Source organism: Enterobacter sp. SGAir0187 (assembly GCF_002952735.2).
Classification (GTDB): Bacteria; Pseudomonadota; Gammaproteobacteria; order Enterobacterales; family Enterobacteriaceae; genus Enterobacter; species Enterobacter quasiroggenkampii.
The window spans coordinates 1-230,686 of the sequence record NZ_CP025034.2 but is presented as its reverse complement, the minus strand read 5'-3'; the positions used below and the strand labels follow the sequence as shown (position 1 = coordinate 230,686).

Genomic DNA, 230,686 nt, shown 5'->3' with positions numbered 1-230,686 from the left:
CCAGCCTGACACGCCGCTGCGAAATGCATCGACGATCTTTATCCTCACCACCTTGTTCTATTTTGTGGGCGCGGAATTACGTCTCGTGGAGGCCTTGTCGCTGTTCTGGCCACTCAATGGCGTGATGGCAGGGATCTTTGCCCGTTATGTTTTCCTGAATCGCCTGCATTACTATGCGGTATCCTATGTCGCGATGCTGTTGTACGACGCGGTCACGACCAGCTGGGGGATGGCCTCCGTGGTGATCAACCTGTCTAACATGGTCTTTATCGTCGTTGTGGCCGTGCTGGTTCAGCGTGACAAGCGGCTGATGAAGAAAACCCCCGATCCGCTTAACGCATTACGCCTGTTCAACTACTGTCTGATTGCCGCGCTGCTGTGTGCGCTGCTCGGCGCGGTAGGTTCGGTCGGGATTGACAGTCACACCTTCTGGCCGTTGTTTGCCGACTGGTTTAGCGAGCAGTTCTCAACCGGCGTGCTTGTTGTGCCGTGTATGCTCACGCTGGGCATGCCCGTGCGCGAATTCAGGTTGCGTCTGGAGCAGCTGTTACCGGTTATTGCGCTGATTGTCTCGGTGGTCGCGTCGGTGGTGATCGGCGGAGCGGGGAGCCTCTCGTTTCCACTGCCTGCGCTTATCTGGTGTGCGGTACGCTACCCATTGCCTGTGACCTGCTTGCTGACGTTTGTCACGGGCGCCATTGAAATTATTCTGGTCGCCAACTCGGTGATTAATATTGCCGTGGCGACGCCGTTTACCACCCCAATGATGTTTTCTGCCCGGCTGGGTATTGCCACGATGGCGATCTGTCCGGTGATGGTCTCCGTCAGCATGGCTGCCATTAATTCCCTGATCCGCCAGGTTTCGCTGAGGGCGGATTATGACTTTTTAACACACGTCTACTCGCGTTCCGGGCTTTATGAGGCGTTAAAGCATGAAGAGACGTACCGGCATACCCGTTTTTTGACCGTCATGCTGCTGGATATTGATTATTTCAAAAGCATTAATGATAACTACGGCCACGAGTGCGGAGATCGCGTGCTGGCGTCGTTTGCCCGACAGGTTCAGCAGGTCGTCGGCGAAGACGGCATGGTGGCGCGCATGGGCGGGGAAGAGTTCGCTGTGGTGGTTAATTCCGGCGACGCGCAGCACGGTTTTGAACTGGCTGAGCGTATCCGTTCCACCGTTGCCAGCCATCCTTTTACATGGCGTCACCAGACGCTCTTTCTGACGGTCAGTATTGGCCTCGGCAGTGGAAAAGCTGAGTCATGGCAACTGACCGAAGTCTTCAACAAGCTCATGGCCGAAGCGGACGATCATCTCTATCGTTCAAAAAAAGCGGGTCGAAATCGTACCAGTGCCCGGATGTCGGACGAGCAGGTTGCCGCGACCTCCGGAAGTGAAATATAGCTGCGTTAATCGTCATAAGGCATTGACGTGAATAGCAAGCGGCTTAACAGGATGTTCGAACACTGACAATGTCTCTGTTTAAGCTACGCTTTTAGTAACGCTTTACGTCAGGAGACATTATGAAAGCACCTGCAACCCCTGAAAATGAAACAGACAGACTGAACTCGCTGCGCGAATCCGGTTTGCTTGAGATAGACAGCTCCCCGGCGTTTGACCGGTTAACACGTCTGGCAAAGCGCTTCTTCCAGGTGCCGCTGGCGATGGTCAATCTGATTGATGAGCATTCACTTATTGTGAAGTCGGCCGACGGGCAGGCACCCAATTCCGTACCGCGTAACATTTCGTTTTGTGGCCATACGATCCTCACCGAAGCACCGCTGGTGGTGGGAGACATGCTGCAGGACGATCGTTTTGCGGATAATCCGCTGGTGGCCGGTGAACCTCGCGTGCGTTTTTACGCGGGCTTCCCGCTGCGCCTGCGTGACGGCGCGAGCGTGGGCTCGCTGTGCCTGATTGACTACGCGCCCAGGGAGTTTTCAGCGGCCGATCTCGCCGTGCTGGGGGATCTTGGCGCGCTGGCTGAAGATGAGTTTGCCGCTATCAGCGCGGCGACAACGGATGAATTAACGGGTCTATTCAACCGTCGGGGCTTTAATCAGCTGGTGCGGTTCACGCTTTCTGTTGCCCGGCGCCGGGCTGAGCCGCTGACGCTCGGCTGGCTGGATCTGGATCGCTTTAAGGAGATTAACGATCGCTACGGGCATGAAGAGGGCGATAAGGCGCTGAAAGTCATGGCGCAACTGATGCGTGCATCTTTCCGTGAAGCGGATCTGCTGGTGCGTTTTGGCGGGGACGAGTTCGCCGTGTTGTTTGCGGATACGGATGAGCAGGGGGCCTGGATTGCCATGCAGTATCTCGCTGAGCAGGTGGAACACTATAACGCCCGCAAGCTGCATCCCTGGTCGCTTCATTTCTCATGGGGGCTTAGCGAATTCGATCATAATGGCAACGACCTGCAGCAGTGGTTAAAAGATGCCGATGAAAAGATGTACGCCATGAAACAGCAGCGCCAGCGCGCCCGGTGACATAACAAAAGCCTATGTCCGATCCGCTTGCGTTAATAAGTTGTTAAATACAAAGTGAGTGTATTCAACGTAAGGATAAACAATGAATACCTCACTGCAAATCAAAAATCTCACCCGGGAAGAGATCCTCACCCATCTTGATGCGCTGGCCGGGATCCTCGAAAACTGCGTAAACGGCGGGGCATCCGTCAGCTTTATGCTTCCTTATGGCCTGGATAAGGCCCGTATTTTCTGGCGCGGTATTGCCGAAAGCGTCGCGCGTGGCGAGCGACTGGTGCTTGCCTGCGTCGATGCGCAGGACGGCGTCATCGGAACGGTGCAACTGATCACAGATCAGCCGGAAAACCAGCCGCATCGCGCCGATGTGGCGAAGCTGCTGGTTCACGAGAAAGCGCGCCGGAAAGGGGCCGCGATGGCATTGATGGAAGCGCTGGAAGCTGAGGCCAGAGCCAGAGAGATTTCGGTGCTGGTGCTCGATACCTCCACCGGCAGCGGGGCCGAGACCTTCTACCAGCGTGCTGGCTGGCAAAAGGTTGGTGATATCCCGCGCTATGCCCTGATGCCGGACGGTGCCATGACGTCCACGTCCGTGTTTTATAAGTTCTTATAATTTTTCTGCACAACTACGCGACGTATTGATCAAAACAGGGTTTCTGGTCGTTAAGTTTTGATAAGTTATCGTACCAATCTTGTCAGGCTGTATGACTAATCATAAAAGGAACCTCTTGTGAACACGCTCAACCGTCGCGATTTTCCCGGTGCTCTGTATCCCGAACGCATCATTCAGTTTGGTGAAGGCAACTTCCTGCGCGCGTTTGTCGACTGGCAAATTGACCTGTTAAACGAACATACCGATCTTAACGCCGGCGTGGTTATCGTCCGTCCGATTCAGAGCGACTTCCCGCCGTCACTGAATACGCAGGACGGTCTCTATACCACGCTCATTCGCGGTCTGAACGAGAAGGGTGAGGCGGTGAGAGCAAGCCGGCTTATCCGCTCCGTTAACCGGGAAATCGACGTCTACGACCAGTATGATGCGTTCCTGAAGCTGGCACACAATCCAGATATGCGCTTTGTTTTCTCGAATACCACCGAAGCGGGTATCAGCTACCACGAAGGTGACCGGTTCGACGATGCCCCTGCGGTGAGCTACCCGGCGAAGCTGACGCGTCTGCTGTTTGAGCGCTTTAGCCACTTCGACGGTGCGGCTGACAAGGGCTGGATCATCATTCCCTGCGAGTTGATTGACTACAACGGTGACGCACTGCGTGAACTCGTCTTGCGCTATGCGCAGGAGTGGGCGTTGCCCGCCGCCTTTATTCAGTGGCTCAATGACGCCAACAGCTTCTGCTCGACGCTGGTTGACCGTATCGTGACGGGTTATCCACGTGACGAAGCGGCTGCGCTTGAAGCTGAGCTGGGTTATCACGATGGGTTCCTGGATACGGCCGAACACTTCTATCTGTTTGTTATTCAGGGACCTGCATCCCTTGCCCGCGAACTTCGTCTGGATAAGTACCCGCTAAATGTACTGATTGTCGACGACATCAGGCCCTACAAAGAACGCAAGGTTGCCATTCTGAACGGGGCGCATACGGCGCTGGTGCCGGTCGCCTTCCAGGCCGGGCTGGATACGGTAGGCGAGGCGATGAATGATGCAGAGATCTGCGCGTTCGTCGAAAAAGCAATTTATCAGGAGATCATTCCGGTCCTCGATTTGCCGCGTAACGAGCTGGAATCTTTCGCCAGTGCGGTGACAGGACGTTTTCGTAACCCTTACATCAGACACCAGCTGCTTTCCATTGCGCTTAACGGCATGACCAAATACCGTACCCGTATCCTGCCGCAGCTGCTGGCAGGGCAGAAGGCAACGGGGCAATTACCGGCACGTTTGACGTTTGCCTTAGCCGCGTTAATCGCGTTCTACCGCGCGGAGCGTAACGGGGAGAGCTATCCGGTGCAGGATGATGCGTGCTGGCTGGAACGCTATCAGCAGCTCTGGGCGCAGCACCGCGATCGGCAGTTGAGCACCCGTGAGCTGGTGCAGTCGGTGCTCAGCGCACGCGAACACTGGGAGCAGGACTTGACGCAGGTAAGCGGTCTTGTCGACCAGGTCACGCTGGACCTTGATGCCATTCTGCTGAAGGGCATGCGCGCTGCGGTTAAACCGCTTTGCTAATGCGTTCACCCGGCTTCGGCCGGGTTTGAATACGATCTATTTAGTTACAACATACTATTAGCTTTGTTTTTAAAAAGCACATGCAGCACTGTGCGGATTTCGCTAATAAGGGGAGAAAATGCAATGTCCCGTTAACAAGCTTGCAACGGTGACGGGGATCACGTTTAATAGCCTCGCTCTTTTCTTTCCTGAAACTCACTATGATCGTTCGTCCTAAACAGCACTGGCTACAACTGATTTTTGTCTGGCACGGTTCGGTACTGCCTAAGATCTATACCCGATTGCTGCTCAATTTCCTGCTTTCTATTGCCGTTATCCTGATGTTGCCGTGGTATACCTCGCTGGGCATCAAATTTACCGTGGCGCCATTCAGCATTCTCGGCGTGGCGATCGCTATCTTTTTGGGTTTCAGAAACAATGCCTGTTATTCACGCTACGTTGAGGCTCGCCTGCTCTGGGGGCAGTTGATGATAGCGGCGCGCTCGCTGTTTCGCGAGGTAAAAAACACCTTGCCTGACGATAAGCACCTCGGCGAATTCGTGCGACTGCAGATTGCTTTTGCCAACTGCCTGCGGATGACCCTGCGCCGGGAGCTGAACGCCGAAAAGCTCTCTCGCTATCTTGCTCCGGATGATTTACGCCACGTGATGAGCGCCAACTCGCCGGCAAACCGTATTTTACTGATCATGGGGGAGTGGCTGGCCGTACGGCGGCGTAGCGGGCAACTCTCAGACATCCTGTTTCACAGCCTGAATAACCGTCTGAACGATATGTCCATCGTCCTGTCCGGTTGCGAGCGCATTGCGACCACGCCGGTACCGTTTGCCTACACGCTGATTTTGCACCGCACGGTGTATCTGTTCTGCATCATGCTGCCGTTTGCGCTGGTTGTGGATCTGCACTACATGACGCCCTTTGTCTCGGCGCTGATCTCCTACACCTTTATCTCGCTGGACACCCTGGCGGAAGAGCTGGAAGACCCGTTTGGCACAGAAGATAACGACCTGCCGCTGGACGCCATCTGCAACATGATGGAACGCGATCTGCTGCAGATGAACGACGAAGAGAATATTCCGGAAAGGCTGGTGCCGGATAAGCACTATCAGCTGACCTGACGGGCGTTCCACTCGTCGCGGGTGATCTCCCACAGCTCGGAGTCCAGCATCCCGCTGACGTAGGCTTTCTTCTCCGTCCTGATAAGCCGCATGCCGCTACTGTCCGAAATACGACGGGAGCGGCTGTTAGCAGCGGCCTTCGGGGCCCGCAAAACGGATTTGTTTAGCGTGTTGAACCAGTAATCCGTCGCGGCAATGCTGGCTTCGCGCATAAATCCCTGCCCCTGGAACTCCGGCGCGAGCCAGAACCCGCGGTTGTTATCCTCGACGTCGTACAGGCAAATAATGCCCATCAATTCATCCGGCACCTCACGTCGCCGGATGCTCCAGAACCAGGCAATCCCTTTCGCCATATCCGGCAGCGCCACGTTGTTGACATAGTTTTCCGCGCCGTTATCCGGATAGGGCCAGGGCACGGAAGAGACCATATAGCGGACGATCTCCCAGCGCGGATACAGCGTTTGTATCTGGACGGCATCTTCCGCAACCAGCGGTTTCAGCAGTAAACGTTCTGTCGTGAGCGTCGGTATCGTCATGCGCGGATCTCCCTATTTAGGCGTTATGCTTTTGTTAGCGTTCTGGTATTTTCATCTATATGACATTCTATTTAGTTGCGTTGTAACGTATTCACTACCAAAATTTTGCTCTGCTGAGCGTTCGACTACCATCAGATTAGTTGGGCTAATTTACCTACCCACATAAGGAATAATGTATGGTTTTGCCTGGAATGAATCCTGAGACAAATCTACCCGGTTATGATTATGCGCGAATGGCTGGTTTAGGGGCTGCAGATTTCGATTTCAAAGCACTGGGTTCCGCCATGGACTGTAATCGCGAATTTGCTCAGGCCGGTATCATTTATTCTGATGGTACTCAACGCTACCTGGTTCGCTCTGGTCAGCGTCATCCTAATGGCCAAAGTGGTATTGTAACCCATGTAATTGTAACGAAAGCGAACTCGCAGCCATCCACCTCTAGCGTAGGTAAATCATTGACTGACGCTGTGACATCGACATCCATGGGTACTGAGCTTGCGTCGACTGTACTATCCTGTGGCGCGATGATCATTACTGGAGGTGTAATGCTTGCAGGCACGGCAGCAACACCTCTTACCGCAGGAGGCAGTGGTGTTTTAGTGGCTATCGGCTACGCTGGTACTCTCGCTACCGGATTACAATGTGTTAACGGTTTTTATCGTATTTATGATCTGGTTGAAAACGGTGGCGGAAATGTTGCATGGCTCGATACGCAAGAATGGTACGTCGCCACCTCCACATCACTGGATGTAATTTCGTTAGCAAGTGCAGGTGGGGCATTAAAAGAAGCCGTTACCACCTGGCGTGCAATGAAATCCATATCTTCCTTGAAAGCCACTGAATGGTTAAAAAACTATCCTCGTCAGGATCGTGCTCGTTTGACCGAATTGATAATTCGCGCGCAAAACCCCGGTATAAGCAACAAAGAAATCAAGGCTCTTATCCGCGCGGGACTCTATCCGAAACGCTTTCCAACCGGGCCGGTTCAGGTAGAACTCACTCGGCAACTTGGGCAAGTGGTAACAAGTGCCGCAGCATTGGCAGGAAGTGCGGTTAGCGGCGTTATTGCAGCGCCCAGTAACTTACCACGGACCGGTAAATACATTATCGGTACCATTCAGTCACTGGCGGTATTCTGATGAAGTTTTTGAGTTTGTTAACCGGACGGGTTTTCCAGGATCTCCTGCAACATGGTAAAGAGATAGAGGAGGCTATTGCTCGTCGTGATACCCGCCTTCAGGATAATTCCACTCCCGAGCTTGAACGATATTTTTCGCGCCCCCTCAGCGAGCTTCCGCGTCAAAATCCTTACCCGGTAGCTATGCTGTTACCTCTGTTTTTAGTGGCGTTTGCGCTAAACCTTTTGCCTTTTCTCAGCACGTTGCAGGCTTTGTCACCTTTACATCATGCATTGAGCTTTTTCTTACCATCATTGACGATGACAGGCGCGCTCATTGTGACAAGCGTACTACTGGCTCGTGGAAAGACGTCGGGATTGTCGGGCTTTATGGCGTTGTTCATCATCCTGCTGATAACGACCCTCGTTCAGGTTCTACATGTCATGCTTTCTCATGATGGAAGCCTCTGGCCACACGTCATTGCATCTTTCGCGCTGTTACTTTGTCGGGTGGTGATGAACGGCAGCGGCTTTGTTCTGTTTACGCTCTATTGTCGTACTCAGCGTCTTGCCAGATTGGCACGGGAAATGCGGCTAAAAAGCCGTTAAAGGGGGAGGTTATGACATTACGAAAAGCCACGCCACAGGAAGCCGAAACACTCTGGGACATTCGCAACCAGGCGATTCGTCACGGCTGTAAAACCAGTTACGACGCTGAGGTCATTGCGCACTGGACGCCCGATCTGATGCCCGAACGCTATCGGCAAATGGTCATTGAATACCCTTTTTACGTGGTTGAAGATGAAAAGGGCGATGTTGCGGCAACCGGCTACCTCGATCTGGATACCCATTGCCTGGAGGCGATTTTCACCTTGCCCGCAGCCTCCGGCAAAGGCATGGCGACCCGGATTATCGAGGCCCTCAAACATGAGGCCCGTAGCCGGGGGATAACCCGCCTGACGCTTGATGCAACGCCTAACGCCCAGGCGTTTTATCAGAAGCTGGGGTTTGTAACGCTGCGCGAAAGCTATCATCACTCGCGTATGGCCGGGGCTGATTTACGCTGTTTTGAAATGGCGATTACTCTGTAATGTGAGGAAAACATGGCTGTTACGGTACGACCGCTATACAAAGACGATTATTCCCAATGGCGACCGCTGTGGGACGGCTATACCCATTTTTATGATTGCTATCTTGAGGAATCCGTCACCGCAGCGACGTGGGAAAGGGCGCTCTCAGCGCATTCATCGATGTTCTGCCGGGTCGTGGAGAAGGACGAAAAGGTCATCGGTTTCGCGATGTGCATTTTGCATGAAGGCACCTGGTCAACGGCCCCCGTCTGCTACCTGGAAGATCTGTTTGTTGATGCTGCCGAACGCGGGGCGGGAGCAGGTAAGGCGCTCATTGACGCTCTGGTTGAGGAAGGCAAGCGCGAAGGGTGGTCGAAACTGTACTGGGTCACCCGGGAGAACAACCCGGCGCGTAAACTCTATGACAAATATGGTGAAGCTGACGATTACGTCCGCTATCGTCTCTCCCTCTAAAACTTCAGCGCCTGTGTTTGTATCACACTGTATCAGCGTCCCGGATACATACACAGGCTTGCAATAAACCCGCTTTCGCACATATCCGCTATACATTGAGGTGTTGTGATATCCCCGTGAATTGTACTCAACCGGAGATACCAACATGTTCAGCAAACTTGCTTACTCAACCCTCGCAATGACCGTTTCGCTTGGCACCGTGATGTCCTGTCAGGCCGAAGTCACCGGCACAAACGTCGCCGCAGCCTTTGATCATCCCCAGCAAATTAACGCCGGCGATCTGAATGTCGGTTATGTCGACATTGGCCCGAAAGACGGTCAACCGGTTATTTTATTGCACGGCTGGCCCTATGATATTCACAGCTACGCCGAGGTTGCACCCGCTCTGGCGGCAAAAGGGTACCGGGTCATTGTGCCGTCTCTGCGCGGCTACGGTACCACGCGCTTCCTGTCAGCAAACACACCGCGCAACGGCCAGCCCTCGGCGATGGCGAAAGATATCGTTAATCTGATGGATGCCCTGAATATCAGGCAGGCGGTCTTTGCTGGATATGACTGGGGCGCCCGGACGGCGGATATCGTCGCGGCGCTGTGGCCAGAGCGCGTAAAATCACTGGTGTCGGTGAGCGGGTATCTCATCAGCAGCCAGCAGATTGGCAAACAGCCGCTGCCGCCAAAAGCAGAGCAGCAGTGGTGGTATCAGTTCTATTTCGCCACCGCCCGCGGTGCTGAAGGCTATGCCAAAAACACGCATGACTTTGCGCGCTTAATCTGGTCGCAGGCTTCGCCTGACTGGAAATTTAGCGATGCGGTCTTTAACGCCAGTGCCAAATCCCTCGATAATCCGGACCACGTCGCGGTGACGCTCAGTAATTATCGCTGGCGTTTAGGGCTGGAAAAAGGCGAGCGCAAATATGACCGCTACGAGCAAAAACTGGCCACGCTGCCGAATATCACCGTCCCAACGATCACCATCGAAGGCGGCAACAACGGCGCGCCGCATCCGGCACCGCAGGCCTATGCAGCTAAATTTATCGGCAAATATGAGCACCGCACCTTCGGGGCAACCGTGGGGCACAATCCGCCCCAGGAAGATCCGCAGGATTTCGTCAAGGCAGTTATCGACGCGGATAAGCTGTGAAATGTGCTATTTTCAGTACGTTACCCTTCGGTCTGGAGAGTTCGGTGGAACATATTGACCACATCCTTGTCGTCGATGACGACAGGGATATTCGTGAACTGATTGTCGATTATCTCGGTAAGTCTGGCTATCGCGCGACGGGCGCGGCCAACGGCAAAGAGATGCGTAGCGTACTGGACAAACAGCATATCGACCTGGTGGTGCTGGACGTTATGATGCCCGGCGATGACGGTCTCACGCTATGCCGGCAGCTACGAAGCGGCAAACATAAAGATCTGCCCATCCTGATGCTGACGGCCCGCAATGAGGAGACGGACAGGATCCTGGGTCTGGAGATGGGGGCGGATGACTACGTGGTGAAGCCGTTTGTCGCCCGTGAGCTTCTGGCACGCATTAAAGCGATTTTACGGCGTTTTCGCACAATGCCGCCCAATCTGCAAGTGACGGAAGCAGGGCGGCTGGTGATGTTCGGTGAATGGCAGCTCGATACCGTTGCTCGCCACTTAATCGACCCGGAAGGGGTGATTGTGGCGCTCAGCGGGGCGGAGTATCGCCTGCTGCGCGTTTTCCTGGACCATCCGCAGCGCGTGCTGACCCGTGACCAATTGCTCAATCTGACGCAGGGGCGTGACGCCGAACTGTTTGAACGTTCTGTCGATCTGCTGGTAAGCCGGGTTCGCCAGCGTCTCAATGAAGATGCCCGCACGCCCGCCTATATCAAAACCGTGCGCAGCGAAGGTTACGTCTTTACGATGCCGGTGACCATCAAAGAGGTTAACGAATGACGCTCTGGCCACGTTCTCTGCTGGCCCGTTTGCTGATCGTCGTACTGTCCGGTTTGCTGCTGGCTAACGCCCTGAGCCTGACGCTGGTCATGACTGAACGCATGCACAGCGCGCGCACGGTGATGCTCGGTAATCTGGAAAACGATGTCGCAACCAGCGTCGCCATTTTAGACCGCTTACCGGCCAGCGAACGCGCCGCCTGGCTGCCTCGACTTGAACGAGGTAACTATCGTTATATTCTGGGCACAGGGGAACCCGGCGCAGCGCCGACGGATAAGCGTTCGCAAGATGCTATCCGAACCTTAAAAGCGACGCTTGCCGCGCATTACCCGCTTAGCTTTACCGCGGTTCCCGGCGCCATTTCGCATATTCAGGCCCACCTTACGTTACGCGATGGCGCGCCGCTGACCATTGACCTGATCCCGCGCATGCCGCCCGTCGCCAGCTGGCTCCCGATCGTTCTCGTCCTGCAGCTGCTGGTTCTGGCCGTCTGCGCCTGGATCGCCGTGCGGCAGGTGGTACGGCCTTTTTCACATTTTACCCGCGCGGTGGATGCGCTGGATCCGGCGGCCAGTACGCCAATGACGGAAAAGGGGCCGCTTGAGGTGCAGCGGGCAGCGCATGCCTTCAACGCCATGCAGGCGCGCATTCAGTCTTATCTCCGGGAACGCGCACAGATCCTGGCCTCGATTTCCCACGATCTCCAGACGCCCATTACTCGCATGAAGCTGCGTGTCGAAATGGCCGGGGAGCCGGAACTACGCGACAAACTCCTCAATGACCTTGATAGCATGTCTCGTCTGGTGCGAGAGGGTATCGCGTATGCCCGGTCATCAGAATCACTGGAAGAGACGTCGCTGAAGCTGGAGCTGAACGCCTGGGTCAACAGCATCGCCAGCGATTATCAGGACATTGGTAAAAACGTGCAGTTTCAGGCAAACGATGTCCGTTTGCCGATCGTCACGCGTCCACAGGCGCTTCGTAGAGTGATGACTAACCTGCTGGATAATGCGCTGAAATTCGGCGGCGGTGCCGTCATTGCCATTGATATTTCGTCTGCCGAAGAGGTGGTGATTCACATTGTGGACGACGGGCCGGGAATACCCGAAGCCGAACTGGAGGCGGTTCTGCAGCCGTTTTATCGGGTTGAAACCTCGCGTAATCGCGATACCGGCGGGACAGGACTCGGCCTGGCGATTGCCGCGCAGCTGACCGCACAGCTGGAAGGAAAACTCAGGCTGGCGAACCGCGCCGGAGGCGGGCTGGATGTCGCCATTACGCTTCCGCGTCGTTCGTAAAATTGTACGGCTTTGTATCTCCTGGCCTGGGTGATACAGAGCCAGACAAAAACCGCGCGTTTACACATATCCTGAACACATCAGGACGATGAAATAGCCTCACTGCAGTGTCGCAGGACGTGTAATGTGAGGTCATTATGTTTCTGTTAATCGCTTTTCTGGGCGGGATGATAAGCCTGCTCAGCCCATGTACGCTCCCGGTTATTCCACTCCTGTTTGCCGGTTTTCAGGGGCAACGACGAGATATTCTTGCCCTGCTCGCAGGGATGGTCGTGATGTTCACCCTGGTGGCGATGATCGTCACCGTCGCCAGCGAGTGGATAACAGAGGCGACCATTGTCGGGCGTTGGAGCTCGCTCGTCATTCTGGCCACCGCCGCGCTGGCCTTAATTTTCCCGTCTTTCGCCCAGCGTATTGCCGGTCCGGCCGTCAGCGCGGGAAATGTTCTCAACACCCGAAGCGGGCAAACGCGCGGAATGGCATCGGCTTTTCTGGCCGGGCTTGCGGTCGGGCTACTCTGGTCTCCCTGCGCGGGCCCCATCCTGGGCGCTATTTTCAGCATTAATATCGCGGGCCACTCGGCCATCGCCACGGGCGCACTGCTGGCCGCCTATGGCAGCGGATGCGCGCTGATGCTGGGATTACTCGCCATAGGAGGCCGCACGCTCATGACCCCGCTGAGAGCAAAATCGGCATTCATGGCGAAGCTGCGTCAGGGGGCGGGGGTGGCAATGTTAGCGGCAGTCGTCCTGAATGCGACGGGGATGACCTCGTTGCTGAAAGGCGCTAACGGCGTCACAGACCGTCTTGAGACCGCGCTCTTAAACCTGGCAAAACCCACACCCGCGACGGTGAAACTCCAACCGGTGGCAATCGCTGAGCCCAGCAGCCAGCTGCCTTCGCTAAGCGGTGGAACAGGATGGATTAACGGTGACCCTGTCACGTCTGAATCCTTGCGAGGGAAGGTTGTTCTGATTGATTTCTGGACCTGGGACTGTATTAATTGCCAGCATACGCTCCCACATGTGCGGGAGTGGGCCACAAAGTATCAATCGCAGGGTCTGGTGGTGATTGGGGTTCACACCCCGGAATACCCCTGGGAAAAACCGCTTTCGTCGGTTAAAGATGCGGTGAATAAATGGCAACTGCCGTATCGGGTGGTGACGGATAACAACTATCAAATCTGGAATGCGTTCGGCAACCAGTACTGGCCAGCGCATTACTACTTTGATGCCAAAGGGCAGCTGCGCTATACCGCTTTTGGCGAGGGTGATTATGCGCAGCAGGAAAAGGTTATCCAGCAGCTGCTCAAAGAAGCCCGGTCATAATCGGATCAGGGCTGGCGTTGAGCCACGATAAACAACCGAGGAAAAGCCAGCAGTATCTGCCCGTTTTCCTGGAGCGGATACTGCTCTTCCAGCAACTCATGGTAGCGTTTCAGGAATCGTTTTTGCTCGCTCTCGTTCAGTTCCTGGAGCCAGGGGCGCAGGCCGGTGGCGCTTACCCAGTCAATAATGGCCTGATGAGAGCTCATTTTGTGATAATAGGTTGTCCGCCAGATGTCCACGTCACAGCCCGCCTCCGACAGTATATCGTAATAAGCATGTACGCCCGGCAGAGGTTCGCGGCCCCGGTCTGGGTAGTCTTGCTCCAGCGCCACATCACGCATCGCCGCATGAGTGGGTTCCAGCCAGTTGTCGGGCATCTGGATCGCCAGCACGCCATTTAACTTAAGCAGGGAGACAAGATGCGGCAGAAGATCGTAATGGTCCGGAACCCATTGCAGCGACGCGTTGGCATAAATCAGGCTCAGCGGCTGACCGGGCTTGTACTGCCGGATATCGGCCTCAACAAAGTGGCAGTCAGGTAAGGCGGCGCGTGCTTCCTCGAGCATAGCAGGGGAGTTATCGACCCCGGTGATGTGCGCAGAAGGCCAGCGATGCTTCAATAGCGCCGTGCTGTTGCCTGGACCGCAGCCCAGATCGGCGATAGTCGCAGCCTCATCCAGAGGAATCCTGGCGAGCAATTCGGCGGCTGGACGCGTTCTTTCTGCGCCAAATTGCAGGTAAAGAGAAGGGTTCCAGTCTGCCATCATCAATTCTCCGTCTTACATCATTCAGCAAGAATAGCACAGGCAGATGTCTGTAAAGCGGTACCGACGAGGGTTTTGGGCAGATAAAATCAGCAAAGTCAGTGAAACGAAGGGAAGGTAGAAAAAATAAGCAAACGTAAATATTACCCCTTAAAAGATTAAGGGGCAATGTTTTTATTGTAATTATTTTGTGATTATTGTTTTTTAATATTTTATCGGCAAAGTGCTTCTTATGCTCTGTACCCGAAACTTTAAATATTAGATAATCATCGATGGGTATATCCCTGGTGTTTCGTAGGTCTTTGACCTCCTGACCGCTTAGTTTTGCGAGAACTTCGTGGTCAGGTACTTTTTAAGTATAGGGAATATGCGGCACAATGAAAGCTGTCCTTAAAGACAGGTGATAATAGTTTCAGGTGTTATTATCAGGAACAAGAGCATGAATTCTGTCATTGAATTTTTTTTACACGACTACGATGATTTACCACCAGCATTAGCACACGAACTCTACCGACTCAGAAGAAAAACTTTTCGGGACCGACTCGACTGGAAAGTGGAATGCATCGAAGGTATGGAAAAGGATCAGTTTGATTCCCATAACACGACATACTTGCTGGGGATGTATGATGGACAGCTGTTATGCGGCGCGCGATTTATTAACGCAACGCAGCCAACAATGATAAGCGAAATCTTTCACAACTATTTCGATAATCCCATTGTTTTTCCAGAAGATGTTCCCTGCTGTGAAGTAAGCCGTTTATTTTTAGATAAAGAAACACGAGACTCTGCAAGTCTGCAGGGCGTGCCCGCCAGTAAAGCATTGTTTCTTGCAATGAATATTTATTGCATAAAGAAAAAATATCACGGGATGTACGCAGTAGCCAGTCGTGGTATGTATGCCATATTTCGCCATGCAAACTGGAAAGTTGAAGTAATTCAGCGCGGTGTCTCTGAAAAAGGGGAGGTTATTTATTATATTTATATGCCTGCCAGCCCCAGCATTATTGAAGACATTATTAGCAAAGATAAATCCAGTCACTGGCTTCGCGAAATGCTCGAGCATTTACGCCATTTATAACCAGTGGCTGAGGCTCAGTCCTCCAGTAACCGGAGTTCCGTTCCAAGTTTTATTGCGTGTCTGGCATTATTTACACCGAGTTTTTTCATTATGTTGCCCATATGAAATTTAACGGTGCGCTCAGCAATAGACAAAATAACCGCAATTTCTGCGTACGTTTTCCCGGCGCTGACCCATTTAAGGATTTGGCGCTCGCGTGGCGATAAGAAAACATTCTTCTTCTGCTGATGCTGACTATAAAGATTGAGTGTTTTCTGATGTAACTGAACAAGGAAGCGTAGAAATTGCGGTCGATATTTCTCTATGTCAATGCCAGAATGCTTAGGACTGATGACGGATAAGACCACAAGATTATTCAGATAGTCATGCAGAGGAAAGGTCTGTCCCTGGTAAATATCATACTGGACACTTTCGTCGAAAATGCGTGTCAGGTTGTAACCATCCGACAGGACGACATCACTTTCCCAGAAAAAATCGTCAACACAGCGCAAAGCCCGAATAATGACAGGGTCAATGAACTGATATTTTCTTTCAAGATAGATATTAAACCACTCGGGACTATTATTGAGTATCCTCATCTGCGAAGGATCTTTCTTGTTCATAATAGCGTAGGCGAAGACGATGCCTTTGAAATCCTCAAAAAACGCGTCCAGCTCACTCTGAATTTGCGTGTTGATCGTTATGTCGTTGTAATATGTATCCTTCACGTGAGTTGCTGCCTCCTGTTCGAGTGGAGGACCAAGTATAATATGCTTCGTTATCTGTAGCGAGTCGCATTTTAATCCAGACAACCGACAAGACAGGCTACCTCAGCAGGCAGCCTCGTGAACGTTTGGCATTTTTGAATGATAAATGCAGGTGACTCAGGGAATAATTGATGATTTTATCGAATTTCGGAATCGTTCACTAAATATAGTAGACTGCAAAATTTAGGAGGTTTTCCGCTTTTCATCCGGGTAGCGCACAAGCGTACCGATTTCGTGCGCCTTCAAATCAGGATGTAAACCAGTAGGTTACAGAATACCTTTCAGGGCAACATGATACAGCAGCATGATGGTTTTACCGTCGACAATCTTGCCCGTTTCAATGCTGCGTAATGCCTCTTCAAGCGTCATTTCCAGCACGTCGATATCTTCACCCTCGGCCTTGATCCCACCGCCTGCGCCGGTTCTGTCATCTGGCTGGTACTCGGCAAGATAAAAATAGAGTTTTTCCGTGACGGAGCCTGGGCTCATATAGGCTTCAAAGATTTTCTGCACGCGCGAAACGTTAAAGCCGGTCTCTTCTTCCGCTTCTGCTTTTATGCGGCTTTCGGGATCCATGTTGTCCAGCAATCCCGCGGCAGCCTCAATTAAATCGTCCTGGTGGCCGTTGATAAAGACAGGGAAGCGGAACTGGCGCGTCAGGATCACCGTCTTTTTCTCTCGGTTATAGAGAAGAATCGTCGCGCCGTTGCCACGGTCATAGACTTCCCGATGCTGCCGTTGCCATTCGCCATCACGTCGCTGCAGGTCAAAGGTATATTTTTTAAGGACGTACCAGTTGTCTGAGAGGGTTTCACTGTCGATGATGCGCACATCTGCACGTTTTGATTGCACGATTGTTCCTCCTTACGTAGAGTAATGATCATAAACAGCAATATCATGCATGTTCAAGATGAAACATGCAACATCAGGAATCCATTATGCTCACCAGTCAGCGAAAACAATTGATCCTTGAAAAGCTGGGAGCCGAAGGCCAGGTCCAGTCAAAAGCGCTCAGCATTCTCTTTGACGTCTCTGAAGACACCATCCGGCGCGATCTGCGCGAGCTGGCGGCAGAAGGGCGTTTGCAACGTGTTCATGGCGGCGCGCTGCCGTCATCTTCCGCTATAGCTCCGTTTGCAGAACGGCAATCCGTGAAGATGGATGCGAAAAAAAGGGTGGCCCGGAAAGGAGCACAGCTGATTTCATCAGGCCAGGTGGTGATTATCGACGGTGGCACGACTACCTCGGAGCTGATTACGTTTTTCCCTCCTGACTTGCGCATCACCGTGGTGACGCACAGTCCAAGTATTGCTCTGGGGCTCGTTGATCATCCTTCCATTGAGGTGATTTTAATCGGCGGACGCTTGTATAAACACTCGATTGTTGCGGTCGGCGCTGCGGCCATCGAAGGCATAGAGAATATACATGCAGACCTGTTCTTTATGGGGGTGACCGGTATTCATCCCGATGCGGGGCTGACAACCGGTGATTTCGAAGAGGCATGCATCAAACGTGCATTTTCCGGCAGATCCGCGGAAACGGTCGTTCTGGCGTCTCCGGAAAAGATCAACACCGCGTCGTCGTTCGTGATTGGCGATGTATCTTCAGTGAATACCATTGTCGTTGAAGACGGTACGGATAAGGAGTGGATCCGCGCGTTATCGGAAAAGGGGGTATCCGTCGTGCTGACCTCAGATCGTGACCGCCTCTGACAGCCAGCCTTTGACGTCAGGCTGGCTGGCATCCTGGCTTACGCTTCTGGAATGTCCTCAAGCGCGGTATACACGCTGAGACCATATTTTCTGGCTACCTCAATGTCCATATCGGCACCTTTAGACGCACCGGCAATACGATAATGGAGTACCGACACGTTCATCAGCCAGGCAAGCGACAGCGCGATAATAACGTTGGCCGTCACTTCAAAAATGACGGCGTGGAAAATCCTTTCTCTGACACTTTTATCTAATTCAATTTCCATAAGTTTACGGCAGCAGTGGTCAAAGGCTGAAGTATATCAAACGTCTTTCAACCATGTGTAAACGCAGATGTTGGGTTGTGTGGGTATCATATCAGCATGAACGCGTGAAAAGGCGACTGCACGAGCTCGGAATGGTTCAGGACAATCACGACCGAATAAATCCAGATTTTGAGGAATTATACGTTAGTGCGCATAATGTATATTATGTTAAATACGATATGCCAATAACCCAGTCTCGATTCTCTACGTGATAACCCGGCCTTCCCACTAACAAACGCCCCTTTTTTAAGGAGCGTATGAGTAACGTCAATAATCAATGAGAGGCTTCGCTGCCGATTAATTCTCTGTCATCTGGCGACGATGTTGTTGCGCCTGCTGCTGATGGCTAGCCGAAGACTGTCCGTTATTCGCCGTTTCGTGTGCAATCGCCGCTTTCTCGTGTTCATTCATCGCGGAAAACGACGTCGCTGTTTCGTTAGTACTGCATGGACCGGTTTTGATCATCTTCTTATGCATGTCAGCCATGCTCTGGTGTGCAGCTTCTGTGTTGTTTTGCATCATGTCATGAGTCATTGCTGCCTGCTCGTTGTTGTTTGTCTCTGCAGCCCAGCTGGATGCAGAAACCGCCAGGATGGCAATAACAGATAAAAGGAACTTTTTCATGGTTGTATCTCCGAAATTAAAGTGCTCAACAGTTGGTGGCCTTCTTTATAATGAATTATAAAAACCGGCCGCTGTTTATCGCATGACTGGCGAGTGACATTTCTGTCACTCTTGGGGCTTAATCCCTACCCTGTTCCGGGACTCAAGGAGTGAGAGAGGCAAAACTTTGATTATTCAAATAATTAGAAGAGCATCCCGTCGCCTGCAACACTGTAACGAGGTGGCTACCAGCATAAGCAATACTTCCCCGACACAGCTGCAACAGCTAAAGACTCAGTTGGCTGAAGAAATGGGCAAACCTGTGGATCTACACACCATGGGTATTCCGGCGGCAATCAGTACTCTCGGGGTAATTGTCAGCTTCGCGATTCCTCAGCTGTGGTTGGGCTATGGCGTACTCGCCGCACTCGGCCAGCCAGCCGAACGCGTATTCGTGTGGGTTGTGCTGATCGCCCTCCTGTTTGCTGGCCTTAACGGCGTGACGATGTTTATGATTGGCAAAGGCAGCATGCGCGCCGTGCGGTTACATCTTACGCTGGCGGTGATGAGTCTGGTATTAACGGCAGCCTATTTGCTGGCCGCGCTGAGCGGTAGCGCTGCTCCGGGCGTCACTCTGACCGCTGCGATGGTGAGTACTGTCATGCTGGGGCTTAGCGGCAGCTGTATCCTCTCTACCGCTTTCTATAAGATGCTGCTATTTACTCTGAATAACAGAGCCTGGCGCAAACTGATCAGCAAGGCGCGCTAAGCAAAAACCCGCCGCTACCGGCGGGTTTTTTTATGGCTTTTTATGTCTGCGCAACCAAATTAACTTATACGCCGCAGGAATAATAAACAGCGATAGCAGCGGTGCTGTAATCATCCCGCCGATCATGGGCGCCGCTATCCGGCTCATGACTTCTGACCCGGCACCGGTACCCCAGAGAATGGGCAGCAGACCCGCGATGATCACCGCGACGGTCATTGCCTTTGGCCGCACACGCAGCACCGCGCCATGATAAAGCGCCTCATCAAGCCCTCGTTCAGTGAATGTTTCCTGGCGGGACAACGCCGGATGCGCTTCAACGGCATGACGCAAATACATCAGCATGACCACCCCAAATTCTGCTGCCACCCCGGCCAGGGCGATAAACCCGGTACCGGTTGCGACTGACATATGGAAACCCTGCCAGTAGAGGAACCATATCCCGCCGACCAGCGCGAACGGCAGGCTCATCAGGATCAGCAACGCTTCGTCCACGCGACGGAACGCCAGATAGAGCAGAATGAAAATGATCATCACCGTCATCGGCACCATCAGCTTCAGTTTCTTGTTAGCGTGCTCAAGCAGTTCAAACTGTCCGGAAAATGACACGCTGGTACCCGGCCTCAGCTTCACGTTCTGACCGATGGCCGTTTTAATGTCGTTCACTACCGACACCATATCCCTGCCGCGGGCATCGATATAAATCCAGCTCGCAGGTCGGGCATTCTCCGTTTTCAACATCGTGGGGCCGGAAACCACGTTGATATCCGCCACATCACCCAGCGTGATCTGCTGTTTCATCGGCGTGAGGACAGGCATCTGCCTCAACGCGTTCGGGCTGTTCCGGTAGTCCTGAGGATAACGAATATTAATCGGGTAGCGGGCGACGCCTTCCACCGTTTCCCCCACCGTCGCGCCGCCGATGGCCGAGGAGACGAACAGCTGCACGTCGCCCACCGTCATCCCGTAGCGGGAGGCTTTTTCGCGGTTGATATCGACATCAATGTAGCGCCCGCCTTCCAGACGTTCAGCGAGGGCAGACACCACGCCCGGCACCGTTTTGGCGACTGCCTCTATGCGCTGCGCCGTGGCGTCGATATCAGCCAGAACGGTACCTGACACCTTGATACCAATGGGGCTTTTAATCCCGGTTGAAAGCATATCGATGCGGTTGCGGATGGGCGGAACCCAGAGATTCGCCAGGCCAGGCAAACGAACGGTTTTATCGAGCTCGTCAACGATCTTGTCAATCGTCATGCCGGGTCGCCACTGATCCTCAGGCTTAAGCTGAATGGTGGTTTCGACCATTTCGAGCGGCGCGGAATCCGTGGCCGTTTCGGCTTTACCGGTTTTACCGAACACCGACGCTACCTCAGGCACGGTTTTGATGAGTTTGTCCGTGGTCTGCAGGAGCGCCGCCGCTTCTGCCGGAGACACGCCTGGCAATGTCGAGGGCATATACAGCAGATCGCCTTCGTTGATCTTCGGTAAAAACTCGCCACCCACCTGGCTCAGGGGCCAGATCACCGTGAAGATGGATAATGCCGCAACCAGCAGGGTTGTTTTAGGCCAGTGGAGCACTCGAATCAGAAGCGGATGATAGGCGTTAATCAACAGTCTGTTCAGCGGGTTACGGGTCTCGGCAGGGATTTTACCCCGGATCCAGAATCCCATCAGAATGGGGATCACGATGATGGCCAGCGCGGCCGCGCCCGCCATGGCGTACGTTTTTGTGAAGGCCAGCGGACCAAACAGCCGCCCTTCCTGCCCCTCAAGGGTAAAGATAGGAATGAAGGACAAGGTGATAATCAGCAGGCTGATAAAGAGCGCGGGGCCAACCTCGACAGAGGCGTTGGTGATCACCTTCCAGCGGGTGGCGTTGTCAATCTGTTCCCCCGGATGCTGGTGATCCCACTCTTCCAGCCGTTTATGCGCATTCTCAATCATCACGATAGCGGCATCCACCATCGCGCCGACGGCAATGGCAATGCCTCCCAGCGACATGATATTGGCGTTGAGTCCCTGGAAATGCATGACGATAAAGGCAATACACAGGCCAAGCGGCAGAGAGATAATCGCCACCAGCGCTGAGCGAATGTGCCAGAGGAACAGCGCGCAGACGATGGCCACCACGATAAACTCTTCGAGCAGCTTGCCGCTCAGGTTATCAATGGCCCGGTCGATGAGCTGGCTGCGATCGTAGGTGGTCACAATCTCAACACCTTCCGGCAGGCTGGCCTTCAGCGTCTCCAGCTTATCTTTCACCGCCGTGATGACCTCACGCGCGTTTTTACCCGAACGCAGGATCACTACGCCGCCCGCCACTTCACCCTGCCCGTTCAGCTCGGCAATGCCGCGGCGCATTTCCGGCCCCGTTTGTACGCGGGCAACGTCACGCAGATAGATCGGTACGCCGTTCTCGCCGGTTTTCAGGACGATGTGATTGAAATCATCAATGGTCTGCAGATAGCCGCTGGCCCGGACCATATACTCCGCTTCCGCGATTTCTACGGACGATCCCCCTGCTTCCTGATTAGACGACTCAAGGGCCTGCTTAACCTCCGGCAGGCTGACGCCATACTGTGCCAGCTTTAACGGGTCAACCTGAATCTGATACTGCTTCACCACGCCGCCGACGGAGGCCACCTCGGCCACGTTCGGGATCGTTTTCAGCTCAAACTTCAGAAACCAGTCCTGCAATGAGCGCAACTCGGCGAGATCGTGTTTTCCGCTGCGATCCACCAGCGCATATTCAAATATCCAGCCCACGCCGGTGGCATCCGGGCCGATCTCGGAACTCACGCCAGCAGGGAGTTTGCCCTGAACCTGGTTCAGGTACTCCAGCACGCGCGAACGGGCCCAGTACAAATCAGTGCCATCTGCAAAAATGACATAGACATACGAATCACCAAACTGCGAAAAGCCGCGCACGGTCTTCGCGCCGGGAACCGACAGCATGGTGGTGGTGAGTGGATAGGTCACCTGGTTTTCAACAATCTGCGGGGCCTGGCCGGGATAGCTGGTTTTGATAATCACCTGAACGTCAGACAGATCGGGCAAGGCATCGACCGGCGTATTGATGATGGTCCATGTTCCCCAGACGCTGAGAAACAGCGCCCCCATCATAACCAGGAAACGATTAGCCACTGACCGCCGGATAATCCATTCAATCATCATCGTCTCCTTAATGGCCAGAATGGGCGTCGTCAGGGGTTTCAGCGTGGCGCATGCGCTCCAGCGCACCGGTAATATTGGCCTCCGAGTCAATCAGGAACAGACCGCTGACGACGACTGACTCCCCCTCTTCCAGTCCGCTACCAATGCCGGACTGCTGCTGAGATTCATGCAGAACGTGGATCCTTTTCGGTACAAAATTCCCGTTAGCGTCAACGGTAATAACGCGCTGCTCTTTGCCGGTATCGATAACGGCCTGAGACGGAATCAGCAGCATTTCCTGACTTTGGGTATTCAGCTTCAGGTAGGCATTCATGCCCGGTTTCAGCAACTCATCCTTGTTGGAGACCTGCAGGCGCACCTGCAGCGTACGGGTGGTTTGATCCACGCTCGGCAGAAGACTCCACTTTTCAACCGGGAAGGATTTATCCGGCCAGGCCGGTACCGAAACAGCAAACTGCGAGGTATCTTTCAGCAGATACGCAATCGATTCTGGGACCGCCGCGCCGATCCAGACCGGATCCATCCCCTGAATTTGCGCCACGACCTTATCTTTCGAGATATTCATCCCGGTGCGCAGGTCAAAGGCCGTGATCACCCCGTCGATGGGCGCCCTGATGGTAAACCGGGTCTGGATAGTGCGGGTCGCACGCAGCCGCTGAATATCCTCATCCGGCATACCCGCCAGGCGAAGACGCTCCAGCACACCTTTTATTTGCGTTGGCGTTCCACCGGTGCCGGAGAGCAGCAGAAACTCGCTCTGCGCTTCGACCCAGTCCGGAATGGTAATATCAATCAGCGGCGTGCCTTTCTTCACCTTATCGCCGATCGTCAGCGGATACACTTTCTCCACGAACCCTTCCGCACGCGCCTGCACAATGACAAACTGATAGTCGTTATAGCTAACGTTGGCCGGGATCGTCTGGGCATAATTCAGCGTTCCGCGCGTCACCTTTTGCGTTTTTAATCCCAGGTTCTGAACCTGTGTCGGGTCGATACGTATTCCGGTGCCGCTTTTATCGTCATTTTCATCCGCATATTTCGGCACCAGATCCATATCCATAAACGGTGATTTACCGGGCTTGTCGAATTTCACGTCAGGCTTCATCGGGTCATACCAGAAAAGGACCTTTCTTTCCGCAACGCTATTTGCTGTTTTTTCAGATGAATAAAGTGTCTGCCATGCCGTCACGGATATCAGCCCTCCCGCAATAAGGCTGCTGACTATCATGGCAGCATATTTTATTTTTAATGAGGCCATGCCGTATCTCGCTATTTAATGCTCTTCAGTAAAGAGATATTGCCCTGCTGAACAAATGAAAAATCAACGTGACTGCCGACTTTTAAGGCGTTGATGCTCTCATCGGCCTCAATAAAGGTGAAACGCATGGTCATCGCGGGCCAGCCAATCGACGGGATGGCCTCATGAGAAATCGTGACTTTTTTATTCGTGAGATCAATGTCTTTCACGATACCGGTCCCGGTAATGAGCTGCTCTGAGCTCCCTTCGCTGGCAGCATTCATCCCCTCGTGCTGATGAACTTCAGCCTGGAGGCCAGCAGAAAACACAATAGAGATCGCACCGAATACAATAGCCTTAAGTGAATTGCGCATATTTATTTTCCTGTTTAATTAAATACCGTTATTCGACCCAACCGCCGCCGAGCGCGGTGAAAAGATTAATTTCATTAACCTGCCGGGCATAAATAAGGTCGAGAATATTTTGCTGCGTGGAGAAAAGAGAACGTTCCGCATTAAGCACTTCGATATAGCTGACCGCCCCGCTGGAATATAACCCTCTGGCCCGTTGCAGGGTGATGCGTAGCGAATCAAGATACCGCTGTTGCGCAGCGAGCTGCTGGTTAATGCTGTCCCGCAGCGCGAGCGCATCGGCAACCTGTTTGAAGGCGGACTGAATTTTTTGTTCGTAATTCACGACCGACTGCTGCTGACGAATTTCAGCCAGCTTCAGGTTGGCCTTATTCCTGCCCGCATTGAAAATGGGAATTTCGATTTTAGGGATAAAATTCCACATCCCACTGCCCGCGGTGAACAGGCTTGATAATTCCGTGCTGCCTGTGGAAAGCCCGCTGGTCAGGGAAATTGACGGGAAAAAGGCGGCACGCGCGGCGCCGATATTCGCCTCGGCCGCGTTAAGCTGATACTCCGCCTCCATAATATCCGGCCGCTGCAGCAGTATCGCTGAGGAAAGATGAGGCGGGAGTTTTACCGGCGCAATATCGCTGGCGTTCATGCCGCTGTCGCCCGGCAGCGCACGGTACGTCCCGAGAAGCAGCTGCAGGGCATGATTGGCCTGCGCCAGCTCTCCCTCTCGTTTGGCAATCTCTGCCTGCGTGCTTTCGATCTGTCCCCGGGCCTGTTCCAGCGCCAGGACGTTCGTACTGCCCGTCACCAGCTGTTGCTCAACGAATGCATAAGACTGCCGGTAATTTTCCAGCGTTTCCCGCGCGATACGCAGCTGTTTATACGCCAGCTGCTGGTTGAAATAGCTCTGCGACACGTTAGAGACGAGCAGGATATGCACGGCGCGACGGGCTTCTTCGCTGGCGAAATAGTTTTGTCGGTCAGCCTCGCTCATGTTCCTCAGCTTGCCGAAGAAGTCGAGTTCATAGCTAAGCGCAAGGCCCGCGTCGTACTGCTGCGTGGTGGATTTGTCACTTTTAAGCCCGCCGCTGTACGTGATAGCCGAAGACGCATTCAGCTGAGGATAACGGTCTGCATCCGTCACGTTGAACTGCGCCCGCGCCTCTTCAACCTTCAGGGCGGCCATTTTTACATCGCGATTGTTATTCAGGGCTTCCGTAATCAACCCGGCTACCTGCGGGTCGACAAAAAAGGTGTGCCAGCCGGTGTCCTGATACCCCGCCACCGCGGGCGTCAGGCCGTTGCGTGAAAGCGAAAACTGCTGGGGGACCGGTGACGCCGGGCGCTGATAGTCGGGAGCCAGCGAGACGCAGCCTGCCAGGATAAATACCGTGCTGATGCTAACTCGTTTTATCAGGAACATAACGGTTCAAATGAAGTCCAGAGTATTTTTAGGGCTACTCTACTGAACGCTTCCTGTTTGACGGGTGACGGGATAATGACAATGTTGTCATTTTTAACGTAAGTCATTGTGAACGGTGGCGGGCGCCATAGAATGTCATCAGCAGCCAGTCAGGGGAGCAAGATGAAAATACTGATCGTTGAAGACGAAATGAAAACCGGTGAGTACCTCAGCAAGGGACTCACTGAAGCGGGGTTTGTCGTGGACCACGCTGATAATGGCCTGAACGGCTACCATCTCGCCATGACCGCTGAATACGATCTGCTGATTCTGGATATTATGCTGCCCGATGTGAATGGCTGGGATATTGTCCGCATGCTCCGCTCTGCCGGCAAAGGGATGCCCATACTGCTTCTGACGGCTCTCGGTACGATTGAACACCGGGTAAAAGGGCTTGAGCTGGGTGCAGATGATTATCTGATCAAGCCATTCGCCTTTGCCGAGCTGCTTGCCCGGGTAAGGACGCTGTTAAGACGCGGAAATACGGTGATCGCAGAAAGCCAGCTTCAGGTAGCAGACCTGACGGTTGACCTCGTGTCGAGAAAAGTCAGCCGGGCCGGTAGTCGGATTATGCTCACCAGCAAGGAGTTCAGCCTGCTGGAGTTTTTCATGCGCCATCAGGGGGAAGTGTTACCCCGCTCCTTGATTGCCTCCCAGGTATGGGACATGAACTTTGACAGCGACACGAACGCGATTGACGTGGCGGTAAAGCGGCTGCGCGCAAAGATCGATAATGACTTTGAACCGAAGCTGATCCAGACGGTGCGCGGCGTGGGCTATATGCTGGAGGTACCGGATGCGCGTTAAGCCCCTCCGACGCCCGTTCTCTCTTGCGCTGCGGCTGACCTTTTTTATCAGCCTCTCCACCATACTGGCCTTCTTCGCCTTTACCTGGTTCATGCTGCACTCCGTTGAGAAGCACTTTGCCGAGCAGGATATCAGCGACCTTCAGCAGATCAGCACCGCGATGCACCGCATTCTGCACTCACCGGCAGATCCCGACCAAAAGAAAATCAGTAAGATCAACGAGTCGATCGCCAGTTACCGCAACGTGGCCGTCCTGCTTCTGGATCCGCAGGGCAATACCCTGTTCAGCTCGACGCAAGGGGCGGCATTGCGCCCGGCAATGAAGACGGCGGACTTTAGCGAACACCGTCGTGCACAGGATGTGTTTCTCTGGACGGTAGAAGACCCGGCCAACCCCATGCATGCCGGGTCCGACATGAAAATGGAAACGTACCGGATTATCGCCTCCTCAGGAACGGCGACGCTGCAGGGCAAAACCCAGGACTACGTCATGCTGATCGGGCTCTCCATTAATTTTCATCTCCACTATCTTGAAGCGCTGAAAAAGAATCTCCTGGCGATTGCCGCAGTTATCAGTCTGCTGATTATCCTTGTCATTCGCATCGCGGTGCGCCAGGGACATTTGCCTCTGCGTAACGTCAGCAACGCCATAAAAAACATCACCTCTGAAAATCTGGATGCACGACTGGAGCCGTCCCGCGTACCCGTTGAGCTGGAGCAGCTGGTCATCTCCTTCAACCAGATGATCGAAAAGATTGAAGATGTCTTTACCCGTCAGGCTAACTTTTCCGCCGATATCGCGCACGAAATCAGAACCCCCATCACCAACCTGGTGACGCAAACGGAAATCGCGCTGAGTCAGAACCGCACTCCGAAGGAGCTGGAGGATGTGTTGTACTCCAGCCTGGAAGAGTACAACCGGATGACCCGCATGGTCAGCGACATGCTTTTCCTGGCGCAGGCGGATAACAATCAGCTCATCCCTGACCGGCTGATGTTTGATTTAAGCGCCGAGGTCATGAAAGTCTTCGATTTCTTCGAAGCCTGGGCGGAAGAACGCCACATCGCGCTAAAGTTTAACGGGATGCCCTGCCTGATAGAAGGCGATCCGCAGATGTTCAGAAGAGCCATCAACAATCTGTTATCTAACGCCCTGCGCTATACGCCAGCGGGCAAAACGGTGACGGTCTCACTGCGAAAACAGGATAACGACGTTGAGCTGGTAACAGAAAACCCCGGCACGCCGATCCCGCCGGCGCATTTGCCGAAGCTGTTTGACCGTTTTTATCGCGTCGATCCGTCCAGGCAGCGTAAAGGCGAAGGCAGCGGCATTGGGCTTGCCATCGTGAAGTCCATCGTCACGGCACACCACGGAAAAGTCCGCGTGGAATCGGATGCGGTGTCGACGCGCTTCATCCTCACCGTGCCGGGGAAAGTGCTCTGAGCGTCAGCAAACCGTGCGGCACACTTCAAGGACCTTTTCCCTGAGCCAGCGATGCGCCGGGTCCCGTTCCATGCGCGGATGCCACATCTGGGATACCGTAATAGTGCGGGTCTTAAAGGGCAGTTCAAAAACGTGCACGCGCTCGGTCATCGCCTGATTGAGCAGGTATAACGCCGGCACCATGGCAATCAGATCGGAGGCCAGCGCCACGGATAACGCCGTCGGAAAACCGGGCACCACGCTGGCGACCTTGCGCTTCATCCCGCGCTCCGCCAGCGCCTCATCAACAAACCCGTGCAGCGATCCGTCCGGCGAGGCCACCACATGCCCCCAGGCGACATAGTCACTCAGGCTGACCTCCGGCTGCTCTGACAGCGGATGCCCCTTGCGCACCGTGCCAACAAACCGATCCTGGAAAAGCCTTTGCAGCCGTATTTCAGGCCCCATGTTGCCCTGCACGCCAATCTCCAGATCGACAAGTCCCTCCCGCAAGTAGCGCGACGTTTTTTCCGGTTTCGGTGAGAAGCGGATGCACACCCCGGGCGCAACGCTCGCCACTGCGGCAATCAGCAGAGGCCCAAACGCCACCACAAAACCGTCGTTGGCCCGGATGGTGAACAGCCGCTCAAGATTTTCCACCTTCAGCGCGTCGGTGGAGGGCTGCAGCACCGCCCTCGCCTCGTGCACGGCGCTTCTGGCGCGGTCCCGGGTAGCTTCGGCCCAGGGCGTCAGCACCATGTGACGACCGGCACGCACCAGGATCGGATCGCCGGTCACCTCCCGCAGCCGGCTCAGGGTGCGGCTCATGGCGGAGGTGCTCAGGTTCAAACGTCGCGCCGCGCCCGCCACGCTGGCTTCTGCCAGCAAAACGTCGAGTGCAACCAGAAGGTTAAAATCAGGATCTGACACGATGGCTCCTCAGATATGGCGTTACGTGCAATGATTAAGTGCAAATGCTGCGTCTTCCGCCCTGTATACCGCATGATTATAGTTTCGTCATCACGATTCTTATTCGGAGTAACAACGATGACGCTCTTTTCAAACCAGCCCGGCGATGAAGGTTTACCCGGACATGAACGCGCCAGGGTGATGGCCGCCGTTATGACCACCACGCTGATGGGCGTTTTTGACGGTACCATGATCAACATCGCGCTCCCTTCCATGGCAAGCGCGATGCAGGTCCCCGCGAACGTTGCGGTCTGGTTCGCCAACGGTTATCTGCTGTCAGCGGCGATCACGTTGGCCATCTTCGCGGCGCTGGCAGCCCGCGTGGGCTATCGCCCAATCTTTCTGGCCGGGCTTGCCACCTTTACGCTCACCTCGCTGGGCTGCGCGCTGGCAACAACGCCGGAAATGTTAACCGGGATGCGAATTCTGCAGGGCATCGGCGGCGCGGCGACCCTGAGCATTGCCCCGGCGATCCTGCGCTCCGTTTTTCCGGGCCGACTGCTGGGCCGTATTCTGGGGCTGCACGCTCTGCTTATCGCCTCCAGCACGGCGATTGCCCCGGTACTCGGCGGAACAATACTGGACGCCCTGAGCTGGCAATGGCTGTTCGCCATTAACCTTATTCCAGGCAGCATCGCCCTGCTGCTGGCATGGCGGGCCTTGCCGCGGGAATCGGCCGCTGACCGCACTCCCTTTGACGCGCCGGGCGCCGTACTCTCCGCCGTGCTGTTAGGTTCAGCGATCATGATGGCCGACAGCCTTCAGCACGTGACGCAACACATTAACCGGCAGGCCGTCTGCTGGGGCGTTCTCGCGCTGGTCAGCGCCTTCGCTTTTACCTGGCGTATCCGGCGCGCGCAACATCCTTTACTGCCGGCGGTGATGTTCAGCAACGGGCGCTTCACCCTCGCCGCGCTGACCTCGCTGGCCTCGTTTGTGAGCCAGGGGATCACGTTTGTCGCGCTGCCGTTCCTGTTTCAGAGCGTGTATGGCTACAGCCCAGTGGTGTCGGCGCTGCTGTTTACCCCGTGGCCGATTGGCATCGTGCTGATCGCGCCACACGCGGGTCGCTGGGCGGATACGATCTCCGCGCCGCTGATCTCGACCCTCGGGCTTATCGTCTTTGTCGGTGGGTTGGTCCTGCTGGCCACGTTGCCGGAGAATCCTTCCGTGTGGAATATCTGCCTGCGCAGCCTGGTATGCGGTATTGGATTTGGCTGCTTCCAGAGCCCCAATAACCGGGAAATGCTCGCTAACGTCGCGCGGGAATATGCCAGCTATGCTTCCGGCGTGTTGTCGATTGTGAGGACATTCGGCCAGTGTCTCGGCGCCGCCGTAGTGGGCGTGCTGCTGGCGACGACCGAATCAGACCATGACCGGGCCGTGCATCTGGCGCTATGGATAGGCGTGATAGCCTCGACGGGATCGGTGTTGTTTAGCGTGAGTCGGCTGCGCCCTGCAGTTCGGGCATCAGCCTGATTAGCCCGGCGGCGCTACGCTTGCACGGGCCTACAAGGAAGCGTAGGCCGGGTAAGCGCAGCGCCACCCGGCAAGAAAGACGGCGCGTTTGTTTACTCCAGCGCCAGTAGCGCAAAGCTCGCCAGCCAGTGCCCGCCGCTATAGTGGCTGCCGACCACATGCCCGACACTTGCGGCAAGATGTTTCGTCACCGCCTCGCGCAATGCCGGTTGCGCCGGGTGGCTGGCAGGAAGCGCTTTCGCAATGTGCTTCATACACCACGCGCGGCTGAGGTTTAATCCGTCGAGATGGGCGATTTTCGGGTCGGTACGATCGCTCACTTCCGCCGGGTGCATCAGTGCCGCAACGGAGCCGAAATCCGGCAGAAACGCGTCAAACCAGGCCGGGAAGTCTTTTAACACCTTGCTCATCAGCAGCGCTTCCGTCAGCGCGCCAGAAATATACTCGTCTCCGCCGGGCTCATAATGAGCCGGATAGCGCGTGTCGGCGAGATAAAACCGCTCCGCTGCCGCCAGAATCGCCTGTTCAAGCGCCTTGTCTCCCACTGCGCGACCGTAATCGAGCCCCAGCGCGAGGGCAAACGCCGTGTTGTAGTGCGTCCCGACGCGGATCGGATAGGTGAGCTTGCTGAGGTAATCCACCAGCCGGTTGCGAATATCCTGGGTGAGCGGCGCCAGCGTCTGGTACCAGCCCGCGGCCTGCGGCAGCGACGACTGCTTCAGCTCCTGGGCCAGCGCCAGCAGCCAGCCGTAGCCATACGGTCGCTCAAACGAGGCGCGGAACGGCGCGGTGAAATAGGCCAGCTCTTTCGCCACGTTCTCTTCGGTCATGTGCTCGTCAAAAAGCGCGACGATCGCGTCCCGACACGGTAATTCTGGATAGAGGCGCACGCAGCGCAGCAGCAGCCAGTAACCGTGTACCGCCGAGTGCCAGTCAAAACAGCCGTAGAAAATGGGATGCAGCTCGCGCGGCGGCAGAACGTCACCATCATCATTAAGCAGGTGCATGATGTGGTTCGGGTATTCCTGGCGCAAATAGGTCAAAGGCATGCGGGCAAACGCGTCGGCCTGATGTTGCGTTAATTCCATGACAGCTCCTTAGCGAAACACGAGGAAATACATTAAGAACACGTTCACCACCAGCAGGGTTAACGCGGTCGGGATCTGGATCTTGATCACCTGATATTTGTCTTTCAGCTCCAGCAGCGCGGCGGGAACGATATTGAAGTTCGCGGCCATCGGCGTCATCAGCGTGCCGCAGTAGCCTGCATACATGCCAATCGCCAGCAGCGGCGCAGGGTTGCCGTGATGCACGTTAATCAGAAACGGCAAGGCGATACCGGCACTTAACACCGGGAAGGCCGCAAAGGCATTACCCATAATCATGGTAAACAGCGCCATACCCACGCAGTAAATCACCACCAGCATAAAGCGGCTATCCGGGTTCACAAACAGGCTCACCACCTTCTGTACCGAGTCGCCCGTGTTGGCCACCACGAACACGCCGCCGAGCATGGCCAGCATCTGCGGCAGGATCACCGCCCAGCCGATGGTATCGACAAGACGACGGGACTGACGAACGGCATGCAGCGGCGTGCCTTTGGTCAGCCACCAGCCGGTGAGGATCGCCGCGACGCAGGCCACGCACAGCGCCGCCAGGGTGAGCTGCTTCTGATCGAGCAGAAACACGCCGCCGACCGAAACGCCCTTCAGGAATAACGTGCCCAGCACCGTCACCACCGGGATCATCAGCGCGGGCAGGAACAGCCAGTTTTTAAGCCGGTTTGACGACGCGACGCGCTCCTCCTCGGTGGACATTTTATAGTGCCCTTTCCCGACGAGGCCAAACCCCGCCAGCAGCGCGATGGCGATAACGCCGCCGCCGATAATCCGGTACGCCAGCGATTTGCCGAGTTCCTGAACCATCAGATCGCCAAACAGGAAGATCCCGCCAAACAAGAACCAGAACAGCGCGGTGGTAACGCGCTTCGGATTGGCGCGATCGCGCAGGGTCATGACAACCAACAGCATTACGACAAAGCCAATCAGGTAATACACGCGGTTAATGGTGATAAGCGTCATCATTGCGCGGCCTCCTGCGTACCCTGCTCTGCACGCCAGGCCATCACGTCGCGACGGATGCTCGCATCGAGGCGCAGCAGGCGCGTCATATGAATAATCAATGCCGCAATGGCGGTTGGAATGGCCCACAGGCCGATATGCAGCGGTTCAATGCCCTGAATACCATTCTCTTTCAGGAACGCGTCGATCAGCAGCACCGCCCCAAAGGCAATAAAAATATCTTCCCCAAAGAAAACCGCGATGTTGTCACACGCGGCGGCATGGGCTTTGATTTTGTCGCGAATGTGCTGCGGCAGCTCGCCATATTCGTTCAGCGCTGCCCCTTCGGCCATCGGCGCCAGTAGCGGGCGCACCGTCTGCGCGTGACCGCCCAGCGACATCAGGCCCAGCGCGGCGGTACCTTCACGGGCGACAAAATAGAGCATCAGAATACGCGCTGAGGTGGCGCTGGCGATCTTCGCCACCCAGGCCTGGGCGCGCTCTTTAAGCCCGTAATATTCCAGCAGACCAATCACCGGCAGGATCAGGATGAAGGTGGCCAGCGATCGGCTATTGACGAACTTCTCGCCGAAGGTCTCCAGCAGCATGCCGAAATCCATGCCGACCAGCAGACCCGTCGCCAGCCCCGCCACCACGACCACCAGCAGCGGGTTGAAGCGCAGTGCAAAACCAATAACCACGATCGGTATCCCGATCAGCGGCAACAGCGTAGTACCGTCCATAACGTTTACCCTATCGAAAGTGAGCGTTGCGCGCCGACGGCTATTTTTTTAATTTGCGGCGAGCGATGTTGTGTTTTGTTGGCAGGCTTCGCAAAACCTGCGCTAAAAAGCTATATCTGAACCTCAAAAACATGTAAACAAATTATCAATAAAATGTTCTTATTTTATCGATGAGTTTACATTTCTGGCTAAGGAACGTTATGACCTCAGAAAAGAGTGCTTCACCCGATCGCGACGATATCAACGATGGACGGATCGTCTCTTCCCGCCATCTGGTATCCGAGCGCTGCGCGGAGTTATCAGAGCTGGAATATGCGCTGATCATGACCAGCAACGCTTTCAACAAATGGATGGTGCGCTGCATGACGGCTGCCGGCGAGCCCGATATGGGCGCCTTTGACGTTTCGCTGCTGCATCACGTGAACCACCGCGACCGCAAGAAAAAGCTGGCCGATATCTGCTTTGTCCTCAACGTGGAAGATACCCACGTGGTGACCTATGCCCTGAAAAAGCTGGTCAAAGCAGGCTACGTGACGAGCGAGAAAGCGGGTAAAGAGCTCTTTTTCTCCACCACGGAGGAAGGGAAAGCGCTGTGCATGAAATACCGGGACGTGCGGGAAGCGTGTCTGATTGCGATCCACGCGGAAAGCGGCATTGCCGGGAAGTCGATTGGCGAGACCGCGCAGCTGTTACGCACGATCTCATCCCTGTATGACACCGCCGCCCGGGCGGCGGCGTCACTGTAACTAAGGTCGTCGGAACAGCGTAATGCTGCGCCCGGCCAGTGCGTACTCAACGGTTTCGGTGATCGCTGTCCCGGTGGCGGCGTCATCCGCCGTAGACAGCTCCAGCACCCATCCTCCTTCGCCAAACTGCGGGATCTGGAACGGTACGGTGCCTTCAAACGGGTTGAACAGCATCAGCACGTCGTGCCAGATACCGTCCTCCTGCCGCAGATCCGGCCTGCTGATGGAGACCCCAAGCGTCGAGCCTTCATCCCACTGCTCGGCCTGCTGTGGACCGCCTCCGGCATTGAACCAGCGGATCTCCAGCCCGTCGCGCCAGCTTTCACGGCGCAGCAGCGGCTGTTGCGCGCGAAGGGTAATCAACCGTCGGGTAAACTCGCGCAGCGCGGCGTCATTTTCGGACAGCCCCTTCCAGTCGATCCACGAGATCTCGCTGTCCTGGCAGTAGCCGTTGTTGTTGCCCTTCTGCGTACGGCCAAACTCGTCCCCCGCCAGCAGCATCGGCGTGCCGTGGGAGAACAGCAGCGTGGTCAGGAAATTACGTTTCTGCCGTTCGCGGGTAGCAATAATTTCCGGGTTCTCGGTTGGCCCTTCCTCGCCGTAGTTGTACGAGCGGTTATCGTTATGCCCGTCGTTATTGTCCTCACCGTTGTCGGCGTTGTGCTTATCGTTGTACGACACCAGGTCATTCAGCGTAAAGCCGTCATGGGCGGTGATGAAATTGACGCTGGCCCAAGGCCGGCGTCCGCGCAGATCGTACAGATCGCCGGAACCGAGCAGACGCGCGGCAAAGTCCGTGGAGACGTTGTCCCCCTTCCAGTACTCGCGAACGGTGTCGCGGTATTTGTCGTTCCACTCCCCCCAGCCAGGCGGGAAACCGCCCACCTGATAGCCTCCGGGACCGATATCCCAGGGTTCACCAATCAGCTTCAGTCGGGATAAGACCGGATCCTGAGTCATGGCGTCAAAAAAACCGCCGCGCGGGTCAAACCCTTCGGGCTCGCGGCCCAGGATCGTCCCGAGGTCGAAACGAAAACCGTCAATGTGCATCGATTCCGCCCAGTAGCGCAGGGAATCCATCACCATCTGCAGCACGCGCGGATGCGAGGTGTTGACCGTGTTTCCCGTCCCGGTGTCGTTGATGTAGTACCGGTGCTGGTCCGGGAGCGTGCGGTAATAGCTGTAGTTATCAATTCCCTTAAACGAGAGCGTCGGACCAAGCTCGTTCCCTTCCGCCGTGTGGTTGTACACCACGTCAAGAATGACCTCGATGCCCGCGTCATGATAGGCGCGCACCATATCGCGAAAGCCCTGGATTCCCGCCGGGCCGTAGTAGCGCGACGCCGGAGCAAAGAAGCCCAGCGTGTTATAGCCCCAGAAGTTCTTCAGGCCGTGGTCGAGCAGGTGCTGGTCATCCGGGAACCAGTGAACTGGCAGCAGCTCCACCGAGGTAATGCCCAGGCTTTTGATATAGTCGACCGAGGCTTTATGCCCCATGCCTTCAAACGTGCCGCGCAGCCCCGGCGGTATGGCCGGGTTCATCTGGGTAAACCCTTTCACGTGACTCTCATAGACAACGGTATGCGGCCAGGGCACGTTCGGCCGGTTGTTGTCCTGCCAGTCAAAGGCGTTCGGGTCGATGACCCTGCCTTTCGGCGTGAACGGCGCGCTGTCCCGCGTGTCAAAGCTCAAATCAATCTCGTCATGCCCCAGCTCATAGCCGAAATGGGCGTCGTTCCAGTCGATGTCACCCACCAGTTCGCGGGCGTAGGGGTCGATAAGCAGCTTATGCGGGTTAAAGCGATGACCGTTTTCCGGGTCGTAGGGGCCGTAGACGCGATAGCCATACAGCGCCCCCGGCTTCAGGTCAGGCACATAGCCGTGCCAGACCTCATGGGTATACTCCGGCAGCTCCAGCCGGGCGATTTCCGTTTTCCCGGACGGGTCAAACAGACAGAGCTCCACCCGTTCAGCGTGAGCGGAGAACAGCGCGAAGTTAACGCCCTTCCCGTCATAATTCGCCCCCAACTGCTGGCCATGACCGGCCCGAATTTCAAACGTTGTATCCTTTGCCATTTTTCGTTCTCCACGATTATTCGCAGGTAAGCAGAACCAGTACACATCCCTTTTCTGGCGTTAACGCCAGCGTTTCTTGCAGCATGCGGCTTTCGCCGCTGAACAGATCCCGATAGCGCTTCCCGGCCAGTTCGTCGGGTAACGCGACCGTGGTATTGACCCACAGCTGATTATTATCGGTGACGTCAAAAACCAGACGCGGCACGGCGACAATCAGCGCCTCGTCGTCCTTAACGCGCGCATAGACAATCAGGTTCTCCTCGCGCTCGCCGCTGACCTTAAGCGGTAGCCAGTCGCCGTAGCGGAAAAGCGCGTCGTAGTGCGGTCGAAGCCGCAGCAGCGTGGCGGTAACAAACTGCTTCACCCTGCCGTCCCGCCAGCATGCCGGGTTGTCAAACACCCTGGCATCCGCCGCGCTGAGGCTCTGCACCAGGGCCGGAAAGTCCGGCTCGCGTCGGTTATCCGGGTCGACCAGGCTGAAGTTAAGCGCCTCGCTGCCCTGATAGATATCCGGGACGCCGGGCGCCGTCAGCTTGATCACCGTCTGGCTGAGGCTGTTCATCAGCCCGGCGCGGATAAAGGGCTGCATCGCCTCGCTGAAATCGTGCAGGAACAGGGTGTTGTCCGGTGAAAGCAGGTGCCGCGCGTAGCTCAACACCACGCTCTCATAGCTCTCGTTGCTGTCGATCCAGTCGGTGCGCTGTTTCGCCTCGCGCAGCGCTTTTTCGAGGAAACCGAGAAAACGTTCTTCCAGTGATGCCAGCCCGTCGGCGTCGTCCGGTGACAGCGTGGCGGGCCAGACGCCCGCGAGCGCCTGGTAGATCATCCACGTATCGGCGGCGTTCGGCGCGGTACCGTCATTGAGAAAACGCACCTGGGTCTGGTTCATCTGCCGCCAGCGGGCCAGGTTTTCACCCCACCGTTCCGGCGCCTCCGTCAGGGTGTAGAGACGCGCCCGGGCATCTTCCCCGCGCTTGGTATCGTGCGTGGAGGTGCCCAGCAGCGCGTCGGGCTGGCGGGCCAGGCGAATACGCATCTCCTGGTGAAAGCGGGATAAGGAAAACGCGCGCGGCGTCGGGTCGGCACCGACTTCATTGAGCGCAAGCTCGAGGTTGTGGCGGAAGAAGAGCGTGTCTTCAACGGATTTCGCCATCAGCGGCCCGGTGAGCTGCTGGAAGCGGGTCCTGAACAGCGCGGCGCTCTCGCGGCACGCTTCCGGCAGGTCGCCGGTAAGAATGCGCACGATCAGGCTGAGCGCCGCTTCCGACGTCTCCACGCTGGCAACCACGCGGTTGAGCAGCGCCACGTCCGGCGGGGTTAATCCTTCCCGGGTGCCATAGGTGCGGTAGACCGGAAACGCAATAAGCAGTTCGCGCAGCGCGTGGCGGATTTTCTCGCGCGGCAGCGCAACCTCATTGCGGCGGGCCAGATCCTCAGCAAGGTTTAGCAGCGTGATGAATTCACCCTCAAAATTACGATCGGCCATCAGGCCTTTGGCATCGCGCAGTTCCGCGTGACGATCGACCGTGATGCCCAGCGTCTCGTCGTGGATGGTCTCCAGACGCGACAGACTATCGTCGTCGACCAGCACCTCCGCCAGCGAGGCGATAAACTCGTAGCCGGTGGTACCGGATACCGGCCAGTCAGCGGGGAGCTGTTCCCCTTTGGCGAGGATCTTTTCGACCGTAATGTAGCAGTCGGGCCCGGTGGCCTGCCGCAGGCGCTGCAGATAGCCCAGCGGATCCGCCAGGCCGTCGACATGGTCAATGCGCAGACCATCCACCACGCCCGCGTGGACCAGCTCAAGGATCAGCCGGTGCGTGTCGTCGAAGACTGCATCATCTTCAACCCGAACGCCGACCAGCCCGGTGATCTCAAAGAAGCGCCGCCACGAGAGCTGCTTCGGCGCCTCCCGCCAGGACATCAGCCGCCAGCTTTGCGCGTTGTGCAGCTCGGCAATGCTCTTCTCCTCGCTGTACGTGCCGGGGTTGAGGGGATACTCGGCGTCGTAGTAGACCAGCGCGGCTTTTTTCGTGACAGGGTCACGTTTTAGCGTAATGGCGCCCTTCTCCAGCTCCGCCTCAAAGGTGTCGCCAAGAAACGGCAGCGTTAGCGGTCGCGACCCGTCGATATCGAAGTAGCGGAAATAGCGGCTCTGCTGGCCATATTCAATCACGTCGCGCCACCAGAGGTTTTCCAGCGAGGTGGACATGTGGTTGGGGACAATGTCCAGAATCAACCCCATACCGGCCTGCTTAAGCGCGGCGGTCATGCGGTCAAATCCGTCTCGCCCGCCGATGGCAGGGTCAATTTCATTCGGGTTGGTCACGTCATAGCCGTGAGTAGACCCCGTCGTGGCAGTGAACACGGGCGACGCGTAAAGGTGGCTGATGCCGAGATCCTTAAGATACGGCACCAGCGCCACAACGCGGTCGAAGGTCATGCCGTTACGGAACTGAATTCGGTACGTGGCGGAAGGGATCATAACGATGCGTCTCCATCAGCAAAGCGAACGACAATACTGTTCGGCGGCAAAACGTCGTTTACCTCCGGCCAGGCGAAGCGCGTCTCCCCTGCGAGCGCGGGCACATCGACAGGCTTAGAGCCGATATTGAGCGCCAGAGAGAGCGTTCCGGACGGGAAGCGCCAGCTCACCGCCACCATGCCGGGCGCGGTCTCGATCACCTTGCCCTCAACGATGCCGCCCCGATGCAGAAGCGGAACGATATAACGATGGCGCAACGTCAGCAGGTGGCGGGTGAAGCGCAGCCACGTTTTCCCTTCGTCGGTAGCAATCTTATGCCAGTCGAGCTTTGAGCGAACAAAGGTGTTAACGTCGTTCGGGTCCGGGACGGTTTCATCGTGCCCGGCATGGCCAGTAAACTCTTTCGCGCGCCCTTCCCGCACCGCCTTTGCCAGTTCGCCGTGAAAGTCGGTGAAGAACAGGAACGGATGCGTTTCCCCAAACTCCTCGCCCATAAACAGCAGCGGGATATGCGGGGAGAGCAGCAGCGCGGCAAGCAGTACCCGCGTCTTGTCGGCACCCGCGAGGGAGATAAGCCGCTCGCCCTGGGCGCGATTGCCGGTCTGATCGTGGTTTTGAATAAAATCGACGAAGAACTGCGGCGGCTGCGTGCGACACTCCACCCCGCGGGATTCGCCGGTTTGCAGAGACACCTCGCCCTGGTAGACAAACCCTTCCGCCAGCGCCCGGGCGAACTTTTTCTCCGGCTCAAAGGCAAAATCCTGGTAGTAGGCGTGCGTCTCACCGGTGGCAAATACGTGGGCGGCGTTGTGGAAGTCATCGTTCCACTCGCCGGTAAACAACGGCGCGTTGCCCTGTTCATCGCGCGGATGCAGGAAAATCACGTTGCGGCTGTCTTCCGTGGTCAGGTGAACGTGACGGTGCGGAATGGCCTCGCGAATTTTTGCGGCAATCTCCTCGAGAATATGCGTGTCCGAGCCGTCTTTAATCTGGTCGATGGCATCAAACCGCAGGCCGTCCAGCCGGTATTCCGTCAGCCAGAAGAGCGGCGCGTCGGTCATGTACTGTCTCACCGGCTCGCGCTCGTAGGCGATGCCGTTGCCCCACGGCGTCATCCGCTGTGCATCGAAAAACGCGGGCGACAGCAAAGGCAGATAGTTCCCCTCCGGGCCGAAGTGGTTGAGCACGATATCCAGCACCACGGAAAGCCCCAGCCCGTGCGCGGCATCGATAAACGCGTGGAAATCCTCCGGCTTACCGTAGGCAGAGTGAGGGGCATACAGCAGCACGCCGTCGTACCCCCAGCCGCGGGAACCGCCAAACTGAGAGACGGGCATCACTTCAAGCTGAGTAATCCCGAGTTCTGCCAGATACGGCAGCTTGTCAATGGCCGCCCGGAAGGTGCCCTCCGGGGTAAACGTGCCGATGTGCAGTTCGTAAATGATCGTCTCTTCCCACGGCCGCCCTGCCCAGTCCCGGTTGACCGGCTGGTAACGTCGGGGATCGATCACCACCGAGGGTCCGTTAACGTCGCCCTTTTGCGCCCGCGAGGCGGGATCGGGCACCGCCATGCCGTCCTGAAGAACAAACTGATATTCTGCACCGTGCGTGACGCCGGGGACGTCTGCCTGGAACCAGCCGCCGCCGGTTGCCGTCATCGGCACATCGGTGGCGGCAAGACGTAGCGTAAGTTCTTTCTGTCCTTCTGCCCAGACGCGAAAACGTACAACGTCATCGGAAATAAACTCAGCACCCCACTGCTTTTGAAATGTCCTGAATTCCATTCATTGTCCTCGAATGACCCACATTTTACGCGGAACGAAGTACAAGCTTAGTTCAGGATTAAAAGTGCGTGAGCTCAGCGGATTTAACCGCTTCGTCTATTCTTTATGAAATAACTCACTATCGGGAATACTATGCAGATTCGAAAAGGATTAAATACGGACCTCGTCCGTCTTGAATGTTGTGACTTTTCTTTCACCATTAGCCACATTGCGCGAGAGCCCTTTATCCATTGTGATTTGCATATTGAAGCCGTCGCCGAGCCGTGGATAAAAACCTACGAACTTGACATTCAAACGCTTGAAAACCATTGCGTTAATCAGGATGCCATATTTCTTGTGGCGGAAACGGATGATGGTGAATTAGCCGGATTTATTACCGCGTCAATCGGCTGGAATAAGTTTATTTCAGTGGATTATATTGCCGTTGATCGCACCAGACGCAGAACCGGCGCCGCGCAAAAATTGATGGCCGCCGCCCACGTCTGGGCCCGCAGCGTAAATGCGCCGGGATTACGGCTTGAAACACAAAATGTAAACGTCTCCGCCTGTCTGTTTTACCGTCACTACGGATTTACCCTGGGCGGGTACGACCGTTATCTTTACAACGCCTTGCCGGAAAAAGACGAGGTCGCCCTGTTCTGGTATTACATGCTGGTCTAGCGGAAACACAATGCCACATCGCGGTCATATTTCTGTCACTGAATTTCATTACGCTTTCGGGATTTTAACCAGGGTGTTGAGGAAAAAAGCGTGAATTCAATGACTAAGGCATTACTGCTGGCATTACCTGTTATGAGTGCAGCGGCAACCGCGACGGCTGCCGGGCGCGACCTGTGTGAACCGAAAGCGTACGAAATGGCGCTGCGCTATCAGCAGAAATCGGCAGAGATTATGGCCCTTCAGCTGCAAACCTATCGGTTTGCCACCGAGCGTTTCAACGAGAAGTTAAAAGATCTGAAAACGCCCGAAAACTACGCCGTGGTGATGGACCTCGACGAAACGGTGTTGGATAACACCCCTCTGCTGGTGCGCGACGCGGAGCAGTGTCACGACTATACACAATGGGACACCTGGAGCGACTGGGAGAAGCAGGGAAAACCCGGCTTAATCCCGGGTGCGAAAGCGTTTCTTGACCACGTGAATCAGAGCAAGGTCCGGATCTACTATGTCTCGGATCGTATGCAGGAAAATAAAGCCGACACGCTGAAAACGTTAAACGCTCTCGGCCTGCCGCAGGTGTCTGACGAAAGCGTGCTGCTGGATACGGTCAGCAAGGAAGAGCGCCGCCAGAGCATCCTCAAAAAGCAGCAGATCGTGATGCTGTTCGGCGACAGCCTGCCGGACTTCGCCGTGCAGTTTAAAAACAAAAAGCCGAGCGAGCAGCAGCGTGAGCTGGTTGAAGCCAGCGCCGAACACTTCGGCAACGACTGGATTGTGCTGCCTAATGCCGCTTATGGCGCCTGGTCCAAAGCCACGCTCGATAGCTGGAACGCACCGCTGAAAAAATAAGGTCTTACGGGCCGGAAAAGGCATTGCCCGTCTTCCCGGCCCTTCGGTTGGCTATCCATCCCGTTTATAGGTCCTATCATTTCTGGGCAGGTTCTTATAATTTTACGGAGCAGTAAGATGAGCACTTTCAAAGGAGACTCGTATGCTTACCGTGAAAAAACTTGCTCTTTCCACGCTGATTTCCAGTTCACTGCTTTTCTATCCTGCGCTGCAGGCCTCGGCCGAGACGCCTCAGCACGTCGTTAAACAATCGGCGGGCGGGTACAGCGTTCAGGTTGGCGACGTTCTGGTCACCTCGTTTACCGACGGGACCGTCGCGCAGGATCTGCACAAGCTGCTGCGCAGGACAACGCCGCAAAACATTGATGCGCTGCTCGCGAAAAATTTCCAGACCAACCCGCCTGAAGTCTCCATCAACGCGTTCCTGATTGCGATGCCCGGACATAAAATCCTGGTGGATACCGGATCGGGTCAGCTCTTTGGCCCTGATACCGGCGGCCGTCTGATTGAGAGCCTCGCCACGCAGGAGATAAAACCCGAGGACATCACTGAAGTTCTGCTGACTCACGCCCACTCCGATCATGCCGGTGGTCTGGTGAAGGATGGCAAGGTGGTGTTCAGCAACGCGCGCGTTTACGTTGGCAAACCGGATATCGACTTTTTCTTTAACGACGACAATCAGAAGAAAACCGGCTACGGCAAGAACTACTTTGACGTCGCGCAGAAGACCTTAAAGCCCTATCTTGACGCGGGGAAAGTGGTGCCGTTTAGCGGCACATCGGAGATTCTTCCGGGGCTTACCGGCACGGTTCATCCCGGCCATACGCCGGGTTCAGCCTTCTACACCCTGACAAGCAAAGGCGAGAAGATCACCTTTGTCGGCGACATCATTCATGCCGCGGCGGTGCAGTTCCCGCAGCCTGCGGTGACCATCACTTACGATGAAGATCAGAACAAAGCGGCAAGCGTACGCGAGCATGCGTTCGCTGACTTTGTGAAAAACAAGGACCTGGTGGCCGCCCCGCACCTGCCTTTCCCGGGCATCGGCTATGTGACGAAAGGCGAGAAAGGCGGCTACGCCTGGGTTCCTGTCACCTATACCAACCGTGACGCCAGCGGCGCGAAATAGAGCGATGACGCGGCTATCTGACATGGACATAGACCTGCTCCTGACGCTGGACGCCCTGCTTCAGGACAGGAACCCTCGCCTGGCTGCGCGAGGAGCTCCTGCGGGCCGCCGGACGTCAGGTGTGATCGAGGGTAACCAGAAACTTTTTAAGCACTTCTGAGCGTATAATCCGGTGGCAAACCAGGGTGAGTTCGCTCTCCCGCAGCCGGTCGAGGATGTCCACGTAGACGACGTTCTCGACGCTCACCGCCTTTGCCGACGCGGGCAGCAGCGCCAGACCAAACCCTGCCGATACCAGGCTTATCACCGTGGGCACGTCGGTCGCGTTTTGCACCACGTCCGGCTGAAAGCCCGCCCCGCTGCAGGCGTCATAGAAATACTGTTCCAGCCCCATTCCCTCCGGGTCGCGCAGGGAGATCCATTTTTCGTCTTTCACCGACGAAAGCGTCAGCGCGGCGGACCCGGCCAGCGGATGCTGACGATACAGCGCCAGCACTGTTTTCTCCGAGGCGAACGGCCGGCTTTGCAGATCGTCCGGCAGCGACGGCAGCGGCGCGCGGATGATGGCCACATCCAGCTGGTTGCTCTGCACGGCGGCGTAGAGCGTCTGCACGTTTCCCGTCATCAGCGACATGGTAATGGCCGGCCAGCGGCTATGCATCTGGCGAAGCGCGGCGGGCAGCCTGCCGTCGAACATCGCGCTCGACACGCACCCGAGGTTTAACACGCCCTGCTCGCCCCTTGCCGTTTGTCTGGCGTCCAGCACCGCCTGTTCGGTTAACGAGATGGCAAGCCTGGCTTTTAGCAGGAACGCTTCGCCCGCGGGCGTCAGGGTTAAGCGGCGGTTCGCCCGGCTGAAAAGCGTGACGCCTAAACGTTCTTCCAGCGCCTTTATCTGCTGGCTCAGCGCCGGTTGCGCCATGTTCAGACGCTCGGCGGCCCGGTGCATATGGAGCTCTTCGGCCACGACGATGAAGTGGCGCATCTGACGAAACTGCACGAGACGCTTCCTTATATTGATATAAATTTACTTATCAATTTAACAGTAATGATGCAATTGATGCTATTGGTCATTGCCATAAAAATGGAGGTATTCAACCGAGGGAGGAAAATATGGAACACAAGATTAACGATCTCCGCAGCGCCATCGCCTTACTGCAGCGCCACGAAGGGCAATACATTGAAACCGATCATCCGGTCGATCCCAATGCGGAGCTGGCGGGCGTCTATCGCCATATCGGCGCGGGTGGCACGGTCAAACGTCCAACCCGTACGGGCCCGGCCATGATGTTCAACAGCATTAAGGGCTATCCGCACTCCCGCATCTTGGTGGGCATGCACGCCAGCCGCGAGCGCGCGGCGCTGCTTCTGGGCTGCGAGCCCTCTGAACTGGCAAAGCACGTCGGCCAGGCAGTGAAAAAGCCGGTTGCGCCGGTTGTTGTTCCGGCCTCGCAGGCCCCCTGTCAGGAGCAGGTCTTCTACGCTGACGACCCTGACTTCGACCTTCGCAAGCTGCTTCCGGCCCCAACCAACACGCCGATTGATGCGGGTCCGTTCTTCTGTCTGGGGCTGGTGCTGGCAAGCGATCCGGAAGACAGCTCGCTGACGGATGTCACCATCCACCGCCTCTGCGTTCAGGAGCGCGACGAGCTTTCCATGTTCCTTGCCGCCGGGCGCCATATCGAAGTGTTCCGCAAAAAGGCGGAAGAGGCCGGAAAACCGCTGCCGGTGACGATCAACATGGGTCTCGATCCCGCCATCTATATCGGCGCATGCTTTGAGGCCCCTACCACGCCGTTTGGCTATAACGAGTTGGGCGTCGCCGGGGCGCTGCGCCAACAGCCGGTCGAGCTGGTGCAGGGCGTGGCGATCAAAGAGAAAGCCATCGCGCGGGCGGAGATCATCATCGAAGGTGAACTGCTTCCGGGCGTGCGCGTGAGAGAGGATCAGCACACCAACACCGGCCACGCGATGCCGGAGTTCCCGGGTTACTGCGGCGAGGCGAATCCCTCCCTGCCGGTGATCAAAGTGAAAGCCGTGACCATGCGAAACCACGCCATCCTGCAGACGCTGGTGGGACCGGGGGAAGAACATACCACGCTGGCCGGATTGCCGACCGAGGCCAGCATCCGTAATGCCGTTGAAGAGGCAATTCCCGGATTCCTGCAAAACGTCTATGCCCATACCGCGGGCGGCGGTAAGTTCCTCGGAATATTGCAGGTGAAAAAACGCCAGCCGTCAGACGAAGGACGCCAGGGCCAGGCGGCACTCATCGCCTTAGCCACCTATTCGGAGCTGAAGAACATTATTCTGGTCGACGAAGACGTGGATATTTTCGACAGCGACGACATCCTGTGGGCGATGACGACGCGCATGCAGGGCGATGTCAGTATCACCAATATTCCGGGGATCCGCGGCCACCAGCTGGATCCGTCCCAGTCGCCGGATTACAGCACCTCGATTCGCGGCAACGGCATTTCCTGCAAGACGATCTTCGACTGCACGGTGCCGTGGGCGCTGAAGGACCGCTTCGAGCGCGCGCCGTTTATGGAGGTGGATCCGCGTCCATGGGCGCCGGAACTGTTTGCTGATAAAAAATAAGCTTCAGACAAACATAAAAAGGTCACCCGGCTTAAGTCCGGGTGACCTTTATTGTGAGAGCGTCATACCCGGTTCATCTCTCACTAAACTGCTTAATCAGCGCCGCCATAACCGCAGCGCAAATAAAGTAATGAATGAAAAGCCAGAGTAAGCCATACCATGCGAAATTCATCACCTCCAGGATCCGCCATGGACTGGCAAAGAGCCTGCTCATAATGATCCCCGGCAAACGTATCGCCGGTACCTTCTGGCCTGGCCATACTGCCCATACGGCTATCGCTGACAGCAGCAAAAAGATCGCCGTCACCAGAAGTGGTGGCCCCAGACCGGGTGCAGTAATGGCCGAAAGCGCAGCAAAATAGAGTCCGCCAAAGAACCACTGAATAATGATGAGTGAAAACAGGAACTCAATGCCCAAAAAAGCACTGAGCAATCTGGGCCTGGAATGAACACCTATCAGCACCATATCGCTGAAGTAAAGGTAGAAAAAAAGGGTGGCTATCGTAATGGTGCTGACCAGGTTAATGCCCCCTGTGGAGGGTAAAATAGCGCTGAAAAGAAAGCCCCAGAATGCGAATAAGAAAAGACCCGCCGAGGTAATGCCTAAACGGGGTTTCTGCAGAAACGGCTGAATGGCGGGATTCAACCTGGCGAGCGTTTCGGGGAAAAAGTGCAGTAAGTATTGATATCGTGCTGCCATTATCTCAATAAGACCCGGCACTAATCGTATCCAACAGGGGACGTTTTGACGTTCACTTCTGAGCAGCTTAATAGCCACCCTCTCCCGCCATGATCCATGCTTCCCTTCCGCCTCCATTTTCTGCCAGGCACGGAGGATTTCAGTCTGGCGTATCTGATGATTGATGGCGTGCTGAACGTAAAGCGGGATGACATGGCTAAAGTCGTAATCATTTATCCGCCAGTCCAGCGTTTCCGCCACGATATCAAGTTGCGCTTCAGTTAATCCATCCTGCTCAGCCAGTGCAGCGGCAAGACGTTGACTGAAAATTCGTTGTTGTTCAAGGCTTCCTCGCCCGTTAATGCGAGCGGAGAGACGCTTGAGAGAAGCAATACCTGTTATCTCTTCGTTGACGAGCTTATAAGCCAGAGCCGATATTTCCTGTTCCGTGTATAACGCTTCACGCTCTGGTAAGACAACGGCCACGCGTTCGTCAGTTTCTTCCAGACGAACAACCATGGCTGCCGGTTCATCGACAAAAACAGGTTGCGGCCCCTTCTCTTTGCCTTGCTGTGCTAACCGTTTTGCATCATCAAATGCTTCCCGCAGCCGTTGGTAACCCGTGGGGTCGGTATCAGGGCGATTCTTTTTTAACTGGCGGGCATAGGCTCGCCGAATTTCCGATTCATCCTCTGTAGGGGCAATATCAAGAATTTGCCAGATACTCATCTACCTGACCTCTTCGTAGTGATTGAGGAAAAGTTCAACCTCACGTGCGCAACGTTCAATCCGCTGCGGCTCCTGACTCTCAAGCGCCCACTCAAATTCTGTTGTAAGCCGGTCAATGCAGACACGCTCGTCCCCAAGAAGCCGTTCATACAGACGTGAACTGCGAGCCAACAGCGCGACGTTCTCCTTACGATCGCGAGGATGGATTTTGAGTGCAGCGAGCTTTTGCAGGCTATCGGCAATGTGTTCATCGCTCATCTGCCCTGGCACTTTCTCAATAATCAGCCTTGAGATGGCAGGGTTTCCCTGGCACTGGCACTCAACTTCCAGCAAACCATCGAGGGTATAGGTAAAGCGGACATCCAGAGAGACCTCTCCCGCCGGTGCAGGAGGAACATCAATACTCATTTCACCCAGAAAAATATTGTCGCGAACTTTGCGCGCCTCCCCCTGGTAAATCTTCAGTAAGACAGTGCGTTGATTATCTTCAACGGTATTGACAGTCTCCATTTTACTCACGGGTAGAAAGGTATTACGTTCGATGAGTGGCAGGAAAAAGCCCGTCTCAAGACGGTCTAAACTCCGTCGGGCAACTTCAACCCCCAGAGAAAAAGGCATCACGTCCGTGAGAATAATATCCTCCACGGCGACATCAGACATGACCATTCCCGCCTGAACGCCCGCGCCAAGCGCTACGGCTTCATCTGGATGAAGGTCGTAACGTGGGAAGCGGCCGAAAAGACGTGCGACCGTCTGGCGTACGAGTGGCATACGGGTAGCCCCTCCCACCAGCAGGATGTGGTCCAGATCGTGTACCGAGAACCGCGCATCATGGAGAGCCTGCTGAACAGGCACCTGAAGCCGGTTTAAAATCGGTTTGCAGCACTGAGCAAATTGCTCTTCATTCATTAACCAACGCCACTCCGTATCATTCCAGAATAGCGTTGCCTGTGCCTCTGCATACTGGCTAAACGTCAGTTTCATGCTTTCAGCTTTTGCCAGCAGCTCGGCTCTCACCGTATCGGGGGCAGCGTTAAGAGCAGGATGTTGTTGCAACATCCAGTGCAGAATGGCCTCAGAGAAATCATCTCCACCTAACCTTACATCACCGCTGCTGGCACGAACTTCCACCACGCTCTCAAACATATCAATAATGGAAACATCAAATGTCCCGCCGCCAAGATCGAACGTAAGGTATTTTTGTTCGCGGTTTTCCAGTAATCCAAACGCAAGCGACGCAGCTGTAGGTTCGTTTAACAGGCGGATTGCATTCAGTCCTGCCAGGCTCGCAGCATTTTTTACTGCCCGGCGTTGTACATCATTAAAGTAAGCCGGAACGGTAATGATTGCTTCGGAGACGGCCTGACCAAGCCAGACTTCAGCATCTTCTTTGAGCTGGCGAAGCAGCAGAGCGGATAACTCCTCCGCACGAAATTGCCGCTGTCCAAGCGGAAGCTGGACGTCTGTCCCCATAAAACGTTTAAAGCTCGCCTGCGTGAGATGGGGGTGAGTTTGTAAACGATCCCGGGCGGAACGGCCTGTCAGAATATTACCGTCATCGTCAAGACCCACGACGGAAGGAGTCAGAACCTCACCAAATTTATTCGTAACCAGTACTGGCCGCCCCTCAAGCCAAACACTGACCGCGCTGTTTGTTGTGCCGAGATCGATTCCCAGCACCTGATTATGCGTCATCGGTATACCCGTTTTTTATGGTTAGTCTGTTGATTATACAGACAGTTAGAAGGAGCTAATGCCTAAAAAAGGGGGATCTCGATGTTATTGCCGCTTCCCCTGCTTTCTTGTACCCTTTCAGCGTTTACCCCAATCCCCTAAAAATCGAGACATCCGGACGCCTATGACTGCACATATTTCCAAAGATCCTTTGCATGGCGTAACGCTGGAGATGATGGTCAACGCCCTGGTGGCGAAATATGGCTGGAGCGAGTTGGGCGACCGCATCAAAATTAACTGTTTCAGAAAAGACCCCAGCGTTAAATCGAGCCTGAAATTTCTGCGCCGCACCCCATGGGCGCGCGCGGAAGTGGAAGCCCTGTATCTGGACTCTCTCAACGATGAGGGAAATACAGCGCAGGCGGCGCCCGCCTTTAATCCCTGGGCCAACAGTCGGATTATCAAGAGCTAATACGCAAATGACGCGACACGTAAAACGGATCGGTGCGCTGGCTGCCTGCGCGCTTTTACTTGTGAGCTGCTCCTCAAAACCACCGAAATCGCTGGTTACCCCTCTCCCCACCGTCAGCAAACCGACGCCGCAGGCAAACCAGCCGATGCGCGGCATCTGGCTGGCGACCGTCTCGCGTCTCGACTGGCCGCCAGTCGCGTCGGTGAATGGCCGCAGCGCGGACCAGCGCATCGCGATGCAAAAGCAGGCTCTGATCGCAAAGCTCGACAACCTTAAGCAACTCGGCATCAACACGGTCTTTTTCCAGGTGAAGCCGGACAGCACGGCTCTCTGGTCATCGAAGATTCTCCCGTGGTCGGATATGCTGACGGGCAACATCGGTGAGTATCCGGGGTACGATCCGCTGCAGTTTATGCTCGATGAAGCGCACAAGCGCGGCATGAAGGTCCATGCCTGGTTCAACCCCTATCGCGTGTCGACCAACACCAAACCGTCCACCATCGCCGCGCTAAACCGAACCGCCTATCAGACCCCGTCCAGCGTCTATGTTCAGCATCCGGAGTGGGTGCGCATCTCAGGCGACCGCTTTGTGCTTGATCCGGGCATTCCCGAGGTGCGGGACTGGATAACCAAAGTGGTGACCGAAGTGGTGGCGAACTACCCGGTAGACGGCGTGCAGTTTGACGATTACTTCTATACCGAAACGCCGGGCTCCTCGCTGAATGATTCGCAGACCTGGCGGCAGTACGGCCAGGGATTTGCCTCAAAAGCCGACTGGCGAAGGCACAACACGCAGCAGCTGATTGTCCAGGTCTCCCGCGCGATCAAGCAGACAAAGCCCGACGTTGAGTTTGGCGTCAGCCCGGCGGGGGTATGGCGTAACCGCTCCTTTGACCCGGCAGGCTCCGACACACGGGGCGCCGCGGCCTATGATGAATCCTTCGCCGATACGCGTCAGTGGGTGCAGCAGGGCCTGCTGGACTACATCGCGCCGCAGATTTACTGGCCCTTCTCACGGGATGCCGCCCGCTACGACGTGCTGACCAGATGGTGGGCCGACGTTGTGAAGCCGACCCACACGCGCCTGTATATCGGCATTGCGTTCTATAAGGTGGGCGAACCGTCAAGAAACGAGCCGGACTGGACGGTTCAGGGCGGCGTGCCGGAGTTGAAAAAGCAGCTCGATCTCAACGATTCACTGCCCAACGTCAACGGCACCATCCTGTTCCGGGAAGATTACCTGAACCAGCCGCAGACCCAGCAGGCGGTAAACTACCTCCGTGGACGCTGGGGTAGCTAAGTAATGATCAGGCAGAAACGCCCGTTTCTGCCTGTTTTTTTTACGGCTTCGGCCCAAACATCGCCTCGAGCTGCTGCGCATCCGGCATCCCCACCACCTGCTGCAGCTCGTTTTCCGCATTCAGATAATAAATAGCCGGCGTGGCGTTAGCGCCCAGGCTGTCCATCAGCGCCTGATGTTTCTGCAGTATCGCTACCGTTTCGCGGGAAGCCTCGCCTTCAGGTTTGGGCAGTTTTTTGCCGCCGGAGAGCTCATATTCGCGCCAGGCCGAAACCGGATCTTTCGCATTCAGGATCGCGGCGGCGTTACGTCCGCTGTTGGGGTTGAGAAACGCCACCAGCAGCGTATTGAGCTGAACCTTACCGGCCTTGACCCACGGCTGCGCTTCGGCCCAGAACTGCTTGCAGTACGGACAGAACGGATCGGCAAAGACAAAAACCTTACGCGGGGCGTTATCCGCCCCTTCTTTCAGGGGATGCGCCGCAGTGAGGGTCTTCCACATTTCACGTCCCATTGGGGCGTAGATCTCTTTCTGGAAATAACCTTCGCTGAGGTTTTTTCCTTTGTCATCGTACAGATAGCCCGAAATGACGTGTTTGCCGTCCGGGGTTAAAAAGAGCGTGACGCCCATATCCTGATACTGCCCCAGCCAGGCTGGCGCCCCGCCCGGCGCATCCAGCTTCTTGATGATTTTGATGTTCTGCTGCTCGCTGAAGTGCTTCACCACATCTGGTATGGCTTCAGCCGCCTGTACCAGCCCTGACGTCGCCAGCGCCGAAAGTAACAGTAATTTTTTCATTTCCCTCTCCGGTTTGTCGGGGGCATTTCGCCCCCTTCAGGTTAGCGGTTTTTCAGTGCTTCACTGACCATTTCGTCGAATTGTTCGAACGGTACCCAGCCGGGAAGCAGCCCCTCGCCGATAAGCGTGGCGGGCGTGCCCTGGATCCCCATTTTTTCCGCCACAATGAGGCTGCGCCTGATCGTCAGAAAACTCTCCTCGTCCGGCGTCGTCACGCTCACGCCCGCCCGTTTTTGCGCCTCCTGAATGCTGGCGTCATCGTGGTACCCCTTTTTCGCCATCAGGGTGTGGTTCAGCTTCATAAACTGCTCAGGATGCGCACGCCAGACGGTTAACGCGTCTCGCGCGGCGGTCAGCGAACTTTCCGAGCGGAAAGGTAAAAACTTAAAGACCACCGCCAAGTCCGGGTGTTTTTCGACAATCTTATCCAGGTACGGATCGAATTTTTTACAGTACGGGCAGTTGTAGTCGGTAAAGACCACCAGGGTGAGCTTTGGGTTTTTCGCGCCGATGCGCGGGGAGTTTGGATCGTTAAACAGGAAATCAGCGATCATCTTCTGCGCGCGCTGCTCCTGGTCCGGCGTCAGTGGCTGCGCGGCGAATACCTGAAGCGGGGCCAGCAGGAGCAGAAGCGTAATAAGGAATTTTTTCATGACACAGTTAGCCTTTTGCATTGTTCAGGGTGGTGACCAGGGTGCGCTTGTCCAGCAGCGGCGAGAGGATCTCGCCATCAGGCAGGCCGGGGCCATACACCGCGTTAAACGGAATGGCGTAGCGGTTTCGCTTCGCCAGAAAATCCGCGATAAACGCGGACGGCTGGCTCCAGTCACCGCGCAGGGCCACCACGTCCGGCTGGCGAAGCGCGGCAATAACCTCCGGCTGACTGAGTACGCGGTGCTCGTTAACTTTACAGGTCACGCACCAGTCCGCGGAGATATCCACAAACACCCGTTTTCCCTGCGCCAGCGCCTGCTCAATGGCCTCTTCACTGAGCGGCTGCCACGGGACGGTTTGCGCAACGTTTTGTGCCGGATCGTCAGACGGCGCGTTAAGCAGACCGCGCAGCTGATAGCCGCCGAACGCCGACAGCGCGATGACCACCACCCAGAACAGCGGCGAAGATTTTTGCCCTTTCAGTGCGAACAACGCGAGCGCGAGGACGATCAAAACAAGCATAACGATTTTCGTGACAGTGTCACCAATATGCAGATTAAGCAGCGACAACAGCCAGAAGCTGGAGGCCAGCATCATCAGGCCGAGGATGACCCTGAGCGTGTTCATCCAGCGGCCAGGTTTCGGCAACAGCATGGCCGTTTTCGGCACCAGGGCAACGAACAGCCACGGCAGGCTCATGCCCACGCCGAGCATCAGGAAGATTAGCCACAGGGCGTGCAGCGGCGCGCCAAGGGCAAAGGCGACCGCCGTACCGAGGAACGGCGCGGAGCACGGCGTCGCCAGCAGCGTGGCGAACATTCCTTCGCAGAAACTGCCGCCGATCCCCGATCCCCCTGCCGTCGCCAGCCGTCCGGCGGCAGAAGAAGGCAGCAGCATTTCAAACGTTCCAAACAGGTTCAGTGCAAACAGGAAGGTGACGGCGACCATCAGGCCGATAAACCACGGGTTCTGAAACTGAATGCCCCACCCCAGCGACGCTCCGGCCAGCTTCAGCGCGGTGACCATCCCGGCCAGCAGCATAAAGGAGGTGAGGATCCCGGCGCTGGTGGCCAGGAAGCGCAGCCGGATGGCACGCCTGTCCGTTCCCGCCAGCAGGATGCTGTTAAGCTTCATGCCCATCACCGGCAGCACGCAGGGCATCAGGTTCAGGATCAGCCCGCCTAATAGCGCAAAGAGCACCATTTTACCCGTCCCGTCCGGTGCGGAGGTCTCTTCGGGTGTTGTCCCAACGGTCATGGTGGTTTGCTGAGCCCGATCGCCGTTGGTCAGCACAAACGACAGCCTCTTGCCTTCCAGCGAGGCGGGTTTGTCTCCCCATTCGTCGGTCACGGGAACCGTCACCCGAAGCGCAGTGCCGTCGTGTTTAATAACCGGTTCGCCGGGCAGAATATCGCCCTCCAGCGGGTCAAAGTAGATCCCCGGATTGTCCCATTTCCCGTCCGTGGTGCCGGTAATCACCAGCTTGTCGCCAGAGAGCCAGGCGGAAAGATCCGACGACACGCCTGATGAGCCCGGCACGGCGCGCATCGCTTGCTCGAAGGCGCTGCGGAAGTCCTCATCCACCGGCTGGGTAAAATCAAGATGCAGCGGGTAGTCCGTCAGCAGGCAGACGTTGCTGCACGTGGAGAGCGTGAGCGTCCCGTCGAGCGTGTCGCCCTTCACCCCGTCGAGAACGATCGGGATAGTGACCTTATCGTGATAGCCCTGCGTCGTCATGCCGGAGATATCGAAACGCGACGGTACCGGCCAGGACCAGCTGTCCTTTACGCCGTCCGGCCAGCTGATTTTCGGGGCCACGCCGCCCTCGCCCGGCGATCGCCAGTAGGTTTTCCAGCCGGGCTTTAGCTCAACGGTGAGCAGGCCCTTAATGTGCGCTTGTTCCCTCTCCGCCTGAAAGCGGATGCGGGCGTGATCGTTTTGTGGGGAGACCCGCCAGTCGGTGTCCGCCGCATGGACAATGCCGATGCAGGACAGCCACAGGAAGACGAATCCCCTGAAGAGGTTAACCATGTTGTACTCCGTGAACAGTGAAAAATTATCGTGCGGTGACGATGTTTTTCATTCACGGAAAACGCAGTTTTTCAGGTGTATTCGGGGAGGCGGCGCCTGAACGGGCTGTTCCGCAGGAGCCATTGCCCGCCCTTGCGTAAACAACTGCAGCAGCGCGAAGAAGATAATAATGGCCGGTAATGCACCGTCGAAGAACAGCGGCTGGGCGCAGAGAAGCGAGTGCGCGCCGAGCTGACACGGCGACGGGCCGGGTTGTTCAGTGTTGCTGGTTTGAGCCGGGGCATCTGCACTCAGCGAAATCTGCGGATCCAGTCCTTGTAAAAAATGGTTGAGCATCACCGCACGCTGCACGAGGCAAAGCGCCATCGCGAGACAGGTGATAATCAAAAGCCATTTTCCGAGGAGCTGACGGTTGCGCATAACATTCCAGAGTGACAAGACGCCCCGATCATAAACGATAGTGATGAATCTACAAGTGCCGGAAGTGTAAGGTTTTGTCTGTCGCCGCTATTCACCCGTCAGCGCGTCATAGACGTCCCGCAGCCGCGTGCGCAGAAACAGCACCGCCTTGTGCTTGCGGGATAACAGCGCCTGTTCGCTGGCGCCGGTCTCCTCTGCCAGCATTTTAATGCTGTAGCCGTGGAGCTCGGTCTTTTCCAATACCTCCCGCTGCGGCGGCGGGAGTTCTGACAGCGCCTGGCCCAGCTCTTCCCACAGCAGCGTCTTGAGGTACTCCTCCTCCGGCGTGTGCGGTACGCCGAACAGGGTTTCGGCCAGCTCGTCTTCCGGATAACCGTCATCGTCTTCACCCGTAAAATAGCCGGAGAGCGACACCTCGCGCTTTTTACGCGCCCGGTCGGTCATTTCGTTACGCGCCGCGCGGAACAGCCAGGCGGCGACGTTTTCGACCGGCTGCTCCACTTTCATCAGCTGATACGTCACTTCCTGCAAAATGTCGTCGGCATCATCGCGCACGGACGTCCGCCCGCGAATAAAGGCTTTCAGCCGGGCCCGGCAGGCATTGAGCGCCGACATCAGCATGGATCCGCCCGCCTCCCCGGCTTTCATCTCGCTCACTCTGCGTCAGGCGCTTTTGACGTGGCTTCATCGCGCTTATCATCACGATGACCGTGCCAGCCGCAATGGCCGCGACCGTGGCGACCGAAGCCTTCACGGCGCTGCTGAATAAACGCTTCGCGCTGTTCTGGTGTCATGTTCATCCAGCGCTCGTGCATGCGGCGGTGCGCGCCAAACATTCCGGGGCGGAAACCTAACCCGCCAAACAGAATGCGGCTCAGCACCAGAATGCCCAGCGCCTGCCAGAATCCGATGGCCTTCACGCCCAGGATCGCCGGAAGCAAGGCGTTCCACAGGGACATCACCAGCAGGCCGAGCACGATGAAAATCACCGCGCCGATGACTAAGCCCTTGCCCATACGGTGGCGACCAAATCCGCGCCCGTGACCTCTGCCGTGCAGTTCAAAATCTCTCATGGTGTTTACCTCGTTTGCAGTAACTGATTATGGCGTGTGATGAGGTAGACGGATGAGGGAGGGAAATATTGCTGGGGTGAATAAAATTTTTTTGTGCTGTCGGATTTGGACTCATAGCTGTTAGAGCTGGCGGGCGCTATGAGTCTCCTTCAGGCCATCATTTTTTGCGAAAGATTCGCTTAACGAATGCGATAGAGATGACTGCCTGTATGATTATTGCTAACGCATGTTCGTTCCTGATAATAGCACCGTCAGGAATTTGACATATAGGGTATCGCGAGACAGGCAACGCATGATTGTCATCAGAGAAAGCAGAGCAGCCCACAGGTGGTGGCAAGTATAAGGTACCAGTTCTTCCACAGCCGGAACTCTTCAGTGGGCAACTTAACGTCAAGAACATAAGCTCATCAGTAAAAGTTTTAGTCTTAGAGTATCGTCTTTTTCGATTGATTTTGTTATAGTTTAGATTATTTAATTATGTCGAGTTTATAACTATGAATTTTTCAGACGCTCTTGCAGAAATACAGAAAGAAAGGCGAGCAGTTGGGTTTGATACCTATGATATTACTATCAAACAACTTGTAGATATGGTCGCAGAAAACAATATTAATGTTTCTCCTGACTATCAAAGACGTTTTGTATGGGATGCCACTAGGCAGTCACAATTAGTGGAATCAATTTTTCTTGGGATTCCTATTCCAAATATATTCATGGCAACCAATCCTGATGCATCATGGGAGGTAATTGATGGTTTACAGCGAATTACCACAATTCTGCGATTTGTCTCATCCGAACTCGCTATTATCGATGGGAAAAATCTAGGCCCTTTAGTCCTTAAAGGTTTAGAAAAAACACCCTCTCTCAATGGTGTTTCCTTTGACGACATGCCAAATAATTTGAAGCTAAACTTTTTAACTCGCCCACTTCGAATTACAGTTTTAAATGATCAGAGTGATTTTCAAGTTCGGTTTGATTTATTCGAAAGGCTAAACACTGGCGGTATAATTCTTCATGATCAAGAAATCCGCAACTGTGTTTTTCGCGGTCGTTTTTCAGATTTCATCAAGGAATGTGTAAAAAACCCCGACTTTGATGCCGTGATTAAGAGAAGTGATAAAAATGGCAGAGGTAATTTAGAAGAGTTAGCATTAAAATTTTTCGCCTACTTTGAGGATAGATCTTTATTTAAACACTCCGTGAAGGAATTCCTTAATGACTATATGGAGAAAAAAACGAAATCTTTTGTGAACGAAAACGACTTGCGCGATATTTTCCAACGTACCTTTTCGCAAATCAGACAAGCCTTACCGAACGGTATTGTTCGTATGAATCGTTTAAATTCAACGCCTTTGGTTCTTTTCGAAGCGATAGCAGTTGGAGTTGCAGATATTCTTTCCGCTGGCAATCAAGTTGATGTGAATGAACTGAACATATTGTTAGAAGATGCAACACTTAAAGACTTGACAACCGGTGCAACAAACAGCTTGCCTAAACTTAATGGAAGAATAGATTTAGTATCTCAGCGGGCAGCTATATGAGTTTTGAAAATGCCCAAATTGAAGTAAGAGATAGGTTTGCAGAGGCAAATTCACTTTTGATTTTTTTACGTGAAAATGGCCCCGAACCGCTTCAACCGACAAGTGATAATATAAAGTCACTCAAAGGGTTATGGATTGTTTCTATTTACTCAGCTGTTGAACGCTCTGTGAATGCAATAATTGAAGCTGCTATTGAAGTGATTTCAGGACATAACAATCGAAGCATAGATTGTATCGCTTCGCTTCATAGTATATTCCATTTTAGTGAAATCAAATCCATAAATGAGTGTGGAAAAAACAAAATATTTGATAAGTCGATCTCTTTATTCCAAGCGACCCTTAGCGAGACTGTATTAAGAATAACTGATAATCCCTTAGCAGAGAGTTTGCAAAACGTTGACGCTAAAACTATGGCTTGGGTTCTCGGACTTTTTGGAGCCCCAGGGTTTAATATATCTCCTGCATCAATAGGTCGAGTGAATGCCTTACGTGAGCGACGGAATGCAGTTGCACATGGCCGAGAAAGTGCTGCTGAAGTGGGAGAGCGATATTCTCTCGAAGAGTTAACTAACATTTATAATGCTGCTGATGAAGCAATTATGGCATTTTATCTTTGTTTAAGTGAACACTGTATAAACCAACGTTATCTAAAAATCATTAGGTAACGTTGATTCATTGGCGCCCCTTATCAATCGGCATTATTGTTTCGGAGGTACTCAATAACCCTTTTTAATACTAACATTTTTCCTGCTTTATCCATCATGCTAATATTCGGCTACGGCTCACGCGGTCACGTATCAACCGGCACGAAAAATCAGGCTGTATAAATTTACCCATAGGCCACGCGACACGAGTAGCACCTTTTTAAAAGGCCCCCTGTGGAGCCTCCCTAACTAAATCAAGCCTGCAACGGCAACCTAAAACTCGAAATACTCCGTGAAAGCTGCTGCGCCTGCTCTTCCAGCGAGGCCGCTGCCGCAGCGGACTGCTGCACCAGCGCGGCGTTCTGCTGGGTGACGCCATCCATCTCGGTCACCGCCTGCCCGACCTGGCCGATCCCGCGGCTCTGCTCTTCAGAGGCGACGGAGATCTGCTCCATCAGCGTATTCACTTTATTCACCGATGAAATGATCGAGTCAATCACCTCGCCCGAGCGGCTCACCAGCTCCGCACCGTTTTTCACGCTGGAGACCGACTGCGCGATCAGGCTTTCGATGTCTTTAGCCGCCACCGCACTTTTCTGCGCCAGCGTGCGCACTTCGCTGGCCACGACCGCAAAGCCGCGGCCCTGCGTGCCGGCGCGCGCCGCTTCAACCGCCGCGTTCAGCGCCAGGATGTTGGTCTGGAAGGCGATGCTGTTAATCACGCTGGTGATGTCTTCAATGCGCTTCGAGTTCGCCGCGATGGTATTCATCGTGTCGATGACTTCACGGGTTACCGCTTCACCGGTGTGGGCATTTTTCACCGCGTCCTGCACCAGTTTCCCGGCCTGATACACATTATCGGTGTTGTTCGCCACCGTCGCGCTCAGCTCTTCCATGCTGGCCGCCGTCTGGGTTAACGCCGAAGCCTGCTGCTCGGTGCGTGACGCCAGGTCGATATTCCCGGAGGCAATCTCCTGGGCAGCGTGCGTTACGGTATGGCTCGCATCGCGCACCTGGGCGATGGTCGCCAGCAGCGCCTGACGCATCTGCTCCATCGAGCCCATCAGATGGTCGATTTCGTTGCCTGTACTCCCCTTCACCGGCACCGGAATGTCCAGCTTGCCTGCTGCAATCTGGCTGCAGTGCTCGCGCGCCAGGTTAACCGGCGCAAAGACAAAGCGCTTCATCAGCAGGCTGACGGCGACAATCACCACCACAAACAGGCTGGCGATAGCGGCAATGATCGCCAGGCCAGAGACGAAGTTACTGCTCGCATCCTCGTTCAGGCTTTTGGCGTATTTCTGGTGGACGGAAAGCACCTGATCGAGAACGATCTCGTACTGGCGGTCGAGGCGGGAGACTTCCGGGATCAGCGCGTTGAATTTAGCAACATCGTGCGCCTCGGCGGCATCGATCAGCGGTGCCAGCCCCTGGTTGCGGTAGTTTTGCCAGGCGTCCTGATAGGCAGTGACCAGCGACGCTTCATCGCTCAGGCGCGGCGACGCCATAAAGGCCGCAAAGGCGTGGTCCGCTTTGGTCAACGCCTCTTTCACGGCGGTAAGCTTTGCAGCGCCGTCCGCCGCGTTGCCCGCTTCCACCATCTTCACATACTCCATCACCCGCACGCGCAGCGTACGGCTGTGGTTAATAGGGTCAATAATGGACAGCACAACCTGGATCTCTTTGTTGACGTTATCCAGCGAATTATTACTTTTAATGATGAGGCCAACGCTGGTGACGGTGCTGACAACAAAGAAGAAAAGCAGCGAGAACAGGACAATCAGGGACGACTTTTTCAACGACATAAACCAATACCTCAAGGAGAATTATTCCTTATGGTTATCGGCCATTCCAAAACTTAAATTAATTAAAGTTATTGAAGTATCGAACCGGGCTATTTCACTGACTTATAGCGTCGCTGCAGGGTGGCATCCAGCTTGCGCTGCAACGGCTGCGGCGTCTCCCCTTCGATTAATTTGCTAATCAAATCAAAGCAGTGCCACGCCAGCTGACGGTTATCCTGACGAATGGTATCCACCGGGATCGTCAGCGAATCGTAGAGATAGTGATCGTCAAAACTGGCTAACCTGATATCACTTTGCAGCAGGTTATGTTGGCCCATATAGCGTAGCACCCCTTCCAGCAGCCCGCAGGCAGCGGCGAAAAGCGCTTTCGGCGGACGCCCCAGGCGGGCGCAGAGTTCAGCAAACATCTCGTATCCGGAGCTAGGGTGATAGTTGCCGTGAATGATCCACTCGGGGCGCAGCGCCACACCGGCCTCACGCAGCCCTTGCTTAAAGCCTTCCAGGCGGTCGCGCGTGGGCGACAGGCGGGGCTGGCCGCCGAGAAAGTAGAATTCATCAGAATGCTGGCGCGCAATGTCGGCCACCAGTTCCGCCGTTGGGGTAATGGAGTCGGTGATCACCAGCGGCAGCGCACTGTCGTTGATGTGGCGGTCAAACAGGACAACGGGCAGCTGCTCGCTCAGCTTGTGGTAGTCCGCGTCGTTGAGCATGCTGGAGGCCACAATCAGCCCGTCCACCTGACGCGCCACCATGTTGTTCACCACCACCGTCTCCTGCCCCGGGTTTTCATCGCTGCAGGAGATCAGCAGTTGAACGCCCGCCTCGCGGCACAGCGTTTCCAGCTCGTGAGAAAAGACGGCAAAACCGTAGTTGGTGATCTCCGGGACCACCAGACCAATGGTGTGGCTGCGGTTATCGCGCAACGAGCGGGCGTGAATGCTGGGCTGATAGTGGTGCTCTTTTGCAATTGCCAGCACGCGCTCGCGCGTCTCTTCCGCCACGCGTAGCTCTTTGCTGCGACCGTTCAGGACCAGGCTGGCGGTGGCTTTTGACACACCCGCCAGCTCCGCGATGTCTTTAATGGTGACGCGTTTTGTTTTTCTCACAACGACTTAGATCCGGCTGCCAAAACCCTCATTCTATCATGCAGGCGCGCAGCGACCAGTAGCGTAATGTGATATCGGACGCACCTTCGAATCGCACCCGGGCCGGATGGTCAGGAAAATAGCGGCTGCTCATTACCCCTTCGCCGTGGTTAATGAAGATTTCGACGCTGGAGCGGTCGCACAGAACGCGCAAATGGCGGACGTCACCCTGCCAGTAGCGGGTCAGTGTTTCACCGGTTTTCAGGCTCGCGCGTTCCAGGCGTATACCCTGCTCATCAAGCGTGAGGCGCAGCGCGCCGGCAAAATCGACGTTCACCTGCGATGCGCCCAGCTCAAACTCCAGACGCGTCGCGTCCAGTTCGGGTGCGTCGCTGGCGCGCCCCTGCCAGTGCTGCTCATCTTCACGCAGCGCCGCCAGTTCGCGCGCCGGGGTCTGCCAGAGCCTGCCGTCGCGATAGCGTAGTTCGCGCGGGCAGGTCATCTGGTGCATCCAGCCGTGCGCCCGGGTGGGCTGAAGCATCTCTTCCCCGTCCGGTACGCCCATCCAGCCAATCAGGATGCGGCGTCCATCTTCCGCCAGCGTGGTTTGTGGGGCGTAAAACTCAAACCCCGCGTCCAGCTCGTGAAGCTCGCCGTGATCGAATACGGCGCTGGCGTAATCAAACGCCCCGCACATCCAGGTGGCCGGATAGGTATTGAGATAGCGATGCGGCTCGCGCTCCAGCCCCTGCGGGCAGCAGATCAGGACATGTGTCCCATCGAGGGCAAACAGGTCCGGACACTCCCACATATAGCCCGCGTCCGTCAGGCCGTTAACCCCGTGACCGGCGATCTCCCCGCAGGATGTCCAGGCGTGCAAATCGGCTGATTTAAACAGCAGCACCTTGCCGCGCTTCTGCACATCCTGCGCGCCGAGCACCATGTACCACATCCCCTCGTGCTGCCACACCTTCGGGTCGCGCACGTGGCCGGTGTAGCCTTCCGGCAGCGCCAGCACCGGCCCCAGCTTCCTGAAGGTTCCGTCCGGCTGCTCGACGGCCAGGCACTGCCAGGCGGTGCGGCTACCGTCATCGAACTTGACGTTGCCGGTGTAGCACAGGGTCAAAACGCCCTCGTTATCGACGGCGCTACCGGAGTAGCAGCCGTTGCGGTCATACGCTTCGTCAGGCATCAGCGCCAGCGGCTCATGCCGCCAGTGCACCAGGTCCGCTGAGCTCCAGTGGCCCCAGCACTTAAAGCGATGCTCGCAGTCCAGGGGGTTCCACTGATAGAACAGGTGATAGCGGCCAGCAAACCAGATAAACCCGTTCGGGTCGTTCATCAGCCCCGTCACCGGCGCGGCGTGCCATTGCGGATAATGGCTGTCCGCCAGCGCCCGCGGCTGACCTGTCATAACGGCCTGCAGGATCGCAGGCCAGCGGGAAGGTAACGTCATTATTCAGAATCCGTTTTATATTTCAGCAGCAGTGAGACGGTAAACGCCACGCCGAAGGCAATCACCATGCCGATAATATAGTTCAGCAGCGAGCTGGCCTGCACGATGGCCATCCCCGGAATCGCGGTCAGCCCGACAGCGGTCATGTACACATGCACGGAGACCACCCATGCCCCGCCCACCGCGCCGCCAATCAGCGCAGCGATAAACGGCTTAACGAAGCGCAGGTTGATACCAAAAATGGCCGCTTCGGTGATGCCCAGCATTGCAGAGAACGCCGACGGCAGGGTAATGGCTTTGATTTTGGCGTCTTTGGTTTTGAACCACACCGCCAGACAGGCGCCGCCCTGCGCCACGTTCGCCATGGCCCAGATCGGCAGCAGGAAGTTAACGCCAATCGACGGGTTGCCCAGCAGCCCGGCTTCAATCGCGTGGAAGCTGTGGTGAATACCGGTGATCACAATCACCGAATACAGTCCGCCGAACAGCAGCCCGGCGAGCCAGCCCGCGTGGGCGATCAGCGTGCTCAGAATAAAGGAAATGCCGTCGCCCAGAGCGCGCCCCGCCGGGCCGATAATCAGCAAGGCGATAAAGCCGGAGATGACGACGGTGAGGAACGGCGTCAGGATCAGGTCTAACGCATCCGGGATCGCACGGCGCAGGTTTTTCTCCACGATGCTCATAAACCAGACGGCCAGCAGCACCGGGAATACCGTGCCCTGATAGCCAATCATCGCGATCTCAAGGCCAAAGAAGTTCATGGTGTGGAAGCCCGACGCCACGCCCCAGGCGTTGGTCAGCGCCGGGTGGGTCAATATGCCGCCCAGTGTCGCGCCGAGGTACGGGTTACCGCCAAACTCGCGCGCGGCGGTAAACCCAATCAGAATAGGCAGAATGATAAACGCCGCCGAGCTGCACATGTCCAGCATGATGTAGATGGCGTTATCCGCATTGACCCAGCCGTAGGTTTTCACCATGCCGAGCAGGCCCATCAGCAGACCGGACGCCACAATCGCGGGGATGATCGGCACAAAGATGTTGGAGAGCAGACGGGCTATGCGCTGGAACGGGTTCAGCTTGCGCGCCGCCAGATCCGCGGCTTCCGATTTGCTGGATTCGCTAATCCCCGCCGCCTGAATAAATGCGGCGTACACCTTGTTGACCACGCCCGTGCCAAAAATCACCTGCATCTGCCCGGCGTTACGGAAGCAGCCTTTCACACCGTCAACTTTGCCGATAGCCTGCTGATCCGCCAGCGCGTCATCAACCAGCACCAGACGAAGACGCGTTGCGCAGTGCGCCGCGCTGGCGATATTTTCCTTGCCACCGAGCAGCGGAATAAGCTCGCGGGCGATTTGATTAAAATCCATAGATACCTCTGCCTGACTTCTTTTTATGATGTGCGAAACGCTCCCGCCAGGCGGGAGCGTGATGGGTTAAAACCAGGTTTCCATCTGGACCCCAAAGTTCCATTCCCCGCCGGCGTTGAAGCCGCTGCTGCCAAAGGCATCATCGCTGGCGTAATGATCCAGTTTGCTGCTCCAGTCCATCCAGGTGGCAAACAGGCGCAGTTCCGGACGGCTGAAGAAATCGCCGATTTTGCTCGCTTTTAAGGTCGGCGCAAAGGTCAGCTTGTAGAAACTGCCGTTAACGGCGTTGCGATCCTTATAGCCTTCCGGGTTTAAATCCATGTACTGATAGCTGCCCTCAAAGGCCAGCGCGAAATTCTGGGTGACCTCTTTGATCAGGCGGGTGTTGAGCGTTACCCACTCATAGCTATCGCCCTTGACGTAGCGATCTTTACTGCTCTGTGCCAGAACGGCGGGCGCAACGCTCCAGCCACCGCCGATCGGCGTGACACCGTAACTTGCGAAGCGCCAGGTATCCGCCTCAGACAGCAAGGCGCCATCGGAGCCGATGCTTTTCACCTCCGCACCCAGCCCGTGACCATACAGCAGTGCCGTTTTGGCGGTCCCTTCGCGCAGGCCGTAGAAGCTGTCATTATGCAAGCCCACCAGAGCATGAACGCCGTGATTGGCGGCATCCGTTTTGATGAGATCGCCGTTAGTGTCTTTACGGTCGTCGTTATCCTTCGCCCGCAGACCGCTCACCATCAGCTGGAACGGGCCGGCGAAGTGGTTCATGCTGAGGATATAGTTCTGAACGTTGTTGTCGGTCTGCTCCACGCTGCCGAAGTTGCGGCCATAAATCGAGAAGTTGCTGCGCAGCGAATCGTTCCATTTCACGTCATAGACGCCGCCGCCGGTACCGGCGAGGAACACCACGTCGGAATCCAGCCAGTGAATGTCAAAGTTGTCGCGGTCAAAGCGTTTACCCGCCCAGAAGGTGCTGCCCTTCAGCGCGCCGGTAAAATCAGGCAGGTTGCCCAGCTCCGCGAAAGCCTGGCGAATATTGAGATCGCTGGTATCGGCTGACCAGTCGTTATAGGTTCTCTGACCGTCGGCCAGCATCGCTTTAAAGCGCGTGGTCGCCCCGTTATCCAGGGTTTGCTTGTGCTCCAGATTCAGCTCCACGTAGGTATCGGCTTCGTTACCCAGACGCCCTACCGCACCGCCGGTTTCACCGGCTGGCGTCAGGTACGGACCGCTTTTGCTGCTGGAGGCCGCGTCGTTCATCAGCAGGCCGGAGCGGGCGTAGCCGTGGAACTCAAACCCGCCGGTCTGATCCGCCTTCTTCTCCAGCGCGGTGGTGCGCTGCGCCACCTCCTGGGTTGTCGTTTGCGCCTGTTGCTGAGCGGCAACCAGCTGCTGCGTTTTTTGTTCTGCTGCCGCAGCGCGCTTCTCGGCCACCTGCGCGCGCGTTTCCGCGTCCTGAAGGCGCTGCTCCATCGCGGCAAGACGCGCTTCAATACTGGACATATCCGTCTGGGCAAAAACAGAGGTACTTCCGGCCAGCATGCCTATCATCACGGCAAGTCTGCGTTTTTTATACATTTTGTCGCATCCCTAAAAGAAGTCATTAAACGTGCTAAATTGCTAAACCGGTTTAGGTTGCTGATACTAAACCTGTGAATTTTGGATCGGCAATCTTTTTTGCTAAACCGATTTAGTAAGTGTGATCGAGGCGACAATTCAGGCCGCCGGATGGCGGCCAGGAGAGGAGAGATTACAGGTCGTGCTGCCAGGGCAACGCGGTCATCGCCCCTTTGGCGGTGGTGGCCAGCGCGCCGCAGCGCTGGGCGAGCGCGATAACCGGCGTCAGGTCCTGTCCGGCGGCCAGCCCGTAGAGCAGCCCCGCCACAAAGGCATCGCCCGCACCGGTCGTATCGACGCACTGCACAGGCGTTGCCGGGTAGTGTTTTACAGAACCTTCATGCCACGCGGTTACACCCGCTTTTCCCTGGGTAACCAGCACCAGACGCGCCGGGCAGCGCTGCATCAGCACCTCCAGACCAACGTTGACCTCCGCGCTGCCGGTGAAAAAGGCCAGCTCTTCTACCGAAAGTTTCACCACGTCGGCGCTTTGCAGGGCCTGCTCCAGGCAGCCATGCAGTGCGTTCTCATCCGGCCAGAGATCCGAGCGAATATTGGGGTCGAAGCTGACGTAACCGCCCGCCTCACGAATGGCGGCCATCGCCTGAAAGGTCGCAGTACGGCTCGGCTCGGCGCTTAAGGCGATGGAGCAGACGTGCAGCCACTCCCCGGCGCTGAACGACGGCAGGTCGGCGGGTTCGAGAAACAGATCGGCGCTCGGGCGCACCATAAAGGTAAACGATCGCTCGCCGTGGTCGTCGAGATCGACCACCACCGTTGAGGTGCGGTGCGTCGGGTCAAGGCGCATCCACGTCACGTCAACCCGCTCGTCAGCGAGCGTTTTCGCCATAAAGCGCCCGAAAGGATCGTCGCCAACCCTGCCGATAAAGGCGCTCTGGCCGCCCAGCCGGGCAATACCGACCGCGACGTTCGCCGGCGCGCCGCCGGGACACTGCAGTAAACGACCTTCTCCATCGGGCAGCAAATCCACTACCGCATCGCCAAGTACCCAGATTTTCTTCATGTGATCCTCGTAGCTAAACTATGTTAAACCGTTTTAGCTATTTAAGCACAGGCCGGGCTAAGGGGAAATAACGGGAGGAAAATTTGACTTAACGCGCCAGATGCGGCCAGTGGATATCGCCGACGCCATTCAGCTGCGGCCGGGCAAACAGGAATCCCTGAAAGCGTCGGATCCCGGCAGATTCGAGCCAACACCACTCCTCAATTTTCTCGATACCTTCCGCCACCAGGGTGATTTCAAGATCGGAGCAGCAGCTGATGATGGAGCGCACAATCGCCTGTTTTGGGCCGCTCAGGTGGATATTGCTGACAATTTCCCGGTCGATTTTAATTTTATCCGGCTGGAACCGGGTCAGCAGCGAAAGTCCGGCATAGCCCGAGCCAAAATCATCGATCGCCAGGCCCACTCCCTCACCGCGAAGCTGCTTGATGGCACTGTTAAACTGGTTGAACCCGGAGATCATCTCGTTTTCAGTGACTTCAATGACCACCTGCTCCGGCTGAAGGCCATGTTTTTTAATCTGAGCGACCAGAAATTCCACTGCACCGGGGACATTCACCAGCGACATGGGCAGCAGGTTTACCGCGATTTTATGGCTGCCAATGCCCAGCTTTTCCGCCAGCGCAAAGGCATAGGCTTTTGTCTGGAGATCGACTTCGTAGACGCTGTCCGGATCGACAGTGCTGAAGAAATGCTCCGGGCTCCCGCCGTCGTTGCCGCGGATAAGCGCCTCAAGGGAGCTGATCTTCCCTTCCGAGGGCTCGACAATAGGCTGCAGCGCAAACTGGCAGGTTTGCCCGGCAATCAGGCCCAGGTGTTCGCCAAAGGGTAGCGTTTCGGTTGAGAGCGTCCATTTGTCCGCGGTGTAGCGTGCCCCCGACGGGACCGGACGTTTACCGGTTATAAAGGTCTGAACAAATTTGAACACCCGATCGTCGGAGGTCAGATAGCTGTCCAGCTTGCTGTAGCGCAGCACCGACTGCAGCACCTCTTTCGGCGACTGCGTTTGCAGATCGAACAGCAGCATGCCGACGTTTTCGAAGCGTCTGCGCGGACCATAGTCCCGCAGCAGTTCTACCACCCCGCTGTGCCGCTTGTCCTCACGGATGGTATGGAAAAGTTTGACCACACTCTCTTCCGACCCTTCGAGGATCTGCAGAACCTCATTCCCATTAGCCAGGAGGACGCCGGTAATATCCAGTTTTGTGTTGCGGCCCCTGGCGCGCTCCACCAGCTCCCGCAGTTCGGTGGACGGGCGGGATAAATTCAACTGGCTTCGGTAGATCAGAGTCGTCAGCACAAAAAGGGGTTCCAATGAGAAAGAGAGGTGCCTTGAAGCTACTATGTAACATACTTAATCAATGCGACCTAACATATTCACGCAGCAAGGGAACGTTACTTTTCCGCGTCCCCGATCCGGCTGTTAATTTTCTCCTGCATATAGTCGTAAAACGGGTTCGAGGTGACCCGCATCAGCGCCTCTTTTCCGACGCTCAACACGGACGTTTCGCCCCAGAGCGCAATTGTCCCCAGGCTGATGCCGTAGCGATTTTTCACCCCAGGCTCACGGCCATAGAGATCGTCATCCGGCGGGAACGGCACCGCAATATGCGACAGGGAATAGACATCCTGCGGCCAGGACTGGGCAAGCGGCACGACCGTCTCCTGCGTTCTGCCTGCCGGGGTTATTTTCGCCACCGTCGAGAAACTGTGCTCGCTGGCATTGGTGATAATCGTGACACCGTAACGTCTCTGCGTGACCGGCAGCAGCGCCGTGGTGGCCGTCCATGATGACGGTTTGAAGAGCGGACGGAAGCTCGCCGCCTGGTTGATATCGAACATCACCAGTTCGCTGCCGTTTGCCGGAAGCTGGTCAAACAGGCCACTGACCACCGCGCGGGTGCTGACCGTAGAATCCATGACCGACTGGAACGCCAGGATCGGCGGCAAATTCGCCAGCCTGTTTTCCCGCGCCGCGCGGCCAATCTGCTCCTGCAGGGCCTTCGTCAGCAGCCACGACTGGCGGGCGGCGTTCACCGGGAACGAATTGTATTTATACGGATTATATTCCGGGGAGATATTCAGCCAGGCCGCTTTGGCAAACGGCGGCAGCAGCGCCGGTAGCCCGGCGAAACCGGCGAACCGCGCAAAGGCCGTCACGCCAATCATCGGTGAGAGCAGGATCACCTGCTGCGGTTTACGCAGTGCAGGCGCGTCCAGCGCATCGAGGGCATATTTCATCGCCAGCGCCCCGCCGTTGGAGTAGCCCACCAGATGCAGAGGCACAGCCTCACCCGCCAGGCGCGTGGCTTCCCGTACGGCAAGGCGCGTGGCCGCGAGCCACATTTCCCAGTCAACGTCGGTCAGCGCGCCGGGCGCGGTGCCGTGTCCGGGAAGACGCGGGACCACGGCCACAAAGCCGTGCTGCTGATAGTTCACGGCAAGGCGCCTGACGCTGTATGGCGAATCCGTCAGCCCATGCAGCAGCACCACCGCGCCGCGGGGCTTTCCGTCTGGCATCAGTACAAAGGAGCGGTTGGCATCGGGGGCAAACTGACCGGGCCACACCAGGCTCTGGCGGTAATAGCGGTTTAACGGGGTTTGTTCCTCGCCCGCTGTTTTCGCCGTCACCGCGTTATCCAGATCGGTGAAAATCGCCTTTTCCCGGGCGAGGTACCCGGCGAAATCGGCGTTATCCAGCTCGCGAACGGACATCTCATCTGCCCGCCAGGTGTGCCACAGGTGCAGTTCCGGCCCCTGCTGCGAGAGATACACCCGCACCGCCAGCAGGACGACCAGGACGATGCCCACAACCATTCCTGTTTTCTTTGCAAGCGCGATCAGGTGCACGCTGACTCGCCAGGGCAAATTCGCCATGAGGGATCCCTTTTATGTTCTCAGTGCTTCTATCTTATCAAAAATGTGAACAGGCTGACGTATTCACCAAATTCATACCTGTCCGGTGAGCCAGTGCACCAAAAGTGAACTACGCTGCACAAATGTTGATCATTGGTTAACCAAATATTGCATGAAGTTTACTGCGCAGCGGGTTTTCGCCCTGCTGTGAACATGGCACGCGTCATGCATTGTTAACCAGGTAACACAATTTCGGCCATTGACAGCCTGTTAACAGCGAGGCGGTATGACGACGAAACCTGAGATGTTAAGCCGTATCGAAGCGACCTTCAGCCAGTTGACCCCCAGCGAAAAGCGGGTCGGCAGCTGGCTGCTGGCGCACGCCGCGCAAATCCCGTTTGAAACGGCGGAGAGCGTCGGGCTGGCGAGCGGGACCAGCGGGATCACTGTCGGACGCTTTCTGCGCAAGCTGGGGTATCGCAACCTGGAGGATGCCAAAAAGAGCCTGCGCGATCCGTACCAGCCCTGGGGCATGAACGAGCGCCTCGACTCCTGGCAGCAGCAGCGCCCCCTGCCCAACCGCCTTCAGCACGCCCTGTCGCTGGAAGTGGACGCCATCACGCAGGTGTATCAACTGGCGCAAACAGACGCTTTTCGTCAGGTGGTGCACCATCTGGCCCACGCGGACGCGGTCTTTGTGCTGGGGATCCAGTCCACGCGCGGGATCGCCAACGCCTTCTTCAGCCACCTGGAGTACCTCCGCCCGCGGGTGAGCTACTCCGAAGGGGCATCCGGCAGCTGGGTGGAATCCCTGAACTCCGGGTTTGCGCACCCTTATGTCGTGCTGACCGATACGCGTACCTACTCCACGATGGCCCGACAGTACTGCCGCGTCGCGAGCGAGAAAGGCATTCCGCTGGCCTTAATCACCGATATCTGGTGCCCGTGGGCGCGGGATTACCCGATGGATTTACTGCAGGTGAAAACCGATACCGGTCATTTCTGGGATTCACTTGCCCCCGTGAGCTGCCTGTTCAACCTGCTGCTGTCAGGTGTGGTGGAAGCGCTGGGTGATGCGCTCCCGGCGCGGCTGGCAGTAAACCGACAATTACAACAAGAGTTTGGTCAATTCGAACGTTAAAGGAGCGGAGCTATGCCCGTAGAGAGTGAACTGATTGATGTGGCGAAGACGTTCCCCACGCTGCATATCGATCTGAAGTACGCCACCGCCGACAATATTACCGGCCGCCCGATCTACAAGGAGGCGCTGTGCCTGCTGCATACCGACGCGGCCACCGCGCTGGCAAAAGCCATCAGCATTGCCACGCTGGCCGGGCTGAAGCTGGTGGTCTACGACGCCTATCGGCCTCAGCAGGCGCAGGCTCAGCTGTGGGAGGCCTGCCCGAACCCGGAATATGTGGTCGACGTGGCGATTGGCTCCAACCACAGTCGCGGCACGGCCATCGACGTGACTCTGATGGACGAGCATAACGCCGTGCTGGATATGGGCGCCGGTTTTGACGAAATGCATGACCGCTCGCATCCGTATCACCCCTCCGTGCCGCCCCACGCCCAGCGCAACCGTCTGCTGTTGAACGCCATCATGTTCGGCGGCGGTTTTGTCGGGATCGGCAGCGAATGGTGGCACTTCGAACTGCCGAACGCCGCCAGCTACCCGCTGCTTGATGACCGTTTTGCCTGTTTTCCCCTGACGCACACCTCTCTTTGAACCTGGAGCACTGCCATGAAAACATCGCTTCTCTCGACCGTCATTGCCGCCACGCTGGCCCTGAGCGCACCGCTGGCGCTGGCTGCCGTCCCGAAAGACATGCTGGTCATCGGTAAAGCCGCCGACCCGCAAACGCTCGATCCGGCCATCACTATCGATAACAACGACTGGACCGTCACCTATCCGTCCTACCAGCGTCTGGTCAAGTACAAGCCAGGCTCAACCGAGGTGGAAGGCGATCTGTCGACGGGATGGAAGGCCTCCGACGACCAGAAAGAGTGGACCTTCACCCTGGCGGATAACGCCAAATTCTCCGACGGCACGCCGGTCACCGCCGAGGCGGTCAAACTCTCCTTTGAGCGCCTGCTGAAGCTCAGCCAGGGGCCGTCTGAGGCCTTCCCGAAAGATCTGAAAGTGGAGGCCGTTGATGAGCACACGGTGAAATTCACCCTCAGCCAGCCGTTCGCGCCTTTCCTCTACACCCTGGCGAACGACGGCGCCTCCATCATTAACCCGACGGTGCTGAAGGCCAATGCCGCGGACGACGCGCGCGGCTTTCTGGCGCAAAACACCGCCGGCTCCGGGCCATTTATGTTGAAAAGCTGGCAGAAAGGCCAGCAGCTGGTGCTGGTGCCAAACCCGCACTGGTCGGGCGACAAGCCGCACTTCAAGCGCGTCTCGGTAAAAATTATCGGTGAGAGCGCATCGCGTCGTCTGCAGCTTTCCCGCGGTGACCTGGACATTGCCGACTCACTTCCGGTCGATCAGCTTGCGGCCCTGAAGCAGGAAGGGAAAGTGGCCGTCGCCGAATACCCGTCCCTGCGCGTGACTTACCTCTATCTCAACAACAGCAAAGCGCCGCTCAATCAGGTCGATTTACGCCGCGCGGTCTCCTGGGCGACGGACTATCAGGGGATGGTGAAAGGCATTCTGAGCGGCAACGGCAAACAGATGCGCGGCCCGATCCCGGAAGGCATGTGGGGCTTTGACGCCACGGCCATGCAGTACAGCTTCGACGAGGCCAAAGCCAAAGCGGCCCTGGAGAAGGTTAAAGACAAGCCCGCCAGCCTGACCTTCCTCTACTCTGACAACGATCCGAACTGGGAGCCTATCGCGCTCTCAACGCAGGCCAGCCTTGGCAAGATCGGCATTAACGTCAAGCTGGAAAAACTGGCCAACGCCACCATGCGCGACCGCGTCGGCAAAGGCGATTACGACATTGCCATCGGCAACTGGAGCCCGGACTTTGCCGACCCGTACATGTTCATGAACTACTGGTTCGAATCGGACAAGAAAGGGCTGCCGGGCAACCGCTCGTTCTATGAGAACAAAGAGGTCGATTCCCTGCTGCAGGCCGCGCTGAAAACCACGGACCAGGCTGAACGCACCAAAGATTACCAGCAGGCGCAAAAGGTAGTCATCGACGAGGCGGCCTACGTTTATCTGTTCCAGAAGAACTACCAGCTGGCGATGAACAAAGAGGTCAAAGGCTTCACCTTTAATCCGATGCTCGAGCAGGTGTTTAACATCGCCACCATGAGCAAGTAACCGTTTCGCCGGGGGAAAGTGTATGACGTTCTGGAGCATCGTGCGCCAGCGCTGCTGGGGGTTACTTCTGGTGGTGGCCGGTGTCTGTATTATCACTTTTATTATTTCACACCTGATCCCCGGCGATCCGGCACGTCTGCTGGCCGGCGATCGCGCCAGCGACGACATCGTGCAGAACATCCGCCAGCAGCTGGGGCTGGACCAGCCGCTGTACGTTCAGTTTGGTCGCTACGTGGACGCTCTTGCCCACGGTGATTTAGGCACGTCCATCCGTACCGGACGCCCGGTCGCGGAAGACCTGAAGGCCTTTTTCCCCGCCACGCTGGAGCTGGCCTTTTGTTCTCTGTTGCTGGCGCTGGTCATCGGCGTGCCGCTGGGGATTTTAACGGCGGTGTACCGCAACCGCTGGCTGGACCACCTGGTGCGTTTAATGGCGATGACCGGGATCTCCACGCCGGCCTTCTGGCTTGGGCTGGGCGTCATTGTCCTGTTCTACGGGCACCTGCAGATCCTGCCGGGCGGCGGCAGGCTGGACGACTGGCTCGACCCACCTGCCCACGTCACCGGCTTTTATCTGCTGGATGCCCTGCTGGAAGGTAACGGAGAGGTCTTTTTCAATGCGCTGCAGCACCTGATTTTGCCCTCGCTGACACTGGCGTTTGTGCATCTGGGCATCGTGGCGCGTCAGGTCCGTTCCGCGATGCTGGAGCAGCTTAGCGAAGACTACATTCGCACGGCCCGCGCCAGCGGCCTGCCCGGCTGGTATATCGTCCTGCGCTACGCCCTGCCGAATGCGATGATCCCGTCGATTACCGTGCTCGGGCTGGCGCTGGGCGATCTGCTGTACGGTGCCGTGCTGACCGAAACCGTCTTTGCCTGGCCGGGCATGGGGGCCTGGGTGGTGACATCCATTCAGGCGCTCGATTTCCCTGCCGTGATGGGCTTTGCCGTCGTTGTTTCGCTGGCCTACGTGCTGGTTAATCTGGTGGTCGATCTGCTTTACCTGTGGATTGACCCGCGAATTGGGCGCGGAGGTGCCGAATGATGTTAACGCAGGAAACGCCCGTCCCGGTTAAACCCGTCAGACAACGCATTAACTGGGCAAAGCTGTTCTGGATGCTGCGTCAAAGCCCGCTCACGATCGTTGGCGGCGTCATTATGCTTGTGATGCTTTTCATTATGCTGGCCGCACCGTGGATCGTGCCGCACGACCCGAACGCGCTGGATCTGACCGCCCGCCTCCAGGCGCCGTCCGCGCAGCACTGGTTTGGCACCGATGAGGTGGGACGCGATCTGTTCAGCCGCGTGCTGGCGGGCAGCCAGCAGTCCATTACCGCCGGACTGGCGGTGGTGGTGATTGCGGGCGGCATCGGCTCGCTGCTGGGCTGTTTGTCCGGCGTGCTGGGCGGGCGCGGCGACGCCGTCATCATGCGGGTGATGGACATTATGCTCTCCATTCCTTCCCTGGTGCTGACCATGGCGCTGGCCGCCGCGCTCGGGCCGAGCCTGTTTAACGCCATGCTGGCGATTGCGATTGTCCGCATTCCGTTTTACGTCCGCCTGGCGCGCGGCCAAACCCTGGTGGTGCGCCAGTTTACCTACGTGCAGGCCGCTCGCACCTTTGGCGCTTCCCGCTGGCATGTGATCCGCTGGCACATCCTGCGCAACGCCCTGCCGCCGCTGATCGTGCAGGCGTCGCTGGACATCGGCAGCGCCATCCTGATGGCCGCCACGCTGGGCTTTATTGGCCTGGGGGCGCAGCAGCCGACCGCCGAATGGGGCGCGATGGTGGCCGTCGGCCGTAACTACGTTCTGGACCAGTGGTGGTACTGCGCGTTTCCCGGTGCGGCGATTTTGATAACCGCCGTGGGCTTTAACCTGTTTGGCGACGGTATCCGCGATCTGCTGGATCCGAAATCGGGAGGAAAACAGTGATGACTGACCCGGTACTCAAGATTGAAGACCTGCATCTGAGCTTCCCGATTTTTCGCGGCGAGGTCCACGCGCTGAACCACGTCTCGCTGGAGATCGGCAGGGGTGAAATTGTCGGCGTGGTGGGCGAATCCGGTTCAGGTAAATCGGTGACCGCCATGCTCGCCATGCGGCTGCTGCCGGAAGGCAGCTACCGCATTCATCACGGCCAGGTGAGATTACTCGGCGAAAACGTCCTGACGGCGTCCGAGAAGCAGCTTCGCCAGTGGCGCGGCGCAAAGGTCGCGATGATTTTTCAGGAGCCGATGACCGCCCTCAACCCGACGCGGCGAATTGGCAAACAGATGGTGGAGGTGATCCGCCAGCATCAGCCGCTTTCCCGGCGTGAGGCGCAGCAGAAGGCGATTATCCTGCTGGAAGAGATGCAGATCCCGGACGCGAAAGCGGTCATGGCGCGCTATCCGTTTGAGCTGTCCGGCGGGATGCGCCAGCGGGTGATGATCGCCCTTGCCTTCTCCTGCGAGCCGGAGCTGATTATCGCCGACGAACCGACCACCGCGCTGGACGTCACCGTCCAGCTGCAGGTGCTGCGCCTGCTGAAGCACAAGGCGCGGGCCAGCGGCACCTCGGTGCTGTTTATCAGCCACGATATGGCCGTGGTGTCCCAGCTCTGCGACAGAATGTACGTGATGTATGCGGGCAGCGTGATCGAGAGCGGTGCCACGCAAACGCTGATCCACCAGCCTGTGCATCCCTATTCCATTGGACTGCTGCAGTGCGCCCCGGAAAACGGCCAGCCGCGCGCCCCGCTTCCCGCCATCCCCGGCACGGTGCCCAACCTCAGCCAGCTTCCGCAGGGATGCGCGTTCCGCGAGCGCTGCTTTGCCGCCGGGGCGAAATGCAGCGAAACGCCGCGCTTAGCGCCCACTGGCGCAGAGGGCCAACAGGCCGCCTGCTGGTATCCACAACGGGAGAAAGCCCATGTCTGATGTACTGCTGGAACTGGATAGCGTGCACGTCAATTTTGCGGCACGTAAAAACTGGCTGGGCCGCGTGACGGAACAGGTCCACGCGCTCAACGGACTAGACCTTGAAATCCGTCGGGGAGAGACGCTTGGCATTGTCGGGGAGTCCGGCTGCGGGAAAAGCACGCTGGCCCAGCTGCTGATGGGCATGCTTAAGCCCAGCACTGGCGCCTGCCAGCGGGCGCACCATGCGGGCGGCATGCAGATGGTGTTTCAGGATCCGCTCTCCTCGCTCGACCCGCGCCTGCCGGTCTGGCGCATTATCACCGAGCCGGTATGGGTACAAAAGCGCAGCAGCGAGCGCGAACGCCGTCAGCTGGCTGAAAACCTGGCGCTGCAGGTGGGCATTCGCCCGGAGTATCTCGACCGGCTTCCGCACGCCTTCTCCGGCGGACAGCGCCAGCGCATTGCCATCGCCCGGGCGCTCTCGTCCGATCCGGATATCATCGTGCTCGATGAACCCACCAGCGCACTGGATATCTCCGTGCAGGCGCAGATCCTCAACCTGCTGGTGACCCTGCAACAGCAGCGTAATCTGACCTACGTGTTGATCTCACATAACGTCTCGGTGGTCAGGCACATGAGCGACCGCGTGGCGGTGATGTACCTTGGGCAGATTGTGGAGCTGGGCAGCGCCGCTCAGGTGCTTGGGGAGCCGCGTCATCCTTACACCCGTCTCCTGCTCGATTCGGTTCCCCGCACCGGTGAACAGCTGGATGAGACGCTGGCCTTACGCAAAACGGAGCTTCCCGGCAACCGTCATCTGCCCGAAGGCTGTTTTTTCCGTGACCGATGCCCGATGGCCGCGCAGGGGTGCGAACGTCCTCAGCCGTTACAGCCCTCTCGCGAGGGCCGTGATGTCCGCTGCTGGCGCAGTGTGGGTTAAATTTGCGCCATCCCACCGTCCACGAACAGCTCGGTGGCGTTAATAAAGCTGGCCGCGTCGGAGGCCAGAAACGCCACCGCTTTACCTACCTCACCCGGCGCGCCTAAACGGCCGAGCGGCACCTGAGCGGCTAGCGCGTCGTACAGCCCCTGACGATGTTCTTCCGGCACCAGATCGCCGAGGCCAGGGGTTTTGATCGGCCCCGGGCTTACCACGTTGACGCGGATCCCACGGCCCTGCAAATCCAGCGCCCAGGAGCGGGCAAAGTTGCGTACGGCGGCTTTGCTGGCGCTGTAGACGCTAAAGTTTGCCGTCCCCTTAATGGACACCGTTGAGCCAGTCAGAATAATCGAGGATCCGGCGGACAGCAGCGGCAGCGCCTTCTGTACCGTAAACAGCACCCCGCGGACGTTGGTGCCGAAAATCCGATCAAACTGCTCTTCGGTTATCGCGCCCAGCGGCAGCATATCGCCGCCACCCGCATTGGCGAACAGAATATCGAGGCGGCCTTCTTCTTTGGCTATCCGGGCATAGACCTCATCCAGGTCCGCCAGTTTTGACACATCAGCGCGAATGCCCACTGCCGTTGGAGCGATTTCAGCCACCGCCGCGTCCAGCTCGGCCTGACGTCGTCCGGTGATGTACACCTTCGCGCCCTGTGCAGCAAGCTCCTGCGCTGTGGCAAGACCGATGCCGGTGCTACCGCCGGTGACCAGTGCGATTTTTCCTGAGAGAGTCGTGTTCATGTCATTTACCTTTTGTTGGTGTTTGCGTTGGACAAACTTTAGCCCTTGCAGGATTAGTGAAAAACCAGCAAAAATGAAAATGACTATTCACACGCAGAAATAATCAGGAGAGCCTAATGGACCAGCTCATGGCGATGCGCGCTTTTACCCGGGTGGTGGAAACCGGCAGCTTTACCCGCGCGGCGGACTCGCTGAACATGCCCATCGCCACCCTGAGCAAGCTGGTGAAATCGCTTGAGGCGCATCTTGAAATACGTCTTCTGCACCGGACGACTCGCCGGGTGGTCGCGACGCCTGAAGGAATGGAATACTATGAAAAAGCGCTCAGGGTGTTGATAGATATCGAAGATATCGACACCGCGTTTCGCGTTTCCCGCGCGACGCCCAAAGGGCATTTGCGGGTTGACGTGGGCGGCTCCACCGCCCGCGACGTGCTTATCCCCCTGCTGCCGGATTTTATGCAGCGCTATCCGGAAATCCGCATCGATCTTGGCGTGGCCGATCGTCCGGTAGATCTGATCAGCGGTAACGTAGACTGCGTGATCCGCGGCGGTCCGCTGGACGATTCGACCCTCATCGCCCGCCATATTGGCAACGCTGAGATGGTGACCTGCGCGACGCCGGGTTACCTGAAAAACCATGGCGTTCCGGCCTATCCGCAGGAGCTGTGCAACGGCCACAAGCTCATTAGCTACCTCTCGCCCGTCACCGGGCGGGCATTTCCGTTTCGCTTCAGAGAGAACGGCGAGACGCTGGAAATCAATATTCCGCATTATCTCGGCGTGAACGAAAGTAATGCCCATCTGGCGGCTGCCGCAGCGGGATTGGGGATCGTTCAGACGTTTGAGTATTCGGCAAATGCGTATTTACAGGCGGGTACGCTGACGGCGATCCTGAGCGACTGGCGCCCTGCCGCCTATCCGTTTCATGTGGTTTACCCTCAGAACCGGCATCTGACGCACCGTCTTAAGGTGTTTATTGCGTGGCTGGCGGAGGTGTTTCCCGCCGCACTGAAGGGATAGCCGGGCGCAAACCCGGCAGGGAGTTAATTTAGCGTGTAGTCCAGGGTAATCTCGGCTTTCAGAAGCTGCGAAACCGGGCAGCCCGCTTTCGCTTTCTGAATAATACCGTCAAACTGCTGAGGAGCGATGCCGGGAACGGTCACCTTGCTTTTCAGGGCAACCTTCGTAATCGCAAAGCCGCCGTCGGTTTTATCCAGAGAGACGTCCGCGGTGGTATCAATAGCGTCAGCGGTATAGCCCGCTTCCCCAAGCATCAGCGACAGCGCCATCGAAAAACAGGCCGCATGTGCCGCGCCGATCAGCTCTTCCGGGTTGGTCCCCTTTTCACCCTCAAAGCGGGTATTGAAACCATAAGGCTGCTGATTGAGAACGCCGCTCTCGGTGGAAACCGTCCCTTTACCGCGCTTAATGTCGCCAGACCAGTGTGCCGAACCGTGCTTATGAATAGTCATTCTTGCTCTCCTTTTGGCTTACAAAGGGTTAAGTATAGAAGGCTGTCCGGATTCTGCGGGCAAGACAGACGAGTCTTAGTCACTAAGTAAATGGTGCGCCAGCGCGTCAAGGAACACCCGCAGCGCGGCAGGCTGGTATTCACGGGACTGATAAATGCCATGGATGGCCAGCGGTTTCGGCTCCAGCGCCTCCAGTACCGGCACCAGTATTCCCTGCGCCAGCGCAGTACGCGCTTCACGCTCCGGCAGCATAGCGATACCGCAGTGCTTAATCGCCGCGTCCATCAGCAGCGAAGAGATGCTGGCGCTCAGGTTGCCGCTGACGGCCACGCTCAGGCTTTCGCCTTCCGGCGTCAGGAAATGCCAGGACTGCCCGGCAAAAAAGCTGTAATGCAGGCAGTTATGCTGGACTAACTCTTCGGCGCTGACGGGAATACCGTGTTGTGCCAGATACTCCGGCGAGGCACAGAGCACCGAGCGACACTCCCCCAGCCGGCGGGCAATCATGCCGGGTTCGGGGTTGTCGGTAATGCGCACGGCGACGTCAATGCGTTCTCCCACCAGGCTGACCGGGTGGTTGTTCACATCCAGTTCGATGCGCAGCTGCGGGTAGCGCGAGAGCAGACCGGGCAGTACCGGCGCAATCAGGTGCATCGCGGTAAAGTGCGCGCAGGCCACCCGCAGGGTACCTGACGGGAGATCTTTCTCTGACTGGCCTTCAATTTCCTGCGAGATCTGCGAGAGCGTCCGCGTTTTTTGCAGCACCTTTTCCCCTGCCGCAGTCAGCGTCAGCTTGCGCGTGGAGCGGTTTACCAGACGCGTCCCCGCCCACTTTTCCATCTGTTCAAGGTAGCGGCTCACCATCGGTCGGGAAATACCCAGCGCGCGGGCCGCCGCGCTCAAACTTCCCAGCTCGCATATGCGGTTGTAAACCTGAGCGGCAATCACGCGATCCATATCAACTCCATCTGCTCGATTTATGAAACTAAGCATGTCCTGTTTCAGGAATTCTGGCAAATGCGAATATCCGTACAATAGAGACATTCCTGAACAACAGAGACAACAGCATGAAATTCACCCACATTGCCCTGCTTTCTACCCTTTTCACTCCGGCTGTTTTTGCCGCGCCGTTGACCATTGATACCTATAACCCGCAGGAGAAAGGCATTTTCCCGGTTTCCTCCACGCTGGTTTCCGGCCCGAAGGAAGCGGTGCTGTTTGACGCGCAGTTCAGCGTGAAGGATGGCGAAGCGCTGGTAGAAAAAATTCGCCGCAGCGGTAAAACTCTGAACAAGATTGTGATCACCTCCGGCGATCCGGATTTCTATTTTGGCCTGCAGCCGTTGGTCAAAGCCTTCCCGAACGCCAAAGTGGTGGCCACGCAGCATGTGGTTGACCACATCAAGGCCACGAAAGACGCCAAGCTCGCCTTCTGGGGTCCGCAGATGAAAGACGGCGCGCCAACCGAGCTGGTCGTCCCGCAGGTGCTCGCCTCCACCACGTTTATGGTGGACGGGGAGAAGATCGACATCGAACAGCCTGACAGCTACGCGGCCTATGTGTGGATCCCGTCAGCGAAAACCATCCTCGGCGGCACCGGGGTAGCCTGGGGAATTCACGTCTGGACAGCTGACACCCAGACAGCGGAAAGCCGTAAGCAGTGGCAGGAAACGCTGGTGAATATGGCGGCGCACAAACCCGAGCGCGTGATCCCGGGTCACTATCTGGGCACCCCGCCAGCCGGGACGGGGGCGATTGATTTTACCCGCGACTATCTCCAGCGCTTTGAAAAGGCCTTATCCGTTCATAAAGATTCTGCAGGCGTCATCAGCACCTTGAAAAAACAGTATCCGAACCTGGCTGAAGAGAGCTCGCTGGAATTAAGCGCTAAGGTGAATACCGGCGAAATGAAGTGGTAATGTAAACTCTGCTCCTGCTATATTTTCGTGATAGCAGGAGCACCGTCATAATATCCTCTCAACGCCACGTCAATTTACCCCCACATTTCAAAATCACACAAAAGCATACACTTATGTCATTTTTATTTCTAAGATGAATCTGAGCCACAACCGGGAAAATATTTGCCATTCTGTTTATGAATTCATTTTTTTGCGAGCCGTACCATTAAACAGACAACGACACGGAGGCAGCATGTTTACTTATTACCCGGCAAATACCGCAGCAGCACAACCTGAACTCGTTAACGCGATTGCACAGGGTCTTCACGCCGAGCACGGTGCTGTGACTGAAGATGACATTTTGATGGAACTCACCAGGTGGGTGGAATCCACAGATAATGACATCCTCAGTGACATCTACCAGCAGACCATTAACTACGTCGTCAGCGGGCAAAACGCACCCTTGTAAAAACCTGCTAAGCTGGATCTGCAACCTAAGGGGTTACATTTCGTTTGCGTAAGCAAACTGGTCCTTAAAACTATCAACAGGATTGAGGAGTTAATATGAAATCGAACCGTCAGGCACGCCATATTCTGGGACTGAACTACAAGCTTTCAAATCAGCGCAAGGTGGTGATTGAAGGCGACCATGAAACGCAAGTCACCCACGCCACCGGCAGAAAACGCCACGCCGGCAAGTAAGTTCCAGACTGAGATCCAGAACACCATCGGTAATCCCGATGGTGTTTTTGTTTATGTGTTGCGGTAATTAATATTTAGCTCCTTTATAATACCGCCGGACCGCACCCCATCGCACAGGCCAGAAAGATGACAAACAGCAGTGTCAGGGACGGATCTTCATAAAAAGAGTGAGTGACATGGACAACAAACTGAAAAAACATCGTTCCTTATACATCCCATACGCCGGACCGGTTTTACTCGAATTCCCCCTGCTCAACAAAGGCAGCGCCTTCAGCATGGAAGAGCGCAGCAGCTTTAACCTGCTGGGTTTACTGCCCGAAGTGGTTGAAACCATTGAAGAACAGGCAGAGCGCGCGTGGATCCAGTACCAGGGTTTCAAAACTGAAATCGACAAACACATCTACCTGCGCAACATTCAGGACACCAACGAAACCCTCTTCTATCGCCTGGTACAAAACCATCTTGAAGAGATGATGCCGGTGATCTACACCCCGACGGTGGGTGCCGCCTGCGAGCGTTTCTCCGAGATCTACCGTCGCTCCCGCGGGGTATTCATCTCTTATCAGAACCGTCACAACATGGACGATATTCTGCAGAACGTGCCTAACCACAATATCAAAGTGATTGTGGTGACCGACGGCGAACGTATTCTCGGCCTCGGCGACCAGGGCATTGGCGGGATGGGGATCCCCATCGGTAAGCTCTCTCTGTATACCGCCTGCGGCGGCATCAGCCCGGCGTATACCCTGCCGGTGGTGCTGGACGTCGGCACCAACAACCAGCAGTTGCTCAACGACCCGCTCTATATGGGCTGGCGTCATCCGCGTATTACCGACGACGAGTACTATCAGTTTGTCGACGACTTCATCCAGGCCGTGAAGCACCGCTGGCCGGACGTGCTGCTGCAGTTTGAAGACTTTGCACAGAAAAACGCGATGCCGCTGCTGAACCGCTATCGCGATGAGATCTGCTCCTTTAACGACGATATTCAGGGCACCGCAGCCGTGACCGTGGGTACGCTCATCGCCGCAAGCCGTGCAGCGGGAAGCCAGCTGAGCTACCAGAAAATCGTCTTCCTTGGCGCAGGCTCCGCGGGCTGCGGTATCGCCGAGCAGATTATCGCCCAGACCCAGCGCGAAGGCTTAAGCGAAGAGCTGGCCCGCTCCCGCGTCTTTATGGTTGACCGCTTCGGCCTGCTGACCGACGGCATGCCGAACCTGCTGCCGTTCCAGACCAAGCTGGTGCAAAAGCGCGAAAACCTGAAAAACTGGGATACCGACAACGAAGTCCTTTCCCTGCTGGATGTGGTGCGCAACGTGAAGCCGGATATTCTGATCGGCGTTTCCGGGCAGACCGGTCTCTTCACCGAAGAGATTATTCGCGAGATGCACAAGCACTGCGAGCGCCCTATCGTGATGCCGCTGTCTAACCCGACGTCCCGCGTGGAGGCGACGCCGCAGGACATCATCGCCTGGACCGAAGGTAATGCGCTGGTTGCCACCGGCAGCCCGTTCGATCCGGTGGTGTGGAAGGATAAAACCTATCCGATTGCTCAGTGCAACAACTCCTATATCTTCCCGGGCATTGGTCTGGGGGTGATTGCATCCGGCGCGTCTCGCATTACCGATGAAATGCTGATGTCGGCGAGCGAAACCCTGGCGGGCCACTCGCCGCTGGTCAACGACGGCGAAGGTCTGGTGCTGCCGGAGCTGAAGGACATTCATAAGGTGTCGCGCGCTATCGCGTTTGCGGTGGGTAAAATGGCGCAGCAGCAGGGCGTGGCGGTAAAAACCTCTGCCGACGCGCTGCAGCAGGCCATCGACGACAACTTCTGGAAGCCTGAATACCGCAGCTATCGCCGTACGTCGATTTAATTCGCTTTGACCGTTCCCTCTCCCTTCGGGAGTCGCGGTGCGGTCCAATCGCCCGGTGGCGCTTCGCTTACCGGGCCTACGGGGGCTCTCCCTGTGGGCTCAGGAATCCCAGTAATTTTTTTACCGGATGCGATGAATGTTGTTTCAGGAAAATGAATGACTTACAGCGACGCCCTGGTCCGGCTGTAAATCGCCGAAGCGTTTCCGTAAGGCCGGGGCGAGGCGCAGGGATGCGCCGAGAGGGCGTGGCCTGCAGGGATGCAGGCTCATGCCCGACCCGATAGCCTGAAGGAATAAGCTGAGGGCACCGCGAAGCGGCGATTTACCGCCGGGAGCCCGGGTAGCCAGGGTGGTGGCGACTGAGCCACCCTGGCACGTTCACCGGTCACATCATTAAAGAGTAGCAAGGAACATAAAGTGAACGGAATGACCACCAGAGCCGTATGTTCCCCTCACCCTAACCCTCTCCCAAAGGAGTGGGAATTACATTCGTCCCACCCACTAGCCAAACCCCTTTTCCCCCGCTACACTCCTTTCATCCATTAACCCACTGAATATATAAGGAGGCCAATTATGCTGTACTGTGAAATTTTCAATGTTTCACATACATTTGGTGATCGCACCAGCTCAAGCGTTATCGGTATCGTGCTGCGATAACTTCTGCTTGAGCGAAGACACCAACCCCTGAAATCCCTTCTCTCGGGCTTACTGAGTTATCGTCAGCGATGTTTGACGAGGCATAAACATGCCTGTAACTCTTGGGTAAGCAACAATGAGCACTTTACTCACTGCACAATCTTTACGCGTTGATACGGCGTTTGGCACGCTCTTCGACTCACTCTCCTTTACGCTGAAAAAAGGCGACCGCATTGGCCTGCTGGGCGACAACGGCTGCGGTAAAAGTACGCTGTTGAAGGTGCTGGACGGCACTGACTCCCCCGCCGCCGGAACGGTCTCGCTGGCCGGGCACTGCCTGATGGCGCGCGTGGAGCAACATCTCCCGGACGCTATTTTTCCGCTGACCATGCTGGATGCCGTACTCGCACAGCTGCCTTTTGCTGAGCGCGATAGCCTGCGCTGGAAAGCCGAAACGCTGCTGGCAGGCATGGGCTTCACACCGCAGGATATGGCGCTGCAATCCGCCACGCTGAGCGGCGGACAGCACACCCGCCTGCTGCTGGCGCGGGCGCTGATTCACGAGCCGGACCTGCTCCTGCTGGATGAACCCAGCAACCACCTGGACCTCCCGACCATGCTCTGGCTGGAACACTTCCTACAGAACTGGTCGGGCAGCTTTGTGCTGGTTTCGCATGACAGACAACTGCTGGATGCCGTCACCAACGGCAGCTGGATCCTGCGCGATAAAACGCTGCACTACTTTGCCCTTCCCTGTACGGCAGCACGCAAGGCGCTTGAAGCAAAAGATGAGAGCGATGCGCAGCGCCACAAGGCGGAGCAAAAGGAGATCGACCGCGTGACCGCCAGCGCGAAGCGGCTGGCGACCTGGGGCAAGGTTTACGACAACGAAGACCTGGCCCGCAAAGCCAAACAGATGGAAAAGCAGGTCGAACGGCTCAGGGAGAGCCAGACGGAACTCACGGCAGGTAGCCCGTGGACGCTAACCCTTCGCGGCGACGCGCTGCGGGCTGACCGTTTACTGGAGATGGAAAACCTTGACGTGCCTCCTGCTCCTGGCCTGCCTGCGTTGTTCAGCGTCGACGTTGCGCGGTTAAAAAGCGGCGATCGCGTGGCGATTGTGGGTCGTAACGGCTGCGGTAAATCGTCGCTGATGAAGCTTATCTGGCGACAGTTTACCGATGAACTGACCCACGACGGGCTGAAGCTGCACCCGCGCGTGTCGCCGGGCTATTACGACCAGACGCTGAATCAGCTGCCGGACAACGCCACGCTGCTCGACGCGCTGGAGCCTTTCGCTCCGGATCCGCAGAACCGCAAAATGGCCCTGATAAGCGCCGGTTTCCCGTGGGCGCGTCACGGACAAACGGTCAGCACGCTCAGCGGAGGCGAACGCTCGCGCCTGCTGTTCGTTGGCCTGACGCTTGCCCGCTATAGCCTGCTGATGCTGGATGAGCCTACCAACCACCTGGACATGGAAGGCAAAGAGGCGCTGGCGCATACCCTTCAGCAGTTCGAAGGCGGCGTCCTGCTGGTCAGCCACGATCGTCAGTTAATTAGCCAAAGCTGCAATCGTTTCTGGCTGATTGAAGAGGGAAAACTGAGCGAGTGGCACGATGCAGAAGCGGTGTTTGAGCGGCTGCGCGAACGCGCGGGGCTGGTCACATCCACTGCGCCTGACATCGCGGCGCCGATGGATCGCCCCTCGCCGTATGACGATCTGCTTGAACGGCTGATCGCGCTGGAGACGCTGCTGGAAGACGATCTGGCGCGTAAGCCGAAGCATCAAAAGCCGCAACTCCAGGCGCAATGGCGTAAAGAGATAAAGGAGATAGAAGCCCAGCTGTAAGTCTGCGCCCGGCGTGCGCCTCGCCGGGCCAGAATTTTCCCCCTTAATTATTAGAGGAACGCCGTATTCTTAATCTGAAATCGAATCAAATGATGACATTATGTTGCTGCAGCCTTGCATTACCAGGCTAATGTATTAATCCTTAAGAGGTACTACACCTGCTATGCAGATTCTTATCATGAACAAGGAGATACACATGAAGGCTGCTGTTGTCACTCAGGATCACCAGGTCAACGTTACCGAAAAAACCTTACGCCCGCTAAAGCATGGGGAAGCCCTGCTGAAGATGGAGTGCTGTGGCGTATGCCATACCGACCTCCACGTGAAGAACGGTGATTTCGGCGATAAAACCGGGGTCATCCTGGGCCATGAAGGGATTGGTATCGTGAAAGAAGTCGGCCCTGGCGTGAAGTCGCTGAAAGTCGGCGACCGCGCAAGCGTGGCCTGGTTCTTTGAAGGTTGCGGGCATTGCGAATACTGTAATTCCGGCAACGAAACCCTGTGCCGTGACGTGAAAAACGCCGGTTACTCCGTTGACGGCGGCATGGCGGAAGAATGCATCGTCACCGCGGATTACGCGGTAAAAGTGCCGGACGGTCTGGATTCGGCGGCGGCCAGCAGCATTACCTGCGCTGGCGTCACCACCTACAAAGCAGTGAAGGTATCGGGTATTAAACCGGGCCAGTGGATTGCGATTTACGGTCTCGGCGGGTTGGGTAACCTCGCGCTGCAGTACGCCAAAAACGTCTTTAACGCCAAAGTCATCGCCCTTGACGTCAACGACGAACAGCTGAAGCTGGCCGCGAGCATGGGTGCGGATCTCACCATCAACTCCCGCAGCGAAGATGCCGCTAAGATTGTGCAGGAAAAAACCGGCGGCGCGCATGCCGCAGTCGTCACTGCCGTCGCAAAAGCCGCCTTCAACTCGGCGGTGGATGCCGTGCGTGCCGGTGGTCGCGTGGTCGCCGTTGGCCTGCCGCCGGAAGCGATGAGCCTCGACATTCCTCGCCTGGTGCTGGACGGCATTCAGGTAGTGGGTTCGCTGGTCGGTACCCGTCAGGATCTGCAGGAAGCCTTCCAGTTTGCGGCCGAGGGCAAAGTGGTACCGAAAGTGACGATGCGTCCTATCGAGGACATCAACGCCATCTTCAAAGAGATGGAACAGGGCCAGATCCGTGGCCGTATGGTGATTGACCTGCGTTCATAATCCCCCACCGTTCAATTACCGCTCCTGACAGGGGCGGTTTTTTTATAGCCATTTTCCGGCAATCCTTATCTTAATTCCTTTGTTCCCTTGTTTTCCCCTGCGCCCGATGATGAATCCGACGCTAACAAGAAGATAACAAAGGAATTCACCATGCAAACCCCATTTCGTCTGCCGCTGCTGACAGCGCTGATTCTGACGACCACCGCCGCCTGGTCCGCGGATGCGCCTGTTAAAGGCGGCACGCTGATTTATCTGGAGCAACAGGCGCACACCAACCTCTATCCGCCTGCCGGCGGCTTCTACCCGAACGGCGGCATTCTGAACCAGATTACCGACAAACTGACGTGGCAGAACCCAAAGACGCTGCAGGTGGAACCGTGGGTGGCCGAAAGCTGGACCACCAATGCCGATAAAACCGAATACACCTTTAAACTGCGTCCCGGTATTACCTTCTCCGACGGCACGCCGCTGGACGCCAACGCCGTGGCGAAAAACTTTGATACCTACGGCTTAGGTAACAAGGCGCAGCGCCTGCCGGTGTCAGAAGTGATCAATAACTACGATCGCAGCGAAGTGGTCGACCCGCTGACCGTGAAGTTCTACTTCAAAAAACCGTCGCCGGGGTTCCTGCAGGGCACCGCCACGATTGGGTCGGGCCTCGTCTCGCTCAGCACGCTCAAGCGCAACTTTGAAGAGCTGGGGGATGCCCGGCATATCATTGGCTCCGGCCCGTTTGTGGTGAAGGACGAGAAGCTGGGCCGCGAAGTGACGCTCGAAGCCCGTAAGGACTACCAGTGGGGACCCAAAAATCTGGCACAACAGGGGCCAGCCAATCTTGACGGCATCAAGTTTATCGTGACTCAGGAAGACAGCGTGCGCGTCGGCGCCCTGCTGGCCGGTCAGGCCGACTTTATTCGCCAGGTGCAGGCGTATGACGAAAAGCAGGCGACCGATCAGGGCTATAAAATCTACGCCGCCCCGACCCGCGGGGTGAACGACAGCATTAGCTTCCGTCCGGATAACCCGCTGGTCTCCGATATTCGCGTGCGCCAGGCACTGCTGCATGCCACCAATGCAAAACAGGTGGTTGAGACCCTCTTCTCGGCTAACTATCCGCAGGCGAAGTCGGTGATTGCCGATTCCGCCGCTGGCTTTGTCGATCTCAGCGACAAATTGACCTTTGACCCGGCTAAAGCCAACCAGTTGCTGGACGAGGCGGGCTGGAAAGCAGGCAGCGACGGGATCCGCACCAAAGACGGCCAGCGGCTGGCGCTGACGGTATATGAATCCCTGCCGCAGCCACAAAATAAAGAGGTGCTGCAGCTGGTTGCCCAGCAGTGGCGTCAGGTGGGCGTGGCGCTGAGCGTGAAAGCCGGTGACGCAGGCAGCCGCACGCTGGATAACCTTGATCCGCTGAAAACCCCGTTAACCGTCTCCGAAGTAGGCCGCGCCGATCCGGACGTGGTGAAAAGCATGTTCTATCCCGCTAACCGCGACGCGCTGCTGCAAAAAGGCGGCTCCAGCGACAAGGTCAAAAGCTTCCGTGACGACAAGCTGAATGCGCTGCTGGTGAATATCTCCTCAGAGGTTGATCCGCAAAAACGCCTGCAGCTGACCGGCGATGCCCAGCGTTACCTGCTGGATAACGCCTATGTCATTCCGATTTTCGAGGAGCCACAGGTCTTCGCCGGTGCGCCGTGGCTAAAAGGCGTCAATTTTGAAGCGGTCGGCCGCCCGTCGTTCTACGGCGCATGGATTGAGAAACACTGAGGAGATGACGATGCGTCACGCACTTCTTCAACGTCTTGGTCACGGGCTGCTGGTGCTGTGGGCCGCCTTTACCCTCTCGTTCGTGTTGCTCCAGGTACTGCCAGGAGACGCGGTGCTGATTAAATTTCAGAACCCGGACCTGGGCCTAAGCCCGGCGCAAATCGAGGAGATGCGCGTGGCCTACGGCGCGGACAGCCCGCTGTGGCAGCAATACGGCCACACGCTGCTGGCGATGCTGCGCGGAGATTTCGGCTACTCGTTACAGGCCGGGGTGCCGGTCAGCGAGCTGATTGCCAGCAATCTGCCGGATACCCTGAGCCTCGCCCTGCCCGCCTTTGTACTCGCGGTCCTGCTGGCGTTTGCGCTGGCCTTTGCGTCGCGTCTGCCGGGTCTTAGCTGGCTGAGTAATACCCTCCAGTCTCTGCCGGTCCTGTTTATCTCCTTACCCACGTTCTGGCTGGGGATTGCCCTTATCCAGCTCTTTTCTTTCCAGCTGCGGCTGATCCCGGTGATTAACCCGACGCCGCTGCAGGGGCTGATCCTGCCGATCGTGACCGTCGCGATCCCGATCTCCGCCCCGCTGGCACAAATTCTGATGCGCAGCCTGGACCAGGTGGCGACGCAGCCGTTTGTCGCCGTGGCCCGGGCAAAAGGACTGAGTGAAACCGCCGTGCTGTGGCGTCACGTTACCGGCAACGCCCTGCTGCCGGTCCTGAATATTGCCGGATTGCTGCTGGGCGAGCTGATTGCCGGGGCGCTGATCACCGAAACCGTTTTTGGCCGCAGCGGGCTCGGGCAACTGACCCAGCAGGCGGTGAATAACCAGGATATCGCCGTGCTTCAGGCGGTGGTCATGATTTCCGCCCTCGGTTTTGTCCTGATCAATCTGCTGGTGGATCTGCTGATGCCGCTGCTGGATCCCCGTCTGCAAACCGTTACCGGAGGTGCATCATGAGCCTGGTCGATTACGCTGCCGCCGCGCGAAAACGCGTTCCAGCGTGGCAGGGAGTGGAATGGCAGCCCGAACTGTGGCTGGCATGGGCGGTCATTATTATTGCGCTTTTTGCCGCCGTGGCGCCCGGCCTGTTAACCCACTACAGCCCGATTGAGGGCATCGCCGGAGCACAACGTCTGGCGCCGCAGGCGGGCCACTGGCTCGGCACCGATCAGCTTGGCCGCGATGTTTACACCCGCATTGTGTATGGGGCGTCCCACTCCCTGAGCGCAGCGCTCGCTGCCGTCACGATGGGGCTGGTGGTGGGCACCGGTCTGGGGGTGATCGCCGGCGCGTTCGCCGGACGCGTCGAATCTTTCCTGATGCGTTTTGTCGACGTGCTGTTGTCCATTCCGTCTCTGCTGCTCTCGCTGACGGTCATTATTCTGCTCGGGTTTGGCACCGTTAACGCCGCCATTGCCGTCGGCGTGGCCTCCATCGCCAGCTTCGCCCGCCTCGCGCGCGGTGAAGTGGTGCGCATCCGCCATACGGATTATGTCGAGGCAGCGTTCGGCAGCGGCGGGACGTTCCTGGCGGTGCTGTGGCGACACATCCTGCCCAATGCCTTAACCGCCGTCCTCGCCTTTGCCACGCTGCAGTTTGGTCAGGCCATTCTGGCCCTCTCCACGCTGAGCTTTCTCGGCTACGGCACCCCACCGCCCGTACCGGAATGGGGTTTATTGATCGCCGAAGGCCGTAACTATCTCTCTACCGCATGGTGGCTAACCACCTTCCCCGGCGTGGTCGTCATCGCCGTGGTGCTTGCCACCAACCGTATCAGCCAGCAGTTCAGCGGAGGCGTGAAATGACCGTACTCTCGGTAGAAAACCTGACCATCAGCTACCGTACCGCGCGCCAGTGGAGGGAGGTGGTACATAACGTCAGCTTTACCCTCAGGCGAGGGGAAATGCTGGCCTTTGTCGGCGAATCCGGCTCCGGCAAAACAACCACGGCACAGGCGATCATCGGTCTGCTGGCGGATAACGCCCGGCGCGATGCCGGGAAAATCGTGCTCAACGGCGAGGATATTAGCCGGTGGTCAGCTAAGCGTCTCGATACCCTTCGCGGGGCGCGAATCAGCCTGGTTCCACAGGATCCGGGTAATTCACTCAACCCGGTGAAGACCATCGGCGCGCAGGTCGGAGAGATCATTCAGCTACACCAGAAAGTGACCCGCGCCGAGCGCGACGAGCAGGTGCTCGCCCTGCTGACAAAGGTCGGCCTGAGCCACCCCGAACAGCGCATGACGCAGTATCCCCATCAGCTCTCCGGCGGGATGAAACAGCGCGTGCTGATTGCCATCGCCATTGCCCTGCGCCCGGACGTGATCATTGCCGATGAGCCCACCAGCGCGCTGGACGTGACGGTGCAAAAACGCATTCTCGATCTGCTGGATATCCTGCGCCGGGAATCGGGTACTGCGGTTCTGTTTGTCACCCACGATCTGGCCCTGGCTGCCCAGCGCGCGGACAGGCTGCTGGTTTTTCGCAACGGTGAGGTTCAGGAGCACGGCGACACCGCCGACATCGTTCGCACGCCGCAGCACGCCTATACCCGTCAGCTACTGAGCGACCTCCAGGGCCAGCGCCTGACCATCGCCCCGGTATCAGGTCTTCCGCTCTCGTCACCGGCCATTCGCGCCCGGGCCATCAGCAAACGGTTCTCGCTGGGTAAAGGTCATCAGCTTCAGGCGTTGGATCGGGTGACGTTTGACGTCAGACGCGGCAGCACCCATGCGCTGGTCGGTGAATCCGGCTCCGGGAAGACCACCCTCGCCCGTATTTTGCTGGGTTTTGAACAGGCGGATAACGGACAGGTCATTATTGATGACATTGATGCCACCGCGCTCAGCCGCGAGGCCCGCCGTCAGCTGCGCCAGAAGATCCAGTTTGTCTACCAGAACCCGTTCGCCTCTCTCGACCCGCGTCAGACGCTGTTTGACATCATCGAAGAGCCCCTGAAGAACTTTTCTCGCCTCGCTAAGGCGGAGCGAAAGACCCGGGTGGAGACCGTGGCGCAGCGGGTTGCCCTGCCCGCCGAACTCCTGACCCGTACGGCCAGAGAGCTTTCAGGCGGGCAGCGCCAGCGCGTGGCCATCGCCCGGGCGCTGATCCTGGAGCCGACTATTCTGGTGCTGGACGAAGCCACCTCCGCGCTGGACGTGACCGTACAGGCGCAGATTCTGGCTCTGCTTCAGCAGCTGCAGCAACAGCTGGGATTAACCTATCTGTTCATCACGCACGATCTCTCCACCGTTCGCCGGATCGCCCACAGTGTCACGGTGCTGCGCAGCGGTCAGGTGGTCGAACACGGTGACGTCGAAACCTTATTCACGTCGCCACAGAACGACTATACCCGCGAGCTGATTGCCGCCATTCCCCATTTTTCACCCGCTACGGAGGAGTTCGCATGACGCGAAAACGCCTGGGATTTTTCACCCGCCTGCTTGACGATGCCACGCCAAAAGAGCGCTATCGACTGGCTACAGAACAGATCCGCCACGCTGAACGCCACGGTTTTGACAGCGCCTGGATTGCGCAGCACCACTTCCATGAGAATGAAGGCGGCCTGCCGTCGCCGCTGCTGTTTCTGGCCCACGTTGCGGCGCATACCGAAACCATTCGGCTGGGCACGGCCATCATCACCCTGCCGATGGAGAACCCGCTACGTGTGGCGGAAGATGCCGCCGTGCTGGACTTACTCGCTGATGGACGTCTCGAAGTCGGTTTTGGTTCGGGCGGCACACCGACCTCTTTCCTGCCGTTCGGACTGACGTTTGAACAGCGCGGCGCGGCCTTTGCCGACCATTTGCATGTGATTCAAAGCGCCTGGCGCGGGGATTCGCTCACCCATCCGGATAACCACCTTTACCCGCCAGCGCCACAGCTGGCCGACCGTATCTGGATTGCCACCTTTTCGGTCGACGGTGCCGTTCGCGCCGCGCAAGCCGGACACGGTTTAATGCTCTCCCGCACGCAGCCGCGCCCGGCAGAGCAGTTGGATTTAACGCTCGACGCGATCCAGAACCCGATTGTGGATGCCTACCTTGAGGCACTGCCCGCCGGTACCGCACCGCGCATTCTGGCTTCCCGTACGGCATTCGTCGCCGACAGCGATGACTATGCGCTGAAGGTTGCCACACCGGGTCTCACCAGGCAGGCCCAGCAGCATCGCGCTGCCGGACACGTGGTCAAAGGTGACACCGTCACAGATTTTCGTCGCCAGTTCGACGCCCATATCGGTTCGCCTGAGACGGTGCTGCGTTCGCTGCAAGCCGATTCCGTTCTCCGGCGCGCCACGGACATCTCATTCCAGGTCCATTCGGTCGAGCCCACCCATCGCGACACGCTGCGCTCCATCGAACTGATCGCCGAACATATTGCCCCCCATATCCATTGAGGAGATACCTATGTCATTAAGTCACGACATTCTCGCCGAGCTGGCGGAAATTAAACCCGGTTCCCCTCTGGCAGAGGCGCGCGCCACGCGGGACGCCGCCTCGCGCCACGCGCAGGGCAGCTACGAAATCCTGTTTAGCCAGCAGGATGATGATTTTGCAATTGACGAGCGCTTCGCCGTCGCTGCAAAAGTTGCGAGGTGGCACAACGCGGAGGCGCTGGCCGCGCACTATGCGGGGTTTGGCCTGGCAGACCCGACCTCAGACCGTCTGACCCCGGCGCTCAATTTCGCGCGCCTGCTGACCTTCTCCCCCGTCGAAGCCACGCCGACATCGTTAAGGGCGCTGACCCAGGCGGGATGGAGCAAGGAAGGCATCGTGACTCTGGCGCAGCTTATCGCCTTTGTCAGCTTCCAGAGCCGACTGATTGCCGGGCTGCGACTGCTGAACGACAGGCCTGTTGCCACAAGCGATGCGCCGGTGGCGGCAGGCGTCTGGCACACGACCGCCACCACGGCCACCGGAAAGGCGGCTCCCGTCGCCTTCACCCAGCAGGAACTGGGCTGGGAGCCGTGGATCGCCGCCAAACCGCTGGCGGATTTTCGTGATGACGAGGTTGCTATACTGGCGAAGTTTGGCCACACCGATTCCGACTATTTCCGCCTGCTGGGGCGCAACCTGCCGGTGCTTGAACAGCGCACGCTAACGGATAAAGGGATTTTTTATACGCCGGGGGGATTGCCGCGCGCCGAGCGCGAGCTGGCCGCAACGGTCGCCAGTAAAATTAACGGCTGTATCTACTGCGCATCTGTCCATGCGCGGAAAGCCAGCCAGCTGTCAAAGGATGACGCGGCGGTAGAGGCCCTGCTGGCCGTGCGTCCAGGACAATCCCTGAGCGAGGGGCAATCTGCGCGCTGGCAGGCGGAGATTAATTTTGCGGCAGCGCTGTCGGTTACCCCACCAGCCGCCACGCCGCTGCACCTTGCCGCGCTGGAAAAAGAGGGGCTGGACACCTTAGCCCAGCTTGACCTGGTGCAGTCCGCCGCGTTCTTCGCCTGGGCCAACCGCCTGATGCTGACTCTGGGCGAGCCCTGGATTGCCTGACTTCAATCAGGCTAGCGCGCGAGCGTTAGCCTGAGCCTGTCTGGCACGCAGATAACCGTAGATCAGTAATGCACTCATGGCCGAGAACGAGAGTAACGCCGCAGGCAGCGTGACGTAGCGCCAGCTAAAGCCGAGGGTAATCATCATCCCGCCAAAGTACGCCCCGATCGCACTGCCGAGATTAAACGCCATCTGCCCTCCGGCCGCCCCCAGCATCTCGCCGCCCTTCGCATTTTGCAGAAGGAGGATCTGCAGCGGCGCAGAGAGCGCGAACAGCCCGGCACAGCAGATAAAGCCCGTGATTAGCGAGGCCGTTTTCAGTTCACCGCAGGCGAAAAGCAGCAGCAGCGAGGCGACAATCACCATGTCGGTGGTAGCCGCAATGCGCAGCGGGCTAAAGCGTCCCGAGAGTTTGCCGCTCAACAGATTGCCCAACACCATGCCAAGGCCCATCAGCATCATGATGATGGTCATCATGCCTTCGGAGAAGCCAGAAACGTTGACCATAAACGGTTTAACGAAGCTGAACCACGCGAATACACCAGCATTACCAAACATCGTGGCGGCAAAAATCAGCCAGGGCTCCGGTTTCTTCAGGAACTGGAACTGCTCGGTCAGTTTAATTTCTGATTTATCATGAATGTCCGGCACCCAGATCAGCACCGAGAGGATCACCAGCGCATCGAACAGGGCGATCAGGAAAAAGGTATAACGCCAGCTGAACTGGTGTCCCAGCCAGGTGCCGAGCGGGACGCCCACCAGGTTAGCCACGGTCATCCCGGCGATCATCCCGGCCACCGCGACCGTCACCTTCCCCGGCGGCGCAATTTTAGACAGAATAATCGCCCCGACGCCGAAAATCGCGCCGTGCGGAAAACCGGAAATTAAGCGTCCCGTCGCCAGCCATAAATATGACGTAGAAAACGTAAACAGAGCGTTCCCGACCGCGCACAGGGCAACCAGAAACAGCAGCGTGGTTTTTAACGAGAACTTGCCTGAGAACAGCGCCACAATCGGGGCGCCAATCACCACGCCGAAGGCATAAAACGAGATCATATTCCCGGCGGAGGGAATCGAAATACCGGTGTCATGCGCCAGCTCGGTTAACACGCCCATGATGCCAAATTCGGCCATGCCCAGGCCAAATGTGCCAAGCGCCAACGAAAATATTGTCTTTTTCATACCTCAACCACGGGTTAATCACTCGCAACGGGCATTATTGAATAATCTTGTATGGTGAGCCAGTTCAAATCAGCTGGCTGACAGGTTAATCCATTGATTCAGGAGTTTTCTCCAACTGCTACGCGGTGGGAGTGGCAAACAAAAAGCCCCGGCAGGTGTCAGGGCTGGAAAGGGTTCAAGGTCTGGTTTTACAGTGCGCTCTCTGCCGCTGCTTTAGCGCGTGTAATAGCACCAGCATTGAAAATAGGATGCTCATGATTGTTCGTTATGTCACGAACGCGGTAGATTTTCCATGCATCATCTTCACGACGAAGAAATACCTCAAGATGGATGCTTCTTCCGTTACCCACCCCTTCAATGACCTGGACTACTTCACCGTTTAAAAATGACCTGGCGTTTTCCACTCGTAACGCAGGTATCCATTCACGAGAATAATCTTGGGTATATGTAAAATAGTCAGACTCTATTAACTCCTGTTCAGAGATTTCCTGAATGGTATTAATGCGAGCAATCGTATCAGCAGAAACATATTTACGCAGTTCGTCGGCAGGATAAGGCCTGGTTTCATCGCTGCCGAATACGGAAAGATAGAATTTATAAAATGATTCGGTAGCGTCTTGCGCGCTATGATGTTGATTGGTAGCAGAACTGCATCCCACCAGCAACATAACGAATGATAAAAATATTCTTTTCATCTATGCATCCATAGCACATTCACTATGAGAGCGCCCCAGAGCGTGTGAACGGAGATACGAAACTGCGGCTTCTTTATTCCAACTCATTCTTAGTTCCTTTAAGTAAATAAGAATGAAATTATCACATTAACCACACATAGCATGAGGAATTAAAAGTGCTAATTTTATTGCATCCGCGGCATGCTAATAGAGGAACAGGTGCTAAGCACCTTCGCGCATACCTCAGTATCTGCTTAAAAAAAGTGTCGTGACATTAATTACCTAAAAACAATACGCATAATATCAGGTGGATTACACTTCATAGTGCGGCCTCGCTTTTTCCGCGCCGGACAACCTGAGGATGACAATCATGGGAAGTAAAAAGAAAGCCCCTGTCGCTGTTGAAGTCGTAAAGAGTGTTCCGTTAAAGACTAAAGAATATGAAAAAGAGCTCCGCCGCCTGCACGTTGAACTGGTTAAGCTCCAGCAGTGGGTCGTCGCCAAAGGGTTAAAAGTGTGTATTGTTTTTGAAGGACGCGACGGTGCCGGCAAAGGCGGTACCATCAAAGCGATCACCGAGCGCGTCAGCCCCCGCGTGTTTCGCGTGGTTGCGCTCCCTGCCCCGACGGAAAAAGAAAAAAGCCAGCTTTACTTCCAGCGCTATGTGCCTCACCTGCCTTCGGCGGGCGAAATCGTGATCTTCGATCGCAGCTGGTATAACCGCGCGGGTGTTGAGCGAGTGATGGGGTTCTGCACGGAGGAACAGGCGGAGAAATTTTTAGACGGCGCGCCGGTTATGGAAAAAGCGATGGTCGATGCCGGCATTATCCTGCTGAAGTACTGGCTGGAGGTGACGCCGAAAGAGCAGGAGCGACGACTGCGCGACCGTATTAACGATGGGCGTAAGATCTGGAAGCTGTCGCCGATGGATATTAAATCCTTTAACCTCTGGGACGAGTACACCCGCGCGCGCGACGCCATGTTTGAAGCCACCGATACCGCCTGGGCGCCGTGGTTTGTGGCGCGTTCAGAGGATAAAAAACGCGTGCGACTGAATATTATTTCGCATCTGCTTTCGCAGATCCCGTATAAAGAAATTCACGTCGACAAGGTGGATTTACCGAAGCGCAAAATCGGCAAAGTCAAACCCACAAAATATCCGTTCCGGTATGTGGAGGAGCGGTTCTGATATCACTGGAAGGCGGCTCGCAGAATAGAGATGAGCGGGGGATAAAGTATTGTTTTTTTGTTGGCTGCGGTTGATAATGACCGCACCAACAAAGGAGATAATGATGAAACCAAATCGAAGCAAAGACTATGGCAAAAGTGAGAGCGTGGCGAGTCGCGCCTCCCGAGAAGCCCAGACACCAGCGGCGCGAAGACGACAGCATCAGCAAGATAAAGAGTTCATAAGAGTCATGAATGAATTTACGGCTAAAGCGGGATTATTATCAGACGATCCTTTCTTTGGAGGGATTTAATGTGCTTTCAGTTTGACGTTTACCGTAACCCTTCAGAGAGATCACAGGACTACCAACCTTATTTTATGATAATTCAACATGACTATTATGATGATTTATCAACAAGACTGATTATTCCATTAAGTTACCACAACTATTTACGTGGCCATATCGTGGAGAAAAAGAAACTACATAATAAAAATTTTGTATGCAACCTTCGCAGCGCGAGAAGTACCGTTATCGCGGCGATAGATGCGCTAGTGACCAATACATAACGTAGGCCCGCGCAAGCGCAGCGCCGCCGGGCAAAGCCGACGGCGCAGGTCTTACTTCATCCCTTCCGTACTTTCCTGTTTTGCTTCCAGTCGCTCCACATCACGGTACCATCGCGGGTGGTGTTTCTGCGCCCAGCGGCGGCTCACCTTCCCTTCAATCATCCCTTTGATTGACCCTTTCACCCAGAACGCCATATACATATGGATCAGGATGGCGTGGATCAAAATGATGGCCGACGTGGCGTGGATAAGCAGCGCGTAACGCACTATCTGAATCGGGAAATAGTGCGCAAAATATGGACGCCAGATAATGACTCCGGTCACCAGCAGCACAAAAATCATGCTCATGATGGTCCAGAACATCATCTTCTGGCCGGCGTTGTATTTGCCCACCTTCGCCACTTTATGCTCGTTACCTTTCAGGACTTCAACAATCCCTTTCACCCACGGGATGTCCTGCTTGTCCGGAATGTTGTGATGAACGAAGCGCACGAACATAAACATCAGCACCACAAAGATCAGCACGCCGAAGAACGGGTGCAGAATGCGCCCCATCTGCGGCGTACCGAAGGTTTCGGTCAGCCACTGCAGCGTCGGGAAGAAGAACGAAATTCCCGATACCGCCACCAGGAAGAAGCAGACCACCACCGTCCAGTGACAGGCGCGATCGACAAATTTGGTGCGCACTATCATTTTCGACTTACTCATGATGCTCCTCCTCGTCGTCATCCACCTCTTTGTTTGGCCCGATACCAATGTAGTGATAGATCAGCCCGGCAAAGGTGGCGATAAAGCCCGCCGCGGAGAGCGGCTTGAGCGCACCTTTCCACAGGTTGATGGAGGTATCGATCGCCGGATCCTTCGGCAGGTTGTGGTACAGCTCCGGCTGGTCGCTATGGTGCAGCACATACATGACGTGCGTGCCGCCCACGCCCTGCGGGTTGTAAACGCCTGCTTTGTCGTAGCCCCGCGCTTTGAGCTTATCGACGCGCTGCTGCGCCACGTCCAGCATCTCTTTTTTGGTACCGAAGTGAATGGCACCGGTTGGACAGGTCTTCACGCAGGCAGGCTCCTGCCCGACGCTGACGCGGTCCACGCACAGGGTGCATTTGTATACCCGGTTATCCTCTTTATTGAGGCGCGGAATATTAAACGGACAGCCCGCGATGCAGTAGCCGCAGCCGATGCAGTTGTCCTGCTGGAAATCGACGATCCCGTTGGCATACTGGATAATTGCCCCGGCAGACGGGCACGCCTTCAGGCAGCCCGGATCTTCACAGTGCATGCAGCCGTCTTTGCGGATCAGCCACTCCAGCTTGCCGTTCTGGTCGGTTTCGCTAAAACGCATCACCGTCCAGGATTTGGCGCTCAGATCCGCCGGATTATCGTAAACCCCTACGCAGTGCCCCACCTCGTCGCGGATGTCGTTCCACTCCGAGCAGGCCACCTGGCAGGCTTTACAGCCCACGCAGGAGGAGACGTCGATAAGCTTGGCGACTTCTGCCTTGTAGTCCCGCGCGCGAGGCGCGGGGGTAATCGGGTTCGTCGCGGAGCGTTTAATAATGTCTTGTGTTTCCATCGCCATTGAATCGCTCCTTACGCTTTCTCGATGTTGACCAGAAACGCTTTGTACTCCGGCGTTTGCGAGTTGGAATCGCCGACATTTGGCGTCAGGGTATTGGCGATGTAGCCTTTCTGCGCCACCCCTTCAAAGCCCCAGTGCAGCGGGATACCGACGGTTTCCACCTGCTGGCCATGCACGTTCAGCGACTGCAGGCGGCGGGTGACCACCGCCACCGCGCGGATAAAGCCGCGCTTGCTGCTCACCTTTACGCGATCGCCGTTGGCGATGCCTTTCGCCTTCGCCAGCGTTTCGCTTATCTCCACAAACTGTTCCGGCTGCGCGATGGCGTTAAGCCGCGCGTGCTTGGTCCAGGTATGGAAATGCTCGGTCAGGCGGTAGGTCGTCCCTACGTACGGGAACTTGTCCTTTTTGCCCAGGCGCAGCACGTCGTCTTCGTAGATACGCACCACCGGGCTGGAGACCACGTTCGGGTGCAGCGGGTTGGTCCCCAGCGGCGTTTCCATCGGCTCGTAGTGTTCCGGGAACGGCCCTTCTGCCAGCTTGTTGAGGGCAAACAGGCGCCCCAGCCCTTCCGGCTGCATGATAAACGGCCCGGTGTTGCTGCCCGGCGCGGCGGTGTTGTAGTCCGGGATATCGTTCCCCGTCCACTTCGTCCCGTTCCACTGGATCAGCATGCGCTTCGGATCCCATGGCTTGCCGTTCACGTCGGCGGAGGCGCGGTTGTAGAGCACGCGACGGTTCAGCGGCCACGCCCATGCCCAGCCCAGGGTGTTGCCCAGACCTGACGGATCGGCGTTGTCGCGATTCGCCATCTGGTTACCCTGCTCGGTCCAGCTGCCTGTGTAGATCCAGCAGGACGATGCCGTGGAGCCGTCGTCGCGCAGCAGCGCGAAGCTGTTCAGCAGCTGGCCCTTTTTCGCCACCAGATTGCCGCTCGCGTCATACAGATCCGCCAGCGCCACGCCGTTGTTCTCTTTCGCGACTTCTTCAGACTCGGGACGATCCGGCTGCTTGTAGCGCCAGCTCATCTTCAGCAGCGGCTCAGCGCCTTTGCCGCCTTCGGTGCGGTACATTTCTCGCAGGCGGTGGTAAATCCCGGCCAGGATCTCGCCGTCGTTGCGCGCTTCACCCGGTGCGTCCTGACCTTTCCAGTGCCACTGTAGCCAGCGGCCGGAGTTGGCAATGGAGCCATCCTCTTCCGCAAAGCAGGTGGACGGCAGGCGGAACACTTCGGTCTGAATCGACGCCGGATCGACATCGTTAGATTCCCCGTGGTTCTGCCAGAAGGTGGAGGTCTCGGTCACCAGCGGATCGATAACGACCATGTACTTCAGCTTGCTCAGGCTGCGAACGACTTTGTTTTTATCCGGGAACGACGCAACAGGGTTAAAGCCCTGGCAGATATACCCCGTAACCTCGCCCTTATCCATCATGTTGAAATATTTGATGACGTCATAAGCCTGATCCCACTTCGGCAGCCACTCAAAGCCCCAGCCGTTCTCTTTCTGCGCCGCATCGCCGTAGAAGGATTTCATCAGGCTGACGTAGAACTTCGGATAGTTGCTCCAGTAGTTCACCTGTTCCGGCAGCGTCGCTTTTGGCGTGTTCTCCGCCAGATAGCTTTGCAGATCCGTCTGCTTTTCAGACGGCAGCGTCAGGTAGCCCGGCAGGCTGGTCGAAAGCAGGCCGAGGTCGGTCAGCCCCTGAATGTTGGAGTGACCGCGCAGCGCGTTCACGCCGCCCCCCGCCATGCCCATGTTGCCGAGCAGTAGCTGGATCATCGCCATGGTGCGGATGTTCTGCGCGCCCACGGTGTGCTGCGTCCAGCCCAGCGCGTACAGGAACGTGGTGGTTCTGTCGGCGGCGCTGGTGGAGGCCAGCACTTCACACACCTTCAGGAAGTCCGCTTTCGGCGTGCCGCAGATGTTCTCCACCACGTCCGGCGTATAGCGGGAAACGTGCTGTTTCAGCAGGTTCCACACGCAGCGCGGATGCGTCAGGGTTTCATCCCGCATCGCATAGCCGTTTTCATCGAACTGATAGTTCCAGGACGTTTTATCGTACTGGCGTTTTTCGGCGTCATAGCCGCTAAACAGTCCGTCATCGAAGGCAAAGTCATCCCGCACCAGCAGGTTCGCGTTGGTGTAGTGCTTAACGTATTCCGCGTTAATTTTGTTGTTTTCGATCAGGTACAGCAGCACGCCGGACAGGAACGTAATGTCCGTACCGGAGCGGATTGGCGCATAGATATCGGCCACCGATGCCGTACGCGTAAAGCGCGGATCGACGACGATAAGCGTCGCATCGTTGTTGTTTTTCGCTTCCATCGCCCAGCGGAACCCCACCGGATGGGCTTCAGCGGCGTTACCGCCCATCACCACCACGACGTTCGCGTTTTTGATATCAACCCAGTGGTTGGTCATCGCACCGCGACCAAATGTTGGAGCAAGACTTGCTACCGTTGGTCCGTGTCAGACGCGCGCCTGGTTGTCTACCGCCAGCATGCCGAGAGAACGCACAAATTTTTGCGTCAGCATGCCGGTTTCATTACTGGCCGCCGAGGCACATAACATGCCGGTGGTCAGCCAGCGATTGACCGTCACGCCCTGCGCGTTCTTTTCAATAAAGTTGGCGTCGCGGTCGGCTTTCATTAATTTTGCAATACGGGAGAAGGCCTCATCCCAGGAGATACGCTGCCATTTATCAGAACCCGGCGCGCGGTATTCCGGGTAGCGCAGGCGGTTTTCGCTGTGAACGTAGTCCAGCAGCCCCGCCCCTTTCGGGCAAAGCGCCCCGCGGCTCACCGGATGATCCGGATCCCCTTCAATGTGGTAAATCGCTTCTCTGGCGTTCTTCGCGCCATCGCCCAGGCTATACATTAAAAGCCCACAACCCACGGAGCAGTATGTGCAGGTGTTACGGATCTCTTTCGCGCGCAGCAGCTTATAGTTGCGTGCCTGAGCCAGCGCCATTTTGGGAGCAAATCCCAGCATTGCGGCTGTTGTTCCGGCCATACCGCCCGCGCAGATTTTAAAAAATTGTCTGCGGCTGACGTCCATTGTTGTCCTCGTTATCTGAAAAGACTTCGCGCCGCAAACTAACAGCAAAGCCCCTGATTTTTTTGCGTCAAATCAAGGTCATCTGTCTTCCCCCCCTTAATAGTCACCCCCGCAATATTTCATTACCCCTTTTTGATTAACAGCTTAAGAGAATAATTCACGACAGCGACAGGCGTAATGCGATACATTTTTCCTTTGATTTTTATTGCGATGGCGAAGTAATGGACAGAAAGAGAGCAACGCTTATTGGGCTGGCGGCGATATTGTTATGGAGCACCATGGTCGGCCTTATTCGCAGCGTGAGTGAGGGACTGGGCCCGGTAGGCGGTGCAGCAATGATCTACACCCTCAGCGGATTGCTGTGCCTGGTGACGGTAGGATTTCCTGATATCAGACGGTTCTCACCACGGTATCTTATCGCGGGCAGCGTTTTATTTGTCAGCTACGAAATATGCCTGGCGCTGTCGCTGGGCTATGCCGCCACGCGCGCGCAGGCGATTGAAGTCGGTATGGTGAATTACCTCTGGCCGAGCCTGACGATCGTATTTGCGATTTTGTTCAACGGGCAAAAATCGACCCTGTGGGTGATCCCAGGCCTGGTCATTTCGCTGCTGGGCGTCTGCTGGGTATTGGGCGGAGAAGAAGGATTACACCTTGAAGAAATAACCCGCAATGTCGTTTCCAGCCCTCTCAGCTATGCGCTGGCATTTGCCGGGGCCTTTATCTGGGCCGCCTATTGCACCGTCACCAGCAAATTCGCGAAAGGACAAAACGGCATCACCCTGTTTGTCTTGCTGACCGCGCTAAGTCTGTGGGTGAAATATGCCCTGAGCGAGCAGCCCGACATGGTGTTTACCCTCCCGGTGGTGGTGAAGCTCGTTATGTGCGGCATTGCGCTTGGGTTTGGTTACGCCGCATGGAATATTGGTATCCTGCACGGTAACGTCACGGTGCTGGCTGCCGTGTCCTATTTTACCCCCGTCCTCTCTGCTGCGCTTGCTGCCGCAGTGTTAAGCTCCCCCCTTTCATTCTCGTTCTGGCAAGGCGCGCTGATGGTCTGCGCCGGGTCGTTGCTCTGCTGGTACGCAACGCGAAAATAAGGTTTTCTGACGTGGCCGGGGAATTTCAACCCGGCAACATAATTAACATAAATTTAAAATGTGATCGCACTTCAGAATATTTATCCTGATAACAGGCAGTCTGTTTAAATTCGGTTTATATTTGCTGTTATCTGTAAAGCACCCTGAAAGGAATTGACATAAACTGACAACAGCATGAAATTAGTCAACCATCAATATTAACGCCATGGATAGCCATGACTGCAATAATTCAGATCTGACACATTTGTTGAAATATGCGGAATAGCCGTCGAATATTCAGGCCAACTCACTGCTTTTAAAGAAAAATAGCAATATAAACCGCCTCAAAGCCTCGAATATACCGAAATCTAACGCACGATACTAAAACCTTCAGAAATTATAGTGACAGCAATAATCCAACACATTAAATACATATTAATCGTATAAATTCCGGTCATGTTGTTTAAACAACACCCTTCCCACGCGATCGAGATCACACTAATTGAAATTATTTCTAATATTTTGAAACTTATTATTGAAATAAGACTACGAGATTTTTAAGAATAGCATGCCATTGACGAACAGCCTCGTTTAGAAATCGTTCAAAGTGGTTCAGGAAATACCCAAAAAAAATTATAAGGAACATTTAAGATGAAACTTAAATTAGTTGCAGTGGCAGTCACTTCCATGCTGGCAGCAGGCGTTGTTAACGCTGCCGAAATTTACAACAAAGACGGTAACAAGCTGGATCTGTACGGTAAAGTGACAGGTCTGCACTATTTCTCTGATGATACAAACAACGACGGCGACAAAACCTACGTTCGTCTGGGCTTCAAAGGCGAAACGCAGATCAACGACCAGATGACCGGTTACGGCCAGTGGGAATATGAGTTCAAGGGCAACCGCTCCGAAGCTCAGGGTTCTGACGGTAACAAAACCCGTCTGGCGTTTGCAGGTCTGAAATTCAACGAATTCGGTTCATTCGACTATGGTCGTAACTACGGTGTTGCTTACGACGTCGGCGCATGGACTGACGTTCTGCCAGAGTTCGGCGGCGATACCTGGACCCAGACCGATGGCTTTATGACTGGCCGTACCACTGGCGTTGCAACCTACCGTAACACCGACTTCTTTGGCCTGGTTGATGGTCTGAACTTTGCAGCACAGTACCAGGGTAAAAACGACCGTACCGATATCACCGAATCCAACGGTGACGGCTGGGGTCTGTCTTCCAGCTATGAGTTTGATGGATTTGCTGCAAGTGCAGCCTACGCGAAATCTGACCGTACTGACCGTCAGGTTCGTGCTGCAAGCAACCTGAATGCAGGCGGTGAGAATGCAGAAGTATGGGCTGCAGGTCTGAAGTACGATGCGAACAACATCTACCTGGCAACCACTTACTCTGAAACCCGCAACATGACGGCATTCGGTAACGGTCACGTGGCGAACAAAGCACAGAACTTCGAAGTTGTGGCTCAGTACCAGTTCGACTTCGGTCTGCGTCCATCCATCGCTTACCTGAAATCCAAAGGTAAAGACATCGGTTCTTACGGCGACCAGGATCTGGTTGAATACGTTGACGTTGGCGCGAGCTACTACTTCAACAAAAACATGTCTACCTACGTTGATTACAAAATCAACCTTGTTGATGACAGCAAGTTCACCAAAGATGCTAAAGTGGCTACCGACAACATCGTTGCTGTAGGTCTGACCTACCAGTTCTAAGATGTGTTAGGACAAAAGGCCGGCGATTAATCGCTGGCCTTTTTTCTATTCAGGGCGCTTATTCATGGCCCGCCGCCCGACGCAGCCAGGTTTGCAGCAGCTTGCCCTCCTCGGTCATCTCTGAATCTGAACGCACGCAGAGGTAATAATCGCGCCCGTCATCAATCGGTAAGTCAAATATCTTCACCAGCTCACCGCTCTCAAGATACGGCGCAATTAGCGGCTCACGCATTAGCGCACAGCCCAGACCAGCCTGTACGCCCGCCAGCGTCAACAGTCCGTCTTCAAACAGCGGGCCGCTGCGCCGGAGAGGACGTTTTACCCCCTGCAACAAAAACCACTGCGTCCAGCTCGTACGCTCTTCATCATGCAGGAGCGGCATTTGCAGCAACTGCTCAGGCGTATCGATATGGCCATGAATGCGTAAAAACGCACGGCTGCACACCGGCACCATCTGACCGGAAATCAGCTTTTCACTCTGATAGCCCGCCCACTGCCCGTTGCCAAAACGAATCGACATATCCGACGCGTCGCTCAGATAGTTACGGTGGTTGGCATACACCACGTTGATCTCGGTTTGCGGATTGGCGCGCATGAACGCAGGCAAGCGCGGGATAAACCACCCCATACCAAAAAGTGGAATCAAACTGATGGTGACCTGACGCGTTTGCGCCTGCTCCGCCAGGTGCTCCGTCGCCTGGCGCAGCACGTTAAACGCCGCACGGATCGAGCGGTAATATTCCCGCCCGTGCTGGCTCAGCACCAGCCTGCGCCCCTGACGTTCCGTGAGCGGCATTTGCAGGTATCCTTCGAGCACCTTGAGCTGATGGCTGACGGCCGACGGAGAGATGTCCAGCTCCTGTGCGGCCAGCGTGACGCTGCCCAGCCGGGCGATGGCCTCAAAGGCACGTACGGCCCGAAGCGGCGGATCGTTTGCCAGGCGGCTTTCTGCATACGCCACCAGATTCGCCAATTGTTCTGTTTTATTCATATGTTGATTTCTTTAGGCTTTTCACCCAAAAGCAGGCATCAACTATTTTCATATAAATCATAAAGATAAAACAATATTTATTTATCATAAGAAATAATAGATGCGTATTTTACAATTTAATTCATTTATTGGATGGTAGCCGCAGAACGAGCACTTTGCGGGTACAGACGTTGGATACACTCATACAACAACTGATCAACGGTGTGATGCTGGGAAGCATCTACGCGCTGATCGCGCTGGGCTATACCATGGTGTATGGCATTTTGCGCATTATTAACTTTGCTCACGGCGATATTCTGATGGTCGGCGCGCTCACCACGCTCTCCGCCATGAACGCCCTGAACACCACCTTCCCGCATATGCCGCTGCTGTTGCAGCTTGGCATGGCCCTGATGATTGCCATGGCCGTTTGCGCCCTGCTGGCGATGGCCGTGGAACGCTTTGCCTACCGTCGACTGCGCAACGCCCCGCGGCTCGCGCCGCTGATCTCGGGCATCGGCGTCTCCGTCCTGCTGCAAACCGTGGCGATGATTCTCTGGACGCGCAACCCGCTGATGTTCCCGCAGATCCTGCCCATGGATCCGATTGCCGTGACGTCTGGAAGTGAAACGCACCCGCCCGCCATCGTGACCGTTACCGGCATTGTCACCGTGGCGCTGGCGCTGGCTGTGATGACCGGGCTGTGGCTGCTGGTGGAATACACCCGTCTGGGGCGCAGCATGCGCGCCGTGGCGGAAAACCCACGCGTGGCCACGCTGATGGGGGTTAACCCAAACGCCATCATCACCCTGACGTTTGCCATTGGCGGGGTGTTTGCCGCGCTGGCAGGCGTGATGATGGCCAGCAATTACGGTAACGCCAGCTTCTCGATGGGCTTTTTGCCCGGGATCAAGGCCTTTACCGCCGCCGTGCTGGGGGGCATTGGTAACATTCGTGGCGCCATGATTGGCGGCATCCTGCTCGGCATTATCGAAGCGCTGGGCGCTGGTTACCTCGGTGAACTGACCCATGGCGTATTTGGCAGCAACTATCAGGATGTCTTTGCCTTTATGGTGTTGATCCTGGTGCTGGTCTTCCGTCCGGCTGGCCTGCTGGGCGAGCGCGTGGCGCACAGGGCGTAAGGAATACCATGACAACACTTCAACTCCAGACCCCGGTGACGACACGCAAATTCTGGTCAGGCATGAGCCTGTTCTGCCTTGCGCTGCTGATTGCTCCCGTGGTGGCCACGCAGCTTGGCGGCAACTACTGGGTGCGCGTCATCGACTTCGCCCTGCTCTACATCATGCTGGCGCTCGGGCTTAATATTGTGGTCGGCTATACCGGCCTGCTGGACATGGGCTTTATCGCCTTTTACGCGGTCGGCGCCTACCTCGCGGCACTGATGGCCTCCCCACACCTGCTGGAGGTGTTTCCGATCCTCGGCGTCTGGTTCCCGGACGGGCTGCACACCTCGTATCTGCTCATTATTCCGCTGGCCGCCCTCGTCGCGGCAGTCTGCGGGATTTTACTCGGTGCTCCTACGCTCAAGCTGCGCGGGGACTACCTGGCGATAGTGACCCTCGGCTTTGGCGAAATTATCCGCATCCTGATGCGTAACCTCGACCGTCCGGTAAACATTACCAATGGCGCAAAGGGCATTACCGGGGTGGATACGCTGAACCTGTTCGGCCTGAAGTTTAGCGGCGTATACCACTGGTTTGGTTGCAAAGTGCCTGCCCTGTGGCTGTGGTACTACCTGCTGATGCTGGTCATTGTGGCGATTATTTTTGTCTGCCTGCGCCTGCAGCATTCCCGCATTGGTCGCGCCTGGCACGCCATCCGCGAGGATGAAGATGTGGCGCGCGCGATGGGCATCAACGTGCGTAACTATAAGCTGCTCGCCTTTGCGATGGGCGCCTCCTTTGGCGGCGTGGCGGGTGCGCTTTTCGGCGCGTTTCAGGGCTTTGTCTCCCCGGAATCCTTCACGTTACAGGAATCGATTGCCGTACTGGCGATGGTGGTGCTGGGCGGCATGGGGCACATTCCGGGCGTGATCCTGGGCGCGGTACTGCTGACCGCCCTGCCGGAACTGCTGCGCAGCCAGGCAGCGCCAGTTCAGCAGGCGCTGTTCGGTACGGTGCTGATTGACCCGGAAGTGCTGCGCCAGCTGTTTTACGGTCTGGCACTGGTGCTGGTCATGCTGGTACGCCCGTCCGGGATCTGGCCGGTACGCCACAAGGAGACGAAGGCATGAGCCTGTTAACCGTACGCAACATGACAAAACGCTTCGGCGGGCTGACTGCTGTAGATGACGTTTCGATTACCGTGAACAGAGGGGAAATCTACGGGCTGATCGGCCCCAACGGCGCGGGAAAAACCACCTGCTTTAACCTCATCACCGGCCTTTATCCGGCGGACAGCGGCGAGTTTTCGATAGCGGATAAGCCCTATTTCCCAAAACACATAGAGAAAGTGACCGCCGCCGGGATTGCGCGCACCTTCCAGAACGTGCGCCTCTTCAACGACATGTCGGTACTGGAAAACGTGATGGTGGGCCGCCACGTGCGCACCCGTAACGGCCTGTGGGCCGCGCTGAGCCGCCACAAACGCGCCCGTGAGGAAGAGAAACAGACCCGCGAACTGGCCTGGCACTGGCTGGACTATACCGGCATTGCGCAGTTCGCCCACTATCGCGCCTGCGATCTGGCCTATGGCCATCAGCGTCGCCTGGAAATCGCCCGCGCGCTGGCAACAGATCCGCTGCTGCTGGCGCTGGACGAACCCGCCGCCGGGATGAACGCGGCGGAAAAAGTGGCGCTCGGCGAGTTGCTCATCCGCATCCGCGATGACGGCAAAACCCTGCTGATGATTGAACATGACGTCAAGCTGGTGATGGGCATCTGCGACCGTCTGACGGTCCTTGATTACGGCAAAACGCTTGCCAGCGGCACGCCGGAAAACGTACGGCGCGACCCGGCAGTGATCGCCGCCTGGCTTGGAGGCAACGCCCATGTCTGAATTACTGAAGGTAGAACGTCTGGACGTGCATTACGGCGGCATTCAGGCCGTACGCGACGTCTCCTTTACCCTGCGCGAGGGCGAACAGGCTACGCTGATCGGCGCGAACGGCGCGGGGAAAAGCTCCACCGTACGCGCCATTACCGGGCTGGAAAGCTTTAGCGGCAGTATTGAATTCAGCGGTAAAGCGGTGCGTAAACAGCGCCCGGAGACACTGCTTCGCGATGGACTGGTGATGGTCCCGGAGGGGCGCGGGATCTTCTCGCGCATGACAGTACTGGAAAACCTGCAGATGGGCGCCTGGCTAAGGCGTGACACTGTCACCGTTAAGCGCGAGATGAACGAGATATTCGAGCGCTTCCCGCGTCTGGGCGAACGCCAGCATCAGCTTGCCGGTCTGCTGTCCGGCGGTGAGCAACAGCTGCTGGCCCTTAACCGCGCCCTGCTCAGCCGCCCGCGTCTGCTGATCCTCGACGAGCCCTCGATGGGCCTTGCCCCGAAAATGGTCGAGAACATTTTTGCCGTGATCGCCGGGCTGCGTGAGCGCGGTGTCGCCCTGCTGCTTATTGAACAAAACGCCCGGCTCGCGCTGGAAGTGACCGACAGCGCGTGGGTGATGGACAGCGGCAGCATTGTTCATCATGGCGAATCGAAAGCGCTGCTCAATGACGACCAGATTGCACAGATTTATTTGGGCGAAATGCCCGTTTAACCACACCAGCCAACATCAGGGAAATACAATGAAAACAGTAAAAATCAGTGCGCTCAGCGCCGCTATTCTCCTCGGCAGCTTTGCCTCGACGGCCACGTGGGCCGCTGACAGCGAAACCGTGGTCATCGGTCTGGCGGGGCCGCTGACCGGCCCATCTGCCCGTATCGGGAAAGATCTGGAGAACGGCGCGCAACTGGCCATTGACGATATTAACAAACAGCACCCGACTATCGGCGGCAAAGCGGTCACCTTCAAACTGCAGTCCGAAGACGATCAGTCTGACCCGCGCACCGCCGTGGCCGTCGCGCAGCGTCTGGTGGACAGCGATGTGGCTGGCGTGGTCGGCCACTGGAACACCGGCACCAGCATTCCTGCGGCCCGCATTTATCACGATGCAGGCATCGCCCAGGTGGCACCGGTCGCGACCGGTCACGCCTATACGCAACAAGGTTTTGATACCAGCTTCCGCGTGATGGGACACGACGATGACGGCGGCCAGCTCGCCGGTCAGTATGCGGTTAACACCCTGAAAGCCAAACGCATTGCGGTAATCGACGACCGCACCGCCTTTGGTCAGGGGCTTGCAGACCAGTTTATTAAATCGCTGGAAGCCCAGGGCGTGAAAATTGTCGATCGTCAATACGTGGATGACAAAACGGTCGATTTCAGCGCCGTACTGACCGCTATCCGCAGTAAAAACGCCGATCTGATCTTCTTCGGCGGCGTCGACAGCCAGGCCGCACCGCTGGCTCGCCGCATCAAACAGCTGGGCATGAATGCCACGCTGATGGGCGCAGGCGGATTCGTCAGCCAGACATTCCTCAAGCTGGCGCAGAAAGAAGGCGAAGGCGTGGTCGCCCTCGAACCAGGCCTGCCGGTTGACCAGATGCCGGGCGGCAAAGCGTTTGAACAGGCCTATCACGATCGCTACCACACCCATATCGAACTGCACGCCCCGTTCGCCTATGACGCCACCCGCGTGCTGGTGGCGGCGATGGAAAAAGCAGATTCCGTTGAGCCTTCCGCGTATCTACCTGCCCTGCGCGCCATCAGCTATTCCGGCGTCACCGGGCAGATCGCGTTTGATAAAGAGGGCAACCTGAAATCGCCGTCGTTCACGGTCTACAAAGTTGTCGACGGCAAATGGCAGCCGCAGGCCGTGCTGGGCGGCGCAAAAGCGAAGTAACGCAGCGAGGCAATGTGATGAGTGATAATAATGAGCTGGGCATTCTCGCCCGCCGCAAAATTGAAGCAGAAATTATTAAGCCAATTTATGAAATCCTGGTGCGCGAGATAGGAAAAACCCGCGCCCAGGCGGTCATTGGCGAGGCCATTGAGCAGGCGGCGATTGACGCTGGCAAAGGGTTTGCCAGCAAAGAACCCAACGGCGCGAACATCAAGAGCTTTATCGCCCTGCAGTATCTGTGGGAGAAAGATAACGCCCTGGACGTGAAGGTGATCGACGCTGACGACCAGCAGTACAACTACAACGTGACCCGCTGTCGCTACGCGGAGATGTACCACGAGATGGGGCTGGGCGAGATCGGTCATCTGCTCTCCTGCGCGCGCGATGAAAAATTCATCGTTGGCTATGCGCCGGACGTAGAGCTAACCCGCACGACCACCATCATGCAGGGCGGTTCGTGCTGTGATTTCCGCTACCGCAGCAGTAAGGACAAGCCATGATCCGCGTCAACGCCGAACGGCTGTGGTCAACGCTTGAGATGATGGCGCAGATCGGCGGCACGCCCGCCGGTGGCGTGACCCGTCTGGCACTGAGCGAGGAAGATCGTCTTGCGCGTAACCTGCTGCGCGACTGGGCGCTGGACGCTGGTTTTACCTGTGACGTCGACAGCATGGGCAACATGTTTATCCGCCGCGCGGGGAAAAACCCGCAGCTTGCCCCGGTCATGACCGGTTCGCACGTGGATACCCAGCCGCTGGGCGGGAACTATGACGGGGTTTACGGCGTGCTGGCCGGGCTGGAGCTGCTGCGTACCCTCAATGACCATCACGTTGAGACGGAGCGTGACATCGTGCTGGTTAACTGGACCAACGAAGAAGGCGCGCGCTTCGCGCCAGCCATGCTCGCTTCAGGGGTCTGGGCGGGGCAGTTTAGCGAAGCGTACGCCCATGCCCGCGCGGATAGCAACGGTATCACCGTGGGTGAAGCGCTGGAGAGCATTGGCTACCGGGGTGAAGCCCCTGCCCGCGCGTTTCCTGTTCACGCCTGCTACGAACTGCACATCGAACAGGGACCGATTCTGGAAGACGAAGCCATCGATATCGGGCTCGTCCGCGCGGCAATGGGCCAGCGCTGGTTTACCCTGACGCTGGACGGATTTGCCGCCCATGCGGGCACCACGCCGATGCACAGCCGCCGCGACGCGCTGACCGCCTTCGCCGAGCTGGCGCTGAAGGTGGAAGAGATTGGCTATCGGCATGCGCCGGACGGACGGGCGACGATCGGTATGGCGCAGGTTACGCCAAACTCGCGCAACGTCGTGCCGTCTCGCGTGGTATGCAGCGTGGAGTTTCGCCATCCTGAACAGGATGTGCTGGAAGCGATGGAGGTGGCGCTGCATCAGGCCACGGAGAGCCTGGCCGCACGCGGCGTGACGGCTAACGTCGAGCGCATTTTTGATTACGCGCCGATTGCGTTTAACGCGGAGTGTCTTGCCCGCACGGAACACGCCGTGGCGGCACTGGGCTACTCGTCTATACCGATGGTTTCCGGGGCCGGGCATGACACCTGCTATGTGAGCAAAATCGCCCCGGCCAGCATGATCTTTATCCCCTGCGTGAAAGGCATCAGCCATAACGAAGCGGAAAGGATCCTAGCCGAGTGGTCAGAGAAAGGGGCAAACGTGCTGTTGCACAGCGTGTTGGCTGCAGCGCTGGAAAAATAAGCCGGGTGGCGGCTTCGCCTTGCCCGGCCTACATTTGACCGTAGGCCCGGTAAGCGCAGCGCCACCGGGCATGTTTTAAGATTTCGGCACCTTCGCCAGGCTAAACCAAATGCCTATCGCCAGCATCAGCAGCATCGCGCCCGCGCTGCCAAGCGCCACGCTGTGGGAGGTTATAAACGCCGTTTTCGCCGCCTCAATCACCGACTCCGCCAGTGACGGCGCCAGATCCTGCGCCACCTTCACTGCTTCGCCAATAGAGGACGAGGCTTCATCTGCAAGCGACGGGTTCAGCCCCTGCGGCAGCTCAATCGACGCCGAGAAGCTGCGGGTTAACAGCAGGCCGAAAATCGCGATCCCCAGCCCCGCGCCCAGCTCGTAGGACATGGTTTCAATCGCCCCTGCAGCAGCCGCTTTCTCTTTCGGCGCGGCGGCCATAATCGCAGAGGTCGAGGCCAGCAGCGCGCTGGCCGCGCTAAAGCCGAGCAGAACCATCAGGGCAGACGCCAGCAGTTGCTGAGTGCTGAAATCAAGCATCGACAGGCCGATAAAACTGACCGCGCTCAGCCCCATCCCCCCTGCCGCCACAAGACGCAGACCGAGACGTCCCACCAGTACACCCGCTATCGGGCCGCTAAACCCGCTCGCTACCATAAGCGGCAGCATAAACATGCCCGCCTCAAACGGCGTGAAGCCATGAACAAACTGCAGCTCCTGCGCCATCAGCAGTTCAAAGCCCACCAGCGCGATCATCGCCGTCATCGCCATCACCACGCCGCTTAAAATGATGCGGTGGCAGAACAGGCGCATGTCGATCATCGGCACGCGGGCGCGCAGCTGAATGCGCACGAAAATAAACAGCATTACCGCGCCAGCCAGCAGCGTACAGGCCACCAACCACGGCGTCAGCACGCCTTTCAACGCGGTTTTGGCGCTGTAGACCAGCAGTAAAATCGCCACGATCAGCATGATCGCATGGCTAATGTTCAACGGCTGCTCAGGCCGCCCCTGCTGCCGGGGAACAAAACGCGCCGCAAGCGTGACAACAATAAGCACGATTGGCACGTTGATCAAAAACACTGAACCCCAGTAGAAGTGTTCCAATAACATACCGCCAATCAGCGGGCCAAATGCCGCACCGCCGGAACCCACCGCCGCCCAGACGCCGAGCGCAATATTACGATCCCGCGCGTCGATAAACAGCGTACGGATCCCAGCAAGCGTAGCCGGAATAATCATCGCCGCACCGATGGCCAGCGACGCACGCGCCGCAATAAGCCAACCAGCCGACGGGGCAAACGCTGCCGCCAGCGACGACAGGCCAAACAGCGTGCTGCCAATCATGAGCAATCGTTTAAAACCAATGCGGTCACCCAGCGCCCCCATCGGCAGTACCATTCCCGCCATCACCAGCGAGTAAATGTCGATGATCCACAGCAATTCATTGCCGCTGGCGCCCAGCGTCATGCTCAATGTCGGCGCCGCCACGTGCAGCACCGTCGCGTCGATCGCCACCGGGATATACACCAGCACGATAATCACTAACGCTAACCACTGACGAAACATAAATTTCCTTTTCTTTTAAAACCTGAACACATGTCCAGGATGCGATCCTACGTAAAGTTGAACGCATGTCCAGCTTTTTGTTACACTCGTTTCATTGCCATTGAGAGTGAGTAAACATGCGATATCTGAGCAAGGATGAACGGCGGGAAGCCATCTTACAGGCTGCCATGCGCGTGGCGCTGGCTGAAGGACTGGCGGCAATGACGGTACGCCGCATTGCCACTGAAGCGAGCGTCGCCACCGGGCAGGTGCATCACCACTTTGCGTCGGCGGGCGAGCTTAAATCGCTGGCGTTTGTCAGGCTGATCCGCGATTTGCTGGATGCTGAAATCGTTGGCGAAAACGCTGGCTGGCGCGAGCGCTTGCATGCCATGCTCGGCAGCGATGACGGCGGGTTTGAGCCCTACATTCGTCTGTGGCGGGAGGCGCAAATTCTCGCCAGCCGGGATAGCGATATCAAAGGCGCCTACGTTTTGACCATGGAGATGTGGCACCAGGAAACGGTCGCGATTATCCGGGCCGGGGCGGAGGCCAACGCCTTTACGCTTGTTGACCAGCCAGAAAATATCGCCTGGCGTTTAATTGGTCTGGTATGTGGCCTGGATGGCATATACGTATTAAATATGCCTGAAATGGACGACGCGGCATTTAATAAGCATCTGGATAAACTTATTTCCCTCGAATTGTTTTAATACTCCCATCGGGGTATTAATTTCCGCAAGTAGTTACAATTAGTAACACATAAAGCGAACCCTGATTCCCATTCCAAACTCAGGGTTTCGCTTTTTTATCTATCCTTTCAGATGTATCCCATAACATCCAATAATTTCTACAAACTAACGACAAATATCTTTCTGTTTTTACTTCTTTTTTCTCTCCACTTGGGTAAGCAAGAGGGTGATATGTCACATCAAAGCGAGAAGAGTAATCAGCATCTGTTGAGTAACTGGAAACCGGAAAATGCGCAATTTTGGGAGAATAAAGGGAAACATATCGCACGAAGAAACCTGTGGATTTCCGTGGCGTGTTTGCTTCTCGCGTTTTGTGTCTGGATGTTGTTTAGCGCTATTGCGGTAAATCTCAATAAGGTCGGATTTAATTTCAGCACCGATCAGCTTTTTATGCTAACGGCATTACCTTCTCTCTCCGGCGCGATATTGCGTGTCCCCTATTCGTTTATGGTGCCAATATTTGGCGGGCGATACTGGACGGTATTGAGTACCGTCATCCTGATTATTCCCTGCGTCTGGCTCGGGATTGCCATTCAGGACACCACCACGCCTTACTGGGTCTTTATTGCGATTGCCCTGCTCTGCGGCTTTGCAGGTGCCAACTTTGCCTCCAGCATGGGCAACATCAGCTTCTTCTTCCCCAAGGCAAAACAGGGCAGCGCGCTCGGCATTAATGGCGGGCTCGGCAACCTGGGCGTCAGCGTGATGCAGCTGGTCGCGCCGCTGGTGATCTTCCTGCCGATGTTTACCTTTTTGGGCGTGCAGGGCGTACCGCAGGATGACGGTTCTACCCTGTGGCTGGCAAATGCGGCCTGGATATGGGCTCCGCTTCTGTTACTGGCCACTCTGGCGGCCTTCTTTGGGATGAACGATATTGCCAGCTCTAAGGCCTCTGTTGCCAGCCAGCTCCCGGTACTCAAGCGCTTCCACCTCTGGCTGCTGAGCCTGCTCTATCTGGCGACCTTCGGCTCGTTTATCGGCTTCTCGGCGGGCTTTGCCATGCTGTCAAAAACTCAGTTTCCGGACGTCAACATCCTGCACCTCGCCTTCTTTGGCCCACTTATCGGTGCGCTGGCGCGTTCAGCGGGCGGGATGATCTCTGACAAACTGGGCGGCGTGCGGGTCACGCTGATTAACTTCGTCTTTATGGCCGTCTTTAGCGCCCTGATCTTCCTGACGCTGCCCGGCTCTGGCTCCGGCAGCTTTGTCGCGTTCTATCTGGTCTTTATGGGACTGTTCCTCACCGCCGGGCTGGGCAGCGGATCAACCTTCCAGATGATCGCGATTATTTTCCGCCAAATCACTCTCGACCGCGTCAAAAAGCAGGGCGGCACGGACGAGCAGGCGCAGCACGAAGCGGTGACGGAGACCGCCGCCGCGCTGGGCTTTATCTCCGCTATCGGCGCCGTTGGCGGATTCTTCATTCCCAAAGCCTTTGGCACCTCGCTGGCGATGACCGGATCGCCGGTCGGCGCCATGAAGGTATTCCTCGTGTTTTACATCGTCTGCGTGCTCGTCACCTGGCTGGTGTACGGCCGCAAATCCTCACAAAAATAATAAGTACATCTTCGCCGGAGTGTAATGCAGCACCCTCCGGCCATGCTATCGAAGCAGGAGAAATGTCATGAGCAAACTGCTGGACCGCTTCCGTTACTTCAAAACAAAGGGCGACAGTTTCGCCGATGGGCACGGACAGGTGTACCATACCAACCGCGACTGGGAGGACAGCTACCGTCAGCGCTGGCAGTTCGACAAGATCGTGCGCTCTACCCACGGCGTGAACTGTACCGGCTCCTGCAGCTGGAAGATTTACGTCAAAAACGGCCTGGTGACCTGGGAAACCCAGCAGACCGACTATCCCCGCACCCGCCCTGACCTGCCCAACCACGAACCGCGCGGCTGCCCGCGTGGCGCAAGCTACTCCTGGTACCTCTACAGTGCGAACCGCCTTAAATACCCGCTGGTGCGCCGCAGGCTGATTGAGCTCTGGCGCGAGGCGCTGGCGCAGCATACCGATCCTGTTCTGGCGTGGGATGCCATTCAAAACGATCCGCAAAAGGCGCAAAGCTACCGAAAGGCACGCGGTAAAGGCGGGTTTATCCGCTCGAACTGGAAAGAGCTAAACCAGTTGATTGCCGCCGCCAACGTCTGGACCATCAAGAACTACGGCCCGGACCGCGTGGCCGGTTTTTCCCCTATTCCGGCGATGTCGATGGTCTCTTATGCCGCCGGTACGCGCTACCTTTCCCTGCTGGGCGGCACCTGCCTGAGCTTCTACGACTGGTACTGCGATCTGCCGCCTGCCTCTCCCATGACCTGGGGCGAGCAGACCGACGTGCCGGAGTCTGCCGACTGGTACAACTCCAGCTACATCATCGCCTGGGGCTCGAACGTGCCGCAGACGCGAACCCCGGACGCCCATTTCTTTACCGAGGTGCGCTATAAAGGGACCAAAACGGTTGCCATTACGCCGGACTTCTCGGAAGTAGCGAAGCTAAGCGATCAGTGGCTGGCACCCAAACAGGGCACCGACAGCGCCCTCGCCATGGCGATGGGCCACGTGATCCTCAAAGAGTTCCACCTCGATAACCCGAGCGACTACTTCCTCAACTACTGTCGCCGCTACACCGACATGCCGATGCTGGTTCTGCTGGACGAGCAGGCAGAGGGTCGCGTTGTACCCGGGCGGATGCTGCGCGCCTCCGACCTCGTCGACGGACTGGGGGAAGCCAATAACCCAGAGTGGAAGACCGTCGCCTTTGATATTGCCGGGAACCTGGTGGTGCCAAACGGCTCGATAGGCTTCCGCTGGGGCGAAAAAGGGAAATGGAACCTGGAGTCGCTTGCCGCAGGACAGGAAACTGAACTGACGCTTTCTTTGCTCGTTACCCACGACAGCATTGCCGACGTCGCCTTCCCCTACTTTGGCGGCAACGAGAACCCGCATTTCCGCAGCGTGAAGCAGGAACCGGTGCTGACGCGCCGCGTGCCGAGTAAAACCCTGACGCTCGCCGACGGCAGTCAGAAACGCGTGGTCAGCGTTTACGATCTGGTACTGGCGAACTACGGTCTCGATCGCGGTCTGGAGGACAGTAATGCCGCAGACAGCTACGACCAGATCAAGGCCTACACGCCCGCCTGGGGTGAGCAGATCACCGGCGTGCCGGCGTACCTGATAGAAAAAATCGCCCGCGAATTTGCCGATACGGCGCATAAAACGCACGGTCGCTCAATGATCATTCTGGGTGCCGGGGTGAACCACTGGTACCACATGGACATGAACTACCGCGGGATGATCAACATGCTGGTCTTCTGCGGCTGCGTCGGGCAGAGCGGCGGCGGCTGGTCGCACTATGTGGGCCAGGAGAAGCTGCGCCCGCAAACCGGCTGGCTGCCGCTGGCCTTCACGCTGGACTGGAACCGTCCGCCGCGCCAGATGAACAGCACCTCATTCTTCTACAACCACGCCAGCCAGTGGCGCTACGAGAAGCTGACCGCGCAGGAGCTGCTCTCCCCGCTGGCGGACGCCTCGAGGTTCACCGGCCACTTGATTGATTTCAACGTCCGCGCCGAGCGCATGGGCTGGCTGCCGTCGGCGCCGCAGCTCAACCTCAACCCGCTGCACATAAAAGCCCGCGCGGAGGCGGCGGGCATGACGCCGCAGGAGTACACCGTGCAGGGGCTAAAATCCGGTGACGTGCGTTTCGCCTGCGAGCAGCCCGACAACGGTAAAAACCATCCCCGCAACCTGTTCGTCTGGCGCTCCAACCTGCTCGGCTCGTCCGGGAAAGGCCACGAATACATGCTGAAATACCTGCTCGGCACCGAGAGCGGGATTCAGGGTGAAGATTTAGGCTCAACGGACGATGTGAAGCCTGAGGAAGTGGAATGGCAGACCGCCGCCATCGAGGGCAAGCTCGACCTGCTGGTGACGCTCGATTTTCGCATGTCCAGCACCTGTCTGTTCTCCGATATCGTCCTGCCGACCGCCACCTGGTATGAAAAAGACGACATGAATACCTCGGACATGCATCCGTTTATTCACCCGCTTTCCGCCGCCGTCGACCCTGCGTGGGAATCGCGCAGCGACTGGGAGATCTACAAGGGCATCGCCAAAGTCTTCTCCGAGGTGTGTGTCGGCCATCTCGGTACCGAAACCGACGTGGTGCTACAGCCGCTCCAGCACGACTCCCCGGCGGAGCTGTCGCAGCCGTTTGACATTCAGGACTGGCGCAAAGGCGAATGCGATCTGATCCCCGGTAAAACGGCGCCGAACATCGTGGTGGTCGAGCGTAATTACCCGGAAACTTACGAACGCTTCACCTCCCTCGGGCCGCTGATGGATAAGCTCGGCAACGGCGGGAAAGGCATTTCGTGGAACACCCAGAACGAGGTGGATTTCCTCGGCAAGCTCAACTACGTCAAGCTCGACGGCCCGGCCAAAGGCCGTCCGCGCATTGAAACGGCGATAGACGCCTCCGAGGTGATCCTCGCCCTGGCACCGGAAACCAACGGACAGGTGGCGGTTAAGGCCTGGGAGGCCCTCGGTGAACTGACCGGGCGCGACCACACCCATCTGGCGCTCAACAAAGAAGACGAGAAGATCCGCTTCCGCGATATCCAGGCGCAGCCGCGCAAAATCATCTCAAGCCCAACCTGGTCCGGTCTTGAGAGCGAACACGTCTCTTATAACGCGGGGTACACCAACGTTCACGAGCTGATCCCCTGGCGTACCCTTTCTGGCCGCCAGCAGCTGTATCAGGATCACCCGTGGATGCGCGCCTTCGGGGAGAGTCTGGTGGCCTACCGTCCGCCGATTGACACCCGCAGCGTAACGCATATGCGCGAGATCCCGCCGAACGGCTTCCCGGAAAAAGCGCTTAACTTCCTGACGCCGCACCAGAAGTGGGGTATCCATTCCACCTACAGCGAAAACCTGCTAATGCAGACCCTGTCTCGCGGCGGTCCGATTGTCTGGATCAGCGAAACCGACGCGCGCGAGCTGGGCATTGAGGACAACGACTGGATCGAGGCCTTCAACGCCAACGGCGCCCTCACCGCCCGCGCGGTGGTCAGCCAGCGCGTGCCGCCGGGCATGACCATGATGTATCACGCCCAGGAGCGCATTCTGAACATTCCAGGGTCAGAGGTGACCGGACGTCGCGGCGGGATCCACAACTCGGTGACGCGCGTGTGCCCGAAACCGACGCACATGATCGGCGGCTACGCCCAGCTGGCGTACAGCTTCAATTATTACGGCACCGTCGGCTCCAACCGCGACGAGTTCATCATGATCCGCAAAATGAAAAACATTAACTGGCTGGACGGCGAAGGTCGGGATCAGGTACAGGAGGCGAAAAAATGAAAATACGCTCACAGGTTGGCATGGTTCTGAATCTCGATAAATGCATTGGCTGCCACACCTGCTCGGTCACCTGTAAGAACGTCTGGACCGGGCGTGAAGGTATGGAATATGCGTGGTTTAACAACGTCGAAACTAAGCCGGGTATCGGCTATCCGAAAAACTGGGAAGACCAGGAGGAGTGGCAAGGCGGCTGGATCCGCGGCATTCACGGCAAGCTGACCCCGCGTCTCGGCGGCAAAATGGGTGTGCTGTCGAAGATTTTTGCCAACCCCGTCCTGCCGCAGATTGACGATTACTATGAACCTTTCACTTTTGACTATCAGGACCTGCATCGTGCGCCGGAGGGGGATCACCTCCCTACCGCCCGCCCCCGCTCGCTGATTGACGGCAAGCGGATGGACAAAATCGTCTGGGGGCCAAACTGGGAGGAGCTGCTGGGCGGCGAGTTCGAGAAACGCGCCCGCGACCGCAACTTCCAGAAGATCCAGAAGGAGATGTACGGCCAGTTCGAAAACACCTTCATGATGTACCTGCCGCGCCTGTGCGAGCACTGCCTGAACCCGAGCTGCGTCGCCACCTGCCCGAGCGGTGCCATCTACAAGCGCGAAGAGGATGGCATTGTGCTCATCGACCAGGACAAATGCCGCGGCTGGCGTCTGTGCATCAGCGGCTGCCCGTACAAAAAAATCTACTTCAACTGGAAAAGCGGCAAGTCAGAGAAATGCATCTTCTGCTATCCGCGCATCGAGTCAGGCCAGCCGACCGTCTGCTCGGAAACCTGCGTCGGGCGCATCCGCTATCTCGGCGTGCTGCTGTACGATGCGGACCGTATCGAAGAGGCAGCCAGCACCGAGCATGAGACCGATCTGTACGAGCGACAGTGCGACGTGTTCCTCAACCCGAACGATCCGGCGGTGATTGAGGAAGCGCTGAAGCAGGGTATTCCGCAGAACGTGATTGACGCCGCCCAGCGTTCCCCGGTCTACAAAATGGCGATGGACTGGAAGCTGGCTCTGCCGCTGCACCCGGAATACCGCACCCTGCCGATGGTCTGGTATGTGCCGCCGCTGTCACCGATTCAGTCATACGCGGACGCCGGTGGTCTGCCGCAAAGCGACGGCGTACTTCCCGCGGTCGAAAGCCTGCGCATTCCGGTGCAGTATCTGGCAAACATGCTCAGCGCGGGCGATACCGGCCCGGTGCTGCGCGCCCTGAAACGCATGATGGCGATGCGCCATTACAAACGTTCCCAGACCGTGGAAGGCGTGACCGATACCCGCGCTATTGAAGAAGTGGGCCTGACCGAAGCGCAGGTTGAGGAGATGTATCGCTATCTGGCGATTGCCAACTACGAAGATCGCTTCGTGATCCCGACCAGCCACCGCGAAATGGCGCGCGACGCCTTCCCGGAGAAAAACGGCTGCGGCTTCACCTTTGGCGACGGCTGCCACGGTTCCGATACCAAATTCAACCTTTTCAACAGCAGCCGAATTGACGCGATCAACATCACCGAGGTGCGCGAACACGGGGAGGGAGAGTAATGCAAATCCTCAAAATCATCGCGCTGCTGATTGAGTATCCCGATGAAACCCTGTGGGAAAGCCGTGACGAAGCGCTTTCGTTAATTGAGCAGGACGCGCCCACGCTGCTGCCGTTTACCCGGCAGCACCTGAACGCCCCGCTGCTGGATAAACAGGCCGAATGGTGCGAAGTATTTGAGCGCGGTCGCGCGACGTCGCTGCTGCTGTTCGAGCACGTTCACGCGGAGTCTCGCGATCGCGGCCAGGCGATGGTCGACCTGATGACTCAGTACGAGAAAGCCGGGCTTCAGCTGGACTGCCGCGAGCTGCCGGACTATCTGCCGCTCTACCTGGAATACCTCAGCATCGTCACCGACGACGAGGCGCGTGACGGGCTGCAAAACGTCGCACCGATCCTGGCGCTTATCGGCGGCCGCCTGAAGCAGCGCGGCGTGGCGCACTATCAGCTGTTTGATGCCCTGCTGACGCTGGCGGGAACGCGGCTTTCCAGCGACAGCGTGGCAAAACAGGTGTCCGGTGAAAAACGGGATGATACCCGCCAGGCGCTGGACGCCGTATGGGAAGAGGAACAGGTCAAATTTATCGAAGACAACGCCACATCGTGCGACAGCTCGCCGATGCAGCAATATCAACGACGCTTTAGCCAGGACGTCGCGCCCCAGTACGTGGACGTCAGCGCCGGAGGCCCAAAATGATCCATTACCTGAACGTGTTTTTCTATGACATTTACCCCTACATCTGCGCCACCGTCTTTTTCCTCGGCAGCTGGTTGCGCTACGACTACGGGCAATATACCTGGCGCGCCTCGTCGAGCCAGATGCTCAGCAAGCGCGGGATGAACTGGGCTTCGAACCTGTTTCATATCGGCATTCTGGGGATCTTCTTCGGACACCTGTTCGGCATGTTAACCCCGCACTGGATGTACGCCTGGTTTTTACCCGTTGCCGTTAAACAGCAGCTGGCCATGATTGCCGGTGGGGTTTGTGGCGTATTGACGTTGATTGGCGGTTCTATGCTGCTTTACCGCCGCCTGTTCAATCAGCGCGTGCGTGCCACGTCCACCACGCCGGATATCATCATCATGAGCATTTTGCTGATCCAGTGCATTCTCGGGCTGTCGACCATTCCTTTCTCAGCGCAGTACCCTGACGGAAGCGAGATGATGAAGCTGGTTGGCTGGGCGCAGGGAATTGTGACGTTTAAGGGCGGCTCGTCGGAGATGCTGAGCGGCGTCGCGCCGATATTCCGCGTGCATCTGGTGCTGGGGATGACGATCTTCCTTATCTTCCCGTTCACACGTCTGGTGCACGTGTGGAGCGCGCCGTTTGAGTACTTTACGCGGCGGTATCAGGTGGTGAGATCGCGCCGTTGATTTGTCGGGTGGCGGCTACGCCTTACCCGACCTACGTTCACACGCATGTAGGCCCGGTCAGGTGTAGACGCCACCGGGCGATTAATACTGCAGCATACCGTGCTGCATCAGGAAACCCCACCACGGAATGCCGAGGAATATGTGGATCAGAAACGTGCATAGCGCCACGACGGTGCCAATCGTCCACCATGACTTAATATCGTTATACCCCGAGGCGAAGATAATGGGTCCTGCCGCGCCGCCATAGTGCGTGATACAGCCGCCATACGAGTTGGAAAACAGAATGGCAAGCGCCAGCAGGACGGGCGCCGTTCCGGTGACGAGGCCTACGGTGGCAAACACCGGCACCATGGCCGCGACGTATGCCCCGCCGGAGGCAAAGAAATAGCGAACCAGGACGCTGAGAAACACGATAATCACGATGGTCATATTACCGGCGCTGAGGAAATCCAGATGTGCCGACAGGAAATCAGCCAGCCAGCGGAAAAATCCCTCCTTGCTCAGGGTGGCGCTCAGACCGATGATGCCCCCGTACCACATCAGGGTATTCCAGCCGCCCTTATTTTTTTGAACATCGCTCCAGCCGATAATATTAAACAGCAGCGCTGCTCCCATCGCGATAATGGCGACGGCGGATTCATTTAGCCCAAGGTGACGAGAGAAGATCCAACCGAGTAACGCGGCGATAAAAATCACCACCAGCCCTTTCTCTTTGATGCTCATTGCCCCGAGGCTTTGCAGGCCGTTGGTCGCAATTGCGACATTATCAATATGTTTAATTTCCGGGGAAGCAACCCGGTAGCAAATATAGGGAATGATACACAGCATCAATAACCCCAGCGGGGCGCCCGCCAGCATCCAGCCGATCCAGCTAATATGAATATGGAAAATATCTGAAATAAGCTGCAGCGCTAATGCATTTCCCGCAAAACCCGTTAAAAACATATAGCTGGTCGTTTTAGTGACCATATAGACATTGACCATTAAATAACGTCCGGCCTTGCGCGGTGACTCTTGTGGTGTTGACCCCAATACGGTCGCGATACTGTTAATAATAGGGAAAACCACCCCACCTGCCCGCGCGGTATTTGAGGGAGTGGCAGGTGCCAGTACCAAATCCAGCAAGGCGGTTACATAGCCCAGTCTAAGCGTCGTGCTGCCAAATTTCAGGATAAACCAGTAGGCAAGCCGTTTCCCCAGACCGGTGGTGACAAACGCCGCGCTAAGCGTAAAGGCGCTGAACACCAGCCAGGTGGTGCCGGAAGCGTATCCGCTCAGCACATCCATTGATTTGACGGGTGAATCCGGGAATTTTGTCACGGTAAAACAGGTTAACGCGACCGCGACAAGCATGATGACGGGTTCGGGATAAGGTTTAATGACCAGGCCAACGATAGCGGATAAATATATTCCTGCCAGTATCCACGCCTCTTTGGTTAATCCATCAGGCGGAGGGATAAATATTGATAATAATATTATTACGGCAAGTAAGATTGTTTTTAAAACATTGGATTTAAGCATATCTCACCCATGAGAAAAGGGTCCCTGAATGGCAGAGGATTCTCCTGAGAGACGCCTCTGCCGGATAAATATATCTTCTAAATAAATAATAAGAAACTACACGCTAACAATCGGAATATTATCACCTTCTGTGATTTGATATTCGGTCAGGGTGTCAAAACTGAGATAACGATAGATATTTTCATGCGCGCCGTGAAGTTTATCGGTATAGCGAAAATACTCGTCAACGGTGGGCATTTTACCCAAGATGGCCGCGACGCTGCTTAATTCTGCCGAGGCAAGGAAAACGCTGGCATTCGTTCCCAGACGATGCGGGAAATTTCGGGTTGACGTCGATACCACGTGGCTCCCTTCGCGCACCCTCGCCTGGTTCCCCATGCAGAGGGAGCAGCCCGCGGGCTCGATTCGCGCTCCCGACTTTATAAACTGGCTAAAATAGCCCTCACGGGAAAGGTGCCGGGCATCCATTTTGGTCGGAGGCGCGATCCACAGCCGCGCCTGGCTTTCACCGGCATCGGCCAGGATTTCACCCGCAGCGCGGAAATGACCGATGTTGGTCATGCAGGAGCCAATAAAGACCTCCTCTATCGGCGTGTTGGCCACCTCAGAAAGTAAGCGAGCATCATCCGGATCGTTTGGCGCGCAGACCACCGGTTCGGTGATTTCATTGAGATCAATCTCAATGAGTGCGGCATATTCCGCATCAGGATCGGCCGAAAGCAGCGACGGGTTAGCCAGCCACGCCTCGATTTCAGCGATGCGTCGTTCAAGCGTGTCGGCGTTCTCATATCCCTGCTTAACCATCCAGCGCAGCAGGGCCGCGTTGGAACGCAGGTATTGTGCGACCTTGTCCTCCGACAGGCGCATCACGCAAGCGGCAGCAGACCGTTCAGCGGAGGCGTCAGCCAGCTCAAACGCCTGCTCTGCACTCAGTGTTTCCAGCCCTTCAATTTCAAGGATCCGGCCCGAGAAAATATTGCGCTTATTCTTTTTCTCGACCGTCAACAGGCCCTGCTTTCTGGCGTAAAGCGGAATGGCGTGAACCAGGTCGCGCAAGGTGATCCCTTTCTGCATCTCGCCCGTAAAGCGAACCAGCACCGATTCCGGCATATCCAGCGGCATAATGCCCGTTGCCGCGGCGAACGCCACCAGTCCGGAGCCGCCCGGGAAGGAGATCCCCAGCGGGAAGCGGGTATGGGAGTCGGCACCGGTGCCCACCGTATCCGGCAGCAGCATGCGGTTAAGCCAGGAGTGGATAATGCCGTCCCCCGGTTTCAGCGCAACCCCATTACGGCGGGTAATGAACTCCGGCAGGGTTTCGTGGAGCTGAACATCCACCGGCTTAGGGTAGGCAGAGGTGTGGCAAAAAGACTGCATCACCAGGTCGGCTGAAAACGTGAGGCAAGCAAGATCGGTCAGCTCGTCGCGCGTCATCCCGCCGGTAGTATCCTGAGATCCCACGGTCGCAATTTTCGGCTCGCAGTATTGTCCTGGACGGATCCCCGCCACGCCGCAGGCTTTACCCACCATTTTCTGTGCCAGCGTAAAGCCTGTTGCAGAGGGTGCGGGTGCGGCGGGCTTGCGGAACACTTCTGAAGGCTCGAGCTTCAGCGATTTCCGCGCTTTCGCCGTCAGGCTGCGTCCGATAATCAGCGGGATACGTCCGCCGGCGCGCACTTCGTCCAGCAGCACCTCGGTTTTCAGCGTAAAGGTCGTCACCAGCCACTGGCTTTCCGTCTCCCGAATTTCCCCTTTCCGGGGATAAAGATCGATCAGCATCCCGGTCGTCAGCGTGGAGACATCCATCTCTACCGGCAAGGCACCGGAATCTTCGAGCGTATTAAAGAAAATGGGGGCAATCTTGCCGCCAAACACAAACCCGCCGTTGCGTTTATTCGGCACGAAAGGAATATCGTTCCCGATGTGCCATAAAATGGAGTTGGTGGCGGATTTACGTGACGATCCCGTTCCCACAACGTCACCAACATAGACCAGCGGCCAGCCAGCCGCTTTTAATTCTGCCAGCTGGCGCAACGGCCCGCGCGCGCCGGGTTCATCAGGCTCAACCCCTTCCCGGGCGTTACTGAGCATGGAGAGCGCGTGCAGCGGGATATCCGGACGTGACCACGCTTCCGGGGCTGGAGACAAATCGTCGGTATTGGTCTCACCGGGAACCTTAAACACCTTAAGGGTCATTTTTTCAGGCATGGCCGGACGGCGGGTGAACCAGTCGGCATCTGCCCAGGACTGAAGTACCTCTTTTGCCCGATCGTTACCGCTCAGCGCTTTGGCTTCGACCTCGCTGAATTTTTCAAAAACCAGGATCGTGGAAGCAAGCTGCTCTGCGGCCAGCCTTCCCAGCCCTGGATGCTCGAGAAGATCGATCAGTGGCTGAACGTTATAGCCTCCCTGCATCGAGCCCAGCAGCGTCGTCGCCGCTTCGGGCGTCAACCCATCAACACGGTATTCCTGCAGCGCCACCTTAAATAAAAACTCGGCTTTGAGCTTTGCGGCAGGATCGACGCCCGGCGAGACGCGGTGGGTTAATAAATGAATTAATTCCGGATGATGTGCGGGTGCATCATTAATTAAACGCTGAATCAGCGCATCAGTTTGTTCCGCCGTTAAGGGTTTCGCCGGAATACCCCATTCAGCACGCGCGTGCAGGTGCTGATTATAATCATCTAACATAGGCTCTCCTGTTAAAGCTAAAGTTGTTCACAAAATTCAATTAATCGTTCGAGTCCGTAAGACCATTCACCAAACCCAGATTCGGCATTAATATGTCCGGCCTCGCCGATATCGATTAACTGCCCCTTCCAACAGGCAGCCCAGAACTGCGCGCGGGAGAAGCGCATCAGGGGATCGTTTCTGCTGGCAAACATCAGGCAGGGAACCGGTAATGGCGCAGGCTGAATGGCCTCTTCAAGGCCGAAAAACGCGGGCTCTGCCGGTGCGGCCATCACCACCCCGGCGACGTTTACCCGCCGCGTTTGCAGCAGCCGGCATGACGCCAGCGCGCCAAAGCTATGGCCGACGAGGATGGCGGGCAGCTGACACGCTGCCAGCTCGCGGGTAATGGCGGAGACCCAGTTTTCAATATCGGGCTCGAACCAGTTTTTCTGCTGAATTCGCTTCCAGAAAGGAAAACGTCGGCCCCAGCAGCTTTGCCAGTGATGTTCATCGCTGTCTCTCAGACCCGGTACAAGAACCACGGTATAGACGCTACTGAGCTGCTTGAGGCGTTGTTCAATCATGACGTTTTCCTTTTCGATTATTCGCACGGAAACTGCGACAATAACCATCCGACGGCGATAAGATCTGCGCTCCCGCCCGGGCTTAAATTCCGGCGAATAAACTGAACGTCCATATCGGTTAAGGCGTTAACGAGTTTCTCCGGCGTCAGATGTTTCACCGCTAAAATTCGTCCGGAATAGCGTCTGGCATAATTCAGCCCTTTTATTCCCCCCCGTGAAACAAGATTGGTATCCGGATTCGCCGCCATCAGCCCGAGCAACATTCTCAGTAACGCGTCATCCTCAGAGGCTCCCTGGCGCAGTGCCATTTCAAAATGAGGTAGTCCGGCGTGGCGGACGGTGGCAAAACCGCTTTCAGCTTCCCCTCGGGCACCGGTTAAACCGTATGCCTGGAACTGCTGCTCGCCCTTCGTTTTCGCCACGCCGCGATTTTTCAGCTCCCGATCAACGATGCCAGCGCAAATCGCCCTGCTCTCATCGCACAGGCTGCGCTGCGTGAGGCTTTCCTGCCTTTGCGTCAGACGCCCTGCCGCGGCACACAACAGCCCCAGAGAGAAGATGCCGCCTTTATGGGTGTTCACCCCGCCGGTGGCGTTGAACATCGCCTGTTCGCAGGCCAGACCGACCGGCCTTATTGCCCGCAGCGTTTGCGGCCCGGCAAGACGGGCTGTCTCCCTGCCGACGTTAAAGAACGCGGTGAACCACGGGGCAATGGCCGCGATACTGGCCATAAACAGCGCGTAATTCATATCGCGATGCGCCCCGCTGTTGACGCGATCTACCAGACCCGGTTTCGGGGTCAAGCGAATTTCCCGATACATGGCCTCGGCCGCCAGCTCCGCGAAGGGGTGCTGAACGTCTGGCGCATTACATCTGGCAAGCGAAGTAGTCATCGGTTAACGCCTCGATTACGCGCGTGAGCTCGGCCAGCGAATGACGTCGCATGCGGGAACAAACGTGAGCAGGTTCATGGCAGATAAAGCATCTGCGCATCGGTTGCTGGATGGCGCTTCTTTTCAGCAGTCCCGTTTTCGGACACAGCACGTCGATATCCCACAGGCGTCCCAGAGGATGGTTATCTTCGAGATGCGCGGTGACGTGCTTGATCATCCAGGCCGGGGCCGCCACCGACCAGAGCGCTTCCGGCCCCGTGACCGGCTGCAGAGTCTGCTGGCGACAGACCGTCCACTGATGCGTGCGGAATAGCTCTCCGAGCGCCTCATTCGCAACGTCCATCACTCGTCGGGCCAGACCGGTATCCTTCACCGCCCCCGGCCAGACCAGCGTGACGGATACCACGGTATGATCCGACTGAAACAGCCACGCCTGCTGTCGGCGTGCGCGCTGCTCTTTTGATGTCAGAACCTGTTCCAGCGAAACAGGGGCGTTCGATGCGTTATCCGTCATGGGGATCACTCCTTCACCTGGTGAACCACATCAATCACGCTGCCGTCGCGGTAGCGCACCACGCCAACGATCCGGTCGGTAAACGCCACCGGCTTAGGCTCACCCGAGATGAGCAACGCCTTCTGATACAGCACCTCAATGTCGACGACGGGCAGCCCGGCGTGAATCAAGCGTTCGCGGACCTCCGGGCGCGCCGGGTTCACGGCAATACCGTGATCGGTAACCAAAACGTCAATACTTTCGCCCGGCGTCACCAGCGTGGTGACCTGTCTGACGACGGTAGGAATGCGGCTACGGATCAGTGGAGCCACGACGATGGTGAGATTGGCCGCCGCGGCGACGTCGCAGTGTCCGCCTGACGCCCCACGCATCACGCCGTCGGAGCCGGTCAGGACGTTGACATTGAACTGGGTGTCCACCTCCAGCGCGCTGAGAATGACCACGTCCACCCTGTCGCAGCAGGCGGCTTTTGCAGCCGGATTCGCATAGACGTTAGTGGAAATTTCCACATGGTGAGGATTGACCGCCATGGAGGCTGCCGCCGTGCCGTCAAAGCTTTGCGTATCGAGGATCTTTTCAATTAACCCTTTCTGATGCAGATCGACAATGCTGCCGGTGATCCCGCCGAGCGCAAATCGGGCGACAATATTGTGTTTGCGCATCCGGGTTTCCATAAACCGCGTACAGGCGGTTGACGCCGCACCTGACCCGGTCTGAATGGAAAAGCCGTTGCGGAAATAGCCGGAATGTTCAATCACGTCGGCGGCAGAACGGGCAATCATCAGCTCGCGTGGGTTGCTGGTGACCCTGGCGGCACCGACGCTGATTTTTGCCGGATCACCGACGCTCTCAATCTGCACCACATAGTCAACCTGATCCTGAATGATACTGGCCGGCAAGTTAGGGAATGGTTTCAGGGTTTCGGTAAGCAGAACCACCTTCCTGGCATATTTTGCGTCGACCATCGCATAACCGAGCGAGCCGCACTGCGATGTGCCGCCGTTACCGCTGGCATTGCCATATTCGTCGCTGCACGAGACTGCCAGGAAAGCGACATCAATGGCAATTTCGCCCTTCTGAATCAAATTCACCCGCCCGCCGTGGGAGTGGATTTGTACCGGCTCCTCCATCAGACCGTGCGAAATCGCATCTGCCAGTTCGCCACGCATCCCGGAAGTGTAGATTTTGCCGATTACGCCATTGCGAATGTGTTCAATAAGCGGCGTGTTACAGGACATTAACGAACTGGATGCCAGCGTGATCCCTTTCAGACCGCGCTGAGCCAGTTTGTCCATCACGTAGTTGATGACCTTATCCCCTTCGCGGAAGGCGTGATGGAAAGACACGGTCATGCCGTCATGCAGATCGCAGCGGGCCAGCACCTCGTCCACGCTGGCAAAAAGTTTTCGCTGATATTTTTGCTGTGTATCAGAAAGATACGGCGTCGTCGCGTTAGCGCCGCTGAAGGCGACGTATTCACGACGCGTGCCGGGAATGTGGTGCAGGGTTTCAGTTAGGTTTTTCATTATTCATCCTGTCGCTTACGAAAAAAGGTGATTACTGACGAATGCCAGAGGCATTTTTGCGTTCGATAACAACCCGGGCATGGTTGATAATCGGCGCGTCGATCATTTTGCCGTTCAGCGAGATCACCCCGAGTCCGTTGCGTTCGCCCTCTTCTGCGGCAGCAATCACGCGCTGGGCGTAATCCACTTCTTCCTGCGTGGGCGCGTAGGCGTTGTGAAGAATTTCAATTTGTCGCGGATTAATCAGCGATTTTCCGTTGAAGCCCATCCGGCGGATGAGATCCACTTCTTTCAGGAAACCGGCCTCGTCATTGACATCGGCGTAGACCACGTCGAAAGCGTCGATCCCTGCCCCGCGCGCGGCATGTAATACCGCGCACCGCGCATAAAACAGCTCTGTTCCGTCGCCCCGCTCGGTTTGCATATCCATCACGTAGTCAAAGGCGGCGAGCGCAATCCCCATTAAACGGTCGGAGGATTTCGCAATGGCAACGGCATTAATGACACCGACGGCGGATTCGATTGCCGCCATTAATTTCGTTGAGCCAACAGGACGCCCGCAGCTTTCTTCAATGCGGACGATTTCACGTTCGAGCTGATAAATATCTTCCGGTGTGTCGGTTTTCGGCAGACGAATAACATCCACCCCTGCCCTGACGGCGGCTTCCAGATCCTTTAAACCAAAAGGGGTATTAAGCGGGTTAATTCTGACAACGGTTTCAATATCGTTGTACATCGGGTGTTGCAGAGCATGAAATACCAGAAGTCGGGCGCTGTCTTTTTCTTTCAGCGCGACGGCATCCTCCAGATCAAACATAATGGAGTCAGGTTTATAAATAAATGCCGTCGAAAGCATGGCGGCACTTGAACCGGGAATAAATAACATACTGCGACGTAACTTTTTCATTATAACGTTTCCCATGCAATGTCATCCCGGGCCATTCCCCTGAGCAGAGCAGCCTGCACCCGGGCGCGGATCACGCAATCCAGGGCACCTTTATCATCAACAATGATCTGCCCCTGTTCGATGTTGAACGCAGCCAGGGTTTCATGGACCACCTCTGCAATTCGGTCGCCGAATTGCTTATACACTTCGCTCTGGATGACCACGTCCAGCCCGCTCTCATCGGGGCTGACCTTAACCATGAGGTCGCTGGACTCGAGCGTTCCCGCCATCGCAGCTTGCACAATTTTCATATCAGATATCCTGTAATAAGGCGGTTAAATTGCTGCCGACAACGGTTCGGATAAACAAGGCTGATGCTGCGCCTCATTCTTCAGAAACGCGCGCGTCGTGACCGGCACCATGCGGCTGGCGGCAGAGAATTTGTTTTCATTTAATAAACGACGAACGGCGGAAGCCGATACCGGCACATTATTGTCATCCGTTCTTCTTTCTATTTCGTGTATGCTGATAGCGGCTGCCTGGCATGTTTCATCTTCCAGCCAGCGATGCATTGCCCGGTTATATTCAGCGGTTAACGAACAGAACGGCTCTGTGCCCACAAAACGATGATTAATATTCAGCGCGGGGGCGATGTGATTTCTGAACAGCATGAGATCAATGGCCGCATAGGCTTTATTAATGACCTGCTTATCTTTCAGAAAATAGCCTGGGAATGTCCCGCGAGAAATAATATACGCAGACCCCGGATGTACGGTGACATTTCGCAGATGCCGCGATCCGTCCCTGACCATCGCAAACCGTTCTTTAAAGGAAAAAGTGGAGACATCTTCCTGAACCACGAAAACATGGAGCCAGTCGCACTGGCCTGCCGCATGCTCGATGAGGTATTGATGGCCCAGCGTGAACGGATTCGCGTTCATCACGATCGCGCCAATATTTTTCCCGGGCACGAAATGATGGCTTCGGAGCTGGCTGCAGTAACGATGAATACCGACCGGCGTGTTCTCCATTAATGCCGCACAGTTCTCGACGGTCACCAACGGATAGAATCCGCATCCGCGAAACGACTTCACATTATCCGGACAGGTAAAGAGAAAGAGCTGATGTTCGCCGTTTTGTGCCGCCAGAAGTTCGGCCTCATGAATTAACGTCAGGCTTAACGATGTGCCTCGCCACCCGGTATCCACAGCAATGCATTTTAAGGTGTTACCCGCAATGCCGGTGCAGGCGACAAGATGGCGCCGATCGCGCGCAACGATGAATTGCTCAATGTCATCATCAATGCCTAAACCGTTGCGTGCCAGAAAGCGGACAACCTCCTCTCTGGCCTTCGCGTTACCGGCGTTAATCACCTCAAATTCTGGCGTTGTGGCGGTGTACATCGTCTCTCTCCTGCGCGTTTAAACGGTCAATTCTTGTTGCTGGGGCTGCGCTTCCACGATGGTGTTCATCAGGCGGCCAATGTTTTCAATTTCGACTTCGACGCGATCGCCATCGCGCATAAACAGAGGCGGATTACGTTTTTTACCGACGCCACCAGGCGAGCCGGTAATAATGACGTCCCCGGCGCTGAGGGAGGTGAACGTGCTGATATAGGCGATAAGATCGGCCACTTTGTGGATCATGCTGCCGGTGGAGTCATTCTGAACCAGCATGCCGTTCAGCCAGGTGTGGATGGTCAGCGCGTGAGGATCGGGGATCTCATCCGTTGTGGTCATATAAGGGCCGAAAGCGCCGGTTTGCTTCCAGTTTTTACCGGCGGTGAACCAGGCGTGCTGCCAGTCGCGGACGGAACCATCCATATAACAGCTGTATCCCGCAACGTGGCTGAGCGCGTTGTTGACGTCAATTCGGGAGCCGGGTTTGCCGATGATCACGGCCAGCTCGCCTTCGTAATCAAATTCGCTTGAAAGAACCGGTTTGAGAACGGGCCGCGCATGTCCGGTTTGCGAATCAGGGAAGCGGATAAACAGCGTGGGGGCATTATTCGTCTCGGCAAATTCTTTTCTTTTTTCTGCATAATTCATCCCCACGCAGAAAATCTTTCCAGGCTCTTCGATAACGGGCAAGAAGGTGATGTCTTTATGCATAATATCCGCAGGGCAGTCGCTATACTGTCTGGCGACATCAATCGCATCCCATTGAAGGAGATCTTTCAGGGTTGCATATTGATGGCCAATTTTATTACCCAGGTCGATAAAGCCCGACTCAGTATAAATTCCGTAGCTTTTACGGCCCTGATGAATATAACTTGCTAGTTTCATAATAATACCTGATTAATATACGTGCTCATTCTGTGTTCACGCTCTGAAGCGTGAACACATTGTCATGCTACTTACTCGGCTGACTGCGCTGGAACCAGAACCTGCTTATTACCAGATGCAAGATACGTAGCCACGACTACGCCAACGCCAAGTAATGCCAGAATAAATCCGGTCATTCCCTGCCAGCCCATTGAATGGAAGACAAAACCGTTGATAAAACCAATCACCGAACCGCCCATGTAGTAGAAGAATAAATAGAGCGCGACGGCATGACCTCTTGCATGAGTGGCATTTTTACTGACCCAGCTTAAGCCGATAGAATGGCAGCCGAAGAAACAGCCGGTAAAAATCACTGCGCCAACAATAAAGGTGACGACGTTTGACGTCAGCGTCAGCAACATGCCCAGGGCCATTATCAAAAACAGCACGCGCAATACCTTCATTGCGCCATATTTCGCCGATAAACGACCGGCCTGTGGCGCCGTAAAGAAACTCAGAGCGAAGCTAAAGGAGAGCAATCCTGCGTTTGCCGGTGAAATATGGAACGGTTCTCCTTTCAGGAAGAAGGCCAGATAGTTATAGAGTGAGGTAAATGCGCCGAAGATAATAAAGCTGATGACAAACGCCAGCGCCAGATTTTTGTTTTTGAAATGGGAAGCCGCCCCTTTCACCATACGCATAACGTTAAGATTCTGCGTAGGCGTGAAGTTTTTCGATTCCGGCAGCAGGAACTTCACCAGAATCGCAACCGCGATCAGGCTGACTGCAAACCCGTAGAAGATCACATTGATTGAAACGTGGTCGATCAGCTGGCTGGCAACAATACGGCCGGACATGCCGCCCATCGAGTTACCGAAAACAAAATAACCCGTCACGATGCCTGCCGCTACCGGTGCGACCTCTTCGCTGATATAGGCCGTTGCTGCCGCCGCGATGCCGCTCAGCGCCAGACCAATCACCGCACGCAGCGCCACCAGCATTGCCCAGGACTGAACCAGCGGGCAGAGCAGCGTCAGAATGCCGCCCAACAGGAGAGAGACGATAATTAACCGCTTCCTGCCGTAGTGATCGGATAATGTCCCGGTGAACAATAATCCAATTGCCAGCAAGGCCGTCTCTGCTGATAAGATAATACTCACCTGGCTAACCGGAACATTATATTCCACCGCTAGCGTTGGGAGCAGTGGCTGAATAAAAAACAGAGAAGCCAGTTCAGCAAGCCCGGATAATGCGAGAGCCAGAATTACGCGAATATGCGCGCTGGCTTTTACCGGCTCGGGCGCTTTCAGGGTATTGTTAGTATGCGTTAACGCCATAATAACCTCAGTATTATAGTTAAGGTACAGAATGTATTTTTTAAGATGGGTGATTTTTAGTTCAGAATTTACTTAATCAACTTCAGAGAGCATTTTTTCTGACACGCAAACGACGCCTTCAAATAACTTGCGTGACGTGCGAATAACCGCGGCTCGGGTATTTTCGATATTATTTCCGTCCCTCAGCAGCGAAACGGATATTTTTCCACTGGGGTGTTCAATATCGATAATGTTGGTAAAGCGTTCCTTTGGACGATCGGCGATGATTTTCGCCGCGACGGAACCGTCAATAAGCGTCGCGGTTGAAATACCAATCGAACCGGTTATCGCAAGCGATTTATGGCACGTATGCGGCATGAAGTACCGCACCTGAAGCGTCCCGCCGTTACGGGCCCGACTGAGGAGAACCGGTTTAGGGATTACTTTATTTGAAACATCCCCTAAACCCATCGCCGTGCCAGCCTGTCGGCGCAAATTTTCCAGTTTTTCTTTAAATGCTTTATCGCCATCTAATTCCGCTGGCGCTTCCCCACCAGTTTTACCCAGCGCCGAAGCGTCAATCAAAACCATCGGCATCGCCATATCTATGCAGGTGACTTCAATACCGTTAAACACGTTTGTCACGCTACCGGTCGGCAGCAGTTTTCCCGTTTTGGAACCCGCTGAATTCAGGAAGGTTAAACCAATGGGCGCGGCAGTACCCGGAACTCCGTCAATCTGGGTATCGCCTTCATACACAACGCGATAATCCGGCGTTTGCACCTCGGCGTCGACCAGTGTTCCGGTGTTCAGATTGCGGATACGCACCGTCGTCACCGGGCTTTGCGCCTTAACCAGCCCTTTTTCAATCGCAAAGGGCCCCACCGCGCAGAGCATATTGCCGCAGTTTGGCGTGGTATCGACGCGACGTTCATTCACCATCACCTGTGCGAATAAATAATCCACATCAGCGTCCGGGCTGTCGGAAGGACTGACGATCGCCACCTTACTGGTTTGCGGGCTTCCACCGCCAATGCCATCAATTTCAAGTTCATGACCTGCGCCCATCAAGCTGAGTAACACCGCGTCGCGCGCTTCGGTTTCCTCAGGCAGGTCGCTGGCCAAAATAACGGGGCCTTTTGACGTACCGCCACGCATTAATACGCAAGGGATCTTTAACATGTGTTTTTCTCATTTCGTTTTATCAGGAACGCAATAAGGTTTTCACACTCCAGTTGATAACTCTAATGTCAAAAAAAGCGGGATTAATACGTTTTGCACATTAATAGCCCTTGCGTTATCGTGGTTTAAGAAAAGCAAAAATGGGATGCAGACATGCAACATGAATTACAGGGAATACAAGCGTTTGTAAAAATTGCAGAAATCGGGTGTTTTACAAAAGCGTCGCAATTTCTTCATATTTCACAACCGGCGTTAACACGAAGAATTCAAAAACTGGAAGAAAGTCTGGGTACCACGCTGTTTGAGCGTTCAACGCGCAGCGTCAAGCTCACGACGGTGGGAAGAGAATTTTTACCTAAGGCAAAGAATTTAATCGATTTTTATGAAAGCTCAGTCCTGAGTATTAAAGAGATGGCGACGCATCAGGCCGGGGTTATTACGGTTTCCTGTATCCCTACTGCCGCCTTCTATTTTCTGCCTTCAGTGATACGAGATTATAACAATGACTATCCAAACATCCGGATCCGCATCCTTGAGCACAGTGCCAGCGATTGTCTCGAAGCGGTTTTAAATGGCGACGCAGATTTCGGCATAAATATGATAAACATCACACATCCGAATATCGATTTTGCCCCGCTGGTAAACGAACCCTTTGTTCTGGCATGCCGCCGCGACAATGAACTGGCGAAAAAACCGCTGGTGACCTGGGACGATCTGGCAGGCATGAAGCTGATTGGAGTCAGGCGTTCCAGCGGGAACCGTTCGCTTATCGATCAGGCTTTTGAAAAGATGGACTGGAAGCCGAACTGGTTTTACGAAGTGCGTCACCTGTCAACGTCACTGGGGATGGTAGAGGCGGGTCTCGGGGTGTCTGTTGTGCCGAGTCTGGCGATGCCGACCGATGAACATCATGTCCTTGTTAGTCGCCCGCTGATTGAACCCGTCATCCGGCGAACGCTGGGGCTAGTACAACGCCGGGAAAACCCTCTCAGCCCGGCGGCGGAAAAATTCAGAGAGCTGCTTGTACAGCTATGGTCAGCGGAAAACAACAGCCCGTGGATCGGCAAGTTTACTCAGCTGTAAGCCATCATATAACAAAGGGGCTAAGGCCCCTTTGCGCATTATTTTCCCGCCTGAGGATGTGTATCAAAGCCCGCCATCACCGCCGTCAATTCTGCGAGTGAAAAACCGTGCTTAGGGTCGTCAACGCCCAGCCCAAAGCGTTCCTGCATCAGCTGGTAAAGCGCCTCAGTATCCGGCAAGTGGATCTGCTCCTCCACATGACCGTTCTGCCAGTGGGTAAAGTTGAAGTTGGTCAGCGTCAACTTGCCGCCGTCCGGCAGATGGCGGCACATCAGCAGATGATGGCGGAAGTGCGACTGCGGCCAGTGCGCCGACCAGAAATTCCCCATCACGTAATCACTGAAATACTGTGTTGTCAGGTCAAAATGGTACATCGACTGCCAGTGCTCGTGGTGACGGAACTGCAGCACCCAGTCGTTCCCCTCGCTCAGCAGACGATACAGGCCGTGCGGCGTTTCCTGTTCCTCACTGGCGAGCAGACGAATTGGCGCCGTCAGCGTCTGGCCGCCAAACCCCACGTCCGCAATCCAGCGCTCGCCGTTAAGCTCAACCAGCAGCAGGCGGTGCGTGCGCGGCGGCATCTGCGACGGATTTGCCAATACGACCCGCCCCAGCACGCTGCGCACGTTAAACCCGACTTCACGCAACACACGCTCGAAAAGGCCGTTTTGCTCAAAGCAGTATCCCCCACGACGGGCGGTCAGCAATTTGTCGACCAGACACTGGTCTTCGAGATGAATTTCGCGCGGCAGGACGACATCGATATTCTCAAACGGGATCGCGCAGTTGTGATGTAAATGCAGTGCGCGCAGGGTGTCTATATCAGCAGAAGCCGGTTGCTTCCAGCCGATGCGGGCGAAATAGGCGGTCAGAAAGGGGGACATATATCAGTTTCCTTTGATAGTGATGCTGTGTTTATAAACTAATTCTACGCGCTCACTTTGATTTACGTGCTTTTTCGTCATACTCATCGTTACAGATGAGGAGATCCTATGAGCCACTTTCGCCCTGTTGAATTACGTCATGCCAGCCGTCTGCTGAACCACGGCCCTACCGTGCTGATCACCAGCCGCGATGAAAGCCTCGACAGACGTAACGTTATGGCCGCCGCATGGTCAATGCCCGTTGAGTTTGAACCTCCGCGCATCGCAATCGTGGTGGACAAAAGTACCTGGTCACGCGAGCTGATCGAACGCAGCGGGAAATTTGGCATCGTTATCCCCGGCGTGGCGGCGGCCAACTGGACTTACGCGGTGGGCAGCGTCAGCGGGCGCGATGAGGACAAATTCAACTGCTATGGGATTCCGGTGGTGAATGGCCCGGAGCTCGGCCTGCCGGTCATTGAAGAGAAATGCCTGGCGTGGATGGAGTGCCGGTTATTACCCGTGACCTCCGCGGCAGAGAAATACGACACGCTGTTTGGCGAAGTGGTTTCAGCGGCAGCGGATGAACGGGCGTTTATCGCCGGACGCTGGCAGTTTGACGGGGATAAGCTCAATACCCTGCATCATCTTGGGGCCGGGACGTTTGTGGCGAGTGGGAAGATGGTGAAGGCGTTGGATTGATTTCCGAAATTATATTCTACTGAATTATAGTGAATTTCTATGGCATTTTATGTTTACTATTGCGTTGTAAAACGGAGGATATTTCCAGAGTTGCAGCATCATCACTCTCGCATTAAGGAAATATCAATGACATGGAATAAAGATGGCGCAATCTCATATGCTAAATCACACGCCCAACCGAAGAGCACGGGGTATTGTGCTCACTATGTCACCGAAGCGATCAGAACGGGTGGAAGATTAAAAATCCCCAATACGCGTCTGGCAAAAGACATGGGGCGGACATTGGTTAACGCTGGATTCCGCCTTGTATACGATCAACCCCATGCAGGCGACGTCGCAGTTATTCAAAATATTGTTGGTCATGATAGCGGGCACGTTTGCATATACGATGGTCAGCAGTGGATCAGCGATTTTATTCAACGCACCATGTACCCAGGGCAGGCTTACCGCAACATACAACCACATTACGAACTGTTCAGGCATGACTAATGAAAACACTCTGTTTTTTTCTTTTTGCCCTTTCTCCGCTCGCGGCCGCAGAAAATGTTTATGCACCGGCTCAGGCGGCGCTTAAATTCAATCAATGGTATATCGCGCAGTTAGATCAGCACAAACCGCCCGTACTTAACCCAGATATTATGAATGATTACGTTGCCTCGGGGACAATTGCAGCAATAAAAGAGTTGTATTCAGGTGACAGTAACGAAAAAGACATGCCCGATGCGGATATGTTTATCAAATCACAGGATTGGGATGAGGACTGGAATCAGATAACCATCCTGCAATCTGATTTTGACGCCGTTTGCACAAACGTTTATATCGCGTTTGGTAAGAAGCAAGATCACGTTGTTGCAGATTGTCTTATTGAAGAACAAGGGAAATGGAAAGTCCGCTCGGCAACGCTAATTAAGTAACATGGATAATCTCCGTGTCGTAAAAAAAGCACATGGTAGCCCACCGACTACCATGTGCAATTAATTAACTACTTCGCACGCTTCGCAATAATCTCATCCGCCACATTTCGCGGAGCCTCCGCAAAATGATGGAACTCCATCGTATACGTCGCGCGTCCCTGGGACATCGAACGCAATGTCGTGGCATAACCAAACATCTCTGCCAGCGGTACGTCGGCGCGGATAATCTGGCTGCCGTACTGCTCTGCCATCCCCTGCACCATGCCGCGTCGGGAAGAGAGATCGCCCATGATGTTACCGGCGTACTCTTCCGGTGTTTCCATCTCCACGTGCATGATCGGCTCAAGAATCACCGGATCCGCCCTGCGGGCCCCCTCTTTAAAGCCGAGGATCGCCGCCATGCGGAACGCCATCTCCGAGGAGTCAACGTCGTGATACGAGCCAAACGTCAGCGTCGCTTTAACATCGACGACCGGATAGCCAGCCAGCACGCCGCTGTTCATCGCTTCCCGCAGCCCTTTCTCAACGGACGGAATATACTCACGCGGCACCACGCCGCCCTTAGTGGCATCTTCAAATTTAAAGCCACTTCCGGGCTCCAGCGGCTCCAGGCTCAGCACCACATGGCCGTACTGGCCTTTACCGCCGGACTGTCGGACAAATTTGCCTTCGATATCCTTCACCGTTTTACGCAGGGTTTCACGGTAGGTCACCTGCGGACGACCGATATTTGCCTCGACGCCAAACTCACGCTTCATGCGGTCAACGATAATCTCAAGATGTAGCTCACCCATCCCGGAGATAATGGTCTGGCCGGACTCCTCGTCAGTGTGCAGGCGGAAAGACGGGTCTTCCGCCGCCAGGCGCTGCAGCGCGATCCCCATTTTCTCCTGATCGCCTTTGGTTTTCGGCTCAATCGCCAGCGAGATCACCGGATCCGGGAACTCCATGCGCTCAAGCGTAATGACGGCGTTCGGATCGGTGAGCGTGTCACCGGTGGTCACGTCTTTCAGCCCGACACAGGCCGCGATATCCCCGGCGCGCAGTTCGTCCACCTCATGGCGATCGTTGGCATGCATCAGCACGATACGCCCGATGCGCTCTTTCTTCCCTTTCACCGGGTTGTACACCGCGTCGCCTTTGCGCAGCACGCCAGAGTACACGCGGATAAAGGTCAGTTGCCCGACATACGGGTCGCTCATCAGCTTGAACGCCAGCGCCGAGAACGGCTCATCATCGCTCGGATGACGCTCGGCGTGCTGCCCTTTTTCATCCACGCCATCAATGGCCGGCACGTCCAGCGGCGACGGCATCAGCTCAATAACCGCATCGAGCATGCGCTGTACGCCTTTATTCTTGAACGCGCTGCCGCACAACATCGGCTGGATTTCGCCCGAGATGGTGCGAATACGCAACCCTTTGATAATTTCCGCTTCCGTCAGGTCGCCGGTTTCCAGGTATTTGTCCATCAGTTCATCGCTGGCTTCCGCCGCCGCAGAGACCATTTTTTCCCGCCATTCCTGGGCGGTGCTGACTAAATCATCCGGCACGGGGGCATAGGTAAACACCATACCCTGCGTCGCATCGTCCCACAGAATGGTGCGCATTTTGATCAGATCCACCACGCCGGTGAAATGATCTTCAGCCCCCACCGGGATAACAATCGGCACCGGATTGGCCTTCAGGCGTTCCTGCATCATCCGCACGACGCGGAAGAAGTCGGCACCCGGACGGTCCATTTTGTTGACGAAGGCCAGACGCGGAACGTGATATTTATTGGCCTGACGCCAGACGGTTTCCGACTGCGGCTGCACGCCGCCCACGGAGTCATACACCATCACGGCACCGTCGAGTACGCGCATGGAACGTTCCACTTCAATGGTGAAGTCCACGTGTCCCGGGGTGTCGATGATGTTGATCCGGTGCGGTTCATAGCCTCTGTCCATGCCTGGCCAGAAGCAGCTCACCGCCGCGGACGTAATCGTGATCCCGCGCTCTTGCTCCTGCGCCATCCAGTCAGTGGTTGCCGCGCCATCGTGTACTTCACCCAGCTTGTGGCTCATCCCGGTATAAAACAGGATGCGCTCAGTGGTGGTGGTTTTACCGGCATCGATATGCGCGGAGATACCGATGTTGCGATAACGTTCGAGAGGAATGGGTCGGGGCATGATATTTCCTTAGTCAGTATGACGTGTTTGTGACGACCAGGATGGTCGTGCATTCGTTCGTTTGCTATAATAGTCCTATTGTACGAGTATTATCGAACTATTTTTTAAGGGTTGACCTATTGTTGATATAGCTCAATCTGACGCCATACGCAGGAAAACGATGATCCCTAACCACCCTGAAACTGAACAAATACTGCTGGAAAATGTGCTCTTTGCCCTCGGCAACCCGCTCCGGCTATCGATTATTCGCCGGCTCGCCGATGGCAGCGAGCTCAGCTGCAACGCGCTGCGCCCGGAAGATGTGGTGAAGTCCACGATGACCCATCACTGGCGCGTATTGCGCGACAGCGGGGTCATCTGGCAGCGTCCGCAGGGACGCGAAAACATGATTTCATTGCGAAGAGAGGATCTGGATACCCGCTTTCCGGGGCTGATGGCGATCCTGCTGCAGGTTAAGTAATTTTAGTCCCTTCCAGGCGATAGACCGGGATCTGCCGGGTTGTTTTGGTGAGCGTATCGAACACCTCGGCGTTGGACGTCACGATCCGCATCCCTGTTTTGCGTAGCCGTTGTACATCCGCCGCGATGCGCTGAATGCCAAACCAGAAAAGCCCGTCGAGCGCGGTCACAGACAGCCCGTTTTCCAGCGCCAGTTTGAGGCGCTCTTTTGGCGCTTTCACCTGCTGGGCAATTTGCCGGTAAGACGCTTCCGTCGCACCTGTGGCGTCACTGCGCTGGATACGCGTCTTCAGGTGATAGGTAAACTCGTCAGGTATGCCGTCCAGATCCCGTTTAAGGCTGTAGACGCAGCCAAAGCGCTTGCCGTTAAACAGAACATTTTTCTGACTGAGCTGAAGCTCTTTTCTGACAGCGTCAATCAGCTGGGGCGCGCGGGTGAGAAGCAGCCTGAAGGGCAGCTCGAAGCTGGTGACGTAATCCACATTAAGCAACGCGAGACGCAGACGATCCTCCGCTCCGGACTGTTGCTCACGACACTCCTCCAGCACCTCCGCCCACTGGCGCGTCAGACGCTCCGGTTCGGCGGCTTCGGTCAGGAGATATTTTTCAATCTGATAATCAACTCTTCCGGTCATCGTGTGGTATCCCGTCGCTGTGGCTGCGGTAATTCTATACAGCGCGGTGAGTTTTATAAAGGACTGAACCGCAGCGACACGCTGTAAATGTCGTTGCGATTCAGTATCCTGAGGTTTCGAATCAGTGCGCCATAATCCAGCCCATCAGCAGCGTGGCGAAAATGACCGTCGAGGCGCCGCCGATGCGGGTGGCGATCTGCGCGAACGGCATGAGCGACATCCGGTTAGACGCGGACAAAATGGCCACGTCCCCCGTTCCGCCCAGCCCGCTGTGGCAGCAGGTAACAATCGCCGCTTCCACCGGATACATATTCAGACGCGACGCGATAAAGTAGCCGCTCAGCGCCATCGCAATCACCACCGATCCGCATACCACTACATAGCCCACCGAGAAGACCGACACCACGCTTTCAAGCGGCACGTACAGCATCCCGAGGCCGATCATCAGCGGCCAAACCAGCGCAGCCGAAACGAATTTATAGCAGCTGTGCGCCCCCTGCTCCATTGAGGCCGGGATCACCCTGAAGTATTTACACAGGACGGCAATCAGGATCATCAGCACCGGTCCGGGAATGTGGACCAGTTTTTCAAACAAGCCCCCGACGATGAAAAACGCGCACACCATCAGCAGTCCGCCGCCCATCAGATGAAAATCTGTCTGCTGTGCGCTTTGCGCCCCGGCAAACAGGCTGGCGTCGTCTTTACTCCGCGTGAGCATGCCATTTCCTGAAAGCGCAGGACGTTTCGTCCCGAGACGCGCCAGCGAGCCGGCACAAATAATGGCGAAAATATTTCCGACGACCGCAGCGGGAGCCAGCTGCGCCACGTAGACGTCTGGCGTCTGCCCCAGGATTGCCGAATAGGCCAGAGACAGGGGTAAAATCCCCTCGCCAATTCCGCCGCCAATGATGGGCACAATGATAAAGAAGAACGTATGGTAAGGCGTAAACCCAAACAGCGTCCCCACTATGAGGCCGCTCAGCACGGCCATCAATGTCCCCGCCACCAGCGGAACAAACATGCGCATCATGCCCTGGATCAGCAGCACCCGGTTCATCCCCAGAATACTGCCGACCACCAGGCAGGCGATGACGAAATAGAGCAGATTCGCCTCCTTCATCAGCAGATGCACCGTATCAAGGGTTTGTTTCCCGAATGCGCCAAAATAGACCAGCACGGAAGGCACCATCAGACACAGGATCGCCGGTCCGCCGATGTCCTTCAGCACGGGGATTTGACGCCCCACTTTGGCAAACGCAAAGCCAAGGGTCATGATGACCGCCAGTCCGCCTATCATATTTTTCGGCAGCAGCCCTGCCCAGGCGGACGTCGCCACAATCGCGGCAATCCCCACGAACAGCATCAACGGGACTGCGCCAACCTCGGTATTGTTGAGCCCAAAGGCAAAACGCGAGGTCGACAGCTCAGAAGTCGGTACAGGATTATCTTTCATATAATCACCTGAAATTTGTGTTCGGATATGCAGAGAACGGAATAAACGAAAAACTATTCCTGATTCGAATCAATGTTCTTAAATAGAAAATAAAGACTTTGGTGGCCTTTTCTAAAAACAGGCTCAGCGTGAAATTAACATGGGCCGCCAAAGAGAAATGTGAACACAATAGCCCTTTCCTTTTAAATAATTTAATTCATTATTATGTAACTAAAGTTATTCATAACATTCAATGCAATTCTTTTGAAATTAATAAAACCAGAAAGAATGTGAACCTTGTCACTCCTGCTCCGTTAGCTAAGCGCTAAATTAGCTCCCCAACAAAACACAGAAAACTCCGTGCCTTTATCATCCTTAAAGTCACTGTTTCTGCTTATCTAATTTTAAATATTCAGGAGTTGACCATGTCTCGTAAAGACGTTCTGTACACGCCCTATAATGGCGCCGTACTGCTGGAGAATCCGTTATTAAATAAAGGTCTCGCCTTTATTAAAGAAGAACGGGATAATTTTAATCTGCATGGATTATTGCCGCATAACGTTGAAACCATTGAAGAGCAAACCGAGCGCGCCTGGGTGCAGTTCTGCCATTTTAAAAGCGATATTTCCCGTCATGTTTATTTGCGCAATATTCAGGACACCAATGAAACTCTCTTTTACAACCTCTTGCGTTCGCATCTGAAAGAGACGTTACCGATTATCTATACCCCGACGGTGGGTGAAGCCTGCGAGCATTTCTCCACGATTTATCGCCGCGCGCGCGGCTTGTTTATTTCATGGCCTAACCGCCACCGTATTGATGAGATGCTGCAAAGTTTCTCGCGCAACGACGTTCGGGTGATTGTGGTGACGGACGGAGAGCGCATTTTAGGGCTCGGCGACCAGGGTATCGGCGGTATGGGCATACCGATTGGTAAGCTGTCGCTCTATACCGCCTGCGGAGGGATCCATCCGGCCTCCACCCTCCCGATTATGCTGGATGTCGGCACCAATAATCAGCAACACCTCGACGACCCGATGTACATGGGCTGGCGTCATCCGCGCATCAGCGACGATCAATACGCTGAATTTATGGATATGTTTATCAGCACGGTTAAAGCGCGCTGGCCCAATGTTCTCCTGCAGTTTGAAGACTTTGCACAGAAAAATGCCACCCGACTACTCCAGCGTTACCGCGATCAACTGTGCTGCTTCAATGATGATATCCAGGGCACGGCAGCCGTCACCGCAGGGACGCTGATCGCAGCGGCCCACGCGGCGGGCACGCGCATTCGCGATCAGCGCGTGGTCTTCCTCGGCAGCGGCTCTGCGGGATGCGGGATCGCTGAAAAAATTGTGGCGCTGATGGTCGATGACGGCCTGACCGAGTCCGAAGCCCGCCGCCGGATCTTCATGGTCGATCGCTTCGGCCTGCTGACCGACGACATGACCAACCTGCTCGATTTCCAGAAAAACCTGCTTACCGCGCGCGACGCCGTAAGCCACTGGCAGGTAGACGCGAAGAATATTTCCCTGCTGGACGTAGTGAAGAACGCACATCCAACGGTGATGATCGGCGTTTCAGGTCAGCCGGGACTCTTCAGCGAAGAGATCGTCAAAGAGATGCATCGCCACTGCCCACGCCCGATTATCATGCCGCTCTCGAACCCGACGTCGCGGGCGGAGGCCCAGCCGCAGGACCTTATCGCCTGGACCCAGGGGGCCGCGCTGGTGGCCACCGGCAGCCCGTTCGCGCCGGTATTCTGGGAGAACGCGCACTACGAGATTGCCCAGTGTAACAACGCCTATATCTTCCCGGGCCTGGGACTGGGCGTGCTGGCCTGTAACGCGCGCCGGGTGACGGAAGAGATGCTGATGGCAGCAAGCCGCAGCCTGGCCGCCCAGTCTCCGCTGGTGACCACAGAAAGAGGAGGATTGCTGCCGCCGGTAGATCAGATTGAAACGGTCTCACGCCAGATTGCCGTTGCCGTCGCCCGGGCCGCGATTGAACAAGGCGTGGCGCCGTCGTTAGATGATGAAACCCTGCTGGCGCGCATTGAGAAGACCTGGTGGCAGGCGGACTATGCGCCGTACCGCCGATCCGCGCTGTAGCGCCGGTCATGCCCTCACCGCAGGGTGAGGGCATCGCTGTGGTGTTAGTGCTGTATGCCTGAGCGGTCAGAAAAATCGCTGGCGGAGAGACTATCACCCCGAGTTGCCGCCTGTTTCAGACGGGCATACCGATCAGGTACCCCTTCAGGACGGGTTTTGAAGCGACGGTGCAGCCACATATACTGCTCTGGGGCCATGCGTACGGCCTGCTCAATTGCCCTGTTCATCTGCGTCGCCACGGCTTCTTTATCGCCGCCCTGCAACGCCTCACTGATATCCTCCAGAATAATCAGCTCGTAACCGGTGCCATCCGCCCTGCGACGCGGCACAAAGGGGATGACGGCAGGCTTAGCGCTTTTGACCAGCATATAGCTGCCCGCCGTCGTCGCGGCATCCGGCACCGCAAAGAACGGCACAAACACGCTGTTGGTTTTGCCATAGTCGTGGTCCGGGGCGTACCACAAAATTTCATTCTGCTTCAGCGAGCGGATCATGCCCTTTAAATCATGGCGATCGAGCATGGTTTTGTTGGAGCGCAGGCGCCCTCGCGTCTGGAGCCAGTCCAGCAGAGCATTGTTATTAGGACGATAGACCCCAATACCGGGGTTAAGCATGCCAAATATCCGCGCGCCCAGCTCAAGGGTCAGAAAATGCATCCCCACCAGCACCACGCCTTTTCCCTGCGCCCTCGCCTTTTCCATGTGCTCATACCCCTGCACGGTAAAGCATTTCTTCACCCGCCACGCAGGCCAGAACCATGCCATCCCGGTTTCAATCACCCCCATTCCTACCGATTCAAAATTACGCTGCAGCAATGACTCGCGTTCGTCCTCTTTCATCTCCGTGAAACAAAGCTCCAGGTTGCGGCGGGCAATCTCGACGCGGCGAGGAAGTAAGCGCATCGCCAGTCGCCCCAGGCCATGACCGATTCTGAACAGAAGCGGATAAGGGAGCAGCATGATGAGCCACAGAGCCGCAATGCCGGCCCAGCTTAGCCAGTAACGGGGATGAAGAAAGGCGAATGAAAAACGGGGTAATTTTGTCATCAGAAAATTATCCTTTAACGTGTCTGTCCTTAATTGATTCTGTTGAAGATCTTTCCTAAGGATGAATAAAAAGTCAGCCAGAAACGTTAAGTGTAGCGGATAAGACAAAACGCATTTTTATCGATTTTTGCGAAAAACGGGAAGACGAGCCGGGAAGGATTTATCCCCTCCCCGGCAGAAGATATTACATCGAATACCCGGGCTTCTTAATAAGCTCCTCCAGCTTCGGTCCAATTTCGGTATCCCAGACCTGCGCCTTCCAGTCTTCAGGCGCGATCTGCTTCAACGCCACCGACACGGAACTGTCTTTGCTGTTGAAATGGCGAATAATCACGTCGGCAATATCCGCCGCCAGGGCAGCTTTTTGTTCGTCGTTCAAATCACGGGGAAAACATTTGATATCTACGTGTGGCATGTACAGGCTTCCGGTTGTGAATGTGGGTTCCACGTTATCAGATAATTTTGTTTGCCTTTAACACCTTGTGCAGTTCCGGTCGCTGGCATACGGTGTCCGCAATCGCCGTGAATTTAGGGGTATTTTCGGCAAACCAGGCGTGACGAGGCCCCCAGGTGCGCGCCACCGCAATATACACATCCAGCAGCGTCAGCCGTCCCCCCAGCGCAAACGGGGTAGCCTTAAGCTGGCTTTCGAACCACAAATAGAGTGACTTCCGGTATTCGATGCAATTTTTCTGCAGCTGTTCCGGCGCATCCGGCGCCCAGCGTTCGGGATAGTCCGCATACGTAAACGTGGGATAGACGTTGGCCACAAACCAGATGAGCAAACGCTGAAACTGCTGGCGTTCGGCCTGTCCCACGGGCGGCGCGAGATCGGGACATCTGTCGAGCACCATCAGGGCAATCGCCGCCGTTTCGGTCATGATGGCGCCATTTTCCAGCGCCAGCGTCGGCACCTGACACAGCGGGTTGAGCTTTTGCAGCAGCTCACGCTGCTGGCCGGGCTGGTCAAACCCGTCCACGTTGATAAATTGATAGGGGATATCAGCCAGGGTTAGCATCACTTCACCGATTGCCGAGCCCCAGCCGGGTACGCCATAGAGTTTAATCATGTTGCCCCCTGCGGGATGAAAACCCTAAGTGTAGAGCACCATTAGTAGGTTATCCCAGGCGGGTTGACCTCCGATTGCGCCACCGCTTCCCCCTGCTCGCCCCAGCGCGCCAGCACCTTCTGGTACTCTCCGCGCTCAATCGCACCGTTCAGCGCGGCCTGCAGGGCATAAACCAGTTGATTGCCTTTTTTGGTCGTGGTGGCGACATAAGCTTTCTTCGGCCCTAAACCGACCACGCGGGTTTTGCTGGTGAGCGCCGCTTTGTAAGCTGAAACCGACTGGGGGCCAAAGAACACATCCGCCCTGCCGGACTGGATATAGAGATTGCCCGAGGCATCGTCATGAAGATAGACTGGCAGCGCAGGCGCCCGCCCCGCCTTTTTATTTTCTTCGTTCCAGCCCAGCAGGATGCGCTCCTGATTGGTACCCGAGCCGACAATCACCCTTTTCCCGGCCAGATCTTCCGCGCTTTTGATTGACTGGATCTCGCTGGTGGATTTCACCGAAAACGCCAGTGAATCGACGCGGTAGGTCGCAAAATCAAACTTCTCTTTACGCTGTTCGGTCACCGCAATGTTCACCAGCGCCACGTCGTAGCGCCCGGAGGCGATCCCCAGCGGCCAGTCTTCCCACGCCGTCGGCACCAGCTTTAGCTTCAGTCCCAGGCTGCCCGCCAGCAGGCGGGCAATATCCGGGTCGCTGCCGATCCGCGTGCGGTTATCGCTGGCCAGCAGCGCCAGCGGCGGGGAGTTCAGCATCGAGACGGCGACCGTCAGCGTACCTGGCTCAACGAATTTATAACCGGCGGGGATTTTCGCCACGGCCTGCCGATCCACCGTCACCGGCAGCGGCTGCTCGTTGGCTTTCAGATCGATGCTGGCGTGGCTCGCCGTCGTAAAAAGCAGTCCTGCCAGAAGTCCAGATTTCATCTGCGCTCCTTACAGCACTTTTGACAGGAACTGGCGCGTTCGCGCGTGCGACGGGCGGTTCAACACCGCGTCGCTGCTGCCCTGCTCAACAATTTTCCCGTCAACCATAAACACCACCTGATCCGCGACTTCACGGGCAAAGCCGATCTCATGGGTAACGACCACCAGCGTGGTGCCGGAACGGGCAAGCTTTTTAATCACGTCCAGCACTTCACCCACCAGTTCAGGGTCGAGCGCCGAGGTGGGCTCATCAAACAGCATCACGCGGGGGCGCAGCGCCAGCGCGCGAGCAATCGCGATACGCTGCTGCTGACCGCCGGAAAGATGACGTGACCAGGCATCGGCTTTATCCCGCAGCCCAACCACGTCCAGCAGGCTGTACGCCCTTTCCACCGCCTCTTTTTTGCTGAGCTTTTTATGCGCGATGGGAGCCTCTATCAGGTTTTCCAGCACCGTCAGATGGGGAAAGAGATTGAAGTTCTGGAACACGTAGCCCACGTTGACGCGCTGTTTGAGGATCTCCTTCTCCTTCATTTCGTAGAGCTTGTCGCCCTGACGGCGATAGCCGATGTAATCCCCGTCAATCTGGATAAAGCCCTCGTCGACGCGCTCCAGGTGGTTAATGGTGCGCAGCAGGGTTGATTTGCCGGAACCGGACGGCCCGAGGATCACCGTCACGGACCCTGGCGGGATCTCAAGCGATACGTTGTCGAGCGCCTTATGGCGTCCAAAATATTTGCTGACGCCGGTAATCGAGATATGTCCTTCAGGAGAGGCTTGCATGGATAGGCTCCTGTGCTGGCGTGGTGGTGACAGAACGGGTACGACGGGCGGCACGGTTCTGATTAACCGCAGAGCGGCGTTCGCTGCGGGCAAGTGCGCGTTCAACACCGTACTGGATAGTGGACAGGACGGTGGTGATCGCCAGGTACCAGGCGGCACCGACCATCAGCAGCGGGATCACCTCCTGCGTGCGGTTGTAGATCATCTGGATGGTATAGAACAGCTCCGGCATCGCCAGGACGTACACCATCGCCGTGCCCTTGGCGAGGCTGATGATTTCATTGAACCCCGACGGCAGGATGGTACGCAACGCCTGAGGCAAAATGATGCGTACCGTGCGGCGCCAGGCCGGCAGACCGAGCGCGGCGGCGGCCTCATACTGCCCGTGATCGACCCCGAGGAAACCACCGCGAATGATCTCGGCGGTATAGGCGCTCTGCACCAGCGTTAGCCCCACCACGGCGGTAGAAAATTGCCCCAACACGTTGATGGTTTCAAAGCTGCCCCAGGTAATGCCGGTGAACGGCACGCCGAGCGAGAGCGTGTCGTAGAGATAGGAAAAGTTGTACAGGATAATCAGCACGACGATCAGCGGCAGCGACCGAAACAGCCAGATGTACGCCCACGCCAGGCTGCTCAGCAGCCAGGATGACGAGAGTCTCGCCAGGGCCAGCATGCCGCCAAACACCACGCTCAGCGCAGTACCGATCAGGGTGAGCAGCAGGGTCTGCCCTACGCCTTCGAGGATCACCGGGTCAAAGAACCAGCGGGCGAATACTGCCCACTCCCAGCGCGGGTTAAAGGCCACGGACTGAATCACGACCGCCAGGACAAACAGCGCCACCGCGGCGCCAACGGTCCGCAGCGGATAACGCGCCGGGACCACCTTAATGGTTTCAACGTTGCTCATCGTCGTTCCTCATGCGGTTTTACTGAACGCTTCGCGTACCAGCGTTTTGGTGAAGCGCAGCCGACCGTCAAACGGCGGCTGGCTGTACTCTTCCGGATCCCGGTTCAGATCGAACTGCGGCTGATAGCCCTGGCTAAGATAGAGCCTGACCGCCTCCGGCTGACGAAAGCCGGTTGTCAGGAAGATTTGGCTGTAACCTGCCAGCACCGCCCTGCGCTCCAGCTCCTGCACCACGCGCCCGGCAAGCCCCTGCTGACGCAGGGTTTTGTCCGTCCAGATGCGTTTGATTTCCGCGGTGCGTTCGTCGAACGGCTTGTACGCGCCGGTGGCGATAATCTTCCCGTCGCGCTCCAGCACGATAAACAGCCCCTGCGGCGCCAGATACCACTCGGTGAGCTCCACTTCCGCGTCTTTAGAGAAGTAGTCCCCGTAGCGGGCCGCATATTCACCGAACAGCCCCTCGATAATGGGCTGAAGTTCGGCATCTTCCGGTGATACATCACGAAATCGTTCGCTCATCACGCCTCCTTAATCACCCAGGCCCGCCGGGTTCACTTCGGACTGAGGAATGCGCTCAACCCCTTCTCCCCAGCGGTTCAGCACTTTGTCGTAATCGCCGTTTTTGATGACGCCGTTCAGCGCTGTTTGCACCGGCTCAACCAGTCCGCTGCCTTTTTTCAGCGTCACCGCGATGTGTGCCGCCTTCGGCCAGCCGCCGTCGACGCTGCCCACCAGTTTGGTTTTCCCGTTCAGCGCCGCCTTCCAGGCGCCAATCACGTTCGGGCCAAAGTAGGCATCCGCGCGTCCGGACTGCAGCGCCAGGGTTTGGGCCGCATCGTCTTTGGTGTAGATCGGGGTAAACGGTTTCAGCCCCTTCTTCAGGTTTTCAGCATTCCATGCCAGCAGGATGGCCTCCTGGTTAGTGCCGGAACCAACGATAATCCGCAACCCGGCGATGTCCTCAGCCTTCTGAAGCGATTCGATCGGGCTGGTCGATTTCACGTAGAAACCGAGGGAGTCCTTACGGTAGGTGGCGAAATCAAACTTCTCTTTGCGCGCTTTGGTAACGGTAATGTTGCTGATGGCGGCATCGTATTTTCCGGACGCCACGCCCAGCGGCCAGTCTTCCCACGACGTTGGCACTACGTTCAACTCAAGTCCGAGGCTGTCGGCCACCAGACGGGCGACGTCAACTTCACTCCCGAGCAGCGTTTTGTTGTCGTCGGAAAATACCGTCAGCGGCGGTTGATTGAGGCCCGCCACCGCCACGGTAAATTTCCCCGGCACGGCAAAGCGATAGTCTTTCGGCAACTGTGCCACCGCATCATTGTTTTTGGCGGTATTAATCGGCGTTTTATTGGCCTCAATGCTCACGCCGGTGCCGTTAATATTTACGTTCTCTGCCCAGACGGCAGGGGTAAAGGCCAGCGCGAGCGCCAGAATAAGCGATGATTTCTGCATAGCGGGGTTCTCTTTTATTGTTGTGTGTACTGGTTTTTCGGTTGGTCTAAGCCAAGGCTTTCGCGCAGCGTGGTGCCCGGGTAGTCGGTACGGAACAGGCCGCGGGCCTGAAGAATGGGCACCACCTGGTCAACAAAGCGCGGGAAGGTGTCCGGCGTGCCGCCCTGAATAATGAAGCCGTCTGCGGCATAGCCTTCAAACCAGGCCTGAAGACCGTCTGCCACCTCCTCCGGCGTGCCGGAAAAGCGCGGGCGCGGCGAAGCGGCCTCAAGCGCTACCTGACGCAGGGTTAAGTTGCGTTCGCGGGCGTTACGCTTGATTTCATCGGTGGTGCTGCGGAAGCTGTTTTTGCCTAAGTCGCCGATATCCGGGAACGGCTCGTCGAGCGGATACTGGCTGAAGTCGTGATGTTCAAAATAACGCCCGAGGTAATTGAGGGCGTCATTAATCGACACCAGCGCCGCCGTGGTCTGGTACTGGTTTTCCACATCATCGGCATCTTTCCCCACAATCACGCTAACGCCCTGGAAAATATGGAGATCCGACGCGCGGCGGCCGTTTATTTCCAGCTGCTGTTTTACGTCGCGGTAAAAGGCTTTTGCCTCATCGAGCGTCTCGTGGTGGGTGAAAATGGCGTCGGCATGTTTCGCCGCCAGCTTTTTCCCGTCGTCCGACGCCCCGGCCTGAAAGACAATCGGGCGACCCTGCGGCGTGCGGCCAATATTCAGCGGACCGGCGACCTGGAAGAAGTCACCGTGGTGGTCGAGCGTATGCAGTTTCGCCGGGTCAAAAAACTGGCCGCTCTCTTTGTTACGAATAAACGCGTCCCCTTCCCAGGAATCCCACAGCCCTTTCACCACGTCGAGATACTCATCGGCAATCCGGTAGCGCAGCGCATGTTCGGGGTGTTTTTCACGGGAAAAGTTCTTTGCTGACCCTTCCAGCGGCGAGGTCACCACGTTCCAGCCCGCCCGGCCGTTGCTCAGGTGATCGAGGCTCGCGAACTGGCGCGCCGTGGTGAAGGGCTCGCTGTAGGAAGTGGATAAGGTTCCCACCAGCCCAAGACGCGAGGTGATGCTGGCCAGTGCGGAAAGCACGGTTAACGGTTCAAAACGATTCAGAAAATGGGGGATCGATTTCTCGTTAATATAGAGGCCATCGGCCACGAAGAGAAAATCGAGCTTCCCTTCCTCGGCCTTTAACGCCGTCGCTTTCACAAAGTCGAAATTAATACTGGCGTCGGCGATCGCTGCAGGATGGCGCCAGGCGGACATATTCCCGGATGCACCATGCAGAATGGTGCCCAGCCGCAGTTGTCGGGTTGCAGACATCTTTACCTCTCCTGAATTAAACGTGTTGCAGGGCTTTTTCCGCAAGCTGTGCAAAATAGCGGGCGGCGGGCTCAATCAGTGCTTCATCCGGGTTGAAGGCCGGGTGATGTAAACCAAACGGACTGTTGCTGCCAATGCTGACAAACGCGCCGGGAACAGACTGCAAATAGACCGCAAAATCTTCCCCGCCCATATGCAGTTCCGCGTGCCGGGTTTCATATCCGGCCTCACGCGCAACCGAGGTGGCAAAATCAGCCCAGCGCTCGTCATTCACCAGCGCGGTAGGCCCGGCATACCAGGTGATATCAATCTGCGCGCTGAAGGCGCTGGCAAAACCGGCGGCGATTTCGCCCACGCGGGCTTTCACATTCTGCTGCACTTCCGTGCGATGGGTTCGCAACGTGCCTTCCAGCTCGACGCTTTCCGGCAGCACGTTCCAGGTGTTGCCGCCCGCAATGCGGGTCACGCTCAGCACCACGGAATCCAGCGTGTTGACGTTGCGACTGGCGACGCTTTGCAGCGCCGTTACCAGCTGGCTCGCCAGCACAATGGCGTCGTTGCCTTCATGAGGACGTGCCGCGTGCGCGCCTTTGCCGGTAATGCGGATCACAAAGCGGTCGACGTTGGCGTAGAACGGCCCGCCGCGGGTGGCGAACTCACCCACCGGCAGGCCGGGCTCGTTGTGCATACCGAAAATCGCGCTGACATCGCGTAAGGCACCGGCGCGCACCATGCTCTTCGCACCGCCAAAGTTCTCTTCAGCAGGCTGAAACAGGATGCGCACCCGGCCGTTAAGCGAGGCCTCCCGCTCTTTCAGCTTTAACGCGGCGCCGAGGATGACGCTGGTGTGGATATCGTGTCCGCAGGCGTGCATCACCCCTGCATGCTGTGAGCTAAACGGCACGCCGCTGCGCTCTTCAATCGGCAGGGCATCAATATCCGCCCGCAGCGCAATCAGTTTGCTGCCCGAGCCGATTTCCGCCACCAGTCCGGTCGACAGGTCATAAGGCTGTGGGGTGATCCCGGCCTTCGTCAGCCACTGGCGCAGGCGCGCGGTGGTTTCGACCTCCTGGCCGGACAGTTCCGGGTTCTGGTGCAGTTCGCGGCGCCAGGCAATCAGTTGCTCGCCAAAACTCATACGGTGACCTCCTTGTTAAGACGCGCCCCGGCAAGCAGGCGCAGCGACGCGACGCGCGTAGCCCCCTCCGCTACCGGCGTGTCGATGATAAATTCGTCAATGCCCCACAGCTGGTGCAGCGCGTTGAGCTGTTCCACTACCGACTCAGCGGTACCCGCCAGCAGCGACTGCACCCGGCGTGCAATGCGCACCGGCTCACTGCCCGCCTGACGTGCAAACGCGTAGGCCTGTTCTTCACTGGCCACGGTGACACGCTGCCCGTTTGCCAGCTCAACGCCCCACACTTCGACCTTCTGCGCCAGCGTGTCTGCCTCAGCCTGCGTCGGCGCGACAATCGCCTGCACCGCCACTATCACGTCACGCGCGCTGTTCTTCCGCCAGGTCGATACCACCTCGCGCAGCAGGTCCGGGTCACCGTTCAGGTGTGCGGCAAACACAAAGTGCCAGTCGAGCCTGGCGGCCAGCAGCGCGCTTTCGGTACTCGCGCCCAGCAGGAAACCCTCAGCAGGCAACGGCGGCAGCGGCGTGGCGCGGACGGCCTCTTCAATAGCGTGATGCTCAGGACGGATCCAGCGGTCGAGCTGGGCCAGTTGTTCGGCAAAGCTGCCCTTTTCCTGTTGATTCAGGCCCTGCTGCAGCGCGCGGGTTGAGAGCGGTAATCCGCCGGGGGCTTTCCCGACGCCGAGATCGACGCGGCCAGGCGCCAGCGCGGCCAGCACGTTGAAGTTCTCGGCGACTTTATAGGGGCTGTAGTGCTGAAGCATTACGCCGCCGGACCCGACGCGAATGCGCGTGGTTTGCCCGAGGATCCAGGCAATCAGCAGCTCCGGCGAAGGGCTGGCAAGCTGTGGGGTGTTGTGGTGTTCGGCAATCCAGAAGCGGTGATAGCCCAGATTTTCTGCCTGCTGCGCCAGCGCCAGGGTACGCGCCAGTGCATCGGCAGCCGTTTCGTTTTCAGCGATGGGGCTTTTATCCAGAATGCTGATTCGCCATGACATGTTGCGTTCTCGTTTGACTTAACATGTCGACATTATTAAAGGCGCATTTCACCACTGAGAAACAATTAATTTACATTTAGTTTGCCGGAAAACAGATATATAAAACCCTGCTAAGAATAAGACTTTAAGGAGGCAATCAGCGTTTCCACCTGCTCCCGACGGGTAATGCGGACGAAGCGAATATGGCTATATTGCGGGTTTTGCAGATCGGCTTCATAGCGCGTGCGGTTGTTACGCCAGGTTTTCATCGTCCAGATGATAATCGATTCTCTGCTGAAGAACGCGCGCCGGAAACTCTCTTTATTCCCCGTTCCCGGCCAGAGCTCGTGCTTATGCCAGGCCCGCTTCATTGCTCGCGTGACGGCCTGCCAGAGGGTGCGGATAAACCCATAATCCACCCACACCACCACATCTACATCGCGCCATTTCACAGGCCGCGTGCGGTTGTAGTTACCGTCCAGCACCCAGTCTGGCGACGCCTGTAGCGCCTGCTCCAGCTTTGCCTGAAACTCGTCGTCCGGCGTGCCCTGCCAGTCAGCCTGCCAGTAAAGTCTGTCCATCTCGATACAGGGAATAGCCAGTTCGGTCGCAATCTGCTTCGCCAGCGTGCTTTTTCCACTCCCGCTGGTTCCTATGACGTTAATTTTCACCTCAGCCTCCCTGTATTCACGAAAATGAGACCAAATCATAGCGTTTTCATTCTGTTAACGAAACGCTATTTCAGCATGACAATTTTTCCAGGGAGGCGATCTCCCTCTTGCAGTTTGGCTTATGTCATTTATTTAAATCGATTCAAAATAACACCCACTAAAATATTTTCAATTTTATTACATTCGACAACATTAACATATTAAAAATAATGGATGCCGGGTATTTCGGAGGTTCTCAATTTCAGCGAGAATATGCACAGATCGTTATTAAAATAATCACTTTCATCTTGCCGGAGCGCTTTCCGGGTTTTTATTCTTGCACAACATCATGGAGTTACTCATGAGGCGTAACACCCCCGTTACACAAAACGAGTATTTACTTAACGCTGGTTCGACGTTAATGTCCACCACCGATACAAAAAGTCATATAACTTATGCCAACTCCGCTTTTATAGAAGCCAGCGGATATAAAGAAGAGCATCTTCTGGGTGAGCCGCATAACCTCATCCGCCATCCCGACATGCCTGCCGAAGCGTTTGGCGACATGTGGTTTACCCTCCAGCAGGGTGAGACCTGGACAGGGCTGGTGAAGAATCGTCGTCATAATGGCGATCACTACTGGGTGCGTGCCAACGTGACGCCGGTCTGGCAGGGGGAATCCCTGACCGGCTATATTTCGGTGCGCAATATCCCCTCACGGGAGGAGATCGCGGCCAGTGAAAATCTGTATGCAAAAGTACGTAATAATGAATTAAAACAGTACCGTTTTTATAAAGGACTGTTCGTTCGGCGCGGTTTATTTTCCTTTTTGTCGCTCTTTAAATGTCTCAGTACCGGAAAACGAATTCAGCTTGGTATTACTGCGACAGCGTTACTTTCCTGCCTGGCGGTATATTTATTCCGCGATCGTCTCGTTCAGGTCACCACTCTGGTGCTGCTTTTTTCTGCGCTGTCCTGTTATCTTCATGCGCAGATCGCCCGGCCGGTAAAATCCATTGTTCAACAGATGCAGCGCGTGGTTTCAGGACGTAAAACGGACTATTACCATTTTGACAGAATCGATGATATCGGGCTGATGATGCGCCTGGTGAATCAGTCTGGTTTAAACCTGAATTCGCTGGTTGACGATGTCGGGGCGCAAATCAGCGGTATTGGCACCATCAGCCAGCAGGTCGCGAAAGAAGGTGCGGCGCTGCAGGCGCGCTCTGAGGAAACCGCAGATTTCTTGCAGCAAACCGCATCTGCGGTGGAAGAGATCGCCAGCGCCGTGAAGCAGACGGCCGAAACCGCAAACGAGGCGATTCAGATGGCGGATCGCACTCGCGACAGCGCCCACTGCGGTGAAGCGATGATGAAAGAGACCATCGGTATGATGCAGTCCGTTTCGCAGGATAACGGCCAGATCGTCGATATTATCAGCGTTATCGATCGTATTGCCTTCCAGACCAATATTCTTGCGCTGAATGCCGCCGTGGAAGCGGCGCGCGCGGGTGAAGCCGGCCGCGGCTTTGCCGTGGTCGCGGCTGAGGTGCGCAATCTTGCACAGCACTCCGCGACGGCGGCGAAAGAGATCAAAGCGCTGATCGAGAAAAACGTTGCCAGCGTCAACGCTGGCGTGGAGAAGGTGGTACAAACCGAATCACAGCTGACGGTCATGATCGACCATGTTCTGCAGGTTTCCACCTTGATTAAGGAGATTGGCCTCGCCACGCAGGAGCAAACCCAGGCGCTGACGCTGATTAACGCCTCCCTCTCCCGTATCGGCGCAATGACCCAGAGCAATACGGGGATGGTGGATAACGTCACTCACGCCGCGAATCACCTGACGCAGCGGACGACACGTCTGCAGCAGGCGATTGCCGTTTTTGGCGGTTAGCCGTTCGGGTACTGCTCGTCGATCACTTTTTCCAGCCATGTTACCGGGCTGCCGTTTACCGCTTCGGCGATGGCAAGATGCGTCATCGCCGTTTGCGCACTTGCGCCGTGCCAGTGCTTCACGCCGGGTGGGATCCAGGCGATATCGCCCTGATTCAGGATTTCCGCCTCTTTGCCCCACTCCTGTAGCCAGCCGCGACCCTGCGTCACAATCAGCGTTTGTCCCAGGTGATGCGTATGCCAGGCCGTGCGCGCGCCCGGCTCAAAGGTTACGGTTGCCCCGCCGACGCTGGCAGGTTCGGTAGCCTGAAAAGGTGCGTCAATCCGAACAGCCCCGGTAAACCAGGCTTCCGGTCCTCGTACTGACGGTAATGAACCGCTGCGGATAATTTTCATCTTTTGCTCCTCGTTGACTGTTGCGTTAACAGTAGCGCAAAGCACTCGGCAGCATTAGGGTGCATAATCAGATAGGACACATGACTGAAACTCATAAATAGAACCGCGATGCTAAAAGATAATTTCAACGATCTGCTCTCCTTTATGGTGGTGGCCCGCGAGCGCAGCTTTACGCGCGCAGCGGCGCAGCTGGGCGTCTCGCAATCGGCACTGAGCCATGCGATGCGCAAGCTTGAAGCGCGATTAGACGTTCGCCTGTTAACCCGCACAACCCGAAGCGTGGTTCCGACACCCGCGGGTGAGCAGCTTTTTTCGCGCCTCAGCCCGCATCTGCTGGAGATCGAACAGGAACTCACGGCGCTTCGCAGCACCCGCGACAAACCCGCAGGCGCTATCCGCATCGTCGCCGGCGAGCACGCGATGGACGCCGTGCTCTGGCCGGTACTGAAGCCTTTTATGCTGCAGTATCCTGACATTAACGTCGAAGTGACGGTCGACAATGGCCTGACAGATATCGTAGATGGCCGCTTCGACGCGGGGGTTCGCCTGGGTGAACAGGTGGCAAAAGACATGATTGCGGTGCGGATTGCGCCGGACATGCGCATGGCGGTCGTCGGCTCCCCGGATTACCTGGCTCGTTTTGGCGTGCCGCTCGTGCCAGAGCAGCTGGGTGAACACCGCTGTATCAATCTCCGCCTGCCCACCCGAGGGGGATTGTATGACTGGGAATTTGAGCGCGACGGGCGCGAGCTTCGCGTGCGGGTTGACGGACAGCTTACGCTGAATAACCTGTCGCAGCGCATCGACGCCGCGGAGAATGGTCTCGGATTAGCCTACGTGCCCGAGTCCTCGGTTCTGGACGCTCTGAATCAGGGACGGCTGGTCAGGGTCCTTGAATCGTGGTGCCCCACGTTTGAAGGATATCACCTCTATTATCCGAGCCGTCGGCAGCACACAACCGCGTTCAGGTTACTTCTGGATGCCCTGCAGCAGCAAAAATTTATACCATCTGGTAATAATTAAGAGAATCTGATGATTAAATAATCAACCCCGCCATTGTTTTGACTAAAAACTCATCACGTTTCAGCGTGTTGTGATCCCCGTCTGCTCTGACCACACGATTTCCTTCGACGTGCATCACTTTCGGCACGGTTATATTTTGCGTCGCTTATGAATTGCAGGTAGGATGCCTCGCCATGTTTCGCCTTATCCATACGCAGAATGACTGGGGAGGCGACATGTGTTTGCGCAGAAGCAATCGTTTGTATTGCGCTCTGCCAGGCAGGACTATCACGATAATGGTTCAGACAGGCAAACAGGTAACTCAATGAAAACAAGCAATAAAAGCGCAGCCGATCATCATGCTGCTAAACGTCGCTGGTTGAACTCCCATGAAGAGGGCTACCACAAAGCGATGGGCAACCGTCAGGTTCAAATGATCGCCATCGGCGGCGCTATCGGAACGGGTCTGTTTTTAGGTGCTGGTGCACGCCTGCAGATGGCTGGCCCGGCTCTCGCCCTGGTCTATCTGGTGTGCGGGATCTTCTCTTTCTTCATTCTTCGTGCACTGGGCGAACTGGTACTGCATCGCCCTTCCAGCGGCAGCTTCGTCTCTTACGCCCGTGAATTCCTCGGTGAAAAAGCCGCTTACGTCGCGGGCTGGATGTACTTCGTCAACTGGGCGATGACCGGTATCGTCGATATCACCGCCGTTGCGCTGTATATGCACTACTGGGGCGCGTTTGGCGATGTGCCGCAGTGGGTCTTTGCGCTTGGCGCGCTGGCGATTGTCGGCACCATGAACATGATTGGCGTGAAGTGGTTCGCGGAGATGGAGTTCTGGTTTGCGCTGGTTAAAGTGCTGGCCATCGTGGTGTTCCTGGTCGTGGGTACCGTCTTCCTCGGCAGCGGTAAGCCGCTGGATGGCAATGCCACCGGCTTCCACCTGATAACCGATAACGGCGGATTCTTCCCGCACGGTCTGCTGCCTGCGCTGGTTCTGGTTCAGGGCGTCGTGTTCGCCTTCGCCTCCATCGAGCTGGTGGGTACCGCAGCAGGTGAATGTAAAGATCCGCAGACGATGGTGCCAAAAGCCATCAACAGCGTGATCTGGCGTATCGGTCTCTTCTACGTCGGTTCCGTGGTGCTGCTGGTGCTGCTGCTGCCGTGGAACGCCTACCAGGCGGGCCAGAGTCCGTTCGTGACCTTCTTCTCTAAGCTGGGCGTGCCTTACGTGGGCAGCATCATGAACATCGTGGTGCTGACGGCGGCGCTCTCCAGCCTGAACTCCGGCCTCTACTCGACCGGTCGTATCCTGCGCTCCATGTCGATGGGCGGTTCTGCACCGAAGTTCATGTCGAAGATGAGCAAGCAGCACGTGCCGTACGCCGGTATTCTGGCGACGCTGGTGGTCTATGTCTTCGGCGTGTTCCTGAACTATCTGGTGCCGTCTCAGGTATTCGAAATCGTTCTGAACGTGGCGGCACTCGGGATTATCGCGTCCTGGGGCTTTATCGTGGTCTGCCAGATGCGTCTGCGCAAAGCGATTAAAGAAGGCAAAGCCGCTGACGTCAGCTTTAAGCTGCCTGGCGCGCCGGTGACCTCCTGGCTCACCCTGCTCTTCCTGTTCAGCGTGCTGGTGCTGATGGCGTTCGACTACCCGAACGGCACCTACACCATCGCGACCATTCCGCTGCTGGCCGTGCTGCTGATTGCCGGCTGGTTTGGCGTGCGTAAACGCGTTCATGAAATTCACAGCACCGCGCCGGTTCATCCTGATGATGAAAAACACGACGCGCCGCTGGTGGAAGAAACTTCGCGTTAATAAAAAAGCCGGGTGGCGGCTTCGCCTTACCCGGCCTACATTTCATGGTTTTGTAGGCCCGGTAAGCGCAGCGCCACCGGGCAATTCCCATCTTACAGCGCGATACGAATCACGTCGTCAGGCTGGGTGGCTTCCTGCTGGCGGGTGGATTTTTGTTTCACCGTCACGTACAGGGTTTTACCATCCGCAGAGAGCGCCAGGCTGTTCGGGTAGACCGGCGTGTCGAACGTTTTAGTCACCTTATACGTTTTCCCATCAATCACGCTCACCTTGCCGGCTTCACGGTGCGTCACGTAGGCTTCATTGCGGGCCGGGTTAAACAGGACCGCCAGGGATTCCGGCGCGGCGATTTTCTCGATCACGCTGCCGTCTTTCAGGCTCACCACCAGTACTTCCGGCTGTTTTGAATCGGTCAGGAACGCGCGCTGACCAGCTGTGTCGAGGCTCAGGTTCAGGTAGAAGTGCTCTTTCCCGTCATCCTGCACTTTTTTACGGCTCAGGATTTTGTTGGTGGCCGTATCAATGGTTAACAGCTCGCCGTCCGCATTCGTGGTGTACAGACGTTTCGCCTGCGCATCCAGCGCCAGGCCGGTGCTGTAAGTACCGGTATTGGCAATGGTCTCTTTCAGCTTCAGCGTGGCGCCATCCACCACCCAAATCACGCTCTCTTTGCCGACACCGGTGATGTAAATCGTGTTGCTCGCGTCATCCGCCACCAGCTGGCGCGGCTGCAGCGGTTTGACGGTTTCGCTGCGTTGACGCCCGTCCAGCACCAGCCGCCCTTTTACGTCACCCGTTTTAGCATCAATCGCGGTTACCGCGCCGTTGATCGTATTACCGAACCACAGCGTTTGGGTCGCGTTGTCAAAGGTGGCACCAAAGGGTTTGAGATCGCTATGGATCGCCTGCGTCACGTCCAGCGTGACCGGATCAAGACGGTAAACAACCCCGCCCTTATCGGTTTTGCGGCTTTGCGAGGTCGCCACCCACAGCGCATTCTCCTGCTGGCTCACGGCCATTTCATACGCCCCTTTGCCCACCGCTTTACGCAGCACCTCTTCGGCGGCATGCACCTGGAACGTCCCGGCAAGCAGTAAAGTGGCAGACAGCAGTGACAGGCTCAGACGCGGCGAGCACAGATGACGTAAAGACATAACAATTCCTTTTCTGAAAAGTGGGGTTTGGGCTGACATCACTTCCGGCAGACAACGTCATGGCATTGCCTTTTGATAATGAGAATAGTAATCATTAATCAGTTGAATGTGGAGTTTTTCTTTCCCCTCCCGCCTTTCATTAACGCAATGTGCGGTTATAGTTTTCAAAACATTTACAAAACCTTTAACATGTATGGACATGTTCCATTTGGTTCGTTTACATACCACAACCGGTTTTATTCATGAAAATCATTTCTGCCCGTAAGGCTTCTCTCCCGCTGCTGCTGGTTCCTGTTATTTTTGCGCCGCTCACCGCCATGAGCGCAGAGGAACAGACCATGATCGTCAGCGCCACGCCGCAAACCGTATCGGAACTTGATACCCCGGCCGCGGTCAGCGTCGTCAATGGCGATGACATGCGCCAGGCTGCGCCCCGCATCAACCTGTCTGAATCCCTTGGCAGCGTCCCGGGACTGCAAATCCAGAACCGTCAGAACTACGCACAGGATCTCCAGCTGTCGATGCGCGGATTTGGCGCTCGCTCAACCTTCGGGGTGCGCGGTATCCGTATGTACGTCGACGGTATTCCAGCCACCATGCCGGACGGACAGGGTCAGACCTCCAACATCGACCTCTCCAGCGTGGAGAGCGTTGAAGTGCTGCGCGGTCCCTTCTCTGCCCTGTACGGCAACGCCTCAGGCGGCGTAATCAACATCAACACCCAGACCGGGCAGCAGCCGCCGACCATTGAAGCCAGCAGCTATTACGGCAGTTACGGGACCTGGCGCTATGGCATGAAAGCTACCGGCGCGATGGGTGACGGCACCCACGCCGGTGACGTGGATTACACCGTCTCCACCACCCGTTTCACTACCCAGGGCTACCGCGACCACAGCGGCGCGCGGAAAAACCTCGCTAACGCCAAACTGGGCGTACGCATCGACGACGCGAGCAAGCTGACGCTGATTTTCAACAGTGTGGACATGAAGGCCAACGATCCGGGTGGACTGAATGACCAGGAGTGGCGGGACAACCCGCGTCAGTCGCCGCGCGGCGATCAGTACAACACCCGTAAGACCATCAAGCAGACCCAGGCCGGCCTGCGCTACGATCGCCAGCTCAGCGCTCAGGACGACCTGAGCGTGATGATGTACGCCGGCGAGCGTGAAATGACGCAGTACCAGTCGATTCCGTATCAGCCGCAGCTAAAAGCCACACACTCCGGCGGGGTGATTGATATGCAGCGCCACTATCAGGGCGTGGATACCCGCTGGACGCACCGCGGCGAGCTGCTGGTGCCGGTGACCTTCACCACCGGTCTGAACTACGAAAACATGAGCGAAGACCGTCGCGGCTACGAGAACTTCGTCATGAGCAACGGCGTGCCGGACTACGGCGTCAAAGGCGATAAACGTCGTGACGAACGCAACCTGATGTGGAACGTCGATCCTTATCTGCAAACGAGCTGGCAGCTGACGCAGAAACTCTCTGTCGACGCGGGTGTCCGCTACAGTTCGGTCTGGTTTGATTCCAACGACCATTACGTTACGCCGGGCAACGGCGATGACAGCGGTGACGCGAGCTACCACAAATGGCTCCCTGCAGGTTCCGTGAAGTATGCGGTGACGGATGCGTGGAACCTCTACGCAGCCGCAGGGCGTGGGTTTGAAACGCCAACCATCAACGAACTCTCCTATCGTGCCGATAATCAGGGCGGTCTGAATATTGGCCTGAAGCCATCCACGAATAACACGTATGAAGTGGGCAGCAAAACCCGAATCGGCAATGGTCTGCTGACGGCGGCGTTGTTCCGCACCGATACGGACGATGAGATCGTGGTGGACTCCAGTTCCGGCGGCCGCACAACCTATAAAAATGCCGGGAAAACCCGCCGTCAGGGTGTGGAAGTTTCCCTGGATCAGCAGTTCGCGGAGAACTGGAAGCTGAAGATGGCGTGGACGTATCTGGATGCCACCTACCGTACTAACGTCTGCAGCGACGCAGACTGTAACGGTAACCGTATGCCGGGGATTGCGCGCAACATGGGCTTCGCTTCGTTTGGCTGGCAGCCGGAGGAAGGCTGGTACGCGGGCACGGACGTGCGTTACATGAGCGATATCATGGCCGACGACGAAAACACCGCGAAAGCGCCATCGTACACGGTGGTCGGGCTGAATACCGGGTATAAATTCAACTACGGCAACTGGGGGATGGACGTCTTTGGCCGCGTCGATAACCTGTTCGATAAAGAGTACGCGGGATCGGTTATTGTCAACGAGTCCAACGGTCGTTATTACGAGCCTGCACCCGGCCGTAACTATGGCGTCGGGCTGTCGGTCTCTTATCGCTTCGAGTAAGCAAAAAAGAAAAGTTTATTTTATAAATGAAATAACCCTCCTGATGGCAATAAGCCATCAGGAGTTATTCACCAGATAAATAATTAGCGGCGGTATATAGTCGCTCTGTTAAATAATCTCTCAGTTAAAATATTGTCGCTGTAAAAGCGTATTCGCTTCATCAATCAACTTATCGATCGCCTTCTGGCTGGCATCAACATCACGGCGTTCCAGGGCAGAAAGCAACTCATCATAGTGATAGGTTGCCTCCTTTATGTCGTTAAGCTCCTGGTGCAGATAGTTAATACAGGGCCCGATGCGTACCCATAGCTGCTCGATTAATGCGTTGAGTGTCGGCATCTCCGCAAACTGATAAAGCGTAAACCGGAAGATACGATTCGCATGTAATGCCTGCTGGACGTTACCGTTGCGCATGGCCTCATGAAAGGCCTCCGACAAATTGCGCAACGTCTCCAGCTTGCTATCAGACATGTTCTGGCATGCTGCGGCAACCGCCATGGGCTCAAGCTGTTTTCGGATGGCGTTAATCTCGTTATAACGCTCCAGCGTCACCTCAGGGACCAGAAAAGCCTGCGCTGGCGTGGCGTGAAGTGCGCCTGAGGAGACCAGACGCAGCAGCGCTTCGCGGACCGGCGTAATACTGGTGCCTAATTTATCAGCAATCTCTTTCGTAATCAGTCGTGCTCCTGGTTTGAGGGAGCCTGTAATTAACGCCCCTTTCAAACTGTGTTCAACCTGCATAGTAAGACTAACCCTTTGGGCTTTTTCTAAGTGATCCAAATCAAGCATGTGGAATTCCTGTAGCTAAAACTTAATGCTATTTTTAAACGCCAGTTTTAATAAAACGGCGCCGGTACGATATATCCTGTATCGTCATGCCTGGTGGTGGGAAGTACGTAAAACAGCAAAAAAAGCAAACATCATTTTTTTTATCGTTTTCGGGCTCATCCGGGATGATAGCGCGAAAAACCGTGTCCAGTAATTAAAGACAATATATCGTATCTTCACAAATAAATATGGCGGGAAACCCCGCCATTGTGCGCTTTATTTATTGTCACTCGCGACGCGAATCACGACTTTGCCGAAGTTTCGTCCTTCCAGCAGGCCAATGAGCGCCTCGGGGGCGTTTTCCAGCCCGTCCGTCACCTGTTCGCGATAGTGAATTTTCCCCTCCTGCACCCAGCGCCCCATCTCTTCCTGGAACTCATGAATGCGGTGTCCATAATCCTGGCCGATAATAAAGCCCTGCATACGAATGCGTTTCTTGAGAAGGGTCGCCATCAGGAGCGGCAGGCGGTCCGGCCCGTCAGGCAGGCCCGTCGCGTTATAGCCGCTCACCAGGCCACACACCGGCACGCGCGCGGAGGTGTTCAGCAGGGGCAGCACGGCATCAAACACTTTCCCGCCGACGTTTTCATAATAGACATCAATACCGTTCGGACAGGCGTGTTTCAGCTGGTCGGCAAAATCCGCCGCATGGTGATCCAGACACAGGTCAAAGCCGAGAACCTCAACGGCATGGCGGCATTTCTCTGGGCCACCAGCCACGCCGACCACCCGGCAACCTTTGATTTTGCCGATCTGCCCGACTGTCGCGCCAACCGGGCCGGTCGCCGCAGCCACCACCAGCGTTTCACCCGCTTTCGGTTGCCCGATATCCAGCAGCCCCATATAGGCGGTAAAGCCCGGCATACCCAGTACGCCCAGCGACCAGGAAGGATGAGACGGATTTTCGCCCAGCTTCACCAGGCCGCTGCCGTCCGAAAGTTCATACTCCTGCCAGCCGCTGTAGCCCAGCACCCATTCACCGGCTTTGAAGTCGGGATGGTTTGACTGCTCAACGCGGCTGACCGTTCCCCCCACCATCACCGCACCGATCTCAACCGGCGGTGAATAGGATGGCGCGTCGCTCATGCGACCCCGCATATAAGGATCCAGCGACAGCCAGACGGTACGAAGCAAAAGCTGCCCCGCACCCGGTTCCGGAACAGGCTGCGTTTCCAGACGAAAATTTTCCGCGACCGGTGCGCCCTGTGGACGAGAGGCCAGCACCCAGCGGCGGTTATGCGAAACAGAGTGATTCATCAGGATCTCCTTCTGGGACAAATGTCATTACAGCCTGGCTCACGTTCAGCGTTATCGCATTAGCATTACGAGCCAGACTGATTGAGGCGTACAACCAGATAGATGCAGATTTCATTCGTCTCGTTGATGAACCGGCAGTCATTAGGCGGCCCCAGCTCAAGACAGTCTCCGGCGTGCATCTCGTGGCGGGTGTCGCCCTCCTGAAACACCAGCTCACCGGACTGCAGCCAGATAAGCTGACGCGCCAGCGCGTAAGAAGAGGCCGGCATCGGAACGTCGCTTCCCGCAGGCAGTTCCACCTGAACCAGGTCGATGGGCAGATCGGTACGGGGAGAAACATGGCGGCGGAGGTAGTGCGTCTGCGGATCGCGCCAGACGGGCTGGTTTGCCAGGCGCAGCAGCTTACCCTCCTGCATTTCGGCCCGGGCAATCAGCGTTGACATGCTGATGCCAAACGCGCCCGACAAGCGGGCAAGCAAGGTGGCTGTCGGGCTACTGTCCCCGCGCTCTATCTTATGGATCATCGCGCGGGAGACCCCTGCCCGGTCCGCCAGCTCGCTGAGGGACCACCCGCGAGACTCGCGTTCAAGGCGAATTCTTGCGCTAATCCGTTGATTCATTGTGTCTGTTATGGTGTTCATGACGTCATACTATAGTGTATGAACGGCAATTCAATGGGCTTTTGATAACAAAAAAATATGGCTTATGCCATAGCGATCGAGCGATACAGTTGTGTAATATCGTAGCGATAACGTAATACTATAGTGAACAACACACAGAGGCTTCATCATGATCGTTCGTCATGCCTGCAAAGAAGACTGCGCTGCGATAGGCGAGATTTACAACCACGCGGTGCTGCATACCGCCGCGATCTGGAACGATAAAACCGTCGATACCGATAACCGAATCGCGTGGTTTGAGGCGCGCTCGCTTGCGGGCTACCCGGTTCTGGTAAGTGAAGAGGACGGTGTCATCACCGGTTACGCCTCTTTCGGCGACTGGCGCGCCTTTGACGGCTTCCGTCATACGGTTGAGCATTCGGTCTACGTCCACCCGGCCCATCAGGGCAAAGGGATTGGCCGCACGCTGATGAAGGCGCTGATTAACGAGGCCCGCGCCATCGGGAAACACGTGATTGTGGCCGGCATTGAAGCGCAAAACCATGCCTCGATTCATCTCCATGAGACGCTCGGCTTTGTGACGACCGGACAAATGCCGCAGGTGGGAACCAAGTTTGGCCGCTGGCTGGACTTAACCTTTATGCAGCTGCAGCTGGACGAGCGCAGCGATCCGGACGCTATCCCATGAATCAGTCACTGACGCTGGCGTTTCTGGTGGCGGCGGGCATCGGTCTGGTGGTGCAAAACACCCTGATGGTGCGTATCACCCAGTCCTCCTCCACCATTCTCATCGCGATGCTGCTGAATTCGCTGGTCGGCATCGTGCTGTTTGTCAGTATTCTTCTGCTGAAACAGGGCGTGGCCGGATTTAGCGAGCTGGCCGCAACGGTGCGCTGGTGGACGCTTATCCCGGGACTGCTGGGGTCGTTTTTCGTGTTTGCCAGCATCAGCGGGTATCAGAACGTTGGCGCGGCGACGACCATCGCCGTGCTGGTCGCAAGCCAGCTGATTGGCGGGCTGGTGCTGGACGTGCTGAGGAGCCATGGCATCCCGCTGCGCGCCCTGATCGGCCCGGTGTGCGGCGCGGTGATGCTGGTGGTCGGGGCCTGGCTGGTGGCGCGACGCCAGTTTTGATGATTACAGTATGGTGCCGCCTTTCGTCAGCTGTTCCTCACGCGCGTCCATCTCCTCTTTATGCTGCTTGCCATGGTGCGAAATCGCGGTGCGCAGACGCTGCTGCTGGGTGTAGCGATCTTCACGGCTGAGCTCCGCATCATCGCTTAATTCAATCAGCAGCTCGTTCATGTGGGTAATGACGCTCTCTTCGATGGCGGCATCGACGCGGGCGGTAACTTCGTTTAAATGTGACATTGTCACTCCTTGTTATGTGCCCGGTGGCGCTACGCTTACCGGGCCTACGGGTGCCAAATGTAGGCCGGGTAAGGCGTAGCCGCCACCCGGCTAAAAAGGCTTAGTTCAGCTTCGCTTTCGAGAAATCGCTGCCCATCAGGCTTACGCTGTATCCGGTCACGTTGCTGCGGGTCGCGTAGAACGTTTTCCCGTTTGCCAGCGCGATCCACGGCGCCTGCTGGTAGAAGATCTCCTGCGCCTGGCTATAGAGCGTCGCTCGCTCAGCCGGGCTGCTGGTCAGCTTCGCTTTTTGTACCAGGGCATCATACCCCTTATCGCACCAGCGCGCGGCGTTTGAGCCGGTTTTAATGCTGTTGCAGCCGAGCAGCACGTCGGCAAAGTTGTCAGGGTCGCCGTTGTCGGACATCCAGCCAAACAGCGCGGAGTCATGTTCGCCTTTACGCATTCCGGAGAGATATTCGCCCCATTCATAGGAGACAATTTTGGCCTTCACGCCGACTTTGGCCCAGTCGCTCTGGATCATCTCCGCAATACGACGCGAGTTCGGGTTATACGGACGCTGAACCGGCATTGACCACAGCGTGACTTCCGCGCCCTTCTCCAGACCCGCCTGCTTCAGCAGGGCTTTCGCTTTTTCAGGATCGTAGCTGTAGTCCTTCAGGTCTTTATTGAAGCCCAGCATATTTGGCGGGATCGGCGATTTTGCCACCGTGCCCGACCCCATAAAGACCGCATTAACGATGGCCTTCTTGTCGGTCGCGTAGTTGAGCGCCTGACGCACCAGCACGTTATCAAACGGTTTTTTCTCGGTATTAAACGCCAGATAACCGACGTTCAGCGCATCGACCGAGTGCAGCGTCAGGTCTTTGTTGTTCTTGATGGCGTCAAACTGAACCGGGGATGGCGCAGGAATGATCTGGCACTCGTTGGTCTGCAGCTTCGCCAGGCGGGTTTCCACGTTTGGCGTAATGGAGAAGATGAGATGCTTCGTCGGCACCTCGCCTTCCCAGTAGTTCGGGTTCGCGACGTAGCGGATCAGCGAATCCACTTTGTACTGCTGCAGCACGTAAGGCCCGGTACCAATCGGCCAGGTGTCTACGTTTTCAGGCGTGCCTTTTTTCAGCATCGCGTCGGCGTATTCGGCGGAAAGAATCGAGGCGAAATCCATCCCCCAGTCGGCCAGGAACGCGGCGTTGGGCTCGCTCAGGGTGAACTGAACGTGATAATCATCGACCTTTTTCACGTCCTGGATCAGCTTATCGAGACCGACATCATTAAAGTACTCGTAGTTGCCCTGCGACACGTTGTGGTACGGGTGTTTAGGGTCTTTCTGACGCATGACCGAGAAAATAACGTCATCGGCATTAAAATCGCGCGTCGGTTTGAAGTATTTGTTGCTGTTGAATTTCACCCCTTTACGCAGGGCAAAGGTATAGGTCTTGCCGTCCGGCGAAATCGTCCAGGACTCCGCCAGCGACGGCACCGGGGTGTTTTTCACCGGGTCGAAATTGATCAGACGGTTATACAGCACCTGGGAGCTGGCCACAAAAGACGGGCCAGAGCTGGCAATTTGTGGGTTGAAGGACTCGGGGGACGCTTCTGAACAGTAAATAAGCGTGTCGTTGTTTGCCGCCCATGCGGCACCGGCTGGTAACAGCGCGCTCAGCGCAAGGGCGAGCAGTGTTTTCCCTGTAGACATGGTTATAACCCTGACAGTTTTATTATATAGGACAGTAATAACAGCACAGGCGTTTTGACCTGGCAAATAACGAAACACTATCAGGTTATTCTAAAGCCGCGTTTTTTGCTGTTTTAACCGCCAGCGCTCAAAAAGATGATTTGCCTTAAGTGCCATTATTCGTCAAGCACAACCGTCACTTTCTATGCCGCAAGAAATCAGCGCTTTTAGCGTCTCTTCCTCCGTTTGGTTGCTTCCTCGTTTCGTTAAAGTAATGGTGTGAAGAAGTATATGGGATCAAATCGTGGCAAAAACTCTTTTACGCAGCGGTAATCTGGATGATTTTCAGGCCGTTGGCGGCGGCGGACAAGCCGTTTTCGAATCAGCGTTGCAAATCCGGGAAGCGCTCCGGTTGCGCAAACAACAGGCCATCGTCGACTGTCTGGCAATTCCTCAGGTCAACGACAGCGGCGACCGCGTGGACTGGTATTCCCCGGTTGAAGGGAGCGTAATCAGCTGGAAAGCGGCCGATGAAGATGATCGCTATCGCGCCCTGCGCTATCTGGAAAACACGCTCGCCAGCGTCGAGTCATTAAGCAAGAAATGCCTGCAGTCGCCCAAAACCGCGCAACAGCTTTTTGGCTCTCTGCTGTCAAAGGCGTTTCAGTTTCCGGGCGAAAACTTCCTCTTCCTGGTGGACGGAAAGCCGGTCATCAGCTTCTGGGGGTTTGTAAACCTCAACGAGAACGCGCGCGACGATGTCCTCGACTGCCTGCGTGAATCGCTGATCCCTGAGCCAGCCCCCGTTGTGATTGACGATCCTGAACCCGAGCCTGAGCCAGAGCCGGTGATGACCTTTGAGCACGCTGACGAGCCGCTGATCGCCCCATCCACGGTGGTGCGTATTACGCCGGAGGAGCTGTATGAGCCCGAACCGGCCCCCGTCGTTGCACAACCTGTTCAGGCGCCTGCTCCGGCGAACGTCGTGAAAAAGCGTCGCGTTCCCCTGTGGACCCTGCCGGTTGCCGCCGTGATCGTTGCCGCCGTTGCCGCCCCGCTGCTGTGGCCAAAACAGGCGCCTTCCGCTGAGCCCGCCCCGGCGCCCGCACCTGAACCCGTGGAGATTGCGCCAAAGCCGATCAAGGCAGTTGAGCCGCTGGCGATGAAGTTACCGCTGCATCAGGCAGAGGTCGTGGCCAGCAAAGAAAAAGAAGCGGCTCCGGCTGAAGCTGCGCCACAACCCGCTCCGGTGGTGATTGTCGCCATTCCGAAAGACGCCATGGTGATGGAAGCGAATCAGGTGAAAGCGGGATCGACGCGCTTCCTGAACGGCACCTGGCGCGCCATCCTCGACGTGAAGGATCCGGTCACCGGCAAGCCGCCGTCGCTGCGCTATCAGATCCAGAACAACAAAGGTTTCGCCCGCGTTGTCCATGGCGACAACATTGTCTGCCGCGCGGAGGTCTTCTCCGGACTGCACAGCAATGGCGAGCTGATGATTAAGAGTCGCGGCACTGCCCGCTGCACCGACGGTTCCCGCTACCCGATGCCGGAGGTTGCCTGTAAAGCAGGCACCAGCGATATCGCAGAATGTCGCGCCCGTTATGATGCCAACACCGTCGTCCCACTGACGTTCAAGAAAGCAGGTGCCTGATCCTATGCTGGTAAATCTTTGCGACTATAAACAAAGCGTCACGCTTATTGCCAACAGCGGCGTGCAGTTCCTCGATTTCGGTCTGACGCCGCAGGACTCCGCCAGCAACGGGCGCTTCGTACGTAAAACCGCGAACGGCCCGCTATTGCGCCTCGATTTCGACCTAGTCAACGGTCGCTATACCCTGCCCGGCATGAACGGCGGGCAGCCTGAAGTGGTCAAACCGGAAACCACTATCCCGCTGCATCAGTCGCTGGCGGTGCTGGACGGCGTCTGGCTTCCGGTTCCGTTCCTGCGCTTCAACCCGCCGCGGACCTTTGTTGAAGGGCCGGATAACTGGGCCCGCGTTCAGGTGCGCAAGCTTGACACCCCGGACACGGCAGGCAATACGCACCGCGTCACCCTCGCGCTTGACAGCCAGATTGCCGATCATGCCACGTCCGCGCTCTCTCCGGTGGAAAACGATATTCTGAACGGCACCCGCTTCGCGCTGGCGTGGCGCGATAACGAGGTAGACAGTTTCCTCGATCAGACCTGGATTGACGGCTGGCTGCGCGAGGCGTTTACCCAGTATGCCGACGGCGTTGAGAACCGCTCTGAACGCGACCTGCAGCAGGCGATGCGCAGTTTTGAGTATCAGGCCCACTGGCTTAACCTGCTGACCATGCTCGGTGAACAGCTCACCGTACCGGAAGTGAAATTTGTCACCCATACACTCAGCACGCCAGCCATTCCGGTTGACCTGATCCTCGACGTGGGTAACACCCATACCTGCGGCGTCATTATTGAAGACCACGGCGATGCGAACGATGGGCTGCGTCAGACCGCCGAGCTGCAGGTTCGCTCGCTCAGCGAGCCGCAGTTCCTGAACGAGCCGCTGTTCACCAGCCGTCTCGAGTTTTCAGAAGCGCGTTTTGGCAAGCAGCACTTCTCGGTGGAAAGCGGTCGCGAAGACGCCTTTGTCTGGCCGTCGATTGTCCGCGTCGGTGATGAAGCCCGCAAGCTGGCGATGCAGCGTCTGGGAACCGAAGGCAACAGCGGTATCTCCAGCCCGCGTCGCTACCTGTGGGATGAAACCCCGGTCGTGCAGGACTGGCGCTTTAGCCAGATGAACAGCAAGACCCAGCGTGAACCGCTTGCCACCGCGTTCCCGCTGATGAACCTGATGAATGATGACGGCGAGCCGCTCTTCACGCTGCCGCAGGACGAGCGCCTGCCGGTCTTCTCGCCGCAGTACAGCCGCAGCACCCTGATGACCCATATGCTGTGCGAGCTGCTGGCACAGGCGCTGGGGCAGATCAACAGCGTCGCCACGCGCCTGCGCCTGGGCTTCCCTGCCTCGCCGCGCCAGCTGCGCACGCTGATCCTGACGCTGCCCTCCGCGATGCCAAAGCAGGAGCGCGAGATCTTCCGTCGCCGCATGTTTGAAGCCATCGCGATTGTCTGGAAAGCGATGGGATGGCACCCGCAGGATGAGGATTTTGTCACCCGCAAACAGCAGGAAAAAAGCGTGGTGCCGGTACCTGAAATCCAGATGGAGTGGGATGAAGCCAGCTGCGGTCAGCTGGTCTGGCTGTATAACGAAGCCATCTCCCGCTTTGGCGGCCAGACCGAAGCCTTCTTCGCCTCCCTTGCCCGTCCGGACCGTGAGCCTGAGCCGGGTAGCCAGCCGGGACGCGCGTTGCGCGTCGCGTCCATCGACATCGGCGGCGGCACAACGGATATGGCGATCACCCATTACCAGCTGGACGACGGTTCCGGCAATAACGTCAAAATCACCCCGCAGCTGCTGTTCCGCGAAGGCTTTAAGGTCGCGGGTGACGATACGCTTCTGGACGTGATTCAGCGCTACGTGTTGCCCGCTCTGCAAACGCAGCTGCAGAAATCCGGTATCGCGGATGCCTCGCTGCTGATGGCCTCGCTGTTCGGTGACTCCGGACGCATTGATACCCAGGCCGTACTGCGCCAGCAAACGGCGCTGCAGCTCTTTATGCCGATTGGCCATGCCATTCTTGCCGGATGGGAATCCAGCGACGTTGACGATCCGCTGGCCGGTCTGCATGCCACCTTTGGCGATCTGCTGCCGCAGAAGCCGACCCGCAACGTGATGAACTATCTGCAGCAGGCGATCGATCATGCCCTGCCTGCGGGTTCAGACGCTTTTGATCTTTTCGCCGTGCCGCTGCATGTGAACTTCCGCGAAATGCAGGATGCGATGCTGGCCGGGCAGTTTACGCTGGCCTCCCCGCTCCACGCGGTATGTGAGGCGATCTCCCATTACAGCTGCGATATTCTGCTGATCACCGGACGCCCGGGCTGCCTGCCTGGGGTTCAGGCGCTCATTCGTCACCTGCAGCCGGTGCCGGTCAACCGCATCGTCTGGCTGGATAAATACCAGGTACATGAGTGGTATCCGTTCAGCCAGCAGGGGCGCATTGGCAACCCGAAATCGACCGCTGCCGTGGGGGCCATGCTCTGCAGCCTGGCGCTTGACCTGCGTCTGCCGCGCTTCAACTTTAAAGCCGCGGACATTGGCGCGTATTCCACCGTGCGCTATCTGGGCGTGCTGGATAACACCGTCAATACCCTGCGCGAGGAAAACGTCTGGTATCAGGATATCGATCTTGATAAACCCGGCGCGAAGCTTGATGCGCGCCTGCACTTCCCGCTGCGCGGGAACGTGACGCTCGGCTTCCGCCAGCTGGCGAACGCGCGCTGGCCGGCCACGCCGCTCTACACGCTCAGCATTAACTCGGCTGAACTTGCCAAAGCCATTGCCGGCGACGGCGTGCTGAACGTGCGGCTCAAGCTCTGCGGCGGCACCAAGCAGGAAGGCCCGGAAGCCTTCGAGCTGAGCGATGCCTGGCTGCAGGACGGCACGCCGGTTGCGCCTGACGCACTAACCTTCAAACTGAATACTTTGGCCGACCGCCGACACAGCGGCAGCCACTACTGGATCGACAGCGGGAGCGTATACCTGAAATGACAGCGACCACGAACACCACTCAGGCCGTAATCGGGTGGATTAATGAGACGCGCCTGAACGCCCCAGTGCTGGATAACGATGCTGACGCCCTGCTTGCTCGCATCAACGCGGTGCAGGCGCGGGAGCAAGCCATTGAACGCGCCATGACTCGCCAGAGCAGCATTGGGCTTTACGGTCATTCGCAGAGCGCGAAAGCGCACCTGCTGCTGTCTCTGTGCGGCAGCGGCAATGGACGCCTTAACGTAACGCCAGGCCAGCGCACCTTTGACTATTTTTCGCATATCAATCCGGGACATGCCCTGACCAACATGGCCGTCCGCTTCACCCGGGAAACCCCGGAGGTGGCTGATGAGGCGTTCCCGCTGCGTCTGCGTCTGGTCACCGAGGCCGAGCTGGTACAGCTGTTTATTGCCCGCACGACCCTGCACCCGCAGATGCGCGCGGTGGATAAGGCGGTCATTGAGACACGTCTGGAGAAATGGCGCGGGCTGCGCCAGCCACATGGCGTGCCCGGTATCACTGCTCAGGAGGTGGGAGCGATTGCCCGCTTCTGGCAAAGCACCGTACCCGCCGCGAAACAGCAAATTGATGATGCCCTCTGGTATGAGTTTGCCCAGCTGGTGCCATCGCTCGATCTCAGCACGCGGGCCAGCGTCTGGTCCCTGCTGTGGGGCGAACAGCAGGAACTGACCCAGCAGTGGTTAAACCTGGCCCATGTGCTGCACCAGACCAGCCATGCCAGCGAGCTTGCGGCCCCCCTTAGCCTGCTGGTGGACAGCTTTGGGCTGCCGGGTGAAGGGTTCCTGACGCACGACGGCACGTTAGACCATCAGGACGCGCAGGAGACGCTGCTTCATCCGCTGAATGGTGGTGAAATGCTTAACGCCATCAGTATCCCCGTCGATGTGCTGGCCTTCCTGACCCGCGAGCTGGTGTTGCCGGTTGAGAACGGCGCGCTGGATAACGTCGATATTATTGATATTCCGGTTTTTGAAGATAACCGTGCCGACCCGCTACGCCAGGCGAAATCCCAGTGGCTGCTCGAGCATTACCGTCAACAGCTTCAGCCTGATGTGCTGGTGATTTGTAACGCGACGGCGCAGCACGAACAGACGGCTAAAAAAGCAAAAGTGTTAATGAACTGGGTGAAGGAGACGCAGCCTGCTGAAGAGTCTGCCCTTCCAGGTCTGGTATGGGCGATCACTCCGCATGACGCCCGCTTTACTACCCGGCAGAACCTCGACGAAGCCGTACAGCATCTGCTCGGAAAGCCAGGCTTACGCTGGGGCACGCTGCAGGCCCTGGACAGCCACAGCATGCAGCGCGTCATCGAGTGGCTGTCTCAGGCCACGTTGCCCGCGCAGCGACAGAAACGTCTCGGCACGCTGAAAAACTCGCTGCGTCTGGAGCTCTCGGCGCTAATGCAAAGCTACCTGGCACCGCTGGTTGAGGAACCGGGTACCCGACGCGCTCAGGCAGAAAATATGGTGCGCATGCTGCAAAGCAGCGCCGCCCGCCACGGCGAGCTGCTTGAAGGCCTGCTGCCGCCGCTGAAGGCCTTTGAAACGCTGCTGGCCGTTCAGCAGCCGCGCGAGGAGCAGGTTAACGGGCTGTTTACGGATACCATTGACCTGTTTGCTGATAATGCCCAGGAAAGCGCAGGCCTGTTCCAGACCAAAGACAAAGCGCGTCTGGCGCACAGAGTATGGATAAATCATCTGCGCCAGTGGAGCCGCAACGAGGCGACCGCCGCCCGTCTTGGGCTGGATCCAGAGGTGTTACAGCAAATCGCGGATGTGCTGGTCGTCACCAGCTACCGGCTGAATCTGCCTCAACAGCTGCAGCGAATTGTCGAAGCAGATAAAAGTAGCGCTGCGCAACTGCATGCTGTGATGGGCAATTTCGTTGGCTGGCTGGGTTACGACCAGACGCCCGTGGCGACGCGTCCGGCAAGCCGCATCCGTAAGGGCCAGGCCATCTTCGTCACGCCAGTGGTCAGCAGCGCCGAACCTCGCCTGACGCGCCTGGGAGAACAGCCGGTCCATGCGGCTACCTCATATGTTTACGACTGGCTGGTCGCACTCTATAGCCGCGCGATAGAGAACATTGATTACCAGCACCCGCATGATGTTCCGCCTGACGCACGTCAGGCACTACGGGCTTTAATAAAGTAACCGCCCTTCTTGCCGGGTGGCGCTGCGCTTACCCGGCCTACATTTCGCAACGATGATACATTGCACAATAATCACATCGTCATACATTCGGCTAAGGCCCGCGCCAGCGCAGAGGGGTTTTCCCAGGACATTGAGTGCCCCGCCGCAGGAATAATTTTCACCTCAACGCCCTTCTGCTGGAGATTTTCCACATCGTCATCCGGCAGAGAGAGCTCGCCAAAAATCAACGTTACCGGGCAAGAAAGTGACAGGAACTGCGCTTCCCATTCCGGCTCAACGCCCGCCACCAGGCTCGATGCACCTCGCCATACGGCGTACGGCGCATTGCTCTGCAGGCATCCCGCCCACGCCGTTTTTTCTGCGCTGAGCATGGCGTCATAGCCGTGCTTCAGAAATTGTTGCTCTGATTGCGCCGCTATAGACCGGCTGAACATGCCCCCACCCGCGTGAAAATTGGGCTCTGACACCATCAGTCCCTTCACGCGCGTTGCCAGCAGCCCCGCCGTTTCGATAGCAATACTGCCGCCCATGCTGTGGCCGTATAACCAGAAGGAATCCAGCTCAAGATGGTCAATCAGTTCCGCGACAACGTGCGCCTGGTCAGTGGTTTTATAGCTGTAGTGCTCGGGCTTGTCGCTGTAGCCGCTGCCGGGCAAGTCAATGAGAATCGCTCTGCGCGCGCCAAACAGCGGGTCACAAACGACGCGGGGATATTCATAGGAAGAGGCGCAGCCCAGCCCGTGAATGAACACCACGGGATCGCCGGTACCAGGCAAGTCGTGCCAGCGCACGGTGCAACCGGCCTGCTGCGAGTAAAAACTGTTCATAAGCACTCCTTTTATGATGCACTGTGTATTTGTACAGTCATCACATCAGGAATGCTATGTTCATCTTTTAAAACTGGAAGCGTGCTTCAGAAAAGCGAGACCAGCAGCGCAACGGGAAAGCTCATTGGCCAGGTTGACCCCACCAGGAAAGCGCTGAGCAGGCGGATACGTTTGCGGTCTTTAGAGAGGAACCAGGTGATTAATGCGCAGATGGAAGCCATGATTGCGTAAAAAACCAACATCTTTTGATACAACGTCATTCTGTATACCAGAGCCGAAAAAATAACCGCACGCAATATGCGTCATATGTTGACACAGATCAAGTTTTTTCGTTACAGAATAACCACTTAAAAATTACGGTTAATAACAATTGAGTATCTTGCGTAACACATGTGGCGAGCAAGGAGCACGCCTGGCCGCGCAAGCGGCCAGGCTGAGCGGATCAGTGTTTGATCATCACATGCCTGACGACCGTATAATCCTCAAGCCCGTAGACCGACATATCTTTCCCGTAGCCCGATAATTTCATGCCGCCGTGCGGCATTTCGCTCACCAGCATAAAATGGGTATTCACCCAGGTGCAGCCGTACTGCAGGCGCGCGCTCAGGCGATGGGCGCGCCCCACGTCTTTCGTCCAGACCGATGACGCCAGGCCGTATTGCGAATCGTTCGCCCAGGCCAGCACCTGCGCCTCGTCATCAAATTCGGTGACGCTCACCACCGGGCCAAACACCTCGCGCTGAACGATGGCATCGTCCTGTTTTGCCCCCGCCAGCAGGGTTGGCTGGAAGAAGTAGCCCGTCCCCTCTTTTTTGCTCCCGCCGGTGACAACCCGGATATGACCGAGCGCTTTCGCCTCATCGACGGCCTGGCAGACGCGTGAAAGATGGGCGGCCGAGCTGAGCGGACCGAGTTCGGTAGCCTCGTCCTCCGGGGCACCCATTTTAAGACTGGCAACCGCGGCGCCCAGCTTTTCCACCAGCGCGGCATAAATGCCTTTCTGGGCATAAATACGACAGGCCGCCGTACAGTCCTGTCCGGCATTGTAGAAACCAAACGTCCGCACCCCTTCAACCACCGCATCCAGGTCGGCATCATCAAAGACAATTACCGGCGCTTTGCCACCCAGCTCCATATGGGTGCGTTTAATCGAGGACGCCGTATGGCCGATGATATGTTCCCCGGTCGCAATCGAACCGGTCAGCGAAACCATGCGGACCTTCTCGTGTCCGGTGAGCGGGTCGCCGACCGTTTTGCCCCGACCAAACAGCACGTTCAGAACGCCCGCCGGGAAGATATCTTTTGCCAGCTCTGCCAGCTTCAGCGCGGTCAGGGGCGTGATCTCTGAGGGCTTAATCACCACGCAGTTTCCTGCCGCCAGCGCGGGGGCCAGCTTCCAGGCTGCCATCATCAGCGGATAGTTCCATGGCGCGATAGAGGCCACCACGCCCACCGGGTCACGGCGAATCATCGAGGTGTGTCCTTCGAGGTATTCCCCCGCAGCCAGGCCGTTCAGGCAGCGGGCGGCGCCGGCAAAGAAGCGGAAAACGTCCACCACCGCCGGAATTTCATCCCCCAGCGCGCAGTGCAGCGGCTTGCCGCAGTTGAGGGACTCGAGCCGGGCAAACGCCTCGCCGTGCGCTTCAATCGCATCCGCCAGCCTCAGCAGGCACTCGGCGCGGGTTTTCGGTGTCGTTTGTCCCCACGCCGCAAAAGCACGGTCAGCAGCCAGCACCGCCGCGTCTACCTGGGCCGCAGACGCCTCAGCAATCTCCAGCAGTACCTCTCCGGTGGCCGGGTTATAAACCGGCTGTTTTTCACCTTCTCCGGCAACCAGCTCACCGTTTATCAGCAGATGTTTTTGCATAGCATTTTCCTGTTGAATTCACTGTTATTTCCCGCTGCCGGCAATGTTTTCGCCGTCGCGGGTTAGCCACCAGGCTCCCAGAATGGGGATAGTTGTCACCAGCATCACCAGCAGAGCAACAACGTTGGTGACGGGCACGTCGCGCGGACGCCCGAGCTGGTTGAGCAACCACAGCGGTAACGTGCGCTCGTGTCCCGCCGTAAATGTTGTGACGATTATCTCGTCAAACGACAGGGCAAACGCCAGCATTCCCCCGGCCAGCAGCGCGGAACCCAGATTGGGCAGCACCACGTAGCGGAAGGTTTGCCACCCGTCAGCCCCGAGATCCATCGACGCTTCGACCAGACTCCAGGAGGTGCGCCTGAACCGGGCAATCACGTTGTTAAAAACCACCACCACGCAAAAGGTGGCGTGTCCAACGACGATGGTGAAAAACCCCGGCTCAAGGTTGATGGTTTTGAAGGCCGTCAGCAGCGCCAGACCGGTGATGATCCCCGGTAATGCAATCGGTAACAGCAGCAGCAGAGAGATCGCATTCTTGCCAAAAAACGCGCTTCGCCACAGCGCCGCTGCAGCAAGCGTGCCAAGCACAAGGGCAATGGCGGTGGAAAGCGCGGCAATTTGAAGTGACAACGTCACGGATTCAATAATGTCGCCGCGCCCCGCCGCCACGCTAAACCACTTCAGCGTCAGCCCCTGCGGCGGAAAGCTGAAGGCGGCATCTTCGGTGTTGAAGGCATAGATCGCGATAATCAGCAGCGGGAAGTGCAGGAAGATGACGCCTCCCCACGCTGCCACTTTCAGGAACAGCGGTGCGCGTTCAGAGTGCATCGAATGCTCCCAGACGTTTCACGAACGCCAGATAAAGAGAAATCAGCACGATGGGCACCAGCGTGAACGCGGCGGCCATGGGCATATTGCCGATAGCGCCCTGCTGCGAGTAGACCATGTTACCGATGAAATAGCCCGGCGGGCCGACCAGTTGAGGAACGATGAAGTCCCCCAGCGTCAGGGAAAACGTGAAGATTGAGCCCGCCGCAATGCCCGGAATGGCCAGCGGCAGAACGACATAGCGAAAAGTCTGCCGGGGACGCGCGCCGAGGTCGGCTGAGGCCTGCAGTAGCGAGGCCGGCAGGCGCTCCAGCGCCGCCTGGACGGGCAGGATCATAAACGGCAGCCAGATGTACACGAAGACCAGAAACCGCCCCAGCCCGGAGGTGGACAAGGTGTTGCCGCCTATCGCCGGGAGCGTAAGGAGCGAGGTCAGGATCGGCTCCAGCCCCATATGATTAAGAAACCACTGGGCCACGCCGTCCTTCGCCAGCAGCAGCGTCCAGGCGTAGGCCTTGACGATATAGCTCGCCCACATTGGCAGCATTATGGCGATATAGAAGAAAGCCTTCCACTTGCCTCGGGTGTATCGCGCCATGTACCAGGCCATCGGGAATGCAAGGATGGCGCTGGCAATGGTCACCACAATTGCCATCGTTAACGTGCGCAGGATGATATCGTAGTTTGCCGGGTTGAAGAGCGCCTGAATATTCGCCAGCGTCAGATCCGGCGTGACCGCCATGGTGAAATCGTCAAAGGTGTAAAACCCCTGCCACAGCAGCGTCAGCAACGATCCTAAATAGACGATGCCAAACCACATCAGCGGCGCAAGCAGAAGCAGGAACAGACCGAGCGACGGTTTACGCCAGAACAGTGCGGTCATGCGGCTTAAGCGGCCGCGCGGAGCGGGAGGATGCGCGACACTCATATCCATTTCACCTCTCCTCATGCAGGCGGATCATCGCGTCGCGTGACCATGACGCCATGACCGCCTGCCCTGGCGCAATGCCGCTCAGCGGCGAGACGTCACTGAAGTTAGCCTGGCTCACCAGCAGTTTGGCGCCATCGGCGAGCTTCAGCTCCAGACGCGTGGCAGCCCCCTGATACTGAACGGCCTGCACGACGCCCTGAACCTGAACGTCACCCTGTTCATTGAGGCGAATATGTTCCGGGCGCAGGGAATAGCTGCCCTCCATGCCGCAAAGCGTCTGCGCAAGGCCCGCATCAAAAACGTTAGAGGTGCCGACAAAACCGGCGACAAACGGCGTGCGCGGACGCATGTAAAGATCGCGCGGGGTATCCACCTGCTCGATGCGCCCGTTATTGAACACCGCCACCCGATCTGACATGGAAAGGGCCTCGCCCTGATCGTGGGTGACAAAAATAAAGGTGATACCGAGTTCCTGCTGAAGCTTCTTCAGCTCGAACTGCATCTGTTCCCGCAACTTGAGATCGAGCGCCCCTAAAGGCTCGTCCAGCAGCAGGACGCGCGGTTCATTCACCAGCGCGCGGGCAATGGCGACACGCTGACGCTGGCCGCCGGAAAGTTGCGAAGGTTTGCGGGCAACGGCAAAGCTCAGGCCCACTTTTTCCAGGGCATCACGGGCCTGGGCATGGCGTTTTTTCTTGTCGACGCCTTTGACCATCAGCCCGTAGGCAACATTGTCGAGGATCGACATATGCGGAAATAGCGCGTAATCCTGAAACACGGTGTTCACATCCCGCTCCCAGGGAGGCAGCTCGCTCGCCTCTTTGCCGAAGATAGAGATCGTGCCGCCTGACAGCTGTTCAAAACCGGCTATCAGGCGCAGGCAGGTGGTTTTGCCGGAGCCCGAAGGCCCCAGCATGGAGAAAAACTCTCCGTCACGAATCGCAATGGTGACCCCATCCACCGCCCGGACGTCGCCGTACAGGCGGGAAACATTGTTAAACTCGACTGCGTACGTCATGTTCTGCTCCCGGGCAATTAACGACCGCCCATGATGGCGATGTAATCCTGCGTCCAGCGGCTGTAAGGCACAAATTTGCCGCCTTCTGCGATGGGGGTTTTCCAGAACATGATTTTGTCGAACTCGTTATACCCGTTTGTTTCGCAGCCTTTATCGCCCAGCAGCGTACTGGCTTTACACCCTTCCGGCACCACGGGCAGGGAGCCAAACCATGCGGCCAGATCGCCCTGCACTTTCGGCGTTAGCGACCAGTTCATCCATTTGTAGGCGCACATCGGGTGTTTAGCTTGTGCGTGGAGCATGGTGGTGTCCGCCCAGCCTGTCACCCCCTCTTTCGGGAAGACGGTGGCAATGGGCTGGTTCTCGGCCTTCAGCGCATTCGCCTGATACGGCCAGGCGCTGGAGGCCACGACACCTTCGTTTTTGAAGTCGCTCATCTGGACGGTGGTGTCGTGCCAGTAGCGGTGGATCAGGGCATGCTGGTCGCGAAGCACCTTAAGCACGGCGGCATACTGTGCTTCAGTGAGCTGGTACGGGTCTTTAATACCCAGCTGCGGCTGCGTGGCTTTAACGAACAGCGCGGCATCGGCGATGTAAATCGGGCCGTCATACGCCTGCACGCGTCCCTGATTGGTTTTACCGTCCGGCAGATCCTGTTTAGTAAAGACCACGCTCCAGCTGTCCGGCGGCGTCGGGAAGGTTTTGGTGTTGTACATCAGCAGGTTTGGCCCCCACTGGTACGGCGTGCCGTAGACCTTGCCCCCGACGTTAAACCATTCCCCTTTCACAATCCGTTCGTCGAGGGTTTTCCAGTTGGGGATAAGATCGGGGTTAATCGGCTGGACGCGTTTGCCCATGATCAGCCGCAGGGAGGCATCACCTGAGGCGGTCACCAGATCGTATCCCCCTTTCGCCATCAGGCTGACCATTTCATCCGACGTGGCTGCCGTTTTGACGTTGACCGCACACCCGGTCTCTTTTTCAAACTGGGTGACCCAGTCGTAGTTTTTATCCGTCTGCCCCCGCTCGATGTATCCCGGCCAGGCGATAATATCCAGTCGACCTTCCCCGTCGCCAATGGCCTTGGGGGGTTCTGCGGCTTGCGCTGTCATGATGGTCATGCCGAGCGCACACAGGCTGCTGCGGGCAAAATTTTTGCTCATAAGAGTTACTCCTGTCGCAATGAAATTTAGCGGCAGCCGTGCCGTAAAAATATCTCCCTTATTAAACGTAGACCGCGCAAATGCGCCGCACCGTACGGCTTCAGGAAATTTCATCAAGGTGTGACCGAGGGCGCATTCCCCGTTAACTGGATTATAGACAAGGAGTTAGGCGCGAGAGACGGTATGCAGATTTCCTATGACAGGTCACCACGAAATATTCGCAGTGCCGTCATCAGGATAAGAATTGATTATTTAAATAACGGAGAAAGGATTATTCCAGCATCGTGCTAATTAATTTTCCTAACTGAATGACCGCCTGCTCTTCCCGCTCTCCCCAGGCCCAGGAAGTATTAAAACGAAAGAACGGCGTCCACGCGTCAGAGGTGGAAAACATCTTTCCGGGGGCAATGCTGATGTGGTGCGTTAAGGCCTTTTCGCTCAGCAGCCCCGCATCCAGCGGTGCCGGCAGTTCCAGCCATAAAAAGTAGCCGCTGTCGTTATGGTGAATTTTGACACCGGCAGGCATATGGCGCAGAAGTGACTGCCAGGCCTGCTGTTTCCGCTCGGCCAGCGTACGCCGCAGGCGGCGCAGGTGGGCGTCGTAGCGTTTGGTCGCCAGGTAATCCACCAGCGCCAGCTGCATGGGAGAACTGGTTGAGAGCGTGCTCATCAGCTGCAGCTGCTGAATGCGACGCGCGTGTTTTCCTGCCGCCACCCAGCCGATGCGAAAACCGGCCACCAGACATTTTGAAAAGGACGAGCAGTGAAGCGTCATGTCCTGACGATCCCACGCTTTCGCCGGGAGCGGCTTTTCGCGGCCAAAATAGAGTTCGCTGTAGACGTCATCTTCAATCAGCGGGACGTTGTGCTGTGTTAACAGCGCGACAAGCTGCGCTTTTTTCTCCGCGCTCAGCGTGAAGCCGAGCGGGTTTTGGCTGTTGGTCATGATCCAGCAGGCTTTAACCGGGTACTCATTCAGCGCCTGTTCAAGGGCGTTGAGATCGATCCCCTCGCGGACGTCTGTCGCAATCGACAACGCTTTAAGCTTCAGACGTTCCAGTGCCTGCAGCGCGCCGTAGAAACAGGGGTTTTCGACAATCACCCAGTCACCCGGCTCGGTCACCGCCTGCAGGCTAAGATTCAGCGCCTCGAGCGCGCCTGCGGTGATCACGATCTCTTCCGGGGAGATGTTCATCCCCTGCTGCGCGTAACGACGGGCAATGGCGTGGCGGAGATCGACGTTACCCGGCGGCAGGTTCTCAATCACGCTCATCGCCGTCGCGGTTTTACTGACGTTAGCCAGCGAGCGGTTGAGCTGCTGAAGCGGGAAAAGCCGGGGATCGGGAAACGCGGAAGCAAAGGGAACTACGGAGGGGTCGCGGCTGGCCTGTAAGACGTCGAAGATATAGGTATTGATATCCACCGCTTCGTCACGCATCACCTGAGCGGGTGGCGCAGGCTGTTGTGCGGTCGGGCGCGAGGCAACGTAATAGCCCGACTGCGGTCTGGCGACGATGCGCCCCTGACTTTCCAGCATCTGATACGCGTGGCCAACGGTCATAAAACTCATGCCGCTGCTTGCCACCTGCTCTCGCAGGGAAGGCAGCTTATCGCCCGGCAGCCATACGCCAAGCTCAATCTGCGAGATAATTTGTTGCGCCAGACGCTGGTATTTTTTCATCAGATTCTCCTTATGACCGATAGTGTATATCAGCAGGAGAAAAAGAGAAGATTTAGCTAACTGTTATAGTCTGGAAGATGAATTACTTACGGTATTCGGTCACGTGGCTCTGAGCGGAATGCGCGGCGGCCAGGTGGTCGAGCGTGATCATCGGCGATTTGCAAAAAATGCATTTCGCGCCAAACGGGTTTTTCTCAGACACATCAAAGGCTGAGGTACGGTACTGCGAACCATGGCAGCATGGGCAGCGAAAATGGATATAAGAAGTCATAGGATTCTCCTGAAACGTTAAAACGTAAATTACTAATGGGCCGATTGGGCATAATGGTTTTAAACAAAACGAATCGGAATGTAGATAAAGACCCAAGAGAGGCTGCGGAGAGGCACAACGTGATGAGAACTGCTTTAAAAACTACGTCAGATATTTATTTGGACTCAAAACCAGAAGATCATTAACGCACGACGCTGACGACAAAGCAAGCGGTTTAATGCGGAAAATTCATAAAAAGAATGTTTTTATTCATCAATACTAAGGTTGGCACTAACTATAGGTTAAGTCAATTACAAACAAAATTCCTATAAATCAATGAAATATAAATATTTTGCATAACACTTTTTGCCTAATAACCTTATCACACAGGGAGTAATAACATTCGTTAAAACACGAATTGTTAAAGAAAAAAGGAGTTTGAGATGGCCATTCCAGCATACCTTTGGCTCAAAGATGATGGCGGCGCAGATATCAAAGGCGCTGTTGATGTACAAGATCGGGAAGGAAGTATTGAGGTGTTAGGATTCGGTCACGGACTGCATCTACCGACAGATAACATGACAGGAAAAATAACGGGTACCCGTATTCATTCAGCCCTCGTTTTTGAGAAGGAATTCGACAGTTCTAGCCCCTATCTCTACAAAGCCGTTGCAAAAGGTCAGACGCTGAAAAGTGCGGAATTTAAGTGGTATAAAATCAACGATTCCGGGCAGGAAGTTGAGTACTTCAATATGCAGTTAGAGAATGTCAAGGTGGTATCTATATGTCCACTCATGCACGACGTTAAAAACCCGGCAACAGAGAAACATAACCATCTGGAAAGTATCGCCCTGCGTTACGAAAAAATAACCTGGAAGCACTGTGACGGTAATATTATTTTTTCTGACGAGTGGAAAGACAGATGATTCGGTGTACTTTTCATTTGAATGGCTATCAGCTTTCTACTTTGAGCTGTCCTGGCTTAGGTTTTTTTCCCGCGTATTCTGGAAACTCGGGGAATAACAGAAATAATCCTGATGCCGTTGCTACTGCTGAGGTGGGCCCCTTACCACCAGGACTCTATTATATCGTGACACGACCACGAGGCGGGCTTGGTACTCACTGGCATGACGCAATCAAAGGGTTGGAAAGCGGTTCAAACCGTGACTTTTGGTTTGCTCTTTACCGCCACGATACTCACATCGATGACAGAACTTTTATCAATAACGTTGAACGCGGTTCTTTCCGGTTACACCCTGCGGGACAGTCTGGAATTAGTAATGGATGTATTACGTTACCAAATCACTCCCACTACAGAATACTGATGCATGGTCTACTCGCATCCGGCACGTTTAAAGTCGCAGCTGGATTAGATGCACCTGGAACAATACAGGTGTATTGATGAATGCAAAAAAGCATACCCTGACCTGGGTTATTGAAACATTGATGCTGTTTGTTATTTACTCCCTTGTATGTTACTTCATGCCTGATGTATTACTTTATCATCTCTTTACCAGACATTTTGGTTTTGTAACTGAACTCGAATGGAGTGAAAGCTATACGCTATTGCTTTTCATCTTTTCATTTTTGCTCAATGCCATGTTGATTTATCTCTGGGCATTACGAAAATGAACCTCTTCAGGGCGGAAAAATGGCCGCCCAACAAGAGCTACAACTCAGGCAGGCATGAGAACTGTTATAGATAAATAACAGAGGTCTGTTTCTGCAACCCAGAGCTGGCGCTGCTTAGAATGGCATCGACATAATTACATCGCGGAGTTTTGCATGTTTGGTTTGGATGCTTTTCACCTTGCGCGGATACAGTTTGCCTTTACCGTATCCTTTCACATTATTTTCCCGGCCATCACCATTGGTCTCGCAAGCTACCTTGCCGTGCTCGAAGGCCTGTGGCTGAAAACAAAAAATCCGGTCTGGCGCTCGCTGTACCATTTCTGGTCGAAGATTTTTGCCGTCAACTTTGGCATGGGCGTGGTCTCCGGGCTGGTGATGGCCTACCAGTTTGGCACCAACTGGAGCGGCTTTTCGCAGTTTGCGGGCAGTATTACCGGCCCGCTGCTGACCTACGAAGTGCTGACCGCCTTCTTCCTCGAAGCCGGGTTCCTCGGCGTAATGCTGTTCGGCTGGAACAAAGTTGGGCCTGGGCTGCACTTCTTCGCTACCTGCATGGTAGCGCTGGGGACCATCATCTCTACCTTCTGGATCCTCTCTTCAAACAGCTGGATGCAGACCCCGCAGGGCTATGAGATCGTCAACGGTCAGGTGGTACCGTTGGACTGGTTCGCGGTGGTGTTTAACCCCTCCTTCCCTTACCGCCTGCTGCATATGTCGATAGCCGCATTCCTGAGCAGCGCCCTGTTTGTCGGCGCATCCGCGGCATGGCATCTGCTGCGCGGCAATAATACCCCCGCCATCCGGGCAATGTTTTCGATGGCACTGTGGATGACGCTGATTGTCGCCCCCATCCAGGCAATGGTTGGCGATATGCATGGGTTGAACACCCTAAAGCACCAGCCCGCTAAGATCGCCGCCATTGAGGGCCACTGGGAAAACCCGCCGGGGGAGCCGACCCCGCTGCTGCTGTTTGGCTGGCCGGATATGGAGCAGGAGCGCACCCGCTTTGGGCTGGAAATCCCGGCGCTGGGAAGCCTTATTCTGACACACAGTCTGGATAAACAGGTTCCGGCGCTGAAAGAGTTTCCAAAGGAAGACCGCCCGAATTCAACCATCGTCTTCTGGTCGTTCCGCATTATGGCGGGCCTGGGCATGCTGATGCTGCTGCTTGGGGTGACGGCACTCTGGCTGCGCTATAAAAAGCGCGTTTATTCATCGCGCCCTTTCCTGTGGTTTGCGCTGTTGATGGGACCCTCCGGGCTGATTGCCATTCTGGCCGGGTGGATCACCACCGAAGTGGGCCGCCAGCCGTGGGTGGTCTATGGGCTTCAGCGCACGAAGGATGCGGTTTCTGCCCATGGCGATTTGCATATGAGCGTGAGCCTGCTGGCCTTCTTCATCGTTTACACCTCGGTATTTGGCGTGGGTTACAGCTATATGGTGCGCCTCATCCGAAAAGGCCCGCAGTCGCATGAGTCTTTCGCCACCGAGTCCGATGGACGTCCGGCGCGCCCGCTTTCTGCCGTCACAACTGAACATAAGGAGCAGCCATAATGGGTATCGATCTTTCCATTATCTGGTTTGTGATCATCGTCTTTGCCACGCTGATGTATATCGTGATGGACGGTTTTGATCTGGGGATCGGCATTCTGTTCCCGGCCACGCAAAACGCCGACGATCGTGACGTGATGGTCAACAGCGTCGCGCCGGTCTGGGACGGGAATGAAACCTGGCTGGTGCTGGGCGGTGCCGCCCTGTTCGGCGCATTCCCGCTGGCCTATGCGGTCATCGTTGATGCCCTGACCGTTCCGCTGACATTAATGCTGATCGGACTTATTTTCCGCGGGGTGGCATTTGAGTTTCGCTTTAAAGCCACGCCGGCGCACCGTCCGTTCTGGGATAAGGCGTTTATAGGTGGTTCCATTCTGGCGACGTTTACCCAGGGCGTGACGGTGGGCGCCGTCATTAACGGCTTTACCGTCACCGGCCGGGCCTATACTGGCGGCCCCTTTGACTGGTTTACCGCGTTTAACCTGTTTTGCGGCGCGGGCCTGGTGGTGGCCTACGCGCTGTTAGGCTCGACCTGGCTGGTGATGAAAAGCGAAAACGCATTGCAGCAGCGAATGCGTGCGGTGTCGAAAACCCTGTTACTCGTGCTACTGGCGTTTATTGCGGCGATCAGCCTCTGGACACCGCTGGCGCAACCGGCCATCGCCGCGCGCTGGTTTACGCTGCCGAACCTGTTTTATCTGCTGCCCGTCCCTGCTCTGGTAGTGATTTTTAGCCTGTACCAGTGGCGCTGCCTGAATAATCCCGACAGCCATAGCCGTCCGTTTATCCTGACGCTGGGGCTAATCTTCCTCGGCTTTAGCGGGCTTGGGATCAGCATCTGGCCGCATATTATTCCACCGTCGATCACCTTGTGGCAGGCCGCCGCACCGACGCAAAGCCAGGGCTTTATGCTGGTCGGCGCGCTGTTGATCATTCCCGTAATTCTGGTCTACACCTTCTGGAGTTACTACGTTTTCCGCGGCAAAGTTCAGCATGGGGAGGGTTATCACTGATGCAACAACCGGTCTGGAAAAGATTGCTGTGGCTGGCCATTATCTGGGGCGGCAGCGTACTGGCGCTGGCTGCGGTCAGTATGCTCTTTCGTATGCTGATGACGGCAGCAGGGTTTAAATCGCATTAACTCATCCCGGGCAACCGCAGCGTTGCCCGTCTCCTTCCCCCCGCACTTTCAGATAAACCCCATTAACGCACGGCAGAGTATCGTTACACTGGAAAAAGATTCACAGTATTTATAGTTTGAGAAGAAAAATGAAAAAGCTCATTGCGTTAAGTGTTATCAGTCTTGTCCTTACCGGGTGCGTTAATCCGGGTAAAGCCTCCGTTCAGCCGGAGCAACTTCAGAACCACCGCTTTGTGCTGGAAAATGTGAACGGTAAGGCCGTTAAGACCGCGACAACGCAACCTGAGATCAGTTTTAGTGCCCTGCCTGATATCAGCCTGGTGAATAACATCAGCGTTTCTGGCCAGATGTGTAACCGCTTCAACGGACAGGGGAAATTGTCCGAAGGCGAGCTTAAGGTGAAAACGCTGGCCATGACGCGCAAGCTCTGTACTGAACCACAGCTGAATGAGCTGGATCAGGCCATCGGCGACATGCTGCGCAAAGGGGCGCAGGTCGACCTGACGGAAGACCAGTTAACGCTGGCGACAGCCGATAAAACGCTGATGTTTAAGCGTGTAGAATAATCAGTAGTTACCGCAGCTTCCAACGGCAAGCGACTGTTCACTACAGCGTTTGCCGTTTGGCAAGGCGCACATCCCAATCGCAGAACCATCAAGCTGGCGGGCAACCGACAGCGAGCCGCCAATCATCGCGCAGTTAGCCTGACCCGAGCTGGACATCGCCGCCTTCATTCCCGGCGCCACGTGGGCTGCCGTTGCCTGCTGAACGGGTTCACTGCTACATGCCGACAACAATAATGCGGCACACCCTACCCAAAATGCTGAGCGCATGCTCTCTCCCCCATGAATAATGCGAAACTTATGCATAATAGGCATCCCATCCCGTGTCGTCGAGAGCGGAAGTGCGTATTTATGCGCTCCAGAAACAATTTCTCGCAATTTTTTCGCCAAAAGTTTGATCTACTCATTGATGGCGAGAATACCGAGGACACAAAAGCGAAAATCGTAAAATCCCCCGTTTGCTAGAATACACAGATAATATTCAGGGTTTGTCGTCGTTATACAGACCCCTATTTTTTGCGCAATGTAAGGGTGTTGTCCTATGCAAACTATTGACGGTAATGGTGCAGTTGCCTCAGTCGCGTTTCGCACCAGTGAAGTTATCGCCATCTACCCGATTACGCCAAGTTCGACCATGGCTGAGCAGGCAGACGCCTGGGCGGGTAACGGGTTAAAAAACGTTTGGGGCGATGTCCCGAGAGTGGTTGAGATGCAGTCTGAAGCCGGTGCGATTGCCACGGTGCACGGCGCGCTTCAGACCGGCGCGCTTTCCACGTCGTTTACCTCTTCTCAGGGATTGTTGTTAATGATCCCGACGCTGTACAAACTCGCCGGGCAACTGACCCCCTTCGTTCTGCACGTCGCGGCGCGCACCGTGGCCACCCACGCGCTCTCTATCTTTGGCGATCACTCAGACGTGATGGCCGTACGCCAGACCGGCTGCGCGATGCTGTGCGCCAGCAGCGTTCAGGAAGCCCAGGACTTTGCCTTAATTTCGCATATCGCCACGCTCAAAAGCCGGGTGCCGTTTATTCATTTCTTTGATGGTTTCCGCACCTCTCACGAAATTAACAAAATCGTCCCGCTGGCTGACGAGACAATCCTGAATCTCCTCCCGCAGGCGGATATCGACGCGCATCGCGCCCGCGCCCTGAATCCGGAACACCCGGTGATTCGCGGCACGTCGGCGAACCCGGATACCTATTTCCAGTCCCGCGAGGCCACGAACCCATGGTACAACGCGGTTTACGACCATGTTGAACAGGCGATGAATGACTTTGCCGCCGCGACCGGTCGGGAATACAAACCCTTTGAGTATTACGGCCATCCGCAGGCGGAACGGGTCATTGTGTTGATGGGCTCTGCCATTGGCACCTGCGAGGAAGTTGTTGACGAGCTGCTGACGCGCGGCGAAAAGGTTGGTGTGCTTAAAGTGCGCCTCTTTCGGCCGTTCTCGGCGAAACACCTGCTCTCAGCACTGCCGCAGAGCGCGCGTACCGTTGCGGTGCTCGATCGCACCAAAGAGCCGGGGGCGCAGGCGGAACCACTGTATCTGGATGTGATGACGGCTCTGGCCGAGGCCTTTAATCATGGCGAACGTGAAACGCTGCCGCGCGTGATCGGAGGGCGGTATGGTTTGTCCTCCAAAGAGTTCGGACCGGACTGCGTGCTGGCGGTATTCAACGAGCTCAGCGAAGGGAAGCCCAAGCCGCGCTTTACCGTCGGCATTTATGATGATGTGACGAATCTGTCCCTGTCGTTGCCGGAAAACACCCTGCCCTCAACCGCCAAGCTCGAGGCGCTGTTCTATGGTCTGGGCAGTGACGGCAGCGTCTCTGCGACCAAAAACAATATCAAAATCATCGGTAACTCCACGCCGTGGTACGCGCAGGGGTACTTCGTCTATGACTCCAAGAAAGCGGGTGGCCTGACCGTTTCCCACCTGCGGGTGAGCGAACAGCCCATCCGCTCTGCGTATCTTATTTCTCAGGCTGATTTTGTTGGCTGTCACCAGTTGCAGTTCATTGATAAGTACCAGATGGCCGAGCGCCTGAAGCCTGGCGGTATTTTCCTCCTGAATACGCCATACAGCGCAGATGAGGTCTGGTCCCGCCTGCCGCAGGAAGTGCAGGCGGTGCTGAACCAGAAAAAAGCCCGTTTCTTTGTAGTGAACGCGGCGAAAATTGCCCGCGAATGTGGCCTTGCCGCGCGTATCAATACCGTTATGCAGATGGCCTTCTTCCATCTGACGAATATCCTGCCGGGCGACAGCGCGCTGGCGGAACTGCAGGGCGCGATTGCCAAAAGCTATAGCAGCAAGGGCCAGGAGCTGGTCGAGCGTAACTGGCAGGCGCTGGCGCTGGCGCGCGAGTCGCTGTTCGAGGTGCCGCTGCAGGCGGTCAATGCCGCAAGCCCGAACCGCCCTCCAGTCGTGTCCGATGCGGCGCCTGATTTCGTGAAGACCGTGACGGCGGCGATGCTGGCCGGGCTGGGTGATGCCCTGCCCGTCTCTGCGCTGCCGCCCGATGGCACCTGGCCAATGGGCACCACCCGCTGGGAAAAACGAAACATCGCCGAGGCGATCCCCATCTGGAAGGAAGAGCTGTGTACCCAGTGCAACCACTGCGTGGCGGCCTGCCCGCACTCTGCCATTCGCGCCAAAGTGGTGTCACCGGAAGAGATGGAGGCCGCGCCGGCCAGCCTGCATTCGCTGGATGTGAAATCCCGCGATATGCGCGGACAGAAATACGTTCTGCAGGTCGCGCCGGAAGATTGCACCGGCTGTAACCTGTGCGTCGAGGTCTGTCCGGCGAAAGACAGGCAGAACACGGAGATCAAAGCCATCAATATGATGTCGCGTCTGGAGCATGTTGAAGAGGAGAAGGTTAATTATGACTTCTTCCTGAATCTGCCGGAAATCGATCGCAGCAAACTGGAACGCATTGATATTCGCACTTCACAGCTGATCACGCCGCTGTTTGAATACTCCGGCGCCTGTTCAGGCTGCGGTGAAACGCCGTATATCAAGCTGCTTACCCAGCTGTACGGTGACAGGATGCTGATTGCCAACGCTACCGGCTGCTCATCTATCTATGGCGGTAACCTGCCCTCCACGCCGTACACCACTGATGCCAACGGTCGCGGTCCGGCGTGGGCAAACTCGCTGTTTGAGGATAACGCCGAATTCGGCCTGGGATTCCGCCTGACCGTCGACCAGCATCGCGCACGCGTGATGCGTCTGCTGGAGCAGTTTGCCGGGCAGATCACTGCTGAGCTCAATGACGCCCTTCACACGGATGCAACGCCAGAAGAACGTCGTGAGCAGGTTGCTGAGCTACGTCAGGCGCTGCAGGGCGTAGCGGGCGCTGAACAGCTGCTGACCGACGCGGACGCGCTGGTTGAAAAATCAATCTGGCTGATTGGCGGTGACGGCTGGGCTTACGATATCGGCTTCGGTGGACTGGATCACGTGTTGAGCCTGACCGAAAACGTCAATATCCTGGTTCTGGATACGCAGTGTTATTCCAACACCGGTGGTCAGGCGTCGAAAGCGACGCCGCTTGGCGCAGTCACGAAATTCGGTGAACACGGGAAACGCAAGGCACGTAAAGATCTCGGCGTGAGCATGATGATGTACGGTCACGTTTACGTCGCACAAATCTCGCTGGGTGCCCAGCTTAACCAGACGGTGAAGGCTATCCAGGAAGCGGAAGCGTATCCAGGCCCGTCGCTGATCATTGCCTACAGCCCGTGTGAAGAGCATGGCTACGACCTGGCACTCAGCCACGATCAAATGCGACAGCTGACCGCGACCGGCTTTTGGCCGCTGTACCGGTTCGACCCGCGCCGTGCGGACGAAGGTAAGTTACCGCTGGCGTTGGACTCTCGTCCACCGTCAGATGCCCTGGCCGAGACGTTAATGCAGGAACAGCGCTTCCGTCGCCTTAACGCGCAGCAACCGGAAGTGGCCGAACAGCTATGGAAAGACGCCGCGGCCGATCTGCAAAAACGGTATGACTTCCTGGCGCAGCTAGCGGGTAAAGCCGAAAAATCGACCAGCGACTAGTTTCTCAGCCCGGCGTGTCCGGGCTTTTTTTTGCCATAAAAAAACCCGGTGTATTCACACCGGGCGAATCCAGATAATCATTAAATATCTATTTAGTCTCCTAAATAATATTCACGCGAATTATGGATAAATAATCTTAAAGGCATATAACGCCGCCAAGAATAGCTTACTTAACGCCTGATTAATAATTTTAATTTCATATACTTTGCATTAAGACATTCATCAAACCAATGACTATTACCGTTGATTTATTCGGTTTAGATTTTACTTAGTTCGTAACAATTATAATTTATTACTCTTACTCAGGAGTGATTTAGCATGAGACAACTTTCTCATTCAGGAAGTTCAACAGGTAATTAAATAAAAACAACCGCAAAGGAATATCATAATGCAAAGAAAAGTACTGGCCCTGATGATTCCGGCTCTGTTAATGGCTGGCGCAACTCATGCAGCAGAGATTTATAATAAAGACGGTAACAAATTAGATCTGTACGGAAAAGTAGATGGTCTGCACTATTTCTCCGACGATAAAGGCGCTGACGGGGATCAAACCTACATGCGTCTGGGCTTCAAAGGCGAAACCCAGATCAACGACATGATGACCGGCTACGCGCAGTGGGAATACAACATTCAGGCTAATAACACCGAAGGGTCTGATAACCAGTCCTGGACGCGTCTGGCCTTCGCCGGTATCAAAGTGGGTGATTATGGCTCCTTCGATTACGGTCGTAACTACGGTGTTCTGTACGACGTAGAAGGCTGGACCGATATGCTGCCTGAGTTCGGCGGGGACTCCTACACCAAAGCCGACAACTTCATGACCGGCCGTGCCAACGGCGTGGCCACCTACCGTAACACCGACTTCTATGGTCTGGTGCAGGGTCTGAACTTTGCGCTGCAGTATCAGGGCAAAAATGAAGATGCCAGCAACAATCAGGAAGGCACCAACAACGGTCGCGACACGCGTCACGAGAACGGTGACGGCTTCGGTATTTCTACCACCTATGACTTCGGCATGGGGATTACCGCAGGTGCAGCCTATACCTCTTCTGACCGTACCAACGAGCAAGTGATGAATACCACTGCGGGCGGCGATAAAGCGGATGCATGGACTGCGGGCCTGAAATATGACGCCAATAACATCTATCTGGCAGCCATGTACTCTGAAACCCGCAATATGACGCCTTACGGTGATAACACCGACGCCGTGGCCAACAAAACCCAAAACTTCGAAGTGACCGCACAGTACCAGTTCGACTTCGGCCTGCGTCCGTCCCTTTCCTACCTGCAGTCTAAAGGTAAGGACCTCGGTAACGGCCAGGGCGACCAGGATCTGGTTAAATACGCTGACATCGGCGCGACCTACTACTTCAACAAAAACATGTCCACCTACGTTGATTACAAAATCAACCTGCTGGATGAAGATGACAGCTTCTACAAAAACAACGGCATCGGCACGGATGATGTCGTGGCACTGGGCCTGGTTTACCAGTTCTGATTGCCAGAGCCCGCATGATGGTGCGGGCTCACCCCCTTTTTTGAAGCTCGTCACAAAAAACAGGTTCTGGAATCGTGTGGTTGAGGGTAAGTTGAGGGAAAGCTGGTTAAACTCAGACGATAACCTTTTCATCACAAGGGATAACAGCGTTGTTTGGTCGTGTATCCGTTGCCGTACTTACTCTTTTAGCGCTCATCTGGATGGCGTTAATTTTTGATTTTGCTGATATTGTCGGTCATCTCGGCGCTGTGTTGAACCACCTCGATGGTGGTTAATATTGCTCCCGCGGAAATTAAAAGCCACCAGCAGTGCCGGTGGCGGGTAAACGCGCAGTTCGCGTTATTTTTTCACGGGTTGAGGCTTTTTATCACCTGATTCAGGGGCCTCACGCGGATCGTCTTTTTCAACACAAAGCATAGTTTGTCCTGTTTCAGATAACCACCCTCCACTATAGCCAGGCTGATTACAGAGTGGCCAGGCGGCAATTACGCCTCAACTGTCCCTTTCTTGCGAAAAGAGAGGTAGCCAAACACCCCGCTGTCTCCATCCGCGGGATGGTTAACCCCGTCCATCACCGTCACTTCAGGGAAATCGAACGGTGAGACGTTTTCGAAGCAGGCAACGTTCACGCCGTATTCGTTTGGATTGGAACGCCGCTGATGGAACGTGTAGATCCCGCACACCGAGCAGAAGAAGTGCCGTGCCGTCCCCGTGTTAAAGCGATACTCCGTAAGCTTATCCTCACCTTTGGTCACGCTAATCCCTGACAGCGGCGCAGAGACGACGACCGCGCCCCGCATGCGACAAAAGGAACAGCTGCAGCGCCGCGCGGTATTCAGGCCATCCGTGAGCGCAACGGTAAAGGCCACCGCACCGCAATGGCACTGCGCATTACGACATTCAGCCATAGGCTATACCCCTTTTCTCACCAGCTCGGCGGCTTTGACGAAAACCTCGTCTTCTACACCATCGCCTTTTTGCCTGCCGAGCCTGACCAGTTCATCGACAATACTGTTGCGATGGATCGGTTTCTGCGCTGAAACCAGCCCAATGACGGCGGCCCCAATCGCCAGCCCCACTAAACCTGTTTGTTCGTCTTTGTTCATCATGCTCATGCTCCTGATACAACAGACAAGCGTAGCAGGAATCCGGTAAAACGGAATGAGGACACTCGCTTTGTGAATATAATTTACGTAGTTCAGACAGGTACGACTTCTAAAATCGACAGATACGAACGAGTGTCTATTATACTGTTTAGCTTCAGACTGGTCTTTTCAAACAAGGTCTGATACTCAGACTCCGTTCTTGCCCGCCCTCCATCAAAGCTTGTTAAAAGAAGAAGGTCAATTTCAAATCGTCCCTGCTCATTATTTTCTTTTTTTATAAGTGGTTCAAAAATTAATAATCGGGAATTTTCTTGCATTGCATTTCTACACGATTGAAGTATCTGAACCGCTTTCTCATCAGGCCAGTCCATCAAAATATATTTAAGCAGGTAAATGTCCGCTACAGGACAGGCTTCAAAAAAGCTCCCCTCAACGGTCTTCCATCGACGATTATCCTTTAACAGGTGCAGTCGATTCCGCTCAAGCACGTCTTTTTGATCGAAGAGGATCCCCGTTAAGGTCGGATTTCGACGTAAAACGGCCAACAATAAGTTACCCAGCCCACCGGCGATATCGGCAACGACTGCGTTTTGAGGGAACGAATAGCTATCTGCGATGACTTCATTCTCTACGGATGACATAGAGGCCATACCCGCATGAAAAATGTTGCTGTCAGTCATCGTGTCATCATGCTGCCAGTACTCGTAAAAAGGCTTGCCAAACAAATCATTAAAAACAGGTTTGCCTTGCAATATTTCATCCATTTTAGCCGCTGGCTGCCAGAATGTTGGGTCTGTCAGCATGAGCACCGCCGCACGCAAGGAAAATTCATGCTCAGAACAGAGGAATTGTGCTGAATGGCTAAGACTGTATTCAGCTTCAGATAATTCGTTGAACACCCCGCGAGAGGACAATAAGCGCATGATCCGATGAAGATAGTCGCCATCGACACTAAGCTCCTCCGCCAGTTGCGTAACGGATTTTTTTCCTTCAACCAGACGATCTGCGACCCCTAATACCGCGACCGCCCGAAGTGCTGCCTGCCAGACAAAACCCATGCTTTGCTCTAACAAACACATTCCTTCTTTACGGCTTAGCAAATCCAGACTATTAGGATGTGACATTTTCTACTCCTTACCAATAAAGATGTGCTGAACAACTAAAACGCCGTTAGCAAGCGTAAGTCTGGTAGCGAGCTTTATCCATAATGTCAGTAAGGATTATTTGTGCGGTTTCGTACCGTTTAGCATACAGTCCATTTCAATACGTAAAAAAACAGGGCCACTTACTCCATATTTTGATTAATAACACCATGACACTATTATTTCATAAATGATTACCATGATAGAAATAATACCTGTCGTGAGACAGACATTTCATCGTCAGAATCTCGGCGTCAGCCCGTATTTTGGTGTTTTGATATTTGCCGCCCAAATTTTGATATCGTTTTGCAGGAGAATAGTGAAATCAGATTTTAAATGCGTCACAATGCCATTGACGCTGTCCGCATCCACAACTGAAAAATGTTCAATTCTGTTTTTCCCTATCTGAACACAATGATATTTTGCGGGAAGCACTTTACCATTCACATTGAGTGGCAGCTTATTCTCACCACAGCGCCCTTCCGTAATATATGAGACCAGCAAATTAGCGGATTTCCTCCCAGGCTGGGATACGCTCACCATGACGGGATAACCTTCCGAGGTCTGCGTCATATCATAAAGCACCGCATTTTTCATATACCAGGTATTATATTCCCGCTCCTGAAAAGCGGACCAGGCAGGCGCAGAAAAAAGCGCCAGCACTGCCAGCGTAATAGAGACTATTTTCATGGGATGTTATCGTCCGTGGTGTTGCACGTATTATTCAGATTGTGCAAAAAACAGCAACAACTTAAGAATAATCCTACTACTATTGGCAGTGATGGAGGATCAATTAACGACGCGCGACGCGGTCTGTTTCCTGTTGCTAACGTATCTTCGCTTTATTTATTCCGACTGGCCGTTCGGATCGCTTCCAGACCGACGCGCTGTCCGAATGACAGCTCTAACGTATTTCCATCGGGATCGGCAAAAAAGACATAGTAGCCGACGGGATCGCCTACATTCTCAGGTGCCTTCCTTAGCACGCCTTCAGCGGTGGCCATCGCGGTTTTTCTGTCAATTTCTTCGCGGGTCGCGCAGGCAATTCCCAGATGCCCGAAACTGCCCAGCGGCGTATCGGTCACGGTATCGGCCTGTACAAGAACCAGTGCAAAAGGACGGGTATGGTCGCTAAGCCATGCGACTTTTCTTGCATCAGGGATGTCGGGTTCACGCAAATGAATGACCTCCATACCGGCATAGCGACGATAGAAGGCAATACTCTTTTCCAGGTCCCTGACCATAAACGCGACATGAGTGAAACCTACATCAATGTCTTTCATTTTAAGATGTTACTCCTTTATCAACGTGGTGCTGACATCTTAAAAGCTCAAGTTAACTTGAGGTCAATACGCTCATAACGAAGAAACAGGAGAGAAATGGTAAACCGCCGCCATCACGGCGATGCTGACGACAATGCTCAAGAAAAAGTAGGTTTTGAAAGGCTGCTTTTGTGTTTTATGGCGAAAGAACTGCTGGCCCACAATCGCGCCAGGCCAGCCGCCGGTTACGCCAAATACCAGCAGCGTGGCTTCCGGCACTCTTCTCATCCCCTTCCGCGCCGCCATTTTATCGGCACCATATATCACCACTGTCAGCACATTGATCAGCAGAAACCACACGACCACAGGATTCGATGATAAAAGGCTGCCGAATGCAGCGAATATCAGGAGTGAGTAACAAAAGCGATTGAGAGTCATTGAATGCGTCACTGGATTGTTGAGCGGTTTGGAAGACGCATTATACGTTATCTTCGTCATGTTTCGGGAGAAACACTTATAGCTGTATAAACCCTCATTCCACCGTCACTTTAACTTTAGGCTTCGACAAAAGGACTTTGACCAGTTCCTTGAAAGCAAGAGGTCTGTAGAAGAAGAATCCCTGTAAAAACCGGATGTCATTACGGATGAGATAATCAAGTTGCTCTTGCGTTTCAACACCTTCCGCCACAATGCTAATTGAGAGTTTTTTTGCTAATTCCAGTACCGAATCAAGGATCAGGGTTGAGTCCTCATTGGCGTTAACCCTGGCCACAAAGCTTTGGTCGATTTTGATGTAATCAATATGCAGATCCTGCAGGTAGGACAGGCCAGAATATCCCGTTCCAAAATCATCCAGCGCGATTGCAAATCCGTTGTTATGCAGCTCATTCAGGGTCTTAACGAGATGTTCATCTACGTGGAGGGGTTCGCGCTCGGTCACCTCAACGACAAGGTTCAGATCCTGTTGCACAAAGCTGCGCTTGTAATTCAGACACTCTTCAAAAAAAGTAGAAGCCACGATATGAGACGCACTGAAGTTAATTCCTACATGGAATCCTTCCGGCAGCAGCGTAGAAATTGAATTCATCTGCATTGCAACCTGACGCATTAAGCTTTGGGTTAATGGAATAATTAACCCTGATTTTTCAGCAAGAGGAATAAACGACGCGGGAGAAATAAACCCTGATTGCGGATGCTTCCATCTGGCCAGCACCTCGACACCGCGCAAGGTGCCCTCTTTTCCGCTCACGACGGGTTGGTAATAGGGAATAATTTCATTTCTGTAGATGGCGGTGCGCAGTGAATCTTCAGGCGAAATATCCTTAGAGAGATAGCGTTGCAAAAGATAAGCAGGAAGAGAGGAAATGAGCAGCAGAAATAACAACACCCCACCGGCCTGGTCGAATAATCTCGTCAGGCTAAAAAGAGGCGGAGCGTTAAATTGAATCGCGAAGGGATAATCAGCGTCTTTTACCGTCAGTACATCTTTGTTTGCATGGGGTGCCGTCAACACATCGCCGGATTGGCCTAAACGACGATTGCCGACTTGCAGTGAATACGCCACGCCACGTAATGGCATATTCAGCGCATCCCGGATATGGCTGTCGCTGATGCTCACCATGATTCGGCTTCCGGCATGGTTTGTCTGGTATAAAAGAACCGGCAGGCCGTTGACCGTACTTTTCGATGGAACAAGGAGCAATGATGCCTGAGGCAGCGCTGAGCCGTTAACCAGCAACACGCGATTTCCCGGTAAAGAGGAGCACCAGACCGCATCTTGTTTCAGAATAACGATCGTTCTCAGATGGGGTTGTAATGCCGCTTCAGTACCGAGCCGATACTGCCCTTCAGCATCACACTCATTCTCAGCAAGCTGCATTGCTATCTGGGTCGCATGACGGGCTTCTTTAAGAATGACGTTCATGTTTCGCACGACATAGTGCGCCCCTGCAAGGCTGTCAGCCCGTGCAGAATACCAAACCTGTAAATTGATGATAAAAACGCCCAGCATAAAAATTGCCGTGGCTGCAGCTAAGGAGATAGGTGCATGGCGCATTCAGGGTTCTCGACTCGAGTGACGTTGCCGCTTCGGTGATGCTGAAGTGATTGAATTGTCTTCGTCTTAAGCATGGTTGATAAAGAAAGAAATACCATGTCAGGCGTCAGAAATTTTCCCGCAAACCAGCCTCCATCTTTTTACGTTCTCAAAGGGGAAAATAAAAAGGCCGCCGAACGGCAGCCCTGGTTGATACGAGCTTATTAGTACTGCTTTATGGTCTTGACCGGCGTTCTTTCTGACCAGTCAGGCCGCTCGCCAGCCATGATTGCACGCTGTTGTGATGGCGTCACAGACTGCGTTATTTCAGGCATCGACTTATATTCAGGTTGTTTAGGTGGGCTGAGAACCAGATCGGCGCTACAGCCTGACAGTAGCAACGCCACCAGTAGCGATGAATTAAGCTTGAACACGTTAACCCCTTCCAATGGGATAAAAGTTACAGAAAAAGCGTGGTGGAGGATCTATCCCGGTGACTTTTCTTTGTTATACAACGTCACGCGCCTGGCTACCGGCCATGGATTCACCACGCAGATAACTCCGCAAGGATATATTTACTTGAGCAATAAGCGCAACGCTTTGTTTTCCTGCCCACCAGTGAAAAAAGGTGTCAGTAAAGCAGAGTACGCTTCTGGTATCGACGATGTTTATGCTAAAACCGCTGGTATGTTTCTTTTGATAAAAGTTATGAGGGAAGTTGAATGGTGACGGTTGAGGAATTAAAAATGAAATACCCGTGCGCACAGGCCTGGCAAATGGGTGACAGCCCGGCACTGGCGAACGAACTAGCGGACCTGATTAAAAAAGGGCTCAAAACGGCCACCTGCGGATCTTTTGCCTCGTACTCGCAGGATGTGTCTGCTCCACGGATAGGAAGCTACAACATAATCCTTGATGGTCAGAATGTCCCGGTCTGTGTGATCCGGCTGGTTTCCATGCGACTGGTGCGTTTTTGCGATGTTAATGAGGAATTCGCTCGTAAAGAGGGTGAAGGTGATTTAAGCCTTGAATACTGGCAGACAGAGCATCAGCGATTTTTCTTCCGCGAAGGCCATTTTTCTGAAGATATGGAACTGGTCGCAGAAGAATTTGAATTGGTTGAGGTGCTGTAAGCGGAGATAAAGTGGCAGAGGTGTATCTGTTACTTAGCTACCCTTTATCACGTATCGGCGCCAGATTTCACGCAGCAGTAAAACGTGCTGGCATTCGCCGCCGGAATCCGTACCATACGCGGCATACAATTTTTGCCCCTGCTGGCTCCGAAGGTAGTACTCAATGCAAGAGAATCAAGAGATTAACAAAAAAGAGCAATACAATCTTAATAAGCTACGCTGATTTTCCCAACCCATTGATATCATTCATTTTATCATTTAATTCAATTAGTTATAGCATTATAACTTCTCCCTGAAGCTACCCAGAACTACATTTTTTGTGCCCTTGTTTTGCCCCTATTTCGCATTTTTGCCCCTAAATTTGCCCCTAACTTTAGCCAGTGCGCCCCCCTTCTTCTCCCTGCCCTATACTTTAAGTCTGACATCTGGTTCGAGGTTTCTATGTGTGGACGCTTTGCACAAGCTCAAACGCGTGAAGAATATCTGGCTTACCTGGCCGATGAAGCCGATCGCGACATCGCATACGACCCTGAACCTATTGGACGTTACAACGTGGCGCCAGGTACCAAAGTTCTGTTGCTGAGCGAACGTGACGAGCAGTTGCATCTCGATCCAGTGTTCTGGGGCTATGCGCCCGGGTGGTGGGATAAGCCGCCACTGATTAACGCGCGCGTCGAAACTGCGGCCACGAGTCGAATGTTTAAATCTTTGTGGCAGCATGGCCGGGCGATCTGCTTTGCAGATGGGTGGTTCGAATGGAAGAAGGAAGGCGACAAGAAACAGCCGTTTTTCATCCACCGTGCCGATGGACAACCGATATTTATGGCTGCGATCGGCAGTACGCCGTTCGAACGCGGCGATGAAGCAGAAGGTTTTCTGATAGTGACGTCTGCAGCTGATAAAGGCCTGGTTGATATTCACGACCGCCGCCCCTTGGTTCTGTCTGCAGAAGCGGCACGTGAGTGGATGCGTCAGGACCTAGGCGGTAAAGAAGCTGAGGAGATAGCAGCCGACGGCGCTGTGCCAGCCGACAAGTTTATCTGGCACGCCGTGACGCGTGCCGTGGGGAATGTGAAAAATCAAAATCCAATAGTTTTAGTTAATATTTTTAATTCTTGATCAGCTTTTCTATTAATTATATTATAAATATCATTAATAGAACTCCCTATTCCCGAGGCATTTTATGGAAAACTCAATCTCATCCTTTGTCACAAAACTAATACCTTTAATTGAAATAGACCGAGACGGTTTATTATTTATTGATGGTGCTTGGGGTACTGGAAAGACGCATTTTATCAAAACCAGGCTTAAGGATTTATATGATAAAAACACATACTTTTATATTTCTCTCTTGGGGATTTCTTCGCTAGAAGATTTTAAATCAAAGATTATTGAATGTTACTATCTTGCCGACACTGAAAACATCACACATCAGATTAATTCAATAGCTGATAGTGCCAGCTTACTCCGCGGAAGTCCTGATGACTCTGGCGTCATAAAATCTTTATTTAACTCCATAGGGGCTAGCATCAAAGGAAAAGTATTATCAAGCCTTTCTGGAATATTTATTTTAGATGATATTGAGCGCGTCGACAAAGAAGAAGTCACATCATTAATCCTTAATTACTGTCATACACTCTATTCTCAGAAAGAGAACCGAGAATTAGATTTTATAGTAGTTGGGAACACATCTAAAGAAGCCAACTTTGAAATAACTCATAAAGAAAAGTTAATTTCTGACACTATATCTTTCACACCAAATTTTGAAGAGCTTTGTGATATTATCCTCCCTAGGTTATCACCACTTCCAGAAACTGATAAACAAGCTTTTTTGAACATAATCAAAAATCAAGACATAGTTAATATTCGTATTATTAATAGATGTATCGATAAAATCCTTCCTTTATATGAATACATTAATAGCAATCCTGACAAAGAATGGAATGTTCGCTCAAGTGACGTTATTGGTTGTATAACCTCATCAATTATCCTCCACCATAGCCACAATAAAAGCATAGAAATACTGCATAAGCACTCACCAAAAAATTACCTCATAAATCAAGACGACAACGACTCATATTCTGAAAAAGAATTGTGGACATTATATAGAAAATATGCAATCCCCGATATTGTTAGAGATTACAGCATGGGGCTGGAATCTTCACAATCAACACAAGAAGTGATATTTTCAACCCCAAAAAAAATGTCTCTCGAAGATATAGCCATTGCAGATCAACCTCATATCCATAATGTTGATGAAATTTCATTATCCCAATGTTTCCATGACATAATTACAAAGAAAAGGATTGTGCCAATATACTCATGGATGTTAATGGTACGGAATTACATCTTCCTCACTGAAAATGAATATTTACCGACGAATCCGTTATTAAGCAAAGATTACATTGAACAAATGGCAAATGACTTTAGCCTTGAAGAAATCTCTGATTTCATTGATAAGAAAGGTGGCTTTGATCACCTGCGACGCTACGGTTTATCATCGATGAACCAAGATCCTTACATGAATATTTTTCTGAAAAAATATGAAAGCCACATTACCGCAGCTACAATTAAATCACTACGCCATGCAGTAGAATATGATGGATGGTACAGCATTGATACCACTAAAAGCATTGATAGCCTTGATGATTATTCAAGGTTCAGACCTTTGCAGATTATTGGCAGCTCGTTTTTGTTAAAGCACCTATTATTATCCTGGAAACCTATAGATATCGAATCGTTTGATTCCTACTTAGCTAACCTATATGCCTTTAGCAATATCAGAGAATATTTAAGTGAAGAAAAACCACATTTAATACGACTCGAAATACATACATATATTTATTTACGATCTAAAAAACCAAATTTCAAATATGGCGCAATAAAACGATTAAACGGTACGTTAAATGAAATATTAACAAGACTTTAAAATATCATATGCTGGTTAAAATAAATGTGACCTTATTTTACGCAAATAAGGTCACAATATCTTGTTGTATATCGTGGCGAAAGCATTTCACGCTTCATCTGCCACTGCTGCTGAATGCCCTGTCCGGCAAAGTAGAGTGTTCCTTTTCCGTTTTTTGCGTTCAGGTGATCGAGCACTTCCATCAACCTTTCGCTACCAGCGCGCGGCGCGTTCTCATCGAAAAGGTTCAGCTGCGCCACCCCTTGGCTGAAAAAATCTCCCAGCATGATTCCTGCCTTTTGATAGCGGTGCCCGTCCTTCCAGATTTTGTCCAGGCACTTTACCGCGGCGTTGATAATGTCGCGGGAATCCTGAGTGGGTGTAAGAAGCTTCATAGATGCACTGTTACCGTAATACGGCTCGTTAAGCGCAAAGGGAGAGGTTTTCACGAACGCAGAGATAAAGCGGCAGTACTGATGCTCACCACGCAATTTTTCAGCACCACGGGCGGCATAGCTGCAGATAGCCTGGCGCATCTGCTCATACTCAGTCACGCGTTCGCCGAATGACCGACTGCAGACGATTTCCTGCTTAGCCGGTGCAAACTCCTCCAGATCCAGACAAGGCTCGCCGCGCAACTCCCGGACCGTTCGCTCGAGTACCACGTTAAAGTGTTTACGGATAATCCACGTACTCTGCTCTGAGAGGTCCAGAGCCGTTTTAATACCCATGGCGTTAAGCTTCTTACTGATGCGGCGGCCAACGCCCCATACGTCCTCAACCGGCACAATAGACAACAACCGACGCTGGCGATCGATATTGGACAAATCAACCACTCCGCCCGTCTGCCTCTGCCATTTCTTGGCGGCGTGATTTGCCAGCTTGGCGAGGGTTTTCGTCTGCGCGATGCCAACCCCGACAGTCAGGTGCGTACGCTTCAGAACCGTAGCGCGGATCTCTTTGCCGAACTCCGCCAGGTCCCGGCAGTTCCTAACGCCCGTCAGGTCACAAAATGCTTCATCGATACTGTAAATTTCAACGCGGGGGCTCATTTCTTCAAGCGTCGTCATTACCCGGTTCGACATATCAGCATACAGCTCATAGTTGCTGCTGAAGCAAACAACGCCAGCGCGACGGAAAAGCTCCTTTTGCTTGAAAAATGGCTCCCCCATGGTAATTCCAGCGGCCTTGGCCTCGGCGCTTCGTGCGATTACGCAACCATCATTGTTCGACAGAACGACCACTGGCCGCCCCCTCAGATCAGGTCTAAACACCGTCTCGCATGATGCGTAGAACGAATTCACATCACAGAGTGCAAACATGCTCAGCTCGCAGATTTAACGATGAAAGTCACAACACCGAAGACATCGAGCGTGTCCTCGCTACCGACTATGATCGGTGAGTACGCGCTGTTCATTGGAATGAGCTGCACTGTCGGGCGCAGCTGCAGGCGTTTAACAGTGAATTCCCCTTCCACCGCGGCGATGACAATGTCTCCATGTTCAGCTGTGCGCGAACTGTCCACCACTAGTAGATCACCGTCACTAATCCCAGCTTCGATCATTGAATCACCTGCGGCTTTGACGAAATAGGTGGAGCTCGGATGAGCGACAAGTAACTCATTGAGATCGATACGCTGTTCAACGTAATCAGCTGCGGGACTTGGGAAACCACACTGAACTAAGTCACTGAAAAGCGGGAGAGCGATAATTTCTCGCAGTTCTGTTGGCCTGATGAATTCCATTGCATACACCTCAAATACTGTTTTTATATACAGTAGTTTCATTTTTATGGGTACGCAATACACCGGCTCACATGTGGTTGTTCAAAGCTTCACCGCTTCGTTTCTAAGTTTCTATGTCGCTTCGAATTATGGTTTTTGTAAATTTTATGCCCGTAACCCTTTGTGCGCAGATTTAAGCCGCTTTTGAAACGGGGAATTTTTTATACAGTGTGCACACAGCCACATCGTAGATGATCGCCACCTGCTTTCTGTCCACGCCGTTCGCAATCAGCCGGCCCGCCTGGTCCCATTGTTCCTGGGTAAGCTTCGGACGCCTGCCGCCGATTCGTCCTTTCTCACGAGCGGCAGCCAGACCTGCCCGGGTGCGCTCCACAATCAACTCCCTCTCCATTTCCGCTAGAGCAGACATGATATGAAAGATGAAGCGGCCCATCGGGCTTGATGTGTCGATGCTGTCAGTGAGGCTCTTAAAGTGAATGCCGCGCTGCCGGAGTTCGTCCACCAGCAGCACCAGATTCCGCATGCTGCGCCCAAGGCGATCCAGCTTCCAAACCACCAGCGTATCCCCCTCATTCAGCGCCTTAAGAAGCTTTTTCAACGCTGGCCGGTTCGCCACTGTTCCGCTCATTTTTTCTTCGAAAATCTGCTCACATCCTGCGCGTTCGAGTGCTTGTCGCTGAAGATCCGTATTTTGGTCATTTGTTGACACCCTTACATAGCCAATTTGCATATTTTTCACCCAATAAATTCTGCAAAAAAATCAGGTGAAGTTATCGGCCTGGCCACTCAAGAGCAATCTATTAAACGTCGGTTTGGGAAGTAGCGCGACGAAGGACGTGGGAACAGCTGTAGGAAACGTAATGCAGGTGGGCGCGTTTGGCCTGGGGAATAGTGCAGCGCAGGTAATTACTGACGTGTGGGATAAATCATTAGGCAGCAGGTTTATTATGATGTCTCCATCAACTTCAGGCGGGCCACAATATTACTCTATGGGTATTAGAATATCTGAGCGCAGTTGGGGAAATGGTCCAAATGATGTTTCCCAGCAATCATTTTCTGCATTCTCGATGGGAGGAAAAAGATTCACATGGATGACAATGGCTGATGGGGTTAATTCTGGGTGGCTAGAGGTATATCATAACGGCAATACCACAAAGTCCAGTGATGGGACACTGAAAGCTGCCTCGCCTGTGATTAAACTTTTTTCCGATGGCAGATACCTGACCAACGATGAATCAGAGGGCTGTACTGTAACCCGTCTGGCCACAGGTGAATATCTGGTGGAAGGTTGTGAAGGGCTAAACTCGGACGCCGCATGGGGCGGCATTGATGGTGGTTTTGATATCCCCACAGACTGGAACAAACAGCCCCTGATCTGGCTGGATTATGAGGTTAATGCTGACGGTTCAGTGTTAGTGAAAACCTATCACCGCACGCATCCAGACGCGCCAGCATTCGCCAGAAATGAATTACTGGATGTTAATGATGGCGAACCGGTCGATATTCCGCGTGACCAGTTTGTCAGTATTCGAGTGGAAATGCCCGCGGACAGCATCTGGAATCAACGACAGAAAGATATAACGAGAGCTCCTGTAAAAGAGTAAGGCCTCTGAAAAATGCAGCCCGTCATATGCCGTATCGGGCTGTGGATGAATGTTCAGACTTCATGATTCAGCTATTTTAAAACGAAACCATTAATCTTCACGGGCGACCTTTTTTTCCAGGGACTCTATACGCTCAAGCATGGCTAAAATTGCTTCATGGTGGAGAGCTGCAGCAACCCCGTAAGTATCGACAGTTTTCACATCAGGAATCACTGTTCCGTCCTTAAGAGTAATGTCATAGCCACCTTTAACAGCTTCGGGAAACACTTGCTCAACGTCCTGAGCAATAAAGCCGTAACCCGTTGTTTCATTGTCTATACGCTCCCAACAGCAGCCCTTAATGGTTCTCATCTTTACGAGTGGATCAGATATGCGCATGATGTCTTTTTTTATACGCGCATCAGAGAGTGATACCCATTGACCACCTGTGCCACGCCCATCTGGGTAAAACATAAATGATGCTGCTGCCCCTCCTGATTCTGCCACCACATTTAACTGAACACGATCAAGTGGGGTAGAGCCGCTACGTATTGCACCAAACGCCCATGAACCGCTATACCACTTACCGACTATCTGATTAACATAATTCCCCTGAGATGAATCCGTTGTCGTATTGTTCATCTCAATGGAATTGTCACCTCCATTTCCTTTCCTAACACCTAAACCACCGCCGGCATTTGTATGCCAGTCAGTTGCTCCGCCACCAACACCATTGATTGTCACAGCAGACGAAATCGTGCCCCCGGTCTTCCCGTTTACCGTACCCAGGCGCGAATCATCCCCGGCCGCCACGGTTCCGGCAGCCGTTCCCACGTCCTTCGTCGCGCTACTTCCCAAACCGAGGTTTGCGCGAGCGCCTGATGCAGTAGCCGAACCGGTACCGCCCTGGGTAACAGATAGCGCAGTAGTGAGCCCTTTCAGCTCTGTTATATCGCTGTTGACCCCCCTTCTGGCAAGTGCGCCAATACTTGGAATATTGACGGAGGTTCCATTGATGGTAACGGTGATGGTCTGGTTTGCTGAGGTAGTGGCGAACGTCTCCCACGCGCCAATGTTCTCGTCATACTCTTTGATGAGCTGCGACATCGCCTGTGCCAGTCCGTCGACAGAGATGTTGTCGGACACCAGTATTCCATACTTCTGGCCGTTCAGCGCCGGGGAAGCAGCAGGCGTAACCGTCATTGACGTGGCGCTGTTCACAGATGAAATCTGGAACATCTGCACCGGGTTAGACATGACGATGATCGTCTGGCCAGCACGGACCTGGCTGGCTGGCGCAGTCCAGTTCGTACCCGTTCCGGTGGCTGTATTTCCGTTGATAGCAATAGTGCCAGTGTTATAAAGCATGAACTACCTCACGATAATAACGATCGTTTAAAGCGATCAATAAAGTAAAATTGATCGCTCTTATCAATCTGACTAATTTTTAAACTCGAATAAAATGGATATTCCCGCAGATACAGGAATGTAGAAATGAAACGATTATTTGCCGTGGCACTTTTGCTGGCGGCTGGCTGTGCCAATAAAGACAGAGACTATGCCTTTAAAATGGATTACCCGGTGGATGCGGCGCGCTTATCTCTGGGGGAGATATTCACGTAAATATCGACTGCGCCACGAGGGAAGTTAACGTAATTTCAGACAGCAGCAATGGCATTTTCAGCCGACATATAAATAAGCGGCTAAGCAATATCTGTTATAAGAAAACGGATAAGCTTGATGTCGTATACCGCTTCGAACCTGCAAAAGGTGTGAAGCAAAACATGATCGCTACTCAATACCCGCGCGTCCCGCCCGTATCAAATTCCGACAAACTGAGCGATGGGAATTCGTAGCCCTCGCCCCTGAAGTGTCTGGCTCCAGTTGCGCTGATTTTTTGTGATGTACCTCCCCTGCAGCTGTGAGCCTGTCCATTTGAGTACGATTCCTGAATAACCAACGACAGTTCCGTCGTCGCTGAGGTTGCCTGGGCAGTTGTTAACCAGAATCCACGGATTAAAACCCAGGTTTATCGCAAAGGTATTGTTCTGCAGATCGTAATTGGTAGGCACGTCGAAAAAGCCCACCACGCGCGGCATTTTCGATGCCGAGGCGGCGCTCCAGATAAGATTCCCCGCGCTGTCGAAGACATCCAGATATCCGCTCTGCATTCCAACGTTTCTGGACGTGCGTATCATGCTGCCCGCATTGTCTTCCAGAAGGTCAGCTCCTGGTAAGCCATACTTATTAGTATCCAGCTGCAGCCAGCGCAAATTCCCATCATTCCAGAATTGCGGCTGGGTAATACCCAGAGTGCTTCCGTTTCCGAAAGGGCTATCCACGCGGTAATAACCTTTGTCAGTCACTGCACCGAGCGCACGCTGATCATAAAAAAGTGTCGACCTGTTTTGTGAATCAACCAGCAATTTTCCAGCGCTGTTATAAACTTCGAATCCACTCATTGAAAGTTATAAACCTCCATATTAAGAGTTATCGAAATACTGCCGCCGCTCGGTAAATAAAAAACGGTAAAGCCACCATTAAAAGCCCGGCAATAATATTCATTTATTACTCCTGCCGAACTCGCCGATACGATTGATATAAATGACCCGTCCTGCGTTACCCCGGAAAAGGAAACGTCCTTAGCCGTTTCCCCCGCCGCAAATGTTACGGACGTGCTTCCAATATACCGGATAGCATAATCACTTAAATCAACGGCAATACGCCCGGCGCCGTCCCAGCATTGCAAACCCTGTGGCATTACCATAACCCCATTCTGACGCGCAGCACGTTGTTGCTGTCGTAGATTTGAATGAGAGTGCTAGATATCAGCATCCTACCGCCCCGGCCACTCCGTTAATTTCGAACGTTCCTCCCTTATCAAGCTTCCAGCCTGCAGATCCAACCACATAATTATTCGACTGGATATAGTTGCCGATTTTGGCGTTCTCAATGGTACCATCCTGGATGAAGCTGGCCCTGATGAACGTCTGCCCGTTCTGGATCACAAATGGCAACGCCACGCTGTTTCCGGCAGCAGTGGTAACGGCAAAACGATCAGCAAGGAAAATAACCTGTGACTGCATGCCGGATGGCGTATTCTCCACCCCGATCCCCATGCCTGCGGCGTAATACTGGCCATTACTCGTTACCCCAACCTTGATGTTGTACATCGCGCTGAGTTGGCCGTTTACGTTCGCAATGGCCTGGGCGTTCGTTGTTATCGCCGCCGTATTACCGTTTATGGTCGCAGTGATGGCGTTTATCTGCGTCGCCGTGGCCTGCTGATAATTCGAAACCGTCTGGCTCAGACTGTTGATGGATGCCGTATTGCCGTTGACGTTCGTCTGCAGGCTCAGCAATGCGCGTGCCGTTGCCTCCCTGTCAGTGACGATCACCTCATCGATGCGGTCCAGCTGCGCGCTGTTACCGGCAACCGAAGCCGACAGGGTTTTACGCGTGGCCACTTGGGCGAGATTGGCCTGGATTATCGCAATTGCCGAGTTCTTCACACCTCCTGTCATGCCGTCCATCGAGACAGAAATCTCGTCTATCTTCACTTCGGCCTGTGCCAGCCCGTCAGCGCTCTCCTGGATGTCTTTCGCCTGCTGCTCGAGTTCGTCAGCATGGTTTTTGATTTCGTCAGCCATGCCAGCAATTTTTTCGTTGCTGTCCACCGCGTTCTCGATCAGGTCCTTGAAGGTATCCGAGTCTTTAATTTCCTCCAGTATCACATCGGTGATGTCGGAAACATCAATACTGGCCTGTCCTCGCACCCATTCTGTGTACCCTGATTCGTTGCCGCTGCGGTCCACCAACTGCGCGCGGTACCAGAAAATCTGCCCAGCCTTAAGGCCCATCTGCTGATATTTGCGCTGCGGGTAAGGCACATCGGCCAGCAGCATCGCATCTTCTTCGGTCCCGGTGAGGCTGTACTGAATTTCCGTCTTCAGCGTGTCGTCGGTATTCGCCGGGAATCCCCAGTTGAGCTCGATACCGAACACCACGCTTTCAGAAGCGATGAAGCCAACCGGCTTCGGTGGATTGCCCACTTTACCCGTCAGCGTTTTCTCTTCTGAATATCCCCATCCTGAGGAAATTTCAGCGGCATTGATTGCACGCACGCGCACCAGGTAGCGCCCGGCATAAATCCCCGGGACGTCGAATGATGTGGTGGAGCTGCGCGGCACGTTAACCCAGTTCCCGTCGTTGCGGCGCCATTGCGCCTCATAGGCGATGGCATTTTGTGCCTGGTCCCAGCTTACGCGCATGGTTTCGACGCTGATATTTTGCTGAATCACCGAAAACGAGCTGATCGCGATATTGGCTGGCTGCAACTGGTTACCTGGAGGAATGATACTCACCGGCCGCTGATCAATGATGGCACCCGTATCGATTCGGGCATATTTATCCGGATTATGATTTGCCCCCGCGATGGTATATGTCCCGTCATTGTTATCGGTGACACTAATTACCCTGTACTGCTGCGCATAAAGTTCGTCAGATTCAATAACCCATACAGCCTCAGCCTGCGGAAGTTCACTAAAGGCGGTTGTCACGGTAACGATTTCACCGGACAGGGACTGTATCGTTCGGGATTGGGTGATACCCGACGGCAGGTTTACCATTATCCTGTCACCGGCCTTAGCACTTGGAACCCGGTCAAGTTTGAGTACACGACGATTAACCGCGGATAATCGACCGCCTAAATCTCTTCCTGAAAGATTTCGGTCAGAAACAGCAATAATGTAGCCAGGCTGAGGGATATTGCCGTCCAGACCAACGTCAAACGTTACAATCCTATCTTTATTGTTGGTCAGGATCCCCCAGCGCCCTTTTCTGTTAGCCTCTGACTGCCGGGTGCAACCGATGGCGGTAATCTCAAGCTGGTTGAAACCATAGCGCGCCACCAAAGCCTGCTCGAAGACGGGCTCCATTGCATCAGCATACCCATTTGCCGGATCAGACCAGGATACAAGAGCGTTTGTATAGCGACTTATGGTTGTGCTGCTGGAATATACGAATTTGCCGTCGACAACGTTAGCATGCGTGTAGGTAAAATCGACATCTCTGGGCATGTCTGCAAGGGCAACAATCTGGTCGTCTCCCCAGTAGGTCATGCCTCGAAAAATGGCGGCGAAGTCACGCAGGACGGTGTAAGCGTCATTCCGATCCTGAATGTATACGTTGCAGATGTAACGAGGTTCAGTTCCGCTACCCCCCTTACCATCCGGTACCGGTTGATCACAATATTGAGCGACCTGATAAAGCGTCCATTTGTCGATATTGGCTGCCGTTAGCCGATTACCAAGGCCGAAGCGGTCAGTGACCACCAGATCGTAAAATATCCACGCAGGGTTGTCCGTCCATGCCCACTTAAATGCGCCCGTCCAGGTGCCGTTGTACGTTCGTGTTTCGGGGTCATAGTTATCGGGCACACGAATAACACGCCCGCGGGGCTCGCAGGAAATTTGCGGAATTGAGCCATTGAACTGGCTCGAGTCAAATTCAATGTACAATAGCGCAGTGTTCGGATATCGCAGTTTGGCGTCAATTACTTCTGTAAAGCTTTGCAGCGTCATCGTGTCGCCAATCTTCGCGCTATTGGCATCGGCTGTAATTTTTCGCAGCCTGATGGTCCAGGTGCTGCCCGCCTGAGGTAAATCAATACGGTGGCTGCGTTCATAACCAGAGGTGGTTTTCCCGGTCACGCTGGTATTTAGCACCGTCTGCCAGGTGCCGCCATCTGTCTGCAGGTCAATTGCGTAGTTGACCGAATAGCCAACCAGATCGCCATCGTCCTCCTGTTTGAAGAGAGAAGGCCATTTTAGACGCAGGCGAACAGCTGAAAGCTGCGTATTGGTGAACGTGCGCGTCCACGCTGAAGAGCTGGAAACTTCGGTACCTACATTGATTTCGTTTTCAGTACCTGGGATCCCTTGAATGTATTTTTGCGCCTGAGTTCCAGAACGAAACTCCCAAGCCACACCGCTGAAGTTCTGTGAACCATCTGAATTCTCAAGTGCGGTGCCATCGAGATAAATATCGCGCGCAGTGAGGCCACCAGCAAACTCCCCCTCTCCCAGCGCGAGAAGGATTTTTGCCTTGGCTACTGACTGCAGATCGTCTGGCTGTTCTGTAGGAGTTCTTGAGCTTGAACTGCCGCCCTTGCGGCCTTTAATAGCGGTTGCTATAGCCATATTGCGCCCATAAAAAAAGCCACCCGGAGGTGGCTTATTGAAATGTATTTAATCTAGTAGAATTCAACTTTCGTATTCGCTGTCATTAGTACTGGCTTCGGCACAGGATTCCCTGCGCTCTGCATTGTTACTTTACATATTTCAGGGACAAGCTTTTCACTATAATGACAAGTATTCGTTGCTGTATAACCTTCCGAGTAAACTGATGTGTTTATGATTTTATAATCAAGAGGCTTCCTGTCCTTATCAACATAAGATATTTCGTTTTTAGAGAGAATCTTTCCAGAACCATAAAACTCAGAACGTATCAAATTAGAACTATCATCATAAAAATGCTCAGATATTTTCTTACCCAAATAATAAGTATCTTTAATTAATCCATTCGAGTAAAGACTATATCGCAACTCGTCACCATTTTCATTTTTACTCAAAATATTACATTTTTCATCGAGCTGTATAGAGAAAGGTTTACCATCTCTCTGTCCAACAAGACTTCCATTGCTATTTTTTAGATTTGTTTCATGACCAGACGAAACGTTGTCAAGATCTAAGCTTTCGACACAACCATTCTTAGCCAGTCTGATGGCGATTTTATAAGTGACCTTACCATTTTCTTCAACATCAGTATCTAATGATTTGACAGCTCCTTTAACGGGATTGAAATCAAACATAGTAGATAAATTATAGAGGAGAGGTATGTAATGGTTATCAGCTAAAGCCATGCCTGAAAATAAGGAAGTACAAAGGAAAAGAGTAGATATTTTTTTCATTTTTGAATCTATGCTCAAGTTACCCCATATTAAGTAAGCCCATTACAGCATGCTTATTGCTGATCTTCAACATAGATACCGGCGGAGATGATCGCGCCACCTATACGGCGCCGACCATACAAGAGTGGTACCGGATTGCCCTGAGCTGTCGTATTTGTTACTCCACCAAAGGCATAACTGGCCTTGTTGTCTGCCGATTGCTTGCTGGCTAGCCCTGTTGTCTGTGGAGATAGCATTTGTACGGCACCGCCAAGGGCCATCGCAGCGCCAAATTGCATTAGAGGAACGCCAACAGCACCACCGCCAAAGTATGACGCCACAGCACCAACTGCGACCAAAGCCACACCTAAGATGGTCTGGAATATTCCACCACGTTTACTCCCGAGGATAACCGGCGCGATACGGATATCAGCGGTACTCAGATCCATAGAGAGTTCATCATCGTTCAGGTTACGCTTTCCACTGAATACAGCGTAAGTAAGCCCGCGCTGCTTACTGGTATTCAAAAAACGCTCGAAGCCTGGCACGATAACGCACAATGCGCGGATGGCTTCTTTTGGTGAGGCTACCGAAAGTTGGAATTCGCGGCCAAACGTACTACCAAGAACACCGTACAGGCGAACAGTACGGACGGATTCGCACATTATCCCTCCTGCATGATTAGGCTTTTATGCCTGACAATTTTCATGGTTCTCTCCATCCAGTAACCTCCATATGGCACACGTTGACTGAGGTGACCATAAAGATGATGGAGAAGCATGTTCCCCTCCAGCAAGATCCCTGAATGGTTCCACTTATTCGATTCCACCTGCATGATGATCAAATCGCCCGGCATTGGTGATCCACTGAATTCTCGGAACCCACATTCGTACCAGCAATCCTGATAGAAATTATCCGAATAGGAGTCCTCCCACCACGGATAATCAACACGGTAATCCTGAAGTTCGACATCATGCTCCTGTCGGAAATAGCTCATCACCAGCCCCAACAGTCGTAGTGTCCGAGCACAAACGGGCGCCCGAGCAACGGCAATTCACCTCGGGGAGTAATGGTACGAAAGTCTCCTTCAGGCCAACTGACAATATGCCAGGGCAGCAACGTTGCATCGCATTGAGCCTTGTCCAGTTCGCTTGGTTGGGTCGTCGCGTCAGGGTGACTATGTACGATTCCCGTTATCGTCCCCCAGTCTTCAGCAGCGGCGTAATCCTCTGGTGAAAGGTGAAACTGTTCCGTTGGTTCAGCAGCCAGATTACGGCATGGGAAATAGCGTTCCACCCGGCTTTTCTGCGCTATCACGCCGCAGCATTCGTGGGATAGTCTTTCGCAGCATGCGCCAGGATGTCCTGAATTGTTTTCTGACGCATGTTAACTCCTGATCAAAGATGTTCCTGGAAAACCACCGAAAGGAAGTTCATTGTGTTCACCAAACCGAAGCTTGCATGCGGTGAGCGTGCCGTTGCATTCATCCAATGAGGGATCGCTTACCGGATTGTTGTTTCTGTCGAAGTAAAGCGTGCCGGCATAATCGCACCCATCGCCGGTGCGGTACCTATTCCGAATGCACCATGTGCAAAGGGAATGCAGCTGTCTGGTCGGAATCATCAATCCCTGCAGATCCATCGGGCTGGTAAGAACAAACTCGATACTTTCACCGGGAAGCTCGCTATTTTTACCGTCGATATAGAAAACCCGCTTTCTCACCTGCAAGGGATCTGCTGTTGGATTTCCATCAGGGAAATTGCGCTCATCCAGGTAATGCGCAAAAGTGTCATGAATCGTAACTTTGGCCTGCAGCATATCGTCATAGGCCAGACAGAGCGCAGTGATAGAGCTGTCAATGTTGGCAACGGTGAGCGTCGGCTGGGCGCTGCTGCCATCGGTTGAAGCTTCCAGTCCCTCGAGCTTATATGGCCAGGCACCATACTCTTCGCCCTGCCACCAGATACTCTTCGCCTTTAACTTTGATTCGTCGCCACCAGCAGCCGCAATCTCTTCTTCAGTATGCGGGAGGTTATAAGCGTGAAAGCGCAGAACGTCGTCCAGACCAAACGCAGAACCGTCTACCTCAAGAAGACGTATTTTTTCACCAGGTTCGAGGCGTTGATAATCTTCAGTAATCATGGTGCGTATGCCTGTTTGAAGATTGCTTTTATGGTCATCACTTTGCTGGATAGCGGCTGGACTTTAATGGAATCAGCTTCAATCCGGTATAAACCGGTTTCGCCAACAGGAGACGTCCAGATAAAGGATTTTGTAATGTGCTTGCGGCAAAACCTCAGCGCATCGAGCATCTCAGTTTTTTTTCCCGTTAAGGTCATCGGCCATGACTGTTTTTCAGGGTTAATGCCTTCACCGGCGATCTGTTCAAAGCCGTCTCCAAAGGAAGCAGAGCGCGTTACGTAAATAAACTCCCCTTCCATGCCCGCCTGAATCTGGGTTCGCCAGATAAATGTTTCGATCGCCAACTTTCCTCCGGGTATAAAAAAACCCGCCGAAGCGGGTTAAGTAGATACGTCAGCTCAAAGGTATCTTTTCTTTAGATCTTCAAGCCTGCTGTTTTCTTGCTCTGTAAAGCCAGAAGCATCAAACATCGCTTCTTTATTTGCACCATTTACTCTCGTTACTGTAACTGTGAAGACCGCATCAGCTGGAGCATCAACCTGCCCCCATTCAGAAAACTTATTCGGAGCCAATGCCCAAGTAGCTTCTTCACCCGGTTCAAGCCCGCCAGCAATTTCGTAGTTAAAATCTTTTTCCAGCCATGGAACTGAACGTCCATCGCTGGCTATCACTCCATTGAAGTACACACGGGAAATAGCTTTATCAGTATTGTTTTTCACAACAAGGCGAATAATAGGTTGTGGCTTCCCATACTCTTCAGGTTCCAGGCTAAATCGAGATGATAGAATCTGTACTTTTTTGAGTTCTTCTTTGGCCTTCTCAGAGTCAGCTTTTTTCTGTTCAAGCTCTTTGATTTCCTGAATAGCCTGCTCTTTCTGCTTAAGTTCCCTCTCGGCAGTTACTTGCTGAGCATAAGAGATGATTTCCTCTCCAGTTTTGCCAGACAGGGGCTCGCGCATCTTCTTGCTTAGATCTTCTTTGTCACTTTCTGACGATGCTCGCATTAGGTCAGCCATATTAATGTTACTGAACGCTACGACCTTTAAAGCGCTATCAAATTCTTCCCGTTTATTTTCCGGAAGAGATTCTCTGACCTTGGCTATAGATGATTTCATTGCGTCATCAGTTGATGAGTCAATTTTAGGTTTATCGCACCCGGCTAATAAGAAGGAAAGAAATAACACACCTACAATTTTTTTTCATGTCCCTATTCCATCAGTAAAAATTGAGATTAATCCTATCAGGAATTGGCATAACGGCAAAATCTGCGGAGGCACTTTATCTTGATTTCGTTGCATTCCAGATGAGACCTCCAGGCTGGAGCTGTTTGGCTATACCTGCGCGTACTGACTGATCAATGGTCTGCTTGTAAGCCCGAGAAATGGCGTCACTGTCATCAGAAGCCTGCTGCTGAGTGTTCTGGTTATGAACGATCACGGACGTTTGAACGGTTACGCCGCCAGTTGCCGAAGATTGCAGCCCATACATCGGGGCGCGGCCAACATAACCGCCGTTTGCATACCCCTGAGCTCCACGCATAAGCGCATACAGATTGCCGACACCCAGTGCACGGGTCGCTTCCTTCGTAAATACAAACTCACCGCCGTGTACAACGCCTTTCGGTTGGTATTTACCGCCATCTCCCGTGTAGCCGCCTCCATCAAAACCTGGGACCAAACCACCACCTGAGAAACCAAAGAACGCGCCGATACCGGTTCCACCAAACGCTGACTTCATTCCATTAACCAGAGCCAGTTGGGTCAGCATCTGGGCGATGCCCTTGAGGAAAGTGGAAAGGAAATCTGAGAAGTTAGATTTACCTGTTGTGAAGAAATCAGTCAGGGTGCTGGCCATCCCGGTGAACGCGTTACTAGTAACCGTCTGCACCTGGGAGTAAACATTGGTCGCGCTGTCTTCGAAATCAGCCCATCCCTTTTTCGCGCCGGTCAGCCAGTCACCGCGTAGCTGATCCTCAGCATCATAGTAATCGTTAGCTGCCTTAAGCTGTTTCTGATATCCCTCTTCATCAAGCGAACCACCAGTATTTTTCCAGCCGGCGGCGAGCTGACTTTTTGCCAGCTCACGCTGCGCCTGGCGGTCACTCATCCCCGCGCCACCCAGTAATGCGGCCTGTTTCTCAGCCATCTGCGTGACGTATTTCTGCGAGGTATCTATGCGCTTATTAAGCAGTTCCTGCACGGAAATCTGATCACCCAACAGGGCTTTCTGCCGTGCCAACTGAAGCACCTGGTCTTTACTCGCCAGCAGGGATTGCTCCTGCTTTGTCAGTGAACGTGAACGCGAGGCCTCCTCCAGCACCTGAAATTTCGCTTCAGTCGTCCACAGTTCTTTGCGCTGCTGGCTGATAGTGTCGTTCAGCCCTTTATGCTGCTGTAGCGCGCGTAACTGTGCCTGAAGCGCCAGCAGCTCGGCCTGGGCAGCATCCGTTCTGCGATCGCCAGCCGAGAAAGTGCTCTGCTTTCCGGTTTTCGTCTTTTTGCCAAAAGAAGCGACTCCTTCCCGATCCTTCTGGGTGGTTGCGGTACTTATCTTTCTGGTCGTATCGAGGTATTTACCTGCGCTCATATCAGCCGCATCCCAGTCTTTTTTCAGCTGAGAAACACTGTCGCCATAAGCGCTGGCCATTTGTTCGTTATAGTCCTGCCATCCCTGCAAAGTATCCGTTTTCGCCCAGTCAGGAATGAGATTAATCGCAGCCGCGATAGAGGAAGAAATGATCTGGTTCAGCTTCTGGAAAACGATCGCAACGCTGTAATAAATTGCGTTGAATTCCTTCAGAGTGTTTGATGCCAGCTCAGCTACCCACTGACCGATACTCTGCATAGCCCCAGACGCCCAGCCCTTGATATCCAGCCACAGTCGTCCAAACGGTGTCAGCGAGTCGTAAGCCTGCTCTCCACGTTCTGCCATCGTATCGCCAAACAGGTCCATAGCCTGCGTAACGGCCGCTGTCTGGTCCTTTTGCTTCACCAGCTCATCAATGTGCTTAAGCTGCGAAACGGTCAGGAAATTATATTGTTCGTTGAGACTCTGCAGCGCTTTAACAGGATCTTTTTCGATGTCCTTATAGGCTTTGGTGATGTCCTGCGCTGAGACTATACCGGTCTGAACCGCCAGCGCCGTAGAGCCCGCTGCTTTTTCAAGTTGCTGCTGTGTCAGCGATCCCATGCCAACCAGCTCAGTCATCAAACTCTGAACGGTACCTACAGTAGCGCCAGTAGAGGCAGCAATAGACTGAGAGGAAGCCATAATCTGGAGCGCTGACGTGCCGGCAATATTGCCAGTCCTGATAATGGCCTTGTTGATTTCGTCGTAGGCGGTGAAGTAGTCCGCTCCCGCTTTTGCAGCAATCAGAACAGCACCGGCCAGGCCACCAATGGCCACTCGGGCAGGAGTCACCATCGACAACATCGCTTTCAGAGCATTGCCTACACCTCCAAACGAATCGCGCAGCTGGCCGCCCTGCTGAATGGCTACCATATAAACCGGCATACCAGACGCCAATGAAGTTACGATGTCGGTCATTTGCATTGGTAGATAACGCATCGCGTTGCGGTATTGCCCCGCGCTGATCGCTCCTGAATTCCACGCTTCCTCCTGCTCTTTCAGTCGGGCGATCATCGGTGCAGCACGATCGGACACGCCAAGTTGGGCTGCTTTTAGCTCTAATAGTTCTGCGCGCGTTTTTCCGATTGCTGTGACCTGCTCTTCCAGCGAATCGATAAAGGTTTTGCCCGCCGCAGCTGCACGCTGTGCTGCCTGTGCCTGTTCAATGCGAGCCCGCCCCTCTGCGGTCTCACACTCCATGACCTGCGCCAGTTTAGCTCGGGTCGTCTCAAGCACGCTGTTGTAGCGAGTAAAGTCTTCATCCCCTACCAGCCCTTTACCGCGAAACTTCGCCAGGCTCTCCTGGATCGTGTCCAGTTCATCCAGCGCCTTGTTTACCGGGCTAATTTTATTCAGCAGGTTCTGCAACTCCTGGCGCTGTTGCTTCAGACTTTCGCTGTTTTTCTTTTGGTTATCGATACCGGTGCGGAACGTACTGTTCAGGTCATCAGCTTTACCTGCCGCGGCGGTCGCGGTTTCCTGAAAGCGATCCAGTGCCTGATTACCGCGCTCCAGCTCACTGGTATTTACACGCAGGGAAATCGTGGCGATATCGTTACTCATTCCGCCCTCTCTTTATGCATAATTTTTAGCGCAGCACTTTCCATCACCCGGATGTCCGAAAGCGCGGTTGCCTCGTCGTCGACGTTGTGCAAACGCATCACCCAGGGCAAAACGTTATAGTCGAGCCCGGACGCGCCCCCCATTCCCGTTCGCCATTGCGTACTGACAGTCTGAAACACCAGGAATGAAGTCCATACATCTGGCCAGACGTCGATGTATTGATCGTCGTAATCATCCGGCGTAAGCCCGTATGGTGCTAGGTCTGCCGCTGTGGGTTCAGGCGTATAGAACGCAGAGGCAACCGCTATCAGTTTTTTTCGCGCTGCCCATCAGCTCGCGGTAGTAGGTTTCCGGGATGGCCTTCATCGCCGCCGGATAGTTTTCCAGCAGCACCGACAGGTTTTCCGCGTTGAATGCATCCGGAAGTGCCCAGCCAGCAATGATTTCCATCAGAAAATCAGTGGCGGTTTTACCTTCGAGTTTTTCGAGGTCAGCCAGTTCTTTAAGTGGCTTGTGGTTGAACGTGAACGTCAACACGCCATCCTCAGCGCCAGCTCGGGGGATCGAGACATTGGCCTTGAATGTAGGTTTTGGCTGAAGGGAGAATTTGGTCGCCATCGATACCTCTTAACGAAAAAAGCCTCCATTATGGGAGGCATGGAATAGTGAAAGCTCTGACGGGTCAGGCGGCAGCGTCAGTTACCTTGTAGAACGTCATCGCCGGTGACTGCAGGTTCAGCACCACACTTACTGTCTCTACCTCGTTAACCGCAGTAGTTGGCGTATCGTCAAAGGACGCCGTGGCCGCCCAGTAACGGTTTTCCTTCGCCTTCGGCACGTACATGTAAGCCGCAACCGTCTCTTCGTCTTCGTCCAGTTGGCGCAGCAACGGATATACCGGGAGAGTTGAGTCGTGAGCGATCGAGTAGGTCTGAGAGACAGCGGATTTATAAGTATTCAGGTTGCGCTGGCGATCATCGCTCAGGAACTGAATCTGTGTGGTGTTCTGATCGCCACCAGATTTCGACACCTCAGTAATTTGCGGCAGCTCGGTCCATTCAAGCACCTTGCGGATCGAACCGGTACCGCCACCAGCGGCATATTTGTTTTTGTTGGTGGTATTGATATTGCGAAGAGTTACGGCGCTTTCGGCAATCGCATCAATTTTTGCAATGACGTTATCAACACCGGACCAGTTGCAGTTCACATGAACAATATCACCCACCTTGAGTGCGTCCGCTTCACTCACGGTGATCACCATATTTTCGGCGTTCGTCGCCCCGGTGAAAGTAATGGCTGGGCCATAACCCGATGCCAGATAGACGTGAGCGCCGTTAGGCAATGCAAAGCCCATATTGGTTACTCCTTTAGAAACGGGAAAACCGGCAAAGTGCCGGTCAGTTTTAGAAGGTTGCAAGGATTAGCTGGAGATATCAGCTCGATAATTGAGACTAACGGGAATGGTATAAGAGACAGATGTAGTGATCCCGCGGAAAACACCAGGCGTTTGATCTATCCAGCATGTAAAACCCCTGCCTTCAATCTCCTGCCCCTCGGGGAACAATTCAGCCACGCGATCAGCCAGGGCCACAACATCGGTACGGCCTGTGCCGGCTGGGGCCACAACGTTAATCTGGTATACACCTGAATAAATGCGGCAGCGCAATCCAAGGTCTACCGTACGCGGCGTGGCGGGCATGTCATGGACAGCAAGATAGAGCCCATCAGATGGCGGTGTGAAAGGCACGTTTTCCCAGGCAACTGGGATCCCTTCAGCATCAGCCCACTCGCCGAGCCTGGCGGCCAGCGCCGCCGCGATATCGGGAATCATTTAGTCACCTCCCCTACTGCATCCTCAAAAAATCGCTGAAACTCAGCAGCAGTAATGCGTACCATCCCTCCCGGAGCCTGGGAAGAGTGCCCCATCTCCAGTCGATACGCGTAAGGGACGTTGTTGCAGAAATAAATAGCCTTCATCCCGACTTTGAACAGCGACAGCGTGTAATTTCCTGCGGCTTTTGTCAGATTTCCGGTTTTATCGACACGTCCCGTTTCATCTGTGGTCGGTGCATCAAAAGACACCTGCCAGTTGCCCCGAAACCGTCCACCGGTATATCCGGGCGGCGCTTTGATATCCATCCCATCCACCAGTCGAGCCTTCTTCTTAAGTCGCCCGGTTTTAGTCAGATTATTAGGGTTCGATTTTTGCGCTTCGTTATGGTCGTATACCGCCTGATTGTAAGAGGCTGCCGTCTGGTTGATGCCCCAGAGTTCGGGGTTGCCGACAGGTGACATAATCACCAGTTGATTAAGGATCCGAATGCCGACAGCACGTACGACCGCTTCCTGATTCGCTTTGGCTTTGTCCACGAACGCGGTGATGGCAGCCGTGAACGCCTTATTATCGTCCATGTTATGCCCTCAACTGAGCTTTGTAGCAGAGCACCACAGCGCCCGGTTTCACGGGTTTGGTTTAACTACGCGGTGGCTTACGCCGTCCACGTCGATCAGATCGCCGGTTTTAATGTCCTTCTCAGCACTGAAGACAATCCGTACATCACCGTTTTCAATGACGGTTCCATCAATTTCGCCTGGCGCGTAATCCGTCTTCACTCCTGTGGCGGTGAATTGGATATCCTCGGAACGATGCTCCACACCACCGATGACGATTAACGTGCCCTTACGCGTGACGTTGTATGCAATGCCGTTCTGCTTGAGCATACGAGTCGTTGTCGCCTGCATTCGCTGATAGTTGATGGCCATTACGCGCGCTCCGCGAAAGTATTGATTGCATATCCACGCCCACCAGCCAGGTTGCCGAGAATAGCCATTACCGCCGGGTAAGTTGGCGTAAACACCTCACCGTCGGCAACCGCATAAGTCATGGTTACGGCGCCTTCGACACGTTCGGTTTTAACCGCGGCCTCACGAACGCTTGAAAGCAAATCGCCATCAATCGCCTCGATAGCCAGCATGCATTGTGCGGTGATAACCTGCCGCGGCACCTGGTCGGGTGGGAAGTCGTGTCCATCCAGAATGACATTTGCGCGTGGCCAGGCCAGCGGCTGTCGAGGGTCTGCTTTGGAACCTACCCAATCAAGACCTTCCAGGTAGTCCATCGCCTTAATCAGTAATGGTGTGAGCTTTTCAGGCACCTCAACTCCTCTCAGCGTGGCAAATGACGCCAGTTCATCTTCGCTGGCGTAACTGTTAACGTCAGCGGCGGTGATATCAGTAATAATCATCTGAGCATCCGTTGAATGGGGCTTACGCCCCATCGGTTAGCCTGCAGCAGGTGCGATGAAGGTGATTTCCTCACTCGATTTAGCAACACCATCAACAGTACCAGTGACTGTTAAAGTACCTGCTGTATCAGAGGTAAGTTTGACCGTGGCCCACCAGCAGAGCCGGTTTGAGAACTGGCAGTGCTGAGCGTGCCGCCGGTTGAATTCCAGGCAACGGTTTTGCCGGAAACACCTGCGCCGTTTAGCGTGTACTTCAGGGAAATGGTGACCGCATCGGTGCTGTCAGCGGTTGCGGAGGTTTTATCCACTGACAGCGTTACTCCCCCGCTGCGGATCCCAGTTTAATTAGTACACCAGCCGTCGATTTGTTGCTGGTGAAGTGCTTCTTCCAGTTACCTGCAGTGCCGATTTTGGTCAGGTCCGGGTTGTCGCCTTTGGAGGTATCCCAGCTGTAACCCAGCAAATCGACATTAACAACGCCTTCAGCACGGTAGCCGATCGCCAGGTTTTCCTGATCGTTGATGTCGTAGGAACGGAACCCCGGCGCCTGCGACTCGGTGACGGTAACCGCTCCGGCTACCAGCCCAAGGATCGCATCAGCGTCCATGGTGTCGGTCACAAGCACAGGTTTACCCAACGTACCCGGCTGCCCGCCGTAAACTACCACGCCAGCTTCTTCGTAGATTTTGTTGGCGATCGCCTCATCCACGATGTCGAAGTAAGTAGCGGAGTGCATAACGAAGAGCACGACACGGTTGAACTTGTCGCCGTACTTACGCAGGCCGCGCGTTAGAGTCTTCTTACCATCTGTTTCGATATCGGCGGTAACCACCATATCCGCGTTGGCGCCGATAGCTGCCGTAAGCGCCTTCAGGCCGTATTTCACGTAGCCTTCCAGCGTCGCGTCAGCCACATCAGTGCCGATCACTTCGGAGAACTCGTCAACCGAGCGGCCGCGCCGTTTAAACGCTTCTTCGGTAGTTTCGTATGGACCGTATTTCCACGGCGCTTTGACCGATACGGCTTCACCGGCGCCAATCTTCTTACCCGTCACCTTTTCGGTGGAGTTAACGTCACGCGATTCGATTGAGCCGCCCACTTTGTAGAAGGCACGCTTGCGGAAGTCGCCTTCAATCAGTTCGTTATCCAGCAGGATCGCGCCGTTGGAGGACGCGTTGAAAATTGCCAGGTTGTCCTGGCGACGCTCGAGGAAAGCGGTCTGCGCCAGATCGTCATAAATGATCAGGTCACTATTAACAGTGGTAGACATGGGTTAATCCCTTATTTCGGAAGTTTGAGGAAGGTCTGCTGGCCATGCTTGCGGATGTAGTCCGCTTTGTCGCTGGCGCTCATTTCGGAACGTTTCAGGCTGCCAACGCCGTTTGGTTTGTGTCCGCCCGCGCCGGTGCCTTCTGCGCGTGGGAAACAGATGCGGAGCCGTCTCCTTAAGAGACTCCGCCCACTCAAGCGGGCTTAGTGGGTTTTGCCGTCTTTACCGAACAGAACATCGCCATTTGCATCAACTGCTACGGCCTCGCCTTCGTCGTTGAGCTGGAATGTGCCTTTGGCACGCAGAATCAGATCGTCGGATGCTTCCGGCAGCGCGCCAGCTTTTGAGGCTGCTGCACGGATTGCATCGCCCAGAACTCGATCCGGAATTTGTTGGAGAACGCTTCGGCTTTGTCCGCGCGTTCATTTGCGGCTTTAATCTGCTTATCAACGTCAGCACGCAAGACGCTCGGTGCGCTTATGCGAGCACCTCATCGATTTTTCCGGCGGCAATCAGCTTTGCCTCTTCGTCGTCGGAAAAACGCTGGAGAATGCCGCGCACAGCATCAGGATCGATACCATCGAAGCGTGACAAGGTTTCTTTTTTGCTGCTTGATGGTACCCAGCAGCTCAGAGTTTTTCGATTTCAGGCCCGTGACTTCGCTGGTCACACGCTCATCAATCAGCTTCTGGATTTCTGGGGTGATTTCGATACCACCGCCACCGCTGCCCTCGCCGCCGCTTTCAGGTGCGTAATATTTCAGAAGCATGTTTCGAATTAACATAATTTCCCCTCGGGATTTTGCCGGGCCTCGCCCATAAAAAAGCCCCGGCGGATGCCAGGGCGTGGAGTAAGATGTGATTGTTAGTTGTCTGTGCCTGAGAACTGCTTCAGCCGTTCCAGGCTGATCCACTCGCCTTTGTCAGTGAACATATCAGCCAGGTCGATTTCACCCGCGCGGAACAGACGTCCACGCTCGGCACCCAGAACCTGATCCTGGCGTTGTGCCGACTGGCGCGCGAGCCATTCCAGATACGAGGTTTTAGCTGGCACCTGGCCATCCATGCTGGCACGAGTGCCCTCGTCCATCTCATCAATATCAATGCCGAGTTCGCGCCAAGACTTGAGAATCAGAGTTTCAGTAGAACGGCAGCAGAAATGAATCTTCCCGGGTCCCTGCAGGTAAGGCACCTTATGCCCGACCGGTTTGTTATCCAGGGTGTAACGCAGCAGGTCACGAATAATGCAGTCGTGGCTGGTTTTATTGTCCAGCGTAGACAGCCACTGTTTGCCTTTCACGATATCGCTGTTGGCACTGGTGAAGCTGTTGCGCGCTGTGGCAGCCAGATGATTCACAGCTGTTTTAGCGATGCTGGCGGCGTTTGCCCTGCTCATCTGCAGCGCCCCGTCGCGATAGTCTTTGTTGGCGTGGCCACGAACATTGCACGCGATAGTTTCTACCGTGTCGCCAGCAAGATACCCCCTGCGGACGGCGTTCACGATACGCGCCAGCCTGTCCGATTCCAGATTCTCCGCCCACTCACTCAGCAGCCGCCCTGAAAGGGTTGCGCCATCGCCGCGGCATACACCATATCGGCGGTGATGCCCTGCAACGGATAGTGAGACAGGACCTGTGATGGCAGAAGGGAATCGAACAGGTTCAGCTGATAACTGGCTTCGTTCTTTGCCAGCGCCACCAGCTCACTCTCGAGCCCTGCCTGCATGGTGGCTACGGCCTGATGGTTAAGATCGCGCACGCTGCCCAGTAAACTCTGCAGGCGATTAACTGTGAAGCTCTCCGGCGGCAATCTGTCCAGCGCATCCAGCAGGCGTGCCGACAGTTCTGCGTCCGTCTCGCTGAGCAACTTCACCATCCGGTTTGCCACTCCAGTGGCGTAGCGGCTTAACCAAACGGAATGCGCGATAGATTCATCACGCAGGCTTTCGTTAATGGTGGGCATATCAGCCTCCCGTCAACGTTGGTGCCTGATTGCGAAGCGCATCAATAACCTCGTCCGGGCTGTCTGCCGGGTCAATGAGATCGAGCTTCTGCAGCGAGCGAATCATATCGCTATCGCGCAGCGCACCGGACTGCCAAGCGTTGACGATTGCCGTCACCATGCCAGACTCGGCAACCTTCGCTATGAATTCCTGATTGATGGTGTAACTCGTCGTTTCTCCCTTGATGCCGAGGTATTTCGCGCACCAGCCAAGTGCCAGCGTATAGGCCTCGGAAACGTTCGAGACGCAGATACCGAGCACCGACGTTGAGGATGTTTGCTCACCGCTCGCCTGGGTTGCCGTCTTCGCCGTGGCGTTCTGCTCAATCAGTCGGGCGCCCAGCTGCACCATGTAATCGCGTTTGCTGTCCATGGCCTCTTTAGCCAGCATGTTCGGCTGTGCCTGGGCATAACCAAACGAGCCCTCCTTGGGAAGCAAAAGCGGTGATCGGGAACCAATTTTCACGCCCTTCTTCTCGAGGTGATCGCGCCAGCCGGTATCGAGCCCAGTCATGTAGGGCTGCACCTGGCCACAGAACCAAACGCTGTCCTCATAGTCAGCGCTGTTTCGGTAATGACCGTGGTTTATCTCCACCAGCGCAGCCAGCGGTGAATCATCAATGGTAGGATCGTTGTTCTGGGCCCCGACGAATGTGAACGGGATTTCATCCCAGTAGTCCTTTCCTTTCGGCTTAGGGTGGTACTCACTGTCAACGGTGTAGGTTCCGCTTGCAGTGCCACCAGCCCGGCGCCATACCCGACAGATGAACCGCCCTTCTTCCAGCGCCAGCTCTCGGTACTGGATTTCATCCTTGTAAGCGTAACCATCCGGCTCTTCTACGCATTCACGAAGGACCACCAGCACCAGTTGATCGCGCCCATTGATACGCTTTGTTCGCCAGTTAGTGATGTTCTCTGCCGGATAGCGGAGGATGATCGCCTCATCGGAGGCT

At 55.4% G+C, this 230,686-nt stretch carries 210 protein-coding genes and 9 pseudogenes (1 of these 219 cut by a window edge); 96 read left to right on the top strand and 123 right to left on the bottom strand.

Translation table 11 applies throughout. The features are described from left to right. The 5 genes from CWR52_RS01090 to CWR52_RS01070 all read left to right on the top strand — a co-directional run. Positions 1–1,408, top strand: the 3' portion of a protein-coding gene (locus CWR52_RS01090) for a sensor domain-containing diguanylate cyclase (RefSeq protein ID WP_104948559.1). The gene continues 32 nt to the left of window position 1, outside the view; the window shows 1,408 of its 1,440 coding nt (coding positions 33–1,440); its start codon lies beyond the left edge, outside the window; its stop codon occupies positions 1,406–1,408. A 119-nt stretch (positions 1,409–1,527) separates the two neighbouring features. Then, positions 1,528–2,493 carry a sensor domain-containing diguanylate cyclase gene (locus tag CWR52_RS01085; protein WP_104948558.1) on the top strand — a complete coding sequence of 322 codons (966 nt, stop codon included), beginning with the start codon at positions 1,528–1,530 and terminating at the stop codon, positions 2,491–2,493. A gap of 82 nt (positions 2,494–2,575) precedes the next feature. Beyond that, a complete protein-coding gene (locus tag CWR52_RS01080; RefSeq protein ID WP_104948557.1) occupies positions 2,576–3,103 on the top strand; it encodes a GNAT family N-acetyltransferase in 528 nt (175 codons plus the stop codon). A 117-nt stretch (positions 3,104–3,220) separates the two neighbouring features. After that, positions 3,221–4,672, top strand: a complete 1,452-nt coding sequence (locus CWR52_RS01075; protein WP_104948556.1) for a tagaturonate reductase — start codon at positions 3,221–3,223, stop codon at positions 4,670–4,672. 200 nt (positions 4,673–4,872) lie between these two features. Next, positions 4,873–5,787 (top strand): bestrophin family protein, encoded by a 915-nt coding sequence (locus CWR52_RS01070; RefSeq protein WP_104948555.1) that lies wholly within the window; start codon positions 4,873–4,875, stop codon positions 5,785–5,787. Here the strand turns inward: CWR52_RS01070 and CWR52_RS01065 are convergent. Then, positions 5,775–6,323 carry a GNAT family N-acetyltransferase gene (locus CWR52_RS01065; protein ID WP_047075363.1) on the bottom strand — a complete coding sequence of 183 codons (549 nt, stop codon included), beginning with the start codon at positions 6,321–6,323 and terminating at the stop codon, positions 5,775–5,777. The two genes, CWR52_RS01070 and CWR52_RS01065, sit on opposite strands and share 13 nt — an antisense overlap. A gap of 176 nt (positions 6,324–6,499) precedes the next feature. Here CWR52_RS01065 and CWR52_RS01060 point away from each other — a divergent pair, with 176 nt between their 5' ends. The 8 genes from CWR52_RS01060 to CWR52_RS01025 all read left to right on the top strand — a co-directional run bounded on the left by CWR52_RS01060 (position 6,500) and on the right by CWR52_RS01025 (position 13,536). After that, positions 6,500–7,462, top strand: a complete 963-nt coding sequence (locus CWR52_RS01060; protein ID WP_104948554.1) for a hypothetical protein — start codon at positions 6,500–6,502, stop codon at positions 7,460–7,462. Further along, the gene (locus tag CWR52_RS01055) at positions 7,462–8,049 is read left to right on the top strand and encodes a hypothetical protein (RefSeq protein ID WP_104948553.1); all 588 of its coding nucleotides are present in this window, start codon (positions 7,462–7,464) and stop codon (positions 8,047–8,049) included. The genes CWR52_RS01060 and CWR52_RS01055 overlap by 1 nt, the downstream gene beginning before the upstream one ends. Positions 8,050–8,060: 11 nt before the next feature. Beyond that, positions 8,061–8,531, top strand: a complete 471-nt coding sequence (locus CWR52_RS01050) for a GNAT family N-acetyltransferase (RefSeq protein ID WP_104948552.1) — start codon at positions 8,061–8,063, stop codon at positions 8,529–8,531. Between the two features lie 12 nt (positions 8,532–8,543). Then, the gene (locus tag CWR52_RS01045; protein ID WP_104948551.1) at positions 8,544–8,984 is read left to right on the top strand and encodes a GNAT family N-acetyltransferase; all 441 of its coding nucleotides are present in this window, start codon (positions 8,544–8,546) and stop codon (positions 8,982–8,984) included. Between the two features lie 145 nt (positions 8,985–9,129). Next, positions 9,130–10,125 (top strand): alpha/beta fold hydrolase, encoded by a 996-nt coding sequence (locus tag CWR52_RS01040; protein WP_104948550.1) that lies wholly within the window; start codon positions 9,130–9,132, stop codon positions 10,123–10,125. A gap of 44 nt (positions 10,126–10,169) precedes the next feature. Next, entirely contained in the window at positions 10,170–10,910 is a 741-nt protein-coding gene (locus tag CWR52_RS01035) for a response regulator (RefSeq protein WP_032647230.1), read from the top strand. Further along, complete coding sequence (locus CWR52_RS01030; protein ID WP_104948549.1) at positions 10,907–12,208, top strand: ATP-binding protein; 1,302 nt, start codon at positions 10,907–10,909, stop codon at positions 12,206–12,208. The genes CWR52_RS01035 and CWR52_RS01030 overlap by 4 nt, the downstream gene beginning before the upstream one ends. A 137-nt stretch (positions 12,209–12,345) precedes the next feature. Further along, positions 12,346–13,536 (top strand): cytochrome c biogenesis protein/redoxin, encoded by a 1,191-nt coding sequence (locus CWR52_RS01025; protein WP_104948548.1) that lies wholly within the window; start codon positions 12,346–12,348, stop codon positions 13,534–13,536. A gap of 5 nt (positions 13,537–13,541) precedes the next feature. On the opposite strand, the gene tam is transcribed toward CWR52_RS01025, so the two are convergent. After that, entirely contained in the window at positions 13,542–14,300 is a 759-nt protein-coding gene (tam, locus tag CWR52_RS01020; RefSeq protein ID WP_104950876.1) for a trans-aconitate 2-methyltransferase, read from the bottom strand. Between the two features lie 439 nt (positions 14,301–14,739). Here tam and CWR52_RS01015 point away from each other — a divergent pair, with 439 nt between their 5' ends. Further along, a complete protein-coding gene (locus tag CWR52_RS01015) occupies positions 14,740–15,378 on the top strand; it encodes an acyl-homoserine-lactone synthase (protein ID WP_104948547.1) in 639 nt (212 codons plus the stop codon). Positions 15,379–15,392: 14 nt separating this feature from the next. On the opposite strand, the gene CWR52_RS01010 is transcribed toward CWR52_RS01015, so the two are convergent. After that, positions 15,393–16,085: a helix-turn-helix transcriptional regulator gene (locus CWR52_RS01010; RefSeq protein ID WP_048030459.1), complete on the bottom strand. Its 693-nt coding sequence runs from the start codon at positions 16,083–16,085 to the stop codon at positions 15,393–15,395. 306 nt (positions 16,086–16,391) lie between these two features. Beyond that, entirely contained in the window at positions 16,392–16,976 is a 585-nt protein-coding gene (locus CWR52_RS01005) for an NUDIX domain-containing protein (RefSeq protein ID WP_104948546.1), read from the bottom strand. Between the two features lie 86 nt (positions 16,977–17,062). Between CWR52_RS01005 and CWR52_RS01000 the strand changes: the two genes are divergently transcribed. Beyond that, positions 17,063–17,836, top strand: coding sequence for a DeoR/GlpR family DNA-binding transcription regulator (locus tag CWR52_RS01000; protein ID WP_104948545.1), 774 nt, complete (start codon positions 17,063–17,065; stop codon positions 17,834–17,836). 38 nt (positions 17,837–17,874) lie between these two features. Here the strand turns inward: CWR52_RS01000 and CWR52_RS23540 are convergent. The 3 genes and pseudogenes from CWR52_RS23540 to CWR52_RS00990 all read right to left on the bottom strand — a co-directional run. Then, a pseudogene (locus tag CWR52_RS23540) lies at positions 17,875–17,979 on the bottom strand (NUDIX hydrolase); the annotation flags it as partial. Between the two features lie 48 nt (positions 17,980–18,027). Beyond that, positions 18,028–18,102 (bottom strand): annotated as a pseudogene (locus CWR52_RS23535) (hypothetical protein); the annotation flags it as partial. A gap of 336 nt (positions 18,103–18,438) precedes the next feature. Continuing rightward, the gene (locus tag CWR52_RS00990; RefSeq protein WP_104948544.1) at positions 18,439–18,765 is read right to left on the bottom strand and encodes a Silver-binding protein; all 327 of its coding nucleotides are present in this window, start codon (positions 18,763–18,765) and stop codon (positions 18,439–18,441) included. Positions 18,766–19,066: 301 nt separating this feature from the next. On the opposite strand from CWR52_RS00990, the gene CWR52_RS00985 reads away from it, so the two are divergent. Then, positions 19,067–19,513, top strand: coding sequence for a hypothetical protein (locus CWR52_RS00985; protein WP_252152180.1), 447 nt, complete (start codon positions 19,067–19,069; stop codon positions 19,511–19,513). 30 nt (positions 19,514–19,543) lie between these two features. On the opposite strand, the gene silA is transcribed toward CWR52_RS00985, so the two are convergent. Genes silA through CWR52_RS00965 form a run of 4 tightly spaced genes read right to left on the bottom strand, consistent with a single transcriptional unit; the run spans position 19,544 to position 25,712 of the window. Then, positions 19,544–22,684 (bottom strand): Cu(+)/Ag(+) efflux RND transporter permease subunit SilA, encoded by a 3,141-nt coding sequence (gene silA, locus CWR52_RS00980; RefSeq protein ID WP_104948543.1) that lies wholly within the window; start codon positions 22,682–22,684, stop codon positions 19,544–19,546. Positions 22,685–22,694: 10 nt separating this feature from the next. After that, positions 22,695–23,945, bottom strand: a complete 1,251-nt coding sequence (locus CWR52_RS00975) for an efflux RND transporter periplasmic adaptor subunit (RefSeq protein WP_104948542.1) — start codon at positions 23,943–23,945, stop codon at positions 22,695–22,697. 11 nt (positions 23,946–23,956) lie between these two features. Beyond that, the gene (gene cusF / locus CWR52_RS00970) at positions 23,957–24,298 is read right to left on the bottom strand and encodes a cation efflux system protein CusF (RefSeq protein ID WP_104948541.1); all 342 of its coding nucleotides are present in this window, start codon (positions 24,296–24,298) and stop codon (positions 23,957–23,959) included. A 28-nt stretch (positions 24,299–24,326) separates the two neighbouring features. Beyond that, positions 24,327–25,712: an efflux transporter outer membrane subunit gene (locus CWR52_RS00965; protein WP_104948540.1), complete on the bottom strand. Its 1,386-nt coding sequence runs from the start codon at positions 25,710–25,712 to the stop codon at positions 24,327–24,329. A gap of 162 nt (positions 25,713–25,874) precedes the next feature. On the opposite strand from CWR52_RS00965, the gene CWR52_RS00960 reads away from it, so the two are divergent. Next, positions 25,875–26,558, top strand: coding sequence for a copper/silver response regulator transcription factor (locus tag CWR52_RS00960; protein WP_069719214.1), 684 nt, complete (start codon positions 25,875–25,877; stop codon positions 26,556–26,558). Beyond that, positions 26,548–28,002: a Cu(+)/Ag(+) sensor histidine kinase gene (locus tag CWR52_RS00955; protein WP_104948539.1), complete on the top strand. Its 1,455-nt coding sequence runs from the start codon at positions 26,548–26,550 to the stop codon at positions 28,000–28,002. The genes CWR52_RS00960 and CWR52_RS00955 overlap by 11 nt, the downstream gene beginning before the upstream one ends. A 3-nt stretch (positions 28,003–28,005) precedes the next feature. Here the strand turns inward: CWR52_RS00955 and CWR52_RS00950 are convergent, their stop codons facing one another. Continuing rightward, entirely contained in the window at positions 28,006–28,911 is a 906-nt protein-coding gene (locus tag CWR52_RS00950; RefSeq protein WP_104948538.1) for a LysR family transcriptional regulator, read from the bottom strand. Between the two features lie 117 nt (positions 28,912–29,028). On the opposite strand from CWR52_RS00950, the gene CWR52_RS00945 reads away from it, so the two are divergent. Beyond that, positions 29,029–30,429, top strand: a complete 1,401-nt coding sequence (locus CWR52_RS00945) for an MFS transporter (RefSeq protein WP_104948537.1) — start codon at positions 29,029–29,031, stop codon at positions 30,427–30,429. A 92-nt stretch (positions 30,430–30,521) separates the two neighbouring features. Here the strand turns inward: CWR52_RS00945 and CWR52_RS00940 are convergent, their stop codons facing one another. From CWR52_RS00940 to CWR52_RS00930, 3 genes are read right to left on the bottom strand one after another with little or no spacing between them, the layout of a single operon-like run. Next, positions 30,522–31,517 carry a DUF2891 domain-containing protein gene (locus CWR52_RS00940; RefSeq protein WP_104948536.1) on the bottom strand — a complete coding sequence of 332 codons (996 nt, stop codon included), beginning with the start codon at positions 31,515–31,517 and terminating at the stop codon, positions 30,522–30,524. A 9-nt stretch (positions 31,518–31,526) separates the two neighbouring features. Continuing rightward, complete coding sequence (locus CWR52_RS00935; protein WP_104948535.1) at positions 31,527–32,513, bottom strand: DUF979 domain-containing protein; 987 nt, start codon at positions 32,511–32,513, stop codon at positions 31,527–31,529. Next, positions 32,510–33,232: a DUF969 domain-containing protein gene (locus CWR52_RS00930; protein WP_008501655.1), complete on the bottom strand. Its 723-nt coding sequence runs from the start codon at positions 33,230–33,232 to the stop codon at positions 32,510–32,512. The genes CWR52_RS00935 and CWR52_RS00930 overlap by 4 nt, the downstream gene beginning before the upstream one ends. A gap of 200 nt (positions 33,233–33,432) precedes the next feature. On the opposite strand from CWR52_RS00930, the gene CWR52_RS00925 reads away from it, so the two are divergent. Then, positions 33,433–33,978, top strand: coding sequence for a winged helix DNA-binding protein (locus CWR52_RS00925; protein ID WP_024908533.1), 546 nt, complete (start codon positions 33,433–33,435; stop codon positions 33,976–33,978). On the opposite strand, the gene glgX is transcribed toward CWR52_RS00925, so the two are convergent. Genes glgX through treZ form a run of 3 tightly spaced genes read right to left on the bottom strand, consistent with a single transcriptional unit; the run spans position 33,979 to position 40,323 of the window. Further along, on the bottom strand, positions 33,979–36,054 hold the full coding sequence (glgX, locus tag CWR52_RS00920) for a glycogen debranching protein GlgX (RefSeq protein WP_104948534.1): 2,076 nt from the start codon (positions 36,052–36,054) through the stop codon (positions 33,979–33,981). It abuts the gene before it with no gap. A 16-nt stretch (positions 36,055–36,070) separates the two neighbouring features. Beyond that, positions 36,071–38,539: a malto-oligosyltrehalose synthase gene (gene treY / locus CWR52_RS00915; RefSeq protein ID WP_104948533.1), complete on the bottom strand. Its 2,469-nt coding sequence runs from the start codon at positions 38,537–38,539 to the stop codon at positions 36,071–36,073. Further along, a complete protein-coding gene (gene treZ, locus CWR52_RS00910; protein ID WP_104948532.1) occupies positions 38,536–40,323 on the bottom strand; it encodes a malto-oligosyltrehalose trehalohydrolase in 1,788 nt (595 codons plus the stop codon). Before treZ ends, treY begins: the two co-directional genes overlap by 4 nt. Before the next feature lie 132 nt (positions 40,324–40,455). On the opposite strand from treZ, the gene CWR52_RS00905 reads away from it, so the two are divergent. The 3 genes from CWR52_RS00905 (at position 40,456) to CWR52_RS00895 (ending at position 42,961) form a co-directional block, all read left to right on the top strand. Beyond that, entirely contained in the window at positions 40,456–40,983 is a 528-nt protein-coding gene (locus CWR52_RS00905; protein WP_104948531.1) for a GNAT family N-acetyltransferase, read from the top strand. 99 nt (positions 40,984–41,082) lie between these two features. Further along, positions 41,083–41,832 (top strand): 5'-nucleotidase, lipoprotein e(P4) family, encoded by a 750-nt coding sequence (locus CWR52_RS00900; RefSeq protein ID WP_414650406.1) that lies wholly within the window; start codon positions 41,083–41,085, stop codon positions 41,830–41,832. A 142-nt stretch (positions 41,833–41,974) separates the two neighbouring features. Next, a complete protein-coding gene (locus CWR52_RS00895) occupies positions 41,975–42,961 on the top strand; it encodes an MBL fold metallo-hydrolase (protein WP_104948529.1) in 987 nt (328 codons plus the stop codon). Between the two features lie 115 nt (positions 42,962–43,076). Here the strand turns inward: CWR52_RS00895 and CWR52_RS00890 are convergent, their stop codons facing one another. Further along, on the bottom strand, positions 43,077–43,961 hold the full coding sequence (locus CWR52_RS00890) for a LysR substrate-binding domain-containing protein (protein ID WP_104948528.1): 885 nt from the start codon (positions 43,959–43,961) through the stop codon (positions 43,077–43,079). Positions 43,962–44,074: 113 nt separating this feature from the next. Here CWR52_RS00890 and CWR52_RS00885 point away from each other — a divergent pair, with 113 nt between their 5' ends. Further along, on the top strand, positions 44,075–45,562 hold the full coding sequence (locus CWR52_RS00885) for a UbiD family decarboxylase (protein WP_104948527.1): 1,488 nt from the start codon (positions 44,075–44,077) through the stop codon (positions 45,560–45,562). Between the two features lie 73 nt (positions 45,563–45,635). On the opposite strand, the gene CWR52_RS00880 is transcribed toward CWR52_RS00885, so the two are convergent. Continuing rightward, entirely contained in the window at positions 45,636–46,970 is a 1,335-nt protein-coding gene (locus CWR52_RS00880) for a J domain-containing protein (protein ID WP_104948526.1), read from the bottom strand. Next, the gene (locus CWR52_RS00875; RefSeq protein WP_104948525.1) at positions 46,971–48,665 is read right to left on the bottom strand and encodes an Hsp70 family protein; all 1,695 of its coding nucleotides are present in this window, start codon (positions 48,663–48,665) and stop codon (positions 46,971–46,973) included. It abuts the gene before it with no gap. Positions 48,666–48,828: 163 nt separating this feature from the next. On the opposite strand from CWR52_RS00875, the gene CWR52_RS00870 reads away from it, so the two are divergent. Beyond that, positions 48,829–49,116, top strand: a complete 288-nt coding sequence (locus CWR52_RS00870) for a VF530 family DNA-binding protein (RefSeq protein WP_045415848.1) — start codon at positions 48,829–48,831, stop codon at positions 49,114–49,116. A gap of 7 nt (positions 49,117–49,123) precedes the next feature. After that, entirely contained in the window at positions 49,124–50,416 is a 1,293-nt protein-coding gene (locus CWR52_RS00865; protein WP_104948524.1) for a glycoside hydrolase family 10 protein, read from the top strand. A gap of 40 nt (positions 50,417–50,456) precedes the next feature. On the opposite strand, the gene dsbG is transcribed toward CWR52_RS00865, so the two are convergent. The 6 genes from dsbG to CWR52_RS00835 all read right to left on the bottom strand — a co-directional run bounded on the left by dsbG (position 50,457) and on the right by CWR52_RS00835 (position 55,393). Then, complete coding sequence (dsbG, locus tag CWR52_RS00860) at positions 50,457–51,215, bottom strand: thiol:disulfide interchange protein DsbG (protein WP_104948523.1); 759 nt, start codon at positions 51,213–51,215, stop codon at positions 50,457–50,459. A 41-nt stretch (positions 51,216–51,256) separates the two neighbouring features. Further along, positions 51,257–51,868, bottom strand: coding sequence for a DsbA family protein (locus CWR52_RS00855; protein ID WP_104948522.1), 612 nt, complete (start codon positions 51,866–51,868; stop codon positions 51,257–51,259). 7 nt (positions 51,869–51,875) lie between these two features. Beyond that, a complete protein-coding gene (locus CWR52_RS00850) occupies positions 51,876–53,900 on the bottom strand; it encodes a protein-disulfide reductase DsbD family protein (protein ID WP_104948521.1) in 2,025 nt (674 codons plus the stop codon). 48 nt (positions 53,901–53,948) lie between these two features. After that, positions 53,949–54,320, bottom strand: coding sequence for a hypothetical protein (locus CWR52_RS00845; protein WP_104948520.1), 372 nt, complete (start codon positions 54,318–54,320; stop codon positions 53,949–53,951). An 87-nt stretch (positions 54,321–54,407) separates the two neighbouring features. Further along, positions 54,408–54,968: an RNA polymerase sigma factor gene (locus CWR52_RS00840; protein WP_104948519.1), complete on the bottom strand. Its 561-nt coding sequence runs from the start codon at positions 54,966–54,968 to the stop codon at positions 54,408–54,410. Between the two features lie 5 nt (positions 54,969–54,973). Further along, entirely contained in the window at positions 54,974–55,393 is a 420-nt protein-coding gene (locus CWR52_RS00835; RefSeq protein WP_104948518.1) for a hypothetical protein, read from the bottom strand. A gap of 494 nt (positions 55,394–55,887) precedes the next feature. Between CWR52_RS00835 and CWR52_RS00830 the strand changes: the two genes are divergently transcribed. Together CWR52_RS00830 and CWR52_RS00825 are read left to right on the top strand one after the other, a co-directional pair. Further along, positions 55,888–56,931 carry a DUF262 domain-containing protein gene (locus CWR52_RS00830; protein ID WP_104948517.1) on the top strand — a complete coding sequence of 348 codons (1,044 nt, stop codon included), beginning with the start codon at positions 55,888–55,890 and terminating at the stop codon, positions 56,929–56,931. After that, positions 56,928–57,596 carry a HEPN domain-containing protein gene (locus CWR52_RS00825; protein ID WP_129546946.1) on the top strand — a complete coding sequence of 223 codons (669 nt, stop codon included), beginning with the start codon at positions 56,928–56,930 and terminating at the stop codon, positions 57,594–57,596. Before CWR52_RS00830 ends, CWR52_RS00825 begins: the two co-directional genes overlap by 4 nt. 233 nt (positions 57,597–57,829) lie before the next feature. On the opposite strand, the gene CWR52_RS00820 is transcribed toward CWR52_RS00825, so the two are convergent. From CWR52_RS00820 to CWR52_RS00785, 8 genes are all read right to left on the bottom strand, one after another. Beyond that, positions 57,830–59,380, bottom strand: coding sequence for a methyl-accepting chemotaxis protein (locus CWR52_RS00820; protein WP_104948516.1), 1,551 nt, complete (start codon positions 59,378–59,380; stop codon positions 57,830–57,832). 89 nt (positions 59,381–59,469) lie between these two features. Further along, positions 59,470–60,486 carry a LacI family DNA-binding transcriptional regulator gene (locus CWR52_RS00815; RefSeq protein WP_104948515.1) on the bottom strand — a complete coding sequence of 339 codons (1,017 nt, stop codon included), beginning with the start codon at positions 60,484–60,486 and terminating at the stop codon, positions 59,470–59,472. A 28-nt stretch (positions 60,487–60,514) separates the two neighbouring features. Continuing rightward, a complete protein-coding gene (locus tag CWR52_RS00810) occupies positions 60,515–61,921 on the bottom strand; it encodes a sucrose-6-phosphate hydrolase (protein ID WP_104948514.1) in 1,407 nt (468 codons plus the stop codon). Continuing rightward, on the bottom strand, positions 61,921–63,291 hold the full coding sequence (locus CWR52_RS00805; protein WP_023619263.1) for a sucrose-specific PTS transporter subunit IIBC: 1,371 nt from the start codon (positions 63,289–63,291) through the stop codon (positions 61,921–61,923). The genes CWR52_RS00810 and CWR52_RS00805 overlap by 1 nt, the downstream gene beginning before the upstream one ends. A gap of 66 nt (positions 63,292–63,357) precedes the next feature. After that, positions 63,358–64,875 (bottom strand): carbohydrate porin, encoded by a 1,518-nt coding sequence (locus CWR52_RS00800; RefSeq protein ID WP_045908770.1) that lies wholly within the window; start codon positions 64,873–64,875, stop codon positions 63,358–63,360. A gap of 172 nt (positions 64,876–65,047) precedes the next feature. After that, positions 65,048–65,938, bottom strand: coding sequence for an aminoimidazole riboside kinase (locus CWR52_RS00795; RefSeq protein ID WP_104948513.1), 891 nt, complete (start codon positions 65,936–65,938; stop codon positions 65,048–65,050). Positions 65,939–66,026: 88 nt separating this feature from the next. Further along, the gene (locus CWR52_RS00790; RefSeq protein WP_104948512.1) at positions 66,027–67,238 is read right to left on the bottom strand and encodes a diguanylate phosphodiesterase; all 1,212 of its coding nucleotides are present in this window, start codon (positions 67,236–67,238) and stop codon (positions 66,027–66,029) included. 95 nt (positions 67,239–67,333) lie between these two features. Next, a complete protein-coding gene (locus tag CWR52_RS00785; RefSeq protein ID WP_104948511.1) occupies positions 67,334–68,815 on the bottom strand; it encodes an alpha/beta hydrolase in 1,482 nt (493 codons plus the stop codon). A gap of 265 nt (positions 68,816–69,080) precedes the next feature. On the opposite strand from CWR52_RS00785, the gene CWR52_RS00780 reads away from it, so the two are divergent. From CWR52_RS00780 to CWR52_RS00750, 7 genes are read left to right on the top strand one after another with little or no spacing between them, the layout of a single operon-like run. Next, the gene (locus tag CWR52_RS00780; RefSeq protein WP_008501698.1) at positions 69,081–69,935 is read left to right on the top strand and encodes a MurR/RpiR family transcriptional regulator; all 855 of its coding nucleotides are present in this window, start codon (positions 69,081–69,083) and stop codon (positions 69,933–69,935) included. 12 nt (positions 69,936–69,947) lie between these two features. Next, positions 69,948–70,523 (top strand): D-alanyl-D-alanine dipeptidase, encoded by a 576-nt coding sequence (ddpX, locus tag CWR52_RS00775; protein ID WP_104948510.1) that lies wholly within the window; start codon positions 69,948–69,950, stop codon positions 70,521–70,523. Positions 70,524–70,538: 15 nt separating this feature from the next. Continuing rightward, positions 70,539–72,071, top strand: coding sequence for an ABC transporter substrate-binding protein (locus CWR52_RS00770; protein ID WP_104948509.1), 1,533 nt, complete (start codon positions 70,539–70,541; stop codon positions 72,069–72,071). 22 nt (positions 72,072–72,093) lie between these two features. Next, the gene (locus CWR52_RS00765) at positions 72,094–73,116 is read left to right on the top strand and encodes an ABC transporter permease (RefSeq protein WP_104948508.1); all 1,023 of its coding nucleotides are present in this window, start codon (positions 72,094–72,096) and stop codon (positions 73,114–73,116) included. Then, positions 73,113–74,006 (top strand): D,D-dipeptide ABC transporter permease, encoded by an 894-nt coding sequence (gene ddpC, locus CWR52_RS00760; RefSeq protein ID WP_039266456.1) that lies wholly within the window; start codon positions 73,113–73,115, stop codon positions 74,004–74,006. Before CWR52_RS00765 ends, ddpC begins: the two co-directional genes overlap by 4 nt. Next, the gene (locus CWR52_RS00755; protein ID WP_104948507.1) at positions 74,006–74,992 is read left to right on the top strand and encodes an ABC transporter ATP-binding protein; all 987 of its coding nucleotides are present in this window, start codon (positions 74,006–74,008) and stop codon (positions 74,990–74,992) included. Before ddpC ends, CWR52_RS00755 begins: the two co-directional genes overlap by 1 nt. Next, positions 74,985–75,914 carry an oligopeptide/dipeptide ABC transporter ATP-binding protein gene (locus tag CWR52_RS00750; protein WP_104948506.1) on the top strand — a complete coding sequence of 310 codons (930 nt, stop codon included), beginning with the start codon at positions 74,985–74,987 and terminating at the stop codon, positions 75,912–75,914. The genes CWR52_RS00755 and CWR52_RS00750 overlap by 8 nt, the downstream gene beginning before the upstream one ends. Here CWR52_RS00750 and CWR52_RS00745 read toward each other — a convergent pair. Then, positions 75,911–76,660, bottom strand: coding sequence for an SDR family NAD(P)-dependent oxidoreductase (locus tag CWR52_RS00745; protein WP_104948505.1), 750 nt, complete (start codon positions 76,658–76,660; stop codon positions 75,911–75,913). The two genes, CWR52_RS00750 and CWR52_RS00745, sit on opposite strands and share 4 nt — an antisense overlap. 116 nt (positions 76,661–76,776) lie before the next feature. Here CWR52_RS00745 and CWR52_RS00740 point away from each other — a divergent pair, with 116 nt between their 5' ends. Then, the gene (locus tag CWR52_RS00740) at positions 76,777–77,682 is read left to right on the top strand and encodes a LysR family transcriptional regulator (RefSeq protein ID WP_104948504.1); all 906 of its coding nucleotides are present in this window, start codon (positions 76,777–76,779) and stop codon (positions 77,680–77,682) included. 23 nt (positions 77,683–77,705) lie between these two features. On the opposite strand, the gene CWR52_RS00735 is transcribed toward CWR52_RS00740, so the two are convergent. Together CWR52_RS00735 and CWR52_RS00730 are read right to left on the bottom strand one after the other, a co-directional pair. Further along, a complete protein-coding gene (locus tag CWR52_RS00735) occupies positions 77,706–78,134 on the bottom strand; it encodes an OsmC family protein (RefSeq protein WP_008501708.1) in 429 nt (142 codons plus the stop codon). Between the two features lie 75 nt (positions 78,135–78,209). After that, complete coding sequence (locus CWR52_RS00730) at positions 78,210–79,091, bottom strand: LysR family transcriptional regulator (RefSeq protein WP_104948503.1); 882 nt, start codon at positions 79,089–79,091, stop codon at positions 78,210–78,212. Between the two features lie 110 nt (positions 79,092–79,201). Here CWR52_RS00730 and CWR52_RS00725 point away from each other — a divergent pair, with 110 nt between their 5' ends. The 12 genes from CWR52_RS00725 (at position 79,202) to CWR52_RS00670 (ending at position 93,565) form a co-directional block, all read left to right on the top strand. Beyond that, entirely contained in the window at positions 79,202–80,053 is an 852-nt protein-coding gene (locus CWR52_RS00725) for a Vmh family MBL fold metallo-hydrolase (RefSeq protein WP_104948502.1), read from the top strand. Between the two features lie 232 nt (positions 80,054–80,285). Continuing rightward, positions 80,286–80,501 (top strand): biofilm-dependent modulation protein, encoded by a 216-nt coding sequence (gene bdm / locus CWR52_RS00720; protein ID WP_008501713.1) that lies wholly within the window; start codon positions 80,286–80,288, stop codon positions 80,499–80,501. Positions 80,502–80,596: 95 nt separating this feature from the next. Then, complete coding sequence (sra, locus tag CWR52_RS00715) at positions 80,597–80,734, top strand: stationary-phase-induced ribosome-associated protein (RefSeq protein WP_008501714.1); 138 nt, start codon at positions 80,597–80,599, stop codon at positions 80,732–80,734. Positions 80,735–80,910: 176 nt separating this feature from the next. After that, positions 80,911–82,608 carry an NAD-dependent malic enzyme gene (locus tag CWR52_RS00710; protein WP_008501715.1) on the top strand — a complete coding sequence of 566 codons (1,698 nt, stop codon included), beginning with the start codon at positions 80,911–80,913 and terminating at the stop codon, positions 82,606–82,608. 772 nt (positions 82,609–83,380) lie between these two features. Further along, complete coding sequence (locus tag CWR52_RS00705; protein ID WP_104948501.1) at positions 83,381–85,093, top strand: ABC-F family ATP-binding cassette domain-containing protein; 1,713 nt, start codon at positions 83,381–83,383, stop codon at positions 85,091–85,093. A gap of 196 nt (positions 85,094–85,289) precedes the next feature. Then, positions 85,290–86,300 (top strand): alcohol dehydrogenase AdhP, encoded by a 1,011-nt coding sequence (adhP, locus tag CWR52_RS00700; protein ID WP_008501719.1) that lies wholly within the window; start codon positions 85,290–85,292, stop codon positions 86,298–86,300. 150 nt (positions 86,301–86,450) lie between these two features. Then, a complete protein-coding gene (locus CWR52_RS00695) occupies positions 86,451–88,070 on the top strand; it encodes a TIGR04028 family ABC transporter substrate-binding protein (protein WP_104948500.1) in 1,620 nt (539 codons plus the stop codon). Positions 88,071–88,080: 10 nt separating this feature from the next. Next, positions 88,081–89,025, top strand: coding sequence for an ABC transporter permease (locus tag CWR52_RS00690; RefSeq protein ID WP_104948499.1), 945 nt, complete (start codon positions 88,081–88,083; stop codon positions 89,023–89,025). After that, positions 89,022–89,873 carry an ABC transporter permease gene (locus CWR52_RS00685; RefSeq protein WP_104948498.1) on the top strand — a complete coding sequence of 284 codons (852 nt, stop codon included), beginning with the start codon at positions 89,022–89,024 and terminating at the stop codon, positions 89,871–89,873. Before CWR52_RS00690 ends, CWR52_RS00685 begins: the two co-directional genes overlap by 4 nt. Continuing rightward, positions 89,870–91,477 (top strand): dipeptide ABC transporter ATP-binding protein, encoded by a 1,608-nt coding sequence (locus tag CWR52_RS00680; protein WP_104948497.1) that lies wholly within the window; start codon positions 89,870–89,872, stop codon positions 91,475–91,477. Before CWR52_RS00685 ends, CWR52_RS00680 begins: the two co-directional genes overlap by 4 nt. Next, complete coding sequence (locus CWR52_RS00675; protein ID WP_104948496.1) at positions 91,474–92,463, top strand: putative FMN-dependent luciferase-like monooxygenase; 990 nt, start codon at positions 91,474–91,476, stop codon at positions 92,461–92,463. The genes CWR52_RS00680 and CWR52_RS00675 overlap by 4 nt, the downstream gene beginning before the upstream one ends. 10 nt (positions 92,464–92,473) lie before the next feature. Then, entirely contained in the window at positions 92,474–93,565 is a 1,092-nt protein-coding gene (locus CWR52_RS00670) for an alkylhydroperoxidase domain protein (RefSeq protein ID WP_104948495.1), read from the top strand. Between the two features lie 6 nt (positions 93,566–93,571). Here CWR52_RS00670 and araJ read toward each other — a convergent pair whose 3' ends face one another. After that, positions 93,572–94,747 (bottom strand): MFS transporter AraJ, encoded by a 1,176-nt coding sequence (gene araJ, locus CWR52_RS00665; protein ID WP_104948494.1) that lies wholly within the window; start codon positions 94,745–94,747, stop codon positions 93,572–93,574. Positions 94,748–94,935: 188 nt separating this feature from the next. Beyond that, positions 94,936–95,442 (bottom strand): YbjP/YqhG family protein, encoded by a 507-nt coding sequence (locus CWR52_RS00660; protein ID WP_104948493.1) that lies wholly within the window; start codon positions 95,440–95,442, stop codon positions 94,936–94,938. A gap of 349 nt (positions 95,443–95,791) precedes the next feature. On the opposite strand from CWR52_RS00660, the gene ppk2 reads away from it, so the two are divergent. The 3 genes from ppk2 to CWR52_RS00645 all read left to right on the top strand — a co-directional run bounded on the left by ppk2 (position 95,792) and on the right by CWR52_RS00645 (position 97,156). Next, complete coding sequence (gene ppk2, locus CWR52_RS00655) at positions 95,792–96,610, top strand: polyphosphate kinase 2 (protein ID WP_104948492.1); 819 nt, start codon at positions 95,792–95,794, stop codon at positions 96,608–96,610. Between the two features lie 100 nt (positions 96,611–96,710). After that, positions 96,711–96,902: a hypothetical protein gene (locus CWR52_RS00650; RefSeq protein WP_129546945.1), complete on the top strand. Its 192-nt coding sequence runs from the start codon at positions 96,711–96,713 to the stop codon at positions 96,900–96,902. Next, positions 96,902–97,156, top strand: coding sequence for a CcdB family protein (locus CWR52_RS00645; protein ID WP_104948490.1), 255 nt, complete (start codon positions 96,902–96,904; stop codon positions 97,154–97,156). The genes CWR52_RS00650 and CWR52_RS00645 overlap by 1 nt, the downstream gene beginning before the upstream one ends. A 51-nt stretch (positions 97,157–97,207) precedes the next feature. Here the strand turns inward: CWR52_RS00645 and fdnI are convergent, their stop codons facing one another. From fdnI to fdnG, 3 genes are read right to left on the bottom strand one after another with little or no spacing between them, the layout of a single operon-like run. Beyond that, complete coding sequence (fdnI, locus tag CWR52_RS00640; protein ID WP_104948489.1) at positions 97,208–97,864, bottom strand: formate dehydrogenase-N subunit gamma; 657 nt, start codon at positions 97,862–97,864, stop codon at positions 97,208–97,210. Next, positions 97,857–98,741 carry a formate dehydrogenase subunit beta gene (gene fdxH / locus CWR52_RS00635; protein WP_104948488.1) on the bottom strand — a complete coding sequence of 295 codons (885 nt, stop codon included), beginning with the start codon at positions 98,739–98,741 and terminating at the stop codon, positions 97,857–97,859. The genes fdnI and fdxH overlap by 8 nt, the downstream gene beginning before the upstream one ends. 11 nt (positions 98,742–98,752) lie before the next feature. Then, complete coding sequence (gene fdnG / locus CWR52_RS00630) at positions 98,753–101,800, bottom strand: formate dehydrogenase-N subunit alpha (protein ID WP_152034552.1); 3,048 nt, start codon at positions 101,798–101,800, stop codon at positions 98,753–98,755. 221 nt (positions 101,801–102,021) lie between these two features. Between fdnG and yddG the strand changes: the two genes are divergently transcribed. Together yddG and ompC (CWR52_RS00615) are read left to right on the top strand one after the other, a co-directional pair. Then, positions 102,022–102,900: an aromatic amino acid DMT transporter YddG gene (yddG, locus tag CWR52_RS00620; protein ID WP_104948486.1), complete on the top strand. Its 879-nt coding sequence runs from the start codon at positions 102,022–102,024 to the stop codon at positions 102,898–102,900. Positions 102,901–103,530: 630 nt separating this feature from the next. Further along, positions 103,531–104,604: a porin OmpC gene (ompC, locus tag CWR52_RS00615; protein ID WP_021240201.1), complete on the top strand. Its 1,074-nt coding sequence runs from the start codon at positions 103,531–103,533 to the stop codon at positions 104,602–104,604. Positions 104,605–104,662: 58 nt separating this feature from the next. Here the strand turns inward: ompC (CWR52_RS00615) and CWR52_RS00610 are convergent, their stop codons facing one another. Then, on the bottom strand, positions 104,663–105,595 hold the full coding sequence (locus CWR52_RS00610) for a LysR substrate-binding domain-containing protein (protein ID WP_104948485.1): 933 nt from the start codon (positions 105,593–105,595) through the stop codon (positions 104,663–104,665). Between the two features lie 170 nt (positions 105,596–105,765). Here CWR52_RS00610 and CWR52_RS00605 point away from each other — a divergent pair, with 170 nt between their 5' ends. Genes CWR52_RS00605 through CWR52_RS00575 form a run of 7 tightly spaced genes read left to right on the top strand, consistent with a single transcriptional unit; the run spans position 105,766 to position 112,216 of the window. Beyond that, on the top strand, positions 105,766–106,716 hold the full coding sequence (locus tag CWR52_RS00605) for a branched-chain amino acid ABC transporter permease (protein WP_104948484.1): 951 nt from the start codon (positions 105,766–105,768) through the stop codon (positions 106,714–106,716). 8 nt (positions 106,717–106,724) lie between these two features. Then, complete coding sequence (locus tag CWR52_RS00600; protein WP_104948483.1) at positions 106,725–107,831, top strand: branched-chain amino acid ABC transporter permease; 1,107 nt, start codon at positions 106,725–106,727, stop codon at positions 107,829–107,831. Continuing rightward, positions 107,828–108,595, top strand: a complete 768-nt coding sequence (locus CWR52_RS00595; protein ID WP_048029857.1) for an ABC transporter ATP-binding protein — start codon at positions 107,828–107,830, stop codon at positions 108,593–108,595. Before CWR52_RS00600 ends, CWR52_RS00595 begins: the two co-directional genes overlap by 4 nt. Further along, entirely contained in the window at positions 108,588–109,307 is a 720-nt protein-coding gene (locus CWR52_RS00590; RefSeq protein WP_104948482.1) for an ABC transporter ATP-binding protein, read from the top strand. Before CWR52_RS00595 ends, CWR52_RS00590 begins: the two co-directional genes overlap by 8 nt. Before the next feature lie 28 nt (positions 109,308–109,335). Beyond that, positions 109,336–110,493: a branched-chain amino acid ABC transporter substrate-binding protein gene (locus CWR52_RS00585; protein ID WP_104948481.1), complete on the top strand. Its 1,158-nt coding sequence runs from the start codon at positions 109,336–109,338 to the stop codon at positions 110,491–110,493. A gap of 17 nt (positions 110,494–110,510) precedes the next feature. After that, positions 110,511–110,993 carry an L-2-amino-thiazoline-4-carboxylic acid hydrolase gene (locus CWR52_RS00580; RefSeq protein ID WP_104948480.1) on the top strand — a complete coding sequence of 161 codons (483 nt, stop codon included), beginning with the start codon at positions 110,511–110,513 and terminating at the stop codon, positions 110,991–110,993. After that, a complete protein-coding gene (locus tag CWR52_RS00575; RefSeq protein WP_104948479.1) occupies positions 110,990–112,216 on the top strand; it encodes a Zn-dependent hydrolase in 1,227 nt (408 codons plus the stop codon). The genes CWR52_RS00580 and CWR52_RS00575 overlap by 4 nt, the downstream gene beginning before the upstream one ends. 75 nt (positions 112,217–112,291) lie before the next feature. On the opposite strand, the gene CWR52_RS00570 is transcribed toward CWR52_RS00575, so the two are convergent. Then, a complete protein-coding gene (locus CWR52_RS00570; protein ID WP_104948478.1) occupies positions 112,292–113,779 on the bottom strand; it encodes an MFS transporter in 1,488 nt (495 codons plus the stop codon). Between the two features lie 116 nt (positions 113,780–113,895). Here CWR52_RS00570 and CWR52_RS00565 point away from each other — a divergent pair, with 116 nt between their 5' ends. From CWR52_RS00565 to narI, 6 genes are all read left to right on the top strand, one after another. After that, on the top strand, positions 113,896–114,471 hold the full coding sequence (locus tag CWR52_RS00565) for a TetR family transcriptional regulator (protein ID WP_104948477.1): 576 nt from the start codon (positions 113,896–113,898) through the stop codon (positions 114,469–114,471). A 210-nt stretch (positions 114,472–114,681) separates the two neighbouring features. Next, positions 114,682–116,067, top strand: coding sequence for a NarK family nitrate/nitrite MFS transporter (locus CWR52_RS00560; RefSeq protein WP_104948476.1), 1,386 nt, complete (start codon positions 114,682–114,684; stop codon positions 116,065–116,067). A gap of 67 nt (positions 116,068–116,134) precedes the next feature. After that, on the top strand, positions 116,135–119,875 hold the full coding sequence (locus CWR52_RS00555) for a nitrate reductase subunit alpha (protein ID WP_104948475.1): 3,741 nt from the start codon (positions 116,135–116,137) through the stop codon (positions 119,873–119,875). Next, positions 119,872–121,416 carry a nitrate reductase subunit beta gene (gene narH, locus CWR52_RS00550; RefSeq protein ID WP_008501747.1) on the top strand — a complete coding sequence of 515 codons (1,545 nt, stop codon included), beginning with the start codon at positions 119,872–119,874 and terminating at the stop codon, positions 121,414–121,416. The genes CWR52_RS00555 and narH overlap by 4 nt, the downstream gene beginning before the upstream one ends. After that, complete coding sequence (narW, locus tag CWR52_RS00545) at positions 121,416–122,111, top strand: nitrate reductase molybdenum cofactor assembly chaperone (RefSeq protein WP_104948474.1); 696 nt, start codon at positions 121,416–121,418, stop codon at positions 122,109–122,111. The genes narH and narW overlap by 1 nt, the downstream gene beginning before the upstream one ends. Continuing rightward, positions 122,108–122,788, top strand: a complete 681-nt coding sequence (gene narI, locus CWR52_RS00540) for a respiratory nitrate reductase subunit gamma (protein ID WP_104948473.1) — start codon at positions 122,108–122,110, stop codon at positions 122,786–122,788. Before narW ends, narI begins: the two co-directional genes overlap by 4 nt. Before the next feature lie 81 nt (positions 122,789–122,869). Here the strand turns inward: narI and CWR52_RS00535 are convergent, their stop codons facing one another. From CWR52_RS00535 to CWR52_RS00480, 12 genes are all read right to left on the bottom strand, one after another. Further along, positions 122,870–124,309 carry an anion permease gene (locus tag CWR52_RS00535; protein WP_104948472.1) on the bottom strand — a complete coding sequence of 480 codons (1,440 nt, stop codon included), beginning with the start codon at positions 124,307–124,309 and terminating at the stop codon, positions 122,870–122,872. Between the two features lie 96 nt (positions 124,310–124,405). Then, positions 124,406–127,000 carry a bifunctional aconitate hydratase 2/2-methylisocitrate dehydratase gene (gene acnB, locus CWR52_RS00530; RefSeq protein ID WP_104948471.1) on the bottom strand — a complete coding sequence of 865 codons (2,595 nt, stop codon included), beginning with the start codon at positions 126,998–127,000 and terminating at the stop codon, positions 124,406–124,408. Between the two features lie 17 nt (positions 127,001–127,017). Beyond that, entirely contained in the window at positions 127,018–127,566 is a 549-nt protein-coding gene (locus tag CWR52_RS00525) for an RBBP9/YdeN family alpha/beta hydrolase (protein WP_104948470.1), read from the bottom strand. A gap of 17 nt (positions 127,567–127,583) precedes the next feature. Further along, a complete protein-coding gene (gene citG / locus CWR52_RS00520; RefSeq protein ID WP_104948469.1) occupies positions 127,584–128,459 on the bottom strand; it encodes a triphosphoribosyl-dephospho-CoA synthase CitG in 876 nt (291 codons plus the stop codon). Then, the gene (gene citX / locus CWR52_RS00515; RefSeq protein WP_104948468.1) at positions 128,434–128,973 is read right to left on the bottom strand and encodes a citrate lyase holo-[acyl-carrier protein] synthase; all 540 of its coding nucleotides are present in this window, start codon (positions 128,971–128,973) and stop codon (positions 128,434–128,436) included. The genes citG and citX overlap by 26 nt, the downstream gene beginning before the upstream one ends. A gap of 5 nt (positions 128,974–128,978) precedes the next feature. After that, positions 128,979–130,499 carry a citrate lyase subunit alpha gene (citF, locus tag CWR52_RS00510; RefSeq protein WP_104948467.1) on the bottom strand — a complete coding sequence of 507 codons (1,521 nt, stop codon included), beginning with the start codon at positions 130,497–130,499 and terminating at the stop codon, positions 128,979–128,981. Positions 130,500–130,530: 31 nt separating this feature from the next. Further along, positions 130,531–131,406, bottom strand: a complete 876-nt coding sequence (citE, locus tag CWR52_RS00505) for a citrate (pro-3S)-lyase subunit beta (protein WP_023616934.1) — start codon at positions 131,404–131,406, stop codon at positions 130,531–130,533. Further along, on the bottom strand, positions 131,406–131,696 hold the full coding sequence (citD, locus tag CWR52_RS00500) for a citrate lyase acyl carrier protein (RefSeq protein ID WP_104948466.1): 291 nt from the start codon (positions 131,694–131,696) through the stop codon (positions 131,406–131,408). Before citD ends, citE begins: the two co-directional genes overlap by 1 nt. 24 nt (positions 131,697–131,720) lie before the next feature. Continuing rightward, positions 131,721–132,788: a [citrate (pro-3S)-lyase] ligase gene (citC, locus tag CWR52_RS00495; protein WP_104948465.1), complete on the bottom strand. Its 1,068-nt coding sequence runs from the start codon at positions 132,786–132,788 to the stop codon at positions 131,721–131,723. 18 nt (positions 132,789–132,806) lie between these two features. Beyond that, positions 132,807–133,670, bottom strand: coding sequence for a fumarylacetoacetate hydrolase family protein (locus tag CWR52_RS00490; protein WP_104948464.1), 864 nt, complete (start codon positions 133,668–133,670; stop codon positions 132,807–132,809). Positions 133,671–133,741: 71 nt separating this feature from the next. Further along, the gene (locus tag CWR52_RS00485; RefSeq protein ID WP_104948463.1) at positions 133,742–134,986 is read right to left on the bottom strand and encodes an MFS transporter; all 1,245 of its coding nucleotides are present in this window, start codon (positions 134,984–134,986) and stop codon (positions 133,742–133,744) included. Positions 134,987–135,058: 72 nt separating this feature from the next. Further along, positions 135,059–136,147: a 4-oxalomesaconate tautomerase gene (locus CWR52_RS00480; RefSeq protein ID WP_104948462.1), complete on the bottom strand. Its 1,089-nt coding sequence runs from the start codon at positions 136,145–136,147 to the stop codon at positions 135,059–135,061. A 153-nt stretch (positions 136,148–136,300) separates the two neighbouring features. On the opposite strand from CWR52_RS00480, the gene CWR52_RS00475 reads away from it, so the two are divergent. Beyond that, positions 136,301–137,230 (top strand): LysR family transcriptional regulator, encoded by a 930-nt coding sequence (locus CWR52_RS00475; protein ID WP_025910926.1) that lies wholly within the window; start codon positions 136,301–136,303, stop codon positions 137,228–137,230. Between the two features lie 38 nt (positions 137,231–137,268). Here the strand turns inward: CWR52_RS00475 and nhoA are convergent, their stop codons facing one another. Further along, positions 137,269–138,114: an N-hydroxyarylamine O-acetyltransferase gene (gene nhoA / locus CWR52_RS00470; protein ID WP_104948461.1), complete on the bottom strand. Its 846-nt coding sequence runs from the start codon at positions 138,112–138,114 to the stop codon at positions 137,269–137,271. A gap of 108 nt (positions 138,115–138,222) precedes the next feature. Between nhoA and CWR52_RS00465 the strand changes: the two genes are divergently transcribed. The 3 genes from CWR52_RS00465 to CWR52_RS00455 all read left to right on the top strand — a co-directional run bounded on the left by CWR52_RS00465 (position 138,223) and on the right by CWR52_RS00455 (position 139,709). After that, positions 138,223–138,795, top strand: coding sequence for a flavin reductase family protein (locus CWR52_RS00465; protein WP_033145657.1), 573 nt, complete (start codon positions 138,223–138,225; stop codon positions 138,793–138,795). A 126-nt stretch (positions 138,796–138,921) separates the two neighbouring features. Then, complete coding sequence (locus CWR52_RS00460) at positions 138,922–139,284, top strand: CHAP domain-containing protein (protein ID WP_104948460.1); 363 nt, start codon at positions 138,922–138,924, stop codon at positions 139,282–139,284. Then, positions 139,284–139,709, top strand: coding sequence for a DUF3828 domain-containing protein (locus CWR52_RS00455; RefSeq protein WP_104948459.1), 426 nt, complete (start codon positions 139,284–139,286; stop codon positions 139,707–139,709). Before CWR52_RS00460 ends, CWR52_RS00455 begins: the two co-directional genes overlap by 1 nt. Before the next feature lie 68 nt (positions 139,710–139,777). On the opposite strand, the gene fusA is transcribed toward CWR52_RS00455, so the two are convergent. Continuing rightward, positions 139,778–141,877, bottom strand: coding sequence for an elongation factor G (fusA, locus tag CWR52_RS00450; RefSeq protein WP_104948458.1), 2,100 nt, complete (start codon positions 141,875–141,877; stop codon positions 139,778–139,780). 160 nt (positions 141,878–142,037) lie between these two features. Here fusA and CWR52_RS00445 point away from each other — a divergent pair, with 160 nt between their 5' ends. After that, complete coding sequence (locus CWR52_RS00445; RefSeq protein ID WP_104948457.1) at positions 142,038–142,337, top strand: ArsR/SmtB family transcription factor; 300 nt, start codon at positions 142,038–142,040, stop codon at positions 142,335–142,337. Here CWR52_RS00445 and CWR52_RS00440 read toward each other — a convergent pair. Together CWR52_RS00440 and CWR52_RS00435 are read right to left on the bottom strand one after the other, a co-directional pair. Beyond that, on the bottom strand, positions 142,330–142,971 hold the full coding sequence (locus tag CWR52_RS00440) for a helix-turn-helix domain-containing protein (RefSeq protein WP_104948456.1): 642 nt from the start codon (positions 142,969–142,971) through the stop codon (positions 142,330–142,332). The genes CWR52_RS00445 and CWR52_RS00440 overlap by 8 nt on opposite strands. A gap of 121 nt (positions 142,972–143,092) precedes the next feature. Continuing rightward, positions 143,093–144,424 carry a 2-hydroxycarboxylate transporter family protein gene (locus CWR52_RS00435; RefSeq protein WP_104948455.1) on the bottom strand — a complete coding sequence of 444 codons (1,332 nt, stop codon included), beginning with the start codon at positions 144,422–144,424 and terminating at the stop codon, positions 143,093–143,095. 404 nt (positions 144,425–144,828) lie between these two features. Between CWR52_RS00435 and CWR52_RS00430 the strand changes: the two genes are divergently transcribed. Then, the gene (locus CWR52_RS00430; RefSeq protein WP_104948454.1) at positions 144,829–146,514 is read left to right on the top strand and encodes an NAD-dependent malic enzyme; all 1,686 of its coding nucleotides are present in this window, start codon (positions 144,829–144,831) and stop codon (positions 146,512–146,514) included. A 44-nt stretch (positions 146,515–146,558) separates the two neighbouring features. Here CWR52_RS00430 and CWR52_RS00425 read toward each other — a convergent pair whose 3' ends face one another. The 11 genes and pseudogenes from CWR52_RS00425 to CWR52_RS00370 form a co-directional block, all read right to left on the bottom strand. Then, positions 146,559–147,560 (bottom strand): Kdo(2)-lipid IV(A) acyltransferase, encoded by a 1,002-nt coding sequence (locus CWR52_RS00425; RefSeq protein ID WP_104948453.1) that lies wholly within the window; start codon positions 147,558–147,560, stop codon positions 146,559–146,561. Between the two features lie 184 nt (positions 147,561–147,744). After that, positions 147,745–147,975 carry a tautomerase PptA gene (gene pptA, locus CWR52_RS00420; protein ID WP_008501760.1) on the bottom strand — a complete coding sequence of 77 codons (231 nt, stop codon included), beginning with the start codon at positions 147,973–147,975 and terminating at the stop codon, positions 147,745–147,747. 37 nt (positions 147,976–148,012) lie between these two features. Then, positions 148,013–148,630, bottom strand: coding sequence for a glutathione S-transferase family protein (locus CWR52_RS00415; RefSeq protein ID WP_104948452.1), 618 nt, complete (start codon positions 148,628–148,630; stop codon positions 148,013–148,015). A gap of 41 nt (positions 148,631–148,671) precedes the next feature. After that, the gene (locus CWR52_RS00410; protein ID WP_104948451.1) at positions 148,672–149,559 is read right to left on the bottom strand and encodes an ABC transporter substrate-binding protein; all 888 of its coding nucleotides are present in this window, start codon (positions 149,557–149,559) and stop codon (positions 148,672–148,674) included. 9 nt (positions 149,560–149,568) lie between these two features. Continuing rightward, positions 149,569–150,342: an amino acid ABC transporter ATP-binding protein gene (locus CWR52_RS00405; RefSeq protein WP_104948450.1), complete on the bottom strand. Its 774-nt coding sequence runs from the start codon at positions 150,340–150,342 to the stop codon at positions 149,569–149,571. Next, positions 150,326–151,252, bottom strand: coding sequence for an amino acid ABC transporter permease (locus tag CWR52_RS00400; protein ID WP_104948449.1), 927 nt, complete (start codon positions 151,250–151,252; stop codon positions 150,326–150,328). Before CWR52_RS00400 ends, CWR52_RS00405 begins: the two co-directional genes overlap by 17 nt. A gap of 9 nt (positions 151,253–151,261) precedes the next feature. Then, a complete protein-coding gene (locus CWR52_RS00395; RefSeq protein ID WP_104948448.1) occupies positions 151,262–151,771 on the bottom strand; it encodes a GNAT family N-acetyltransferase in 510 nt (169 codons plus the stop codon). 9 nt (positions 151,772–151,780) lie between these two features. Beyond that, a pseudogene (locus tag CWR52_RS23370) lies at positions 151,781–154,044 on the bottom strand (NtaA/DmoA family FMN-dependent monooxygenase). Between the two features lie 16 nt (positions 154,045–154,060). After that, positions 154,061–155,182: an amidohydrolase gene (locus CWR52_RS00380; RefSeq protein ID WP_104948445.1), complete on the bottom strand. Its 1,122-nt coding sequence runs from the start codon at positions 155,180–155,182 to the stop codon at positions 154,061–154,063. After that, entirely contained in the window at positions 155,179–156,180 is a 1,002-nt protein-coding gene (locus CWR52_RS00375) for an LLM class flavin-dependent oxidoreductase (RefSeq protein WP_104948444.1), read from the bottom strand. The genes CWR52_RS00380 and CWR52_RS00375 overlap by 4 nt, the downstream gene beginning before the upstream one ends. A gap of 110 nt (positions 156,181–156,290) precedes the next feature. Continuing rightward, positions 156,291–156,830, bottom strand: a complete 540-nt coding sequence (locus tag CWR52_RS00370) for an AAA family ATPase (RefSeq protein ID WP_104948443.1) — start codon at positions 156,828–156,830, stop codon at positions 156,291–156,293. Positions 156,831–157,170: 340 nt separating this feature from the next. Here CWR52_RS00370 and CWR52_RS00365 point away from each other — a divergent pair, with 340 nt between their 5' ends. Continuing rightward, positions 157,171–158,706 carry a methyl-accepting chemotaxis protein gene (locus CWR52_RS00365; RefSeq protein ID WP_104948442.1) on the top strand — a complete coding sequence of 512 codons (1,536 nt, stop codon included), beginning with the start codon at positions 157,171–157,173 and terminating at the stop codon, positions 158,704–158,706. Here the strand turns inward: CWR52_RS00365 and CWR52_RS00360 are convergent. Further along, positions 158,703–159,101, bottom strand: a complete 399-nt coding sequence (locus CWR52_RS00360; protein ID WP_104948441.1) for a (R)-mandelonitrile lyase — start codon at positions 159,099–159,101, stop codon at positions 158,703–158,705. The two genes, CWR52_RS00365 and CWR52_RS00360, sit on opposite strands and share 4 nt — an antisense overlap. A 108-nt stretch (positions 159,102–159,209) precedes the next feature. Between CWR52_RS00360 and CWR52_RS00355 the strand changes: the two genes are divergently transcribed. Both CWR52_RS00355 and ansP read left to right on the top strand, forming a co-directional pair. Further along, positions 159,210–160,124, top strand: coding sequence for a LysR family transcriptional regulator (locus tag CWR52_RS00355; RefSeq protein ID WP_048223405.1), 915 nt, complete (start codon positions 159,210–159,212; stop codon positions 160,122–160,124). 304 nt (positions 160,125–160,428) lie between these two features. Further along, positions 160,429–161,925, top strand: coding sequence for an L-asparagine permease (ansP, locus tag CWR52_RS00350; RefSeq protein ID WP_008501774.1), 1,497 nt, complete (start codon positions 160,429–160,431; stop codon positions 161,923–161,925). A 92-nt stretch (positions 161,926–162,017) separates the two neighbouring features. Here ansP and CWR52_RS00345 read toward each other — a convergent pair whose 3' ends face one another. Further along, positions 162,018–163,079 (bottom strand): YncE family protein, encoded by a 1,062-nt coding sequence (locus CWR52_RS00345; protein ID WP_069719150.1) that lies wholly within the window; start codon positions 163,077–163,079, stop codon positions 162,018–162,020. Between the two features lie 242 nt (positions 163,080–163,321). Here CWR52_RS00345 and pqqU point away from each other — a divergent pair, with 242 nt between their 5' ends. After that, positions 163,322–165,436: a TonB-dependent receptor PqqU gene (pqqU, locus tag CWR52_RS00340; RefSeq protein WP_104948440.1), complete on the top strand. Its 2,115-nt coding sequence runs from the start codon at positions 163,322–163,324 to the stop codon at positions 165,434–165,436. Between the two features lie 120 nt (positions 165,437–165,556). Here the strand turns inward: pqqU and CWR52_RS00335 are convergent, their stop codons facing one another. The 3 genes from CWR52_RS00335 to CWR52_RS00325 all read right to left on the bottom strand — a co-directional run bounded on the left by CWR52_RS00335 (position 165,557) and on the right by CWR52_RS00325 (position 168,162). Then, positions 165,557–166,225 (bottom strand): GntR family transcriptional regulator, encoded by a 669-nt coding sequence (locus tag CWR52_RS00335; protein ID WP_104948439.1) that lies wholly within the window; start codon positions 166,223–166,225, stop codon positions 165,557–165,559. Positions 166,226–166,480: 255 nt separating this feature from the next. Continuing rightward, positions 166,481–167,521: an NADP-dependent oxidoreductase gene (locus CWR52_RS00330; RefSeq protein ID WP_104948438.1), complete on the bottom strand. Its 1,041-nt coding sequence runs from the start codon at positions 167,519–167,521 to the stop codon at positions 166,481–166,483. Between the two features lie 65 nt (positions 167,522–167,586). Further along, complete coding sequence (locus CWR52_RS00325; RefSeq protein WP_104948437.1) at positions 167,587–168,162, bottom strand: helix-turn-helix domain-containing protein; 576 nt, start codon at positions 168,160–168,162, stop codon at positions 167,587–167,589. A gap of 148 nt (positions 168,163–168,310) precedes the next feature. On the opposite strand from CWR52_RS00325, the gene CWR52_RS00320 reads away from it, so the two are divergent. Together CWR52_RS00320 and CWR52_RS00315 are read left to right on the top strand one after the other, a co-directional pair. Continuing rightward, positions 168,311–168,829, top strand: coding sequence for a GNAT family N-acetyltransferase (locus CWR52_RS00320; protein ID WP_104948436.1), 519 nt, complete (start codon positions 168,311–168,313; stop codon positions 168,827–168,829). After that, positions 168,826–169,275: a DMT family transporter gene (locus CWR52_RS00315; RefSeq protein WP_008501299.1), complete on the top strand. Its 450-nt coding sequence runs from the start codon at positions 168,826–168,828 to the stop codon at positions 169,273–169,275. Before CWR52_RS00320 ends, CWR52_RS00315 begins: the two co-directional genes overlap by 4 nt. A gap of 3 nt (positions 169,276–169,278) precedes the next feature. Here CWR52_RS00315 and CWR52_RS00310 read toward each other — a convergent pair whose 3' ends face one another. Together CWR52_RS00310 and CWR52_RS00305 are read right to left on the bottom strand one after the other, a co-directional pair. Further along, complete coding sequence (locus tag CWR52_RS00310; RefSeq protein WP_032647472.1) at positions 169,279–169,512, bottom strand: YdcY family protein; 234 nt, start codon at positions 169,510–169,512, stop codon at positions 169,279–169,281. A 100-nt stretch (positions 169,513–169,612) separates the two neighbouring features. Further along, positions 169,613–171,211, bottom strand: a complete 1,599-nt coding sequence (locus CWR52_RS00305; protein ID WP_104948435.1) for an ABC transporter substrate-binding protein — start codon at positions 171,209–171,211, stop codon at positions 169,613–169,615. 283 nt (positions 171,212–171,494) lie between these two features. Here CWR52_RS00305 and CWR52_RS00300 point away from each other — a divergent pair, with 283 nt between their 5' ends. The 3 genes from CWR52_RS00300 to CWR52_RS00290 are packed head-to-tail and all read left to right on the top strand — an operon-like array spanning position 171,495 to position 178,004. Next, a complete protein-coding gene (locus tag CWR52_RS00300; RefSeq protein WP_104948434.1) occupies positions 171,495–172,844 on the top strand; it encodes an SrfA family protein in 1,350 nt (449 codons plus the stop codon). Positions 172,845–172,848: 4 nt separating this feature from the next. Further along, entirely contained in the window at positions 172,849–175,830 is a 2,982-nt protein-coding gene (locus tag CWR52_RS00295; protein WP_104948433.1) for a virulence factor SrfB, read from the top strand. Beyond that, entirely contained in the window at positions 175,827–178,004 is a 2,178-nt protein-coding gene (locus tag CWR52_RS00290; RefSeq protein ID WP_104948432.1) for a virulence factor SrfC family protein, read from the top strand. Before CWR52_RS00295 ends, CWR52_RS00290 begins: the two co-directional genes overlap by 4 nt. A gap of 71 nt (positions 178,005–178,075) precedes the next feature. On the opposite strand, the gene CWR52_RS00285 is transcribed toward CWR52_RS00290, so the two are convergent. The 9 genes from CWR52_RS00285 to CWR52_RS00245 form a co-directional block, all read right to left on the bottom strand. Further along, complete coding sequence (locus CWR52_RS00285; protein WP_104948431.1) at positions 178,076–178,831, bottom strand: alpha/beta fold hydrolase; 756 nt, start codon at positions 178,829–178,831, stop codon at positions 178,076–178,078. 86 nt (positions 178,832–178,917) lie between these two features. Further along, complete coding sequence (locus tag CWR52_RS00280) at positions 178,918–179,091, bottom strand: GhoT/OrtT family toxin (protein WP_013096478.1); 174 nt, start codon at positions 179,089–179,091, stop codon at positions 178,918–178,920. 182 nt (positions 179,092–179,273) lie between these two features. Further along, a complete protein-coding gene (gene patD / locus CWR52_RS00275; RefSeq protein WP_104948430.1) occupies positions 179,274–180,698 on the bottom strand; it encodes an aminobutyraldehyde dehydrogenase in 1,425 nt (474 codons plus the stop codon). A 24-nt stretch (positions 180,699–180,722) separates the two neighbouring features. After that, complete coding sequence (locus tag CWR52_RS00270; protein WP_104948429.1) at positions 180,723–181,529, bottom strand: ABC transporter permease; 807 nt, start codon at positions 181,527–181,529, stop codon at positions 180,723–180,725. Then, positions 181,519–182,463: an ABC transporter permease gene (locus tag CWR52_RS00265; protein ID WP_104948428.1), complete on the bottom strand. Its 945-nt coding sequence runs from the start codon at positions 182,461–182,463 to the stop codon at positions 181,519–181,521. The genes CWR52_RS00270 and CWR52_RS00265 overlap by 11 nt, the downstream gene beginning before the upstream one ends. Before the next feature lies 1 nt (position 182,464). Further along, complete coding sequence (locus CWR52_RS00260; protein WP_104948427.1) at positions 182,465–183,478, bottom strand: ABC transporter ATP-binding protein; 1,014 nt, start codon at positions 183,476–183,478, stop codon at positions 182,465–182,467. Between the two features lie 17 nt (positions 183,479–183,495). Then, positions 183,496–184,641 (bottom strand): putative ABC transporter substrate-binding protein YdcS, encoded by a 1,146-nt coding sequence (gene ydcS, locus CWR52_RS00255; RefSeq protein WP_024907240.1) that lies wholly within the window; start codon positions 184,639–184,641, stop codon positions 183,496–183,498. Positions 184,642–184,912: 271 nt separating this feature from the next. Then, positions 184,913–186,322: a PLP-dependent aminotransferase family protein gene (locus CWR52_RS00250; protein WP_032674890.1), complete on the bottom strand. Its 1,410-nt coding sequence runs from the start codon at positions 186,320–186,322 to the stop codon at positions 184,913–184,915. Positions 186,323–186,404: 82 nt separating this feature from the next. After that, a complete protein-coding gene (locus CWR52_RS00245) occupies positions 186,405–186,593 on the bottom strand; it encodes a hypothetical protein (RefSeq protein WP_032645155.1) in 189 nt (62 codons plus the stop codon). Between the two features lie 422 nt (positions 186,594–187,015). On the opposite strand from CWR52_RS00245, the gene CWR52_RS00240 reads away from it, so the two are divergent. The 6 genes from CWR52_RS00240 (at position 187,016) to hslJ (ending at position 191,462) form a co-directional block, all read left to right on the top strand. Beyond that, entirely contained in the window at positions 187,016–187,498 is a 483-nt protein-coding gene (locus tag CWR52_RS00240) for an Hcp family type VI secretion system effector (protein WP_104948426.1), read from the top strand. Next, positions 187,495–187,974 (top strand): DUF2778 domain-containing protein, encoded by a 480-nt coding sequence (locus CWR52_RS00235; protein ID WP_104948425.1) that lies wholly within the window; start codon positions 187,495–187,497, stop codon positions 187,972–187,974. Before CWR52_RS00240 ends, CWR52_RS00235 begins: the two co-directional genes overlap by 4 nt. A gap of 383 nt (positions 187,975–188,357) precedes the next feature. Further along, a complete protein-coding gene (locus CWR52_RS00230) occupies positions 188,358–189,758 on the top strand; it encodes a cytochrome ubiquinol oxidase subunit I (protein WP_104948424.1) in 1,401 nt (466 codons plus the stop codon). After that, complete coding sequence (cydB, locus tag CWR52_RS00225; protein ID WP_104948423.1) at positions 189,758–190,768, top strand: cytochrome d ubiquinol oxidase subunit II; 1,011 nt, start codon at positions 189,758–189,760, stop codon at positions 190,766–190,768. Before CWR52_RS00230 ends, cydB begins: the two co-directional genes overlap by 1 nt. After that, a complete protein-coding gene (locus CWR52_RS00220) occupies positions 190,768–190,896 on the top strand; it encodes a DUF2474 domain-containing protein (RefSeq protein ID WP_008501283.1) in 129 nt (42 codons plus the stop codon). Before cydB ends, CWR52_RS00220 begins: the two co-directional genes overlap by 1 nt. Before the next feature lie 128 nt (positions 190,897–191,024). Then, positions 191,025–191,462, top strand: coding sequence for a heat shock protein HslJ (hslJ, locus tag CWR52_RS00215; protein WP_048029814.1), 438 nt, complete (start codon positions 191,025–191,027; stop codon positions 191,460–191,462). Here the strand turns inward: hslJ and CWR52_RS00210 are convergent, their stop codons facing one another. Further along, positions 191,463–191,729, bottom strand: a complete 267-nt coding sequence (locus tag CWR52_RS00210; RefSeq protein ID WP_023312003.1) for a DUF333 domain-containing protein — start codon at positions 191,727–191,729, stop codon at positions 191,463–191,465. Between the two features lie 271 nt (positions 191,730–192,000). On the opposite strand from CWR52_RS00210, the gene nifJ reads away from it, so the two are divergent. Next, the gene (gene nifJ, locus CWR52_RS00205; RefSeq protein WP_104948422.1) at positions 192,001–195,525 is read left to right on the top strand and encodes a pyruvate:ferredoxin (flavodoxin) oxidoreductase; all 3,525 of its coding nucleotides are present in this window, start codon (positions 192,001–192,003) and stop codon (positions 195,523–195,525) included. 388 nt (positions 195,526–195,913) lie between these two features. Continuing rightward, a complete protein-coding gene (ompC, locus tag CWR52_RS00200) occupies positions 195,914–197,023 on the top strand; it encodes a porin OmpC (RefSeq protein WP_045908842.1) in 1,110 nt (369 codons plus the stop codon). Between the two features lie 339 nt (positions 197,024–197,362). On the opposite strand, the gene CWR52_RS23365 is transcribed toward ompC (CWR52_RS00200), so the two are convergent. From CWR52_RS23365 to CWR52_RS00165, 8 genes are all read right to left on the bottom strand, one after another. Then, positions 197,363–197,440, bottom strand: a complete 78-nt coding sequence (locus tag CWR52_RS23365; RefSeq protein WP_223239581.1) for a hypothetical protein — start codon at positions 197,438–197,440, stop codon at positions 197,363–197,365. Positions 197,441–197,508: 68 nt separating this feature from the next. Then, the gene (locus CWR52_RS00195) at positions 197,509–197,931 is read right to left on the bottom strand and encodes a GFA family protein (RefSeq protein WP_104948421.1); all 423 of its coding nucleotides are present in this window, start codon (positions 197,929–197,931) and stop codon (positions 197,509–197,511) included. 3 nt (positions 197,932–197,934) lie between these two features. Next, positions 197,935–198,132: a hypothetical protein gene (locus tag CWR52_RS00190; RefSeq protein ID WP_023616678.1), complete on the bottom strand. Its 198-nt coding sequence runs from the start codon at positions 198,130–198,132 to the stop codon at positions 197,935–197,937. A gap of 89 nt (positions 198,133–198,221) precedes the next feature. Then, positions 198,222–199,253 (bottom strand): methyltransferase, encoded by a 1,032-nt coding sequence (locus tag CWR52_RS00185; RefSeq protein WP_104948420.1) that lies wholly within the window; start codon positions 199,251–199,253, stop codon positions 198,222–198,224. A 258-nt stretch (positions 199,254–199,511) separates the two neighbouring features. Further along, positions 199,512–199,961 (bottom strand): hypothetical protein, encoded by a 450-nt coding sequence (locus CWR52_RS00180; protein ID WP_104948419.1) that lies wholly within the window; start codon positions 199,959–199,961, stop codon positions 199,512–199,514. Positions 199,962–200,113: 152 nt separating this feature from the next. Next, a complete protein-coding gene (locus CWR52_RS00175; RefSeq protein WP_104948418.1) occupies positions 200,114–200,554 on the bottom strand; it encodes a VOC family protein in 441 nt (146 codons plus the stop codon). Between the two features lie 72 nt (positions 200,555–200,626). Next, entirely contained in the window at positions 200,627–200,971 is a 345-nt protein-coding gene (locus tag CWR52_RS00170; RefSeq protein ID WP_104948417.1) for a DUF1294 domain-containing protein, read from the bottom strand. Positions 200,972–201,065: 94 nt separating this feature from the next. Further along, positions 201,066–202,589 (bottom strand): EAL domain-containing protein, encoded by a 1,524-nt coding sequence (locus tag CWR52_RS00165; RefSeq protein WP_104948416.1) that lies wholly within the window; start codon positions 202,587–202,589, stop codon positions 201,066–201,068. 216 nt (positions 202,590–202,805) lie between these two features. On the opposite strand from CWR52_RS00165, the gene CWR52_RS23325 reads away from it, so the two are divergent. From CWR52_RS23325 to CWR52_RS00140, 5 genes and pseudogenes are all read left to right on the top strand, one after another. Next, positions 202,806–203,297 (top strand): hypothetical protein, encoded by a 492-nt coding sequence (locus tag CWR52_RS23325; protein WP_129546944.1) that lies wholly within the window; start codon positions 202,806–202,808, stop codon positions 203,295–203,297. Beyond that, positions 203,291–203,701, top strand: a complete 411-nt coding sequence (locus CWR52_RS00155) for an ASCH domain-containing protein (RefSeq protein WP_167467769.1) — start codon at positions 203,291–203,293, stop codon at positions 203,699–203,701. Before CWR52_RS23325 ends, CWR52_RS00155 begins: the two co-directional genes overlap by 7 nt. Before the next feature lie 38 nt (positions 203,702–203,739). Beyond that, positions 203,740–203,829, top strand: a pseudogene (locus tag CWR52_RS23570) (hypothetical protein); the annotation flags it as partial. Between the two features lie 313 nt (positions 203,830–204,142). Then, the gene (locus tag CWR52_RS00145; protein ID WP_104948414.1) at positions 204,143–204,820 is read left to right on the top strand and encodes an SOS response-associated peptidase; all 678 of its coding nucleotides are present in this window, start codon (positions 204,143–204,145) and stop codon (positions 204,818–204,820) included. A 64-nt stretch (positions 204,821–204,884) separates the two neighbouring features. Then, the gene (locus tag CWR52_RS00140; RefSeq protein WP_104948413.1) at positions 204,885–206,630 is read left to right on the top strand and encodes a P-loop NTPase fold protein; all 1,746 of its coding nucleotides are present in this window, start codon (positions 204,885–204,887) and stop codon (positions 206,628–206,630) included. A 32-nt stretch (positions 206,631–206,662) separates the two neighbouring features. Here CWR52_RS00140 and CWR52_RS00135 read toward each other — a convergent pair whose 3' ends face one another. From CWR52_RS00135 to CWR52_RS00125, 3 genes are all read right to left on the bottom strand, one after another. After that, complete coding sequence (locus CWR52_RS00135; RefSeq protein WP_104948412.1) at positions 206,663–207,931, bottom strand: Y-family DNA polymerase; 1,269 nt, start codon at positions 207,929–207,931, stop codon at positions 206,663–206,665. Positions 207,932–207,933: 2 nt separating this feature from the next. Then, positions 207,934–208,353 (bottom strand): translesion error-prone DNA polymerase V autoproteolytic subunit, encoded by a 420-nt coding sequence (locus CWR52_RS00130; protein WP_024907219.1) that lies wholly within the window; start codon positions 208,351–208,353, stop codon positions 207,934–207,936. A 172-nt stretch (positions 208,354–208,525) separates the two neighbouring features. Beyond that, positions 208,526–209,083, bottom strand: coding sequence for a recombinase family protein (locus CWR52_RS00125; protein WP_104950873.1), 558 nt, complete (start codon positions 209,081–209,083; stop codon positions 208,526–208,528). A gap of 394 nt (positions 209,084–209,477) precedes the next feature. On the opposite strand from CWR52_RS00125, the pseudogene CWR52_RS23565 reads away from it, so the two are divergent. Next, a pseudogene (locus CWR52_RS23565) lies at positions 209,478–209,957 on the top strand (phage tail protein); the annotation flags it as partial. Positions 209,958–210,047: 90 nt separating this feature from the next. Here the strand turns inward: CWR52_RS23565 and CWR52_RS00115 are convergent. Next, positions 210,048–211,304, bottom strand: a complete 1,257-nt coding sequence (locus CWR52_RS00115; RefSeq protein WP_104948411.1) for a tail fiber domain-containing protein — start codon at positions 211,302–211,304, stop codon at positions 210,048–210,050. 126 nt (positions 211,305–211,430) lie between these two features. Here CWR52_RS00115 and CWR52_RS23510 point away from each other — a divergent pair, with 126 nt between their 5' ends. After that, positions 211,431–211,559, top strand: a complete 129-nt coding sequence (locus CWR52_RS23510) for a hypothetical protein (RefSeq protein ID WP_282558196.1) — start codon at positions 211,431–211,433, stop codon at positions 211,557–211,559. 197 nt (positions 211,560–211,756) lie between these two features. On the opposite strand, the gene CWR52_RS00110 is transcribed toward CWR52_RS23510, so the two are convergent. The 22 genes and pseudogenes from CWR52_RS00110 to CWR52_RS00005 form a co-directional block, all read right to left on the bottom strand. Next, entirely contained in the window at positions 211,757–212,398 is a 642-nt protein-coding gene (locus tag CWR52_RS00110; RefSeq protein ID WP_104948410.1) for a hypothetical protein, read from the bottom strand. Further along, positions 212,395–212,703: a hypothetical protein gene (locus CWR52_RS00105; RefSeq protein WP_047749202.1), complete on the bottom strand. Its 309-nt coding sequence runs from the start codon at positions 212,701–212,703 to the stop codon at positions 212,395–212,397. Before CWR52_RS00105 ends, CWR52_RS00110 begins: the two co-directional genes overlap by 4 nt. Positions 212,704–212,764: 61 nt before the next feature. Beyond that, positions 212,765–216,136 carry a host specificity protein J gene (locus tag CWR52_RS00100; RefSeq protein ID WP_348982982.1) on the bottom strand — a complete coding sequence of 1,124 codons (3,372 nt, stop codon included), beginning with the start codon at positions 216,134–216,136 and terminating at the stop codon, positions 212,765–212,767. A gap of 53 nt (positions 216,137–216,189) precedes the next feature. Continuing rightward, positions 216,190–216,906 (bottom strand): YnfC family lipoprotein, encoded by a 717-nt coding sequence (locus tag CWR52_RS00095; RefSeq protein ID WP_104948409.1) that lies wholly within the window; start codon positions 216,904–216,906, stop codon positions 216,190–216,192. Positions 216,907–216,959: 53 nt separating this feature from the next. Further along, the gene (locus CWR52_RS00090; RefSeq protein ID WP_104948408.1) at positions 216,960–217,550 is read right to left on the bottom strand and encodes a tail assembly protein; all 591 of its coding nucleotides are present in this window, start codon (positions 217,548–217,550) and stop codon (positions 216,960–216,962) included. Then, positions 217,550–218,270 (bottom strand): annotated as a pseudogene (locus tag CWR52_RS00085) (C40 family peptidase). Before CWR52_RS00085 ends, CWR52_RS00090 begins: the two are co-directional and overlap by 1 nt. Before the next feature lies 1 nt (position 218,271). Beyond that, positions 218,272–219,027 (bottom strand): phage minor tail protein L, encoded by a 756-nt coding sequence (locus CWR52_RS00080; RefSeq protein WP_104948407.1) that lies wholly within the window; start codon positions 219,025–219,027, stop codon positions 218,272–218,274. Next, complete coding sequence (locus tag CWR52_RS00075; protein WP_047647960.1) at positions 219,024–219,371, bottom strand: phage tail protein; 348 nt, start codon at positions 219,369–219,371, stop codon at positions 219,024–219,026. The genes CWR52_RS00080 and CWR52_RS00075 overlap by 4 nt, the downstream gene beginning before the upstream one ends. A gap of 54 nt (positions 219,372–219,425) precedes the next feature. Next, positions 219,426–220,211: a DUF6694 family lipoprotein gene (locus CWR52_RS00070; RefSeq protein ID WP_348982981.1), complete on the bottom strand. Its 786-nt coding sequence runs from the start codon at positions 220,209–220,211 to the stop codon at positions 219,426–219,428. Positions 220,212–220,305: 94 nt separating this feature from the next. Beyond that, the gene (locus CWR52_RS00065; protein ID WP_104948405.1) at positions 220,306–223,218 is read right to left on the bottom strand and encodes a phage tail tape measure protein; all 2,913 of its coding nucleotides are present in this window, start codon (positions 223,216–223,218) and stop codon (positions 220,306–220,308) included. Further along, positions 223,215–223,433 carry a DUF1799 domain-containing protein gene (locus CWR52_RS00060; RefSeq protein WP_025913014.1) on the bottom strand — a complete coding sequence of 73 codons (219 nt, stop codon included), beginning with the start codon at positions 223,431–223,433 and terminating at the stop codon, positions 223,215–223,217. The genes CWR52_RS00065 and CWR52_RS00060 overlap by 4 nt, the downstream gene beginning before the upstream one ends. A gap of 61 nt (positions 223,434–223,494) precedes the next feature. Beyond that, on the bottom strand, positions 223,495–223,836 hold the full coding sequence (locus CWR52_RS00055) for a phage tail assembly chaperone (RefSeq protein ID WP_104948404.1): 342 nt from the start codon (positions 223,834–223,836) through the stop codon (positions 223,495–223,497). A gap of 64 nt (positions 223,837–223,900) precedes the next feature. Beyond that, positions 223,901–224,572 (bottom strand): phage tail protein, encoded by a 672-nt coding sequence (locus tag CWR52_RS00050; RefSeq protein WP_046092062.1) that lies wholly within the window; start codon positions 224,570–224,572, stop codon positions 223,901–223,903. 66 nt (positions 224,573–224,638) lie between these two features. Continuing rightward, positions 224,639–225,049: a DUF4128 domain-containing protein gene (locus tag CWR52_RS00045; protein WP_104950867.1), complete on the bottom strand. Its 411-nt coding sequence runs from the start codon at positions 225,047–225,049 to the stop codon at positions 224,639–224,641. Then, positions 225,046–225,630: a hypothetical protein gene (locus CWR52_RS00040; protein WP_104948403.1), complete on the bottom strand. Its 585-nt coding sequence runs from the start codon at positions 225,628–225,630 to the stop codon at positions 225,046–225,048. The genes CWR52_RS00045 and CWR52_RS00040 overlap by 4 nt, the downstream gene beginning before the upstream one ends. 1 nt (position 225,631) lies before the next feature. Beyond that, positions 225,632–225,981: pseudogene (locus CWR52_RS00035) on the bottom strand (hypothetical protein). Further along, complete coding sequence (locus CWR52_RS00030) at positions 225,981–226,463, bottom strand: DnaT-like ssDNA-binding protein (protein WP_046092058.1); 483 nt, start codon at positions 226,461–226,463, stop codon at positions 225,981–225,983. The pseudogene CWR52_RS00035 and the gene CWR52_RS00030 overlap by 1 nt, the downstream one beginning before the upstream one ends. A 110-nt stretch (positions 226,464–226,573) precedes the next feature. Next, entirely contained in the window at positions 226,574–226,771 is a 198-nt protein-coding gene (locus tag CWR52_RS00025) for a hypothetical protein (protein WP_129546943.1), read from the bottom strand. A gap of 8 nt (positions 226,772–226,779) precedes the next feature. Then, positions 226,780–227,733, bottom strand: a complete 954-nt coding sequence (locus CWR52_RS00020; RefSeq protein ID WP_046092056.1) for a major capsid protein — start codon at positions 227,731–227,733, stop codon at positions 226,780–226,782. Between the two features lie 11 nt (positions 227,734–227,744). Then, positions 227,745–228,517 (bottom strand): annotated as a pseudogene (locus CWR52_RS00015) (hypothetical protein). A gap of 80 nt (positions 228,518–228,597) precedes the next feature. Then, positions 228,598–229,694, bottom strand: a pseudogene (locus tag CWR52_RS23225) (hypothetical protein). 1 nt (position 229,695) lies between these two features. Beyond that, positions 229,696–230,340 carry a DUF4055 domain-containing protein gene (locus tag CWR52_RS00005; RefSeq protein ID WP_201268162.1) on the bottom strand — a complete coding sequence of 215 codons (645 nt, stop codon included), beginning with the start codon at positions 230,338–230,340 and terminating at the stop codon, positions 229,696–229,698. Positions 230,341–230,686: the final 346 nt, after the last annotated feature.

Excerpts from the sequence above, each read along its gene's own strand:
- CWR52_RS01085 (WP_104948558.1), top strand. The coding sequence starts at position 1,528 with ATGAAAGCACCTGCAACCCCTGAAAATGAAACAGACAGACTGAACTCG.
- CWR52_RS01080 (WP_104948557.1), top strand. The coding sequence starts at position 2,576 with ATGAATACCTCACTGCAAATCAAAAATCTCACCCGGGAAGAGATCCTC.
- CWR52_RS01070 (WP_104948555.1), top strand. The coding sequence starts at position 4,873 with ATGATCGTTCGTCCTAAACAGCACTGGCTACAACTGATTTTTGTCTGG.
- CWR52_RS01065 (WP_047075363.1), bottom strand. The coding sequence starts at position 6,323 with ATGACGATACCGACGCTCACGACAGAACGTTTACTGCTGAAACCGCTG.
- CWR52_RS01060 (WP_104948554.1), top strand. The coding sequence starts at position 6,500 with ATGGTTTTGCCTGGAATGAATCCTGAGACAAATCTACCCGGTTATGAT.
- CWR52_RS01055 (WP_104948553.1), top strand. The coding sequence starts at position 7,462 with ATGAAGTTTTTGAGTTTGTTAACCGGACGGGTTTTCCAGGATCTCCTG.
- CWR52_RS01050 (WP_104948552.1), top strand. The coding sequence starts at position 8,061 with ATGACATTACGAAAAGCCACGCCACAGGAAGCCGAAACACTCTGGGAC.
- CWR52_RS01045 (WP_104948551.1), top strand. The coding sequence starts at position 8,544 with ATGGCTGTTACGGTACGACCGCTATACAAAGACGATTATTCCCAATGG.
- CWR52_RS01040 (WP_104948550.1), top strand. The coding sequence starts at position 9,130 with ATGTTCAGCAAACTTGCTTACTCAACCCTCGCAATGACCGTTTCGCTT.
- CWR52_RS01030 (WP_104948549.1), top strand. The coding sequence starts at position 10,907 with ATGACGCTCTGGCCACGTTCTCTGCTGGCCCGTTTGCTGATCGTCGTA.
- CWR52_RS01025 (WP_104948548.1), top strand. The coding sequence starts at position 12,346 with ATGTTTCTGTTAATCGCTTTTCTGGGCGGGATGATAAGCCTGCTCAGC.
- tam (WP_104950876.1), bottom strand. The coding sequence starts at position 14,300 with ATGGCAGACTGGAACCCTTCTCTTTACCTGCAATTTGGCGCAGAAAGA.
- CWR52_RS01015 (WP_104948547.1), top strand. The coding sequence starts at position 14,740 with ATGAATTCTGTCATTGAATTTTTTTTACACGACTACGATGATTTACCA.
- CWR52_RS01000 (WP_104948545.1), top strand. The coding sequence starts at position 17,063 with ATGCTCACCAGTCAGCGAAAACAATTGATCCTTGAAAAGCTGGGAGCC.
- CWR52_RS00990 (WP_104948544.1), bottom strand. The coding sequence starts at position 18,765 with ATGAAAAAGTTCCTTTTATCTGTTATTGCCATCCTGGCGGTTTCTGCA.
- silA (WP_104948543.1), bottom strand. The coding sequence starts at position 22,684 with ATGATTGAATGGATTATCCGGCGGTCAGTGGCTAATCGTTTCCTGGTT.
- CWR52_RS00975 (WP_104948542.1), bottom strand. The coding sequence starts at position 23,945 with ATGGCCTCATTAAAAATAAAATATGCTGCCATGATAGTCAGCAGCCTT.
- cusF (WP_104948541.1), bottom strand. The coding sequence starts at position 24,298 with ATGCGCAATTCACTTAAGGCTATTGTATTCGGTGCGATCTCTATTGTG.
- CWR52_RS00965 (WP_104948540.1), bottom strand. The coding sequence starts at position 25,712 with ATGTTCCTGATAAAACGAGTTAGCATCAGCACGGTATTTATCCTGGCA.
- CWR52_RS00960 (WP_069719214.1), top strand. The coding sequence starts at position 25,875 with ATGAAAATACTGATCGTTGAAGACGAAATGAAAACCGGTGAGTACCTC.
- CWR52_RS00955 (WP_104948539.1), top strand. The coding sequence starts at position 26,548 with ATGCGCGTTAAGCCCCTCCGACGCCCGTTCTCTCTTGCGCTGCGGCTG.
- CWR52_RS00945 (WP_104948537.1), top strand. The coding sequence starts at position 29,029 with ATGACGCTCTTTTCAAACCAGCCCGGCGATGAAGGTTTACCCGGACAT.
- CWR52_RS00940 (WP_104948536.1), bottom strand. The coding sequence starts at position 31,517 with ATGGAATTAACGCAACATCAGGCCGACGCGTTTGCCCGCATGCCTTTG.
- CWR52_RS00935 (WP_104948535.1), bottom strand. The coding sequence starts at position 32,513 with ATGATGACGCTTATCACCATTAACCGCGTGTATTACCTGATTGGCTTT.
- CWR52_RS00930 (WP_008501655.1), bottom strand. The coding sequence starts at position 33,232 with ATGGACGGTACTACGCTGTTGCCGCTGATCGGGATACCGATCGTGGTT.
- CWR52_RS00925 (WP_024908533.1), top strand. The coding sequence starts at position 33,433 with ATGACCTCAGAAAAGAGTGCTTCACCCGATCGCGACGATATCAACGAT.
- glgX (WP_104948534.1), bottom strand. The coding sequence starts at position 36,054 with ATGGCAAAGGATACAACGTTTGAAATTCGGGCCGGTCATGGCCAGCAG.
- treY (WP_104948533.1), bottom strand. The coding sequence starts at position 38,539 with ATGATCCCTTCCGCCACGTACCGAATTCAGTTCCGTAACGGCATGACC.
- treZ (WP_104948532.1), bottom strand. The coding sequence starts at position 40,323 with ATGGAATTCAGGACATTTCAAAAGCAGTGGGGTGCTGAGTTTATTTCC.
- CWR52_RS00905 (WP_104948531.1), top strand. The coding sequence starts at position 40,456 with ATGCAGATTCGAAAAGGATTAAATACGGACCTCGTCCGTCTTGAATGT.
- CWR52_RS00900 (WP_414650406.1), top strand. The coding sequence starts at position 41,083 with ATGACTAAGGCATTACTGCTGGCATTACCTGTTATGAGTGCAGCGGCA.
- CWR52_RS00895 (WP_104948529.1), top strand. The coding sequence starts at position 41,975 with ATGCTTACCGTGAAAAAACTTGCTCTTTCCACGCTGATTTCCAGTTCA.
- CWR52_RS00885 (WP_104948527.1), top strand. The coding sequence starts at position 44,075 with ATGGAACACAAGATTAACGATCTCCGCAGCGCCATCGCCTTACTGCAG.
- CWR52_RS00880 (WP_104948526.1), bottom strand. The coding sequence starts at position 46,970 with ATGAGTATCTGGCAAATTCTTGATATTGCCCCTACAGAGGATGAATCG.
- CWR52_RS00875 (WP_104948525.1), bottom strand. The coding sequence starts at position 48,665 with ATGACGCATAATCAGGTGCTGGGAATCGATCTCGGCACAACAAACAGC.
- CWR52_RS00870 (WP_045415848.1), top strand. The coding sequence starts at position 48,829 with ATGACTGCACATATTTCCAAAGATCCTTTGCATGGCGTAACGCTGGAG.
- CWR52_RS00865 (WP_104948524.1), top strand. The coding sequence starts at position 49,124 with ATGACGCGACACGTAAAACGGATCGGTGCGCTGGCTGCCTGCGCGCTT.
- dsbG (WP_104948523.1), bottom strand. The coding sequence starts at position 51,215 with ATGAAAAAATTACTGTTACTTTCGGCGCTGGCGACGTCAGGGCTGGTA.
- CWR52_RS00855 (WP_104948522.1), bottom strand. The coding sequence starts at position 51,868 with ATGAAAAAATTCCTTATTACGCTTCTGCTCCTGCTGGCCCCGCTTCAG.
- CWR52_RS00850 (WP_104948521.1), bottom strand. The coding sequence starts at position 53,900 with ATGGTTAACCTCTTCAGGGGATTCGTCTTCCTGTGGCTGTCCTGCATC.
- CWR52_RS00845 (WP_104948520.1), bottom strand. The coding sequence starts at position 54,320 with ATGCGCAACCGTCAGCTCCTCGGAAAATGGCTTTTGATTATCACCTGT.
- CWR52_RS00840 (WP_104948519.1), bottom strand. The coding sequence starts at position 54,968 with ATGAAAGCCGGGGAGGCGGGCGGATCCATGCTGATGTCGGCGCTCAAT.
- CWR52_RS00835 (WP_104948518.1), bottom strand. The coding sequence starts at position 55,393 with ATGAGAGATTTTGAACTGCACGGCAGAGGTCACGGGCGCGGATTTGGT.
- CWR52_RS00830 (WP_104948517.1), top strand. The coding sequence starts at position 55,888 with ATGAATTTTTCAGACGCTCTTGCAGAAATACAGAAAGAAAGGCGAGCA.
- CWR52_RS00825 (WP_129546946.1), top strand. The coding sequence starts at position 56,928 with ATGAGTTTTGAAAATGCCCAAATTGAAGTAAGAGATAGGTTTGCAGAG.
- CWR52_RS00820 (WP_104948516.1), bottom strand. The coding sequence starts at position 59,380 with ATGTCGTTGAAAAAGTCGTCCCTGATTGTCCTGTTCTCGCTGCTTTTC.
- CWR52_RS00810 (WP_104948514.1), bottom strand. The coding sequence starts at position 61,921 with ATGACGTTACCTTCCCGCTGGCCTGCGATCCTGCAGGCCGTTATGACA.
- CWR52_RS00805 (WP_023619263.1), bottom strand. The coding sequence starts at position 63,291 with ATGGATTTTAATCAAATCGCCCGCGAGCTTATTCCGCTGCTCGGTGGC.
- CWR52_RS00800 (WP_045908770.1), bottom strand. The coding sequence starts at position 64,875 with ATGTATAAAAAACGCAGACTTGCCGTGATGATAGGCATGCTGGCCGGA.
- CWR52_RS00795 (WP_104948513.1), bottom strand. The coding sequence starts at position 65,938 with ATGAAGAAAATCTGGGTACTTGGCGATGCGGTAGTGGATTTGCTGCCC.
- CWR52_RS00785 (WP_104948511.1), bottom strand. The coding sequence starts at position 68,815 with ATGGCGAATTTGCCCTGGCGAGTCAGCGTGCACCTGATCGCGCTTGCA.
- CWR52_RS00780 (WP_008501698.1), top strand. The coding sequence starts at position 69,081 with ATGACGACGAAACCTGAGATGTTAAGCCGTATCGAAGCGACCTTCAGC.
- ddpX (WP_104948510.1), top strand. The coding sequence starts at position 69,948 with ATGCCCGTAGAGAGTGAACTGATTGATGTGGCGAAGACGTTCCCCACG.
- CWR52_RS00770 (WP_104948509.1), top strand. The coding sequence starts at position 70,539 with ATGAAAACATCGCTTCTCTCGACCGTCATTGCCGCCACGCTGGCCCTG.
- CWR52_RS00765 (WP_104948508.1), top strand. The coding sequence starts at position 72,094 with ATGACGTTCTGGAGCATCGTGCGCCAGCGCTGCTGGGGGTTACTTCTG.
- ddpC (WP_039266456.1), top strand. The coding sequence starts at position 73,113 with ATGATGTTAACGCAGGAAACGCCCGTCCCGGTTAAACCCGTCAGACAA.
- CWR52_RS00755 (WP_104948507.1), top strand. The coding sequence starts at position 74,006 with ATGACTGACCCGGTACTCAAGATTGAAGACCTGCATCTGAGCTTCCCG.
- CWR52_RS00750 (WP_104948506.1), top strand. The coding sequence starts at position 74,985 with ATGTCTGATGTACTGCTGGAACTGGATAGCGTGCACGTCAATTTTGCG.
- CWR52_RS00745 (WP_104948505.1), bottom strand. The coding sequence starts at position 76,660 with ATGAACACGACTCTCTCAGGAAAAATCGCACTGGTCACCGGCGGTAGC.
- CWR52_RS00740 (WP_104948504.1), top strand. The coding sequence starts at position 76,777 with ATGGACCAGCTCATGGCGATGCGCGCTTTTACCCGGGTGGTGGAAACC.
- CWR52_RS00735 (WP_008501708.1), bottom strand. The coding sequence starts at position 78,134 with ATGACTATTCATAAGCACGGTTCGGCACACTGGTCTGGCGACATTAAG.
- CWR52_RS00730 (WP_104948503.1), bottom strand. The coding sequence starts at position 79,091 with ATGGATCGCGTGATTGCCGCTCAGGTTTACAACCGCATATGCGAGCTG.
- CWR52_RS00725 (WP_104948502.1), top strand. The coding sequence starts at position 79,202 with ATGAAATTCACCCACATTGCCCTGCTTTCTACCCTTTTCACTCCGGCT.
- bdm (WP_008501713.1), top strand. The coding sequence starts at position 80,286 with ATGTTTACTTATTACCCGGCAAATACCGCAGCAGCACAACCTGAACTC.
- sra (WP_008501714.1), top strand. The coding sequence starts at position 80,597 with ATGAAATCGAACCGTCAGGCACGCCATATTCTGGGACTGAACTACAAG.
- CWR52_RS00710 (WP_008501715.1), top strand. The coding sequence starts at position 80,911 with ATGGACAACAAACTGAAAAAACATCGTTCCTTATACATCCCATACGCC.
- CWR52_RS00705 (WP_104948501.1), top strand. The coding sequence starts at position 83,381 with ATGAGCACTTTACTCACTGCACAATCTTTACGCGTTGATACGGCGTTT.
- adhP (WP_008501719.1), top strand. The coding sequence starts at position 85,290 with ATGAAGGCTGCTGTTGTCACTCAGGATCACCAGGTCAACGTTACCGAA.
- CWR52_RS00695 (WP_104948500.1), top strand. The coding sequence starts at position 86,451 with ATGCAAACCCCATTTCGTCTGCCGCTGCTGACAGCGCTGATTCTGACG.
- CWR52_RS00690 (WP_104948499.1), top strand. The coding sequence starts at position 88,081 with ATGCGTCACGCACTTCTTCAACGTCTTGGTCACGGGCTGCTGGTGCTG.
- CWR52_RS00685 (WP_104948498.1), top strand. The coding sequence starts at position 89,022 with ATGAGCCTGGTCGATTACGCTGCCGCCGCGCGAAAACGCGTTCCAGCG.
- CWR52_RS00680 (WP_104948497.1), top strand. The coding sequence starts at position 89,870 with ATGACCGTACTCTCGGTAGAAAACCTGACCATCAGCTACCGTACCGCG.
- CWR52_RS00675 (WP_104948496.1), top strand. The coding sequence starts at position 91,474 with ATGACGCGAAAACGCCTGGGATTTTTCACCCGCCTGCTTGACGATGCC.
- CWR52_RS00670 (WP_104948495.1), top strand. The coding sequence starts at position 92,474 with ATGTCATTAAGTCACGACATTCTCGCCGAGCTGGCGGAAATTAAACCC.
- araJ (WP_104948494.1), bottom strand. The coding sequence starts at position 94,747 with ATGAAAAAGACAATATTTTCGTTGGCGCTTGGCACATTTGGCCTGGGC.
- CWR52_RS00660 (WP_104948493.1), bottom strand. The coding sequence starts at position 95,442 with ATGAAAAGAATATTTTTATCATTCGTTATGTTGCTGGTGGGATGCAGT.
- ppk2 (WP_104948492.1), top strand. The coding sequence starts at position 95,792 with ATGGGAAGTAAAAAGAAAGCCCCTGTCGCTGTTGAAGTCGTAAAGAGT.
- CWR52_RS00650 (WP_129546945.1), top strand. The coding sequence starts at position 96,711 with ATGATGAAACCAAATCGAAGCAAAGACTATGGCAAAAGTGAGAGCGTG.
- CWR52_RS00645 (WP_104948490.1), top strand. The coding sequence starts at position 96,902 with ATGTGCTTTCAGTTTGACGTTTACCGTAACCCTTCAGAGAGATCACAG.
- fdnI (WP_104948489.1), bottom strand. The coding sequence starts at position 97,864 with ATGAGTAAGTCGAAAATGATAGTGCGCACCAAATTTGTCGATCGCGCC.
- fdxH (WP_104948488.1), bottom strand. The coding sequence starts at position 98,741 with ATGGCGATGGAAACACAAGACATTATTAAACGCTCCGCGACGAACCCG.
- yddG (WP_104948486.1), top strand. The coding sequence starts at position 102,022 with ATGGACAGAAAGAGAGCAACGCTTATTGGGCTGGCGGCGATATTGTTA.
- ompC (WP_021240201.1), top strand. The coding sequence starts at position 103,531 with ATGAAACTTAAATTAGTTGCAGTGGCAGTCACTTCCATGCTGGCAGCA.
- CWR52_RS00610 (WP_104948485.1), bottom strand. The coding sequence starts at position 105,595 with ATGAATAAAACAGAACAATTGGCGAATCTGGTGGCGTATGCAGAAAGC.
- CWR52_RS00600 (WP_104948483.1), top strand. The coding sequence starts at position 106,725 with ATGACAACACTTCAACTCCAGACCCCGGTGACGACACGCAAATTCTGG.
- CWR52_RS00595 (WP_048029857.1), top strand. The coding sequence starts at position 107,828 with ATGAGCCTGTTAACCGTACGCAACATGACAAAACGCTTCGGCGGGCTG.
- CWR52_RS00590 (WP_104948482.1), top strand. The coding sequence starts at position 108,588 with ATGTCTGAATTACTGAAGGTAGAACGTCTGGACGTGCATTACGGCGGC.
- CWR52_RS00585 (WP_104948481.1), top strand. The coding sequence starts at position 109,336 with ATGAAAACAGTAAAAATCAGTGCGCTCAGCGCCGCTATTCTCCTCGGC.
- CWR52_RS00580 (WP_104948480.1), top strand. The coding sequence starts at position 110,511 with ATGAGTGATAATAATGAGCTGGGCATTCTCGCCCGCCGCAAAATTGAA.
- CWR52_RS00575 (WP_104948479.1), top strand. The coding sequence starts at position 110,990 with ATGATCCGCGTCAACGCCGAACGGCTGTGGTCAACGCTTGAGATGATG.
- CWR52_RS00570 (WP_104948478.1), bottom strand. The coding sequence starts at position 113,779 with ATGTTTCGTCAGTGGTTAGCGTTAGTGATTATCGTGCTGGTGTATATC.
- CWR52_RS00565 (WP_104948477.1), top strand. The coding sequence starts at position 113,896 with ATGCGATATCTGAGCAAGGATGAACGGCGGGAAGCCATCTTACAGGCT.
- CWR52_RS00560 (WP_104948476.1), top strand. The coding sequence starts at position 114,682 with ATGTCACATCAAAGCGAGAAGAGTAATCAGCATCTGTTGAGTAACTGG.
- CWR52_RS00555 (WP_104948475.1), top strand. The coding sequence starts at position 116,135 with ATGAGCAAACTGCTGGACCGCTTCCGTTACTTCAAAACAAAGGGCGAC.
- narH (WP_008501747.1), top strand. The coding sequence starts at position 119,872 with ATGAAAATACGCTCACAGGTTGGCATGGTTCTGAATCTCGATAAATGC.
- narW (WP_104948474.1), top strand. The coding sequence starts at position 121,416 with ATGCAAATCCTCAAAATCATCGCGCTGCTGATTGAGTATCCCGATGAA.
- narI (WP_104948473.1), top strand. The coding sequence starts at position 122,108 with ATGATCCATTACCTGAACGTGTTTTTCTATGACATTTACCCCTACATC.
- CWR52_RS00535 (WP_104948472.1), bottom strand. The coding sequence starts at position 124,309 with ATGCTTAAATCCAATGTTTTAAAAACAATCTTACTTGCCGTAATAATA.
- acnB (WP_104948471.1), bottom strand. The coding sequence starts at position 127,000 with ATGTTAGATGATTATAATCAGCACCTGCACGCGCGTGCTGAATGGGGT.
- CWR52_RS00525 (WP_104948470.1), bottom strand. The coding sequence starts at position 127,566 with ATGATTGAACAACGCCTCAAGCAGCTCAGTAGCGTCTATACCGTGGTT.
- citG (WP_104948469.1), bottom strand. The coding sequence starts at position 128,459 with ATGACTACTTCGCTTGCCAGATGTAATGCGCCAGACGTTCAGCACCCC.
- citX (WP_104948468.1), bottom strand. The coding sequence starts at position 128,973 with ATGACGGATAACGCATCGAACGCCCCTGTTTCGCTGGAACAGGTTCTG.
- citF (WP_104948467.1), bottom strand. The coding sequence starts at position 130,499 with ATGAAAAACCTAACTGAAACCCTGCACCACATTCCCGGCACGCGTCGT.
- citE (WP_023616934.1), bottom strand. The coding sequence starts at position 131,406 with ATGAAAAAGTTACGTCGCAGTATGTTATTTATTCCCGGTTCAAGTGCC.
- citD (WP_104948466.1), bottom strand. The coding sequence starts at position 131,696 with ATGAAAATTGTGCAAGCTGCGATGGCGGGAACGCTCGAGTCCAGCGAC.
- citC (WP_104948465.1), bottom strand. The coding sequence starts at position 132,788 with ATGTACACCGCCACAACGCCAGAATTTGAGGTGATTAACGCCGGTAAC.
- CWR52_RS00490 (WP_104948464.1), bottom strand. The coding sequence starts at position 133,670 with ATGAAACTAGCAAGTTATATTCATCAGGGCCGTAAAAGCTACGGAATT.
- CWR52_RS00485 (WP_104948463.1), bottom strand. The coding sequence starts at position 134,986 with ATGGCGTTAACGCATACTAACAATACCCTGAAAGCGCCCGAGCCGGTA.
- CWR52_RS00480 (WP_104948462.1), bottom strand. The coding sequence starts at position 136,147 with ATGTTAAAGATCCCTTGCGTATTAATGCGTGGCGGTACGTCAAAAGGC.
- CWR52_RS00475 (WP_025910926.1), top strand. The coding sequence starts at position 136,301 with ATGCAACATGAATTACAGGGAATACAAGCGTTTGTAAAAATTGCAGAA.
- nhoA (WP_104948461.1), bottom strand. The coding sequence starts at position 138,114 with ATGTCCCCCTTTCTGACCGCCTATTTCGCCCGCATCGGCTGGAAGCAA.
- CWR52_RS00465 (WP_033145657.1), top strand. The coding sequence starts at position 138,223 with ATGAGCCACTTTCGCCCTGTTGAATTACGTCATGCCAGCCGTCTGCTG.
- CWR52_RS00460 (WP_104948460.1), top strand. The coding sequence starts at position 138,922 with ATGACATGGAATAAAGATGGCGCAATCTCATATGCTAAATCACACGCC.
- CWR52_RS00455 (WP_104948459.1), top strand. The coding sequence starts at position 139,284 with ATGAAAACACTCTGTTTTTTTCTTTTTGCCCTTTCTCCGCTCGCGGCC.
- fusA (WP_104948458.1), bottom strand. The coding sequence starts at position 141,877 with ATGCCCCGACCCATTCCTCTCGAACGTTATCGCAACATCGGTATCTCC.
- CWR52_RS00445 (WP_104948457.1), top strand. The coding sequence starts at position 142,038 with ATGATCCCTAACCACCCTGAAACTGAACAAATACTGCTGGAAAATGTG.
- CWR52_RS00440 (WP_104948456.1), bottom strand. The coding sequence starts at position 142,971 with ATGACCGGAAGAGTTGATTATCAGATTGAAAAATATCTCCTGACCGAA.
- CWR52_RS00435 (WP_104948455.1), bottom strand. The coding sequence starts at position 144,424 with ATGAAAGATAATCCTGTACCGACTTCTGAGCTGTCGACCTCGCGTTTT.
- CWR52_RS00430 (WP_104948454.1), top strand. The coding sequence starts at position 144,829 with ATGTCTCGTAAAGACGTTCTGTACACGCCCTATAATGGCGCCGTACTG.
- CWR52_RS00425 (WP_104948453.1), bottom strand. The coding sequence starts at position 147,560 with ATGACAAAATTACCCCGTTTTTCATTCGCCTTTCTTCATCCCCGTTAC.
- pptA (WP_008501760.1), bottom strand. The coding sequence starts at position 147,975 with ATGCCACACGTAGATATCAAATGTTTTCCCCGTGATTTGAACGACGAA.
- CWR52_RS00415 (WP_104948452.1), bottom strand. The coding sequence starts at position 148,630 with ATGATTAAACTCTATGGCGTACCCGGCTGGGGCTCGGCAATCGGTGAA.
- CWR52_RS00410 (WP_104948451.1), bottom strand. The coding sequence starts at position 149,559 with ATGAAATCTGGACTTCTGGCAGGACTGCTTTTTACGACGGCGAGCCAC.
- CWR52_RS00405 (WP_104948450.1), bottom strand. The coding sequence starts at position 150,342 with ATGCAAGCCTCTCCTGAAGGACATATCTCGATTACCGGCGTCAGCAAA.
- CWR52_RS00400 (WP_104948449.1), bottom strand. The coding sequence starts at position 151,252 with ATGAGCAACGTTGAAACCATTAAGGTGGTCCCGGCGCGTTATCCGCTG.
- CWR52_RS00395 (WP_104948448.1), bottom strand. The coding sequence starts at position 151,771 with ATGAGCGAACGATTTCGTGATGTATCACCGGAAGATGCCGAACTTCAG.
- CWR52_RS00380 (WP_104948445.1), bottom strand. The coding sequence starts at position 155,182 with ATGAGTTTTGGCGAGCAACTGATTGCCTGGCGCCGCGAACTGCACCAG.
- CWR52_RS00375 (WP_104948444.1), bottom strand. The coding sequence starts at position 156,180 with ATGTCATGGCGAATCAGCATTCTGGATAAAAGCCCCATCGCTGAAAAC.
- CWR52_RS00365 (WP_104948442.1), top strand. The coding sequence starts at position 157,171 with ATGAGGCGTAACACCCCCGTTACACAAAACGAGTATTTACTTAACGCT.
- CWR52_RS00360 (WP_104948441.1), bottom strand. The coding sequence starts at position 159,101 with ATGAAAATTATCCGCAGCGGTTCATTACCGTCAGTACGAGGACCGGAA.
- CWR52_RS00355 (WP_048223405.1), top strand. The coding sequence starts at position 159,210 with ATGCTAAAAGATAATTTCAACGATCTGCTCTCCTTTATGGTGGTGGCC.
- ansP (WP_008501774.1), top strand. The coding sequence starts at position 160,429 with ATGAAAACAAGCAATAAAAGCGCAGCCGATCATCATGCTGCTAAACGT.
- CWR52_RS00345 (WP_069719150.1), bottom strand. The coding sequence starts at position 163,079 with ATGTCTTTACGTCATCTGTGCTCGCCGCGTCTGAGCCTGTCACTGCTG.
- pqqU (WP_104948440.1), top strand. The coding sequence starts at position 163,322 with ATGAAAATCATTTCTGCCCGTAAGGCTTCTCTCCCGCTGCTGCTGGTT.
- CWR52_RS00335 (WP_104948439.1), bottom strand. The coding sequence starts at position 166,225 with ATGCTTGATTTGGATCACTTAGAAAAAGCCCAAAGGGTTAGTCTTACT.
- CWR52_RS00330 (WP_104948438.1), bottom strand. The coding sequence starts at position 167,521 with ATGAATCACTCTGTTTCGCATAACCGCCGCTGGGTGCTGGCCTCTCGT.
- CWR52_RS00325 (WP_104948437.1), bottom strand. The coding sequence starts at position 168,162 with ATGAACACCATAACAGACACAATGAATCAACGGATTAGCGCAAGAATT.
- CWR52_RS00320 (WP_104948436.1), top strand. The coding sequence starts at position 168,311 with ATGATCGTTCGTCATGCCTGCAAAGAAGACTGCGCTGCGATAGGCGAG.
- CWR52_RS00315 (WP_008501299.1), top strand. The coding sequence starts at position 168,826 with ATGAATCAGTCACTGACGCTGGCGTTTCTGGTGGCGGCGGGCATCGGT.
- CWR52_RS00310 (WP_032647472.1), bottom strand. The coding sequence starts at position 169,512 with ATGTCACATTTAAACGAAGTTACCGCCCGCGTCGATGCCGCCATCGAA.
- CWR52_RS00305 (WP_104948435.1), bottom strand. The coding sequence starts at position 171,211 with ATGTCTACAGGGAAAACACTGCTCGCCCTTGCGCTGAGCGCGCTGTTA.
- CWR52_RS00295 (WP_104948433.1), top strand. The coding sequence starts at position 172,849 with ATGCTGGTAAATCTTTGCGACTATAAACAAAGCGTCACGCTTATTGCC.
- CWR52_RS00290 (WP_104948432.1), top strand. The coding sequence starts at position 175,827 with ATGACAGCGACCACGAACACCACTCAGGCCGTAATCGGGTGGATTAAT.
- CWR52_RS00285 (WP_104948431.1), bottom strand. The coding sequence starts at position 178,831 with ATGAACAGTTTTTACTCGCAGCAGGCCGGTTGCACCGTGCGCTGGCAC.
- CWR52_RS00280 (WP_013096478.1), bottom strand. The coding sequence starts at position 179,091 with ATGACGTTGTATCAAAAGATGTTGGTTTTTTACGCAATCATGGCTTCC.
- patD (WP_104948430.1), bottom strand. The coding sequence starts at position 180,698 with ATGCAAAAACATCTGCTGATAAACGGTGAGCTGGTTGCCGGAGAAGGT.
- CWR52_RS00270 (WP_104948429.1), bottom strand. The coding sequence starts at position 181,529 with ATGCACTCTGAACGCGCACCGCTGTTCCTGAAAGTGGCAGCGTGGGGA.
- CWR52_RS00265 (WP_104948428.1), bottom strand. The coding sequence starts at position 182,463 with ATGGATATGAGTGTCGCGCATCCTCCCGCTCCGCGCGGCCGCTTAAGC.
- CWR52_RS00260 (WP_104948427.1), bottom strand. The coding sequence starts at position 183,478 with ATGACGTACGCAGTCGAGTTTAACAATGTTTCCCGCCTGTACGGCGAC.
- ydcS (WP_024907240.1), bottom strand. The coding sequence starts at position 184,641 with ATGAGCAAAAATTTTGCCCGCAGCAGCCTGTGTGCGCTCGGCATGACC.
- CWR52_RS00250 (WP_032674890.1), bottom strand. The coding sequence starts at position 186,322 with ATGAAAAAATACCAGCGTCTGGCGCAACAAATTATCTCGCAGATTGAG.
- CWR52_RS00245 (WP_032645155.1), bottom strand. The coding sequence starts at position 186,593 with ATGACTTCTTATATCCATTTTCGCTGCCCATGCTGCCATGGTTCGCAG.
- CWR52_RS00240 (WP_104948426.1), top strand. The coding sequence starts at position 187,016 with ATGGCCATTCCAGCATACCTTTGGCTCAAAGATGATGGCGGCGCAGAT.
- CWR52_RS00235 (WP_104948425.1), top strand. The coding sequence starts at position 187,495 with ATGATTCGGTGTACTTTTCATTTGAATGGCTATCAGCTTTCTACTTTG.
- CWR52_RS00230 (WP_104948424.1), top strand. The coding sequence starts at position 188,358 with ATGTTTGGTTTGGATGCTTTTCACCTTGCGCGGATACAGTTTGCCTTT.
- cydB (WP_104948423.1), top strand. The coding sequence starts at position 189,758 with ATGGGTATCGATCTTTCCATTATCTGGTTTGTGATCATCGTCTTTGCC.
- CWR52_RS00220 (WP_008501283.1), top strand. The coding sequence starts at position 190,768 with ATGCAACAACCGGTCTGGAAAAGATTGCTGTGGCTGGCCATTATCTGG.
- hslJ (WP_048029814.1), top strand. The coding sequence starts at position 191,025 with ATGAAAAAGCTCATTGCGTTAAGTGTTATCAGTCTTGTCCTTACCGGG.
- CWR52_RS00210 (WP_023312003.1), bottom strand. The coding sequence starts at position 191,729 with ATGCGCTCAGCATTTTGGGTAGGGTGTGCCGCATTATTGTTGTCGGCA.
- nifJ (WP_104948422.1), top strand. The coding sequence starts at position 192,001 with ATGCAAACTATTGACGGTAATGGTGCAGTTGCCTCAGTCGCGTTTCGC.
- ompC (WP_045908842.1), top strand. The coding sequence starts at position 195,914 with ATGCAAAGAAAAGTACTGGCCCTGATGATTCCGGCTCTGTTAATGGCT.
- CWR52_RS23365 (WP_223239581.1), bottom strand. The coding sequence starts at position 197,440 with ATGCTTTGTGTTGAAAAAGACGATCCGCGTGAGGCCCCTGAATCAGGT.
- CWR52_RS00195 (WP_104948421.1), bottom strand. The coding sequence starts at position 197,931 with ATGGCTGAATGTCGTAATGCGCAGTGCCATTGCGGTGCGGTGGCCTTT.
- CWR52_RS00190 (WP_023616678.1), bottom strand. The coding sequence starts at position 198,132 with ATGATGAACAAAGACGAACAAACAGGTTTAGTGGGGCTGGCGATTGGG.
- CWR52_RS00185 (WP_104948420.1), bottom strand. The coding sequence starts at position 199,253 with ATGTCACATCCTAATAGTCTGGATTTGCTAAGCCGTAAAGAAGGAATG.
- CWR52_RS00180 (WP_104948419.1), bottom strand. The coding sequence starts at position 199,961 with ATGAAAATAGTCTCTATTACGCTGGCAGTGCTGGCGCTTTTTTCTGCG.
- CWR52_RS00175 (WP_104948418.1), bottom strand. The coding sequence starts at position 200,554 with ATGAAAGACATTGATGTAGGTTTCACTCATGTCGCGTTTATGGTCAGG.
- CWR52_RS00170 (WP_104948417.1), bottom strand. The coding sequence starts at position 200,971 with ATGACTCTCAATCGCTTTTGTTACTCACTCCTGATATTCGCTGCATTC.
- CWR52_RS00165 (WP_104948416.1), bottom strand. The coding sequence starts at position 202,589 with ATGCGCCATGCACCTATCTCCTTAGCTGCAGCCACGGCAATTTTTATG.
- CWR52_RS23325 (WP_129546944.1), top strand. The coding sequence starts at position 202,806 with ATGGTCTTGACCGGCGTTCTTTCTGACCAGTCAGGCCGCTCGCCAGCC.
- CWR52_RS00155 (WP_167467769.1), top strand. The coding sequence starts at position 203,291 with ATGGTGACGGTTGAGGAATTAAAAATGAAATACCCGTGCGCACAGGCC.
- CWR52_RS00145 (WP_104948414.1), top strand. The coding sequence starts at position 204,143 with ATGTGTGGACGCTTTGCACAAGCTCAAACGCGTGAAGAATATCTGGCT.
- CWR52_RS00140 (WP_104948413.1), top strand. The coding sequence starts at position 204,885 with ATGGAAAACTCAATCTCATCCTTTGTCACAAAACTAATACCTTTAATT.
- CWR52_RS00135 (WP_104948412.1), bottom strand. The coding sequence starts at position 207,931 with ATGTTTGCACTCTGTGATGTGAATTCGTTCTACGCATCATGCGAGACG.
- CWR52_RS00130 (WP_024907219.1), bottom strand. The coding sequence starts at position 208,353 with ATGGAATTCATCAGGCCAACAGAACTGCGAGAAATTATCGCTCTCCCG.
- CWR52_RS00125 (WP_104950873.1), bottom strand. The coding sequence starts at position 209,083 with ATGCAAATTGGCTATGTAAGGGTGTCAACAAATGACCAAAATACGGAT.
- CWR52_RS00115 (WP_104948411.1), bottom strand. The coding sequence starts at position 211,304 with ATGCTTTATAACACTGGCACTATTGCTATCAACGGAAATACAGCCACC.
- CWR52_RS23510 (WP_282558196.1), top strand. The coding sequence starts at position 211,431 with ATGAAACGATTATTTGCCGTGGCACTTTTGCTGGCGGCTGGCTGTGCC.
- CWR52_RS00110 (WP_104948410.1), bottom strand. The coding sequence starts at position 212,398 with ATGAGTGGATTCGAAGTTTATAACAGCGCTGGAAAATTGCTGGTTGAT.
- CWR52_RS00105 (WP_047749202.1), bottom strand. The coding sequence starts at position 212,703 with ATGGTAATGCCACAGGGTTTGCAATGCTGGGACGGCGCCGGGCGTATT.
- CWR52_RS00100 (WP_348982982.1), bottom strand. The coding sequence starts at position 216,136 with ATGGCTATAGCAACCGCTATTAAAGGCCGCAAGGGCGGCAGTTCAAGC.
- CWR52_RS00095 (WP_104948409.1), bottom strand. The coding sequence starts at position 216,906 with ATGAAAAAAATATCTACTCTTTTCCTTTGTACTTCCTTATTTTCAGGC.
- CWR52_RS00090 (WP_104948408.1), bottom strand. The coding sequence starts at position 217,550 with ATGTGCGAATCCGTCCGTACTGTTCGCCTGTACGGTGTTCTTGGTAGT.
- CWR52_RS00080 (WP_104948407.1), bottom strand. The coding sequence starts at position 219,027 with ATGATTACTGAAGATTATCAACGCCTCGAACCTGGTGAAAAAATACGT.
- CWR52_RS00065 (WP_104948405.1), bottom strand. The coding sequence starts at position 223,218 with ATGAGTAACGATATCGCCACGATTTCCCTGCGTGTAAATACCAGTGAG.
- CWR52_RS00055 (WP_104948404.1), bottom strand. The coding sequence starts at position 223,836 with ATGGCGACCAAATTCTCCCTTCAGCCAAAACCTACATTCAAGGCCAAT.
- CWR52_RS00050 (WP_046092062.1), bottom strand. The coding sequence starts at position 224,572 with ATGGGCTTTGCATTGCCTAACGGCGCTCACGTCTATCTGGCATCGGGT.
- CWR52_RS00045 (WP_104950867.1), bottom strand. The coding sequence starts at position 225,049 with ATGATTCCCGATATCGCGGCGGCGCTGGCCGCCAGGCTCGGCGAGTGG.
- CWR52_RS00040 (WP_104948403.1), bottom strand. The coding sequence starts at position 225,630 with ATGGACGATAATAAGGCGTTCACGGCTGCCATCACCGCGTTCGTGGAC.
- CWR52_RS00030 (WP_046092058.1), bottom strand. The coding sequence starts at position 226,463 with ATGATTATTACTGATATCACCGCCGCTGACGTTAACAGTTACGCCAGC.
- CWR52_RS00020 (WP_046092056.1), bottom strand. The coding sequence starts at position 227,733 with ATGTCTACCACTGTTAATAGTGACCTGATCATTTATGACGATCTGGCG.